Consider the following 199690-nt stretch of genomic DNA (forward strand, 5'->3'; position numbering starts at 1 on the left):
TTCAACTTGCTATATATTATATATATTTTTATAAAACTAATTTTATGTACAAAAAAAGGGCCTAAAGCCCTATCATACTGATCTTTTTTTGGTTTGAAGTTCTTTGAAATCCTTAAGATCCTTCTTTAGTCTAACTAGTTCAATTTGACTCTCTAAAAGTTGTTCCTTCATGCTGTTTAGCATCTCTTTTGTTTCCTTTAGTTCTACTTCTGCCTGTTCATTTCTTTCTCTTAAGTATGCGTTCTCCCTTAGTAAAGCTTCATATTCTTTTATCTTATTATCATATTCTTCCTTAAGCTTATTAAAGTATTCTACGTTCTCCTTCTCCTTTTGTTGTATCTCATTCATGCTTTCTTTAAGCACACTATTTTCTTCAACTAATTTCTTGTATTCCTCATAAAGTGCTTTATATTTTTCTTCTACCTCTTTAAGCCTTTCATTTGGAATAACAGTACTCTTTTTTATATTTTCCATTTGCCTTTTTAATTTAAACATCTCATCTGTTACCGTTAAAGCTGTTAGCACCGCAGAAGAAGTTGTATTATGTTTTGGGTTACTTGTAAGTATCTCCTTGACTTTTTTATCTACATAATTAGCAATAGAAAATAAATAATCCTCTGTATCTTCACCCATTAATGTATATTCAACGCCATTTATCTTAACTACAACCTTATTAACCATACCAAGCACCCTTTCAAGTTTAAATAGAGTTAACTACTTATATTTTACATTAATTTCTTTTATTATACTATACCTTTTTTAATTTTCAATAAAAAAATTAAAACTTAGATAGGAAAACCTATCTAAGTTTTGCATCAAGTTTTTCTTCAAGTTCTTTTACTATTGAATTATGAACTTTATTTATTTCTTCATCTGTTAATGTTCTATCTTCTGCTCTATATATGATTGAATATGCTACACTCTTAAAACCTTCTGGTATTTGCTTACCCTTATAGACATCAAATAATCTTATTTCTTCAATTATACCTTTACCTTGCTTTAACATTATATCCTCAATCTTTTTAACTTCTACTTCATCTTTCACTAAAAGTGCCATATCTCTTAAAACTGCTGGGTACTTTGGTAGAGGCTTGTATTTCTTATCTAGTTTTGCTGCCTCAAATAAAGTTGGTAAATCTATTTCTGCAATATACACTCTTGTTTCTAAATCATAGTTTTCTAAAACATCAGGATGAACTTCTCCTAAAACTCCTGCATTTTTCTTTCTAACTAGTAATTTTGCACATCTTCCTGGGTGGAAAATTGGATTATTTGTCTCTCTTTCAAACTCTGCCTTGTCTACAGATAAAGCCTCTATTAGATTTTCTATTATACCTTTTAAATTATAAAAATCAACATCACCTGCTATAGCAACACAAAGCTTATATCTCTCATCAGGAAGGTCTTTTCCTATATTTAAATATACCTTACCTATTTCAAACAACCCAACTTCTTTGTTATCCCTTAGAATATTTCTCTGCATTGCTTCTAGCATTGAAGGGATAAGGGTAGTCCTCATAATACTAAAATCTTCACCTAAAGGATTTGCAATGTTTATCGCATTTCTAAGTTCACTATCCTTAGAAATATTTATCTTATCAAACACTTTAGGGCTATAGAATGAATATGTCAATGCTTCATATAATGAAGAAGCTACCATTGTTCTTTTTACAGTTTCAATCATCTTTTGTTCCTTTGTAATTTCTGCTTCAACTGCTTCACCTACAATTTTTTGAGTTGGTATAATATCATAACCATATAATCTAGCAATCTCCTCTGCTACATCCTCTTTTATCTTTACATCCTGTCTAAAAGTTGGAACCTTTATGATTAGTTCATCTTTTACTTCTACTTCCATTTCAAGCCTATTTAACATTTTAACCATATCTTCAACATTAATATTAGTTCCTAAGAAATCGTTTATCCATTTTGGACTTACTCTTACATAATGAGGTTCAAGCTTATTACTATAAATATCTATTACCCCACCTACAACTTCTCCAACACCTAAAGTTTCAAATAAATGACACGCTCTATTTACAGCTATTTCAACTAGATTTGGATCTAAATCCTTTTCAAATCTTGATGAAGCCTCTGTTCTTAATCCTAATTTTTTGGATGAAAGTCTTGTTGTTACTCCATCAAAATTAGCAGATTCTAATACTATCGTATTTGTTGATTCTGTTACTTCTGAATTTTGTCCGCCCATTACACCTGCAACTGCAACAGTTTTTTCAGCATCAGAAATTACAATCATTGAATTATCTAACTGTCTTTCTACACCATCTAGTGTAGTAAACTTTTCATCTGAAGCCATTTTAACAATTATTTTATTACCTTCTATGTTATTATAATCAAAAGCATGAAGCGGTTGACCTAATTCAAGCATTACATAATTAGTTATATCAACTACATTATTTATTGGCCTAACCCCTGCCTCTTGAAGTTTAGCCTGCATCCACTCTGGTGATGGACCTATTTTTATATTCTTTATCATCTTTGCCATATATCTTCTACAAAGAGGTGTTTGAACTTCCACCTTTAAGTAATCACTTATATTTTCATTATTCTCCTTAAAACTTAAATCTAACTTTTTAAGTTCACATCCAAAGGACGCTGCTGTCTCCCTTGCTATACCATATATTGAAAAACAGTCTGCTCTATTTGAAGTAATTTCAAAATCAATAACACCACCATTTAGTCCAAGTATTTCTTTAATATCCACTCCAATTGGTGTATCCTCACTTAAAATCATTATTCCATGTACCGAATCTTCATCTGCAAGACCTAACTCAGCTTCTGAACAGAGCATCCCATTTGATTCTGCCCCTCTTAACTTACCTTTCTTTATTTTTACTCCTCCTGGAAGGGTTGAACCATGTAAAGCAACAGGTACAATATCACCCTCTTTAATGTTATCTGCACCAGTTACTATCTGTAAAACTTCATCCTTCACATCTACTTGGCATATGGTTAATTTATCTGCATTAGGATGTTTTTCAGTCTTTATTATTTTTCCTGTTACTACCCTATCTATTTCCTTCCCTTTTTCTATTACTTCCTCAACCTTTGAACCTGTAAGTGTTAATTTTTCTGCAACTTCATTAATATCTTTATTTATATCTACATATTCTAATAGCCAATTAAATGGAACCTTCATGCTATCCCTCCTTAGAACTGCTTTAAGAATCTTACATCATTTTCATAGAAAAGTCTAATATCATCAATTCCATACTTTATCATTACTATTCTCTCAAGTCCTAATCCAAATGCAAAACCACTATATACCTCAGGATCTATTCCACCTGCCCTTAATACATCCGGATGAACCATTCCACAACCTAATATTTCAATCCATCCTGAACCCTTACATACTCTACATCCTAAACCATCACAAACAAAGCATGAAACATCAACCTCTGCAGAAGGTTCTGTAAATGGGAAGTGATGTGGTCTAAACTTTGTTCTTGTCTTTTCACCAAACATTCTTTTTGCAAAGGCATCTAAAGTTCCTTTTAAACTTGCCATTGTTATACCTTTATCAATTACAAGCCCCTCTACTTGATGAAATATTGGTGAATGGGTTGCATCCGCAGTATCAGATCTATAAACTCTACCTGGGGCAATTATTCTAATAGGAGGCTTTTTATTTTCCATAACTCTAATCTGAACTGGAGATGTTTGGGTTCTTAAAACAACATTTTGATTTATGTAAAATGTATCCTGTTCATCTCTTGCAGGATGATTTTTAGGTATATTTAAGGCTTCAAAGTTATAATAATCTAATTCTACTTCTGGTCCTTCTGCAATTGAAAATCCCATACCAATAAATATTTCTTTTATTTCATCTAACGCCTTAGTTAAAGGATGTAGTCCTCCTAATTTATTTTTCTTGCCTGGCATTGTAACATCTATTGTTTCCATTGAAAGTCTAATATTCTTTTCCTTCTGTTTTATATCATATTTTGCCTGTTCGATAGCATTTTCAATAGTTTCTCTAACTTCATTGGCAATTTTACCCACAATCGGTCTTTCTTCAGGTGATAGCTGACCCATTCCTCTTAAAATAGATGTTAATTCTCCCTTTTTACCTAAATATTTAACTCTTATTTCATCCAGCATTTGACTTGTACTGCACTCTTTAATTTTTATAAGCGCCTCTTCTTGTATTTGTTGTAACTTTTCTCTCATTTTCCTACTCCTTTCTATGTAATATTCCAAACAAAAAACCCTTCATCCCTAATAAGGGACGAAGGGTAAACTTCGCGGTACCACCCTAATTGGCCTAAGGCCCACTCATTTGAATAACGGTCATCCCGTTCTGCCCTACTTTAATTTCAGGCAGAAAGCTCCAGAGGGAAACTTCAACTAACCCTTCTGCAGACAGGCTCTCAATCTCCGGCCCATCCTCCCTGTGCAGGGTATTAGCCTACTTGCCTCCTTCATAGCCTTTATTTTTTGCTTATTATAACATAGGTTAAATTATGTGTAAATACTAATTATAACCTTTGTCTTAAGGCTTCATATATAATCACTGCTGCTGCAACAGAAGCATTTAGCGATTCTGCTCTACCTATCATCGGAATCCTAATCTTTTTATTACAAAGCATTATATCCTCTTGTGACATACCATTTGCTTCATTACCTATTACAACTGCAGTTTTTCCCTTTAGATCTGTTTTATATAAATCTTCTCCATCTAAAGCTGATGCATATATATTAAATCCCATAGAATATAGGTTCTCTACTGCATCTTTAAAGGTTTCATAATATAAAATTGGAATATGGAATATTGACCCCATTGTCGACCTAAGAGTTTTGTCATTATAAACATCAACTGTACCCTTTATTATATAAACTGCATCAACACCTGCAGCATCACATGTTCTAATTATAGTACCTAAATTTCCTGGATCCTGAACCTTATCAACAACTACTACAAAACTTAAATCCTCATTTATTTCAATTTTAGGCTTTCTCACAACTGCAACAACTCTTTGTGGAGTTGTTGTATTAGTAAGCTCTTTTATTACAGACTCATCTACTTCAAATTTAGGTAAATCATTGTTCAAAACTCTTTCGTACCCGTTTACACTATATATATCCTTACTATAAAATATGTGGTCAACAAGGCCCTCTAAAATTGCTTCTTCAACAAACCTAATGCCCTCTACTAAAAATTTATCCTCTTGTTCCCTATATTTTTTCTGCTTTAATTTAATAGCATTTTTTACTATGCTACTATCCCTTTTAAGTACCATACAAACTACATCCTTTGCATCTCTATATTTTTTATATCATCAGTACCACCTATAACAACAAGTACATCTCCCTTTTTAATTACATCCTCTGCAGATGGAGAAATGTTAATATCATTATCACGTTTAATTGCCATAATATTTATACCATATCTAGTTCTTAAGTTTAGCTCCTTTAATGTCTTATTTTCCCATTCTTCTAGTGCAGTTACTTCCATGATACTGTAATCTGGGGATAATTCAATGTAATCAAGTATATTTGATGAACATAAGTTATGAGCCACCCTTACTCCCATATCTCTTTCTGGAAATACTACTCTATCAGCACCTATTTTATATAACACCTTTGCATGAAGTTCATTTTGCGCCTTAGCAATTACATATTTTACTCCTAACTCCTTTACAAGAAGTGTTACAAGAACACTAGATTGTACATCAGATCCAATTGTAACAACCGCAATATCAAAATTTCTTATCCCAAGAGATTTTAATGTTGCTTCATCTGTTGCATCAGCTTGAACTGCATGAGTTACATATTCAGATATATCCTGTACAACTTCTTCATCTTTATCTATGGCTAAAACTTCATGTCCTAAAGAATACAGTGTCTTTGCTATACTTGAACCAAACCTTCCAAGCCCTATAACTACAAACTGTTTAGACTTCATTATTAATAACCTCCTAAAATCATCCTATTAGTATCTTATCTTCAGGATATTTAATTAAATTTGTTGTTGTATGCTGTTTATGTGCTATTGCCATTGTTATTGTTAGTGGACCTACTCTACCTATGTACATAGTTATAATTATTATTATTTTACCAATTAACGTCAACCTCGTTGTAAGTCCCAACGTCAATCCCACTGTTGCAAAGGCTGATGTTGCTTCATAAAGGAATTCAATAAATTCACCATTTTGGACTATTGATAAAACCATAGTAACTGCAATAACTATTATAAAACTTATCATAGTTATACCAAGTGCTCTATAAACATAACTTTTATTTATTCTTTTTTCATATATCTCTGTATCTTCCTTACCTTGAACGACTGCAACTACTGTCATAAAAAGTAAAAATGCAGTTGACGTCTTTATACCTCCACCTGTTGAACCTGGAGATGCTCCAATGAACATCAATATTATAGTTAAAAACTTTCCTGCTGTTGTCATATCTGATGTAGATATAGTGTTAAATCCGGCAGTTCTTGGTGTAACTGATGCAAATAAACTTGCTAGTAGTTTTCCCTTCATACTAAGTTGACCTAAAGTTTTTGGATTGTTATACTCTAGCACTAAAAATAAAATCATTCCAATTATAATCAGAAAGGCTGTTGCAGATAAAACAACCTTTGCATGTAAAGATAATTTTTTTGTTTTTCTATAATTTATTACCTCAGTTAATACAGCAAAACCAATACCTCCAAAAATAATTAAAGCACATACAGTTAAATTTACAACAGTATTTTCTACATACGGAGTTAAACTTTGAAAATTTCCTATTAGGTCAAAACCAGCATTACAAAAGGCTGATACTGCGTGGAACAGACCAAAATATAACCCCTTTAATAATCCATACTTAGGTATAAACTGTGTTGATAGAGCTACAGCTCCTAAAAGTTCAATTGAAAATGTAATGCCTATTACATAAAGTGCTAGTTTTACTACACCTTGTATATTAAATGTATTATAAGCCTCTTGCATTATCAACCTTTCACGAAGTGAAATCTTTTTTCCTAATATAAGTGCTATCAATGTAGCAAAGGTCATAAATCCAATTCCACCAATTTGTATGAGCAGCATTATAACTATTTGTCCAAACAAGCTGTAGTGAGTACCTGTATCAACTGTTACAAGTCCTGTAACGCAAACTGCTGATGTTGCTGTAAATAGTGCATCTATATAATCAGTTGGGTTTCCATCTCTTGATGCAATAGGAAGAGACAGCAAAATTGAACCAATTAATATAACAGCTGCAAAACCTAGAGCTAATATTTGTACAGGTTGAAATTTATAAAATTTAATTCCGTCTATTTTTTCTTTAATAAACATAATTATTTAAACCTCCAATATTATACTACTAAAGTATAATACCAAAAAAACTATATTTTATACAAAAGCTAAAAGACCTGAAAATCAGGCCTTTTAGCTTAAAATCTATTATGCATTTATTTTTTCCTTAGCAATGTTTACTAATTCTGTGAATGCAGCTTCATCATTTACTGCTATTTCAGCAAGCATCTTTCTGTTAATGTTTATACCTGCAAGCTTTAGACCATTTATGAATTTTGAATATGATAGTCCATTTGCTCTTGCAGCTGCGTTAATTCTTGCTATCCATAGCTTTCTGAAGTCTCTCTTCTTTAACTTTCTACCAACATATGCTGTGCTTAGTGCTCTCATTACAGCTTGCTTAGCAATTCTGTAATTCTTGCTCTTAGCACCATAGTATCCCTTTGCAAGTTTTAATATCTTTCTACGTCTTTTATGTGAATGTACTGCTCTCTTAACTCTTGCCATTTTTTAAACCTCCTTTGCCTCTTATGCGTATGGTAATAACTTTCTTACTATCTTGAATTCTGTCTTAGCAACATAAGTTCCTCTTCTTAGTTGTCTCTTTCTCTTTGAAGTCTTCTTAGTTAGGATATGTCTTCTGAAAGCATGTGCTCTCTTGAACTTTCCATTTCCTGTCTTTCTATATCTTTTTGCTGCACCCTTATGAGTTTTCATTTTAGGCATAATTATTTCCTCCTCTCTTATTTTCAACCTTTCTTTGGTGCTATTACCATAGTCATATTTTTACCTTCAAGCTTAGCTGGTTTTTCTATTTGACCAACTTCCTTAAGCTTTTCATAAAATCTATTTAATATTTCTTCACCAAAGTGAGCATAATCTGCTTCTCTTCCTCTAAATCTAACAGTAACCTTTACCTTGTCTCCATCTTTTAAGAACTTTTCAGCATTTTTTGCCTTAACATTCAAGTCGTGTTCTTCTATGTTTGGAGTTATTCTTATTTCTTTTACTGTTATCTGTTTCTGTTTCTTCTTTGCTTCCTTTTCCTTCTTTTGTTGCTCATAAATGAACTTTCCATAGTCCATTATCTTTGCAACTGGTGGTTCAGCCTTTGGAGCTATTAATACTAAATCTAGCTGTCTTGCTTCTGCTATCTCTAGTGCCTGCTTTGTTGGCATTATTCCAAGTTGCTCACCATCAGCAGTAACAACTCTAAGCTCCTTAGCTCTAATTTCTTCGTTGATTAAATGTTCTTTATTAATAACATTCACCTCCTAAAAGATTACAAAACAAAAGCGGATGGACAGACTCCATCCGCAAACATTCAGAACTTATTGCAATAACCTTACTACCTTTGGCGTAAGGTGAGAAGCGGATGGCTTCTACTTAACACTTAAATAATATATCATACTATATTTTACATGTCAACTATTTTTATTACAATGTACTAATTTTTTTATCTATTTCTTCCTTAATCTTAGCTAAGAAGTCTTCAACAGCCATTGCACCCATATCTCCTTCTTTTCTTGAACGAACAGATACATTTCCTGCCTCTACTTCTTTGTCACCTAGTATTAACATATATGGAACCTTTTGAAGTTGTGCTTCCCTTATCTTATATCCAATCTTTTCATTTCTTAAATCTGATTCTACTCTTATTCCGCTTTCTTTAAATTTCTCTTCAAGCTGCTTTGCATAATCATTTGCTCTGTCTGTAACAGGAAGTATCTTTACTTGTACAGGTGCAAGCCAAGTTGGGAATGCTCCAGCATAATGTTCTATTAATATTCCTATAAATCTTTCAATGCTTCCAAATATAACTCTGTGTATCATTACTGGTCTGTGCTTTTCTCCATCTTCACCTATGTAGTGAAGATCAAATCTTTCAGGCATTTGGAAATCTAACTGAATAGTTCCACATTGCCATGTTCTACCTAAACAATCCTTTAAGTGGAAATCAATCTTTGGTCCATAGAAGGCACCATCACCTTCATTAACTTTATAATCAAGTCCTGCAGCATTTAATGCATCAATTAATGCATTTGTTGCATTTTCCCAATCCTCATCGCTTCCCATTGAATCCTCTGGTCTAGTTGAAAGTTCAACATGATACTCAAATCCAAATAGTTTGTAAACTTCATCAATTAGTCTAATTACACCTAAAACTTCATCTTTTATTTGTGTTGGAAGCATAAATATATGCGCATCATCCTGTGTAAAGCATCTAACCCTCATTAATCCATGTAATGCACCTGATATTTCGTGTCTATGTACAAGTCCAAGTTCTCCAAGTCTAAGTGGTAATTCTCTATAGCTGTGCATTTGGCTCTTATAAACTAATATACCTCCAGGACAGTTCATTGGTTTTACTGCAAAATCTTGTTCATCTATCTTTGTAAAGTACATATTCTCTTTATAGTGATCCCAGTGTCCTGAACGATGCCATAATGATTCATTTAATATTATTGGAGTTTTTATTTCTTTATATCCATTCTTTTGATGAATTTGTCTCCAGAAGTTTTCAAGTTCATTTCTAACAACCATACCCTTAGGTAAGAAGAATGGGAATCCTGGTCCTTCTTCCATTATAGCAAATAGTTCTAGTTCCTTACCAAGTTTTCTATGATCTCTCTTCTTTGCCTCTTCAAGCATATTTAAATATGCGTCTAAATCACTCTTTTTAGTAAAGGCTGTACCATATATTCTCTGAAGCATCTTATTCTTTTCATCGCCTCTCCAGTATGCTCCAGCTACTGATAGAAGCTTTATAGCCTTAACTCTTCCAGTTGATGGAACATGAGGCCCCGCACAAAGATCTACAAATTCTCCTTGCTTATAGAAGGATATCTCTTCTCCTTCTGGTAGTTCTTCAATAAGCTCCACTTTATATGGTTCATTCTTTTCCTTCATTAGCTTAATAGCATCCTCTCTTGAAAGAGTAAATCTTTCAAGTTCATAATCTTCTTTTATAATTTTTTCCATTTCCTTTTCAATTTCTGAAAGCATATCTGGTGAAATAGGAAAATCTGCATCAAAATCATAATAGAAACCATTATCAATTGCTGGTCCGATAGCTAATTTTACATTTGGATAAAGTCTCTTTACTGCTTGAGCTAAAATATGAGAAGCAGTATGTCTAAGTGCCCATCTTCCATCCTCATCGTCAAAAGTTAGTATTTCCACTGAACAATCCCTATCAATTGTCTTCATTAAGTCAACCACTTCACCATCAACCTTTGCAGCAAGTGCCGCCTTATAAAGTCCCATACCTATCTTTTTGGCTACCTCTTCAACCTTCACTGGACCTTCAAACTCTAAAACCTTTCCATCCTTTAATGTAACTTTAATCATTTTTATCCCTCCTTATGATATTTTTATAAACAAAAAAACTCTCATCCAAAAAATGGGACGAGAGTTCTCGCGGTTCCACCCAAATTGACCTTACGGTCCACTCAATGCATTAACGCAGCTTCACGCCTAGCCTTACTAAGCTTCAGGTAGGAGCTTCGGGGTGGTTTTCAATCATCCATGTTAAGGAAACCTTCCAGCCAATGGGTTTCCCTCTCTGGTAACTGGGTATGATTTACTCTTCCCCTTCATCGCCTTTTCCTATTTTACTAATAATTATATTTATTTAAATTATTTATGTCAATATAATATTATTTGTTGATGTACAAAGTTCACATCCGCTACAAACTGTCAATCTATCACAAAATATATTTTTGATTGTCTCTATTGTTTCTTGGCTTGTAGAATTTTCAATACCATGTATTATAATATTTTTTGGTGCATAGGTAATTAGTGCACTGATTAACATATCATGAATTGTTGCATCTATTTTGATTTCTGTTCCAAAATCTTCAAAAAACTCCGATGTTATATTGTTGTATTTATTATCATGAATTAAGTAATTACCATCCCTTTGAATAACTACATTAATCACATCATATCTACTTTCTTGAACATCAACAAAATACTTAAGAAGCTTTATAAACTCACTATATTCTTTTTCTATGATATATTCCTCTGTAATTTTTTCAACAATATACTTTAAATCCGATTCAAAATTTCTAAGCCTAAAGGTTATAAACCCATCAATTATTAGTTCTTTATTTTCATCTAGGTATTCTTCAATAATTTTTAATATAGTATTTTTTCTATTTATAACAAAAGATACACTATCGGCCGAAAAAATACCTGTTCCATTTAAAGCCATAACACACTTTTCTTTTATTAATTTTGCATCCTCATGGGATAAAAAATCGTAGTCATTTTTTAATATTTTTTCTATAATAACTGACTCATATTGATTTACAATATATTCATATATGAGGTTTGCAACATAAACATAAAACATTTCACTAAAACTATCAAAAATTTTTATATCTCTTTCTGTTTCCTTCAAGACACATTTAATATAATTCATGTTAGAAACTTTATTCTCATAAAGTGCTATATTTACACCTTTATCCTTGAAATAAAGACAAAGCTCACTCAATCTATCATAAATTTCTCTATTATCCTTGCTAAATCCAATAGATAGGAGAATCATATTATCACTCCCTTCAAGTTTAGTATATGTTCATAAGTAAAACATATACTACTAAACTTTCAAAGTTACATTATAGAATATTCCTTTAAAGGAATTAATGTACCATAATCTATTAAATTTCCTTTAGATAGATTTTGATACTTCTTTTCAAATTTATTCAAAAATTGACTTATTGCATAAAAATCCGGATGAGACTCAATTCTACCATAAAATGATAATACATCTTTTGATATAAAACCCGAACATCCACCAATAAATCCATAATTTAACTCAAATAATTCGATATGTCCTGGATTAATTAGAAGGGAGTGTATAGAATTCAAAATAGCCTTTTTATGTATTCCCCTATCGGATGTAATTATAGCATTTTCTGAAACTATGCATATAGAACACTTTGCATACCCTTGTTTTACATCAATTAATTTCACATTTCTTTTAATTAATTCGTCTAATAATATTTCATCCGTATATTTAATATTTAGTACCGCAAAATTGCCTATTCTTGCTACATTATAAGGTACGTCTTCTGGATATTTTGAATTTATATATTTTTTGCCTATTATAATTTCAAAACCTTCCTGTTCAAGTGCATAGTAAAATTTATCGTCAATGTTTGGAGCAATAACTATTTTGTTATCACCTAAATGATGAAATTGAATATCTGGATGATATGATACAGCTTCATATAATGAGCTTTGTCTATTTGTTTTTATTATTCTTATGCCTAATTTTTTAATATTATCTTCAATCTCATTGTTTATTCTTCCATCACATACTGCTAAGGAGACTCCCCCTTTTGGTAAATTAGGAGTTTGTATAAATCTTTCCTTCAATAAAACCTCTCCCTTTCATACCAAAATACTATAAAATTAAGGGATAGAAGTTCTTTACTTCTATCCCTTAACTATGGAGGCGGCACCCAGATTCGAACTGGGGAATAAAGGTTTTGCAGACCTCTGCCTTACCACTTGGCTATGCCGCCATATTAAATTTTGGAGCGGGAAACGGGACTCGAACCCGCGGCATTCACCTTGGCAAGGTGACGCTCTACCAACTGAGCTATTCCCGCATAAAATTTGGTGGCCAGAGCCGGAATCGAACCAGCGACACGGGGATTTTCAGTCCCCTGCTCTACCTACTGAGCTATCTGGCCAAATGGCGACCCAGAAGGGGCTCGAACCCTCGACCTCCGGCGTGACAGGCCGGCACTCTAACCAGCTGAGCTACTGGGCCATATATGGTGGGCACGACAGGGCTCGAACCTGTGACCCTCTGCTTGTAAGGCAGATGCTCTCCCAGCTGAGCTACGCGCCCAATTCCTTTTGACATAATTTATAATACAATGAATTTAACGTTTTGTCAACACATTTTATAATATTTTTTTACGCATATTTTAACTTAGAATGAAATTTCTTCTTATTTTCATACATTCTGCGATCTGCCTCTTGTATGAAATCTACTACACTTTCATATTGTTTTGTATATGTTGCTATTCCAAAACTAACACTTAGTTCAACTTTATTCATCTTATTAAGTTCATCTATTTTAAAGTTAATTCTTCCCACAATATTGTCTGCATCAATTTCATTACAGTTTAGTACAACTATTAAAAACTCATCTCCTCCAAGCCTTATTACAAAATCATCTTTTTTTATACAGCTTCTAAATATTTTACTTACATTTATAATGGCCTTATCCCCTTCACAATGTCCAAAACTATCATTAATTAATTTTAAGTTATTTAAGTCAGCATATATAATTGATATTGGAGTTTTAGAGTATTTATTTATAATACTTGTTAACTTCTCCAAACCTGCTCTTCTATTTAAACACTTAGTCATAGCATCGTGTGTTGCATAAAATTCCCACATCTTCATTCTTCTTTTTATTTCCCTTTTTACAAGTACATAAATAAGGATAGACGATATACATATAAATATACTTCCTTTTACAATGGAAAAATTTAAAATCATATTTTTATCTCTAACTAGGCTATATAATATCCTATCAGATAGCATTACCCAACAAATACCAAACAAAAAATAATATAATGCAACTTTTAAAGCTCCAAATCCAATTTTTTTCATTCCCATCATCCTCTACAATTGATCTATTAAGGATTTCGAATTTTATTTCAAAAACTTTATATACTTTATCTAATATTTTTTATAAATTTGTGAAGATGCAAAAACATATTTACCTAAAAATTCTATCATAATCAAAAGATGTAAGTCAAATAAAATTTATACAAACAATTGATGATAAAAATTAACCCCCATGCGAAATTTAAACTGCATGGGGGTTATTACCAAAACATTAGCTAAACTTTTTATATAGAATATTTAATATGAGATCAACCAATTGTATCTATCAATTTTTGAATATCCTCCCTTGTAAATTGGTATCTTCTGTCACAAAAATGGCACTCTACCTGCATAAGTTCTTCCTCTTCCTTTAACCTCTCAAGTTCATCTTTTCCTAATGCAATAAGTGCCTTTTCCACCCTTTCTCTTGAACAGTCACATTCATAGGATATTTGCATTTCATCATGTATCTTTAAGTCCATATCATCAAAAAGCAGATTAAGTATATCTTCACAGCTCTTTCCTTCTGCAATTAATGTTGAAAGTGGAGGTATTTCTTGAAGCCTAAATGTAATAATATCTGCAAGTAGTTCATTTGCACCAGGCATCATTTGTATTACAAGAGCACCTGCTGCTTTTATAGAAGTATCCTTATCAACAAGCACACCAAGTGCAACAGCAGAAGGTACTTGTTCTGATACTGTAAAATAATATGCTATATCGTCACCTATTTCTCCTGTATATATAGGAACACTACCAACATACGGATCTCTTAATCCCATATCCTTTACAACATTTAAAAATCCATCTTTTCCAACAGCTGCACCAACATTAAGTTTACCTTTGTCATTAAGTGGTAAATCTACATGTGGATTTGATATATACCCCTTTACATTTCCCTTTGAATTTGCAACAACAACCAAGTTACCTGCAGGTCCCTTACCATTCATAGATAACGTTAATGTATCCTTATCTCCCTTTAACATTGCTCCCATAACAGTACCTGCTGATAAAAGCCTACCTAAAGCTGCAGATGCAGTAGGGCTCAAATCATGTATTTGTCTTGCCTTTTCAACTATATCTGTAGTAATTGCCATAAAAAGTCTTACATCTCCATTTGAAGCTGTAGCTCTAACTAATCTACCCATCGTTTTTCCTCCTAAAATTGTTAATTTTAATTTGACTTTGCTTAAAAATTTTAGAATTAATTATACAAATATAAAAAATTTGCGTCAACAAAAACAAAATTACTTTAATGTAACCAATTATCTAGACCATGAATATTATAATACAAAATCCTTTATTAAGGAGAGTTTTTTGTGGACAAAGAAAAAGATAAATTAAAGGTCAAAGTACGCCAATCTAAAGATGGAAGAAAGAAAAAAATAAAAATTGAAAATGATTTTTTTAAAATAAGTATTAGAGTTAAAGATAAAGATATTGAAGTTTGCGAAGATGAATAAAATTTATTTTTTAGCAACAAATAGGGCTCTAATACTTTGCTGTTTTATATTTTCAAAACTATAATCATCAAATATCTCAACTTCTTTAAATCCAACTTCTTTTAATACATTAAATATGTAATCGTTTTTATATATTTTTTGTACATGCCTCTCATCAAATCTCCTGTAATATCTTCCTTCTTTTACAAAGAAACTTATATACATCTCTAAAATATCGTCATTAATATAGTTATCCCAAATATAACATATATCTTCTCTATTTAATGTAAATGTTTTTTCTCCTATAACCTCTCTTAATTTATATTCTGTGCTTATATCAAATAAAAAATATCCATCATCTTCTAAATGTTCATATACATTTTTAAAAGACATAATTAACTCATCTTCTTTTGTTATGTAGTTAAAACAATCACAAAAACTAAATATAAATGGGAACTTCTTATTTAACCTAAAATTTCTTATATCCTGTTTTAAAAGATTAACCCTTAGTCTTTCCTTTCTTATCTTTTCTTCCGCTTTTGCTAGCATATCCTCTGAATTATCTATAGCAGTAACATCAAAGCCTAGTTTTTTTAAATTTATAGTCATATTACCTGTACCACAGCCAAGTTCTAAGCATTTTTTGTATTTTAATTCAATATTTTTATTGTGAAAATATTTTTTAATAAACTCTGTCCATTTATTATAATCCACATCCATAAGCTCATCATACACCAATGATAAACTCGTATATTGCTCCATATACTTCCACTCCTATAAATTATTTTAATCTTACTATTCGCATTGTTTATAAAAATTATATCACAGGAGGTATTTTATGCTATATCCATTATTTTTTCAACCTGTTTACAAAGAAACAATTTGGGGTGGTCAAAATCTTAAAAAACTTTTTCATAGAGAATTACCCTACCAAAAAACAGCAGAAAGCTGGGAAGTATGCTGTCATAAAAATGGAATAAGTATAATTGAAAATGGAATTTTAAGAGGTAAATCTATTATAGAAGCAATAAATGTATATAAAATAGACCTTATAGGTAACAAAGGACTAAAATTTGATACATTCCCTTTATTAATAAAATATATAGATGCCAATGACAATCTCTCTGTACAGGTACATCCTGATGATGAATATGCCTTAAAAAACGAAGGCGAATTTGGTAAAACTGAAGTATGGTATGTTTTAAGTGCAAAGGAAAATGCTAAAATAATTTATGGTGTGAAAAATGGCATAACAAAAGATGAGTTTAAAAAAAATATATTAAAAAATAATATAGAGGAATGCTTAAACTTTGTATCTGTAAAAAAAGGTGATGTAATTTTTATACCTCCTGGAACTGTACATGCCCTATTAGAAGGGATAGTAGTTGCAGAAATTCAGCAAAATAGCGATACGACATATAGAATATATGATTGGAACAGAGTTGATAAGGATGGTAACCCTCGCAAACTACATGTTGATAAGGCACTTGATGTAATGGACTTTAATTTAAATGGTACAATTTACAATCCTACATTTAGCAAATTCAAAACCTACTCTATAGCTAATATTTCAAAGTGCAAATACTTCAATGTAGATGAAATTATAGTCCATGATAAGTACCAAGATGAAACAACTGGAGAATCCTTCTACATCTTTATGTGCATAGAAGGAAGCGGACTTTTACATTATAAAGGAGATTCATATTCAATTCCTGCAGGAAAAACCTTTATGATACCCGCAAAGAAAGAAAAATTTTCAATTGAAGGTGAACTTAATCTTTTAAAAGTATATCTATAATTTATAGCCCGATGAATGTATTTTTAACATTCATCGGGCTTTTAAAAAATAAGACTAAATACCCTTAATTTATTCACTTATTCCACTTTCTTCCTGCATCCTTGTTTCTTTTTGTCATAATTCCTCCAATTTTACCTGTCTCCTCAGCTGTAAGACCACTCCAACCATATTTTTTTACTTTATCTAAAAGCCCAAGTTCCTCTGCAATTTCGTATTTTATCCTTTCCCTCTCAAGTTCTTCTTCACTTAGCGGCTTTTTTGCTTTTAGTTTTGCCTTTACCTTCTTTTTAAACGGTGTTGCCATAATAACACCCCCTCAGGATTATTTTTATCCTAAGGGGGTAATTTTATACTAAATGGCAAGAAACAAAATGTCCTCCACCAACATCTCTAAACTTAGGTACCTCCTGCGAACATATGTCTTTTTTATAAGGACACCTTGTATGGAACTTGCATCCACTAGGTGGATTTGCTGGGCTTGGTATATCTCCCTGAAGTATTATTCTTTCTCTCTTTAATGTAGGATCAGGAATAGGAACAGCAGATAGCAGTGCCTTTGTATAAGGGTGTAGTGGATTTTTATAAAGTTCATGCTTTTCTGCAAGCTCAACAAGTGAGCCTAAGTACATAACCCCTACTCTATGGCTTATATGCTTTACAACACTCAAGTCATGGGATATAAACATATACGAAAAACCGAACTTTTGTTGAAGATCACATAATAGATTTACAATTTGAGATTGAATTGATACATCAAGAGCAGATACTGGCTCATCACACACTATGAATTTTGGATTTAGCACCAGTGCTCTTGCTATACCTATTCTTTGTCTTTGGCCACCCGAAAACTCATGTGGATATCTTCTTATGTGATATGGTGCAAGACCACACATCTCAAGTGCCTCAAGTACTCTATCCTTTACTTCACCTTTTGATACAATTTTATGATCTACTAGCGCTTCTCCTATTATTTCACCAACTGTCATTCTGGGATTTAATGAACTATAAGGGTCTTGAAATATTATCTGCATTTTTGGTCTTATGCTTCTTAATTCTTTTCTGCTTAAACTAAATATATCTTTTCCTTCAAAATAAACATTTCCATCTGTTTTATCTAATAATCTAAGTATAGTTCTCCCTGTTGTTGATTTACCACATCCTGATTCTCCAACAAAACCTAAAGTTTCTCCTTCCTTTAGCTCAAAGGATACATCATCAACTGCCTTTACATATCCCACAGTTCTTTGAAAAACCCCTGCTTTTATAGGAAAATATTTTTTTAGGTTTTCTACCTTCAACAATGTCTCTGCCATATTATTTCACCTCCTTATAGAGGTGGCAAGCCACCTTATGTCCGTCTTTTACACTGCATAACTTCGGCTGCTCTTTTCTGCAAATGTCCATGGCCTTAGAACATCTAGGATGGAAATAACAGCCTTCAGGCATATTAAGTGGATTAGGCACTTGTCCTGGGATTGAATTTAATCTCTCTTTGTCTTGATTTAAAATTGGTTTTGACTCAAGCAAACCTATAGTATATGGATGCAGTGGATTCTTAAATATCTCAAAAACATCAGCCTCTTCAACTATCTTACCTGCATACATAACTACAACATGATCTGCCATCTCTGCAACAACACCTAAGTCGTGTGTTATTAACATTATTGATGTATTTGTTTTGTTTTTAAGCTCCCTCATTAAATCTAATATTTGTGCTTGAATTGTAACATCAAGTGCTGTAGTTGGCTCATCTGCAATTAAAAGTTTTGGATTACAAGCCATTGCCATTGCAATCATTGCCCTCTGTCTCATTCCCCCTGAAAGCTCATGAGGATAGGCATCAACAACCTCATTAGCCCTTGGAATACCCACTAATTTTAACATATCAATTGCCTTTTCACGTGCCTGCTCTCTATTCATATTTTGATGTAATACAATTGCTTCAATAATTTGATCTCCAATTGTAAAAACAGGATTTAATGATGTCATAGGCTCCTGAAATATAACTGATATCTTATTACCACGAATTTTTCTTATTTCTGAATCTGTTGCCTTCGTCAAATCTTTACCTTCAAAAATTATTTCACCACTTACTATTTTACCTGGAGGATTTGGAATTAATTTAAGAATAGACATTGCAGTAATACTTTTGCCACAACCTGATTCTCCAACAACCCCTAATGTTTCTCCCTCTCTTATTGTCAAACTAACATCATCAACAGCCTTTATCACTCCATCTTCTGTATAAAAATATGTCTTAAGATTTTTTATACTTAAAAGTTCCCCCATAATATTACCTCCTATCTTTTTAGCTTTGGATCAAGAGCATCTCTTAATCCATCACCAAACAAGTTTATCGCCATAACTGTTAGGAATATGCACACTCCAGGAGGTATCCATTTCCAATATTCGTATTTCATTACATAATAATCTGTTGCAACCTGAACCATTTGTCCCCATGATGGATATGGAGGTGTAACACCTAATCCTAAATAACTAAGTGCTGATTCTGATAGAATTGCACTACCTATTCCCAATGTTGCTGAAACTATAATTGATGCAAATGTATTTGGAAGCAGATGCCTAAAGATCTTTCTTCTATCTCTAAGCCCCAAAGCTTCTGCTGCCTGCATAAATTCTTGTTCTCTTAAAGACAATATCTGTCCTCTTACAATACGAGCAAGACCTGTCCAACTTAATATACCAATTATAACCATAACAAAGTAAATTCTATACTTAGGATCCACCTTATAATCTGATAAAACAGCTGCAAGCATTAAAAGTAGCGGGAAGAAAGGGAAACACATAAATATATCAACAAATCTCATAATAATCCCATCTACTACTCCACCATAATAACCTGATATTCCGCCAATTATACTTCCTATAACAACACTGATTGATACAGCAACAATTCCAACAGTCAATGATATTCTTCCACCATACATAAGTCTTGTTAATATGTCTCTTCCTACTTCATCTGTTCCAAGTGGATGCTTTAAGCTTGGTGGTGCCGATATATTATATAAATCAATTTTTTCCATTGTAATACCAAAAACATATTTTTGTACAATAGGTCCAAACACAGAAACAACAATCATAAACAAGAGTATATATAAACCAGCCATAGCAAGTTTATTTCTTCTTAACCTATGTCTGACTATTTTCCAAGGACTCATTATATCCTCTTTTTTTGCACCCTTTAATTCAACACCTTTATTTAAATTATTTTTAACTTCAGCCATTTACTTCACCCCCCTACTTTAATCTAATTCTTGGGTCAACAATTGCATAGGTTACATCTGCAATTAGATTTCCTAAGAGGGTTAAAAATGCAAGAAGCATATTAATTCCCATTAAAAGTGGATAATCTCTATTGTTAACAGCTAAAAGTTCAATAGGTCCAATTCCTGGCCAGTTAAATATAGCTTCTGTTATCATTGCACCTGAAAATAAACCAGGTAACCACATACCAAATATTGTAACAACAGGAATTAACGCGTTTCTTAGTGCATGTTTATATATTACAACCTTTTCTCTCAATCCCTTTGCCCTTGCTGTTCTTATATAATCCTGTCTTATAACCTCAAGCATACTTGAACGTGTATACCTCATAAGTCCTGCTACACTACCTAATGTTAAAACAGTAAGTGGCAGAACCATATGATATAATACATCCTTAAACTTTTCAAAACCAACTGCAGTACTTCCTGGAGTCATCATTCCAGATACAGGAAATAAATTAATATCAACTGCAAACCACTTTATTAAAAGAAGTCCAAAGAAGAAGGACGGCATAGATATACCAATTAGAGCAAAAACCGTAAAGAAGTAATCTATGAAGCTATACTGCCTTGTTGCTGATATAACCCCTATTGGTATTGCAATCAAAACGCTTAAGATAAAAGAAGCCAAAGATAAATAAAAAGAGTTCCAAATATATGTATTCATAACCCTACCAACAGGCTGTTTAAAATAAAATGACTCTCCAAAATCCCCTCTTATTACATTCTGAACCCAATATTTATATTGGACAATTGCTGGTTCATCAAGGTGCAGCTGTTTTCTAATCTTCTGCTTTGTTTCATAGGACATTTTGGGATCCATCATACCTGTTAGGGCATCACCTGGTGCTGCTTGAAAAATCAAAAAGATAATAATAGATACCCCAATAAGTACAGGTATCATTTGCAAAAGCCTTCTTGTAATATACTGCCTCATTTTATCCCCCCCTAAATTAAGCCCGGCCTAAGGCCGGGCATTTATTACTTAACATCAACAAGTTCTACTTTATGGATATCGTAAGTCCAGTCAGTAAATGGTGATAGTCTTAATCCCTTAACCTTAGAACTAACTGCATAAGTATCCTTAGCATAGCTTAGGAATAGATATGGAAGTTCTTCATTAGCTAGCTTTACCCATTGATGATAAATTTGCTTTCTCTTTTCCATATCAGTTTCCTTTAAGCCCTCTTTGATTAGTCTTTCTGATTCTTCATTTCTCCAACCAACTGAATTAAATCCACCAAGCTTATCTTGTTCAATTGAGAATATTCCTGATGGATCTGGGTCAATTGAAAGTGACCATGCCATATTGTACATTTCAAATTTTTGTTCGTCATATACCTTTTGAGCAAGTGTACTGAATTCCATTAGTTCTGGAATTACTTCAACACCTATCTGCTTCCAGTTTTCAATTAGAATTGGAGTTAAAGCTTCAACATATTTACTTCCTGTATATGTCATCCAATGGATTGTAAACTTTTTACCATCTTTATATCTATATCCATCTTCCTTCTTTACCCAACCAGCTTCATCAAGAAGCTTATTTGCTAACTCTGGATTATATTCATACTTGTTAAGTTCATCTGTATATGCCCAAGATACCTTTGATACAGGTGCATTACATACATCTCCAAGTCCCTTGTAGTATGCTTGAATAAATCCTGCTCTGTTTAAACCGTAAGCAAGTGCTTGACGAACTTTCTTATCCTTAAACTTTTCATCTCTTAAATTCCAACCAATGTATCCGTAACTATTTGATGGATAGCTGTAAATATCTAAGAACTCAGCCTTCTTAACAAGTTCAATTTGTTCTGGCTTACTTGGAATTCTGTCAACATCAACACTACCAGTTGTTAATTCTTGAATTACTGTATTTGCATTTGTTACCTTCATTATAATCTTAGCTATCTTTGGTTCGCCTCTCCAATAGTTTGGATTCTTTTCAAATACAATTTCTTGTCCTGCTTTATATTCCTTAAATAAGTATGGACCTGCACCAACTGGGCTTAAGAACTTATCCTTTAGAGCCTTTATGTTACCCTTTTCAAAATTATATATGTGCTTTGGCATAATTCCATATCCAAAGTCATATATAGCAGGAGCCTTTGGTTCCTTTAAAGTAAATGAAATTGTATATTTGTCTATAACCTTGATACCACTAACTTCCTTTACCTTTCCTTCTTTATCTTGGTTATATTCTTCATAACCAACTAGTGATGAAACTGCATCTGTTCTTGGTCCATCATAGCTTGGGTCACATATTGCAGTAAATGTGAAAGCTACGTCTTCAGCAGTAACTTCTTTACCATCACTAAACTTAACTCCTTTATTTAACGTAAATGTATATGTCTTTCCATCCTCTGAAATCTTCCATTCTTTTGCTATAAGTGGAGTTGGGTTACCTTGCTCATCGTTTGAAATCAATCCATCAAATACAAGACTAACTACCCAAGAATCATAAACTGAGTCTGAATAAATTGGATTAAACTTACCTGATGGAGCTGTTGTACCAACTATTAATGTATCCTTTCTGTTCTTTGATACATCAGGCATCTTAGATGGGTTTGAAGCCTTTACAACTTCTGCAACATCCTTTTTCGATGTGTCTGTTGTTTTTCCACCTTTACCGCAGGATGTAAAAAGCATCATAACTGCTAATAATCCTGCAGCAAAGCTCGCAAGCTTTTTGTTCATTTTCGCTCCCCCTTTAATAAAAATTTTATATATAACCCATAAGGGTTATGCACCTAATAAAACTGTATGTTTTTATTCAAAAATTATTCCTAACTTTACATTTCGATTTTTCGCAATATTAAAATTCATTATTTTTATTTTTTCATTTAATTTATTAAGTTAAATGTTTTTACGCTAATTTTTGAAATTTTATATGTCCCAAACTTCTTTTTTCTGTATTTTACCAATGTGTGTATTTGATGTCAATATAAAACAATAAGAAAAATTATTACCTATTTCGACTTAATTTTTGTATATTTAAACATTAAAAATTGATGAATTTGGAATAAAATAATGTTATAATATACAAAAACATAGTATATACCTTTATTAGAAGTTTTTTAAAAGGAGGATAAAGTAATGGGTGTTAGATTAGCAGTTGTCGGCGCAACTGGAATGGTAGGTAGAAAGTTTTTAGACGTTTTAAAGGAAAGAAATTTCCCAATTGATAAATTATATTTATTTGCATCTTCAAAATCTGCAGGAAAAACAATAAACTTCAATGGAAAGGACTATGTTGTAGAAGAATTAAAGGAAGATTCTTTTGATAGAGGAATAGATATAGCTTTATTCTCTGCTGGAGCTTCAACAAGCTTAAAATTTGCTCCTATAGCAGCAAGTAAAGGATGTGTTGTTGTCGACAATAGTAGTGCATGGAGAATGGATGAGAATGTACCACTTGTTGTACCTGAAGTAAATCCAGAAGATATAAAGTGGCATAAGGGAATTATTGCAAATCCAAATTGCTCAACAATACAAGCTGTTGTTGCCCTAAAACCTCTAGATGACAAATTTAAAATAAAAAGAATTATATATTCGACATATCAAGCTGTATCTGGAGCTGGTATGGGAGGATATGAGGATTTAGTAAATGGTATTAAGGGAGAAGCTCCAAAGAAATTCCCACATCCTATTGCATATAACTTAATTCCTCATATTGATGTATTCTTAGAAAATGGATATACAAAAGAAGAAATGAAAATGATAAACGAAACAAAAAAGATAATGCATAGACCAGATTTAAAAATAACAGCTACAACAGTTAGAGTTCCAGTGTTCTATGGACATAGTGAATCAATTAATGTAGAATTTGAAAAAAGCTTTGATATAAACGAAGTAAAAGAAACACTTAAAAACAGCAAAGGCATTGTTTTAATGGATGATGTTAATAACAACGTTTATCCAATGCCTATATTAGCAGAAGGAAAAGATGAAGTATTCGTTGGAAGAATAAGAAGAGATGAAAGCGTTGAAAATGGTATTAATATGTGGGTTGTAGCCGACAATATAAGAAAGGGTGCAGCTACAAATGCTGTACAAATAGCTGAACTTTTAATAAAAAATATAATATAATAATATTAAGGAAATTTTTTCAGAAAGGATGGATTTAAAATGAGTCTATTTACTGGAAGTGGTGTTGCAATTGTAACTCCATTTAATGAAGATGGAGTTGATTTTAAGAAACTTGAAGAACTAATAGAATGGCATATAGAACAAAAAACTGATGCAATAATAATCTGTGGAACAACTGGCGAAGCTTCAACAATGTCTGAACAAGAAAGAAAAGAAACAATTAAATTTACTGTAGATGTTGTAAAGGGAAGAATCCCTGTTATTGCTGGAACAGGAAGCAACAATACAAAGGCTGCTGTTGAAATGAGCAGATGGGCAGATAGCATTGGAGTTGATGGCTTACTAGTTATTACACCATACTATAACAAGACAACTCAAAGAGGAGCAATTGAACACTTTAAGGCAATTGCATCAGCAGTGACAAAACCAATAATTATCTATAACGTTCCTTCAAGAACAGGATTTAATATACTTCCTGAAACTCTTTATGAACTATCAAAAATTGAAAATATAGTTGCTGTTAAAGAGGCTAGTGGAAACATTTCACAAGTTGCAGAAATTGCTCAATTATGTGGAGATAACCTTGATATATACTCTGGAAATGATGATCAAATAATACCCATTATGTCCCTGGGAGGAAAGGGAGTAATTTCTGTTGTTGCAAACATCCTTCCAAAAGATACACACGATATGTGCGAACTATTCTTAAAGGGCGATCTTAAGGCTGCACTTGATATACAGCTTAAAATGATACCTTTAATTAAAGCTCTTTTCATTGAAACAAACCCAATACCAGTAAAAACAGCAATGAACTTAATGGGAATGAATGTTGGACACCTAAGATTACCACTTGTTGATATGTCTCAAAAGAATTTAGAACTTTTAAAGAAGGAAATGATCAATTATGGAATTAAGCTATCATAGAGGTGAAGTTATGAAGGTACTACTACACGGATGTAATGGACGAATGGGACAGACTTTAACAAAAATAATTTCAAACCTAAATGATGTAGAGGTAGTATGTGGAGTTGATAAGGATACTGCAAAATTTAACAACCCATATCCTGTTTATTCTAGTTTAAATGAAGTAAAGGAAAAAGTAGATGTTCTTATAGATTTTTCTAACCATGTATGTTTGGATTCTATTTTAGAATATGGAAAGAAAAATAATGTTGCTTTAGTTATTTGTACAACTGGATTTTCTGAAGAAGAAAAAGCAAAAATGCAAGAAGCATCCAAATATATACCTATACTCCACTCTGCAAATATGTCACTTGGGGTAAATCTTATTCTATCATTAGTATCTCAAGCAGCTAAGGTGCTTTATGAAAATTTTGATATAGAAATTATCGAAAAGCACCACAATCAAAAACTAGATTCTCCAAGTGGAACTGCACTTATGATTGCAGACGCAATAAACAAAGCTCTAAATGATGTTTTAAATTATAACTACGGAAGACATTCAAAAACACAAAAACGTGAAAAGAACGAACTAGGAATTCATGCTGTTCGTGGTGGAAATATTGTAGGTGAACATGAAGTCCTATTTGCTGGTCCTTTTGAAAATATTGAAATCAAGCACACTGCTCTATCAAGAGATGTGTTTGCCTATGGTGCAATTAGAGCTGCAAAATATTTACATGGAAAACCAAATGGTTTCTACACTATGAAGGATGTAATAAGTGAATAAAAACAATAGCCGCCATGAATTTTATTCATGGCGGTTATAATATCTAAAGGAGGTACATATGGAAAATCTATTAAATATAGAGGTAAAAAGCATTGAAATATCGGGTATTAGAAAATTTTATAATATGGTTTCAAAATATGATAATGTTATCTCACTTACAATAGGCCAACCAGACTTTAAAACACCTGAACATATAAAAGATGCTGTAAAAATAGCTCTTGATAACAATAAAACAGTATATACCCACAATGCTGGAATTATAGAACTTAGAAAAGCTATATCTAACTTTATAAACTTAAAATATAATTTAAACTACAATCCAGAAGATGAAATAATAGTAACCTCTGGTGCAAGTGAGGCTATATACATTGCTTTAAAAACTATCTTAAATGCAAATGACGAGGTTTTAATTCCTGCACCATGTTATCCTGGATATGAACCTGTTGTAAAGCTTTGTGGAGCAAAAGTAAAACACATCGATACTACAAACACTAATTTTAAACTTACCAAAGATCTTATAAAGGAAAACATTAGCAATTCAACTAAATGTATAATAATTCCTTATCCATCAAACCCAACTGGTCAATGCTTAAATCATGATGAATTAAGAGAAATTGCAGATTTTATTAGAGACAAAGATATTTTTATTGTTTCAGATGAGATATATAGCGAACTTGTTTTTGATAGAAAACACATCTCTATAGCAAGTTTTTATAACTTGGAAGATAAAACAATAATAATAAATGGACTATCAAAATCCCACTCAATGACAGGATTTAGAATAGGCTTCACTTTAGCACCAAACTATATAACAAAGCATATGATAAAGGTACATCAATATCTAAATACATGTGCTACATCCTTGAGTCAATATGCTGCTCTTGAGGCACTAACTAAAGGAATTGATGATTCAATACCTATGAGGGAAGAATATAAAAAAAGAAGAGATTACACATACGAAAGACTTATAGCTATGGGATTTGACGTTGTAAAACCAAGTGGAGCTTTCTATATATTCCCTAACATAAAAAAATTCTCAAGCAATTCCTTTGATTTTGCTCTAAAGTTATTAGAAGAAGAAAGAGTTGCTGTAGTTCCAGGAAGTGCATTCTCTAATTTTGGAGAAGGCTATATAAGAATATCCTATGCATATTCTATGGAAGAACTAAAGACAGCTTTAGATAAGATTGAAAATTTTTTATCTAAGCTTAAATAAAAGCCCCATGAAATCCTTTCATGGGGCTTTTTAAACACCAATTATTATATAATTTCATGAATTAATTGTTATCAAAACTCAATTCCCTTTCTTGCTGGTACACCATTATTAAAATAATGTTTAATATCCTTCATCTCTGTAACTAAATCTGCTATCTCTAATATTTCCTCAGGTACATTTCTACCTGTTAAAATAATCTCCATATTTTCTGGTTTTGACTTTAAAAATTCAACTACTTCATTTACTTCAAGTAGTTTATTTCCTAGCACTCCCATCATTTCATCGATGATAAGTACATCGCATTCTTTGTTTTTTACAACCTCTTTGCAAAAATCAAATCCCTTTTCTATATCTTTTTTTAGTTCTAATTTTTCTTCATCAGTTAAAGTCCAAAAAAATCCCCTTGGTCTTTCAAACCTAAAAACTTTAAAATCAGGCTCTAATTTTTTCAAACTATGTAATTCTCCTGAATCAGAACCCTTTAAAAATTGTACCATATAAACCTTTAGTCCTCTTCCAGCTGCCCTTACCCCTTGGCCAACAGCAGCTGTAGTCTTACCTTTCCCATTTCCAGTATACACTTGAATACATCCTTTTTGTAGCAAAATATCACCCCCATAATATCCTTAATTATAGAATACTACTTTTATACACATTTGACAAACCTTTTATACTATTGTATATTATTTGATAATAATGCTTTAAGGAGGGAAAATAATGGATATAAAAAAGGAATATGATTTAACTAATCCATATGAAATTGCTCGATATATAAAGGATGCTAAAAAAACAACACCTGTAAAAGTATATATAGATGGAGATTTAAAGGGAGTTGAATGTGATAACATAGAGATATATGGAGAAGGAAACTTCTATATTTTATTTGGAGAAAACTCACTTGTAGAAGAATTTATAAATAAAAACAAAGACAGAATAAAAAAATATAGAATTGAATGGGATAGAAGAAATTCTGCTATTCCAATGATGGACGTAAGACATGTTGAAGCTAGAATTGAACCAGGTGCAATAATAAGAGAAGGAGTTACAATTGGAAAAAATGCTGTTATTATGATGGGAGCAGTATTAAATATAGGTGCTGAAATTGGCGAAGGTGCCATGATAGACATGAATGCTGTTGTTGGTGCTCGTGGTAAAATAGGAAAAAATGTACATGTTGGTGCAGGTGCCGTTATTGCAGGTGTATTAGAACCACCAAGCAAAGATCCTGTTATAATAGAAGATGATGTTTTAATTGGTGCAAATGCTGTCATACTTGAAGGAGTAAAAGTTGGAAAAGGGGCTGTTGTTGCAGCAGGTTCTGTTGTAACACAGGATGTAGAGCCTTATGTTGTAGTAGCTGGTTCACCTGCAAAAGTTATAAAAAGAGTTGATGAAAAAACAAAAAGCAAAACACAAATACTAGAAGACTTAAGAAAATAACGCCATGAAACATGGCGTTATTTTATTTAATCATCTACCTTATCCATCTTTGAAATTGAAACTTCATATGCTGTTCTTTTTACTACTTCTGTTTCAGATAGCTTCTTTTCATAATCTCTACTTTGGATTCTACCCCATATTTTAATATGGGAACCTATCTCAAGAGTTGTAGAAAATCTAGCATTTCTTCCCCAAGCAATTGCAGGTATGTAATCTGATTTATTATATGGTCTATTAACAGCTATTAAAATATCAGTTATTTCTCTTCCAAAAGGTGTTGTTCTATATACAGGAGTTTTGCATATATATCCATCTAAATATATTTCATTAGGGCTTGTACTTATAGCATCAATATTTTTAATATCCCTTGCAAACACTGTAAGTATCAATCTATTTGAACCTTCAACAACCTTATTATAAGACCTTAATTGACCCTGAATGGACACAATCTTACCTAAAGATACATCAACAGTTGGAAGAAGCCTTTCTGATACAGTAACAGGAAGTTTATCCATTGTCTGACTTAATCTTGGAACTTCAATTGTAAAATTGTAAAAGGCTTCACCAAAAATCTCATGGCTATAAGTTAGCTCTGAAATAACTTTACCCTCTAAGTATACCTTGTTAGTTGTGAATTGATAATCGTTCATAATCCCATCCCCTTTGTATATTTTTATTTAAATTTGTTACCTAAAATATAAATATTATTATTTTAAAATTTTTATACCTATTTTTTTTAAATTTCATAATCTAAACATAATAGGGCACTTATAGATGCAAGATAATAATAAATATCTTGATATTTACCCTTTAAACTCAAAGGTTTTTCAAAGGGCTGAATTAATTTGCCATTAATAGTAACAATGCTTCTCTGCAAGCAAAAACTAAAGCATAATCCATTCATATCATCTATGCTTGAAGCTGTAACTGTAGTTCGTTCGTTTAAACCATAAGTTATTGGATAAACCTTTTCACACACAAACTCTATCTTTTGAATTGAATCAGCATTTAAGATAATATAGCCATTTTCTTTAAGATTACAAATGAGATTTTGATATGACTTGATAAGATTTGCGTTTTCAAATTCCAAAGCGGTATGTATTAATACATCAAATTTTATATTTTTAATTCTATTGTTTAATATATCTTCCCTTGATATTTCTATTATTACGTATTCTATATTATTTGTAAGAAGCTTAAAAAATGATTCCTCACTATCTTCCTTGGTTCCAATTATATAAACACTCTTATTATGTTTTTTAAAAAAATCTAATAAAAAGTCCCCTACAAAGGACTTCCCTCTACTACCAAATACTCCAATTATCCTCATTCCATTTCCTCCTCTCTTACTTTAATATCTTGTACATTTTTTTAATTTTTATTCAAATATGCCATTTTTAACTTCTAAATAAAATGCCGTGAATTTATTTCACGGCATTTTTTATTCATTCAACAGCTTTTGTCTTCCTGTATAATCAATATAATAATTTTCTTTGTAAATTAAATCTGATACCTTAACAAACTCAAATCCTTTTCTTTTTAGTTCTTTAATTATAGTATCAAGTGCTTTTACTGTTTCCATACTGCTATTATGTAGTAGAATTATAGATCCGTTTCTTGTTTTGGATATTACAGTTTTTTCAATCTGTTCATGTGAAATAACCCTCCAATCTATTGGATCAACATCCCACTGGATACAGTAATGCCCTGTTTCTTGTATTGCCTTTATAACATCACTATTATAATCTCCATAAGGTACTCTTACCAATTTAGTATCCTTTCCTGTTATTTTCTTTATCTTAGCACTTGCAGTGAATATTTCATTTTTTATTTTTGATTTTGTCAGTCTGGTAAAATAAACATGATTATTTGAATGATTGCCAATTTCATGTCCTGCTAAATCTATTTCTTTTACTCTATCTGGATACTTATCAATCCAAGTACCTATTAGAAAAAAAGTAGCTTTAACATCATTATCTTTTAATATTTTCAATATTGCTGGTATATATTCATCACCCCAACCAATATCAAAGGTTAAAGCCACCTTCTTTTCCTTTGTTTCTACAGAATAAATAGGTAAATCTGCCTTGGAATTTAAATAAACATCAATTAGTTTATATCCTCCAAACAAATTAAATAAGTATGACAAAAATAAAATCAAAATGACTACAAGTATGCTATTTATTTTCTTTTTGTTTAAAATTAAAATTTTCAAATATTATCCCCTCCAAATATAATTTGTTACTACATATTTATTTTTGTTTTTGCTTTTTTAAAACAACTGTATTATTTTTTTGTTTATTTACAAATACTAAAATTAAGGTCAATATAGGAGGGATTTTTATGACCATGCGAAAAGCACGTTTTACAAATCTATTTGGGCACCAAGTGGAATTTGCTTCTGAAAATCTTTTAGGCCAAGATAGGCACTATCATAGAGAAGCAGAATCACAAAAGGCTCAATTAGAAAGTGCTAAAAGACATGGTACAAGAAAAGACAGAAAAGTCCCTATCAAAGAGAAGTTGACCTAAAAGGGTTGCTAAATGCAACCCTTTTCCTTTGATTTCCTAACATATTTTTTAGTAAACTACACAAATTATAACTAAATAAAGAAACAAGTACATAAGGAGGAATAAAAAATGGCAGCAGGACAGAATGGTTCAGGAAGAACACAACTTGTTCCAGAAGCTCATAAAATACTAGATAATATAAAGTACGAAATAGCATCAGAATTTGGAATACCTGTTTATCAAGGTTCTGAAGACTATTGGGGCAACATACCTTCAAAGGACTGCGGTAGAGTTGGTGGAGCAATGGTAAAAAGAATGATTGCTCTTGCTGAAAAGGAACTACTAAATGGAAAACAACTAGAAAAACTATAAAAGAAGAAGGGCAAAAACCCTTCTTCTTTTATTAATTGCAAATATGTTAAAAAAATCATCATACTTTGTTGAAATTTAAATTATTTTGTTGTTATAATAGATTTGATAATAAACAAAGAGGTGAAGATATGCACATGGATGTTACTGATTTAGCAATAAATAAACTTATTATACTATACATATTAAATAAATTAAACAAACCAACAACCAATTCACAACTGACTCAAATTATACTTGAAAATAACCTTATTAACTACTTTGCACTTCAACAATATATATCTGAACTTATAAACACTGGATTTATAAATACAATAACAGATAATAAAAAGCAGTATTTAATAATAAGCAACAAAGGAATTGATACATTAAATTTCTTCTTAAATAGGATACCTGACTCAAAGATTGAACAACTAGATGATTATTTTGAACACAAAAACGAAAGTACACAAAAAATAGAAGCTTCTACTGAATACATGCCAGTAAAGGATGGTTTTGAAATCACTCTAATACTAAAAAAAGGATCTAAAAACATCATTGAAATTAAGCTACCTGCAAAAACAATGGAGGAAATCGAAACCATTCGAAACAATTGGAAATATAAATATGAAGAAATATATACTAATTTAATTGAAAGTATAAAAAAGAAATAGAAGTAGCAGGGCTACTTCTATTTTAATATTTTATCAGCAAGTTCATCATTTCTTAAATTAACGTTTAATGCCTTAGCAGTTTTAATCGTATTATTACATACAATCTTCGCAACATTAACAAGTTCCTTGGGTATTTTATCCTCATTTTTAATTGCAAAATAATATATCTGACAAGCCAATCTAACTTTTTCTTTAATATCAATATTCAATTTTTCCTCCTAATCCTAATTGCTTTACTACATTATATTCAGACAAAATTATCTTTAAAATATATTTTAATTAATTAAGCTAACATATGCTTTAGCTTACTTCTTATTTTTCCAATCATATATAATGATCCACAAAATACTACTACATCACAATCCTTATCATTTAATACATGCTCTATTGCATTATCAATATCATTAAAGGCTTTTGCATTTTTACCCTTATTCTTTATAAATTCCTTTAATTCCTCTGCATCAAGTGCTCTAGGACTCACTGGAGTTACAGTTATAAAATCATTGCAAACTTCTATTAATTCGTCAACCATACTTATATAATCTTTATCTTTTAAAACACCAAATACTATTTTTACTTTTTTCCCACCAAAATATTCTTTAATTCCATTTTTAAGCTCTTTAATACCTTGAATGTTATGCCCTCCATCTAAAACAATGTAAGGATCTTTATTTATCACTTCAAATCTTCCCGGCCATGTTGACTCTTTTAATCCTTCATAAATTGAAATATCTGACACTTTATATCCTAAACTTTTTAAAACTTCAATTGTAAGCAAAGATGTTATAGCATTTAATACCTGATATTTATTAAGCATTTTGATCATTAAATTCTTATAGAATTTATCCATTATTACTACATCAAATACAATACCATCTAAAGTATTAGACTTTATAATATATTCTACATCCTCAACTAGATATACTTTAGAATTCATTTCATCTGCTTTTTTTAATATAACTTCCTTAGCCCCTTTATCTTGAGGGTATAACACTAAAGGCTTTCCCTCTTTAATTATACCTGCCTTTTCACTAGCTATTTTTTCAATTGTATCACCTAAAATGTTCATATGATCAAAACTTATAGATGTAATTATAGAAACTATTGGATCTACTACATTTGTTGCATCCAATCTTCCACCTAAGCCCACCTCTAAAACCACAAAATCTACCGCTTTTTCATAAAAATATTTAAAGGCACACGCAGTAACTATTTCAAATTCAGTTGGATGATCATATCCTTCAGCTATAACAATATCAATTATCTCCTTTATCTCTTCAATTAATCTTGCTACATCTTCCTCTGATATCTCTACATCATTTATTTTTATTCTCTCTGTGAAACGTTCTAAATGAGGTGATGTATAAACACCCACCTTATAGCCTTCCTTAATTAGTATGTTAGAAATAAATGTTACTGTTGAACCTTTACCATTTGTACCACCTACATGGATTATCTTCAATTTATGCTGTGGATTTCCCAAAAGTTCACACATCCTCTTAATTCTTTTAAGACCAAAATTCATTCCAAATTTACCAATACTCTCTATGTAATTTAAAGCCTCTCTATAGTCCATATTATCACCTCTGTATAAATACTATATAAAGATTATACCATAAAAAAGAAAATGTTTAATAAATTGTATTTAAGTCCCATGAAGAATCAAAATTCTTTCATGGGACTTAAATAAAACTTAGACTATTAATCTCTATCTACAACCTATAGGCTGTTTTATAAAACTCTATTTCATTCTATATTTTCTTACATATTCATCAAAGTTCCATGTCTCAAGGAATTTTTTTGCTGAGTTATACCCAGACATATAGAGCTTTTGTTTCATAGTATTGGATATTGAAAAATCAGTAGTATTTACTCCAAGAGTTGGAATTAGTATAGTTCTTATAAAATCCTTATTTTTTATATACCTCAGTTCATTTTCCTCAAGCATAGTATTTACAATATCCATTATATATTCCTTCAAGGATATATAATCCTTTTTAGGTTTTGGTGCTGGATCCTGCAATTTAAATCCAAAGGTTGGCCAACGTGGAATTCCTTCAACGTCAAATATCCAAACAGGGAAATTGCTTAAAATTCCCCCATCAACTATATAATGCGTCTCTTCTTTTACCTTAAGTTTAACTGGCTTAAAGTATAGTGGTATACTCATACTCATACGTACTGCCTTTGAAACTTCAAATTCTAAAGGGTCTATACCATATTCCTTTAAATCATCTGGAAGTATAACTAAATCCTTTTTAGTGATATCTGATGCAATTATTTTAAGCATGGGTTCATCATTTTTTATGAAATCTTTAAACTTAACTCTACCCTTTTTCTCTAAAAGACATTTTAACCATCCTTCAAATTTATCCCCTGAATATATTCCTTTACTTACAACAAGTCCAAGTATTCCTCCTATTAAGGGCAATGATTGAACTAAATCTTTATCTTGAAATTTTGTAAAATCAAATTTAAAAAGAATCTGTTTTAATTCATCTGCACTATAACCTGCTGCAATTAAAGAGGCTACAATTGCACCTGCTGATGTACCTGCAACTTTGTTGAATTTATATCCTCTCTCCTCTAAACATTTGATAGCTCCTAAAAAGGCAATCCCCTTTACTCCTCCACCCTCAAATACAGCATCTATATACATCCAAATCATTCCATAGATTGATTACAGTATTATAATATGATTTTAACTAATTTTTTAACCTAAATATCAAAATAACATTAAAAATAAAAACGTAAGCAGTGTATATACCTACACTACTTACGTTTAATCTACTATTACTTAAGTGCATTAAGTCTTTCTATAACCTTATCAAGCATTTCCTTATACTTTGCAAGTTTTTCCCTTTCTTCATCAACAAGCTTCTGAGGTGCCTTTGCTACAAAGTTTGGATTATTTAGCTTGCCCTCTGCTCTTTCTACTTCCTTCTCAAGCTTTTCCTTTTCTTTAGTTAGTCTTTCTATTTCCTTCTGTTTGTCTATTAAATCCTCAAGAGGCATATATATTTGTGCTCCTTCTGTAACTTGAGATACAGCGTCCTTTGGTATATCATTTTCATCTATAAATACTACCTCTGATGCAAAGGCAAGTTTTTCAAAGTAAACTGCACCATCTTGGAATGCCCTCTTTGCTGCTTCATTTGATGGTATTAACATTATTTTTGCTCTTCTTGAGTTTGGAACATTCATTTCAGCTCTAATATTTCTTACTGCTCTTATGGCATCAATTACATATTCCATTGATTTCATATCTTCTTGATAATTTCTGTCTTCTCTGTATTCTGGCCATTTAGCTATAGTTATTGATGGTGTTTCATCAGTTATGTGCTTGTAAATCTCCTCTGTTATAAATGGCATAAATGGATGTAGAAGCTTTAAGCTGTCCTTTAAAACTTCAATTAGTGTAATTTGTGCTGCAGCCTTTGACTTTTCGTCATCGCCATATAATCTTGGCTTTACAAGTTCTATATACCAATCGCAAAGTTCTGACCAGATAAAGTCATATATTTTTTGTGCTGCAATACCAAGTTCAAATTTATTTAGATTTTCTGTAACTTCCTTTGCCACTTCATTTATTCTGCTTAATATCCATCTATCAGCAGTATTTCTTATGTTATTTGCTTCACTCTTATATCTATTTACAAGCTCCTCATCATAGTTCATAAGCATAAATCTTGAAGCATTCCAAATCTTATTTGCAAAGTTTCTTGAGGCTTCTACTCTTTCCATATAAAATCTCATATCATTTCCTGGTGAGTTTCCTGTAACAAGAGTAAATCTTAATGCATCTGCACCGTATTTATCTATTATTTCAAGTGGGTCTATACCATTTCCAAGGGATTTTGACATCTTTCTTCCCTGTGAATCTCTAACTATTCCATGTACAAGTACATGCTTAAATGGTACGCTTCCCATTTCATTAATTGCTGAGAATATCATTCTTGCAACCCAGAAGAAGATTATATCATATCCTGTAACTAATACATCTGTTGGGAAGAAGTATTCTAAATCCTCTGTTTTATCTGGCCATCCTAACGTTGAGAAAGGCCATAGTGCTGAGCTAAACCAAGTATCTAAAACATCTTCATCCTGTTTTAAATTATTTGAATTACATTTTGTACATACTGATGGATCTTCAGATTCAACTATTATTTCTCCACAATCTTCACAGTACCATACAGGTATTCTGTGTCCCCACCAAAGCTGTCTTGAAATACACCAGTCTTGTATATTTTCCATCCAATTAAAATAAACCTTTGCAAACCTTTCTGGAACAAATTCAACTTCTCCATTTTTAACAGCCTCAATTGCTGGCTCAGCAAGTGGTTTCATCTTTACAAACCATTGTTTTGATAAAAGTGGTTCAACTGTTGTTCCACATCTGTCATGTGCACCAACATTATGGTTGTGTTCCTCTATCTTAACAAGAAGGCCTAACTCTTGTAAATCGTTTACTATTTGCTTTCTTGCTTCATATCTATCAAGTCCAGCATATTTACCAGCAAGTTCATTCATAGTTCCATTATCATTCATTACAACAATTTGCTCAAGATTGTGTCTTTGACCAACCTCAAAGTCATTTGGGTCATGGGCTGGAGTAATCTTTACTGCTCCAGTTCCAAATTCCATTTCAACATACTCATCAGCAATTACAGGTATTTCTCTATTTACAAGTGGAAGAATTAAAGTTTTTCCTATTAAATGCTTATATCTTTCATCATTTGGATTTACTGCAACTGCAACATCACCAAGCATTGTTTCTGGTCTTGTTGTTGCAATAACTATATATTCATTACTATCTTTAACAGGATATTTAATATGCCATAGATTGCCTTGTTTTTCTTGATATTCAATTTCTGCATCTGAAAGAGCTGTCATACATCTTGGGCACCAGTTAATTATTCTATTACCTCTGTATATAAGCCCTTTTTTATACAGTCTTACGAAAACTTCTCTAACTGCTCTATTTAATCCTTCATCCATAGTAAATCTTTCACGTGTCCAGTCACAAGAAGCTCCTAGTTTCTGTAATTGTTTCTTAATTCTTTCTCTATATGTATGTGTCCAATCCCAAACATGTTTTAAAAACTCTTCTCTACCTATTTCTTTTTTGTATATTCCCTTTTTAGCAAGTTCCCCTTCTACTTTTACTTCTGTTGCAATACTTGCATGGTCTTCACCTGGAAGCCAAAGTGCTTCATAGCCTTGCATTCTCTTCCATCTTATTAATACATCTTGAAGTGTATTATCTAATGCATGCCCCATATGAAGTTGACCTGTTATGTTTGGAGGTGGCATTACAATTGTAAAAGGTTTTTTTGTTTTGTCTACCTTAGGAGTAAAGTATCCATTTTGAAGCCATTCATTATATAATCTTTCTTCAAATTCCTTTGGGTCATAGTTTTTTGCTATATTCTTATTTTCATCCATAGCTTTACCTCCTTTGTCATATTATACCCATAATTTTAAAACATCCGCAACTGCAGTAATAAGACCTATGGTTTTAACAATTAATTCTTTATCCTCTGAGATATTTAATATTTTTATTAGCTTATTTGAACCGTAAGTTATAAAACCTCCAATTACCGCTAATATAAATCCCACTAAAACACCTCCAAATATAAAAGTCCTTCGCACACTAAGGGCGAAGGACCGCGGTACCACCTTAATTCTGCACTTTGCAGCACTCATTTAGATAACGGTTACCCGTTTCATCCTACTTTACTTCAGATGAAAGGCTCCGAAGCTACCTTCGATAGCGCTTAACCTAAGAAGACCTCTCAGCCTATGGGCCTTCCTCTCTTTTAGGTGACACTACCTACTCCTCTTCTTCACAGCCTGTTAGATATTAACTTTTATTTATAATTATATTATAAAAAACTTCCTTGTCAACATATTTATCTTTTATTTTGAAGTAAAAGGTATAGACCTCCTAATACCATAACAACAGGTATAAAATACATTTTAACAAATGATTTTATCATTATATATAGCTCATTTGTTGCAAATGCCTTATTAATTATAGAAAAAACACCTACTAAAATTAATAATATTGCTAATAAGTTTATAAGATATTTTGAATCTATATTTTTTCTATTTCCATATATATCTCTAGAGTAAAAATTTCCCAATATAAAAGTATCATCATAAATCTCTCTTCCTGAATCCATTAATGATGCGATTTTAAATGTATCAACAAAGGCATATATCCATATAAAAAACTGCAACAATGCCCCTATAGCACCTAAACCTACAATTGAAAACACAGGCTTTACAAGTAAAAACAGTGCTAGTGCCTCAAGCCCCTTTTTATAAAGACCTAAATACATATATCCTACTCCAGGTATAAGTGCCGCAATAAATGTAGAAAGTGCATTCCTTCTCATACCCTCACCTCTTATAAATTATCTTTATATAATTATTACATTTTTTAACTAATAAATCAAGTTTAACACATTTAAAAAGTAGTAACTAAAATTCTCTTAACTACATAATATAAACTGATATTAAAAAAAGGAGTTGGATATATGAGGTTTAAAAAAGCACTTGCTATCTTTACTATATTTGTGTTATCATTAACTATTTTTTCAGGCTGTAAAGAACAGCCCAAAAAAGATCTCATTAAGGTACGTTTAAATGAAGTTGTTCGTTCTATTTTCTATGCTCCAATGTATGTTGCTATAAGCCAAGGTTTCTTTAAAGAAGAAGGACTTGAGATTGAACTTTCAACAGGGCAAGGTGCTGATAAAACAATGCAACAGGTTCTATCTAAAAATGCCGATATAGGTTTTTGTGGTCCTGAACAGGTAATATATCTCTATAATCAAGGAAGAGAAGATTATGCTATTTTATTTGCTCAACTAACCAAAAGAGATGGATCCTTCTTAGTATCAAGGGTAAATGAGACTGATTTTGCTTGGGAAAACTTAAAAGGTAAAACAATAATAGGTGGTCGTCCAGGTGGAGTTCCTGAAATGACTCTTGAATATGTTTTAAGAAATCATGGCTTAACTCCAGGTAAAGATGTAAATATAATTACAAATATTGCTTTTACAGCAACAGCTCAGGCCTTTAAATCTGGAACAGGCGATTATGTAGCACTATTTGAACCAACAGCTAGTATGCTTGAAAAGGAAAATGGTGGATATGTTGTCGCTTCAATTGGTAAAGCTTCTGGTGAAATTCCATATACCTGCTTCTTTGCAACAAAATCATATATAAATGAGAATCCTGAAATAATTCAAAAGTTTACAAATGCAATTTATAAGGGAATGCTATGGACAGAAAGTCATTCATCAAGGGAAATAGCTGAAGCTGTAAAGGATTTCTTCCCTGGTTCTGATATTGAAGTCTTAACAAAAGTTGTAGAAAGGTATAAACAACAGGATACATGGGCTAAAACTCCAATCTTAAGTGAAGATGCTCTTTCAAGACTAATGGATATAATACAATCCTACAATCCAAGCCTAATCCCAAAACGTCCTCCTTATAAAGATATTGTTACAACAGAATTTGCTAAGAAGTCTCTAGAGAAGTAATCGCATATGCGATTACTTCTCAAATTGTATAAAGCGAGAGTGATCTATATGGATAAGCTTGTTTTAAAAAATATTTCAATGATATACCAGACAATCGAAACAGAAACAAAGGCCGTGGAAGACATCAGCTTTAATATAAAAGATGGAGAATTTGTTGTAATAGTTGGTCCATCAGGTTGTGGAAAATCTACTATACTCTCTATAATAGCAGGTCTAATTAATCCATCTTATGGTGAGATTTATCTTGATGGAGAAAAGATATCCTATCCTTGTAATAAGATAGGATATATGTTTCAAAAAGATACACTGTTTGAATGGAGAACTATATTTAAAAATATCACCCTAGGCCTTGAAATTAGAAAAGAATTAACTAAAGAAAATTTAAATTATGCAAATATTTTAATTGAAAAATATGGCCTTGCAAGTTTTAAAAACTACTATCCTAGACAGCTCTCTGGAGGAATGAGGCAAAGAGTAGCTTTAATTAGAACATTGGTATTAAATCCTGAAATACTTCTTTTAGATGAACCTTTTTCTGCATTAGACTATCATACAAGGCTATTAGTTGCTGATGAGATATATAAAATAATAAAAGCTGAAGGAAAAACAGCAGTAATGGTAACTCATGACATAGCAGAAGCCATATCTTTGGCAGATAGGGTCATTGTATTAAGTTCAAGGCCAGCAAGGATTAAAACAATTATAGACATTAAACTATCTGTTAATAATAAAACACCTCTACTATCTAGAAATGCTCCTGAATTTAAAGACTACTTCAATTTAATATGGAAGGAGTTGGATAAAAATGAATACTAATACTCCTTCAAAGGAACACCTAGAATATATATCTAAAATCAAGCATAAAAATATGCTTATTACAATTACAAGAATATTAATATTGGTTATATTCATAGCTCAATGGGAATTAACCGCTAGACTTAATATAGTTGATCCTTTTCTTGTAAGTCAACCTTCAAGAATTTTTAAAACGTTTATTAAATTAATGCAGGAAGGAAATTTAATTAGACACACATATGTAACCTGCATAGAAACCATAATAGGTTTTACACTTGGAACAATAATAGGTACCTTAATAGCAATAATATTGTGGCTATCCGACTTTACAAATAAAGTTTTAGAACCATATCTTGTAGTTTTAAATGCACTTCCTAAAATAGCCCTTGGACCAATTTTAATATTTTGGATAGGAAACGGACAGCCTGCAATAATTATAATTGCCCTTACTATATCTCTTATTGTAACTATAATCTCTGTACTAACTGGATTTAATAATGTTGATGAAGATATGATAAAGCTTGTAAAAACATTTGGTGCAAACAAATACCAAATTTTAAAATATGTTGTTCTACCTAGCAGTTTTCCTACTATAGTATCAACACTTAAAATAAACGTTGGACTCTCGTGGGTTGGTGTAATAGTTGGAGAATTTTTGGTTGCAAAAGAAGGTCTAGGATTTTTGATAGTATTTGGTGGGCAAGTTGCTCAACTTGACATGGTTATGCTAAGTATAATAATACTTTCTATAGTAGCATATATCATGTATGCAATAGTAAACCGAATAGAACAAAAACTAATAAAATAAGCTTATGAGAAGGCAAAACCTTCTCATAAGCTTATTTATTATTGTTCATTCATAAGTTCATCTATTAACTTCTTGTATTCTTTAACCATTTCATGTGCCTTTTCACTGCTTAGAACACCATTTAGAGTCTTTGTTTGGAAGAATCTTTCTGGTATTTTAATACTATCTAAGCTATAACCTAACTTAGCCTTAATTTGATACTTTAATCTTTGTACATCCTTTGCAAACTTAGTTAGTTCTTCATTAGTCATACTAATTCCTACTGCATCTAATGCCTCAAGCACTATGTCTCTTGTATATACTTTTCTTGCAAATAGACAAATTACTAAGCTTGTTAAAATGTTTCTTTCTAGTTCTTCATCGTATACTTTCTTAACGATGTCCTCTTCCTTTGGTTTTGATTGGTCTATTGAGTATCCACCATTGTCAAGGTGTGAGTGTCTTGAACCTACAGCAAATCCAACTACATTTCCATAACCTGTATGGTATCCTGCCATTTCATTTCCACCTAAATGACAAGCAAAATCTGCTCCACCATAAATCTTAGATGCATGAACTACACCTTTTCCTAAGTCTTCGTAGAACTTGTTCTTTCTAGTTGATATATACTTAACAGCTGCAATGTAGTTTTGTACTATACCAAATTCGAATGGTACAAGTGTTTCTTCTAATGAAACATATCCTCTCTTATATGCCTCTGTAGCCCATCCAAGAACAACACCTGTTGAAATAGCGTCTAATCCTTCGCTTTCAACAACATCAATTAACTCAAGTATCTCATCTGTTGATCTAATTCCTAGGAAAGTTCCTAGTGCAAATATAAGCTCATGGTCGTATGAAACATTTATTGTTTCATATTCATATCCTGCATCAAATTCTCTTCTAACTTGACCTATGTGTATACATCCTATAGGACATCCTGCACATGCAACCTTTCTTACAAGGTTATCTTCAGCAAATTTTTCACCTGATATATCTTCAGCAAAGTCAATTTTATTCTTTTGAAGGTTAAATGATGGTAGTGAATGCATTTCATTTAATGGAATAACGTTAACTGGTGTACCAAGTTCATGATACTTCTTCATTAAATCTGTATTTAATACTCTATCATATATCTTATCATAAACCTTTCTGTACTTAACCTTTAATTCTTGTGGTATATCTACTGTGTTATTTCCTATTACAACTATTGCCTTTAAGTTCTTTGAACCCATTACAGCACCAAGACCTAGTCTTCCGAAGTGTCTATATGTATCAACATTTACTCCTGCATAAGTTACAAGATTTTCACCTGAACGTCCTATTCTTATTGAGCTTCTAACACCACTTCCATGTGTTGTTTGTCTTAAAATCTTACCTGTTTCTTCAACAGATAATCCCCACATTGCTCTTGCATCTCTAAATTGTACGCCATCATCAATAAGAAGATATTGAGGATGAGCTGATTTACCAGTAATAACCATAGCATCTATACCGGCAAATCTCATAGCCATTGCAAATCTTCCACCTGCATGGCTTTCTCCATATTCCTTTGTATGTGGAGAATAGAATGTTGCAACTGCCTTAGTACAAACTGGCATTACAAATGAAAGAGGTCCTATAGCATAAATCATAGGTTGTGCTGGATCTAATGGATCAAGCTCTGGCTTTATGTTTTCATCAAGAAGCTTTGCTGCAAGACCTGTACCACCTAAGTATTTTACAAGGTCCTTTCTTTGTTCATATCTATACTCTTGCTTGTCTAAGTCTATATATAAAACATTAATATAATCTCTTGCTAGCATATTATAAAACCTCCTTCGTTGTAATACATCTATGTGGACAATATTTTGTACAGTATCCGCAATGCGTACAGATTATTGGATATCCTTCTTCATCAAATCTTATTGCATTAACTGCACAAGCTACTCCACAAGCACCACATTTTGTACACTTATCCTTATGGAATATTACTCCTCCACCATTTCTTTTAGTTAATGCACCAAACTTACATGCCTCCATGCATGCTGGCTCTTCACATCCACGACATATATTTATAACAAATTCTCCAGTATAACCCCCAGAAGTTTTAACCTCTATTGCTGAATTTGCAATTGAAAATTCTCCCCTTAGTCTTGCACAGGCTTGACGACATGATAAGCAGCCAATACATCTTCTTCTATCTGCTACCTTTAATACTTTAGCCATTGTTACACCTCCATTTTATATTAAATAAATAAGGTTCAATATGAAATTGTTAATATTTAAACTTGCATTAAGAACATTGTTATTATATCACAAATCGTTAAATAATTTGTTAATAGTTTGTTAACTTTTTATCATGTACTCAAGTTGTCCTTGATTTTCCTTAATTATAACTTCATTTCCCTCACTAATTTTACCTGATAAAATCATTTTTGCAAGCTCTGTTTCAATATACTTTTGAATAAATCTCTTTAAAGGTCTTGCACCATATATAGGATCATATCCTATTTTTGCGATATGTTTTAATGCACTAGGTTCTATATTAAGTTTTATATTCTTTTCAGTTAGTCTTTCTTGAATTTCCTTAACAAACACCTTTATTATCTTTACAACAGATTCTTCAGAGAGTGGTCTAAATATAACAATATCATCTACTCTATTTAAAAATTCAGGCCTAAACCTAACTTTTAATACATTTTGAACATCTTTATATATTTCATCTAAATCCTTATTTGATTCAAGTCCTGCCTGTATTACATCACTTGCTAAATTTGATGTCATTATTATAATGGTATTTTTAAAATCAACAACATGTCCTTTACTATCTGTCAATCTACCTTCGTCTAGTAGCTGCAAAAATATATCAAACACTTCTTCGTTTGCCTTTTCTATTTCATCAAATAAAATAACGCTATATGGTTTTCTTCTAACAGCTTCTGTTAATTGTCCTCCCTGTTCATAACCTACATATCCTGGAGGAGCTCCAATTAATCTTGAAACTGAAAATTTTTCCATATACTCTGACATATCTATTCTAATCATATTATCTTCTGTATCAAATAGTTCCCTTGCTAATGTTTTTGCAAGCTCAGTTTTTCCTACTCCTGTAGGTCCTAAGAATATAAAAGATCCTATAGGACGTTTTGGATCTTTTATACCTGCTCTGGCTCTTAAAACCGAACTTACTACAACATCCACTGCTTCATCCTGTCCTATTACCCTTTCTTTAATACTTTTTTCTAAGTTTAATAACTTTTCTCTTTCTCCCTCAACAAGTTTAGAAACAGGTATATGCGTCCATCTAGATACAATTTCACATATTTCCTCTTCTGTAACTTCTTCCTTTAGAAGCAGATTTGAACTTTTCATTTTTTCTTCTAAATTTTTAAGCTCTGATTCAAGCTGTGGAAGTTTACCATATTTTATTTCTGCAAGTTTATTTAAATCATAATCCTTTTCAGCTTGCTGCATCTGAGCTTTTAAGTTGTCTATCTCTTCTTTTATATTTCTTATTCTACTGAGCTCTTCCTTCTCTTTACTATACCTTGCATTTAATTCTTTTTCCTTTTCCTTTAAATTTGCTATTTCTTTTTCTACTTCCTGTAATCTAACTATTGATAATTCATCATTTTCACCTGATAGCGCCTGTTTTTCAATTTCAAGCTGTAAAATCCTTCTTTTTACTTCATCAAGTTCATAGGGAACACTCTCTATTTGTGTTCTTATCATTGCACATGCTTCATCTACTAAGTCTATTGCCTTATCAGGTAAGAACCTATCTGTTATATATCGTTTTGATAGTTTTGCAGCTGAAACTAATGCACTATCATGTATTCTTATTCCATGATGTATTTCAAATCTTTCCTTAAGTCCCCTTAATATTGCTATAGTATCCTCTACACTTGGTTCATCTACATAGACAGGTTGAAATCTTCTCTCTAGAGCCTTATCCTTTTCAATATACTGTCTATATTCATCAAATGTAGTAGCTCCAATGCAGTGAAGTTCTCCTCTTGCAAGCATAGGTTTAATTAAATTTCCAGCATCCACTGCACCTTCAGCCTTTCCTGCACCAACAATTGTATGTATTTCATCTATGAAAAGTATAACTTTCCCTTCACTTCTCTGTATTTCCTTTAATACTGCCTTTAATCTTTCCTCAAATTCTCCTCTATATTTTGCCCCAGCAATTAATGCTCCTAAATCTAATGAAAAAATTTTCTTATCCTTTAGTCCTTCTGGAACATCTCCTTTAACTATTCTTTGAGCTAGTCCTTCTACTATTGCAGTTTTTCCTACACCTGGATCTCCTATTAACACAGGATTATTTTTTGTTTTCCTTGATAAAATCATTATTACTCTTCTTATCTCATCATCTCGTCCTATAACAGGATCTAGCTTGTTTTTCCTTGCTTCTTCGGTTAAATCTCTTCCATATCTTTTTAAAGCATCATAGGTTCCTTCAGGGTCATTTGTCTCAACCCTTTGCCCACCCCTTGCATCCATTAACACCTTTAAAAACTTTTCCTTTTCAACTCCATTTTGAACTAAAATTTTCTTTACCGGATGTTCCATATCAAGTAAAGCTAAAAAAATATGCTCTACACTAATATAAAGGTCGTTCATCTGTTTCATTATCTTTTCGGCATTTAATAGAAGTTCCTCTAATCTTCTTGTTGCATAAACATAGCCTGAATCAGCTCCCTGCCCATAAACTTTAGGGAGTCTGTCTAGATAATTTTCTACTTCCTTTTGTAATTTATTAATGTTAATTCCCATTCTTTCGATTAAATTTGGAATAAGCCCATCCTCTTGTTTTATAAGTGCAAGGGTTAAATGCTCTATATCTACCTGCTGATGTTTAAAAGAAATTGCAATTTGTTGAGATGAGTTTAATGCCTCTTGAACCTTAAGAGTCATCTTATTTATGTCCATAGTACCATCTCCTCATAAAGTTTTAATAAAGTCATTTAACTTCTTAAACTCATCATAGCTACTGTTTATAAGCTGCTTCTTAAGTTTCAAACATTCTGCCTTACTAAAAAATACCCCTATAAATATTTTGTATTTATAATTTTCATCTTGAATTAAATTAATTATTGATTCATAGGCCTTCATATTTAAATCCATACAACCTAACCTTATAACTTCACTATACTTATTCTTTGTAAGCCTGTTTAAACTTATAAAGGATTTTTTATTGCTCAAAATATATTCCCAAATCTTATTTTTATATCTAGTTAAAATTCCAACGTCATTAGATTCATAAAATATACTTATACCAGCTTGACTTAATACAAAATCAATGTTTATTTCTTCATTAACTTTATGTGTTGCCTTAAAATAATCAAGCTTTCGATTACTCTTTAAAAACTCCTTTTCTAACTCCAAAAAGCCACTTGTTTCTTTATGATAAACCTTCTGTAGTTCATAGCAAAATGCCCTAAAACTATTCTTGCTTGCTTCTCTTTGTTTAGTATAATCACCATTTGAAAGCCTATCTAAATTCTTAAAAAAATCAAAATCCTGAGCTTCAAACCCTAAGAAATCCATCATTTATCCCCCCAAAAAATAAAGCATGATTTCTTTTTTTAATAATTATACCAAACATTTCTAAAAAAGAAATCATGCTTTTTATTAACATTTCTTTATTTTCTTATATTACTCCTAGTTGTTTGTATATGTCTAAACCATAGTTCATATACTTTAATGCTAAATCTTGCATATTTAGATCAGTATATAATCTACCTAAAAGAATACAAAAATCAGCTAACTGCTTTTTGTAATCAGTATGCTCTAGATATTTTATTGCTTCAATTAATACCTCTTCCATCCTTCTTTTATCATTTTCAATATTATATATTTTATATAGGTATTTATATAGCTTTATTCTATATACATGGTCTTCATACCCTAACTTATCTTGAATTTCTTTAATAATGTCCTTTGCCTTTTGAAGTTGTCCTATTTTAACATAATTATCACACATCTTAAACAACGTTTCTGGCAGTGTTGAATCATTTATTTCCTGTTTTATTTTTAAAGCATTTGAAAGATGTAAGAAGGACTCATCATAATTTTCATACTTTGCCAATATTTCACCTATTCCATCCTCAACCTCAGCAATATTCTTCTTAGAGTCTAATTCTGCTAAAATATCCTTTGCCTTTTTTGAATATTCAATTGCCTCTTTAATCTTTCCATCCTTTGCATATGATAAACTCAAAAGAATTAGCACATCAGCATAAGCCTTTTTATCATTAAGAATTTCTAATCTCTTCTTTGATACATAAGCCAAATCAATTGCTTGAGATATTTTCCCTAAATATAAATTAGACATAGCAATATAGTAATTTATTCTTGCTTTTAAAAGTTCGTCCTCAAAATAATTTTCACTTAAAATTGAATCTGCTTGTTTAAAATAGTTAACAGCACTTGAATAATAGCCCATACCTATACTTATTTTACCTAATAATATAAAACTCTTTACTGCATCTTCGATTAGATTTAATTTTAAAAATATGCTATTTGCCACTAGGCAATATTGTTGAGCTTCTTCATAATTTTTATCATAATATGTTAACATAGCTAAAACCATGTTAAACTTACCCTTATATAAAAGAAGGTTATATTCATTTGCATAATGCAATCCCTTTTCAACATATTCCTTTGCCCTTAAAAAATTTTCTGAGGAAAGTGATGCCTCAGCTATATTTAAATAATATTCACATATTTTTGATGCTTGTTTTTCTTCACTCTCTAAAAAATAATCTACATCTGTTTCCAACTTTTGTGCTATATATTCTAAAAGCTCTATACTTGGATTTGCTTTTCCTGACTCAACTAAACTTATCTGTCCTGGAGTAACCCTATCCCCAGCTAACTCTTTTAAAGTCATGTTTTTTTCTTTTCTTTTTGCTTTTATCTTTTCACCCAATGTTAAAATTTCCATACTCATCCCGCCTATATTATTTTTTCTATTTAATTATATATAATTCTGATGATAGTTTACAATATAAAAATTAACAATAAAAAGAAAAATAAAATAGGGGCACATTACCCCTATTTCATATAATCTCTTAAATCTTCTACTATGTCTTCAAGTCTATGAGCCATTCTCTTCCCCATTCTATTTACTCTTCTTCTAGTTCTATAGTCCATCTTTGGCATTGCCATTAAGCTTGCTGCTGCACCAAGTAGAGCTCCTGCTGCAAGACCTGTAAGTAATCTATTCCTCATAAAGCACACTCCTTTCTTTTATCTTCACTATTTAGGGTGTGCATTATTACAATTAATAAACAAGGAAATTTATTATTTTATAGTATTAATTTGTATTATTTTGTATACATCTCCCATTTCAACAAAGTATCTATTTACTTGAACAACTGTACTTACACTCTCATTTTCATCTGTAACAACCTTAACTTCCCATTCTTCCTTTACATCTACTTCTATAACACCAGAATGCTTTAATTTAGCTGATAATACCTCCCAATTTTTTAACCTCTTTTGGAACTTATAATCAACAGTTTTTAGCCACTCTATTTCATTTAAAACTTCATTATACAAACCCGAGTCTGTATATAGACATTGAACTTCACTTATCTTTTTATTCTCTAAAGCTTCCTCCTTAAATTTTAAGTAATCATATATTGCAATTTTACATTTATCTAAAACTTCCTTAGACAATTCTAATTTTATATCTATTTTTTGTCCAGCCAGAATTCTACCATTAAAATCTTCACATCCCTTTAATTTTATTTTAACTTCATAAGAAGCAAAGGGAATTCTTTCTATTGTAACTGATCCATCTTTGTTTTCATATACTTGTCCAGCAACCTCAACTGACGCATAAAGAGGAACTTTTATAATCCAATTGTAAACATAATCATCAAAATCCCAATAGTATTTATTTTTAACTTTTACTATTTTTATACTTTTTTCACCTGTTTTACTGTTTAAAGTAATGTATTGAGTTTCACCAATATTATATTTATTTTTTATTACTACATCATCAGAAAAATTATATTTAACATACTCTTCAAAAACTTGATATGTAAAATCCTTATGAAGTATCATATCATATAATGCTTTATAATCTTTTTCCAACAGAGACTTTTCAAAGGCTGTGTACTTATCCCTTGGCTTAACTAAAACAAAAATTAAAGCTAGTACCAATATAGCTACAAAAGGAAGAATTCGTCTGATCAAATATTTTTTTTCTAAATCATACAATCCACTCGTATGCATATAGACCTCCTAAAATTCCTTCAAAACATTTTATTAAAGATTATAATCATTTATTACTCTATTTATACATAGGAGGTCTTAAAATTACTATATTTTTTTAACTACTTCCTCTAATTTTTCTAAAACTTTTTCATCCAGTTCCTTTACTTCATCTGTATTTAACTGGTAAATACAATCTAAAAATTCAGCATTTAAGGATAGAAATACATATTTTGCCTGTAGCACCATAGAATTTAGCATTTTTTCACTTTTTCTTCCTGCAGTAAAGATAAATATTCCCTTTTTGGGTTTCAAACTCTTATTTAATACAAAATGTTTAGCATAAATCACCTGAAGCCTATCAATAAGAACTTTAAGTGAACTTGTAAATGAACCAAAATAAACAGGCGAAGATATTACAACCAAATCTGCTTTTTCTATTATCTCGTAAAGGTTATCCATATCTCTATAAATGCATTCACCAGTTTTTTCACAATTTCTGCAACCTATACAGTAATTTATATTCAAATCATATGTATTTATTAAATAAATACTATGTTTTTTACCATCAATCTTGTTTATAAATTTTTCTAATAATTTGTATGTTGTTCCTTTTTTATTGTAACTTCCATTTAAAACAACTATATTCATACCTTCACTCCTTCAAAAAGCTGAGGCACCACGAAGGTGCCTCAACTCTACCTATAGGGGGTAACACCATTTATTTAATGGCATCACATACACATATATATTTTCTTGTATTAATTTTACCAATACAAAATTTTAAAGTCAATATTATTTTGATGTTATTTTCTTAACAATTTCTTATTTCAGAATATTACATTTTTTACAAGTCTAAATCGTCTAAAACTTTATCTGTGTCAAAATTAACATCCTTATCGCTTGCTATTAAAACAAACTCACACTGTTCAAAGAAATTTCTATCTAACTCATATGTTACAAAATCAACATTCAAATCAAATTCTTCAGCTAAATCCTCAACTATGTCCCTTACATTATCAACAGCTATATCCACTAAATATGGAAGAAAATATTCATCATACCAAACATCTTCACCTTTGTCTTCATAATTTTCATTTGCATATTCCTTGGCTGCTTCAATCTCTGCATCATCAAAAGTATAAACAAAATTAAATACAGCAATTTTTTCTTTGTATTCAATTTGGTCAATTTCATCTAATCCTTGTTTTTCTAAAAATTCATATATTCTCTTAGTATTCATAATTATCACCTCGTTTACATTATAACCCTTCATAATAAATTTATTCATATTCTATTGGCAATCATATTTCCAAGTTCTTTTGCTTTTATTAAATCATCTTCACTTGGCTTAAATTTTACTTTTAACCCTTCAATTTCTGTATTAAATTTTAATCCTTTAAGTCTATCTATAAGCATAGGTACAGCCTCTCCACTCCAACCATATGAACCAAATGCAGTAGCTATTTTTCCTCTATTGTTTATTGGACATATCAGTGACAATAAATCCCATACTGGTTTTACTGCATCTTGGTTAATTGTAGGTGAACCTACTAATAAAGCCTTTGATCTTTCTATTTTATCTACTATTTCAGATAGATTTGACTCTGAAATGTCATATAAGTATACATTTACACCATTTTCTTTTAAACCATTAGTTATAGCTTCTGCAATTTGTTTTGTATATCCATACGCAGAAACATAAGCTACTACTGCCGATTTTTCTTCCTCGTAAATTCCTTCCCTGCTCCACTTTTCATATAGATCTATGTATTTATTTACATCCCTTCTTAAAACAGGACCATGACTTGTGCATACCATATCAAAATCAATATTTTTTATCTTTTCTATGGCTGATACAACATACTTTTTAAATGGTCCCATTATAACATCATAATAGTATCTAAATTCATCTGAAAAATCCCCTACTTCATCGTTGAATATGCTATTTTCATCACAGTAATGACATCCAAATGCATCGCAGGTAAACAATATTTTATCCTTTTCACTATATGTAAAAATAGTATCTGGCCAATGTAAAAATGGTGCTGAAATAAATTTTAAGGTTCTATCACCTATATTTAACTCTTCCTTCGCCTCAACTCCATTGAAATTCATATTTGTAATTTCTCTTATATTAATCAAAGCTGGCTTTGAAGCGTATACTACTATGTCTTCATATGTTTCAAGAATTTTTCTTAAAGAACCACTATGGTCAGGTTCTGTATGATGAACAACAAGATAATCTATTTTTCTGTCCCCAATTAAGCTCTTTATATTTTTTAAAAACTCATCTTGATAACCATCCTTAACGGTATCTATTAATGTAATCTTTTCATCAACTATTAAATATGAGTTATATGTTGTACCTTTTTTTGTAGTCATTATAATATCAAAAACTCTCAATTCAGGATTTTTAACTCCTACCCAATATACACCCTTCTTTAATTCCACAGCTGACATATTGTTACACCTCCATTTTATTTTCTTTTATTATACATCAAATTCTAAAACAATAAAATATTAATGGATAATTTTTTTCTTTTTATTTTAATGTTATAATCAATTCTTGTAAATCATATAATTTCTATGTAATAATCTTGGAGGTAAATTTATGTTACTTCACCTATTCTTTCTACTATGGGGAATACTTATCTGTTTAATACTTAGTGCTCCACCTTCGTATATTCCTCTTTTTGTATATATCTTTATAATATCTATTGCAATACTAATTTCTGCAAAAAAATTATTATGTATACACAAAAAATGTATTATTTATGGAATTATTGTTTTTATTTTCTCCTATTTACTTTCAAGTTATGTTATATTTAAACCCCACAACAACAACTTCATGAATTTCAGCACTATATCAAGCGATAAAAAAGCTGTAATATTCTTTTGCGAAGGGGAAATGGAAAAATATACTCCATACTATGCAAACGCTTTTTTAGAAAGAGTACCTTTTTATATAAAACCAATTTTTAGCTATAGAATAAAAAAAATTTACTCCGAACTTGAAATAAATAATAAAAATAACACACTTAATCTTGTTGCTAGAGATGTTAAATCTTCAATTTTAAGTTATAAACCCTACTATTTCTATATAGCATACTCAGGTTATACTCCTACTTTAAATGATGCTATAACATACGCTGTAAACGATGGATGCTCCGAAATAATAGTTATTAATTATACTCCTTATGAGAACATATTTGAAATAACAAAAAAATATGTAGATTACAATAAACTTACATCAAACGGAATAAATATAAAGTTTACTAAAAGTGTACAGGATACTGGAGAATTTCATCAATATATTGTAGAAAAAATAATAAACATGCCTGCAAAGTTTGATGGAATAATATTTATAACAAAAAATAATGAAAATGCAACCTCAATTAAAACACAGCTAAATGAGTACTACAGAAAAGATGATATATTCTATATAACTGATAATTTTGAAAATGGAATAAAACATTTTATAAATAAAGGATGTAATAATATTTTATATGTAAGTCTTGATGAATCATCATCTGGCATTACTGCTGAATATTTTTATCCTAAAATAGCACTTAAATATTCAGATAAAATAAATATCGTTGGAATTAAGGATTGGGGATATGACAAACTACTTGTTAAAGCAAGTATAAGATGTTTCCTTGAAAAGGAAAAATAAAAATCAGCCTTAATTTAGGCTGATTTTTTTATTTTATATAAACCTGTTGCTCTTGCAAAGAAAACTGATATAACTGAATCAACTAAATGGTGAATAGCAGTCCCTAAAGCTATGACATAGAACATCTTATATAGGTTAAGTCCAATTATTGGTATAACTATGAATGCTTCTAAAAGAGCATGTATTGGAAGCACTATAAGTAGAACTAATTCATAACGTAATCCCTTTTTAACCAGCAATCCTCCAATATATCCAACAACTATGTGCATTAACGCTCTTAATGTTACAGCAGGATTACCAAGCTTTATAAAAAATCCAAGAGCAGAAGCTGCACCAACCATTGCTGCAACCTGAGGACTTATCAGCATTGATAAAAATAAAGGTACATGTGACATTATTGTTGCAGTAAATGGAGGTATTGTAACTGTTAAAAATCCTCCAAAGGCAAGTGGTATTAGCATTGAAAGTGCTGCAAAAACAGCTCCTATTGTTAACTCTCTTGTCTTCATGTATATCCTCCTTTACACCTGTCTTTACACCTATTATACTGTAAAGACAGGTGTAAGTCTATATTTTTTACATATTTTTAGTAATTATTTTTTCAACCACTCCAACATCTGCCTCTAAAAAGTTATACTCATTTAATTCCAAAGGGGTAACCCATCTAAAATCCTCAACTTCCTTTGCTGTTATTTCCCCTCCCTTAAGCCTACATCTATACACTAACATTAACATATTAAATTCAGTATACCTATGAAAAACAACATCAAATATATCTATAACCTCAATATCAATGTTAAGCTCCTCTTTTATTTCTCTTACAATACACTCTTTAGGATCCTCTCCTTCCTCAAGTTTTCCACCAGGAAACTCCCAAAGAAGTCCCCCATGTTTCTCCTTTTTTCTTTGAGTTATAAGTATTTTCCCTTCATTTTCAATAATAGCAGCTGTTACAATTATCATTTTTTATTACTCCTTTATATGATAAAATTGATATATATGGATTTGGAGGTGTGAGTATGAAATTTAATATAAACCAAAGGGCTTTAGATTATATTATCTCAAAGGGTGGCAACTTAATAATAACTGTTGTAAAATCCTCCTGCGGATGAGCAGGTAGTGTAAAAAGTCTCTGGATAGAGGCTGTAAAATATGTAGATAATATTGAAAACTACTATTATTATGAGCAGGATAAAATAAAAATATATATCCATAAAAGTCTTTTACTTGATAATGAGATAACTATTGAACTAAAAGCAAAAATCCCCCTAATTGGACCTATCTTTAATGTTAAAGGTGTAAAAATAAATTCCATATAGTTAAACTATATGGAACTTATTTTTTACTCATCCTTATAAACTTCATATGCCCTGTCTACATACATAATACCATCTAAATGGTCTATCTCGTGGCAAAAGGCTCTACATAAAAGCTCTGTTGCCTTATACTTTACTTTTTTACCTTCTTCATTTAATCCCTCAACTTCAACCTCAACAGGTCTTTCTAAAAATCCATAATATCCAGGATAACTTAAGCAGCCTTCTTCACTCTCTTGCTTACCCTTTTGTTTTGTTATAACAGGATTTATAAGAACTATAGGCTCCATTCCATCCCTTAAATCTATAAGTATAACTCTTTTATTTACTGCAATCTGTGGTGCAGCAAGCCCTATACCTGTTGTGCTGTATAGTGTATCCTTTAAGTCTTGAATAAGCTCTCTAATTTCATTATCAATTACCTTTACTTCTTCACTTTTTGTTTTAAGTGCAGGATGTCCTAATTTTACTATTTCTCTTACTGCCATAATAAAACCTCCAAAAAAACTATTCTATAACTATTATATCATCGCCTACTCTAACCTTTCCACCCTTTAACACCTTAACAAATATTCCCTCTCTTGGCATTACACAGTCTCCAACAAGCCTTTTAATTTCACATCCACCATGGCACTCTTTACCTATTTGAGTTACTTCAACCTCTGCCTCTCCAATTATCATTCTTGTACCTATCTTTAAATTTGGAAGGTCTATTCCTTGAGTAGTTATATTTTCTGCAAACTTTCCATAGTCTAAATGGTCAAGCCCCATCTTCTTCATTTTATCAATGCTCTCTTCTGCAAGAAGGCTAACCTGTCTGTGCCACTTTCCTGCATGAGCATCTCCCTTTACTCCAAAATCCTCAACTAATTCTATCTCATTTACTGGGTTTTTAACAACTCCCTTTTTTTCACTTATATTAACTGATACTACCTTTCCCATCTTTAAATCACTCCTTACAAAATGTCCAGATTTTCCACCTTTTTTCTCAATAAGCTTAATATCCCCTATTATCATCTCTTTATCTATCGCCTTACACATATCATATATAGTTAATGCAGCTGTTGATACTGCTGTTAAAGCCTCCATCTCAACTCCTGTTTTTCCAACTGTCTTTGCCTTTGCTGTAATATATACCCTTGAGTTTTCTTCGTCTATTTGAAACTCAATATCACATCCACTTAAAAATATGTTGTGACACATAGGGATTATATCACTTGTCTTTTTTGCTCCCATAATTCCAGCAACCTGTGCAACTGCTAAAACATCTCCCTTTTTTATAGCCCCCTGCTTTATGGCCTCAATGGTTTCTTTTTTCATCTCAATATATCCTCTTGCTACTGCAACCCTTTTTGTATCATCCTTTTCCCCAACATCAACCATTCTTGCTCTTCCTTCTTCGTTAAAGTGAGTTAAACTCATAATCAACCTCCTGTTCTAACCATATCTCTACTACTTTTACTTATTTTATCCTCTAAAAGAGTATGCCTTTCGTACTTATTATAAATGCCTGCTCTTAAAACTTCTGTTAGCTTGTCTACGTCATCAATATATGGTCTTAGATCATATTCATCTGGATTATGAAGGCAGGTTTTTAATTTTCCATCTGATGTTATTCTAACTCTATTGCACCTACTACAGAAGCTATGGGACATTGTGGTGATAAATCCCACCCTACCAACATGTCCATTTAACCTGTAGACTTCTGATGGTCCACCACCATTATTTTCTATCTTTACAATATTTGCACCATCTAAATACTTAAGAATATCATCCTTTGTTACTCCTTTAAATTTAGTTGCTTCACCAATTGGCATAAGCTCAATAAATCTTACATCTATATTTAAATGTTTCGTAATATTAATGAAATCAATTATTTCTTCATCATTTATCCCCTTTATAGGAATCATATTTACCTTTACAACAAGTCCAAGCTCAATCGACTTATTTAATCCATCCAATACCTTTTTTAAGTCTCCACCAGTCAGCTTTTTAAATCTATCTTCCTTTAGGGTATCCAGGCTTATATTAACCCTCTTTAAGCCATATTTAATCAAATCTTGAATTTTTTCTCCCAATAATATTCCATTAGTAGTAATCCCAATATCATCTATTCCCTCAACTTGATTTATTGTCTTTATTATCTCAATTATATCCTTTCTTATTAAAGGTTCTCCCCCTGTTACTCTTATCCTCTTTACACCTAATCGTGATAATGCAGTTACAATATTTTTAATCTCATCTACAGTTAAAAAATTATAGTGCTTTGCAATATATCCATTTGGCATACAGTATAAGCATCTTAAATTACAAGCGTCAGTAATTGATATTCTTGCATAATTTATTTCTCTATTAAACTTATCTAACATGTCACCACACCTTTAATATATTATATCTAAGCTATTTATCTCATAGCCTCCAATTTCATAAAGCCTATTTTTAAACTCCTCTGATTTAACAACCTCTAAGAAGCATTTAAATCTTTCATCATTTAGCATATCCCTTGATATTGCAATATCATATTCCTCAAAGCAAACAGGTATAAAGTCAAGTCCCATAAACTGTGCTGCAGATAGTACCCCAAGTCCACAATCTGCACTACCTGATGCTACCTGTGCTGCTACATTTAAATGTGTAACTTCCTCTCTTTCATACCCATTAATATCCTTAGGATTTATTGAAAGCTTATTTAGATGATAATCAAGAAGCATTCTTGTACCAGAACCCTTTTGCCTATTTACAAACCTTACTCGACTTAAATCTTCAAATCCCTTTATATTTAAAGGATTACCCTTTTTAACCATAAATCCCTGAACTCTTTTTATAAACTTAAGTAGAGCAAATTCTCCTAAGTATCTATTAAGATAGCTTGTATTATACTCTCCTTTTTCATCAAGAAGATGAACAGGTGCTATATGTGTCTCTCCCCTCTTTAATGCCATAATTCCACCCATACTTCCAACATGGGTTGAATTTAGATTAAATCCCCTTTTATTCATCATATCAGATATTATATCAAGTACAACATCGTGGCTTCCTATGCAAACAAGTGTACTATCTATATCCTTTATGTCCCTTAATAGCTTAACGCTTACCTTCTCTCCTGCCTCAAGTCCCTCTGTGTTTTTATCTATAACCAAAACACCATCCGCTGTTGTTAAAGACATTGTAACCCCAGCACCTCTTCCTATAGGAGATGCAATTAGTTTGTCCTTTACCTTACCAAGCTTTACCCTTATAAATTCATCATTTTTTAAAGAGGAATTTATCTTCTTTGTTAAAATAGCTTCAACCTCTCTTTTTTCTTCTGATTTTGCCTTTAAAACTGTATCAAAACCCACTCTAACTATGTTCTCCATAACAAAGTAGGCAGAAACAGGATACCCTGGAACTCCAAATATAGCCTTTCCCTTTGCCATTGAAAAACTCGCAGGTCGTCCAGGCTTTATAGAAACTCCATGGAATTTGAGTTCTCCAAGTGTACTTAATATATCCTCTGCAAAATCTCCTCTTCCCTTTGCTGAACCTGCATTTACAATTACAATATGGCATTCATCAAGGGCCCTTTGTGTTGTCTCCTTTATCTTTTCAAAATCGTCCTTTACTATATCATATCTTATGGGCTCTCCACCCCATTCTCTTACTAATGCTGCAAAGGTCCAAGAGTTAAAATCTATAAGTTCTCCTATTTTAGGTGTAACTCCAACATCTACAAGTTCATCTCCCGTTGGTATAATTCCTACCCTTACCTTTTCAAAAACAGGAACCTCATTTACTCCTCCTGCAAGAAGAGATGCAATGTCTATTGCCCTAATTTTATGATTTGAGGGAAGTATCATTGCACCCATTGGAATATCTTCTCCAACAGGCCTTATGTTTTGATAAGGATGTGCTGGTTTTCTAATGATTACACCCTCGTCGGTTGTTTGAATATCCTCAACCATTATAACACAATCAAACCCCTCTGGTATCGCATCTCCAGTATCTACAACTTCATATTGTCCATGTTTTAATAGAATTGGTCTATTTATATCAGCATCTAGGGTATATATAAACTTTGTTGCTATTCCATCCATTGCAGAAGCAATAAAATGGGGTGAGGAAATTTTAGAAAATATAGGCTCAGCAGTAACTCTACCAAGAGACTCTCTTGTATCAATATATTCTATTTTAAGCTCTATATTACTACATTCTTTTTTTATGATTTCTCTTGCTTCACTTAAATCTATATTTTTAAGAAAAAGAGCCATACTATCACCTCATAACAATAACTTCTTGTTCCTTCATAACTCCCTCAAGGTCACGCTCTATCTTTATAAAACCATCACACTTTGCCATAACACTAATAGCTGATGACTTTGCATATATTGGATATGCATAACCTCCCTCAATCGTAACAGGTAGATATTCCTCTCTTCCTTTAGCCTTGTGATAATTTTCACCCATCTTTAAAATTAAAGAATTATCAATTTTTATTCTTCCAAGCATCCTATCTACTAATTCTGACATTATAAATCTATAAACAACAGCACAGGATAAAGGATGACCTGGCAACCCTACTATGAATTTTTCCCCCACCTTTGCCATTAAAGTTGGTTTTCCTGGCTTTATCGCAATACCGTGAAATAAAACTTCTCCAAGCCTTTCCATTATATTTATAGTAAAATCCCTATTTCCAGCAGAACTTCCACCTGATATAAATACTATATCAGATTCCTCAAGAGACTCCTTTACTAATGTAAAAAGTTCTTCTTCATTATCCTTAGAAATTCCCTTATATTTTGCATCACAACCATCCTTAATAAGTGCCGAAGTCAAATAGTAGCCATTTATATCTCTTACCTTTGGAATCTCCCTCTTTTCATATGGAGAAATAAGTTCATCTCCTGTTGAAATTACAGTTGCCTTAACCTTTCTTTTTACATTAACATTAGTTATGCCAAGCCCTGCTAAAACTGCTATGTGTCTATCTTCTATTACAGTTCCTTTTTTTATTACTACCTCTCCTATCTTAACATCATCATCTTCAAAGACAACATTTTCCCATCTACTTGTTGGCTTATTTATTAATACTTCATCCCCTAATTCTTCACAATCCTCAATCATTGCAACTGCATCTGCCCCATCTGGAAGCATTGCACCTGTTGGTATATAAATACATTCACCTTCATTTAATGAATATTTTGGTCTTTCACCAATTACAATAGAACCCTTATTCTTTAAAATAGCAGGCATTGATTCGCTACATAGATATGTATCATTTGAAATTAGTGCATATCCATCTACCGATGACCTTTTAAATCCTGGTAAATTTTCACAAGCTACAACATCCTCTGCTAAAACTCTGCCAAGTGCACTATTTATATCAACGTTTTCATTATCTACTTCTTTTGCATTTTCAAATATGTTTAAAACCTCTGAAACATTTAAGACCTTAAGCATATAATATGCCTCCCTTCTATTTAATAATTTTAACACATATTACTTTAAATAGATACAAATTTGAAATATTGTGATAAAATAAACTATATATAAAAAGGAGGGTTCAAATTGAAGGCAGGAGTTATAACTGTTAGTGATAAAGGTTATGCAGGACTTCGTGAAGACACATCTGGTCCACTTATAAAGGAGATGCTAAAGGAAATAAACTGTGAAGTTGTTGAGTACATAATTGTACCTGATGAAAAAGAGGATATAAAGCGTGAACTTATTAGAATGTCGGATTTAGACCTTGATTTAATATTCACAACAGGTGGTACAGGATTTTCTAAAAGAGACGTTACTCCTGAGGCAACCCTTGAGGTATTAGAGAGACTTGCACCAGGAATTCCAGAGGCAATGAGGCTACGATCCCTTCAAATAACTCCAAAGGCTATGCTGTCCCGTGGAGTTGCAGGAATTAGAAAAAACAGTATTATTATAAATCTCCCTGGAAGTGCAAAGGCAGTTAAGGAACACCTTGAGGTTGTTCTTCCTGTTTTAACCCACGGAGTTGAAATATTAAGGGGAATAGCAAGTGAATGTGGAACAAATAAGGTGGCTAAATAGCCACCTTTATTTTAACCTCCTCCTAAATAAGGATAAAATCCTACATTGTCTCCATCTTTTACTTTATCATCAAGAGTTGCATTCTCTCCATTTATTGTACAGGTAAATATCTCATCCTCAGGAAGTCCAAGCTTATTTAAAACATCCCTTAAAGTTGAACCTTCTTCAACTAGTATCTCAAAATTCTTATTTGTTTCTATGTACTTAGATAACATTGCAAAGGCCTTTGCATTTACTTTAATCAACTTTTTCACCTCCACACACAGTACAATTTATATCTCTCTTGACTTCTATTGTTTGAAAATCATCTTCAAACAAATCAATATAGATAAGCTTTGTTGATGGTTTGCCTATAATATATCTTATTGCCATATTTGCTTCAATGGCACCAATTACAGCCGTTATACCATTCATTATACCAGAATTTCTTGCTGTATACTCCTCATTTGTCCTTTTTTTCATAAAACATTTTAAGCAGGCTGTCTCCTTAGGTATTATAGTCTTTGCCATACCAAAGGCTGCAGCAACCCCTCCATATATCCACGGAATATTATTTTCTATCGCATATTTATTTATAATCTCCCTTGTACTAAAATTATCTGTTGCATCTATTATTATATCACAACCTAAGGCATATTTACCAATTGTATCAGCTGTTATTCTATCCACAATTGGCTCAAGATTGACTTCTGAATTTATAAGCTTTAATTTATTTGTTGCTGCTATAACCTTTTTTTCTCCTAAATCCTTCTCATCAAAAAGCATCTGCCTTTGAAGATTTGAAAGTTCTACAACATCCATATCAACAACTCTTATAAATCCTACCCCTGCTCTAACAAGGCTATTTAAAATGCTTGTACCAAGTGCACCTGCTCCAACAACTAAAATCTTTGCATTTAATATTTTATTTTGTGCCTCCTCACCAATTACAGCAATCTGTCTATCATATCTTTCAAGCACTTTTTTCACCACCTTATTGATCATATTTAAGTTTATTTATATCATCTTTTTATAAATACGTAAAGTATTTTTTATATATTCCCAAAATTAAAATTTAAGTACCATGAAAATTAAATTCATGGTACTTATTATTAACACTTTATAATTATAGAAATCCCTTATACTCATCAAGGCTTTTTTGTTCAAATTGTAAAAGCCCATTAGCTAAATCTAATGTCTCCTTTTCAACTCCTTGATATTCCTTTATCTTTTTTGTCATATCTACTATACCCATAGTACTTCCCTGTATGAGCATCTCTGCCATATGGGAAGGTGATTTATCTCTAAGAGTCTTTAAATTTATCATTAAATCAGTAAATGTCTTTGATAAGAAATTAAGCTCCTTGGGTTCTATATTTTTTGATTTTAGCTTACTATCGGCCAAATCATGAAACTTTTGATATTCGTTAAGATGTCTTTGAAGTACATTTTTCATATTTTCATCTTTAGTTTCCTTTATAAGCTGTTTCAAAGTTTCTATTCCCATTTGAGCATTTTGATGAATATAGTTTAAAAGTTCTATATTTTTATCCATATAAATCCCTCCTCTATAAATTATTTTCCCCAAAATAGATGTATATATTTTGTATTAAAAATATATTTTGTATTAAAAATATAAAGAGTTTCGTTTTAATTAAATCTAAAACGAAACTCTTTGCAATAAAAATTATATCTTTTCCCTTGGTGTATAATGAGTATGTAGTAATTTATGGGCTTTGTGACCTCCAATTTCTCCTATATACTCCTCATACATCTTCAAAACTGCTGGATTTTCGTGGGATTTTCTTAAAGGCTTTCTTCTATCCTCTTCATATAATGCATTCATTCTAGCCTTCACTATTTCAAGATTTCCATGATGATATGGCTGTCCTCCACCATCTATACATCCTCCTGGGCAAGCCATTATTTCAATTGCATGATAGAATCTCTTTCCATCTCTTATATCCTCTAGTAATCTTCTTGCATTTCCAAGCCCATGAGCAACACCAATCTTAAGTTCCATATCCTTAAGTTTTACTGTTGCTTCTTTTAGTCCATCCTCAAAACCTCTTACTCCATGGAATTCAACATCTTGTAGTGTCTCACCTGTTGCCCACTCATAAGCAGTTCTTAATGCTGCCTCTATTACTCCACCTGTTGTACCAAATATTACAGATGCACCTGTTGACTCTCCTAGTGGATTATCAAAGTCTTCATCTGGAAGTTTAGTAAAATCTATACCTGCTTCTCTTATCATCTTTGCAAATTCTCTTGTGGTTATAACATAATCAACATTTTGTACTCCATCTGATTTTAGCTCTTCTCTTTGAATTTCATATTTTTTAGCAATACAAGGCATAACTGATACTACAACTATCTTATCAGCAGGTATATTAAACTTTTCTGCAAAATATGTCTTTGCTATTGCTCCAAACATCATATGAGGAGACTTACAGGTTGAAGGTATATCTAAAAGTTCAGGGAACTGGTGCTCAATAAACTTAACCCAGCTAGGACAACAGCTTGTAAGAATTGGAAGTCTTCCCTTTCCATTTAGTCTATCTATAAATTCCTTTGCTTCCTCCATTATTGTTACATCCGCTGCAAAATCTGTATCAAACACCTTCTTAAATCCAAGTCTTCTTAATGCCGCAACCATTTTGCCTGTAACTATTGTTCCAGGTTTTAATCCAAACTCCTCACCAAGTGCAACTCTTATAGCTGGTGCTGTTTGTGCTATTACATATTTATCTGGATCATGTAGTGCATTCCATACATCCTGTACATAACTAACTTCTGTAAGTGCTGCAGTTGGGCAAACTGATACACACTGTCCACAGAAGGTACATTGAGTATCAAGCATTGGTAGATTAAAGGCAGGTCCTACAACTGTTTCAAAGCCTCTATCTATTGCTGAATAAACACTACATGTTTGAACTTCATTACACATTGTCTCACAGCGTCTGCACATTATACACTTATCAGGATTTCTATAGAGGGCACCACTTGAACTATCCTTTTGATATGTTGACTGTTCACCTTCAAATCTAATTTTTCTAATTCCAAGTTCAGCAGCTATTCTCTGTAGGTCACAATTTCCATTCTTTTCACAAACTAAGCAATCTGTTGGATGGTCTGAAAGCAAAAGCTCTACCATTGTTCTTCTTGCTCTAATTGCCCTTTTTGTATTTGTTCTAATTATCATTCCATCAAAACACTCAGTTGCACATGCAGGTGCAAGATTTCTTCTTCCTTCCACTTCAACTAAACATACTCTACAGGAAGCTGTCCTATTTACCATCTTAATATCATGTAAATTTAAATGGCATAGAGTAGGTATGTTTATATTTACCATTTTAGCTGCATCTAAAATTGTTGTACCCTCTGGCACCTGCAATTTTATATCATTTATAGTTACATTAATCATGCTATCCCTCCCAACTTACTTTCTTGTGATAGCTCCAAATCTACAAGTGTTGTAGCACTGGCCACATTTTATACATCCATCTCTGTCTATAACATGAACCTTCTTTGGCTCTCCATGAATTACATTAACAGGGCACACTCTAGCACAAGCAGTACATCCTACGCATTTTTCTGGAATTATGTAATACTTTAGAAGTTCTTTACATACTCCTGCAGGACACTCTTTATCTCTAACATGTGCTAGATATTCATCATAGAAGAATTTCATTGTTGACAAAACAGGGTTAGGCGAAGTTTGACCAAGTCCACAGAGTGATGAATCTCTAACAGTCTCTGCAAGTTCCTTTAACATCTCTAAGTCTTCCATTTCACCCTTACCCTCTGTAATCTTATTTAGTATTTCTAGCAATCTCTTATTACCTATTCTACATGCAGTACATCTTCCGCATGATTCATCACAGCTAAACTCAAGGTAGAATTTTGCTATGTTTACCATACAGTCATCTTCATCCATAACAATCATTCCACCTGAGCCCATCATTGAACCTAGTGCTGTTAAGTTATCATAGTCTATTGGAGTATCTAGATGTTCTGCTGGTATACATCCACCTGAAGGTCCACCTGTTTGAACTGCCTTAAACTTTTTACCTCCCTTTATTCCTCCACCTAAATCATATATTATCTCTCTTAAGGTAATTCCCATTGGAACCTCAACTAGTCCAACATTATTTACTTTTCCAGCAAGTGCAAATACTTTAGTTCCCTTACTCTTTTCTGTTCCAATAGAAGCAAACCAATCTGCTCCATTTAATATAATAGGAGCAATATTAGCAAAGGTCTCTACATTGTTAATATTTGTTGGTTTTTTCCAAAGTCCAACCTGTGCAGGATATGGTGGCTTTACAGTTGGCTCTCCACGTCCACCCTCAATTGAATTTATTAGTGCAGTTTCCTCACCACATATAAAAGCACCAGCACCTATTTTTATTTCTACATCAAAGGAAAAATCTGTTCCAAATATGTTCTTACCTAAAAGTCCTAACTCCCTTGCTTGATTTATTGCAATTCTAAGTCTATGGATTGCAAGAGGATATTCTGCCCTTACATATATATATCCAAACTGTGCACCAATTGCATAGGCTGCAATTGCCATTCCCTCCAAAACAGAATGAGGATCACCCTCAAGAATACTTCTGTCCATAAAAGCTCCGGGGTCACCTTCATCAGCATTACATATTACATATTTAATATCTGATTTAGATTTTCTTGTTGCCTCCCATTTTACACCTGTTGGGAATCCTCCACCTCCACGACCCCTTAGGCCACTCCTCTTTACAACATCAATTACCTCCTCTGGAGTCATTTCTGTCAGTACTTTTCCAAGTGCCATATATCCATCAGCTGCTATATATTCATTAATGTTTTCTGGATCAATCTTTCCACAATTTCTTAGTGCAATTCTTAGCTGTTTCTTATAAAAAGGTATTTTACTCTGTTCTGAAAGTTTTTCATGGGTATCTGGTTCAACATATAGTTTTTCTTGATAAACTCTACCTTTTACCACATGTTCTGCAACTATCTTTCTTGCAGCATCCTCATCTACTTCAACATAAAAAACGTTGTCGGGCATTACCTTAACAATAGGTCCCTTTTCACAAAAACCAAAGCATCCAGTCATGAGAACATTAACTTCTGACTGCAGATTTGCCTTTTTAATTTCCTCTTTTAAAACATCAAGAACCCTATTGCTGTTGGAGGCTTGACAGCCAGTTCCACCACAAACCAAAAGTTCCATTCTTATTGGCATATTATCCCTCCTATCCTCTTAAAACCCATTCTTTTATTACTTCTCCATTTTTAACATGCCTTTTTACAATTTCCTTTGCTTTTTCACTATCAACCTTGCCATATAGCACAGGCTCTTTATTTGGCATTCTCACCTCAACTGTTGGCTCTGCATAGCAAAAACCCATACAGCCTGTTTGAACCACAACTGCATTATCTATATGTTCATTTCTTATTTCTTCAACTATTGCATTGATTGTATTTCTAGCACCTGCTGCTATACCACATGTAGCCATACCAACTAATATTTTTACTTTATCCTCATTAGTTTCTCTATTTTGAAGAGTATCTTTATATTTTTCTCTTATCTGCTTTAGTTCCTCTAAAGACTTAATCATTGAGTGCTACCTCCTTCTCTATATTCATCTAATATAGACTTGACATCTTCTACCTTAACTCTTCCATAAACCTTTCCATCTACCATAACAACTGGTGCAAGTCCACAAGCACCAACACATCTTAAACTATCAACCGTAAACATTCCATCTGGAGACATATTACCCTCTGTGATGTTAAGCTGTTTTTTTATCTCCTCTAATACCTTATCCGCACCCTTTACGAAGCACGCTGTACCCATACATACATTGATTACATGTTTTCCTCTAGGTTCCATAGTAAAATAAGAATAGAATGTTGCCACTCCATAAACCTTAGCTGCAGGAATATTAAGCTTTCTTGCTATAAATAACTGTACATCTTTAGGAAGGTATCCAAATATCTCTTGGGCTTTATAAAGAACTCCAATCAGTGCTCCTTCCTTTTGTTCTATTGAGTCAATATAACTCTCTAGCTGTTTCAATTTTTCAGCATCAACATCGTACTTTGCCATAAAATACCTCCTTACACAAAGTATAGATATACAAACCTAGTAATTATTTTTTCCTAAATTATTTATGTAAATACAAATTTTTAAAATAAAAATAAGCAAACAAAAGGTTTTTAATCCCTTTTGTTTGCTTATTTATAAATCTAAATTTCAATTATAATTTTTAATGTATTGTCTTCCTTTATGGCTTTTAATTGCCCACCATGGAGCTCTATAATTCTCTTTGCTATAGCAAGCCCTAAACCGCTACTTCCTTCACCTCTTGATGTATCTCCTTTGTAAAACTTTTGAAATATACGATCTACATCTATACAATCTAAATTTTTAGATTGATTTATTATTAAAAGTTCAGCTTTTTCTTTATTGAATAACTTTATATATACTGAAGAACCTATATCACTATATTTTAATGCATTTGAAATTAGATTATCCATAACCCTAACAAACTGTTCAATATCTATATTTACATTTATATCATAGCTTTCAATTTCATATTCTAATGACAAATTTTTATTTTGAAAAATTGGTTTATATTCCTCTGCTATTTGAATAACTAATGTAGCTAAGTTTACTTCTTGTTTTTTTAATTTAAAATCTACACTATTTAGCTTTGCAAATTCAAACAAATCATCTATTATTTTTTTAATTTTATGCGATGCATTGTAGGCCAAATTTATATACTTTTCATTTTCACCTTCTTTATTGTTATTTGTATTTTGTAATATCTCTAAATACCCCATTAATGTTGTTAAAGGTGTCTTTAAATCATGTGCTAAACCAACAATTAAATCATTTTTTATCTTTTCCTCCTGCCTTTCTTTATCAAACATTCTTTTTAGTTCTCTTGACATATTATTTATGCTTTTAGTTAGTTCTGATATTTCATCATTACCTATCACTTCTATTGTATCCCCTATGCTTCCATTAGCAATATTTTTAACCCTTTGAGATAGATACATAATATATTTAACTCTTTTATTTACTAAAACATAAAAAGTTATTATAAAACATATTATGCTTCCCAAAATGATAATCAAAGCAAATAAATTAAAAATAACAGGTGCTACATTATTTACGTTTTTAATTATATACATTGTCAAAATATTTCCTATTAAAATTATATAAATAATTGAAATCATTAAACTTATTATTATTGTAAATATTAACTTTGCTGTGATTCCACTAATTAGCTTTTTAATTCTTTTCATATTTTATACCCTACTCCCCATACTGTTTTAATATAAACTGGTCTTTTTGGATCTTCTTCTATCTTTTGCCTTAAATTTGTTATATGAACCATAACAGTATTATCTGCTTTAAAAAATTCTTCTCCCCACACAGTCTCATATATTTTAGGTATACTCATTACTATTCCTCTATTTCTTGCAAGAAGTTCTAATATACCAAACTCCTTTGATGTTAATGTTACTTCTCTATCCTTTACAAACACTTGTCTTGTATCACAATTAATTTTTAAATCTCCTATTTCTATAACCCTATCGTCATTTTTATTATTATATCTTTTATATCTTCTAAGTTGTGATTTTACTCTTGCCACAAGTTCCATAATGCTAAAGGGTTTAGTAATATAGTCCTCTGCTCCAGATGATAATCCTAATAATTTATCCTTCTCCTCATCCTTTGCTGATAGTATTATGATAGGCATATAATAGTTTTTTCTTATTTCATTACATAAACTTATGCCATCTAATCCCTTCATCATTATATCTGTAATTACTAAATCCACTGTTGTTTCTTTTAATATATTCAGTGCTTCAATACCATCATTAGCATGTATAACTTTATACCCTTCATTTTTTAAATATATTTCTATAATATCTCTAATCTCCTTTTCATCATCTACAATTAAAATTGTTTCACTCATCTCAATCATCCCTCTTTACCATTATTACAGATTAATACATATGCAGGCGGAACATTAAGAAAAGTCCTTTTTAAAGTAATTAGGTTAAAATATCTCCTAAATAATTTTAACTTTAACAATGTATATTGAAACGTAATAAAAACTCCATGTATTGAAAGAATTTCCTTGGTATTTCTTAATATATTCTCTGCTACCTCACTTGGCAAACTTGTAAAAGGTAAACCTGATACTATATAATCAACTTTATTTATCTCTAATACCTTTAGGTATTCTTTTATATTTTCTGCTGAATCATTTATTATAAATAAGTTATCAACTCCACTAAATTTATTAACAAGAATATCATAAAATTCTTCATTGTATTCTATTGCAATTAATATTGTATCTTTTTTCCTTCTTTTTATCAATTCTTCTGTAAATACTCCTGTTCCAGGTCCATATTCTACAATACACTCTGCTTTATTAAAATCTATTCCCTCCATCATCTTTTTACATAGTTTCTTAGAGCTTGGTAATATTGCACCAGTAAAGTTAGGATTTTTTATAAATTGGCTTATAAAAACTTTATATTCCATTATTATACCCCCTTCATATTATTTAAGGGTATAATAGAACATAAACCTTAAGCATATAATAAAAAAAGTCTTAAGAATTCTTAAGTTTGAAAAGTATATTCTTTGAATTATAATAAAAAAACACCAATTGGTTTTATAGAAGGGGGAACGCAACCAATTGGTGTTTCTTACATTATCTATTTACAAAATTTTGTATTTTGCTCTTTATCTCTTCAGAAGTTGCACACATAACAACTTCATCTGCAAGCTTCTTTGCTTCTTCATAGTTTAGACTTGTTATTAGCTTTCTTGCCTTTAGTATTGAAGAGGCACTCATACTAAACTCATCAAGTCCAAATCCTAATAGAACTGGAATTATTCTTTCATCTCCTGCCATTTCTCCACACATTCCAGCCCATTTTCCTTCTTTATGTGCATTGTCTATTACCATCTTTATTAATCTTAAAACTGCTGGATGGAATGGGTCATATAGGTATGATATCTTTTCATTCATTCTATCAACTGCAACTGTATATTGAATTAGGTCATTTGTTCCTATACTAAAGAAGTCTACTTCCTTTGCTAATATGTCTGATACTATTGCAGCAGATGGTATCTCTATCATTATACCTATCTCTACATCATTACTGTAGGCAATTCCTTCTACCTTAAGTTCATTTTTAACTTCTTCAACTACTGCCTTTGCCTGTCTTAATTCCTCTATTCCTGATATCATAGGGAACATTATCTTTAGGTTTCCATAAACTGATGCTCTAAATAGAGCTCTAAGTTGAGTCTTGAATATGTCCTTTCTATCAAGACATAGTCTTATTGCTCTATATCCAAGGAATGGGTTCATTTCTTCATCAATCTTTAGATATGGAAGCTTCTTGTCTCCACCAATATCTAATGTTCTTATAACAACTGGTCTTCCTTCCATTCCTTCTAGAACTGCCTTGTAGGCTTCAAATTGCTCTTCTTCTGTTGGAAGGCTGTCCTTATCCATATATAAGAACTCTGTTCTAAATAATCCTACACCCTCTGCACCATTTTTAAGTGCTCCTTCTACGTTGCTTGGTGTACCTATATTTGCAGCAAGTTCTACCTTTCTTCCATCAACTGTTATTGACTCAGCATTTACAAGCTTTGATAGTTCCTTCTTGTACTCTATTAGTTTTTGTTGTTTTTCTCTATACTTTTGTAGAGTTTCTTCATCTGGATTTACTATAACAACGCCTTCATCACCATCTAATATTAGCATATCACCAGTTTTAACTGTAGTTGTTACATTTGATAATCCAACTACTGCTGGTATTTCAAGTGATCTTGCCATTATAGCTGAGTGGGATGTTCTACCACCTATATCTGTAGCAAATCCTAATACCTTTTCCTTATCCATTTGTGCAGTATCAGATGGTGTTAGGTCATTTATAACTATTATGCATTCTCTATCTATTTCTGCAATTGATGCAGTTTCTATTCCCATTAGTATATTTATTATTCTCTTGCTTACGTCTCTTATATCTGCTGCTCTTTCTCTCATGTATTCATTATCCATTGACTCAAACATTGAAATAAACATATCAGCAGTTTGCTTTAGTGCATACTCTGCACAAATTGATTCTGCACTAATTTGTGCCTCTACTGCACCAATAAATTCAGGGTCTTCTAACATCATAAGATGTGCCTCAAAAACTTGTGCCTTATCTTCACCTATTTTTTCTCTTGCTATTTCTTTTATTTTTTCAAGTTGCTCCTTTGCAGTAGCTACAGCATTTTGTAATTTTGTAGTTTCAGCTTCAACATTTTCTATAGTTCTTCTTTCGATCTCAACTTCTTTATCTACTATTACAAGTGCCTTGCCGATAGCTACTCCTGATGACGCAGCTATTCCCTTTAACATTTAGCTTCTCCTCCTTAGAATTATTCAAGGCCGTTTAGTATAAGGTTTGTAAGAGCCTCTATTGCTTGAGCTTCATCTTCTCCATTTGCCTTTATTACTATTTCTTCACCCTTCTTTGCAGCCATTGTCATAAGGCTCATTATGCTCTTTGCATTGTATTCTTTTCCAGCCTTTTCAATTGTTATAGCTGACTTAAACTTTGCAGCCTCTTTTACTATTATTCCTGCTGGTCTTGCATGTATTCCTGTTTCATTTTGAATAACTATCTTCTTTTCCATCATCTTCATAACCTCCATCTATTATTATTTTTTTATTTTTACATTTGCAACAACACTGTTTGCATTAACTTCTCCATTATTTACACTTAGCTCTTCTACAACGTCCATATTAGTTATAAGCATTGGAGTTATTGTTGACTTAGCCTTTTCCTTTACTAGATTTAAATCAAATGCAACAAGCTTATCTCCCTTTTTAACTTTATCTCCTTCTTTTACAAACGCTTCAAATCCTTCTCCTTGCATTTGAACTGTATCAATTCCTATGTGAAGAAGAATTTCAAGTCCTTCGTTTGTCTTTAAACCTACTGCATGCTTAGTTGGGAAAACTTGAACAACTTCTGCATCGCATGGTGCATATAAAACTCCTTCAGTTGGCTCAATAGCTAGTCCATCTCCAAGCATTTTTGAAGCAAACACTTCATCTGGAACATTTGAAAGTTCTACAACAGTACCTACCATGTGTGCGTTTAATTCTATTGCATTGTTCTTTTTCTTGAAAAATCCAAACATGTTCTTACCTCCTAATTTTCTAAAAATTATTAAAAATTAAAGGCATGAGCTAATAAGACATATAAAAGTCTTATTAGGCTCATGCCTGATCGAATCAGTAACACGCCTATACGTTACTCTTTATTCTGCTTAAATGTATTGCAATGTACCCTATTTCATCATCAGGTACTTTTTTATCTAATTTCTTTTGAATTAAGTCACATACCTTTTTAGAAAGCTTATACTCTTCCTTAAGTTGTCTTTTAATTGATGATAAAAGTATATTTTTTATTGGCTTATCATGTTCAATTCTATAAAGTGCATACCTTAGGTGAGAAATTAACCTAATATAATCTAGTGACTTTTCGTCAATTTTAATATTTAGTTCCTTTTGTATAAATTCTATCACTTCTTTTACTATTTGTGTATATCTTAAAGTTTCTCCAACTGTCTGATTAACCCTTGCTGAATAAATATGAAGAGCAATAAAACTCTTTTCACTTTCTGGAAGTTCAACACCAATTCTCTTTTTTATTAAATCTAGAGCCTCTTCTGCTATTGCATATTCAGTAGGGTACATTGTTTTTATCTCCATCTCAAATGGATTTACTATGTTAATTCCCTCTTTTAATCTTGCAATAGCAAAGTTTATGTGATCTGTCAGTCCAATGTGGATGTGTGAATTTAATTCTTTTCCTAATCTATCTACTGCTAATTTAATAATTTCCTCTGATACTGCAACTATTTCTTCATTAACTGTATTAAGTAGCCTGTTGTAATTTTCTGCATGCTCACTTTTTATTTGAATAAACTTCTGTTCAATTATGTCCTTTTCTGTTATAGGGTCCCCTTTCTTTTTCCCAAACCCTATTCCTTTACCAATTAAAACAAAAATCTCATCATCTTTTTGAGTAATAACAACGTTATTGCTTAATACTTTGGTAACTACATACCCTTCCATACACATTACTCCTTATTAGGATACTAATATTTTATTAAAAAAGAAGAAAAAATTCAATACCTTTTTATTTACAAAATTGTAGGAAGGAGATCGGAGTTTAACTCCAATCCCCTTCCCATTAACCTCTTTGTTCCATCATTGACTTTACCTTCATAAGCCTTGTTAAATTTCCTCTTTCATTCTCTTCAAGCTTCATTGTTATATATTTTATAGTTTCTTGAAGTTGAGGTATCATTACATATTCAAGAGCATTAACTCTTCTTCTTGTTTTTTCAATTTCATCAGCCATAAGCTGACATGCCTTTTCAACTTCTGCAAGCTCAAGAAGTTGTGGAAGGATATTGTAAAGCTTATTTATTGCTCCATCAAGTTCTGCTGATGTTAATGCATAACCATAAGGGTATATACTTGCCCCCTCTGATCCTTCCCTTATAAACTTCATAATTGGAACATTTACACTCATTATATTCTTCTTTGAAATTTCAAGGCTTATAGTCTCACTAGGCATGATTATTGCTTCTTCTAGCATTTCAGAACCCATAACTGCCTTTGCCATCATAAATTCTTTAAGCGATTCTGTCAGTTCCTCTTCTACCTTTATTCTAAGCTCATTGTTCTTTTTAATTAAATCAATAAATTTTTTCATTAATTCATCTTGTTTATCCTTTAAAAGCTTATGACCTCTCTTTGCTACAACTAAACGCTTTTTTAATTTCGTAAGCTCCATTCTGGTTGGGTTTACATTAAGTCTCATACCTATTCATCCCCTTTTTTGGGCAAGTACTTTTCGATGTACTCATCCCTAATTCTCTTAAGTTCTGACTTAGGTAGAATTGATAGAAGCTCCCAACCAATATTTAAGGTTTCTTCTATACTTCTGTTTTCATATTCTCCTTGTGATACATATCTCTTTTCAAATTCATCTGCAAATTTTGCATAAAGCTTATCTATGTCTGAAAGTGCAGATTCACCAAGAATTACTGCAAGCTCTTTAGCTTGTTTTCCTTGAGCATATGCAGCAAAGAGCTGGTTCATTGTATCTGCATGGTCTTCTCTTGTTTTGCCTTTACCAATACCCTTATCCTTCAATCTTGATAGGGATGGTAAAACATCTATTGGAGGCATAACACCCTTTCTATATAGCTCTCTACTTAATATAATTTGTCCTTCAGTTATATATCCAGTAAGGTCTGGAATTGGGTGAGTCTTATCATCTTCTGGCATTGTTAATATAGGAATTTGTGTTATTGAACCTTCTTTTCCTCTTATTTTACCTGCTCTTTCATATAAAGTTGAAAGGTCGGTATAAAGATATCCTGGATATCCACGTCTTCCTGGAACTTCCTTTCTTGCTGCTGAAACTTCTCTTAATGCTTCACAATAGTTTGTCATGTCAGTCATTATAACAAGTACGTGCATTCCCTTTTCATAAGCTAGATATTCTGCACAAGTTAGAGCCATTCTTGGAGTTGCAATTCTCTCGATTGCAGGGTCATTTGCTAGGTTTATAAACAGAACTGCTCTATCAATTGCACCTGTCTTCTTAAAATCTGTTATAAAGAAATCTGCTTCTTCAAATGTAATACCCATAGCAGCAAACACAACTGCAAATTTGCTCTCTGCACTTAAAACCTTTGCCTGTCTTGCAATTTGTGCTGCTAAATTTGCATGTGGAAGACCTGAACCTGAGAATATTGGAAGCTTTTGTCCTCTAACTAGAGTATTAAGTCCATCTATTGCTGAAATTCCTGTTTGAATAAACTCTGATGGATAGTCTCTTGCAACAGGGTTTAGAGGGTTACCATTTACATCAAGTCTTTTCTCTGGAATTATCTTTGGTCCTCCATCCTTTGGTCTTCCTAGACCATCAAAGACTCTTCCAAGCATATCTATTGATACACCAAGTTCAAGTGTCTTTCCTAAAAATCTAACTTTACTATCCTTTAAGTTAATTCCTGCTGAACTTTCAAATAATTGTACAAGAGCCTTATCACCGTTTATTTCAAGAACCTTACCACGTCTTATTTCACCAGTTTGTGTTTCTATTTCAACAAGTTCGTCATATACTGCCCCTTCTACTTGGTCTACTAGCATAAGAGGACCTGCAACTTCTCTTATAGTTCTATATTCCTTAAGCATTTACTTCTCCTCCCTTCATGAGTGTTTCCATCTGCATATGAAGTTCTGAGGATATTTCATCTATTTTTGTCATTTCTGCTTCTGGTATATATTTTGCTCTTGCTATCTTTTCACGAACAGGAAGAGAAGTTATTTTACTTAAGTAAACTCCCTGCTTTAATGCTTCTTGTCCAAGATGATAGAAATCTAGTATTAATTTTAACATCTTTTGTTGTTTTGTTAATGAAGCATATGTGTCAACTTCATGGAAAGCATTTTGATGTAGATAATCTTCTCTTAATGATCTAGCTGCCTCTAGTGTTAATCTATCCTTTTCAGATAGGGCATCAATACCAACTAATCTTACAATTTCTTGTAATTCTGCTTCTTCTTGAAGTATCTTCATAGCTTCTTTAGTCATTTGGCCCCAGCCTTTATATCCCTGTTCTTCAAGGTAATTTGATATTTTATCAAGGTAAAGCGAATAGCTTAATAACCAGTTTATAGCTGGGAAGTGTCTTCTATATGCAAGGTTTGAATCAAGACCCCAGAAAACTTTAACTATCTTTAATGTCGCTTGAGTTACTGGTTCTGAAAGGTCTCCACCAGGAGGTGATACTGCACCTACAACTGTAAGTGCACCTATTCTCTCATCACTTCCTAAACAGTAAACTTTACCTGCTCTTTCATAAAACTCTGCAGCACGTGAAGTAAGATATGCTGGATATCCTTCTTCACCTGGCATTTCTTCAAGACGTCCTGACATTTCTCTTAATGCCTCTGCCCAACGTGAAGTTGAGTCTGCCATTATAGCAACTGAGTAACCCATATCTCTAAAATATTCAGCAATTGTTATACCAGTATAAATTGAAGCTTCTCTCGCTGCAACTGGCATATTTGATGTATTAGCAATAAGCACAGTTCTCTTCATTAATGGTTCCCCAGTCTTTGGGTCTTTAAGTTCTGGGAACTCCATTAGAACGTCTGTCATCTCATTTCCACGTTCTCCACAACCTATATAAACAACAACTTCTGCATCTGCCCATTTAGCAAGCTGATGTTGAACAACTGTCTTACCACTTCCAAATGGCCCTGGAATACAAGCAGTACCACCCTTAGCAACTGGGAAGAAGGTATCTATAATTCTTTGTCCTGTAAGCATTGGCTCAGCTGGTGGGATTTTACCCTTATATGGTCTTCCCTTTCTAACTGGCCATTTTTGCATCATCATAATATCCTTTATTTCACCCTTTGGTGTTTTTACCTTTGCAATAGTATCTACTACTGTAAAATCTCCTTCGTAAATTTCTGTTATCTCACCTTCAACACCATAAGGAACCATAATTCTGTGTTCAATAATTGTTGTTTCTTGAACTACTCCTATAATATCTCCAGCAACAACATAATCTCCAACCTTTTTTGTTGGTTTAAAATTCCATTTCTTTTCTCTATCAAGTGATGGTACTTCAACTCCTCTTGTAATAAAATCTCCTGCAACCTTCATTACAGCATCAAGAGGTCTTTGAATACCATCAAACATAGATTCAATAAGTCCTGGACCTAGTTCAACTGAAAGTGGTTCTCCAGTTGTTTCAACTGGCTCACCTATACCAAGTCCTGAAGTTTCTTCATAAACCTGTATTGAGGCCTTATCTCCTCTCATTTCAATTATTTCACCAACTAGTCTTTTATGACCAACCTTAACCACGTCAAACATCTTTGCATTTTCCATTCCCTCTGCAACTACAAGAGGTCCTGAAACTTTAATAATTCTACCGTACTTCAAGCTATCAACCTTCCTTCTTTGATAATATATCTACACCGACAGCTTTTTCAACATTATCTCTTATCTTTTCAAGTCCTATACCTAGGCTTCCTTGTGTGCCTGGTATTAATATAACTGCGGGAATCATTTGATTTTGATATCTAAGTAGAGTTTCCTCCATGTCCTTTGCAAATGTTTCTGTTAAAAATATTAATCCATAGCCTTCCCTTGCCATACCATCTACAGCCTGTACAGCCTCATTTACTGTTTCAACTGCCTTAACAGTCATACCAAGGGATAGAAAGGCTATAACTGCGTCCTTTTCTCCTACTACACCAATTTTATACATATATATCACGCAGCCTTTCCCTTATGGTATCGGCACTAACTCTATTCTTTTTACCGGTTAATATTATTCTTAGTATTTTAATCTCGTTTTCTTTGGCATATATGTATGCCACTACTGGTTCTGGTCCAAAGCTTATAAACTTTGAATTTTTTAACACACTTAATAAATAATCATCAGCCATCTTTTCTATTCTTCCTAAATCCTTTGTTTTTAGGTATTCCTCAACCCCCTCTTTAATCCATTTAAAGTGTTCTGTATGGAATACCTTATTTGAGAAGCTCTCAATGTCTTCAATGTAATTGCTTATAAATAGGTCTAGGTCTATCTTTCCACCTTTGATTAAAACCTTTTTTAGAAATTCTCTATCCCTTTTTTGCTCCTTTGCTCTTATAAATGTTTTTATATTCTGAATATCTATAAGAAGCTGAATATAACTTTGTAAAAATTCTAGCCTTGCTGATTTAGCAATGTTCATCTGTCTAACAAACATCGCTTCATCAATTATTGTATCTATATCCTGAGGGTTTTTGTTTGAATTATATTCTTCAAAAACTTTAAAAACTGCTTCTCTAAACTCAGGATATAAATCCCTTAAATTTTCATCTTTAAATATATCCTTCAATTTAGATACATCTACTGTTCCTGCATTTATTAAAAGTTTATCAATATCTTTATTTAGAAACCTACTTTTTACTAATGTTTTTATATTATGAGCATCATATTTAGTTCTAAAAATATCAACTACTTCACTAACAGGACAAAGCTTAAACATTTCTAGATAAAAATCCTCTAGAGATCTTTTCAAACCTTCTTCATATGATGGCATTGAAATATAGTCTGAGTAAATGCTGTCTTGAAGTATTCTTTTTGCCTCATCAAAATCCTTAGCCTCAATTAAACTCTCTAGCTTTGCCCTATCTAGCATTTTTGTTTCTAAAACCTTAATTCTTGCAATACATTGTGCAAATATAGTACTATCCATTATTCACCCTCCTTTTTTAGAACTGGAGGCCTTTTAAAATAACACTGAAGCAACTTCTGCCTCAAGCTCATCCCTTAATCCTCTAATTAGAGCTTCAAAGGTACAATTTATTTCTAATCCACTCTTTCTTAAAATAAAACCCGATGGAATATCTGCATATTCTGGATTAATTCTAAGAAGCCCTCTTTTTCCTCCTGCAACTAATGTTTTATTAATTTCATCGAGGTTTATACTTACCCTATCCTTATCCCTGATTGATAAAACTATTTCTTCTTCTCCTGTTTGAACATTGTTTATAATCATTTTGTTTATTAAAATTGAATACTCATTCTTTGACATATTGTTAATCTTGTTTATAACTTCATTTAATATTAAATCTATTGCTTCTTGCTTTGCTTGAAGAATTATGTTTCTAGATTCAAGTTCTGCTCTTGCAATCATTCTTTCCTTTCTATCTTTACCATCCTTTTCAGCCTTCTGCTTTACTTCTTCAACTATTTGATTAGCTTTAATATTTGCTTGTTCTAGTATTTCATCTGCCTTTTTTCTTGCTTCTTGTTCTATATCTGAGGCCTTCTTCATGTCCTCGCTTAAAAGCCTCTCCTTTAGGCTATCTATACTATTCATTTTGGCCACTCCCTTATATGTTTATATTAACAATCATAAGAATTGAAGTTATAAGTGCAACAACGGCATATGTTTCAACCATAACTGCATAGATAACACCATTGAACATCTTTTCTGGTCTCTTTGCAAGTATTTGAATACCAGCTGCTGCAGTCTTTCCTTGTGATATTGCTGAGCTATATCCAACAAATGCCATTGGAAGTGAAGCCATAAGTAGCATAAATCCTTGACCTAATGTAAGGTTTGCTGGATTACCTGATAGAATACCTATCTTGTTTAATATAATTAGTGCTGTAATAAATCCATAGAAACCTTGTGTACCTGGAATAACTTGTAGAATAAGTGATTGACCAAACTTTTCTGGATCTTCAGTAATTAATCCTGCTGCTGATTGTCCAACTATTCCTACTCCCTTTGCTGAACCAATACCTGCAAATAAAGCTGCAAGAGCTGCACCTAGAAGTGCTAAAATAATACCTCCATTTTGTTTTAAAAATTCAACAAAAGTTGTGAATTCCATAGTTTACTCCTCCTTTTAAATTTCTTCTTTGATTTTTATAAATTTTGTTGATATTTTTAAAGGCTTAAATGCCTTTCCGCCACCTTGATAGAATTTTCCAAAGAATTCTAGATATTGTAATCTACAAGTATGAACAAAAGTACCTAATGCACCTATTAAAAAGTTAAATGTATGTCCTGCTATAAATATAATTGGTCCAAAAATGAAGGCTACTGCACCTTTTCCTAATAGACCTATAAGCAGGTTAAATGACCATCCAATCAATCCAGATGCTAAACCTAGTGCTAGAAGTCTTGAATATGATAGTGCGTCTCCTAAGTATCCTGTAACTCCATATAGTCCATAAAGACCACCAAAGAATTTTCCAACAAGTGTTTTGTTGCTTCTTCCTTGAGTTAGTAATAATCCTAAAGCACTTACTATTGAAATAATCTGAGCTGTCTTTCCACCACCTAATAACATCCATATCAATCCTGAAACTAAACCATACCAGAAAAATACGTCAAATATTGCATCAAGTATTTTTCCTTCTTTAATAAGTTGGTATGCCTTTACACCTAAACCTACATAAAGATGGATTATACCAAATGCTATTGAGTACTTTAGAACTGTCATAGGATCAGCTACTGGGTCAACCCATAGAGGTTTCATTTTAATAATGCCTCCAAAGAAGCTACCATAAAGTACACCAAAAATAACAGTTGGAACACTTACTAATGCTAAAAGTTTAACCATCTTTTTCAGAGAATCACTTAAATCAGCCTTATATAGTAAGAATAAACTTACAGCACCAAGTAAAAGTCCATATCCAACATCAGCCATCATCATTCCAAAGAATATTAGGAAAAATGGTGCTAAAACTGGTGTTGGATCTACTTCATTTGGTAGAGGAAGTGCATACATTTCAGTTATTGCTTCAAATGGTTCTACAAGTGGATTGTTTTTAAGTAGAACTGGAGGCATATCTTCTTCTGATGCTTCTCCAAATTCTATATAAACTTTAAGCTTAAATTTATCAATTGCCTTTTTAAGATTATCAATCTTATCCTCAGGAACCCAGCCTTGAAGTACAACAGCTCTTTTAGTATTTAATATCTTTGAGTTTTGTCTTTCAATTTCTAATTGTGAGTTAAAGTAGTCATATACCTTTTCAATTTCAGGTAAAATATTTGCTAATTCAACTGCTTCTTTTTTAACCTCTTCCTCTTTTTTGAATATTTCGTCAATTTCAGTTTTAAGATTTTTAATTATGTTTTGTGGTGTATCATCCAATTCAATTGTAGCCTTAGTAAAGCCATATTTTTTAAGCACTTCATAAACTTGATTATAGTCATCCTTATGACACAATATAAATACATTAATATCTTGTTGTTTTTCTGATACTCTTTCCATATAGAGCTCTTTGATATTTTTTAGTTCATCCAATAAAGCACCTTCATATTTTTTAGATATTGTTCCTATAAAATAACCAACTCTTTTTAATTTTTCTAAATCCTTTACTGAAATATCTAAATTACTCCATAAACTATAGTGCTGAACTAAAGACTCTAATTTTGAATGTCTAGCTTTAATATTATTAATTTCTTCTTCTATTCTTTTTGCTCTTTCACAAACCTCTAACCACTTAAAATTTTTTACGAAATTTTCTAAACTTTCAACCTCCACCTCTTCCCTTTTATCTAGGAATCCCTTTTTATTCTGATTATAATTCTTTAAGAATTCATAGGCTTGCTTAATTTTATTAAAATTAAATTCAGTTTCACTTATGCTTTTACCCTCAAAGCTTACTCCTTCTATCTCCTCATTTAAAACTTCCTTTAAATCAATAACCTCTACTGCAGAAGCTCTTTGAAGGGCCTTTAAAATTTTAAATTTATCTTCTTTTGCACCAGTTATGGTGACTTTTTTCATCTTAACTATTGCCATGGCTATTCACTATCCTCTCAATAACCATATTTACAGCTTTCTCCATTTTATCTTTAGGAATGTTTTTGATTTCGTCTCTCCTTCTTTTTGCTTCTTCAATCATTGGCTCAACTTGTTTTTTAGCTTCATCTTCAAATTTTTTAATAGTTTCCTTGTAGTAGGCATCAGCATTGTTCTGTGCATCGATAATTATTTCTTCACTCTTTTTCTTTGCATCCTGAATTAAAATATTTGCCTTATGCTGTGCCTCTTTAACAATATCTTCCCCTTGCCTTTCAATTTCAGCAATCTTTTTTACAATATCAAGAGCCAAAGTATCACCACCTTTTTTATAAATTATTTAAAAAATTTTAACTTAATTATACTAAATTTTTTTGATAAATAAAAGTCATTTTTAGTCGAATTGCATTTCGTTTTTTATTATTTGCAAACTATTTTTCTTTTACTCTAAATCTTTCACATGAATTGTATAACTAATTTGATTTTTGAGGTCAAATAGTATTAAAACTTCATTATAAATGATATCAAATTTATTATTGTTTTTACAAACTTCTAAACTCATAGGAAGTATAAATAGCCCCTTCATACTCTCTAAATTTAATTTTTTCATTATATTTTCTTTGTATTTTTTAAATTTTCTATCAATTTTAGTATCTATGTCTTTTCTCAAGAATTCTGGCAAATTGGACTTTTTAGTTGTAAATAAATAATCATATATTAACAAATCTTTAATAATTGAAACTTCATATTTCTGAATTAAGAAATTAAACAAAAGGAAAAATTTTTCCTGAAGCCCTACATTCCTTTCAAAAAACTCATAACCTTGTAAGTATGTAGTCAAATCCTCAAAAAACTTAAAATAATCACTTGTATTATTCAATACATAACTAATAGTTCTCTCAAAAATTCTACTATTATAAAAACTATCAAATACCTTTTCAAAATTTAAAAGCCAATAAATTTCTTCACTCTTTAACCAGTCTGTTTTTAAAACATGGTATGGAGGATAGCTTAAATATTTTATTCCATATTTATCTTTATCATAAAATATTGGCGAACCCTTAAGTACCTTTAAAAATCCAATCTGAAGTTCATCAGGCATTATACTCATAACATCATTGAAGGATTTTTTAAATGAAATTATATCTTCTCCTGGAAGCCCAACTATCAAATCAAGATGGCAGTGAATATTTCCTACTTTCAATATCCTTTCTATGTTTTCCTTAACCTTTTTAAAGTTCATAGTTCTATTTATGTTTTTTAAAACACATTCATTTGTACTTTGTACTCCTATTTCAAACTGGAATAATCCCTTTGGTGCGTTTGAAAGTATATTTAAATCTTCTTCATCTAAAAGATCTGCTGCTATTTCAAAGTGGAAACATGTGGAAGGTGATAAATCTATTAAGTACTTCCATATTTCCCTTGAATAAGATTTATTTGCATTAAATGTCCTATCTACAAACTTGATTAATTTAACATTATTTTCAATTAAGTACTTTAATTCTTTTTTTACAAGTTCTAAACTTCTAACTCTAACCTTTTTATCTATTGATGACATACAATAACTACATCTAAAAGGACATCCTCTTGATGCCTCGTAATAGATTATTTTATCTGGAATTTCACTCTCATAAGGAAATTTTAATGTATCCATATCCATAATAGTATCAGAATAACCTGTATCAATAATTTCATTGTTATATCTAAAGGAAAGCCCTTTAATTTTAGTAAGACTACTCAAACTATCTTCGTTTATACATTCAATCAATGGTCGTATAACCCTTTCTCCCTCACCTTTTATTATGTAATCTACAAAATTGTATGTACTTAAAATACTTGTTGCATCAAATGAAACCTCAGGTCCACCTAAAATGATCTTAATATCACTGTTAATATTTTTTATAATATTTGCCACCTTTAAAGTGTTTTCTATGTTCCATATATAACAAGAAAAGCCTACTACATTAGGCCCTTTATCTAATATTTCAAAGGCTACTTTTAAAATATCATCATTTATTGTTGATTCATATAATTCAACATCATAATCTTCTATTTCCCTTTTTAAATATCTTATAGCTAGGTTTGAATGAACGTATTTTGCGTTTAATGCTGCTAATACTATCTTCATTTTTATCTAACTTTTCCTCCCTTATAAATTCTGCTTCGATATAAAAAACATTATTATTTATTACGCTATTATTTATTTTAAAACCATTATTCTCTAAAATTCTTAGAATGTCAAGAAAAGTCAATCTAAATGGTTTAAATATGATTTTTAAAGGCATCTTTTTAATACCAAATTCTCCTTCAACATTGACTTCATAATTAATAAAAAATTGATTACTTAAAACTATATCCCATATGTAAATTTTACTTCCCTTATCTAAACTTTTTATTAAAGCTTTAATTATTTTAATAAATTTAAATCTATTAACTCCCCTTGATAAAGTAAAAAAGAATATACATGAATCATACTTTGTATTTATTTTTTTTATTTCATTAAGGTTAGTTATATTTTTTTCTACATCATTGAATTTGAAGCTTATCAATTCATTTATAATACTATTACCTTCATAGCAAACATCAATAATATTTTCTCCAAACTCAATATTTCTTATATCTACATATATCTTTTGCATTTCAACCACCCCAACCATATAATAATTATAAATTCAATTAAAAAAAAGTAATTCCTGCTTTATCGCAGAAATTACTTTTTTCTTTTATTTTTATTTTTATTTTTATTTTTCTTCTTTTCAACAGAAAAACCAAACTTGCCTAAACTTTTACCCACAACACAGTATTGTCCATGATTGTAGCATATAAGTTCTGCTTTATCTAAGTGCAGCTTACCTCCTTCATCAAGAAGAGCTTCATCAACATTTACAGCAACAACTTCTGCTAAAAACATATCATGGCTTCCAAGACTTATTATATCCTTCACTTTACATTCTAAAGATAAAGGTGCCTCTTTAATGAGAGGAACATTAACTATTGATGCCTTTTCTTTTGTTAAATTTAAAACTTCAAACTTATCAATATCTCTACCAGACTTTACACCGCAATAATCTGTTGCAAAGGCTAAATTCTTATTAGGTATGTTGATTACAAACTCCCCTGACTTTTTTATTAAATCATATGAATATCTTTCAGGTCTTATAGAGATTGAAACCATAGGAGGATTAGTACATACTGTACCTGCCCACGCAATGGTAATTATATTATCTCTCCCTTCAAAACTGCACGTAACTAAAGCTGCTGGTACTGGATAAAGCATTGTACCAGGCTTCCAAGTTAACTTTGGCAATATTACCACTCCTTGTTTAAATTCTCAATCCTGCGTATATCATAAAAGAATTTTAGCATAAGCCCTGCTGTTGTTCTCTGAGCTAATTTTAAAATTACAGAGGTTATTTTATAATATCTAATTTCATCATTCAACTCATTTTTATATTTATAATAGGTTTTTAAAGCTGCATGTGAATTAAAATCAATAAACTGTTTTATAGATACAAAATAGATTCCTCCATCGTAAGCTCTAAAACTCTCTTGATTTTTATATGTTTTTATAACCCACTGTTCAAACTTTCTATGGCTATCTAAAAGTTTAACATTTACATGTTGTGGTACTGTTACATCTTGAATTAAATGACATGCAGCTCCAAGATAAAAATATGCATTATCTTTATTTCCCTTTTTATATTCAGTTAAAGCCATAGCGTAATAAAATGAACATTCCTTTAAAGCATTACTACAGCCATATAGACCTTTTTTTCTATCTGGATTATAAAAGTGATTACTGCTTTTAAAATCTTGGTCAGCCCATACAACTCCTTCATTTATTTTGTCAATATTAAGCCCTATTTCCCTATATACATAATCATGTCCATCATTTTTTAATATTATTAAAGCTTGATTGTTTATAAACTGATGCACCTTACATTCTGTTTTTATTATTTTTTTCTTAATTGGATTTACAGCTTTTAGCATTCCTTTAAAAACTTTAGAATACGATTTTTCTACAATACTCATATCTCATCATCCCTGTGTTTCTTTTTTATTTTTATTTTAAACCTTTTTAAAAGTATTATCCACAATACAATTTATTTTTTTCTTATTTGTAAAATAATTATAACAATTAAAGCTATAACAACTGTTCCAATCAAATATTCCACAGGGATGTAAATTTTACTTACTACTTGAGTTTTTTCCTCAATCCTTTCAACTGAATAGATACATCCGCTTGCCTTATCTAAAATATATAATATACCGTCTTTGGAAAAGGTACACTGTATAGGTTCCTTTATAACATTACTATCCTTGTTTTTTATAAAATCAACCACAGTATTTTGTTTTATATCATAAGCAACTATTTTAGCCTCATTATTTTTTCCACTTTTAAGTGGTATGAATAAATTTCCAACATAACCAAATACATTCTGTCTTGATATATCCATTGAACCTATTCGTCCACTTTCATTAAATGAAATTAGAGGCTTAGGAGGTGTTGTTGTTGGATGCATTTGAGTTATAAATTGTGGCTGAGAAGCATTTTTAGGTTTAAACTTTTTTAAAGTAACTGGTTCTCCACCTTCATAATCTGGCCATCCAAGCCAATCACCCTTCTTTATTTCATAAACATAATCACAGCCATTTTCTATAGGTCTTGAACCTCTGTTTTCCATTCCCTGAACAGACACATAGGCCTTATTATCATGGGTAAAAACAATATTTATTGGATTTCTTATGCCATATGCAAACAGCTCAAGATTTGATGATCCAATATAAACTCTATAAATACTAGCATTACCTGGTGTTTTACCTTTAACTATAGTATCCTTTCCTGTCTGCATATTAAACGGCATAAATGCACCTGTTTGGGCTTTATCATTTTTACCTTCTGTCATTGGATTATTGGATTTAAAATTTATTCCTGATAGTACAACATCGACTGGATAAAAATCATGAACATATGGATTTTCCTTCAGCCAACCTCTTTCATAGTTATCTAATCCAACTATTCCAGAGTTTGTGGCAGAACCTTGACAAATATATAAATATCCATCATATCCTATTTGAATACCATTATTAGAATAATCTCCATAGCTAGGAAGACCTGTTATTATATCTTCTATGTCATTCTTTGTTATTTTTGATATTTTACCTTTATGTGAAACCAATATATAATCTTTATATGTTAAAATAGAAGTTACAGGATAATTTAACCCCTTTGCAATAACTTCATTTTTACCATCTTTATAATATTTACTTATCACTTCATCTTTACCTATCTTTTCTGCAACATATAAATTTCCTGTTGAATCAACAGCAAAGGCTGTAGGTTCGTTAAGTCCCTCAATTTGCTTTTTTATTTTATATCCTTCCTGTATATATACTTTATCAGTTATATCTATATTTTCTTCTCCACCTCTAATAAAAAAATGAATAAATGTAAATCCTATAATCAAAATAGAAACTAAAATGATCAATATTTTATTTTCCTTCATATTATTCCCCCTAAAACATTTTCAACTAAAATATATGAAGGAAAATAAAAAAAAATGCCTTTTCAGGCATTTTAGGTGGAGCTTTTAAAGTTTCATGTTTAAGACCTTACGTTACTAACACACTTTTATTATTTTAGCTAATTTTCGACATCTTGTAAATAGTTTTTTTGATTTTTTTAATAAACAAATTTGAAATAATTCCTTCAGAAATTTTGACAATATTTTTGAAAAATTTCAGTTTTCATGTTATAATAAAAATGCAAAATTGATAATCAGACAGGGGGTAACAAAAATGGTAGATCCAAGAATAACAACTTTAGCCCACAATTTAATAAACTATTCATGTAGACTAAAGGAAGGAGAAAAGGTTCTTATTGAATCAATAGGGCTAGAACTTCCTCTAGTAAAGGAACTTGTTAAAGAGGCTTATAAGGTAGGAGCAATTCCATTTGTAACAATTAAGAACAAATCAGTAGACAGAGCAATCCTAATGGGTGCTACTGAAGAACAAATGAAAATGATGGCTAAATATGAAGCTGCAAGAATGAGCGATATGGATGCGTACATAGGAATTCGTTCAGGTGACAATGCTTCTGAACTTTCTGATGTTCCAGCAGATAAGATGGACCTATATTTTAAATATTTCTGGAAAGAAGTTCATGGAAACATTAGAGTACCAAAAACTAAGTGGGTTGTTTTAAGATATCCATCACCTTCAATGGCTCAACTTGCAAATACAAGCACAGAAGCATTTGAAGATTTCTACTTCAATGTATGTAACCTTGATTATTCAAAAATGTCAAAGGCAATGGATCCACTAGTAGAACTTATGAGCAAAACTGACAAGGTAAGAATAGTAGGACCTGGAACAGACCTTACTTTCTCAATAAAGGGTATACCAGTTGTAAAATGTGATGGAAAGATGAATATTCCAGATGGTGAAGTTTACACAGCTCCAGTTAAGGATTCTGTAAACGGATATATAACATACAACACACCAGCAGAATATCAAGGATTTACTTATGAAAATATTAGACTTGAATTCAAGGATGGAAAGATTGTAAAGGCTACAGCAAATGATACAGAAAGAATAAATAAAGTATTTGATACAGATGAAGGCGCAAGATATATTGGTGAATTTGCTATAGGTGTAAATCCATATATAACAAAGCCAATGAAGGATACTTTATTTGATGAAAAGATTACAGGTTCAATCCACTTTACACCAGGAAGCTCATATGATGATGCTTTCAATGGAAATAAGTCAGCTATACACTGGGATTTAGTATATATTCAAACTCCAGAATACGGTGGAGGAGAAATCTATTTTGATGATGTACTAATTAGAAAAGACGGTAGATTTGTACTTCCAGAACTTGAAGGACTAAATCCAGAAAACTTAAAATAATAAATTAAAGGGACTAGTTTCTAGTCCCTTTTTCATATTCATTAAAAAGGCACCATATTATTATAGTATGTAGAAATTTTATCGGGGTGTAAAATGCGTTCTAAATTTTTTATAAATACATTAATACTAACTTTGTCAAATATATTAACAGGTGCCCTTGCATTTATATTTACTGTTATTTTATCAAGAGAAATAGGTTCTAGAGGAATGGGACTTTATCAATTAGTAGCTCCATTATATACAATGTTTCTATTTTTCACAGGTGGTGGGATAACTGTTTCAATTTCTAAAATAACTGCAGAAAAAAAAGCACTTGGAAAAACGAGAGAGATGTATAATACAATAAAGGCTGCATGTATATTTGAAATTATTTGGTCAATTTTTATTACGACACTACTTATACTACTTTCAGGTTTTGTATCTAAAAATATATTAAACGATGATAGAACTCTCCTTAGCATTTTAAGTTTTTGTCCAGCTCTTATAATAGTATCTATCTCTTCAGTATTTAAAGGAGTTTTTTATGGATATCAAAAAATTTTAGAACCAGCAATAATAGATGTTTTAGAAAAGGCAATAAGAATTTTAAGTATATATGTACTTATCCAAACATTTAAGGGATATGATATAAATGTAAAATCTGCTGCAGCATTCATTTCTTTAAGCTTAGGAGAACTGTCAAGCTTAATATTACTTTATATATGTTATTTAAGGTTTAAACATTCTACTCCTCCTATGGGTAAATCAGACAATAGTCTTCAGCTGCTTTTCAACCTACTTAAGCTATCTATTCCTCTAGCATTAAATGGCATATTATCAACCATGTTTAATTCAATAATTGCAATTTTAATTCCTAAAAGACTCAGTATTGCAGGAATACCTTATGAAGAGGCTATATCTCTACTTGGAAAGCTTCAAGGTATGGCAATGAATATTATTTTCTTTCCTTCTATAATATTATCATCTTTAAGTACAATCTTAATACCATCACTCTCTGAAGGTGTCGCCTTTAAAAACTATAAGATTTTAAACCACAGAATAAACACAACCTTTAAATTTACAATGGTAGTAGCCTTTGCTTCATTGTCAATTTTATTAAATGCTTCAAAGGAAATAGCAATGTTTATATATAAAGATTCATCAGTTGGTAAAATAATTTACTATTTATCCTTTGGAATACCTATTGTATATTTTGAAATAATGAGTTTTTCAATACTTAATGGACTTGGGAAACAATTTAATCTCTTAATCAACTCAATTGTACTTTCTTTGATTGATGTGTTATTGATTTATTTCATAATGCCTATACCTTCCATAAACATATATGGTTACAGCATTAATTTTATCGTTTCTGCATTAGTAGGAATATTTTTAAATATAAAATGTATATTGAATACTCTAGACAACTTTAAATTTGATTTATTTAATATTATAATACTTCCCCTTTTTATTGGAATATTAAACTATATAGTAGGATCAATAATAAAAAATATTATTCCAATACATATGTTTATTTTTATATGTTATATGATATATGGAACTTTATATTTAGTTTTAAGTAAATTAAGCACCTCTAAAAAAATTTAGAGGTGCATTTTTATGTATAAACTTAGAAAATAAGCTAAAAATACTAATAGAAATTTTAAAAGGAGGTGCTTTTATGTACAATCTAACACCAAACATAGGATGGGGATGGTGGCTACTACTACATATAATCGCAATTCCTCTTCTTTTATATTGGGGAGCTTCCATGAGAAGAAATAGAGAATTAGAATAATAGGAAAGGAGAATAGATATGTATACACCAAGAATGGGATGGACTTATTGGATTATTCTTCATCTTATAGCAATACCCCTAACTGTATATATAGGTACATTCTTTAGAAATAGAAATAGAGTAAAAGTTAATAAATAAAAAAGAAGAGCGAGTGCAAGCGGCTCAGCCACTTTTTCTCAACGCGCATCTCGCTCTTCCTATTTTATTTAAATTATACTATACAATATACTTTTTTTCAATTAAAAAATATATACAATTTACATCATTTTTCGATATAATCAATTAATTTTTGAATATCTTCAGGTATATCTGCAGTAATTTCAATTTCTTTTCCTTCTCTTATGGTAGTAAATTTTAATTTATATGCATGTAGTGCCTGTCTATTAATTAAATTACTCTCCCTACCATATAGAGTATCCCCTATAAGAGGATGTCCTATATGGCTAAAATGTACTCTTATCTGATGAGTTTTTCCTGTCTCCAATTTTATTAATACCAAACTCATATCATTAGATGCCTTTAATACTTCATAGTGGGTAACAGCCCTTTGTCCCCCCTCCATAACTTCTCTTTTTATTGATTCTAGAGAAGGCCTATCTATAGGTAAATCAATTGTTCCACTTCCATCAATATATCCTTCAACAACAGCTATATAATATTTATCAATTTCATTTTTATCCATTTTATTAGCCATTTGCTGATGTGCAAATTGACTTTTTGCAATCATAACAAGGCCTGAGGTATCTCTATCTAACCTATTTACCAACCTTACTATTGAGTTTTGATTTGTTTTTATAAAATAATTCATTACAGCATTAGATAAGGTTCCTGTAGGATGACCTTTAGTTGGATGAACAACCATAAAGGGTGGTTTATTAACAATTAATATATCACTGTCTTCATATACTACTTCAATTGGTATATCCTCAGGTAGAATATCTTGACTCTCCTCAGTTGTTAAATCTACTTCAATTTTATCCCCTGCATCTAATGTATAATCCATCTTAACACTTTTACCATTAACTAATATATTTCCTTTTCTAGATAGTTTTTTAATTAATCTCGTAGACAAATCCTTTTCATACTTTAAAAAATTTGATATTTTTACTCCAGCATCTTTTTTGTCAGCAATAAATACCAGTTTGTTCATATTCACTCTCCTTGTATTGTAAATTTTGAATGTGTTATTTCTTCAGCAATCATTATTATATCATTAAAACTCTGTAATTCACCATAAATTTCAATAACTATATTATCCTGTATCCATTTTAAAGATACGTTATTATCAGTTTTTAATAAATATGCATTGATATTACCCAACTTAGCGTTTGGTTTATAATCCATTTTACCAACCCATTCACTTAATATTATTCTTTTATTGTTAACTATATATACTAAAGTCAAACTCGGATTGCTTGAAGGTGGACTTACCGAAATATACATAGGTTTAAAACTTATTGGAAGTTTTGCTTGAAAATTTAAGTATTTTTTCGTTTCCTCTATTAAATCAAAATGTTTTGCCAAATATCCATCATCAATTACTTCTACATTAGGAAGACTTGAAAGCTCAAAAACGTCTTTATCTATACTATCATTAACAATTTCGTATGTAAATTCACTTTTTTCTACTACTTGACCATTAATAAAATATTCTTCTTTTATTGGCAATAAAATTCCATTTATTTCTGTTATCCATATTTTATGCATATAACTATTTTGATCTATATTATTCTTAATGCCTAAAACCTCCATTTTCAAGTTATTTTTTTCCTCATAACCAAAAAACTCATATCTTCCTGAATCAACCACTTCCGAAACCTTTTTAATAATCTCAATTACATAAGGTTCATCTGGTGGAAAAGCTTGTTTCACTCTAATTTTGTTTGTATTATCGTCATAGTAATAGTGTTTTTCATCATTATATATTTCTATAGTTTTTATATCTGTAAAGGTATCAATTCTTAACTTATATGGATAAACAAAATATACATCCTGATGCTTAACAAATTTCCCCTGACTTTCACTAAAGCTCTCTGTAAGAACATGATATTTTATTGACTTTAATTTGTTCACCTCAACCCTGTCCATTTTATAAGTAAATACTAATTGCAGAGCTGTCGTATAATAATTTATATAAGCAATGTAAACAATTAAAGAAACAATAAGCAATTTTATAATTCTATCTTTCATATTATCACCAATTAATTTTTTACTAATATATATGATAAATAAATATAAAATCTGCTTAAAGTTAATTTTTTTGTTGACTAATGACGATAATATATATAATATAAAATGTACTACAACTCATGAGGTGATGTTATGAAGGAAATAGTTATCACAAAAAATGAAGCTGGCCAAAGACTTGATAAATTTTTACGAAAATATTTAAAGGAAATGTCACTAGGTGCTATATATAAATCCATTAGAAAAGGTGAAGTTAAAGTTAATAATCAAAAAAGAAATGAAAAGTACATACTTAATGAAGGAGATATTTTAAATCTTGATATCGAAGTAGAAAGTACAAAAAACAAAGAAACTAAAAAATTTTTAGAGATTGATTATGATTTAAAAGTGGCTTATGAAGATGAAAATATATTAGTTGTTGAAAAAAGACCAGATTTGCTTGTTCATCCAGATGAGGGAAAGGAAATAACCTTAACAGATGAAGTATGGGCATACCTATTTGATAAGGGAGAATATAATCCTGAAAACGAAAAAACATTTGCCCCTTCTCCTTGTAATAGATTAGATAGGAATACAGAAGGTCTAGTTATATTTGCTAAAAACTATGAAGCATTAAGACAAATAAATGAAGCTATAAGACTTGGAGGTATACAGAAAATTTACACAGCACTAGTTAAGGGAAAAATAAAAGAAGGGGAATATAAGGGGTACATAGTTAAAAACGAAAGAAACAATAAAGTAACTATAACAGATAAAAAGATTAAAAATGCAAAAGAAATAATTACAAAGGTTTTAAATGTTGAATCAGTCGGTATTGCATCAGTTATTGAAATAGACCTAGTAACCGGGAGAAGCCATCAAATCAGAGCCCATCTATTACACTTGGGAAATCCTATTGTTGGAGATCCAAAATACGGTAATAGAAAATTCAATAGTTTCTTCTTTAATAAATTTGGTTTAAAGCACCAACTTCTTGTTGCTAATAAAATCATATTTAAAAATGTTGGCGGCAATCTAAAATATCTTGAAGGAAAAGTTATAACAATGAATTTACCTCCAATATTTAAAAAAGTAAAAAACGATCTATTTAAATTTTAAAGGTCTTGGCTTAAGGATTCTTACCTTAAGCCAAGACCTTTTATATCAGCATGAACATCCACTTCTACCATATAGTTGCTCTACTACAAATCTCTTTCCAAAGAAAGAATTTCTGTAATCAATTACAAATCCCTTTGAATATCTTGATAGTTCCTTATCAAACAATACCTTAATTCCCTCAACCTCATAAACATTGTCTGTTTTCTTCTGCTCATCCAGAGCAAGACCATAGCTTGGGCCACCTCATCCAATGCCAGCTATAAATATTCTTACTCCTAATGTTTGATCTTTTCCTTCTAACTTTTTCTTCAACTCTTCAGCAGCTGACTGAGTAATCTTTATTTCCATATTATACACCTCCATTATATACCCCATTATGGTATGCATAGTATATTATATTATCTTTATATTACATTGTAAACATTTTTCTTATATTTTTTAATAATTATTTAAGTTTATAAAAATAATCACCATGAATAGCCTCTAATTATTATTTTTATGAAAGCTATTCATGGTGATAAGTATTTTAAATTTTACCATTTATTATAATGAATCCTACTTGCATCAAATCTATCTACCTCATCTTTATATTCATCTGGATATCCTACTGCAACAATAGAAAATGGAATAATATTTGCAGGTAAATTAAACATCTTTATAAGCTCATTTACCCTTGTTTCATTTGGATATACTCCTATCCACACAGTTCCTAAACCTAGGCTTACTGCTTGCAAGAGCATGTTTTGTGTAGCAGCTGATAAATCTTGAACCCAAAAGCCTTCATATTTTTCCTTTGTCAAGTCACCACAAACTAATATTCCAACAGGTGCTTCCTTCAACATTGCTGCATGAGGATGTGTATTTGCAATATTGTTTAATATATTTCTATCGTCTATAACTATGTAATGCCAAGGCTGTTCATTTCCAGCTGATGGAGCTGCCATAGCTGCACGCAATAATTCGTCGATCTTTTCCTTTTCAACTGGCTTTGATTGATATTTTCTTATACTTCTTCTTTTAAAAATTTCTTGCATAGTATCACTCCTTCCTATAATTTATTTTTTCTCACAAGATTTTTACTATTCGTCGAATACATAAAGTATATACTTCATAAAATCTATTATGTATTAGAAATTATTAGAAGGAGAAGGTATATGGAACTCATTTGGCTTGAAGCAAATGGTTGTTCAGGAAATATCATATCTTTTTTAAACAGTCAAAACCCTTCATTTGGATTTTTAAAACAAAAAATAAATATAACCTTTAGTAATAGCGATATGTACCCATATGGGGAAGCAGCAATGGAAGATTTTTTTAAAACTGTTGAAAATGGAAATTATATTCTTGTTGTTGAAGGTGCAATTGCAACAAGAGAAAATGGAAAATATAACATAATTGGATACTACAATAATCAATATGTTACTGCACTAGAAGCCGTAAAAATAGCATCAGAAAACGCCAAATATATAATATCTGCTGGAACTTGTTCATGTTTTGGAGGTATATCTGCATCAGATCCCAACATATCCGAATCTAAAGCATTAAGCGAAGTCATCCCAAATAAAATGATAATAAAAATGCCTGGATGTCCTGTATCTGGTAATTGGATGGCATCCCTTCTTTTAAGTCTTTTAGAAAATAAGGCTATTGAACTTGATCCACTTGGAAGGCCTATATATCTATATGGTAACACTGTGCATGACTTTTGCGAGAGAAGAACTTTCTTTGAAAGAAATATATTTGCAAAAAAAGTTGGAGATATAGGATGCTATTTAAAAATAGGTTGTGTTGGCCCTTCTACTAAAGCCCCCTGCCCATATACAAAATGGAATGGATATATTAAGTGGCCTATTGGAGTAAATTCACAATGCATAGGCTGTACATCTAAAGACTTTCCAAATTACACACTTTTTAAGGAGGAATGAAATAATATGGAGATAATTTTAAGCCCTATAACTAGAATAAGTGGTTTTTTAACAATAGTACTTGAAATTGATAATAATGTTGTCATAGATGCAAAATGTAAAGGAACCATGTTTCGTGGATTTGAAAAACTTCTAATCAACAGACATCCGCTTGATGCTATTTATTTAACCCAAAGAATATGTGGCATATGTTCCTCAGCTCATAGTATAGCATCAAGCCGTGCATTAGAAGATTGTTCAAAGATTGATATTAGCTTCAATTCTAAACTAGTTAGAAATATAATTCATGGTTTTGATATACTTCAAAATCATATAAGACATTTTTATCTTTTTTCAGTTCCAGACTTTATAAATGTAGAAGGTGAAAAAATAAATAGCAAAGTTCCAAAGGAGTTAGAAAATAAAATAAATGAAAACTATATAAAATCCCTATATTATTCAACACTTGCACATCAGGGTTTAAGTATTTTTGGTGGTAAAGCCCCCCACAACCATGGAATTGTATTTGGAGGTGTAACTTCTAAACTAAATCTTTATGAATTTTCAAAGGCAGTTGAAATTTCAAAGGAACTACTTGAATTTACTAATATTATGATTGATGATTACCAGATAATTGAAAAGTATTACGATGAATATAATAAGTTAGGAGATACAGGAGGAAATTATATAAGCTTTGGTCTATTTGAAGATACACCTGAATTTACTATTTGTAAAAGCGGTGCTTTAATTAATAAAGAACTTTGCAATTTAGATTTAAATAATTTAAAAGAATATGAAGTTCAGGATGACATATCTTTTATAAATGCACCAAGGTATATAGACCTTCCTGTTGAGGTTGGACCACTTGCAAGGCAATCCATAAGAAGTGGGTGGATTAAAAGTTCTACATTAAACAGAATAAAAGCTAGAGTCTATGAAGCTAAACTGATTGCTGAAAGGTTAAATGAAATGCTTAACTTAGTCACAATAAATCAAAATGAAACAAAAACAGATTTTATAGATGGAATTGGAGTAGGTATAACAGATACAATACGTGGAGCATTATATCATAATGTTGAAATAAAGGATAAGAAAATTTATAAATATAACATAATAACACCATCAGCATTTAATCTCTCGCCAACATATAATAATGTTAAGGGCCCATTAGAAAAAGCATTAATAGGAACTTATATAGAAGACATAAATAATCCTATTGAAATAATTAGAATAGTTCATTCCTTTGATCCATGTGTATCCTGTGCGACTCATTTAGTAAGTAAAAATGGGGAATTTTTAAATGAAAACTATTTTATGCATAGGTAATATATTAATGGGTGATGACGGAATAGGTATAATCCTTGGACATCTACTTAAGAAAAAAGGAATTAACTGCATAATTTGTGAAACAGATATATCTTTAATTAATGAAGTAATTAATAATTCTGAACAGCTAATAATTGTAGATGCAGTTAATTTTGATCTAAATCCAGGAGATATTGTTATTTTTAATAATTTTGAATTTTATTCATCTCCAATACTTCAACACGACTTGGTATTCTATAAAAACAAAAAAACAACATTGTTTGGAATACAAGTAAAGGATATTGATTATAGAATAGGTATCTCAAGTGAAATACTAAAAAATTTAAAAGTTTACTTGAACTACATTATAAAACTTTATAATTCAAATTAGTATAAAAGTACTTAAATAAGCGCCTCCTCTTTTGTCCTTTATGATTTTATAAATTCATTTAAAAAAGGCTGTCAGCTAACTGACAGCCTTTATATCCTTGCTTCTAATGTTTTTACAGCCTTTTTAAACTGAGGTATAAACGCAATTACAACACATAATATTAAATCTGGCATGAGGTAAGTTAAATTATATATAAATGAATACACAAATACGTTTTGCCCTTCTGGTGCATAAGAGGCAAAAAATATTACACCCGAAATCACATGGAAAAATAGCCTTCCAAAACCACCTAAAACCATTCCTATTGGTAAACTTTTTTTAGATAGTCCAGCAAGCCCCAATGCTCCAAATGCAAGTGGATAATCTATTAATACTTGAGCCCAATGTACAATATATGGTTCCTGTATAAATTGTAAAACACCATAAACTGCTCCAACTAATATTCCATCTTTAGCACCATAAATATAAGCAAAAATGAATATAGGTATTAAACTCCCTAATGTTATTGATCCACCCTGTGGAAGTTTAAATATTCTAATATAGGATAAAACAAATGATAGGGCTATGCATAGACTTGCTGTAGTTAATTTTTTCGTATCAAATTTCTTTTCCTTTGGGGACTTGTTTAAAATGATTGATACTGCCACCAAAAGGGCTAAAATTGACCATACAATAATTTTTAAATTGAGACCATTAAAAAAATTCATAAAAAAACCTCCTTTTTTACAGACGCAAAAAGGAGTTCTCTTCCGCTTCCCTTCGCTGGCATTACCCAGTTCAGGTTCTAAGGGTCGAAGGCTTGTTTGCCTTCCTCTCAGCCAAAGGCTCCCCTAGCGTCTGCTTTTATTTATTTTACATTAATAATTATACTATTGTGAGTTATAAAATACAACTAAAAATTAGCAAAATAAAAAAATAAATTCATCTTTCCTTTATATCTATTTCTTGTATAGGTGTTGATTTATTTTTAAAAAAGTTTTATAATATATTTGACAATTACATCTGGGTGTGGCGCAGATGGTAGCGCGCAAGAATGGGGTTCTTGAGGTCGCTGGTTCAAGTCCAGTCACCCAGACCAAAAGCCTTGGTAAAATTACCAAGGCTTTTTACATTTTGTGGATAATTTCACATTTCACTTGGGTGGCACTATTTAAACCAAAGTGCAATCTCTCTTTCTGCTGAAGCTTGGCAGTCAGATGCATGAACTAGATTATATGTATCTTTATAAGCAAAATCTCCCCTAATTGTACCAGGAAGTGCATCTTGATATTTTGTAGCACCATTTATATTTCTAACACATTTAATTGCATTTTCACCTTCTAAAATCATTGCAATTACCATACCAGAAGTTAAGTAATTTATTAGATCCTCAAAAAACTCCTTCCCCCTATGTTCTTCATAATGTTTTTCAGCAAGCTCCCTTGTTGGAACTAGAGATTTTAGCTCTTTAATCTTCAACCCCTTCATTTCATATCTCTTTATTATTTCACCAACCAATCCTCTTTCTACTCCATCTGGTTTAATCAACACTAATGTTCTCTCCATTATTTCCCCTCCATTTTAAATATTTATGTGTAATATTTATTAATTTCATGTATAATATTAACGAGGTGATTTTATGCTTAGTTTATATCCTAATGAAAAAATAGAAAATCAACCTGTTGTAGTAAGAAAAATTGATAAAAAGGTAGGACAAAATGATAAAGGATATTATCATCTTCAAATAAGCTATGGAATTAAAAGCTATGATGCAAAAATATGGAACGACAGCCCAGAAATAGGAGATAAAATTAACCCTGGTTGTTTAGCATACATAACAGGTGTGGCAAAGGATTTTAAAGGAACTATTCAAATACATATTAACAAGATAGAAAAGATTGAAAATCCTAGTCAAGACTTAATTAATAAAGTAATTCCATCATGCTATTTAAATTCAGATGAGATGGAAAAAAGCCTATTTGAAATAATAAATACAATCAATAATATACATATAAAACAGTTGTTAAATAATATATTTACTAACGACACAATTAAGAATGCATTTTTTAAAAAAGCAGCAGGAGCAGAAATACATCATGCATATGTAGGAGGACTTGCTCAGCATACACTAGAAGTTGCTAGAATTGTAATTAATTTTACACAAGTTTTTCCATATGTCAACTACGACATAGCTGTTGCATCAGCCTTGTTACACGATATTGGTAAAATAGCAGAGCTTTCTGATTTTCCTGAAAACAAATATACAACTAGAGGAAAACTTATAGGACACATAAATATTGGTGTTGAGATATTGAATAGCTTTATATCTAAAATACCAGACTTCCCAAATCAAATAAAATATGAGATAGAACACTGTATTCTATCTCATCACGGAACCTTAGAAATGGGCTCACCGGTTTTACCAATGACAATTGAAGCAATAGCAGTACATAACGCTGATAAGTCAAGCGCTGAAATAAATGCCTTCCACCTTGCAATAGAAAGAGATACAGGTACAGATGCTTGGACAGATTATAACCCAACCTATAAACGTGCAATAAAAAAATCCATAAATATTTAACTACTATATAATGTAAATTTATTTTTAAAGCCCCATGAATGGACTTTTTCATCATGGGGCTTTATTTTATCAAAATTACTAGTCTAAAACTTTATATTTTCTTTTTCTTCTTTTGACTTTTCTTTTTTACCACCTTCAATCTAAAGAAATCCTCTCTATCTTTTTCCTCTAGGGCATCCTGTATGTATTTTACCATTTCTTCATACTTTGGTATTTGAATATTTTGTAGTGCATTGGCTCTCTTTTGAGTCTTTTTTATTTCCATTGCAAGTTTAAACACTGCATTTTCAACTTCAGCATACTCCATAATTAAATACTTTATCTCAGAAAATTTGCTAAAGGCTATATCCATAGCAGTATTTGTCTGATAAAAGCTGTAGGTTGCTTCCTTTTGTTTTTTTTCATATCTAATTATTGGTACTTCTACTCCCATAACACTTTTAAAAAGCAAATTGAAACATCCATTCTCTGGAACTGTATGGGATATATCCTCAACTGTTGAAACACCCATTGTTATATTTGCCATTCTTAATGCCTCATATGCCTCTTGAAATTTTTTGTTTATTTCTTCTTGTATATCCTTTGCTTTACCAACATACCCCATCATTTCCCTTATAAGCACATTTCTCTTTTGATCTAAAAGTTCATATCCCTTTTTTGAAAACTCTAAAGTAGCCTTTGCACTCATTAGATTTGACTTTGTTGGTGCAATTATCTCCATCTAATCACCCTCTATAATATTCATCGATAAATTTGGGGTTAATTCTATCTAGTTCGTTCTTAGGAAGTATTGATAGTATTTCCCAAGCAATATCTAAGCTTTCTTTAACATCTCTATCTTCATCAAAGGACTGTTTTAAAAATCTATATTCAAATGCATTTCCAAACTCTAAATATTTCTTATCAATCTCTGAAAGTTCATCTTCTCCTATTACTTGAGATAGAGCCTTTACTTCCTGAACCTTAGAATAGGATGAAAAAATTTGATTTGCTACGTCTGGATGATCAGCTCTTGTATATCCTTCTCCAATTCCATCCTTCATAAGTCTTGATAGTGAAGGCAAAATATTAATTGGAGGATAAATATTCCTCTGATATATTTCTCTGCTTAAAACAATCTGACCTTCAGTTATATACCCCGTCAAATCTGGAATAGGATGCGTTATATCGTCGTTAGGCATAGTTAAAATTGGTATTTGTGTAATTGAACCCTTTGATCCTTCGACCATACCTGCCCTTTCATAAAGACTTGCAAGGTCAGAATACAAGTACCCTGGATATCCCTTTCTTCCAGGAACTTCTTCTCTTGCAGCTGATATTTCTCTTAAAGCTTCACAATAACTTGTAATATCTGTCATTATAACTAAAATATGCATATTTTCATAGAAGGCTAAGTATTCTGCTGCAGTAAGTGCACATCTTGGAGTTACTATTCTTTCAACAACTGGATCATCTGCTAAATTCATAAACATAACAACCCTGTCTAAAACCCCAGCATCTTGAAAAGCCTTTATAAAATAATGGGCATCATCATGTTTTATTCCCATAGCAGCAAAAACAACAGCAAATTCCCCTTCTCCTTCAGCAACTCTTGCTTGTTTTACAATTTGTGCTGCTATTTGATTATGAGGTAATCCATTACCTGAAAAAATAGGAAGCTTTTGACCTCTAATTAAAGTTGTTAATGTATCTATTGCTGAAATGCCAGTTTGAATATAATTTCTTGGGTATCTTCTTGCAACTGGATTTATAGGACTTCCATTTACATCTAATTTTATTCCATTAAATATAGGTCCTCCACCATCAATTGGTTCACCTATTCCATTAAAAATCCTTCCCAATATTTCCCTTGACAATTTTATCTCAAGTGGTTTTCCAGTAAATTTTACTGAAATATCCCTTACTGACATACCTGAAGTGTTTTCAAAAACTTGAATAACTGCAATATCTCCATTTAACTGAACAACTTTACCGTGTTTTATTTTATCTTTCAATTTTATTTCTACCATTTCATTATAAGATACACCCTTAACCCCTTCTACAACAATAAGAGGGCCTTCGATTTTTTTTAGGCTTAAATATTCTTTATACATTTTAATCACCCTCATATTCTTTAATTAAATTGGTAAAGTATTCACTTATATCATTAATAAACTTATCAAAACTGTCACCAAAATTATTCGGTATTTCATACTTCATTTTTATAATTTTATAAAAATGATTGCTATTTTTTATAACTGATATAGGTACACCCACTTTAACAGCTTCCTTTGCAAATTTATAAAAACTATAAATAACTTTAAGCATCATGTACTGTTTATTTAAAGGAACAAATGTATCTTCCTTATGATATGCATTCTGTTGTAGATACCCTACCTTTATAAGCTTTGCTATCTCCAAGATTAGTCTTTGTTCATCTGGCAGAACATCTTCTCCAACTAATTTTACAGTTTCTTGAAGCTTACTTTCCTCCTGCAAAACCTTCATCATTTCTGCCCTTAAATTTAACATATCTTCTGCAACGTTTTGCCTATACCATTCTTCAAGTTGTGTAATATATCCGCTATAACTTGAAAGCCAGTTTATTGCAGGGTAATGTCTAGAATATGCAAGTTTTCTATCCAATCCTAAAAAAGCACTAACAAAGCGCTTTGTATTTTGGGTAACAGGCTCTGAAAAATCCCCGCCTGCTGGAGATACAGCGCCAATTATTGTAACTGATGCTTCTTTGTCATTTAACGTTCTAACATATCCTGCTCTTTCATAGAATTCTGCTAATCTTGAAGGTAAGTAGGCAGGGTATCCTTCTTCGGCAGGCATTTCTTCAAGTCTTCCTGAAATTTCTCTTAAAGCCTCTGCCCATCTTGAAGTTGAATCTGCCATAACCGCAACATTATACCCCATATCTCTAAAATATTCTGCTATTGTTATTCCTGTATAAATAGATGCTTCTCTTGCAGCAACCGGCATATTAGATGTATTTGCAATAAGTATTGTTCTATTCATTAATGGAAGATTAGATGATGGATCTATAAGTTTAGGAAAATCCTCCAAAACTTCAGTCATTTCATTTCCTCTTTCACCACATCCTATATACACAATAATGTCTGCATCTGACCATTTAGCTAGCTGATGCTGAGTCATTGTTTTTCCAGTACCAAATCCTCCTGGGATAGCAGCTGTACCTCCCTTTGCAATTGGGAAAAATGTATCTATAACTCTTTGGCCTGTAATAAGAGGCTTTTGAATTGGTAACCTCTCTTTAACAGGCCTTGGAATTCTAACCGGCCATTCTTGGTACATCTTAAGTTCTTGTCCATTATCTAATTTAATAAGTATCGTATCTAAGCTATATTCCCCATCTTCTTTAATCTCTAAAATTTTACCTTCTACATTAGGTGGAACCATTAAATAATGCTTTATTAAAGGTGTCTCTTCAACAATACCAAAAATATCTCCACCCTTTAAATATTCACCCTCTTTTACAGTAAATTTAACATACCATTTTTTCGTTTTATCAATTGTTTCAAGTCCTATACCTTCTTTAATAAAATTACCTGACTTATCAAAAATAATATTTAAGGGTCTCTGTATTCCATCAAATATATTTCCCACAATTCCTGGACCTAAAGTAACCGAAAGAGGCTTTTGAGTTGATATAACATCATCTCCTACTTTCAAGCCTGTTGTATCCTCATAAACCTGTATTGTACCTAAATCTTCATCAATAGAAATTACTTCTCCTATTAATTTCTTTTCTCCGACTGTTACCATTTCCCTCATCTTAAAGTCCTTCATATTTATTGCCTTTACTACAGGACCATTTACATAAATAACTTTACCTTTTGAACCCTCCATTTTCCCACCACCTATAATAGAGAGAATAATTTTTCTCCTATTTTTTCTCTATTTGCTTCAACTAGATTACTTATCGAAAAATCATATTTTACATTGTTTTGCTTATCAACCAAAATAAAACCACCTATTATATTATCATCAAACTCAACACTTAAATTTTTATTAGATTTTATTTGCAGATCTTTATACCACAAATTCCAATCGGCCTGAGTAATTATAATATGTGCTTCCTGTATGTCATAGTTATTTATCAATTTATTCAATTTGTCAGAAAAATACTCTCTATATGCTATGCTATTATTAATTTGTTTTGCGAAATCTATTATATCCTTCAATGCTGTGTTATAAATTTTGTTTCTAGTTTCTAAAAGCATTCTTTTACCTTTTATATGAGCCTTTGATAAAGTCTGAACCTTTATTTTTTCAATTTCACTAGCTGTTTTATACTCTAACTCCTCCGCTCTTTTTTTAAACTCCTCTCTTTTTTGATCTATTATTTTCACATATTCTTCCTCAAACTTTTTTATTGCTTCTTTATTTTCCTTTTCAACCTTTTCATAAACTATTTTTGTAAATAAATTTATTTTTTCTTCAATGGTTATCATATAAATCACCTCATACTTTGATACCAACTGAATTTCTAACATAGTTTAAAATGTAGTCATTATCCTTATCCGAACCATGTCTATCAGGAATTTCTACAATAAGAGGATAGGGTCTTTTTAGTTTTATTTCTATGATCTCATCCTTTATTAACTTCGCAGCTTTTTCAGTAAAAATAATAATACCAATATTCTTATTATCTAGAGCTCTTCTTAATGCATTTTGTGCTTCACTTTTTTTATAAACAATTTCTCCTTTTATCCCTGCCAACCTCAAACCTACTAAAGTTTCTCTATTATCTGAAATTAAGTACATATTCATATAATCACTTCCTATAATCTTCCCAAAATCATTATAGAAATTATAAGCCCATATATAGCAATTCCTTCTGCCAAACCAACAAAAATAAGTGTTTTTCCTAGTATCTTTGGATCTTCAGAAACAGCACCTAAAGCTGATGAACCTACTGAACCTACCGCATAACCTGCTCCAATAGCTGCAAGGCCTGTACTTAATCCAGCTGCCAAAAATCCTAATCCTGATGAAGGATTAGTGCTTGCAGCATGAGCAACCTGTGGTATCATTGTAATAATAAGCCCTGTCAATACTGGAACAAAGGATAGTAGATTTGTCTTAATTGCCCTTCTAACCCCAGCTGTGTTTATAACTTCATTTTTAAATAGCTTTACAACACCAATTGAAATTGTTGATACTACTATTAAGATTGCTAATGTTAAAAATAGATACATAAAAATTCCCCCTTTTTATAATTTTATCGGATTATACTCATATCCTGTTCCGCTGAAGAATTTACTAAAGAGCTCATAGTATTCTAGCCTTAACCCTTGAATAAACACTATTAAGCCTTCTAAACCGATTATTACTACATTACCAAAAATAATCATTAAAATACTTTCAAAATGATTTCCCATCATCTCTGCTAATGTTTCAAAGGCTATAAAAAGTCCTACATGGTTAATTGCAAATGCACCAACTCTTATAAAAGAAAGTGTGTTACTAAGCATACTAAGTAGTGTTTCAAGTACTCCAAATCCACCTTCAATATAATAATCCGCCTTAGATTCGCTATATAATGGTTTGATACCTTTTATTAAATTTGATAATGGTTCCTTCAAAAGCATTAAAACTAAAAGCAATATCAATAACACAGTTATTAAAGATCTCGGTACGATAGTTTCTACTCCTCTTACTGTAGCAACAACCAAATATAAAAGTAACCAATAGAATATTAATCCCGCTAGTCCATTTCTACTAAAAATCCCATTTTCAATATCCTTTTTTATAAAACAGTTTACTAAGTTATATAGAAAACCGACACTCAATAGAAATACTCCAATACCTACTGCCCAAATCAGAACCTTATCTATACTTGCCATAGGCCTAACTAATACCGCATCTATAATATCTTCAAATCCAAATACACTTCCATATAAAAATCCAAACAAAGTTGAACTTATTCCTAACCTTGCCAATACCCCACCTAAATTTGGCCTTCTTTTTTTCTTCTCAAGTAGAAGACCTAAAAGTAGAAGAACTAACCCCTGTCCTACATCACCAAACATTGCTCCAAATAAAAACATATAGCTTAATCCTACAAAAGCAGTTGGATCTAGTTCTTTATAAGATGGTACTCCATAAAGTTTTACTACAGATTCAAACGGTCTTAACAAAAATCCATTAAAAATATAAGTTGGTGGCTCTAATCCTTCTCTTAATTCATCATCTTGTTTGTAAATAATAATAAGTTTACTCTCTAAGTCTCCTAAGTATTTAGATAAAGTTTTCTTTCTGAATCTAGGTATCCAACCACTCATATAAAAAAATTCATTAGTACATCCCATTTGGGATTTTAATTCTTCTATCTTTATCTGCATTAAAAGTTTTGAGTAGAAAACATCAATAAAATTTATATGTTCTTGTTTTATTTCTTTAAGCTTATTTTTTCTAATAACCAGTTCCTTTTCAATTTCCTTTTTTCTAGCTTTTATCTCTTTAATCCATTCATTGGGACTTCCATGAAACTTGAAATTAACATTAAACTCTTCAAACTCAAGTGAAGATAATACACGCCTTACTTCTAGCTCAACCATTTTAGGCATAAAAATCATTATCTTTGTACTTTCTTGGTTCTTGTCTAATTTTAAAACTATTGCCGGAATATTTTCATAGTTATTTTTAAGCTTTTCCATATTGTAATTAGAAACTTTACCCATAATGAACTTAATGAATTTCATATTAAACAAATCACCAAAATTGACATTAACATTTTTAATATAACTCATATAATTTTCGAGTTCCTCTATCTCCCTATACTCATTTTCTAATGAATTTAATATACTTATCTCTTCTTTTACTTCTTCGTAAATCTGCTCTATCCTATTTAAATCATCTAAAAATACGTATTCTTCTTCTACTACATTCTTTTTATACCTTTTCTTTATGTCGAAAATAGCACAAAGTTCATCATAAATTTTTCTTATTTCGCTTAAATCTAAATTAGACTGATACTGCCTTATGTAGTTATAATCAATTAGAGCATCAACTTCATCTTTAGCTCTCATTATTGGAAAATGATTTTCACTTATTTCTGTCATAGCATTTACAGGATGAATTGCTTGTGAAAGTACTATTTTCTTAGCTACATCTTCTAAAGAATCCATGTGGCCTATAATGTTTATAAACTCCATTTTAGCAACTGCCATACAACCACCCCACATCAAACAGCCTTAATCAAAAAATCACCAACTTGGCTGCTGTCAATCCTATACCTTACCATCTCAGTAATTGATATAATATCCCTTATTTCAAATTCAATAATCTGCATCAATGCTAAAACACTGGATATGTCTTTTTTATTTTTTCTAATTGTTTTTATTGCTTTATAGTAAATATATCTATTCATTCTTCTTTCCATATATATATCCTGCATATCATCCCCCTTAATTAAAAATGAGTATTCTGTTCTTTTTATTTTTTCTTCTAGTTCTTCTATTGTTTTTGTATAGCATAGATCCTTCAGCAATTTATAATTTAACTTACCATATCCTTCTATTGTGTAATTGAAAAGTTCATCAGGATACATTTTAAAGAATTTTTTTCCTCTATATATCCACTGTATATTCAACATATCAACTATAGGACCAAAAATATTATAAAAAGCCTTTATATCTTCTTTTGATAGTTTTTTTATCTTCTTTAAAAGAATAACAAAATACGCCTTATCCAGTGCCATTTCAAATCTAAACAGATTTTCTTCCTTATTTCCATCTACCAAATTTTTTAAATATGGATAATAAATTGAGCCATTTAAAAGCTCTATCAATTCTGCAATTGATTTAGCCTTTACTATTTGATCAGCATGGATATTTTTGTAATAGTCAACAAACACCAAATAATTCTTTAATGTAGAAAGCTCTCCATCTATGTGAATAAGCCTTGCTATTTTTTTTAAATCATAGATTTCATATTTTAGATAAAAAGTCATAAAAAAATCCCTGTATTCACCATTAAAATAATTATCAAATTTATCTATATAATAAACTAATACCTTTTTTAACATCCTCTCTAAATCATCTCTATGAATATCAGGCGTATTATTTATTTCAATATATTTTGAGTAATCTGTGTTTTTACTTAAATATCCAGCAATATCATAAGTTCCACTAAGTCTTGAAAGATTTCTATAATCTTCATGTAAAAGTCTTCTTCCTAGTATACTGTGAACTTTTGCATTTATAACATTATAATTAGGCATATATATCACCTATCTTCCAAAAACAGAATATTTTGGTATATATCTTTTAAAAAAATTTCTTTTATCTTATTATATTTATCTTCTAGTTCTTTAGATTTTTCTGTATAACCTTCTATAATCCTCTGCTCTTCCTTCTGAATATTTTTTATCTCCTGCTCTTTTAAAATATTAAGTTCTTCTTCCTTTTTTTGAAGTATTTCATACTTTAATAGCTCTACCTTATCATCTAGTTCCAATCTTTTTCTAATTAGATCGTCCTCAACTTTTTTCCTAAGTTCAGCTGCACTTCTATCTATGTGGATTATGTTTTGTATAACTCTTTCAATATTTTCATCCATCATCCCACCCCCTATTTATCATAAAACAATTTTACTCCCATTAAATTTAGAATACAAATTTGTGAAACTTAATTAATCCCATTAATTGACTTTTAAAAATTATAGCTTTTTATTAATGCAATAATATATACCCTTTCCTTCAAGTTGCTGTTATAGGCTTTGTTTATCTTTAATTTAGAAAAAATATTTTTTAAAAATTCTTTAAATTTTTGAAAATAAAAAAAGAAGGCTCTAGCCTTCCTTTTTTATACCTATTCTTTCTCCAATAGATACACTAGTTTCAAACCCCTTTGATGTCTGCTCTAATATATCCTCATCAATTTCAACAGTATTTTCTTTTAAAAACAATATTATGGTTGATGCTCCAAATTTAAAATATCCTTTTTCATCTCCTTTTGATACATCTACATTGGGCTTATATGTTTGAACAATTGAACCAACAAATGTAGCTCCAACTTCTACATACAATATATCTCCAAAATTTTTGGAATGAAAAATACTCCACTCCCTCTTATTTTCACAGAATAACTTTTCTACTCTATCAAGTGCAACAGGGTTTACAGAATAATAACATCCTTTGATTTTTCTTGTTTTCTCACACTTGCCCTCATCTACAAAATGAAATCTGTGATAATCCGATGGACAAAGTCTAAATATTAAGCAAGTTCCTTTATCATATTGTTTAGCTACTTCATCATCACTTATCAATTCTCTTAAGGAATAAGTTATATCTTTAACCTGAAGAATCATATCTATATCAATATCTTGATAAGCAAGAACCTTACCATCACAAGGAGAAATTAATATATTCTTATCCTTTTCTATTTTTATCTTATCTTTCTTAAGCCTTCTATAAAAAAACTCATTAAAGTTTTTAAATCCTCCTTCAGGCACTTCAAATCTATCTATATCTATATCAAATTCTCTTATAAACTTATCTATCTTTTTTTTGCTCGTTGGTAAATCACAATAAAAACCATAAAATCTAGATGCTATTTTTCTCTTTATTAAAAAATGCAATAATCCTGCCCCTACAAGCCTTGAACCATAAATCCATTTTAATGCTCTATCAGCTGCTACCTTTTCTATTTCATATGTACCTTTTTTTCTATTGTAAAACTTAATCATGGCCTAATCTTCCACTCCCACTAATAATATCATTGTTAATTATATTACAATAAACATATTATAGCAACAATAAATGCCTATTGTACACTTAGATCCTTTAATTATATATATTTACCCCATGTAAAGCTTTATAAACTTTACATGGGGCTTTACCAAATAAATGTTTCAGCTACTTATTATAGCAAAATCTAAATAGCCTATTTCTATTTGTCCTTCTTTAACATTTCAGCAACTGCAGATATACTACCAAGTGTTGAAATAACCTCATTTGGAAGTATAAGCTTGTTTGCTGGGTTTTTAGCCATCTCCTGAAGTGCTTCAACCTGCTTTAGAGCAATTACTACTTCATCTGTATTAGATTCATGTATTGCTTTATTAACTCTTCTTATTGCTTCAGCTTGAGCCTGAGCTATTCTTTCCATAGCCATAGCTTTACCTTCAGCTTCAAGAAGCTGTGCCTCTCTCATACCTTCTGCACGTCTTATATTAGCTTCTCTTTCTGCTTCTGCTTGGAGTATCATAGCCTGTTTTTGTCCCTCTGCTCTTGCTATTGCACTTTGTTTCTCACCTTCAGCTTGAAGTATTGCTGCTCTTTTATCTCTTTCTGCCTTCATTTGCTTTTCCATAGCCTGCTGTATTTCAGCTGGTGGTATTATGTTTTTAATTTCAACTGATAATATCTTTATACCATACGCATCAGTTATCTCATCTACAACCCTTAATAATTCTGCATTTATCTTGTCTCTACCTGATAAAACTTCATCTAATGTCATATTACCAACAATGTTTCTCATGTTAGTAATAGTTGAATAAACAATACCTGATTTATAGTTTTCTATATTATATATTGCATCTTTGGCGTTCATTACTTTATAGAATATTACATTATCTATAGAAATTTTAACATTATCTTTAGTTATAACAGACTGAGGTTCAATATCTAATATCTGCTGTTTTGTTGAAACTTTAGCTCTTACAAAATCAATAAAAGGTATTAATATATGCCAACCTGGTTCAAGTATTCTATGAAATTGACCAAACCTTTCAACTACATATAAATACCCTGTATTAACTATCTTTATACTTGAAAAAAGAATTATTAAAACAAATAATAAAAGTACAACGGTTAAAACATATTGCATTATAACCCCTCCTCATATTTTTCAACCACTAATTTGTTGCCTTCAATACCTTTAATTTTAAACTTATCACCCCTTTTTATTGGTTCTCCATGGTTTACAACATACCAGTATATTCCTTCATACTTTATCTGAGTTTTTTCTGTTATATCCTCTTCTGCTTTTATTACTCTACCTATATAGTTTTGTTCCATAGGCTTAAAGGCAGGTGGAGTCTTTTTAAGCACTTTTCTTACATAAGGTGCAGCCCAAAGGATTGAAATTATACTAAGGAGCATAAAGACAATAACCTGAAGTTGAATTGAAGCGTTAAACATTAAAAGAATTAAAGCTCCTATTCCTCCTACTGCAAAACTAAAAAAAATGAAACTGCTTGTTAGGGCATCAATTAAAATTGCGGCTAAGGAAACTACTATCCATATATACAACATATTACCACCTCTAATGTTATTATATACCTATACATTTCTTAAGTCATTAAAAAAAAGTTAAAAAGACCTTCATGATAAAAAGGAGCAGATTTACTGCTCCTTTTTTAGTGTTACCCCTCTATAGATATTTATTTCATATTATAGCATCTAAAGCTTGCTTTAGATCTGCTATAATATCCTCAGCATTTTCAAGACCAACAGCAAGTCTTATAAGTCCATCTGATATACCTGCCTTTAGTCTCTCCTCTCTAGTATAAGGTGAATGTGTCATTGATGCTGGATGTTGAATCAATGTCTCTGCATCCCCTAAGCTTACAGCTAAAGTACATACTTTACATGAATTTAATACTTTTATACCTTCTTCTACTCCACCATTTAATTCAAATGCTATAATTGCTCCTGGAAGTTTCATTTGTTCTTTAGCAAGTTCATATTGTTCAAAGCTTTCAAGTCCAGGATAATATACCTTTTTAACAGCCTTGTGTTCTTCTAAGAATTTTGCCACTTTCATTGCATTGCTACAATGTCTTTCCATTCTAATTTCTAGAGTCTTTAAACCTCTTAAAATCAAATATGCATCAAATGGGCTTAAACATGCACCTGTCATATCCTTTATACCATATAGTCTTACTTGATCAATGAAGCTCTTTCTTCCAACTACAAAACCTGCAATAACATCACCATGTCCATTTAAAAACTTTGTTGCAGAATGAACAACAACGTCTGCCCCAAGTTCAATTGGTCTTTGAATATAAGGTGTACAGAATGTATTGTCTACAATTAATATACAGTCTTCTTTACTGTGGGCAATTTCAGCAACCTTCTTTATATCAATTAGCTTAAGGTTTGGATTTGCTGGTGTTTCTATATATATAGCCTTTGTATTAGGCCTCATAGCCTCTTTTATATTTTCAGGATTTGATGCATCTACAAAAGTAACCTCTACACCATATCTAGTAAGTCCATGGCTTAAATATGCAAATGTACATCCATATAGTGTATCTGCTGCAACTACATGGTCACCAGCCTTTAATGCTGTCCAAAGAGCTGATGATATTGCACCCATTCCTGATGAAGTAGCTACACACGCCTCTCCACCTTCAAGTATTGCAATTTTTTCTTCAAGAACAGTAACTGTTGGATTACCTAATCTTGTATATATATATCCTTCTTCTTTACCAGCAAATCTATTTCCTCCCTGCTGTGCACTATCAAACACAAATGTTGCAGTTTGGTATATTGGAGTTGCTAAAGTTCCAAACTCATTTTTGTGATTTCCTGCATGTATTGCCTTTGTTGAAAATCCCATGTTTTTTGCAAACTCTCTATCCATAAGTTTTCCTCCTTTGAACTTTTTCAAAAAAATAAAAGCAAAAATGATGCCAAAATAAGATTACGAAAAGTTCAAAGGATTAAGAATTATTGTAAAATTATTTTTACACTCAACTTGAATTTTTGTAAATTAATATTTACACTTGGAAATATATTTTTACAACTAGTATAATTTATATTTTTTAATTTTGTTCATAATAGTTGTATGTGATACTCCTAAATGCTTAGCTGCTGCTCTGTAGCTTTTATATTTTTCTATTGCTCTCTTTATTGCCTCTTTTTCGCACTGAGCAACTATTTCTTCTAAAGACATTTCCTCATCACATAAATTCATAGTTACATTTTGCCCTATTTTTTCAACGTTTATGTATATAAAATCCTTTGTTAAAGTATCCCCTTCACACAATATTATTGATCTTTCAACCACATTTTGAAGCTCTCTAATGTTTCCAGGCCAATCGTATTTCATTAACTCTTCAATAAAACTAATATCTACTTTTTTAATCTTGCCATTGAATTTTTTATTTAAATTATCTACAAAGTAATTTACAAGAAGAGGTATGTCGTCCTTTCTTTCTCTAAGTGGTGGAAGGTATATAGGCATTACGCTTAATCTATAATATAAATCCTCCCTAAACTGCCCATTTTTAACCATACTATCTAAATCTCTATTAGTTGCAGCTATAATTCTAACATCTATTTTTACTTCTTCACTTGAACCTATTCTTCTTACTACTCCCTCCTGCAGAACCCTTAAAAGCTTTGCCTGAAGTTTTAGAGGCATCTCACCTATTTCATCTAAAAATAAAGTACCTCCACTCGCCTCAACAAATATACCATTTTTACCTCCCTTTAAGGCACCCGTAAAGCTTCCTTCTACATACCCAAAAAGTTCACTCTCAAGCAGATTTTCTGGAAGTGCAGCACAATTTACTACAATAAACTTGTTGTTTGCTCTATTGCTTAATCTGTGAATTGCCTTAGCAAATAACTCCTTGCCCGTTCCACTTTCTCCAAGAAGTAGAACTGTAGATGAGGTCTTTGCAACTGATGCAGCAATTCTTTTTACGTATTCTATATTTCTGCTTTTACCTATTATCTCTGAAAAAGCACCATCTTTTATTGTATTTACAACCTCAACAAGCTCCATTGCCTTATTTATATCCTTAATTGACGCAACAGCCCCAATTGTATTGCCTGCATCATCAAGAACAGGCCTTCCTGAAGTTAAATAGTGGATTTTATACTCTCCCCTATCAACTATCTGTTCAATGTTATCATAAGGTATTCCATCCTTAAATAAACTCAGCATAGGTGCATCTTTATTTATTATACTTCTAACATCACTTCCAACAACTTCATCCTTGCTACATTTAAATAGGTTTTCACAATACCTATTGAATATTTCAATCTTGTATTCTTTATTAACTGCAAGTATTCCTTCATCCACAGCATCAATTATAGCAATAAGTTTTCTTTCATTCTTTTCATAGGATAAAAGTTCTACCTCTTCAACCTTTATGACCTCTTGAATGCTATATAGTTTCTCAATAAGCTTTTTCTTATTTTCATCATCAATCTCATCAATCTTTATACATACTTTTTCAGAAAAAACCTCAGCAGCTCTTAGATCAATTTTCATTTCATAAAGCTTTTCTAAGATTTTTAATGTAATTCCGATTGTATCTTTTGTCTTAATCTCAAACCTAATATTCCCCTTCATTTGACCACTCCTGAATATAATTTAAAAATTACAAAGCCATAGACAATAAAAGCAATACCAATCAAGCTCATAATACCTATCATAGCTTTTCCAAAAATACTACTGTTGTTTATTTCTAAACGTTTTATTCCCTTAAGTGCTGCTATATTTAATAAAACAAACCACAAGAACATTCCTATGATTATAAATATCAAGAACAAATAATAATAAATAGGTTTCATATCACTAAACTTATGTATTAAAGTTCCACTAATAGTAAGCCAAAATGAGTGCGTCATAGGGTTTGTAAAGGCAATTATAAATCCTTTAATTAAAGGATTTGAGCTATACCTCTTTTCATTTTTATATTCAGTTCTACATCCTTTAAAGTCTTGATATGCAAAGAACAAAATTAAAATACCACATATTATAAAAAAGAACCCTTCTGTCCTTTTATTTTCATTAAATAAGTTTAATAGACCTATATTTATAAACAATATATCAAAGGCATCTGCTAAAACAGCACCTAAAGCCACCAGCAATCCTTCACTAATACCTGTATTAATTGTCCTTTTTATAGATTCTATTCCTGCAGGTCCTAATGGAATGGCAAAAACAACACCTGTAAAAAGACCTGTTATAATAGTTCTTATTAAAACAAGTATATTTTTCATATTATCCCTTCTTTGCAAATTTCACTACAATTTTATTATATTTCTAAAATGTTTAAAAAACAAATATAAAAAGTACTGTGAAGTTTCAATCACAGTACTTTTTTATGTATCTTAATTACTTATTAACCTCATTTAATAGATCGTCAACAAAATTTATTATTTCATCACATGATACTCCATTTCTTTTAAGAACAAGACAGTTATCTGTATTGTAATTTTCTTTTACTGCCTTCATAATCTCCTTCATTGGTGCCCTAGCTTCATTTCTTTCAGATGAATCCTTTCTACCCTTTAAATATCCTAAAACTACAGCTGCTGCTGTTATAGCACCACATGTACTTCCTACAGCCATTCCACCACCAAAGGCACTTCCTAAATTAACAGGGATATCTAAATTAAACTTTTCATTTGCAGATTTTATTATTGACTCTGCACAATTGTAACCTTCTCTATGAAAATCAACAGCCTTCTTCATGCTATACCTCCTATATCACTATAATACAATATTATGATATAACTAATCTCTAATTTTGTCAAATAAAATCGAATTGGAATTAACTTCTTGTAATCCCTCTATTTTAATAATAAAAAACAATAATAAAAAATCGATAACCTTAATAACAAACTACGAAAGGAGGACATAAATGAAAAGGGTATTATCGGTATTTATGTCATTTATATTAATCTTTACTTCCCTAAACATTATCCCCTATAAAACAAAGGCCTATACAAATCCATCATACTTTAACAAAATAAGAATAGGCCTAAAGAGTATGGCAAATACAAGTTTAAATATTACACTAAACGGGGATTATTTATTTAATAATGAAGTGCTTACATCAGGTTCAACTTATTCCCTAACATTAAATGGCACAAAGATTATTTTTAGAGGACAAGCATATGACGAAATTAATCTTTTTCCTTTAAATTATGATTCTGCACTTTTAACCATCCAAAGCGGAACAACAATAAATAAGTATCAGGGTGATTTTAAATTCAAAATAATAGAAAATAAAATTTTCCCAATAAATTCACTCTATATCGAAGATTATCTAAAAGGTGTTGTAGGATTTGAAATGTCAGATTACTTCCCAATTGAAGCATTAAAGGCACAGGCAGTTGCAGCCAGAAACTACACACTTACAAATCTAAATCTATATAAAAATCTTGGGTTTGATTTAAATGATACAATCGAATGTCAAGTTTATGGTGGTTATAATGATAAACTTAAAAATGTAATCAGAGCAGTAGATGAAACACGTGGACAAGTACAATTATACAACGAAACTCTTGTACAAGCTTTTTATTCTGCAAGCAATGGAGGGTATACTGAAGCAACTGAAAATGTCTGGTCTACAGCACTACCATATTGTGTTATAAAACAAGATACATTTGATAATGAAGCATGGAAACCTGAAACTATAACCTATACTTCATCACAACTTAATACTCTATTAAAGCAGAGGGCAGTAATATCTCAAACTGACACATTTATAAAGCTTGATATAAATAGTATAACTAGATATCCTAGCGGAAGAGTTGCTTCTATAGATGTGATCTACAAAGATATATCTGGAGCAATAAAAAAGATTACACTAACAAAGTCTAGAACAAGAACTGCATTTTCAGTTCCAAGTTCACTTTATACATTAACCTACAACTCAGCAACAGATAGCTACAGCTTTACAGGTAAAGGAAATGGACATGGAGTTGGGCTAAGTCAAATTGGAGCAAAAAATCGTGCAAGTGCAGGGCAAACATTTAAAGACATACTAGCATTTTACTATCATGGTAGCTATACAACTAGTCTTTTACCAAAAATTACCGAAATCATAACTGATAGAAGTAAAGTAATTATAAATCAGCCTGTAAATGTTACTGTAATATCTAGCGGTGGTTCAAACACTGGTTATCTATACAAGTATGAAATCTATAACGAAAACAATTTGATATATTCTACAGACTACAGTGATAATAATACGCATATATTTACTCCAAATTATGTTGGAGAATATACTATTAAAGCCTATATGAAGGACAAGCTATCAAATTCAAATTATGATGATGTAAAAGAAGCAAAAGTTATGGTATACCCAAATGTTTTAATTGACTCAATTAATATAAATAAAACAAAGTTATTTACGCAGGATGAAGTAATTATAACACCTGAGACAACTGGTGGAACAGGAAATTATTTATACTCTTATAAGATAATAAAGGACCAAAATATAATATCCGAAACACAATATTCTACAGATAATAAATTCAAATTTACTCCTAATGAAAAGGGAGAATATAGGATTTTAGTAAATGTGAAGGATATTGAATCTATAAACGAGGTAGATAATTCACAGGAAGTAACATTTGTGGTATTTAACAGACCTTATATCAACAAATTTGATGTAACTAGTCCTGCATTTGAAAAAAGAAATGTTGATTTAAAAGTAACAACCAATGAAGGAAGCGATTTAGGTTTAAAATATAAATTTGAAATCTTTAAAGAAAATGCTTTAATTATTCAATCTGATTTTATGAATAACAATTCAATTTCATTTATTCCACAGCAATTTGGAGAGTACAAAGCAAAAGTTTATATATTAGACAATTTAACTGAAAATATTGAAGATGTAAAAGAATTTAGTTTTACAGTTAATGAAGAACCTGTGAAGGTTTCAAAGCTTCCAATATATTGGGGCATGAGAGGAAATGATGTGGTACAGATTCAATCTGCATTAACATTCCTTGGATACAATATTGGAACTATAGATGGTATATTTGGAAGTAAAACCTATAATGGTGTTGTTTCATTCCAAAAGAGCGTTGGTCTAAATGCTACAGGAACTGTAGATGCTGCAACACTAAAAGCTCTAAATGATGCTTATATTGAAAAGCTAAGTAAAAAATAAGTGGCTGTAAGGCCACTTATTTTTTACATTTCATCCATACTTACTTCTTTATCAAAATCCCACGGTGTTCTTTTTATTATTCCGTCTGAAAAAGGTATAAATATTGATATAATAGTTGAAATAGCCAATAAGTGTATGTACCACACTAAAGGAATTACATCTATAGGTGATACTGTACCTTTAGCAAAGCTAAGTAATATAAGCATTTGAGCACCATATGGAATTATACCTTGAACAATACACGAAAATATATCTAATATTGATGCACATCTTCGAGGATCAACCTTATATCTCCTGCTTACTTCCTTTGCAATTGGACCATTAATAATTATAGCTACAGTATTATTAGCTACAGCAGCATCTGTTAAAGAAACTAAAGCTGCTATTCCTATTTCTGCTGATTTTCTACCTCTAATTAATTTCTGAATCTTTTCCATTAGATACTGTATTCCCCCAGCCTTTGAAGTAAGTTCAGCTAATCCTCCAGTTAACATTGAAAGTATAAATATATCAATCATTCCTTTAAATCCTTCAAATATCTGCTGGCTAAAGGTTAAAAAAGTTAATTCACCATAATACAATCCAATAACACCAGAAAACAAGATACCTATAGTTAGCACAACAAACACATTGACTCCAATTAATGACAATATTAAAACCATTAAATAAGGTATTACCTTAATAATATTAAAGTCATAAACTTGTATACTTGGCACTGTTTCTGGCCTTCCAAAAATTAAGAGCAATATTATTGTAATAACAGCTGCTGGCAAGGCAATAAATAAGTTTACTCTAAACTTATCTCTCATTTCACACCCTTGTGTCCTTGTTGCTGCAATTGTTGTATCTGAAATAACTGATAAATTATCTCCAAACATAGCTCCACCTAATAGAGATGCTAAGGTCAGTGGCATTGAAAGTCCAGCTTTTTGTGCTAAACCAACTGCAATAGGTCCAAGTGCAACAATAGAGCCTACTGATGTCCCTGTTGCTAACGATATAAAACAAGCAATTAAAAATATACCTGCAATAATATAATTAGCTGGTATATATGTCAAACCAAGGTTGACAGTAGAATCAACCCCTCCTATAGCCTTAGATACTGTAGCAAATGCACCTGCAAGTAAATATATAATACACATGATAATTATATTGGGGTTCCCACAACCTCTTATAAAAGTATCGAATTTTTCATTTATACTCCCCCTCAATAGCAAAAATGCAAAAACTATTCCAATAAAGGCTGCTACAGGTGCAGGAAATTGATAAAAGGCCAGCTCAACACCCTTTCTTTGCAAATATATTCCTATACCAAGGTATATTGATACAAAAATAACAAATGGAATTAAAGCTACCCCTCTACTTGATGCATTTTGTTTATTCATCTAAATCCCCCCTATTTTTTCTTATACACATGCAAAATGCATACCATAATTTTTATTACAATTATATTATATTTATGCATCAATTGTAAATAAAAATTTACGAAATATTGCAAATTTTATTTACAATTGTAATTTTATTTTTACATTTTAGCTTATAATTTCAAAAAACAAAAGCGAAGCCCTTCGGCTTCGCTTAAAATTCATTAATTATGCAACCTTTTCTTCCTTCTTAGCAGCTACCTTCTTTTCATAATTTGAGTACATTAGAAGAGCAACTACTGAGAAGAATATTGGTCCTGCAACTGACCAGAATGTTGTCTTCATATCTCCAGCTAGAGCTGGTTCAAGTACTGTGAAGAAGTTTGCAAATCCAACTGTAAGTGTTACAACTATTGAAGCAAATAGTGCACTACCATAGCTCTTGAACACTTCAAATGGCTTGTGGATTTCTGTCTTCTTCTTGAATGGAGCAAATGCACCTGATAGGAACATGTATGGTAGAGTCATCGCAACGTTTGTCATTGCAACTAGTATGTCGAAGAACTTTGACATTGAATCTCCACCAACTGCAAGTAAAGCTATCATAACTACAACTGTAGCAGCTTGTACCTTCATAGCGTTTATTGGCATTCCGTCCTTAAGTTCTCCCATCTTTCCTGGCCATAGTTCAGCTGGAGTACCTTCAATTATTTGCTTAAGTGGTGCATATGTTAGAGTGAAGAATGCTCCCATTAATGCTAAGAACATTGAAAGACCTATAAATCTAGCTATTCCTGCTCCCATTGCCATGCAAGTAGCATCGCTGAATCCTAGTGCTTTACCTAGCTCTACTCCAAGGTTAGCCATAACTACGTAACCAGCGTTTCCTAAGTGAACACCTTCTTGGTTGATAACCTTTGTCCAGTTAGTGAATATACCAACTAGTAGTATACCTAATGAATATCCTACTGATATTACAGCTGCTGATATAGCAACTCCTTTTGGGAATGTCTTTTCTGCATTTTCTGTTTGGTCAACTAGTCCACCAACTACCTCAATTCCACCATAAGCAAAGATTGCGTAAACTATGAAAGCAAGTCCTGCTATAATGTTTCCTGCAAACTTTGGATTTGGTGATTGAGTGAATGACTTAAGTCCTTCAATTGGTTGAGCAAGTTGTCCTTTGTTTAATACAAGTACTGTTAGAGCTCCTACCCAAAGTAGAATGTTTAGAGCTGCAACTGCAGTACCACCAAGTGAAGTAATCTTCTTAATCTTTTCAAGACCCTTAGTTGAAATATATGTTACGAATATAATCCATAGAATACCTAAAACAGCTAGAGTTTGTGGAGCTGTTAGTCCAAATAGTGACCAAGTCTTTGTTGTATCCTTACCAAATATTGCATTTGATAGAGGAATCCATAAACCTTGTGATACGTTAACCATCCAAATAATGTATGATACGTACCACATGAATGTTCCAACGAAAGCAAACTTAGGTCCTACTGATTTTTCCATCCATGAATAAATTCCACCCTTTTCATTCTTGAAAGCTGCACCGTATTCAGCCATCATGAATGCAAAAGGAATGAAGAATGTTATTCCTGATAGGATATACCATGGAATAGCTGCATATCCCATCTTATAGAATGATCTTGGAATGTTGTTAAATCCGTACACTGATGTAAAGATCATAAGAATTAATGATGCCAGTGTAAGTTTTCCTGTTGGCTTCTTGTTTGATGCCATTTATGTCCCCCTCCTTAGGTATTTTTTCTTGTGTGTTTGCCACACAAATACTATTATACACATTTCGACAGCATATGCAATAATTCAATAAAAAGTTTTTATATTTCGAATATTCAATGTATTTTATCTTTTGTTCAAATTCCTGTCGAAAAATTGCATTTGCATACTTCGTTTATACATCAAAACTACAAAAATGAATAAAATAGCCTATGCTATTCAATTATAAAAAGTTGCTTTAAATATAAAATTTTCTGAATATTAATTAAACAAGTTGCATTTATGATTTTTATGCATAATATTTTTCATTATGTTAAAAAAAATTAATATATGGGTTATAGACGTCCCCCCTATACACATGATAGTAAATAAATAAGACCAGCCAAAATAGCTGGTCTATCAACAAGCAATTATCTCTTTAATCAGAAACTCTTTGCCACATAATAATTCCCACTTTTCATTTCCACATCTTGGACATATCTTATTATTTTGTACAACATTAAAAACTTTACTACATTCCCTACATATCGCATTTGCAGGTAGTACCTCTATTTTTAATTTTGTATTCTCCAGCATTGTACCATCTATAGCAGCCGGATAACATGCTTCAATATATCTTGGAATGATTGCTGAAAGTTCTCCTATTTGAAGTACCAATGTATCTATTTTAGTTAACCCATTCTTTTTTGCAAAATCTTCAACATAGTTAACTACTTCTATCATTACACCAAGTTCATGCATAAAAACACCTCTTTTGAATAAAACTTATAACACCTTTAAAACTTATTTATTTTTTAATGAAAAACGACTTCATGTATTTGAAAGGCTTTTTAAGAGTTATTCTAATCTTTCTTTTTAAAGCATATTTCATTATAGTTGGTTTCATCTTATTAAATTCAGGATTTTGTGCATTATATTTTTTAACAAGCTTAATAGCATCAAATCTACATTTTGTTACACATTGACCACAACCAATGCACATAAATTCATCTACTACTGTAACTCCACAGCTTAAACATCTCTCTGTCTCCTTTTTTACTTGTTCTTCTGTAAAGGTACCTCTTAAATCTCTAAAGGTTTCCTTAGCCTTACTACCATCAACATGAATAGGTCTTTGTCTTGGTGTCCTATCATATCCTTTAAGAATAACATTTTCTTTATCAAATGCTTTATAGTTTCTCTTAGTTCTTCCTAATATCAGGCTTTGTCCAGGATGAACAAAACGATGTATTGAAATCGCCCCTTCTTTTCCCATTGCAATTGCATCTATTGCAAACTTTGGTCCTGTTACAATGTCTCCTCCTGCAAACACATCCTTTTCAGTTGTTTGATAAGTATCTGGGTCAACTTTAACAGTATTATTTTTATTTATTTCTATATTTGTTCCCTTAAGAAGTCCACCCCAATCAATCGCCTGTCCTACTGAAACTAATACAAAATCAGCATTAACTGTAACTATTTCATTTTCATCATACTTAGGATTAAATTTTCCATTTTCATCATACACTGATACACATCGTTTAAATTCTACTCCAACAACATGCCCATTCTCAACAAGTATACGCTTTGGTCCCCATGAGTTATTTATATTAACACCTTCTGATACTGCTTCTTCTATCTCCTCATCTAATGCAGGCATTTCCTCTTTTTTCTCAAGACAATAAATATCAACCTTTGTAGCACCTAATCTTACTGCTGTTCTTGCAACATCCATTGCAACATTTCCTCCACCTACTACTACAACATTACCATTTAGACTTTTTAATTCTCCTAGATTTACTTTACGTAAAAACTCAACTCCTGTAATAATGCCTTCTGAATTTTCTCCTTCAATTCCAAGCTTTCTACCTGATTGTGCTCCTATTGCAATATAAAATGCTTCAAATCCCTGAGCCCTTAGATCATTAATTGTAACATCTTTTCCTACCTCAATTCCTGTTTTAAACTCAACACCTAATTCTTTCAACACATCAATTTCAGCATTAACTACATCCTTTTCAAGTCTAAATGATGGAATTCCTAAAGTTAACATACCTCCTAATACCTTTTCTTTTTCAAAAACAGTTACTTTATATCCATCTATAGCTAAATAATAGGCACATGACAATCCTGCAGGACCTGATCCTATTACTGCAATCTTTTTACCATAATTATGTCTCTTTTTAGGTATATATCTTCTCTCTTGGTTTAAATCCTGTTCTGCAATAAACTTCTTTATTTCATCTATTGCAATTGGATCATCAATATCTCCTCTTGTACATTCTGATTCACAATATCTCGGACATATTCTTCCACATACAGCTGGGAAAGGATTTTCCTGTTTTATCAATTCAAGTGCTTCAGTGTATCTTCCTTGAGCTGCCAACTTTATATAACCTTGTATACCAATATGTGCTGGACATTCTGCCTTACATGGACTTGAGCCTGTTTCTAAAACAACCTTCCTATTTATTCTATAGTCAGGGTTCCATTTGTCTGGACCCCATTCTGTATCATATGGAAGTTCCCTTTTCTCCTCAACAATAGGCTTTTTTGAACACAACTTTTGTCCAAGTTTTAATGCATTAGTCGGACAGTTTTCTACACATTCTCCACAGGCAACACACTTATCCTTATCCACCTGTGCAACATAATTAGAACGCACCATATCTGGATTTACAAACATATTTGCAATTCTAACAGCAAAGCACCCACATCCACAGCAGTTACATATAGCATGGGTTTTGCCTGGTCCATCTGTATTTGGAATACAGTGCATCAGACCATTTTCTTCTGCTCTTTTTATTATCTCAAAGGCTTCTTCACGAGTAATCTGTCTTCCCCTTCCTGTTCTTATATAATATTCAGCTGCATGTCCAAGTTGTATGCACATATCCTCCTTTAAGTGACCACATCCCTCTCCCATTGCTTCTCTAGCTGTACGGCAAGAACAATCTGAAACTGAAAAAATAGTATTCTCATTTAAATATTTTGATATCTCTTCAAAGGATGCCCTTCTTGTTTCACCTTGAATTGCTTTTTCAATTGGAATAACTCTCATTGGTCCAAGTCCTATAGGTACATTACCTGCTGCAATAGGCCCTTTTTTCTTACCATATTCATCAAAGGCCCTTCCTAATTGAGGATATTTTTTTGCATTTTCCCTGTTGTTTACTATCATTTCCATATGTCCTGGAACCCAAACTTCATGCCAAAACTTATCTACTCCATCAATTTTATTTACAAATGCTGCACCAACCTTTGCTAATTCCCAAAGCAGTCTTTCTGTTTCTTCTAAAGATTTACCACATTTTTTACTTATTTCTTCAGCACTCTGTGGTTTTCTAAATTCAAGGTAAAGTGCTACTTCTGCCATCTCCTCTGTAACAATAGGCTCAAGTATCTTATATTCTGGGTCATTTGGTGTTATTTCATTTTTTGCCCCACGTTTTGTCATACTTATTTTGTTTGCCAAATCAAGAACTTTTTCTTTTACCATAAATATATCCCCCTAATTAATTTTTATTATTTCTTCCAACTTTTAACCTCTTCTCTCAACCAATTTATCCATTCATCAAAACCCTCACCTGTTTTTGCAGAAATTGGTATTACCTTTATATTTGGATTGATCTTCTTAACTCGTTCTTTAACCTTTTCAATGTTAAAATCAAATATACTCATTGCATCAATTTTATTTATTAAAAGAATATCTACTACTGAAAACATTAAAGGATATTTTAAAGGCTTATCGTCTCCCTCTGGTACACTTAAAATCATCACACTTTTTGAAGCTCCTGTATCAAATTCGGCTGGACAAACAAGGTTTCCAACGTTTTCAAGTATTACTAAATCAAGTCCCTCTATTTCAAGTTCATCTAACCCTTGTTTTGTCATATATGCATCAAGATGACACATTCCACCTGTATGTAGCTGTATTACTTTTACTCCTGTCTTTGAAACCAAACTTGCATCAACATCAGAATCAATGTCTGCTTCCATAACTCCTATCTTCATCTCATCTTTTAATGCTTCAATTGTCTTTAAAACTGTTGTGGTTTTTCCTGAGCCTGGTGAAGACATAAGATTTAAAAGAAAGGTTTTTCTTTTCTTAAGCTCCTCTCTTAACAAAGATGCTTGTCTATCATTATTAGCAAATACACTTTCTTTAATTTCAATTATTTTGAAAGTATTCATTTATATACACCTCCACTTATACTATATATTTATGAATTGATTAAATTTTATAGGACAAGAAGGTATTTAAACCTTTAGTTTGACAAATTCAAAACAATTTGATTTTGATATTATAAATATTCTAAATATTTTTATAATTTCCTTCATTAAATTTTATTAAAAATTATGGGGATGTATTTAGATTAAAATTAATCTAAATACATCCCCATATAATCAATTTTTTATGCATCCCGACCTTTTTAATATTTCATAAATATCAATATTGATAGGCTTATTAGATATAAGGTGAATCCAGTACTCATTCTCCTGTTGATTTATTTCTACACATATATCCTTTGGAATTTGACCATTTGTAAATTCAATTTTTTTATTTGCATTATTTCCATAATAAAGTTCGTGAAACTCTGATGAATGCACAGCCACTTCGTTCTCTATTTTAAATAATGGCTTTATCCACCAAATTACATTAAAATTTACTTCATCATCTATTGGATTACCGAAAAAGTCGTACTCTGGAGGAGTATAATATAATATTTTCCATACGCCTAATCTATTCTTCTCCATATATAAAAGAACTATTTTCTGTTTTTTAGAACTTGTTTTTACAACTCTATACTCCCTACTATCTATGTTTTTATCATTTATCAACACTTTAATATCTTTAGTACTAAATCCTGATTTCCAAATAGCAAATGTAAAACTATTGATATAGGTATAAGAACAAATAATAAAAATAAAGACAATAGCAATAAATATAATTTTTGACTTTTTCATAAAATCTCCTTCTTATATACACTATTTACTACAATTATAATATTTTTACCATATGTTGTAAATATTTGTGTATAAAAGTTAAAATTTAAACCCCATAAAGGGATTTCAGAAACTCTAGAAAAATATTATCCTAATTTAAGAAATCCTTCATGGGGCTTATATATACAACTTTTTAAAGCTCACTTTTGAACACTATTTAATAATTACTCAACTGGTCTTAATCTTGCTGTGAAATGTCTTAAAACTTTTGGTTCATATACAAATTCTAATCCCTTCAAGTATGGTGCTCTGTCCTTAATTGATATAAATGCATCTGCTACTACATCCATATGATCGTTTGTATAAACTCTTCTTGGAATTGTCAATCTTACAAGTTCTAGTGGTGATTCAAGCTGTTCTCCTGTCTCAGGATCACGTCCTAGTAAAAATGAACCTATCTCTACTGCTCTAATACCTGACTCTAAATACAATTCATTAACTAAAACTTGTGCTGGGAATTGATAATATGGAATATGTGGAAGGAGCTTTTTAGCATCAACAAAAACTGCATGTCCACCAGTTGGATATTGTATTGGAATTCCACCTTCTCTTAGTCTTTCTCCAAGATATTCAACCTGTGAAATTCTATAATCTAGGTATTCAAAATCTACTCCTTCTCTTAATCCTCTAGCTAGAGCTTCCATATCTCTTCCTGCTAATCCACCATATGTTATAAATCCTTCCATTGGAACTGTTCTTGCTCTACATTCATTAAATAACTCAACATCTTCCTTTATACCTAATATACCACCAATATTTACTATTGCATCCTTTTTAGCACTCATTGTAAAACCTTCAGTATATGAGAACATTTCATGAACAATCTCAACTATTGATTTATCTTCATATCCCTTTTCTCTCTTTTTAATAAAATATGCATTTTCAGCAAATCTTGCTGCATCCATAAATACTCTAATTCCATATCTATCTGCAATTTCTCTTACTCCTCTTATATTTTCCATTGATACAGGTTGTCCACCTGAACTATTACAAGTTACTGTTATTAGTATAAACGCAATTTCATCTCTTCCATGCTTTTTAATAAAGTCTTCTAATTTATCAAGATCAAAATTTCCCTTCCAATCATAATATTCCTCAGTATTAAAAGCCTTATCTGTAATTAAATTTACTGCTCTTCCTCCACTTAGCTCAATATGTGCTTTTGTTGTATCAAAATGCATATTTCCAAGAACATATTGTCCCTTCTTCTTTATAAGTGATGGGAATAATACTTGTTCTGCTCCTCTTCCTTGATGAGTTGGTATTACATAAGGATAACCTATTATCTCTTTTACTGCATCAACTAGATTATAGTAGTTTCTGCTACCTGCATAAGCTTCATCACCAAGCATTAAACCTGCCCATTGATAGTCACTCATAGCACCTGTACCGCTATCAGTTAAAAGGTCAATATACACATCTTCTGATTTTAATAAGAAAGGATTATATCCTGCTTCTTTTAGAGCTCTTTCTCTATGCTCTCTTGTTGTAGTTTTTAGTGGTTCAACCATTTTAATCTTAAATGGTTCTGGTTTTCTCTTAAATGCCATATCACTTATCCCCCTTGTGTAATTTATCTTTAAGCATATTTATTATGCTTATTAATCTACTCCTTTTTTATATACCTATATATTGTTGGTTCTGACAATCTTAGCTGCCTTGCTACTTCATTTACAGCACCCTTAAAACGAAATACCCCTTTGCTATTTAGCTTTTGTACTATTTCTATTTTTTCTTCTGCTGACATCCTATCTGGCGATATGTTAACTTCTTCTATAGTTTTTTGAATGATTAACATTACATAATCTTCAACAGGTATACTAAAATCCTCAGAAATTGGGCCTTTTTCTTCTGCAAGATTTCTTTCTGGTCCACCTGTCAACTCTGATAAAAATTTATTTAAAAAATTTGCAGAACTTATTAAATCATCTAAATTAAAACTTATTGTAAGAAGACCTATCAAGTTTCCATCTTTATTTTTTATAAACAAGATAGATGTTCTTGATACTTTACCATCCTTTGTCTTTGAAGGAAACCTTGTAATATAATCTCTATCTATATATAGCTTATCTTCTATAATTTTTTTTAAGTTTTAGTCAAAGGATCTCCTACTTTTCTTCCACTTAAATTATTATTACATATTGCACAAACCTCATTTTTCCCTTCAGTTAAATCATATAATGCAATTTCACATGTTGAACCATATACTTCTCCTAAAAACTCTACTATATTTTTAAAATTTTTTAGTAGTATCTTATCTTCCATAATAACCTCAACCATTTAATAATTTTTTATCATGATAATAATTTTTTATCCAAGTCTATTATAATTCATCATTTTATAATTTTCAATATTTTTCTACATTTTTGAATATTTTTTTATTGAACAAAATCTATTTGTATAGTTATTTTCATTATGTTAACATATAATCGTAAATGATTTGCTAGAGGTGTTATTATGGATGTTATTTTAGGAATGTCTATTACATTTGTAGCATTAATATTTTCAATATATAAAGGTATATTTGTAGGCTATCCATTAATATTTGGATTTATAATTTTTTCCTTAGTTTCTTTAAAAAGAGGATATAAAATAACTGATATTATAAACATGTCAATTAATGGTGGAAAAAAATCCTTTGTTGTATTAAAAATATTTATATTAATTGGTGCAATAACTGGTATTTGGATGGCATCTGGTACAGTTCCTTCAATAATATACTATGGAATCAAATATATAAAACCAACATATTTTATACTCTATAGTTTTTTAATATGCTGTGTTGTTTCATTACTACTAGGTTCTTCTCTTGCAACAGTAAGTACTGTTGGAGTTGCATTAATTTTAATTGCAAAAAGTACAAATGTTAATTTAAATATAGTTGCTGGTTCTATAATAGCAGGTGCTTATTTTGGAGATAGGTGTTCACCTATGTCATCTAGTGCAAATTTAGTAGCTACATTAACCGAAACTAATCTTTATACAAATATAGTAAATATGTTTAAAACATCAATAATCCCATTTATACTATCTATCATTATTTATTTAATTCTATCTATTCAAAAATCAATTAACTTTGTACAAACTGATTTAACTAAACAAATAGTTCAAACATATAAAATTAACTTAATTGTATTGCTTCCTGCAATAGTAATTTTAATATCCTCTATTTTAAAACTTGATGTTAAAATTTCAATGTTAATTAGTATCTTATTGGCTTCAATAATAGCAATAACTCTTCAAAATTGTACATTGAATCAAGTTATAAATTATATTTTATTTGGATTTCATTTAGATAAATCAAATCCTCTTGAGCATATAATTAAAGGTGGCGGAATAATTTCAATGTGGAAGGCATCTTTAGTTGTTTTTATATCATCTGCTCTGTCTGGAATATTTGATGGAACAAAAATGCTATCCCTAATCGAAACCTTTCTTTTAAAGGCTAAAACACGATTTAATTTATTCACATACACACTTATAACTAGCATAATTATTGCTGCTATCGGATGTAATCAATCAATTGCAATCATTTTAACAAACCATCTTATGAATAAAAGCTATAAAAATATAAATATTGAAAAATTTACTTTAGCATTAGATATTGAAAATACAGCCGTAGTGTTAGCTGCCTTAATTCCTTGGAATATTGCAGCTTTTGTTCCTACAATAACAATGGGAGTAAGTAGCACAGGTTTTATACCCTATGCAGTTTATCTATATCTAGTTCCAATAATAAACTTTATATGTATTTATTTTTCAAGTAAAAAATATAACAAAAGGTTATTAACCTCCAGTTGTTAGTAAAAAAAGCCCTTTTATAGGGCTTTTAAACTATTCTCTTATTTACATATTTAGATGTCATTGCAGCTAATAACCCTCCATATGTTAAATTAAACTCTACCACATCTCCGCATTTATAATTATTGTTAGACTCTGTAATATCTATAATCAAATGATCGCTGCTTGCTCCTATAATTTCTATTTTATTATCTATAGGAACTATATGCTCTGGACTTACATCCTGTCTTCCGATACCTAATATTGCTCTCCTTCTTATACCCTTATCTATAAATGTTGGTTTTCTTCCAAATGCATCAATTCCTAATTCTCCAATAGGTGCAGAAGGCTTTTCTTTAACTTCAACAACCTCAGCAATTAATTTTACTGTATCTGTATGCTGCCCTTCTATTGGCTTATCATACAAACCTATACCTAGTGCAATTCCCACTCCAATCCTTAGTTGATTTATTTCCTTTGGCATCCCATTTTCTCTCATTAACTTTATATTTTCAGAATTGCCTCCTGATATAACATCTAATTTTCGATCAAGCAACTTCTCTATCATTGACTTAACTTCAACAAGATAATTCATGTTTTCTGTACTTGGAATAACCCCTCCATAACAATTAAGATTAGTTCCTATTCCTTTTAAATTTATATACTTAAACATATCTACTTTCCTAACCCATTCTTCTATTTCATTTTTATTCTTAAAAAATATTCCCTCCCTCAAATCTCCTACATCAATCATCAAAATAATATCATATATTTTACCGTGTTTTTTAGCATATTTATTCAACTCCTCTACTATATCTATTTCTGAAACTAAAGCTACATCTGAATATTTTACAACCTCTTCCGCTTGACTTTTCATTGGTATTCTAATTAGCATTTTCTGTACGTTAAATTCATTAAATCCTTTTAAATTCTCAATTCTTGAATCTGCTATTAAATCTACTCCTCCATCTATGTAAGCCTCAACAACATCTTTATACCCACCAAACACCTTAACAACTCCTGCTACTTCAATTCCTCTTAAATGACACTCTTTTACTAAGTTTTGTGCATTTTCCTTTATCTTTTCCCTATAAATTTCTACAACAGGATATCCCATAACCCCACCCCTTTTGTGCATTTTTATTAAAATATATTCTTATCTAGCCCTATTGATTACTTTAAAAAATTTTTGAATAAAAACAAAAAGAGACACACCAAATTTGTGTCTCTTCTAATTGTTGTCATTTAATTTTTATTTTTAAATATTTCCTCAACACCTTTAAAAAGTGCCCTAGCTATTTTATCTTGATACTTTTCTGAAGAAAGTAGTCTATCCTCAGATGGATTTGATAAATATCCCATTTCAATTAAAACCACTGGAACTTTTGACCAATTAAACCCTGTTAAATCTTCTCTAGTTATAACTCCCCTGTTTTCCATTCCTACTTCTTTTATTACTCTATTTAATAAAATCTCGCCATACTTTCTACTTATAGTAGAAATTTTTTTAGCATACCCAACATCTCCTGGAACTAACATGGATGCACCCTTCATAGATTTATCATTAGACGAGTCTGCATGTATTCTAATAACTAAATCAGCATTATTTTTATTTCCTATTTCAGCTCTTTCAATATTACTAATTACTTTAGAATTTGTGGTTCTTGTCATAATAACCTTATACCCAGCGTCAGTTAAATACTTTTTTAGTTTTAATGCAACCTTTAGATTTATAACATACTCAGGAGTTTTAGTAACTATCCCAACTGCACCTATAACATTTTTAGGCTTCATAACTTTTGAGTTAGGTGCAATAGGCTCTTTTTCTAATAGGGTTTTACATGCATGCCCTGGATCAATTACAATAACTTTGTTTTTGTTTGTATTTTTGAAATTTATATTATTAGATTTAATAGTAGTAAGACTAGAAAGTGTATATGCATTTACTAAATTCAATTGATTTTTAAATAGTATAACATAACCTATTCTTAAAAATAATATTAACAAAATAAATAATATAATAATTTTATACCTTTTGTTCACTTTAGCCACCTCATATTATTTAATATCATTTTTTTCTTTGAATAAATTCCCTTTTGCTTAGATGATTATAAGCTTCTATAAATCTTTGAATTGCTGTAAATATTATTGTGCCTGCAAATACAAAGGCTATTAAGTCAGCATAATTTGAAAATATAATAATCAAAGTAAACATGATAAAACCTTCTGTTCTTTCCATTAAGCCAGCTTGATAGTAAAAACTTTTTTCACTAACTTTATTAGATACTGCACCTACAGTTAAAAATATTGTCATAGACAATATAATACTACAGGATAAAATAACAAAAGATAGATGGTAAGTAGAATATTTAAGTGCTAATGAAATTATTAATGCAACTTCTACAATTCGATCAAAAACTATATCCATTACTGTCCCAAATGGAGTAGATGAGTTTGTTTTCCTCGCAATTGTCCCATCAACTGCATCCAAAAAACCAGATAACCACAAAAAAAGAATAGGTATAAACTTATTTGTATTTATTAATAAAAATAAAGATGGTAGTAACCCAACAACTAAAGCAAGTAGAGTTACTTTATTTGCTCCGATATTGTATTTTATAAAAAGCTTTGCTACTCCTTCAAAAATAGGCTGGACTATCCTTCTAGCTTTAGTGTCTAACATAAAATTCCTCCCTAAAATTCATTCAAAAAAACATATAGCTTTATCAAAATCCAAACTTATATAGACTATATCACCAATATTTAAATTCTTATTATTCGAAGAACAGACTAATTTATTACCATTTATATCAATTATATAATTTACTCTATCACCCAAATATTGTCTTTTAATTATGCATGCCTTTAAACTATTTTTTTGTTTTTCCCCTAAAATAATTTGTTCTGGTCTAAACATATACGTTGCATATTGACAGTTAGAAACATTTACATCAAATACCCCAACATCTGAAATAAATTTACCATTCTCCACTTTGCCATAAATATAATTGCTACATCCAAAGAATTCTGCAACTTCTTTAGAAACTGGCTTCTCATATATATTTGCTGGAGTGTCATATTGTTTTATCTCTCCATCAATTAATAAAGCAATCTTATCTGCAACAATAAATGCTTCCTCTAGATCATGAGTTACCATTATAGTTGTTATATTTAATTTTTTTTGCAGCTCCTTAATAAACTCCTGCATATTTCTTCTTAAATTTTTATCAAGTTTTGATAATGGCTCATCTAACAATAACACCTTAGGCTCAATAGCCAATGCTCTTGCAATCGCAACCCTTTGTGCTTGTCCCCCTGACAATTGATAAGGATACTTTTTTTCAAGTCCACTTAACTCCATTAAATCAATTAATAATTTTACCTTTTTATCAATAATTTGTTTATCTAATCTCCTCATTTTAAGTCCAAAAGCAATATTAGAATATACAGTCATATGAGGAAATAATAATAAATTTTGATCAACTAATGCTGCATTTCTTTTTTCTATTGGAACGTTATTCATTAAATCTTTATTAAAATAAACTTCTCCATTTTCAAAGGATATAATTCCCGCAATACCATTTATAAGGGTTGTTTTCCCTGAACCACTTGGACCAAGCAATACAACCAATTCACCTTCATTTATATCAAGATTAATATTTTTTAAAACAGCCCTTCCATTATAATATTTATATACATTAAATATCTTTATATTTGACATGCTACCTCACTCTACCTAAATATAGTTTTTATAAATTTTTTTAACTAACTTTTCACTCAAATAGATTATAGCTAAAACAGATATTACAAAAATTACGCTTAAAGCTGATAATATAGTCCTATCACCTGATTCTGCAAAAGGAAACAAAATAATTGAATAAGTTATAATCTTCCCTCCACCAATCAAAAATGTAATAAAATATTGAGTAAAAGATATGATATATATTACACTTCCTGCAACAACAAGTGTTGGCATTATTATTGGAATTGTAATATACCTCAATACTTGCCAAGTTGAAGCTCCTAAAATTTTAGCTTGTAGTTCTATTTTATTACCCTTCAATTCAAAAACATTAAGCAGTATTTTCACACCATAGGGAATGCCAGGTATAACATGTATTAAAATTACACCCAAATATGTGTTGACTATACCTAAACGTATAAAAATTAAATGTATTCCCATTGTAACAGCAATCATTGGTACAATTAAAGGTAAAAATAATAAGACTTTTATTATATTTTTGCCTTTAAAATCATAAAAAGCCAATGCATTCGCAGCTGGCAAACTTATTGCTATTGTAATAAATGTTACTATAAGGGAAAGCAAAATACTATTTATTAAAATTTTTAATATTTTTGTAGAAGGGTTAAATACATATAAATATCCTCTTAAACTTATGCTTTTAGGCATTAAAAATGGCCAAGGCCAAGCACCAGATAAGCTTAAAAATACCATAAATAAAATAGGAAAAAATAATAATAAAGCAATTATTCTTACTAAAATTTTATTTATATTCACTTCAACACCCTCATCTATCTATTCCATGTTTTTTTATAATTTTGTTTAACAAAATATATAAAAATGCTAATACAAGAGAAAACAAAATAATAAACACATTTATTACCATACTGTATGGACGATCTTTTAAATTAACACTCTTATAATATATATATGCTAAAACAGGTAATGCCTTTGGTTTAGAAGGACCTAACAAATAAGGTATCTCATAGGCCCCGAAAGAAAAAGTAAATAAAATAATAAAACCTAATGATATTGTTGGTAAGACTAATGGAAATAGAATATACCAAAATACTTGAAAATTATTTGCTCCTAAATTTAATGCTACTTTAGAATAAGTATCACTTAATTTTTTTAATATATCATAAGTAATCAAAGTAATAAAAGGTGCTCCCTTCCAAACATATGCTAATATTACTCCAATCCCCTTAGTATCAAACGTCATTGGATAAAACTCTACCATATTATTTATAAAACCTAATCTAAAAAATATTCGAGATAGAAAACCACTTTGAGAAAATATAGTAAAAACCAAAAATGCTGCAATAGTATGTGGAACAATTACAGAAATCTTATATATATTATAAAATTTAGCTTTATCATTTAAATATGTACTTAAAAATAAGTAGGCTAATAAAACACCCAATATAACTGATAAAAGTGATGAAATAAAAGATATATATAAACTAAACTTTAAGGAATAAAAAAAATTAGGGTCTTTTAAGATCTCTTTATAATACCTTAAACTAAATAGTTTTAGCCCAACAGCAGGGAAATAGCCAAAACTTTGTAAAAATATATTAACTATACCAAAAATAAATATACCAAATATAAATAATAAAACTGGCAACAACAATAAATATGGAAAAATTAGTTTATATTTTTTATTCATCTGCTAACACTACTTCCCTCCATAGAGATTCTATTATTGGAATAAGTTCAGCCCTCATTTCAGGAATACTATGCTTTACTAAAACATCCTGAGGTATGGCTTCTTTTCCTAAATTTACATTTTCAAATAGTTTCTTTTCTTCTTCATTTAATAAGTTAGAAGAGATTACTGGCAAATCTCCCCAAGTTTTTGGATTATATTTTTGTGCCTGAATACTTGGAGATAATAAATGATTTATAACAACTAAGGCCCCTGCCTTATTTGGAGCATTAAAAGGTATAGCTAAAAAGTGTGTGTTAGATATTGTCCCTTTATTGAATATAAAAGCCTTTGCAGTTTTAGAAAAATCACCCTCATTTATTTTTGTTAAAACATGATAAGGGGTATAATTCATAGTTATATAAACCTCTCCATCTGAAAACATATTATCAAGCTGTGCTAATGTTGAAGGATACGCTTTTCCTTGTCTCCACAAATATGGTTTTAACTCCACTAAAAAATCTAAAGCCGGTTTTATTGCCTTTTTTACATCTTCCTTGTTAGGTTTTATATCCTTTAAAGCTTCATATCCAACTACATCATATATTATATTTCTTATAAACGCACTTCCTGTAAAATCTGAAGCATCAGGATAAGTTATTTTACCTGGATACTTCTTAGCAATTTCCAATAATTCTTTATGATTTTTAGGTAAATAGTCTAACTTAGCTGTATCTCCAATCAATACCAATTGTGCCTTTCCATACGGTGCTTCAAACCCCTCAACTGGATAACCAAAATCATATAAAACATCAGAAGAATTTTTATCAACATATTTATTAAAATTAGGCAATTTATAAGCAAAGGGTCCATAAAGTAAACCTTGGTTTTTAGCATTAAAAAAATTTTCACCGTTAATCCAAACAATATCAATAACTCCTTCACTTCCTAATTGCTTTTCATTAAGCAATTTAGGTAAAAATTCATTAGGAAGCATGGGAACTCTTTCTAAAGTTATGTTATATTTTTGTTTAATATCTTTTGCAACTACCTCGTCAATCCATCTATTTATATTCTCATCTCCACCCCAACCATAAAAAGTCACTTTTGTTCCACTAGCTAACTTTAAAATTTCATCCCAATTTTTAGATGATATATCTACTTCAGATTTATCCTTTAGACATCCTAAATTTAAAAACATTCCTAAGCATAATAACACATATAAAATACTTTTCTTAAACATCATATTTCCACCTCTATTTTAAAGTTGCTATATCTATCCCTTTCTTTTTAGCTAATATCTTTGGTATTTGAGATAATAAGAATAATATCACACCAAAAATTAACAACTTAATGTAAAGGACATTTGATAATCCATTATTTATTATCTCATCTGCCAAATATGTGTAAATAAAAGCACCAGGTGCCATAGTAATAAATGAAATAATTATATATGTTGAAACATCTATGTTAGTTATTCCATAAGCATAATTTTGAATATTATATGGGAAAACAGGTAGTAATCTAGTAAGTATCAGAAAGTCTTTACCATTTTTTTTAAATCCTTCTTCAATTTTATTAAAAACTAAGTTATCTTTAAACTTACTTACAATAAAATCTCTAAATAAATATCTTGAAATTAAAAAAGAAACAAGTGCACCAATAGTTGCTCCAATTAAAGCCAAAATACCTCCAATTAATGGCCCAAATATAATACCACCTACAATTGTTAAAATACTTGCTGGCAATGAAAATACCGCGGTTATTATATAAGCGAATATATACATTAAATATTTTAATCTACCTAAATTATTGAGTGAATTTTTCAGTTTATTTATATCCTTAAAATAATTAAATCCACCCATATAATAGCAAATAACAAATAAAAACAATAATGCTATTAGTAGAAACATTTTATTTATTTTTTTATTCACATTAATCCCCCTATCACATTAAACTCACTAATATTTTATCAAAACAAACTTAATTTTCAATTTATTGGGATATATTAACTATTGAAAATATCTATTCATTTATTTGGTTTATTAAAATTTTAAATAAGCTTTAATTTTCCATATGCTTGACCACTTGTAAATTATAATTTATCATAAAACATAAGTTATTTTATATATAATCAAAATTCTTTAAAAAAGGATGATAAAATGAAATACAAGTTCTCTTTAAAAATCAAGGATATTGTTGAAAAATACAATGATAAATGTTATGGATGCAATTTATGTACAAATCATTGTATATTCTTAAAGAAATATATTAAAAATCCTAAAATATTCTTTCAAAACTTGTCTATTGAAAATGACATTGATATTTATTTACCATATTATTGTTTCTCTTGTAATACATGTAGTAAAATATGCCCTAATAACATAGATTTTGGTGTTTTGTTTACTGAACTTAAAAAGGAAATATCCAAAAATAAAAAAAGTCCTCATATTAAACACTCAATAATTCGAAACCACCAAATGCTTTCTAATTCAAAAATTTTTACTACGATTAAAGGTAATGCAACTATAGGTTTTATGCCAGGCTGTAGTTTATCCTCCTATAGTCCAACTTTAGTAATGAAAATATATAATCTATTAAAAATTAAATATAATGATATTAATTTAATTTTAAGATGTTGCGGTAATCCGTCGTATTCAATTGGCGAAATTAAAAAATTTAATGAAATTTATAATTCCCTTTATACATCTTTAAATAAAAAAAATATAAATAAAATAATAACTGCATGTCAAACCTGTTATAAAACACTCAAAGAAAACTCTCCTAATTTAGATATTGTTTCACTTTGGGAAGAAATAAATAATTTTGAATTACCTAAGTTAACTCTTGAAGATAAATTCTATATATTTGATTCTTGTTCAGCAGACGAAAATATAAAAAAAAGTATCAGAGAAATTACAAAAAAACTAAATTTAAAAATTGAAAATATGGAAACTACTGTTTCTAAATGTTGTGGATTGGGTGGTTGTGTTCATATAGTGAATAAAGAGCTATACAATGACAATTTAAATAACATAAAATCAAATATAAATTCTAAAAACGTTATAACCTATTGTGCTGGATGTAGAGATTCCTTATCAAATATAAAATATTCTTATCATTTATTAGAATTGATATTCTTAGAAGGAAATTTAACCCCTAAAGGACCTAATAAAACACATAGGTCATGGATTAACAGATTAAAATTAAAAGCCCTTTAAGGGCTTTATTTTATTACTATTTTAATTAACTCTATATAAATACATAACACAATAGCAATAATAAATAAGTATCCTGCTTTTAAAGTATGTATTGATTTATTTACTAGTAAAAAAACTAAAACAACATTTAAAATAATAGCAAATAGTAGTTTTTGTTTTAACTTAACAATTGAAAATATCACTAATACTATAAATAACAATAAAGCTAAAATAATATAAATTTTAATCAAATTGCTACTAAAAAAACTTTTCTCCCATTCACTCCTTTTAAAAATTAAATACCTTGCAACACCCATTTTTTTATCCGAAAGATAATGTAAAATTAAAGAAACAGAAAACAATAATATTTGTGTTAAAGATAAAATATAATGTATAATTCTCCTCATAACATCACCCACTAAAAAATTTGAGGATGCTAATGCATCCTCTTTATTTTACCTTTTTGGTTCTCCTACTTCAATAGGAAGACCCTTAGTATTAGACCATTCATTCCATCCACCATCATATAATGATATATTTTCAATGCCCATTACATCAGCATACCATAATACTTCAGCTGCTCTCCAACCTGTTCCACAGAAGAATGAAAGTCTCTTATCTGGTGTTATTCCCCATTCCTTCCAAAATGATAATATTTCATTTGCATTTCTCATTGTATTATCAATATTCCTAAAATCTTGTAAATTATTTGGATCTGTTCCAGCATGTCCCCATACAGCACCTTGAGGACGACCTTTTCCTTTTATATAATCATAACCTGAAGTTTTTCCAATATATTCTTCCCAACTTCTAATGTCAACTAAACAACTTCCTTGTTTGTCGTTTAATATTTCTTTAGCTTCTTCTAAATCTATAATATAATTTTTATTTACAGGAACCTTTGCTCCAAATGATTGAACAGGACTCTTGGAATTTTTCTTTGTTTCAAGTTGATATCCTTCTCTAACCCAAGCTGAAAGTCCCCCATTTAATACCCTAACGTCTTTAACTCCCATGTATTTTAAAATAGCAGCTACTCTAAAGGCAGCCATTGAATCTGTTCCATATAGAACAACAGTTGTATCAGCTGTAATTCCATTGTTAAGTGCAAATTTCTCTAGCCTATCATCAGATAATCTATTCCACATAGGTCCTTCTTCTACTTCATCTGTATTTATATGTACTGCACCTGGTATATGTCCATTGTTATAATCCTTTGACTCATCTCCCCAGCTTACTTCAAATATCTTTACAGGACCTCCTGAGTAAGTTTCAGGATTTTTACCATCTATTAAATCCTTAACCCATACTGCAGGAACTAACATATGGTAGTTTTTATAGCTTACCATTGGAAGACTTTCATCTTCTGCCCATTTCTTTACATCATAAATATATATTTTATTATATCCGTTTTTACTTAAAAACTCTGCAACCTTTAATGCATCCTTACCATTTGCATCATATAGGACTACATTTTTATCTGGAGTTATTCCTTTATTCTTTGCTATTTCTAACAACTTACTTTCCTTATTTGCTACATCTACATCAACCCAATTTGCTGCAAAATCAGTTGCCCCTTTTATATGTCCACCTCTTTTTACCCCATCAAGTTTCCACCCATTATATGCATCATTAATTCTCGTATCAACTATAACATAATCCTTGTTTTCTAAATTATTTTTTAACTCCTCAGTTTTAATTTCTTTAAATTTTAAATTAGAAGTTTGTTTGTTTTGTGAGCAACCTGTCAAAAAAGTAACTCCAAATAATACTGTTAAAATTATTGATATAAGTCTTTTCAAAAAAATCCCCTCCTAAGTAAAAATACAATTTTATTATAATATGTTAAAACTATATAAGTAAAATAGATAAAATCTATTAAAACATCTTAACATATTGAAAACATCAATAATAATTTTTTCTATAAAAAAGAATTCATTTACACTTAAAAATCATTAATATAAAATATGTAATATGCTACTAGTTATTTTATGAAATAAATTAGCCATACTGTATAACATAAAGAGGTGATGACAGTGAACAGCATATTACTAGCCTTTTTACTTACACTTATAGCAGGTCTATCAACAGGTATAGGAAGTGCTATTGCATTTTTTGCCAAAAAGACAAACACTAAATTCCTTTCAATTAGCCTTGGTTTTTCTGCTGGAGTTATGATTTATGTTTCTATGATTGAAATTTTTTCTGAAGCAAGAAACTTGTTAACAGCTGAACTTGGAACAAAGACAGGATATTTAATAACAGTAATATCATTCTTTTTAGGAATGCTTATAATTGCATTAATTGATAAGTTAATTCCAAGCGCTGAAAATCCTCATGAAGTATACAAAATAGAAGAAATTGAAGATAACTGCATTAGAAAAAATGCCAAGCTTTTAAGAACAGGATTATTTATTGCATTTGCAATTACAATTCACAATTTTCCTGAAGGTATTGCAGCCTTTATTTCTTCACTCCAACATCCAAAGTTAGCAATACCAGTTATCATAGCAATATCCATTCACAATATACCTGAAGGTATAGCTGTATCATTTCCTATATACTATGCAACAGGAAGTAGAAGAAAAGCCTTTTTATTTTCCCTTCTTTCAGGTTTATCTGAACCTTTAGGAGCTTTAGTAGGATACTTAGTGTTAATGCCATTTATAAATGATGTTGTATTTGGAATTGTTTTTGCTGCAGTAGCTGGAATAATGGTATTTATATCTTTAGATGAATTATTACCATCTGCAGAAGAATATGGCGAACATCATCTTTGTATATATGGACTTGTTAGTGGTATGATAATAATGTCAATAAGCATATTGCTATTTGTGTAATAAAAAAGTTGAGGTTTTTAAGCCTCAACATTTTTTATTAATTAATGTTTTCCACCTATTTTACATGCAATAGCTTCGTTTTCTATGTCCTTTGATATAATATCTGAATACTTATCTTTGTTCTTTAGAAGCCAATTATTTGCATAAGAACAGCTTGCTGTTGCCTTTAACCCTTTTTCTCTTAAAAACTCTGCAACAACCTCCATCATTTTTGAGGCTACACCTTGTCCTCTTAAAACTGGATTAACATAGGTATGATCAATATCCACCTCTCCATTTTCTTTTAAAACATATGTTGTCTCTGCCATTAATTCTCCCTTTTCATCTACACTATATATACGTCCATTTTCAAATTTCCAGTTCATATTTTGCTCCTCCTTTTGCACCTTAATTTATTTATTAAATTACTTACTACACAAATTTATTTTTTAATAGCTCTATTTAGTTGTTGTAAAAATTTTTCTAAATCCAAATCATACTTATTTGCTACAACTTCTAAAGAATCAAATAAGTTGGAACATAAAATACATACCCCTGCTACCTCATCATACATATGAAAAACATCTTCTGTCTCAGGATATTTTTCTACAATATCAAGCAAAATCATTTCCTTTTGTATTTTCATAACGCCTCCTATAGACTAACATTGTCTCTATTTAAATTGTAACATAATAATTATTTTTGTAAATGTTATTATCTTATGCCAATAATGTAATATGCAATATTTTACATATTATTACTTCATCTATTCTATCTCCTTTTTACCCCAGTTCTTACAAACATCAACCCACTTGTTATTTTTAGAATAAAAATCTAACTCATCGCAAGTAAGTTCGATAGCTGAATTATGACTTCCACAGGCAGGAAAAACTGTTTGAAATCTTTTTAGTGATATATCTAAATAAACAGGTATATTATATTTTAATGCAAAAGGGCATACCCCTCCTACCTCATGCCCTGTGTATTCAAATGTTTCTTCTACCGAAAGCATCTTTGGTTTTACTCCAAATTCGGATTTAAATTTGGCATTATCAATCTTTACATCACCTGCTGTAACCAACATAATAACTTCTTCTCCTTTTTTAAGTGCAAGACTCTTTGCTATCCTTCCTTCTTCTACATTCAAGGCTCTTGCTGCTAATTCAACTGTTGCACTTGATGTACTAAGTTCCATTATATCTTTTTCTTTATCGAATTTTCTAAAATATTCCTTTACTTTTTCTATAGACATATATAACACCCCTTGGTTTTGTAAAGTTTTAAGAACTTTTAATATAATTTTAGTATATTATTCAAATTTTACAAGCATAAACAAAAAGTGATATGGATACCATATCACTTAAATCTTAATTATCTATAAATTTTAAATTTCTCCCAAATGCAAATACCGTTCCTAAAATAATAAACACTATACCTATGATTACATTTAATAATAATCTTTCTTTAATTATAATAACTGACAGAATAGGTGCAAGGGCTGGCTTTATAAAAAATACAAATGATGATATTGCCGCATTAGTCTTTTCAATAGCATAAAGATAACATAAATAGCCTAAACCTGTTATAAATATACCCATATACAGTAAAATAGGAATATTTTTGTAACTTATGCCTTGAAGTATAGGAACTTTGAATATTAAAAGAAGAATAAGTAAAACTATATCTCCCAACAAAAAACTAAAAAAGTTGAATATATAACCACCATAAATTGAAATTCTTTTTTTACTCAAAACACTATACAATGAAAAGGTTGCTGCTGCTAAAAGGGCAATAAGCATCCCTTTTATATCATAGCTCAACTTAAGTGGATTAAATATAAATAAAACTCCAACAAAGCTTATAATCATAGCAACTATAGTTTTTTTGTTAATCCTTTCGTTTAATATAAAATGAGACAAAATAATCATAAATATAGGATTTATACTCATCATTACAGCTGCAGTCGATGCCTTTGTAAAGTAAACCGAAAGCTGCAGAAGTGCCATTGATATTGGAATACAAAGTATTCCCTCAAGTAAGAGAAATATAAAATCGTCTTTTTTTAGGATCAATTGCCTTTTTTTAATATCCTTAATCGCAAAGGGCATAATAATCAAAGCACCTATCAAAAATCTTATAAATGTCACCTGAAAGGCATTAAGCTGGCCTGAAATCACTTTACCTGCAACCTCAAGAGTACTAAAAACAAAAGCTGTAAATAAAATACTTAAAATAGCCCTTTTCATGATATATTCCCCCATCCTATACTAAATTGAAAGTATACAGCAATAATAAGATTTATAACTCAAAATCTAAATATGAAACTAATATAGTAACTAAAGGTGCAATATAACATAATACTGCAAAGGGTATATACCCTTTAGATGAACCAGTTACAATTGCAATTAAAAGTGCATTTACATTCCAAGGCATCAATGGTGCAATAATTGTTCCTGTATCTGATATAGTTCTTGCAAGTATTTCCTTTTTTATTTTTAATTTTTCATATTCATGGAATAGTATTCTTGATGGCAATACAATTCCCATAGTTTGATCACAGGTTATTGTTGTTAAAATACTACTAACTAATCCAGTTTTTAAAACCAACTCCCTTTTACTTTCTATCCTTTTAAAAAACTTATCTATAAAAAAATCAATAACACCTGTACCCTCTATAATACTACTCAAAGAAATAGCCCCTATAACAATAATAAGCACTTCAATCATTGATATAACTCCACCGCTAATTAATATTCTATCTAAGGAAGAACCTGTATTAATCTTAAAACCAAAAATTATAAAATCAATAATCTGAACTATAGAAAAGCCTTGAACTAAAGAACTTATTAAAATTCCTACAAACAAAGAAACTAATATAGAATATATAATTTTAACACCAAATGCTGACATTAAAACCATAATAACTGGAACTGATAGCAGATAAGAAGATACATAAAAAGAATTGGCAATACTAGTCTGCAGAGAGTTTATGCTTGATAAATCAATATTTCCTGCAAACCTTGTCCCTAATAAATAGTATATAACTGATGTAATTATAAAGGTTGGTATTAAAGTTACGCTCATTGATTTTAAAACATTTTTATACCTTGTATTTGTTGTTGATAATGTTAAATTTAAAAGACCTGATATTGGAGATATTTTATCTGCAATAAATGCCCCAGATACAATCATTCCAATAAGAACATTTGATGGGATTCCAAAGCCTAAACCAATTCCGAGAACTGCAACACCTATAGTACTTACAGTACCAACTGCAGTACCCATGAATACTGCACTAAATGATATGAGCAAAAAGGCGGCAAATAAGAAATTAGTACCTGCCATATATTTAAACCCATAGTATATCATAGAAGGAACAATTCCAGATGAAAGCCAAATGGAAACAGTAGCTCCAATAAGTAGTATTAGAACATATAAAATCTTACATTCCCTCAAACCTTTTAACATCATAAAAAATAAATCTTTCCATTTGAATCCTTTTTTTATGAAAAATAAAGTATATGCTACTAAACTGACTATGAAACCATATGCCATAGAAATGTCTACTGAAATACAAAAAATAATCGATAAAACAAAAAAAATTATTACCCCATATATTTCAAAAGGCCTTAAACTATTTTTTATCATAATTTTTCCCCCTATTTAATCCCCTGTAATAATTTTATTATAACATGATCAGTAATTATTAACATAATTAAATTAATTTATTTATATACACATATAGTTAAGCACAACATGATGCATAATTTATATATTCATTAATAATTAATTTAGAATATTTACTTTTTATAAAAATTAAAGAGAGGGATATTCCTCTCTTTAATCAATTATGCACAATAAAAATTCTCAAAATCATTTTTTATTTTTTAAATTATCATTTCTACCAATACCTAAAAATATACTAATTAACATTACAACTAACATTGCATAAGCATAAATTACATAAGGAGTTACATCCAATGCACTTAAAGGATGTGCACTATCCTTTGCAAAACCAATAGTATAAATTATTGCTGGAGTCCAAGGTAGTGAGTACACTAATGTACAAGAAGTTGCATCTAATAGATTTGCAGTTCTATATGGGCTTATATTATAACGTTGAGATAGAGGCTTAGCAAATGAAGCACCAACAGCTAATATAGCTGGAGCATTTAATCCCATTAAAGCAGAAAGAACAATTATCATTATTGATATAATAACTTCAGTTCCTATTGGTCCTTTTGCAACTTTACTTAAAGCATTTAATAACTTTTCATCTCCTTTTCCTGCTCTCATTATCGCAATAGAACCAAATAGAAGTATAGCAAGAATACTTACTTGTATCATACTGCTTATACCTGTATAAATCACACCATCTACGGTCCTATCTAGCCCTGAACCATAAACTTTAATTAATGCAGGTTTAATAACATCACTTGATGGATCAATTTGGATAATGTCAATTAATCCAGTCAGTACAGCCGTTGCAGCTGCAAGTACTGAACCAATAGTTGTAGCAATAATTATGTCGCCTGTTTTAATTGCTATCCAAATAGTAATAATAACAGGAATCAACATAAATAATGTCATTGGATTATATTCAATATTTGTAACCGAGTTGTATTGTCCACTATAACCTGTCCCAACAATTACTATACCAATTATAGTCAGCATACCTGCAGTTAAAGCATATTTTAACCTTGAACGAACTACACCTGGAACATCTACACCCTGCGAAGTTGCTGAACAAATAGTTGTATCTGAAACAGGTGCAAGATTATCTCCAAATGCTCCTCCTGAAACAATAGCTCCAGCTAATAATCCTGGGTGTGCACCTAAAGCTATACCCGCTGGATATAGTACTCCCATACCTGCAGCTATTGTTCCAAAACCTGTTCCAGAAGCAGTTGCAAATATTGCTGAAGCTATAAATGATATAACTATAAACATTGTTCCACCAATTCCCATAGATGCTGCAAGCCCTGCAATCCCTTTAGCTAATCCTGAGGCTCTTAATATTCTTGAAAAAACACCTGCAAAAATCCAGCAAACAACAGGAATAATTGCCTCTTTGCTAGCCATACCTTCTATAATAGTTTCACCATAAAGTCTTTTATCTTTTGCAAAAAAGAATGCAACAACTAATGCCATAAAAGCTGGTACCCAAAGAGCCCCATCCGAAATAGACCTAAAATAGAAAGTTGTTAAAATTATCATCCCAATAAAAACTATAAAAGGTAAAAATGAAACCCATTCTCCGCCATAAAACTCTAATTTTTTCTTTTCATTTTGCATTTTTATCCCCCCACAGTAATATTTTTTCAAAAAATTAATTAGAATAAATTAATATTTTCACCCCCCCAATATAAAAACTTTAATAGTATATTATATTTTCATATTTTCAACATAATGTGATCCATTTTTTGTAAATATTAAACTTAATAAAATAATAAAATAATCCCTTCCGAATATAAATACTAAAAAGCTCTTGGAAGGGATTACTTTAATTTATTTAAACTATCTAATAAAATAGTTCGTATCATTCTTAGATTATTGTTGTATCATAAAAAAAACATAAGTGATATGTTTGCCATATCACTTTAACATTACCCCTACATTCAAAATAATATAACACTTATTTTAGTTTAAAATATATAGTTAAAATCAATATAATAATTAATATAAACACCTCAAATAATTCTTTATAGGTTGTAAACATTATTTCTTTTTTAGCATCTTGCACATTTGTTGCTCTTGTTGGCAATATGATATCTTGCTTATTTAATTTTACTAAACCCATTTCTTTAAATTGACTTCCAATATCATATTTTTTGTATTCTTCTTCTGTTACTAAAAGAGGATACTTAATTTCTCCATCTTCATCCTTTATATAAAAGTAGCATCTTCCTATATTAAACATGTTGTTGGAATATAGCTGAAACTTATCTATAACATAGAATTGTTTAGTTCCTATAAAATCTAAATTACTTTTTATAAGAGAACCTAATATTATTTCAATATCAAAATCTCTATAAAAATCTTCATTAGGATTATATTTGTCGCTATTTCCCATAACCCCACCAACCTTTTATTATATAACTCAGTTTATTTTATTTTTGTCCTCTAAAATTTACCACTTAATCTTAAATACATATTCGTGTAAAAATGTAACATTCCTTCTCTATAAAAAAATTCTTATATTCAATTAACTTCTCAAAACAAAAAGCCTTGTAGACAAGAATATACAAGGCTTTTAAATTTAATTTATTTATAAGTGTCTAACAAAATCATCCCAATCCTGTTTTCTAATTGTTTTTGTTGCATTATCATAGAAGCAATAGGCAGGAAATGGGTCTAATGTTTTTAAAGTTACGTCAAAATAGTTAATACTAGTAGGATTTTTCACACTTGCTCGTTCAGAAATGGTAACGTACATAAAATCAATATGTGGAAAAAGCTTTTTAGCTCTATCAAAATTATCTCTTATCTTTTGTGCATCAGATACATGAAATATTCCTTTATGTTTTATCTCTAAAGCAGCAAAAACATCTTCTGATTTATAACAATTACTATAATAAATTGGCCTTGAACCTTTTTTAACTATAAGTAAATCAAATTCTGTAGGACAGCCTTCAATAAATGCATTAGGCTGACTTACTTCTTTTGTTGAATCTATTTCATGACTTATAAATTCTGCTAAAACTCTAACAGCTATATCTCCAGACAATTTATGCCAACTACTTTTCTCTTGATTACTTTGGCTATATATAAGTTTATTGGCACAATCTTCAATAGTTTGAAGTAACCCTTTAATCATTTTAAACACCTACTCCCTTTTATTTTTAATTTTTTTAGTTTAAAGTGTTTTAATTTTTCTCAATTTAGCTTCATAAGATTTCCTACATAAAAATTAATTCACATTATATAAATATTTATAAAATAATAAATTAAGTACTATACTTTAAACAATTTTTTCTTTCTTACATAAGTTACAGCTTACATTAAAAATAAAAAGCCTTGAAAATCAAGGCTTTTTTATACATTATTTAAATTATCTGATATCCTTTTCTGTATAATAAACAAGTCCTATTGCCCCAGGGCCTACATGCAATCCAATTACAGGTCCTATATCTACAATCTCTGCTTTAACCCCTAGCTTTTCTTCCACAAGTTTTGCTAGCTCTAGTGCTTCTTCATAACAATTTATATGATGAACAACAATTTCCCTAAGACCATAAATAGAACTATCCTTAACAACCTTATCAACCATCGTTGCTACTGCATTTTTCTTAGTTCTAACCTTAGTTAAAACTGCGGTTTTTCCATCTTCAACCGTCAGTATAGGAATAATCTTTAAAAGATTTCCAATAAGTGCTTTAGCACCACCTATTCTTCCACCTTTTTTTAAGTATTCTAGATTATCTGGTATAAACAAAAACCTACTTCTTCTTATGTTTTGATTTACAATTTCAACAACTTCATCTAATGTTTTACCTTCCTTAGCGGCTCTTGCACCCACAATTACAGCAAAACCAAGCTGCATACAATTCGATCTTGAATCAATTATTTCTATTTTTGCATCCTTATATTCTTCAAGCACCATCTCTTTTACCATAAGTGCCGATGAATATGTACCACTCATTTCTGATGAAAGAAAAATACAAACAAGGCTATCTCCATTTGCAACAACCTTTTTCATCTCTTCAAACATCTCTCCAACTGAAGGTTGTGAAGACTTTGGTATCCCTTTTTCTTCCATCATGCGATAAAATTCCTCATTATTGATGTCAACTTCCTTCATGCTTAGGTCATCCCAAGATACACTAAGTGAAATCTTTTTAATATCTAGTTCTCTACATATTTGATCATTTAAATAACTTGTGCTATCTGTTAAAATTTTTACTGACATTTTACCCACTCACTTCTTTTATTTTTTTATAAGCTATTTTGAGAATATTTATCATTCTCCTAAAATTTTACCATGATATTCGTCATTTTTCAATCTTTTTCGACTAATCATAGATTATAAGGTATATATTAACTATCCAAGCTTATCTCCTTTGTTAACTGGACGTTCTGGTTGTATTAATACTACTCCATCTTTAGCATATACCCCTAAAACCAATACTTCTGACATGAAATCTGCAATTTGTTTTGGAGGAAAATTTACTACACCCAAAACTTGCTTGCCCAAAAGTTCTTCTTCCTTATAACATTTAGTTATTTGAGCACTAGATTTTTTTATACCTATTTCATCTCCAAAATCAATCCACAACTTATATGCTGGATTTTTAGCCTTTTTAAAAAACTCAACTTTTATGATCTCACCAACTCTGATGTCTAATTTTTTAAAGTCATCAAAAGTAGTCATATTGTCATTATTCATATTTAATCAACTCCTTACATATTTTAGCATATATATGTAGTAATATTACTTAAGTATAGTTGGGGTAATTATGTTAAATAAAGGAGATTTTCACATCCACAGCAATGCTTCTGATGGTAAATACAGCCCCACCGAAATAGTTATTTTGTCAAAAATAAATAAAATCGATGTTATTTCAATTACTGATCATAATACAACAGCTGGGATAGAAGAAGCAATAGAAGCAGGTAGAAACTATGGAGTATCAGTAGTCCCTGCTATTGAACTTTCAACTAGGTTCAACAATGAAAGTATTCATTTATTAGGCTATTTTAAAAATAGTTTATATCAAATTGACACATTTCAGGAAGTTCTAATGCTTATTAAATCACATAGATATAAAACAATAAGAAAAATATTAGGTAATTATATCAATCTAGAACGTAAGGATGGTAAATTATCTGTTATTGAGGGAATAAATTTGTTAAGATGTTTTGGCGCATCAGTTGTTTTAGCCCACCCAATGCGAATATCTAGTAAAAACATAAACCAAATTTTACGTTTCCCCTTTGATGGTATTGAGGCTAAATACTCTTATACAGATTTTAACACATCTTTATATTTTATAAACATCGCTTTAACTAAATTTTCATTTTATACTGCAGGTTCCGATTTTCATTCAATAAAAAACAAAAATTCTAAACATAGCTTTATTGGATCTGTTTATCTTAATAATAGTGAAATAGAATTTTTTTTAAAAAATTCTGGCTATGTTGCATTAAACTACTTATAATTCTTTAATATTTCCTAACTTTAAAATCAACATAAAAAATTTAGGGACAGTTGCTTTTTTAGAACTGTCCCTTAAATTTTGAGTCTATGAGGTTTTGAGCTAAATACTTTTAATCCATATAAAATCATAATCATGTATACTAATTTTATTAAGTTATAAAGATGTCAGCATGTTGTTTAGCTCTTCATAAACATTACTTAGCAGTTTTAGTTCCTCTATTATTTCTTCTCGTTTATTCTCTTTTATAGAAATTACTTTGTTTAATATATTTTTTACTTCACTTTTAAGCATTTCTAATTCGTCGTTAAAGGTGTAATTAAAAGTACGAAGACTTTCATTTATTTTATATTTATAGTTATAAAGCATATTATTTTTATTTCGCTCAACAATATCTTTCATCTTATCTAAGTAATTTTTGTAAATAGATTTATTCGCATAACGTTTGGGCATAAAATATATAAAATTATTCATGTTAATAAAAAATGTAATAGGTTCATGGTTGATGTCTACATAAAAATCCTCTTTCTCTGAAAGAAGATATTCTGTTTTTTCATAGTTGTACTTTACATTAAAAATTTCATACAATTTTTCTGATATAAATGCTTTTATTACATCAATATTACTATTAAAAATATCAATCATTTCTTTGTAATTCAATTCTAAACTTGATAAACCTTCATTATTCATTTTTTCAAGACTATCATATAGATGAGTCTCTACAATTTTTTTAAATTCTTTTTCTAACTTTTTTGGTTTTTCATTTATATTTTGCTCATAGATATTTTTAAAGATTAATTCTGTTTCCTTTATAATCTTTTTTGATTCTTCTATTAAAATATTTTCTATATTTTGTACAAGACTATCAGAACACATTTTGATACGATAAAAAACTTCATCATTAATTTTATCTAAATCCTTAAGCTTCTCCGTTAGTTCATTTACCTTAGATTCAAGGTCATCAAGAGGAATTTTAGAGGCACTTATATATAAATCTATCCTTGATAATGCATTATTTAATATATCTTTTGTTTTTATTTTTACAGATTCAATTAATATATCGTCAATAGAAGTTTGAATATCTGTTTTTATACAAGATAAAATTTCTTCTGTACCTGTTGAATCTTTAGCACTAATAGGGAAAATAACAACAGATTCTACATTCATTGTTTCGCATAAAACTTTCTCACAATATTTTAAATATATTTCAAGTTCTTTTTCGCTTATCATATCTATTTTATTGACTGCGAAATAAAATTTAGATGCATATTTTCTAACTGAATAAAGAAAGTCCTTTTCTATTTCATTTATAGGGCTGTCAACCGAAAGCATAAAAATTACTGCATCACTATCCTTTAAGAAGGAATAAGTGACTTCAGTATTATGTTTATGAATAGAACCAACACCAGGTGTATCCACCAAAATAATTCCATCTTTTAGAATGCTACAGGGATAATAAATATCAACACATTCTACATCTTTTTTATTTTTAGGATTTTCTTGCTCACTTATATATTTATGTAAAGAATCAAAAGCAACTTCTTTTTCTTCACCATTCTTAAACACTACTTTTGCTTGAGGTAATCCATATCTTAATTTAGTTACTACAGAAGTTATAGGTATTATTCCAACAGGTAGAATATCCTTTCCTAAAATTGTATTTATGAAGGATGTCTTTCCTCTTTTAAACTGTCCTACAACAGATATAACAATATGTTTATTCTTTATTTTCCCTTTCAATTGCTGAATTTTTTCAGCAAAATCATTACACATGTTAGAAGTATCTAATAATTTTTCAGCTTTTTCTAATATATTTAAAATTACATCATCCATAAGATCACCCCATTCTACATAATGGTATTTTTTTAAACTTTTGCATTTATAATACCTCTTAAATCTACTTGCTCCTAATCTAACTTCAATCATTAAAACATTTCTTTAAAACACAATTCATCCTTCTATAAACTATCCGCAAAAATCTTTCGGTATAAGTCTTCCCCAAAAGCTGTTTTAATCGGCTCTCCTTTAACAATTCTAAAGGTTCGTTCTCCATTTTCTAAACGCTCTGCCCTTAGAAATTCAGTATTTTTTTCATTCAAAAAATCAGTGGCATATGTGTAAAAATGTGTAACAGAAAACACTTCAACATTATTATCAATTAATGCCTTTGTTATTTGCCTGAATATTTCTGAACCTTCATACTCATTAGTAGATGAAAAAGATTCATTAAAAAGAACAAGTGATCCCCAACTTATAACATCAACTATCTTACTCATACGGGAGAGTTCCTCATCCAATTTTCCACTTTTCATAGATGAGTCCTCCTCCTTTTTAAAATGGGTAAATACTCCATTTCTAATAGGTGCTAAAAACTCTTCCGCTCCAACAAACATACCACATTGTGCCATTAATTGTGCCTGCCCTATACTTCTAAGGAAAGTTGATTTACCCCCTTGATTTGCTCCAGTAATAATATAAAGTAACTTATCAGTTGTATCTATATCATTTCCAACTATGGCATCGTTTTTGGTTAAAGCAAGTCCCACATCATATAAATTACGGTATGATCGTTTTCTCTGCTCAATTGGAATAAGTTTAGGGATACAAATTGGCATCTTAATCATTTTAAGGCTTTTGGCTAAATTTATACATCCGACATAAAAGGCTAACTCATTACGTAGTTTAGCAAAAAAACTCTCTAAATGTTCAGCAGCTTGTGCTAATGCGTTAGATACTTCGTTTATAGCACGATCACGGCGTTTCCCAAGATCTGCTGCTCCTATATCATCACGTGGTGCTATTGTATAGGATGGAGCAAAAGTCCATTTACGCCAAAATCCTTTTTGATTTTTACATCTAAGAACATATCCAACCCCTTGAAGATAATTTCCTAATTTAGAACTAATTAACATTCCATTACTTTCACTTAATTCATTCAAATGTGAGTTTACTTCAGCAAAATAATCATCATTTAGTTCTCTCTGTAGCATAGTAAAAAAATTCAAAAACCCCTCTGATTGAAAACCTGCTACTTCTTTATCTGCTATACGACGAAGTTTCATCAGCATTTCAATATATATTTTTAGCAGACCTATTGCATTTGAATATACGCTTGATATATATGAAGAAGATAACCAATAGAATGAATTCTTTCTCTTCTTTTCAGTTTCAATAGTTATATCATAAAGTTGCCTAATTACATCAGGTTTTCTTAATGCATCAATTAGATTTTCCTGTCTATAACAGATTTCATCTATTGACTGTAAAGGATTAAAAAGTGCTGTGGTACATGCATTGCTAATTATTTTATCCCCCTGTGACATATTTGAAATAATATATTTAAATCCAAGATCATTCGCAAGGGTATCAATAATAGAGTCTGATTCAGATTTAACTACAAAATCTTTATTACGAAACATCAAATTAACCTTCATTTTTTCAGCCTCCTACAAATCTGCTCATAGGTAAGATTATATTTGTTAGCAATATGAATAGCATAGGCAAGACCATCTGGTGGTTTTCTTATAATTTTATATGTCCTCTCTGTAGGATCAGACTCATTAACAATACTAACCATGCTAACCGTTTCTTCCCCATGGTAAGCTAATTTATCAAGAAAAGTAACAACTACAGCAATAGCTCCAATCTTAGAAATAGCATCCATCATATATTGACCTAGTACTAATGCATCTGATAATGTTGTTGATGAAAATATTTCATTAACAATTATTATGCTTCTATTTGTTGCTTTTTTAAGCAGATCATGGAGCCTTATAAGATCGTCCTGTAATTTACCATTTAATGATGATAAATCCTCTTCCCTAGCAAAATGTGTAAAAATGTTATCAAAAATATTTAAAGTTGCTTCACTTCCTGGGATACATAAACCAAGAGATGCCAACCAATGCATTTGTCCAAAAGCACGTGCAAATGTAGTCTTTCCCCCTTGATTGGGGCCAGTAACAACCATGATACGTTCTGGTGTATTTAAAATAAAATCATTGGTAACTGTATTTTCTCTTGTTATAAAGGCAAGTGCAAGATCAAAACCTTCACGAACATATATATGCTCAGCATTGTCAACTAACTTTGGATAGTTAAAAGGTAGACCTACCTGACGTAATGGAAGGATATATTCTAGCCACGAAAGGTAAAACTGTATTTCGCAAGCAAACCTTGAAATTGTATTATCAATAAAATACATATATTTTTCGCAGAAAATATTCAAATCAGTGAAAATATCTTTGTATAAACTAGCAACCATATTTAATACTTCTGCTTCTACATGAGTAGCAATAGGCTCTTCATCTAATTTTTTATGGTAATCTTTAACTTCACCTTGTCTAAACTTTTCAAAGCACTTCAATAGCTTTTGAGAATAATCGATTTCTCCTTCATATTTACGAACACGAATTGTTCCATTTTTAATATACATACAATATTCCACTGTAGAAAGCTGATTTTGTAACCTAATGACATGGCTATAGAACTCCTTGAAAGTATCTGATTCAATGTAATCTAAAAGATATTCTGCAAAAGAATTTAATCCCTCTGAATGTAGTTTATTTTCTTTAAGTCCATCTACTAAATTATTGATCTCTGTACAATATTTTTCGGCACAATTTAGCAACATACCCCTTGTTAAATAATTATTCTCATAACTTTTTTTTGAAGTAAGTGCTTCTGTTATCTTTATCATATTCTTGTCTATATTATAAATGTTTTTGGAAAAGTTACTGATAATTCTACGAAGTTTTTCATTTTCTAAATCGTGCATTACTTCTTGACGATAAGATATAATTTCCACATCCTGTAAAGGCGTATAAAATAAACTCTCTAATTTAAACTCCTTTTTATTCTTTAAAACCTGATTAAAAATCTGATTAAGATTCAAATCCTTAAAGCAATCTGGTTCATCTGTACATCTTTTTTGTTCATGCTGCTCTTTGGTCTTAAAAAGAATACTGTAAAACATATAGGCAGCCCTCCCTTGATCATAGATAGAAAGCTATAGTTTGCCTTTTCTATTAAAACTCAATACTAAACTATCTAATCTACAGTTTTAAAATATTAATTAAGTTAACTACTTTCTGTCATACATATCTACATAAAAAGCAAGTTATAAATTAATGTAAAAAATGATAACAAAAAAACCCCTACAAATGTTTTAAAACATTTGTAGGAGTCATTAGCTTATCAGCATTTAGGCGAACTCCATCGCCTATTAACTTTTAATTCTAAAATAATTTTAACACCTTATTTTTATAAAATCAATAAAAAATTCCTACTATAAAATAAATATGGTTTATAGTTCCAACATATTTTTACAAATCCCAGTACTTTAACTTAATAAATAAAACTTGTTCAAAATAATGTATTAAGAAATTCAGAAATATAATATAATTAATCTATACATGGATTTGTAATAATTATTAATTTAAATTGCATTCATAATTTTTTAAGTTAAGTTGTAAATGATATGGATGTCATTTATAATTGTGCTAATACTAACTGTTATAAAATTATATTGTTTTAAAGGAAAATAATATAATTTATAGAATTATTATCTTTAGTTAATGTTTATAGGGGGATTTTCATGAAAGTAAATAAAAAAAATATATATAAATTATATTTCATTTCTTTTATTCTTGTTTGTATAAGTTTATATATGATTGTAAAAACAGATATTAGCTATGATAATTCAACTGAAAATGGTACAGGAGTTATTTTAGGAATATTCTTGGTAATTTTTTTATTTTTGTTCTTAAATCTTTTATTTATGTATATTTTTAAGTTTTTACTAAAAAATAAAATTGAAATAGATATTAATTTGTTTTTTATTCAAAAAAATGAATTTGTTTCAAATACATTAAGGATTCTTGCTTATATATTAATATTTCTTATTTTTTACATCTTTAGTTACATAATAAAATCTAATTTTTTTATATACTTATTTGTATATTTTTCCAATGTTTTTTATATTAGTATTGTAATAATTTTATTTTTAAATATAAAGAATCAATCCTAGTAAAGTTATCTACCTTACTAGGATTTTTTTTATGTCAATTTAAAAAAATTGAAGATAATTAATTTTTGACGCTTTCTTTTTTAACACCCCAATTACTTTTATCATTCTTATAAATAATCAATACAGTTGTTCCTTTCATTCCTTTAACTATATACCCAACAGCATTTTCCTTATGTTCAACACCTAATGGATCTATATAATACAATGTAATTGAGTCTTCTTGTTTGTTATTAATAATATGTTCATATTTATCTTTAGGGTTTATAACTCCTATTTCAACAACTTCTTTACTTGAAGTGTATGTGAGTTTAACATTATAAATCTGTTCATCCGAATCATTTTTAATAACTAATACAGCATTTTTATTAACCACTGATTCGCATCCTGCAATCACTGTAGAAACAATGACAATAAATAATATTACAAAATATCTCTTAATAACATTCATATTTATTTCTCCCTAAAGCCAAAGTGATACCAATTCCAAAGAATATATATTCTTCTATATAAGGCTCCGCCCCTTAAAATAATTATGTTCATCTCAATTTAAAAGTATTTGTGATAAGGATACCAGTAAAAATTAAGAATCATATTTTATTAAATAAAGTAAAAAATTCTCTACATCTAATATATATAACTTAAAATTAAAGTAATAATCTTTTTCATTGCTATTTTTATTTACAAATAAATAATATCCATTTTTTACATTTGGTATCGGGCTATAGCTTGAGTTTTTAAGTGAATTTGCTAGTTCAATATCGTGAGTAAGTTGTTTATCAATAATACTATATATCTCTTTATTTATGGGTAATCTATTCCATTTATAATTATTTATATTGTCACTCAATATAAAATCAAAATCTTCTTTTTTTAGTTGATATACATAATAATCTATCCCATCACCATGAAAACTTGGTGAAGATTCAGCTTTAAAAATAGGTTTTTTATTGTATAAATTAATGTGAGTTTCTTTGTATATAATTATATTGTTAAAATAATTAAGCAAAGGTTTAAATTGCAATATCAGCAATACAATTATTGATATTATTGATAAAATAATTATTTTAGTTATTTTTCTATTAATAGTAACACCTTCTTTTTATTAATATTTGTTTATTTTTACCTATTTTAATTCCTATGTATTTATTAATAAATTTTTCTTAACTACCAATTGTATGTTTATTTCAAGCTTTCAAGTCACTTTAATTCGTTTAAAAATTAAACATATCTTAAAAGACATTCACATTTTAATAAAATCTAATTCTGCAATAATCTAATAAAATTACACTAATTTTAAGTTAATATCTAATTCATTTTCTGTATTTCCTTTTATTACCATTATATACTATAAGCATAAATTATATCAATAACAAATTTTTTAATTATTTACAAAATACATATTAAGTCCAATAAAACTATTTTAACTATTTTCTATTTAACCTTCTCCTTTATAGGTAAAAGCAAATCTATTTGAATGCTACTATCATCAGGTGAGCCCATATATTTATTTATATAGTTCAAATGCTCTTCTAAACAACTTGGTATTGCTGTTTTATCTAATTCATACTTTTCATTATTTGTAGTCCATTCATATAACTTTGACCATTTTCAAAAATTACCTATGTAAATCATATTACAATCTTATGTGAATTTTTTATTCCTTTATATACTTCTTCTTAAGATTGCCTAAGCCTTTCAAGGCCTTTACAATATTAGAGTGTTCTAGTATTCCTCCAGGCCTTGCACCATTTGCAAAGAACCTTGCTCCAAACTCTTCTGTTGCAATTGAAAGTCCAATAGCTTTTCTTGCCATCTGAATAGGTGAATATCCATCAAAACCACCAAATCCAAGACCTACTGCATGAAATACTTCCTCTTTTTGTAGGATAACTTCGCCAATGTCAGTTACATACCTATATTTTTAATCCATTTAAATCTCCATTCTATTTGGCATAAGAGGCCAAAACTCAATTATTTCACCTTTTTTATTTCTAATTATTTGTGCATGGGCATTACCCCATAAAAGTAAGGTTCTATAATAAATGTTTGGTCATAGCCCCATCATATTTTTTTACAAAAAAATATGCACCTGTTTTAGATGCCTGGTAAAATAAATTATACACACACAATTTGAAAGGAGGCATCCAACAAGTGCACAATAATTGCATCACAAACAACTACCCTTTATCTTTTGTAAATGTCAATATATTTTTGCACAAAAAGTGGAATATATTTATGTACAAAAATTGTACTATGATGATGTATTGGAAGAACTGTTAAAATATTTCATTTTAGATTTTAATCTGTATGAAGGACCTTTTATAGATATAACATGTGAATGATGTAATAATCTATCCAATATTGCATTAGCAATTGTTGCTGAACCAAATACTTCTCCCCAACTTGAAAAAGGCATGTTAGTTGTAATAATGGTTGAGTGTTTTTCATATCGTTTAGATATTAGTTGAAAAAATATATTGGCTGTATCTATATCAATAGGTAAATATCCAACTTCATCAATTTATTAAAACTTTATATTTTGAAAAATGCTTCAATCTTGCTTCTAAACGGTTTTCAGCTAACGCTTTTTTAAGTTGAGCCATTAGTTCTTGAAAATGAATGAAATAAGTTGAATACCTGTGTTTGGCACATTCAATTCCTAAAGAAGTAGCAAGATGCGTTCTTACCAACTACCAGGTGTTCCTACAAACAAAATATTTTCATTATNGTTGCTGAACCAAATACTTCTCCCCAACTTGAAAAAGGCATGTTAGTTGTAATAATGGTTGAGTGTTTTTCATATCGTTTAGATATTAGTTGAAAAAATATATTGGCTGTATCTATATCAATAGGTAAATATCCAACTTCATCAATTATTAAAACTTTATATTTTGAAAAATGCTTCAATCTTGCTTCTAAACGGTTTTCAGCTAACGCTTTTTTAAGTTGAGCCATTAGTTCTTGAAAATGAATGAAATAAGTTGAATACCTGTGTTTGGCACATTCAATTCCTAAAGAAGTAGCAAGATGCGTCTTACCAACACCAGGTGTTCCTACAAACAAAATATTTTCATTATTTTCAACAAATCTTAGACTTTTCAAGTCCAAGATTTGTTGTTTGTTTATACTTGGTTGAAATTCAAATTCAAAATCATCAATCTCTTTAAGAAATGGAAAGTTAGCTGTTTTTACACAAGCAAGAATGGCTTTTTCTTGCTTTGATTTTAGCTCTAAATTGCTAAGTTCATAAAGAGCATCAATAACACTTTTTTCACCAGAATTAATTAAATTCAGATAAGTATCTATGTTGTTTTTTATATTTATTAGACCAAGTTCATCTAAATTATTAAGTAGCTTTATATAATTATTCATTGAACCACCTTTCCTATAATAAATTATCTAAACGGTTTAAGTTTTCATTACAAATTTGATCTAAATCTTCTGCATTTTTTATAGTATTCTTCATTATTGATTTGTAGTGTTCAGGAAGATAATTCAGTTTTTTATTATTTAATGTATGTACACAAATCAAATCTGTGTTAAAATATATCTGTAACTCATTATTAACAGCTTTAATGGTTACATTTTTATTTATGTATTTTTCAGGGACGGAGTATCTATTTCCCTTGTAATATATCATGGAATCTTTGTATACTTTTACTTTCTGCTCAAAGTTTAAGTAACTTTCTATGATATTGGTACAAGGTAGAGGGGATAGATACTCCTTTTCCTTTTGAAATAAAGCTAATGGCGGTATACCGGTAGTTTGACTAACAGATTGATTAACCTTTTTATTAATTTCATTTATTATATTTTTTAATTCTTCTATATCTTTAAACTCACCATCATATGGAATTATCCAGTCAATAAATTTATTTGATGATTCTACTTTACCCTTGGTAAATGAATGTCTTGGTTTACATAAAAGAATTTTGAAACCAAAATCATCAGCAAATGCCTTCATTTTATTATTTACCTTTCTCCTGCCATTTTCTATATCAACTACAGTCTTCATGTTATCAAAGAGTATCGACTTTGGAACACCTCCTATTGTTTTAAATGCATTAATTAAGCATTCAAACAGATCTTGTTGAGTCTTAGTTTCTCTTAATTCAAAGTAACAATACCTTGAAAAACCAAGTTTAAAGTTAAAAACATTGATAATATATTCTTCCCCATATTTTGAAGTTAGCTTAATCTCCTCCTTCCAATCTACTTGAGCTTGCTCTCCTTCGGGTGTTTCAAATCTTGGATGAGCCATTATTTTTTTGGTTGGTTTTAATCCTTTTCTTTTAACATATTTATTAAAATTTGAATATGTGCCTATATCATAACCTTTGCTAACAAAGAATTCATAAACTGCTTTAACAGTAGTTCCTTTAATTGCAAGCTTCGCTTTTATTTCATCGTAATACTTGTCCAATTTACTTGTTTTATTTTTAGTTTTTGGTTTTCCCTCATACCCTTCAAAATATTTCTTTACAGTTCTTCTATCCATCCCATATTCTCTTGCAAGTTCTGAATAATTAGGCTTTAGTTCCATAGCTTTTAATATATTTAATTGAGCTATTATATTCATCATATTTGGTATCCCTCCCATTAAGAAGGATACCAAATACTTGTACAATTTTGTACATTTTTATTTTCCACTTTTCGTACATTTTGATTTTATCATTTACATCTTTTTGCTATGTATATTTTTAGGGTACTCTCCATCATCCGATCTATTCATTTAAATCCTTCTTAAATAAGAAAGACAGTCATTCTAATCAAATACCCGCCCCAACTATTAACAAAGAACCTCAAAAAGCAAAAAAGCCCTGATTTCTCAAGGCTTCTATCTACTGTATCAAAATCATAGTTCAAATATGTCTTTAGACGATGTTTTTGATACAATATAGATTTTACTTTTGTAAATTTTTACCCAATATCATTATCAAATCATTATTCTATTTATTTTCTCACAATCAAATTATTTTCTCAATTTTGCCAAATGTGATAAAGTCCTATCTAGTCAATTAATTTTAGTTTCTTACTTTCAACCGAAAAAATGTGATTTTTCCTTGGCAAATACAGTCATTATTCAGGTTTTACTTTCATTTCTACAATTGGATAATCAATATTTTAAGATTTACTCTCTTCTATATACGTATTAGATATAGCTCGAGTGACAATAGTAAATACCCTGCCATCCTTAGTTTTACCTTTGAATATATAATGAGGAATTACATATTTTTGTTCATAACCATCTGGATCACTCCATAGAACTAATTCCCAACTCTCTATAGTTCCCTCTTCATCACTATTACTTAAATTATATATTAATGCCTTACCTTTCTTAATATTTTCAACTGCTTCATCTATAGATATTAATGGATAGTTACCTACTTCCTCTATTTCTCTCCATATAGAACTATAACCAATTATCTCTCCATTATCTCCAAACCAAACAGAAATTTTTGGTCCTATACCAGTATATTTAATTCCATCAACAGGTTTGCTTTCAAACATTACTTCTACCTTAGCAACTGATTGTGTTTCATTACCTTGTTTATCAACAGTACCAATTCTATAACCCTTATTTACTCCTTTAAGTACAATATTGGGTTTTGAAAAACCATATTTATTTAAAAAGTCACTAGCTAATTTTACATATTCCTCATCTTTTAAAATATTTTTAATTGGTTTAGGCTCTACATCTCCTCGCATTTGTTTTGTAAAATATCTCTCAGACCCTGTAATTTTATCAACTATTAAATCACCTGTTTCTCCTCTTACTCTAATAATTTTTTTATCTTCGGTAAGTTTTCCTTCGATTCCTAACTTATTTGCCTTTTCTTTGATTTGATTAATATCTATTTTAGGAGCCTTCACTTTATATACTTTACACTTTTGAGGAATATTGTTTTTATCAATGCCAATGTTAAGTTTATTAAAATTCCCACCTGAACCTGTTATACCTAAGGGATTGACTTTGATTTTAACTAGTTTATCATCATTCAAGCTGCCATTACATCCAGATATGAATCCAGTAAGGATAATAATTAAAATACACCTCATTAAATTATACTTTTTCATTGTATTCCTCCTCTCTCTTTACCATATGTCTGCCTCATATTTAGAATAAGCAGATGGATTATTTGAGTATGAAACCATGTCACTTGCAACACTACCAAATCCCCACAAATGATCATTCCATGTTGATGTTGCTCTAAATATCCTTATAGAATTCTTATTTACTGCACTTTGAGTATCCCAAGCATAATTATCCTATGAAAATTTCATTTCTTATTATGTGTACACACACTTATGAAAACTTATTTAGTTAATTATATATATATATATCCAGTCAATAATAGTTTTTCTATATTTTACTACGTTATTCTGCATGTGGTAAATAAAAACATTATCTTAATGTTAATCTACCAACAACTTATTCATAATTCCATTTAATATAATTTGGCTCCATATAATAAAGGGACATTTAAAAATTCTTTATCTATAATATCCATTTAATTCATTAACCGGTATTACTATCCCTTATATAAAAAAGAGATTCTATAATAAATGTTTGAGTGGTAAAAAGCCCCATTTTTTATTTAAATACAAAAAAGCACTTTATTCAGATGCTAGCTATTTCTTTGGATGATGATTTTGATATAATGGTTCATTTTATAGAATTGTAAAAGGACAGATATTCTAATAGAATACCCGCCCCAACTATTTACAAAGAGCCGATATTAATAGCTGTTCTTACCTTTTACCCTTGTTTCTTAATACAGTATTAATCAAACAAATAATACTTAAAGTAGCTATTGTAAAAATAGTTGACCAAAATAAAGCTGTAAGTATAAAATTTAATAATAAATCTTTTTTATCTAAGTATTCAAAATACATTTTATAAACTAGAAACTTATTTATTGTTGGCCCATCAAAAGGAATATATTGAAGTCGTAACTTTGGTATAAATATAAGTAAGTAAATTACCTCCATTAGTATTCCTAATATCGCATATACTTTTATTCTCATATAAACCCTCTCAACTTTATTTTATATTTTCATCTTCTAAAGCATTAACAAAACCAGTAGCATCAATATCGTTAAAATTATCCACAATTTTAATTTTCATATTCTGCACGCATCTAATACTATAATTCTTAAGTATGTGCACACACTTGTTTGCTATTTACTGTATTTTCTATTTTACCTCTATATACCAATTATATCAATAATAAATTTCCAACTAATTACTATATAATTCTACATATGTTTAACTTAATAAATCCATTTATACTTTTCAAAACACAATAAATCACCCACAAAGCCAGCTACATCTTTAGCCAACCTTGTGGTTGTTAATAACCACGCTATATATCCCATTCCACTTCCATTCCATCCTTAAACACAAAAGATATTTTCCCTTCCCTTTTTACAACCACCCTATCAACTACTCCTATCCAAAGTTCCTCATCAAACTCTGTAACTAAACCTTCTCTTGATTCAAGTTCCTTAATAAACTCTAAAATTTTCTCCTTCTTTGCAGTTTGCTCTAATCGTTTCTCCTCTATCCTTTCAAGTTCCTCTTTAAAACTTTCATGCCTTTCAACTGGTGCATCATATTTTTCGTTATAATCTTCTTGGTTTAAAGCTTTATGAGCATTTTCCTCTACACATTTTCTAATTATTTCAGTAACTATTTCTAATTCGCTTTGTAGCTTAACACTTTCCATATCAAGCTTTGTAGTATCTGTTAAGGATTGTATGATATCTTCATATCCTTTTAAAATTTCTTCCTTATTATTAATCAAGCTATTGAATACTTCAACGAAAGCCTTCTTTATTTTATCCTCATAAAGATGTGGTGTGGTGCACTTTTTATCATTCTTAAACTTAGAGTTACACTGCCATATAACTCTTCTATATTTACTATTAGAATGCCAAACCTTTCTGCCATAAAAACTTCCACATTCGCCACATACAATCTTTCCTGAAAAGCAGCTACCTCCTGTTTTATATCCCTTTACTTCTTTTCTCTTTTTTATCTCAGTCTGAACTAAATCAAATAATTCAGGTGGTATAATTGGAGGATGGCTATTTTCAACATAATACTGTGGAACTTCTCCTTCGTTTTTCTTTCTTTTCTTAGTTAGAAAATCTAGTGTTAAAGTCTTTTGAAGAATTGCATCACCTTTGTATTTTTCGTTTTGAAGAATACTTAAAACTGTGCTTGGTGTCATTTATTTTTACCTGCTGGTGTTGAAATATTATTCTCTGTTAAATATTCAGCTATACTTAATGGCGTTTTGCCTTCTAAAAAAATTTTATATATCATTCTTACAATCTTTGCTTCTTCCTCAACAATCTTTAAAACTCCATCTTCTCCTTTTTCATATCCTAAAAAATGCTTGTATGGAAGGCTCACCTTTCTATCTGCAAATCTTTTTCTTTGTCCCCATGTTACATTTTCACTTATTGACCTTGATTCTTCTTGTGCTAAAGAACTCATTATTGTTTTTAAAACTTCTTCCATGATATCTAAAGTATAAATGTTTCCATTTTAGTTACTCTATTTTAATTAATTCCTCTCGCCTCCAAGCAAATTAAAACTACAAAACAAAAAAGCCCTGATTTCTCAAGGCTTCATACACATTGTATCAAAATCATAGTTCAATATGGTGGAGGCGAGGGGAATCGAACCCCTGTCCGAAGGAGTAGCCATCCAGGCATCTCCGAGCGCAGTCAGTGTTTTGACATTCCCTCCATCTGACTCCCACTGACAGGATTCAGACTTCAGTAGCTTCATAGATGCCGACCTATCGCAAAGCTTAGATAGGCCCGTTCCCCACTAGTCGACGCCCTATCTCAGGCCGTGGGCCTCCCGAGTAGGACGGCTACCTGTTATTAGGCAGCTAGAGCTAGATTATCGTTTGCGTTTATTTTTACTCCCAGTTTTTTTACGAGGTACCGGGGTCCTCGGCTCGCTTCCTGAACCACTACCTCCCCCGTCGAAATCCTAGACGCCCCCATGTTAGTAGCGGTACTTTTCTTTAAAATGTTTTTCAATTTCCCTCATTGCATCTCTCTTTGCAATGTCTTCTCTCTTATCATACAGCTTCTTACCTTTTGCAAGTGCAAGCTGCATTTTAACTAATCCTCTTTTTTGATATAGTGATAGTGGAATAAGTGTATATCCCTTTTGTGATACTAAACCAGCAAGTCTTCTAATTTCACTTTTATGCATTAAGAGCCTTCTTGGTCTTAGTGGATCTTTATTAAATATGTTTCCCTTTTCATATGGGCTTATATGGAGATTGTATACATAAAGCTCTCCATTTTTAACTTCTGCATAGCTATCTTTCAAATTAGCTTTTCCTAGCTTTACTGATTTTACTTCTGTACCTACAAGCTCAATTCCTGCTTCATAAGTTTCTTCAATGAAATAATCGTGTCTTGCTTTTCTATTCTCTGCTAATGTCTTAATTTGATCCTTCATCTCTATCACCACAGCTTATGCGTTATATATGATACATCATAATACCTTTAATGTCAATATATCATATATTACTAAAAAAGTAAAGTCAACCTATAAATAATTATCATATCATAAGACTTGCCAACTAAAATATAGTTGGCAAATCTAAAAATGGCTTAAAAATTCTCTTAATCTTTCACTCTTTGGAGATGTAAAAATATCATCAGGACTTCCCTCTTCAACAATTTTTCCACCATCCATAAATATTATTCTATCTCCAACTTCCTTTGCAAAATTCATTTCGTGAGTTACTATAACCATAGTCATTCCATCATATGCAAGCTCCTTCATTACCGTCAAGACTTCCTTTACCATTTCAGGATCAAGGGCTGATGTTGGTTCATCAAAGAGCATAACATCTGGCTCCATAGCAAGTGCTCTTGCTATTGCTACTCTCTGTTTTTGTCCACCAGATAACTTTGAAGGATAATAATTTGCCTTATCACCAAGTCCAACCCTTCTTAAAAGATCAAGGGCTGTTCTATTCGCCTCTTCAGTAGGCTTTTTCTTTAGCTTAATTGGTGAAATTGTAATGTTCTCAAGCACAGTCATATTAGGAAACAGGTTAAAGCTTTGAAACACCATCCCCATTTTCTGTCTTATCTTATTAATATCAACATCTTTGTCATTTATCTTTATTCCTTCAAATATAACATCTCCACTCTCAGGAACCTCTAGTAGATTTAAGCATCTTAAAAGTGTACTTTTACCTGAACCACTCGGACCTATTATTACAACCACTTCTCCCTTTTGGACCTTTAAATCAACATCTTTTAACACATGTAAATTTTTAAATCTTTTATTTAGCTTCTTAACCTCAATCACTTAACTTCAATCTCCTTTCTAAATTACCTAATAGTCTAGATAGAGAAGTAGTTAAAATAAAGTAAATAATAGCTGCTATAATAAGTGGCTCAAAGGGTCTAAATGTTACACCTCTTACAGTATCTGCATTGTACATAAGTTCATGTATACCAATGATTGAAACAATCGATGATTCTTTTATAACCACAATAAATTCATTTACAAGAGCAGGAAGTATATTTTTAAATGCTTGAGGATAAATTACATATCTCATTGCCATTTTATATGTCATTCCAAGGCTTCGTGCTGCCTCCATTTGTCCTTTATCTACTGACTGAATACCTGATCTTATGATCTCTGCAACATAGGCTGCACTGTTTAAGGATAGTGTAACAATACCAGATGCTATGTCTCCAAAGCTCCCACCAATTAAATTTGAAAAGTCAAGTCCATAGTAAATGATAAATAGTTGAACAAGGAGGGGGGTACCCCTCATAAATTCAATATAAGATGTGGATACTACTTTTAAGATTTTATTATTTGAAATCCTCATCAATGATAGAATTGTTCCAAAGATTATACCTAAAATAACAGAAAAGAAAGCTATGAACACTGTGAATTTTGTTCCCTGTATAAAAAAGCTATAGTATTTTGTTAAAAAATCAAAGTTCACTAGCCTACCTCCTTATTAATCTACAAGCTCATTTGCCTTAATTACAAACTCTTCTATCTTCTTTTCATCCATTAGCTTTTTCAAAGTTTTATTTATTTCATCTAAAAGTGCTCCTGAATTCTTTCTTACTGCAATTGCTGAACCTGCATCTTCATTTGGAAGCTTTATTTCTGATATTACTAAATCAGGATTTTTATTTACATTTGCCTGTGCAACTGGCTGTTCTATAATTGCTGCATCAATCTTTTTATCCTTTAGGCTTAAGAATATATCAGAAATTTTTCCAACTGACTTAATTTCTGAATTAGACATATACTTTTGTGCAAGTCCCTCTTGGATTGATCCCTTTTGAACTCCTACTTTTGCCCCCTTTAAATCCTCTAAAGTTTTGTACTTTTCCTTATCCTCTGCACGAATAACTACAGTTTGAACAGCATAGTAGTATACATCTGAAAAATCAACGCTCTTTTTTCTCTCCTCTGTTGGAGTCATGCCAGATACAATAAAATCAATCTTTCCTGCTTGAAGTGCAGCAAGGAGACCATCAAACTTCATGTCCTTTATTTCAAGTTCAACACCTAAATCCTCTGCAATCTTCTTTGCTATATCAATATCAAAACCAACTATTTCATCTTTACCATTAATAACCTTATGGAACTCATATGGTGGATAATCTGCACTTGTTCCTAAAACTATCTTTCCCGCCTTTTTTATCTTGCTTAGTTCATCTTGTTTTGCGTTTTTACCACAGCTTATTGTTGAAAGCATCAAAACTAAACAAACTAAAATTGCCATAATCTTTTTCATACTATTCTACCTCCATTAAAATATATTTTTTATTTCCCTTCTTAAGTATGTTGGAATACTCAATATATTCGTATATATCTTCCTCTATTTCCTCAGAAAAACTCTTAAGTTCTTCTAATTTTAAATCCTCTATCGCTCTATTTGTTTTTTCACAGTAAAGTACAATTCTTCCTACAATTTCATGTGCATCCCTAAAGGGAACTCCTTTTTTTACAAGATAATCAGCAACCTCAGTTGCATTTATATATCCTTTTTTTAGGGATTTTAGCATCTCCTCTTTATTAACCTTCATTGTATCTATAACCCCAGTCATAACATCAATACAAATATTTACTGTATCTATGGCATCAAAGAAACATTCCTTATCCTCCTGCATGTCCTTATTATAGGCAAGTGGCAGTGCTTTTAGAGTTGTAAGAATATTTATTAATCCTCCATACACCCTTCCTGTCTTTCCTCTTATAAGCTCAAGAGAATCTGGATTTTTCTTTTGGGGCATTAGACTACTTCCTGTCGAATATTCATCGCTTAATGTTACAAATTTAAATTGTGGTGTAGTCCAAATTATAATCTCTTCAGACAGCCTGCTTAAGTGCATCATAAGTATTGAAAAGGCTGATAAAATCTCTATAAGATAATCCCTGTCACTTACACTGTCTAAATAATTTTTAGTTATGCATCTAAATCCAAGCTCACTTGCTGTAAACTCTCTATCTATTTCATTTGTTGTTCCAGCAAGTGCACAGCTTCCAAGGGGACTTTCATCTAAAATATATAGTGCATTTAAAAGCCTTTTTTTGTCCCTTTTTAGCATTTCAACATATGCCATAAGATGATATCTAAAGGTTATAACCTGTGCAGGTTGAAGATGTGTAAATCCAGGCATTAAATATTCATTTTCCCTTCCCTTTTTTATTAAACATTCAATTAAATTATCAATTTTAAAAACCGTATTAAAAACCTCATCCTTTACAAACATCTTCATATCAACTGCCACCTGATCGTTTCTACTTCTTGATGTATGAAGCTTTTTTGCAGTCTCTCCTATTCTTTCTAAAAGATTTGCCTCTACAAAGGAATGTATGTCTTCATAATCTCCTTCTAGTTTTAAGCTCCCTTCTTCTATATCTTTTAAAATTCCTTCAAGTCCATTTATAATCTTGTCTACTTCTTCTGTGCTTAAAATATTAACCTTACCGAGCATTCTAACATGGGCAATACTCCCTTTAATATCCTGTTTATATAGTCTTTTATCTATATAAAAGGAACTATTGAATTTTTTCATAAGTTCATTTGTATCTTTGCTAAATCGTCCACCCCAAAGCTTCATAAATTCACTTCCTCTTTGTGCTTTTGCTTTAATGATTTAATCTTTACTGGTAGTCCAAATAGTTTTATAAAACCTTCTGCATCCTTGTGGTTGTAAAGCTCACTAAATCCAAAGGATGAAATCTCTTTGTCATATAGGGCATTATCTGTATATACACCATATGGAATAACATTTCCTTTAAACAATTTTAGTTTTACCTTTCCTGTTACATTCTTTTGAGTAGTATCTATAAAGGAGTCAAGGGCCTCTCTTAGTGTTGTAAACCATAGTCCGTTATACACGATTTCTGCATATTTATGCACTAATATTTCTTTGTAATGAAGAGTATCTTTATCTAAAACTGCATATTCAAGTTCTCTATGGGCTGCATATAAAATAGTTCCTGCTGGAGTTTCATATACTCCTCTTGACTTCATACCTACAAGTCTGTTTTCCAATATATCTACTACACCTATTCCATGCTCTCCACCAATCTTATTTAAATATTCAATAATCTCAACCAAGTCACATATTCCATCTACTGATTTTACTTCTCCCTTTTCAAATACAACCTCTATATAGTCTGGTTCATTTTTTGATTCTTCTAAAGGCTTTACTATTTGATATATTGAAGTTTTATGAGGATTTGAAATGTCCTCTAAATCTCCTCCTTCATGGCTTATATGCCAAAGATTTTTATCAACTGAATAAATCTTTTCCTTAGTTACTGGTACTTCTATTCCTTTTTCATTTGCATAATCTATTGCATCCTCTCTAGACTTTATATTCCATATTCTCCAAGGTGCAATAACTTTTATGTTTGGATTTAATGCATATATTGAAACCTCAAATCTTACTTGGTCATTCCCTTTTCCTGTACATCCATGGGCAATATATTCTGCTCCTTCCTTTTCAGCAATCTCAACAAGCTTTTTGGTTATAAGTGGTCTTGCAAAGGAAGTTCCCAAAAGATATTTTCCTTCATACATAGCCCTAGATTTAATTGCCTTTGATAAATATTCATAAGCAAATTCACGTCTTGCATCCTCTATATAAACCTTAAAAGCTCCTGACTTTAAGGCTTTTTGTCTTATGTAGTCAGTATCCTCACCCTGTCCTACATCAACATATACCGCGATAATCTCTAAGTCGAAATTTTCCTTAAGATAAGGAATAATTATTGATGTATCTAGCCCTCCAGAATAGGCTAAAACAACCTTATTCATCCTTTCACCCCCGAATTAATATTCAATTTATGTTTATAATTATACAATTAGTTTTATTTTTATGCAAGTATTTTTATAATATTTTTTGTATATTTATAAAAATATAAAGGGCAGGTATTAAATTTGATACCTGCCCTTTATGAAAACTATTCTTCCTCATATTCATCTGCAATTACAAAATCTATTGTCCTTGTTTCTAAATCTGCTTTAACAACCTTTATTACCACCTTATCTCCTAATCTATATTTCTTCTTAGTTCTTTCACCGATTAGGCAATGATGTTTGTCATCATAAATATAGTAATCATCTGTTAAGTTGCTTATATGAACTAATCCTTCTATTGTATTTTCAAGTTCAACAAACATACCAAAGGAAGTTACAGATGATATTATACCTGGATATACCTGACCTATTCTTTCCATCATATATTCAACCTTCTTAATATCATCTGTTTCTCTTTCTGCCTCCTGTGCCACTCTCTCCATATCACTTGACTGCTTTGCTGCCTCTTCTACAAGTCTCTTAAGTTTTTGTTCTCTCTTTTGGTCTATCTTACCCTTTAAATGTTCCTTTATAATCCTATGAATTATTAAATCTGGGTATCTTCTTATTGGTGAAGTAAAATGGCAGTAATACTTTGCTGCAAGTCCAAAGTGCCCTATACATTCTGGTGAATACCTTGCTTGCTTTAAGGATCTTAAAAGAAGCGTACTTACTACAACTTCTTCATCTTTACCCTTAACCTGCTCTAATATATCCTGAAGAACCTTAGGATGAATTTCCTTTGTCACTCTTAATACATATCCTAAGTTGTGTATAAACTCACTAAAGTTAAGCAGTTTTTCTTCATCTGGGTCCTCATGTATTCTATATACAAATGGTACTCCAACCCAATACATATGTTCTGCAATTGTTTCATTACATACAAGCATAAATTCTTCAATTATTCTGTTGGCAATCTCTCTTTCGTATGGTTTTATTTCAATTGGTTTACCCTTTTCATCTAAAACTATCTTACATTCTTCAAAGTCAAAATCTAATGCTCCTCTCTGCATCCTCTTTTTATATAATATCATGCACAATTCTTCCATTAGTTTAAAGTCTTCTAATAGATAATCATACCTCTTCATTAATTCTGGATCTTTATCTCTTAGTATCTTTGTAACATCTGTATATGTCATTCTTTCACAAGTTTTAATCACACTTTCAAATATTTCATGGCTTACAACTTTACCATTTTGGTCAATAATCATTTCACAGCTTAAAGTAAGCCTATCTACCTTTGGATTTAAACTACACAGACCATTTGATAACTTCTTTGGAAGCATAGGTATTACTCTATCAACTAAATATACACTAGTTCCTCTCTTAAATGCTTCCTTATCAAGTGGAGAACGCTCCTTTACATAGTAAGTTACATCTGCTATATGAACACCCAATTTATACTTTCCATCTGGAAGTTTTTCGATTGATACGGCATCATCTAAGTCCTTTGCGTCTTCACCATCTATTGTTACAATCTTTTTATCCCTTAAATCTCTTCTTCTTTTAATTTCATCTTCTGGTATTTCATCTGGAATAGCATTAGCATATTCTTCAACTTCAGCTGGAAACTCCTCAGGAAGATTGTATTTCTTTATAACAGATAATATATCAACGCCAGGTGTATTAGGACTGCCTAATACCTCAATTATCTTTCCTTCTGGATTTCTTCTCTTTTCTGGCCATTTTGTAACCTCAACAACAACCTTCTGTCCATCCTTTGCCTTTCCCATATTTGATTTAGAAATGAATATATCTTGGTATATTCTTTTATCATCTGGAACAACAAAACCAAAGTTTTGGCTCTTTTCAAACCTTCCTACAATTCTCTTATTTGCCCTTTCAAGAATTCTTATTATTTCTCCTTCAATCTTTTTATCTTTGATTGCTGCCCTTGTTATTCTTGCAATAACTCTATCATTATGCATTGCACCATTTATACCTTCTGCAGGTATAAATATGTCAGGTTCTCCTTCTTTATCTGGTATAACAAAGCCATATCCTTTGCTATGTCCCTGTAGCCTTCCAACAACAAGATTCATCCTTTCAGGAATACCATATCTTTCTTTTCTTGTTTTTATTATTTGTCCATCCTTCTCCATTTCATCTAATATTTTGTAAAACTTTTGCCACTCATTCTTGTCAATATCAAAAATTAGTGCTAGTTCCTCTGCTGTCATTGGCTTATATGCCTCTTCCCTCATAAATGCAAGTATTTTCTCCTTAATAAGACTCATACAATCACCTCTATAATCCTATTTCTTGTGCTATCTTTTTCATTTCACTTAAGCCTATTTCAATAAACTCCTCAAGTGATATTCCTATCTCTTCAATTGATTTAATCTGATCTCGATTTGCACCCCTTGCAAAATCTTTCTTCTTCATCTTCTTTATTACTGATTCTGTAGTTACGTTTTCCAATTTTTTATCTGGCATAACTAGTGCACAGGCAGTTATAAGCCCACTTAATGGATCTGCTGCCCAAAGTGCTTTATCCATAAGACTTTTTCTTTCAAAACCATGTATCTCATTATGAACCTTAACTGCATAGACAATATCCTCATCTAGACCAAGATTTTTTAATATTTCTGCTCCAACAATACTGTGTTTTTCTGGTGCATCCATTGTCTCTTCATAATCAATGTCATGAAGTAGACCACATAGCATCCACTTTTCCTTATCTTCTCCTAATTTTTCTGCCAAACCTTTCATAATAGCTTCGACTGCCACCATATGATTTATTAAGTTTTGATTTGATACCCTACTTGTAATTTCCCTTAATGCTTCTTCCCTCTTCATATTCCTCTCTCCTTTTATTTTTTTCATTTGAATTAATTTGTATGTATAATTTATTCAATATTGTCTTTTATCTTTTTTATTGAGTTTTTTAAAACTTTCCCTATATAACTTACATGAAATCCGTACTTATCGGCTATTTCCTGCATAGTTTTTCCTTCTAGGTAATACTTTGTAAATATGCTCTTCTGTCTTTCTGTAAGATGTCTCATTGCTGTATATACCCTAGACAAATCCTGTTTTTTTGATATTTCCTCTAAAATATGTTCTTCAAACCCTTCATCCTTTATAGAATCTATTAATTTTTCATTCCCCTCTTCAAACATTTCTTCATTTAATGAAAGATATCCAAAATGCTTTTTTGCTTCTCTATAAAAACTTCTTATTTCATTCTTAATGTATGTGTATGCTACTGTTGAAAATTCAATGTCCTTTTTCATGTCATAGGAAGTAAAGGCTTTGTATAATCCTATTGATGCTACTTGGTATAAATCACTCAATTCAATGACATTTTTCCATTTGTTGCATATTTGATAGACCATGTTTTTATACTTATCAAAAACCTGATCAAATGTCATTACAACAAATTCGCCATCAATCTTTAGTAACTTCTCCTGCTTCAATCTTTCAACACCTCATTTTTCTGCATCAATTACTATTTTTTTCACATATTATAATTATTATACATCATTTGGTTTTTTAAATCTATATTGTTACAAAATATAAAAAGCGGTATAGACTTATTAAATCAGTCCATACCGCTTTTTTATTTCCTAGGAAATATTTCGAGCTATTTTAACATATTTAATAACATTCCACCATACTTTACAAATAGTGGTGCAAATACAAGTGCAACAATTGTCATAAGCTTTATTAATATATTCATTGATGGACCTGCTGTATCCTTAAATGGATCACCAACAGTATCTCCAACAACTGCTGCCTTATGGGCAAAACTTCCCTTTCCACCATGTTCACCAGTTTCAATAAACTTCTTTGCGTTATCCCAAGCACCACCTGAGTTAGCCATTAAAATTGCAACCAATACTCCTGATACAACAGCACCAGCTATAAGTCCTCCTAATGCTTCTGCACCAAGTAATAAACCAACTAATATTGGAACTACTACTGCAAGAACTCCTGGAAGAACCATTTCCTTTAGTGCTGCTTGAGTTGATATATCAACACAGGTCTTATAATCTGGTGTTGCTTTTCCTTCCATAAGACCTGGAATTTCCCTAAACTGTCTTCTAACTTCTTCTATCATGTGGTTTGCAGCTTTACCAACAGCCTCCATTGAAAGTGCTCCAAAGAAATATGGTAAAACTCCTCCAAGAAGTACACCAACTAAAGTTATTGGATTTAGTAAGTCAATCTTTTGGATTCCAACTGCTTGTGAATATGAAGCAAATAGTGCAAGAGCTGTAAGTGCAGCTGAACCTATTGCAAATCCCTTTCCTATTGCAGCTGTTGTATTTCCTACTGAATCAAGTGTATCTGTGATTTTTCTTACTTCCTTTGGAAGCCCTGACATTTCAGCAATACCACCTGCATTGTCCGCAATTGGACCATAAGCATCTACTGCTACTGTCATTCCTGTTGTTGAAAGCATACCTAGAGCTGCAAGTGCTATACCATAAAGTCCCATAGTAGCATTGCTATATCCACCCATTATAAAGAAGGATAGTAAAACTGCAACTGATATAAATACTATTGGTAGAACAGTTGAATACATACCAACTGATAGACCTGATATTATGTTAGTTGCTGGTCCTGTTTCTGACTGCTTAGCAATCTTCTTTACATGTCTAAAGTCAGCTGATGTGTACATTTCTGTTAACTGTCCTATGATAACTCCTACTATTAATCCTGCTGCAATTGCCCAAAATGCTTTAAGATTTCCAAATATAGACTTACTTAAAATGAATGATGCAATCAATATTAGTACACTGCTTACATATGTACCATTCTTAAGAGCCTTTTGTGGATTTGAATTTTCATCACCTTTTACAAATAATGAACCAATTATTGAAGAAATAATTCCAACAGCAGCTAATACTAGAGGGAATATTATACCTTCTCCACTCTTAAATAAAACTGCTCCTAGAGTTAATGAAGATATGATTGATCCAACATAGGACTCAAAAAGGTCTGCACCCATTCCTGCTACGTCTCCTACGTTATCACCAACATTGTCAGCAATAACTGCTGGATTTCTTGGGTCATCCTCTGGGATTCCAGCCTCAACCTTACCAACTAGGTCAGCTCCAACGTCTGCAGCCTTTGTATATATTCCTCCACCAACACGTGCAAATAACGCAATTGAACTTGCACCAAGTCCAAAACCAGTTACTATATTAGAGTCTTGGAATATTAAATATAAAACTCCAAGACCAAGAAGTCCCAAACCTACAACTGACATCCCCATAACAGCTCCACCTGAGAATGCTATCTCAAGTGCTTTATTTTGACCCTTAGTTGCAGCTTGAGCAGTTCTAACATTTGCCTTAGTTGCAACCTGCATTCCAAAGAAACCTGCTAAAATTGAAAATAATGCCCCAAATAAGAAACATACTGCTGTTTTCCAATCTATAAATAATACAAGCACTATAAAAACAACTATAATAAAAATTGATAATGTTTTATACTCTCTTGTTAAAAATGCCATAGCCCCTTCATGTATGTAGCTTGAAATTTCCTTCATTCTCTCATTTCCAGCATCAGCCTTACTTATCTTATTTGATAAAAAATATGCAAAAAGTAAAGCAATAACACCTGCAATTGGTGCTAGCACAATTAATTGATTATTCATTTCTTTTATCCCCCTTCTGCCAATTATTTATTTGCAAGATATACAAGGATTATTGATGTAATTGCAAATAACACCATTGAAATAATAGTAACTCTTTGAAGCTTAGCTTCAATAGTTCTTGATTTGTTTTTACCAAAGAAAGTTTCTGCCCCACCTGAAATTGTTGTTGATAGACCATAAACCTTAGAAGGTTGCATAAATACAGAAATAATAACTAGTAAGCTGAAAATTACATGAAGGATTGTAACAAATGTCTTCACCTTTCCACCTCCCCACTTATTAGTCTAAGTATATAAGTATTTTAACATATATGTTAAAATAACTCAATATTTTTCAGAATATTTCGTTAAAAGTTCAACTATTGTGCTACATTATTTAATTGCAGGTGTTACTATTAAAAGTATATCAAAAAAGGGAGCAGAGCTCCCTTTAAATTATAAAATTTAATTACTTTTTAACATTGTAGAAGGCATCTCTTCCAAGATACTTAGCAACTTCTGCTAGTTCATCTTCAATTCTTAGTAATTGATTGTACTTAGCAACTCTATCTGTTCTACATGGAGCACCAGTCTTAATTTGACCAGCGTTTGTAGCAACAACTAGGTCTGCTATTGTAGTATCTTCTGATTCACCTGATCTGTGTGATACAACTGCCGTATATCCTGCTCTTTCAGCCATTTCGATAGCTTCTAGAGTTTCAGTTAGAGTACCTATTTGGTTAAGCTTTATAAGTATTGAGTTTGCAACTCCCATTTCAATTCCTCTTGATAGTCTCTTTGTGTTTGTAACAAATAGGTCGTCTCCAACAAGCTGAATCTTTGAACCAAGCTTTTCAGTTAGTAACTTCCAACCTTCCCAGTCTTCTTCTGCAAGACCGTCTTCTAATGAAACTATTGGATACTTTTCTACAAGTTGTGCCCAGAAGTCAACCATTTCAGCTGCAGTTAGAACTCTTCCTTCTCCTTCTAGATGATACTTTCCATCTTCCTTGTAAAGTTCTGTTGCAGCAGCGTCTATAGCAATTGCTATTTGTTCACCTGGCTTATATCCAGCCTTTTCTACTGCTTCAAGTATAACTTGAATTGCTTCTTCGTTTGACTTAAGATTTGGTGCAAATCCACCTTCGTCACCTATAGCTGTATTGTATCCCTTTGCACTTAGAGTCTTCTTTAGTGAGTGGTAAACTTCTGCACACCATCTTAGTGCTTCTTTGAAGTTTGGAGCACCTACTGGCATGATCATGAATTCTTGGATGTCAACATTGTTATCTGCGTGCTTTCCACCATTTAATATGTTCATCATTGGTACTGGAAGAACCTTAGCGTTTACTCCACCTATGTATTGATATAGTGGTAGTCCTAGGCTTTGAGCTGCTGCTCTTGCAACTGCTAGTGAAACACCAAGAATAGCATTTGCACCTAGCTTACCCTTGTTTTCAGTTCCATCTAATTCAATAAGAGTCTTATCTATTAGAGTTTGATCATATACATTCATTCCAATTAATTCTGGAGCTATTATTGTATTAACATTTTCAACAGCCTTTAGAACACCTTTTCCAAGGTATCTTGACTTATCTCCATCTCTTAATTCTACTGCTTCAAATGCTCCAGTTGAAGCTCCTGATGGAACTATTGCTCTTCCTACTGTTCCATCTTCTAGAATTACTTCTACTTCAACTGTTGGGTTTGCTCTTGAGTCAAGAACTTCTCTTGCATAAACGTCGATTATTTCTAGGTATCTTTTCATTTTTACTTCCCCTTTCTTAAATTATTTTATTATTAATGATTTTCCTGTCATTTCAACAGGAATATCTATTCCCATAATATCAAGCATTGTTGGTGCAATGTCGCATAGTCTTCCACCATCTCTTAAGTCAACCTTTTCATCACCAACAACGATAAATGGCACTAAGTTTGTTGTATGTGCTGTATATGGTTCACCTGTTTCATAGTCAACCATCATTTCAGCATTTCCATGGTCTGCAGTAATTAGTACAGTACCACCCTTTTCTCTAATCTTAGCTACAACCTTACCAATACATTCATCAACAGCCTCTACTGCCTTCTTTGCAGCATCAAATACTCCTGTATGTCCAACCATATCTGGATTTGCAAAGTTTAAAATTATTACGTCATATATATCCTTATCAATCTCTTGACATACTCTATCTGCAACAAGGTATGCACTCATTTCAGGCTGTAGATCATAAGTTGCAACCTTTGGTGAAGGAATTAGTATTCTATCTTCATCTTTGTTTGGTGCTTCTACTCCACCATTGAAGAAGAATGTAACATGGGCATACTTTTCTGTTTCAGCTATTCTAAGTTGCTTTAAGCCTTTGCTTGCTATATATTCACCAAAAGTATTTTTATGAACTTCTGGTCTATACGCTATATCAACATTTTCAATAGTTTTATCATATTGTGTCATACATACAAAGTAAACTTTAAAGTAATTTCTTTCAAAACCTGTAAACTCAACATCAACAAGTGCTCTTGTTATTTGTCTTGCTCTGTCTGGTCTGAAGTTAAAGAATATTACAGAGTCATTTTCCTTTATTCTTGCAACAGGTCTTTCGTTTTCAATTATTACTGTAGGAAGAACAAACTCATCTGTTCTATTTTCTGAATATGATTTTTCTATAGCCTCTCTTGCACTTGATGCAATTTCACCTTGTGCATTTACCATTGCATCATATGCAAGCTTTGTTCTTTCCCATCTCTTATCTCTATCCATTGAATAATATCTTCCAGAAATAGTTGCTATTTTACCTACACCTATTTCCTTCATGTATTTTTCTAATCTATCAACATATTCTAAAGCTGATGATGGCGGAACATCTCTACCATCTAAGAAGGCATGAACAAATACTCTATTAAAGTCCATGTCTTTACATAGCTTTATTAATGCTTCAAGATGGTCTATGTGGCTATGAACACCACCATCAGAAAGAAGTCCCATTAGGTGAACATCACTGTTGTTATTTTTTGCATTTTCAATTGCTTTTATGAAGGCATCGTTCTTAAAAAATCCGCCTTCTTCAATTTCCTTATTTATTCTTGTGTATTCTTGATATATTATTCTTCCTGCACCAATATTAAGATGTCCTACTTCTGAGTTACCCATTTGTCCTCTAGGAAGTCCAACATCAAGTCCGCTAGCACTTAGTTTTGTATGGGGGTATTCATTCCAAAGTCTATCAAAATTTGGCTTGTTTGCACTAGCAATAGCATTGCCATCTGCCTTTTCATTGATACCCCATCCATCAAGTATCATTAGCATTACAGGTTTTTTCTGCATGTTTTACCTCCTTAATAATTAACGATTGCTGCAAAATCTTCTACTTTTAAGCTTGCTCCTCCAACTAGTGCACCATCGATGTCGCTTTGAGCCATTTGTTCCTTAATTGTGCTTGGCTTAACACTTCCACCATATTGTATTCTAATTTCATCTGCTGCCTTGTCACCAAACATTTCTCTAATCTTGCCTCTTATGTATTTGATTACTTCATTTGCATCTTCTGCTGTTGCTGTCTTTCCTGTACCAATTGCCCAAACTGGTTCATAAGCTATAACCATCTTAGCAACATTTTCAGCATCTACATCCTTTAGATCTTCTGTTAATTGCTTATCTATTACTTCAAATGTCTTTCCTGCTTCTCTTTCTTCTAAAAGCTCTCCAACACAAAGAATTGGTGTTAATCCATGTATGAAGGCTGACTTAACCTTCTTGTTTATTAATTCATCGTCTTCCTTAAAGTACATTCTTCTTTCACTATGTCCTAAAATTACATACTTTACTCCAAGTTCCTTAAGCATAACAGGTGAAATTTCACCAGTAAATGCACCATTTTCTTCATAGTGCATATTTTGTGCCCCAACTTCTATATTAGTATCTTCAACTAAAGTTAAAACTTGAGCAAGTGATGTAAAAGGTGGACATACTACTACTTCACACTTAGCGTCCTTAACTTTATCTCTAAGTTCAATAATGAATTGTGCAGCTTCTTTTGCTGTTTTGTTCATTTTCCAGTTTCCTGCTATAATTGGCTTTCTCATTATTTTTCCTCCTTTTAGGAATTTAGGCTAGGGGTAAGACCCCCTAGCATATTTTATTACTTATCGTTTAATGCTGCAATACCTGGAAGAACTTTACCTTCTAAAAATTCTAGTGAAGCTCCTCCACCTGTTGAAATGTGAGTCATCTTTTCAGCATATCCTAGTTGTTCAACTGCTGCAGCTGAATCTCCTCCACCTATAATTGTTGTTCCATTGACCTTTGATAGTGCTTCTGCAACAGCCTTTGTACCAACTGCAAACTTTGGCATTTCAAATACTCCCATAGGTCCATTCCAGATAACTGTCTTAGCATCTAAAACTGCCTCTTCAAATAGCTTAATAGTCTTTGGACCTATATCTAATCCCATGTAGTCTGCTGGAATTTCAACATCTACTGTCATAGCTTCTGCATCATTGCTAAATTCCTTTGCAACAACATGGTCAACTGGAAGATATACCTTAACTCCCTTTTCTTCTGCCTTCTTTAGCATTTCCTTAGCATAATCTATCTTATCTTCTTCAAGAAGTGATTTTCCTATTTCAAATCCTTGAGCCTTTAAGAATGTGTAAGCCATTCCTCCACCTATTATTAGTCTGTCAACCTTTTCAATTAGGTTGTTTATAACATTTATCTTATCTGAAACCTTTGCACCACCTAATATTGCTACAAATGGTCTCTCTGGATTTTCAAGAGCTTTACCCATTATTTCAATTTCCTTTTCAATTAGGAACCCTGCAACAGCTGGTAGGAATTCTGCTACACCTGCAGTTGATGAGTGTGCTCTGTGGGCTGTACCAAATGCATCATTTACAAATATATCAGCAAGTGATGCAAGCTTCTTAGCAAAATCCATATCGTTCTTTGTTTCTGTCTTTATAAATCTTACGTTTTCAAGAAGAACAACTTCGCCTTCCTTCATTTCTGAAACAAGTCTTACTGCATTTTCTCCTACTACTTCTTTATCTTCAGCAAGCTTAACTTCAAGTCCTAAAAGTTCTGAAAGTCTCTTAGCAACTGGCTTTAAGCTATATTTTTCATCATATCCTTCCTTTGGTCTTCCAAGGTGTGACATTAATATTACCTTTGCACCATTTTCTAGAAGATACTTAATAGTTGGAAGTGCTGCAACTATTCTTCTATCGTCAGTTATATTTCCTTCCTTATCTTGTGGAACATTAAAGTCACATCTTACAAGAACCTTTTTTCCCCTAACATCTATATCTCTAACAGTTTTCTTGTTCATACCCAAAACCTCTCTTTCATAATTTTAGGAAAATAAGTCCGGCCTTATAGCCGAAACTACAAAACCGGACTTTAGAATTACATTCTTTCAGCTATGTAGTTTACTAGGTCGATTATTCTGTTTGAATAACCCCATTCATTGTCATACCATGAAACAACCTTAACCATGTTACCTTCGATAACCATAGTTGATAGTGCATCGATGATTGATGATCTTTCATCTCCTCTATAGTCAATTGAAACAAGTGGTTCTTCTGAGTATCCAAGAATTCCCTTTAATTCTCCTTCAGCAGCTTCCTTAAGTGCAGCATTTACTTCTTCTACAGTAGTTGGTCTTGATACTTCACATACAAGGTCAGTTACTGATACAGTTGGAGTTGGAACTCTTAGAGCAAATCCGTTTAGCTTACCCTTAAGGTTTGGAAGAACCTTACCTACTGCCTTAGCAGCTCCTGTTGTAGTTGGGATTATTGATTCAGCTGCTGCTCTTGCTCTTCTTAAATCCTTGTGTGGAAGGTCAAGTATTCTTTGGTCATTTGTATATGAGTGAACTGTAGTCATAAGTCCCTTAACTATACCAAACTTTTCATCAAGAACCTTAGCAAATGGAGCTAAGCAGTTTGTTGTACATGAAGCATTTGATATAATGTGGTGGTTAGCTGGATCGTAATCCTTTTCATTTACACCCATAACTATTGTTATATCTTCATCTGTAGCTGGAGCTGAAATTAGAACCTTCTTTGCACCTGCTTCAATGTGTGCTCTAGCTTTTTCAGCCTTAGTAAATAGTCCTGTTGATTCGATTACTATATCAACTCCAAGTTCCTTCCATGGTAGATTCTTTGGATCCTTTTCTGCATATACTCTTATTTCTTTTCCATTTACGATTAGGCTGTTTTCTGTAGCTTCTACTGTTCCGTCAAACTTACCAAAGCATGAGTCATACTTTAAAAGATGTGCAAGTGTCTTAGCATCTGTTAAGTCATTGATAGCAACGATTTCTACATCCTTATTTAGTCTAGTTTGAGCAATCTTAAATGCGTTTCTTCCAATTCTACCAAACCCGTTGATAGCAACTTTAATTGTCATAATAAATCCCTCCTAAATTTATGACTTTTATGTAAAGATAGCTAAGCTATCTTTTATCCTACTTATAAAAACTTAATATTTCCTTTGCTGCCGCTTCATCTGTTACTATTACCATGTTAGGATTGTTTATCTTTGTTGCAACTATAGCCTCAGCCTTATTTTTTCCACCAGCAACTGCAATTATATGCTTTATACTACTCACATCATTAAAATCAAGACCTATAGTTGGAGTATTATAAACTATCTCTCCCTGTTTATTAAAATAATATCCAAATGCCTCTGCAACTGCACCCTTTGAAAGTAATTCGTCTATTTTATCTTCCTCTAGACCTCTTCTTCTTGACATCTCATCTGCTCTACCTATCCCAAATATTAATATATCTGCTCTGCTTATACTTTCAACAACATCCTTAATTCCTGGCTCATTTAACATTGTCTCAAGAGCCTCTTGGCTTAAGTTATCAGGTACATGAAGAAGTTTGTAGTTTGCACCAATTTTATTTGCAAGCTTTGCTGCAAGGGTGCTAGCCTGAGTTTCTACATTTCTTCCCATACCACCTCTTGCAGGAACAACAAGTACATTTGATTTTGATAATTTAGGAAAATTCTCAACAACCTGTGAAACAGATGATCCTCCAGTTAATGCTATAATTGAATTGTTTGTAAGCAGTGTCTTTATGTAGTTTGCTGCTAGTCTTCCCATCTCTTTTAAAACAGTAATATCTTCATCTATATTTCCTGGAACAACAATAACCTTATGTACACCTAATATTTTCTTAAGTTTATTTTCTACTTCTGTAAGCCCACTTATTTCATGTATCATCTCTTCTAGGCTTTCTAATATATATTCCCCATCTTTAGTTACTGTCATACCTGTTGAGTATATTTCAATTAACCCCTGATCCTTTAAAAAATTCACTTCAGTTCTAACTACTCTTTCTCCTAGATCAAGCTCTTGGGACAAAGCTCTTCTTCCAACAGGTTGGTTGTAATAAATGCATTTTAATATCTTGTATCTTTTTATTAATAGTTCTATAATCTCTGGAACAATTTTTTGCTGTAGTAATAATACATTCTTCAAACATGTCACTCCCCTAAACCTGTTGTAGGGACAATTTGCGTCCCTGTGTATTATTTTTGTCCCACTACCAATTCTAATATATCACTAAAATTATTATTTTTCAATATTTTTTATAAAAAATTATTTTTAACCATACACTTTTAGTATTTGTATTCATTTTACCCTATATTCACTTTATAAAAAGTTAAATTAACATTAAAACATTTTTATAAGTCAAATGTTAACCCCATGATGGATTTTGTGATGTTCTAATCCTTATAGAACCTCAAAACCCATACATGGGGCTAAAAAATTCTACCCTTAAATTATAAAACTTAGGTTATAAAACCGTAATTTTATTTTATTTTTCTTTTAGATGATGATTCTATACCCATCTCCTCTCTATACTTTGTAACAGTTCTTCTTGAAATTTTTACACCACTTGCATTTAAAATATCTGCTATCTGCTGATCTGAATATGGTTTTCTTTTGTTTTCACTATTTATTATTTCAAGTATCTTATCCTTCAATATATCTACTGAAACATTTTCGCCAAAGGATGTATTTAGTCCTCTAACTAAGAAATATTTAAGTTCAAACACACCCTTTGGTGTTTGAGCATACTTACCATTTATCGCACGACTTACAGTTGATTCATGAAGTCCTGTTTCTTCAGAAATAGTTTTTAAATTTAATGGTTTTAAATATTCATCATTCTCAAAAAATCCAATTTGATGTTTTACTATTACTTCTGCAACCTTTTTTATTGTTTCTCTCCTCTGCTCTATGCTTTTTATAAGCCAATAGGCTGCTTCTATTTTTGATTTTATATATTTATATTCTTCACTATTTTTATTTCTTAATAGTGATTTGTAGTGTTTATTTATCTTGAGCATAGGAAGATTATCATCATTAACTCTTACTACATATTCTCCATTTACCTTTTCAACATAAACATCAGGAATAATATATCTTATATCTTCATTTCCTAACCTACATCCTGGTTTTGGATCAAGGGATTTAATAACTTCAATATATCTTAGTAGTTTTTCTAAAGGTATGTTGTATTTGTTTGATATATAATCATATGACTTGTTTGCAATATTTTCCAATTCATTATCAATTAACTTTTCATATATGCTATCATATATCCCCTTTGCCTTTAGTTGAATCTTTAAACATTCCTGCAAACTTCTAGCACATATACCACTAGGTTCGAAGTCCTGTATTATTGAAATTAAGTTTTTTACAACTTCTAATGATACTCCAAACTTATTTGCAATAGATAAATCATGTAAATGTAAATATCCATTTTCGTCTAAATTGTCAATTATATATTCTGCAATCTTTCTGTCTCGTTTAGTAAGTGGTATATACCCTAGCTGTTCCTTTAAATAGTCATATAAACTTTTAGTGTTACTTATGAAGTAAAATGGGGATATCTTTTCTTCTTCATTATCCTCAGAGTAGTCTGTATAATATTCTTCATCATAATCTGAATAAATTTCAATAACCTTATCAAATTTATTTTCAAAGTTTGTATCTAGTTCTAGCACTGGATTTTCTAGTAGTTCATCTTCGATGTATTCCTTCAATTCGTTATTAGGTAGTTGCAAAACCTTTACTGCAAGTTGCATTTCCTGAGTCATTACAAGTTTCTGTTCTAGCTTTAAATCCAACGAAAAATTTAAGTTCATAATATCCCCCACAAAATGTATTTTGTACTACATATTATATTTAGAATTACACAAATATTATAACACATTTTATGGATAAAACAGACTTTTATTTTTAAAATTTGCTACAATCTAAAATTAATTTATTCTTAAGAATTATATTTTTATTACTAAAAATAAAAGATAAAAAGAGGCTTTGATGCCTCCTTTTATCTTTCTCCCTTGTTATATGGAACTCCATCTGCTGCTGGTGGAGTTGTCTTTCCAACAAATCCTGCAAGAGCAAGCATTGTTAAAATATATGGGAATGCAAGGTATGCTTCTGTTGGTAGAGCCCAACCAAACTTTTGAGCTAATATTTCAAATGCCTGTGCAAATGCAAATAGGAATGATGCTGCTGTTGCACCAAATGGCTTCCAGTTACCAAATATCATAGCTGCAAGAGCAATGAATCCTCTACCACTTACCATACCTTCTCTAAATAGGTTCATAACACCTATTGATAGAGTTGCTCCTCCTAAACCAGCAAAAACACCTGACATAATAACACATAGATATCTTATTTTGTATACGTTAATTCCTAAAGTATCTGCAGCTTTTGGATGTTCACCAACTGCTCTAATTCTAAGTCCAAGTGGTGTATAATATAATACATAATGTACAACAAAAACAAGTATTATAGCCATAAATACAAACCAGTTAAGCTCAGCTAAAAATGGTCCAATTACTGGTATCTTAGCCATTGTTTCTGTTGGATATGGAAGTGCAGCCACACCATCTGTTTGACCTTGTCTTCCAAATAACTTAAATATTAAAAAGCTTGTTAATGCTCCTGCAAACAGGTTTATAGCAACACCTGAAACTGTTTGATCAGCTTTTAGATGTATACTTAAAACAGCGTGTATTGCTGCAACAAGTGCACCTGACACCACTGCAAATAGAAGCCCTACCCAAGGATTTCCTGTTAAGCTTGAACCATATACTGCAAAGAATGCTCCAACTATCATTATACCTTCAAGACCTATATTAACAACACCAGAACGTTCTGATATAACACCACCTAATGCTGCAAAGATAAGAGGCGTCGCAAGACGGAATGTAGCAGCAAGTAGTGCTACAACTACTGGTATACTTCCATTAGCCATTTATCATCGCCTCCTTCTTTCTCTTTTCACCAATCCACTTGTAGATGTAGTCTGCTGCAACGAATATAATAATTATTGCTTGTATTAGGTACACTATATCCTTTGGAATATTTGCAAGTTGTAGGTTAAGTGAACTGCTGTTTAGTGCACCAAATAGTATAGCTGAAAGAAGTACCCCAACAGGGTGGCTCTTACCAAGTAGTGCAACTGCTATACCGTCAAAACCAAATCCTGTAAAACCAAATAGCTGAATTGCTTGATATTGAATACCTGCAACGTGTACAGCACCACCAAGTCCTGCTATTGCACCTGATATAGCCATTGCTAATATTATATTCTTCTTTATACTAATTCCACCATACTCTGCAGCATGAGGATTTAATCCAACAGCTCTTAATTCATAACCAATTGTTGTCTTCCATAATAGAATGTATACAAGTGCAACTAAAAGAAGTCCTATAAATAATCCTACGTTTACTCTGTTAGTTTCACCTAAAAATCTCCAAAGTTTTGCTGAATCTTGAATAAGTGGAGTTGTTGCCTTACCTGGTGCATTTAATGGTCCCATTATCATGTAGTTTACAAAAAACATTGCTATGAAGTTCATCATAATTGTATTAATAACTTCATTTGTTCCAACCTTTGCCTTTAAGAAACCAGGTATAGCTGCCCATAATGCTCCTATTAACATACCGCTTATCAATACTAATGGAACATGTATAAAAGCTGGTATTCCAGGAATTAAACCTACTGCAGCTGCTGCAAATATACCCATTATAAATTGACCTTCAACACCTATGTTAAATAGCCCTGTTTTAAAAGCAACTGCATTTGCAAGACCAGTAAAAAGTAATGGAGTAACAAACACTAATGTTTCTATTATACTAAAGCTTGTTCCAAAGCTTCCTTCCCAAATTGCTTGGAATAGTGTAACTGTTGCTGTAAAGAAGTTTTCTCCTTCAGCCCACATTACAAAGAATACTGCTATAAACATCGCAATAATTATTGATATAATTGGGAATATCAATGTATTTAAAGCTGCCCTTAGCTTGCTAGAGGTTGTATTTTTATTTGCCATTTTTATACCTCCTTACGCCTGCTTCTTAAGAGTGCCACCAGCCATTAAAATACCAAGCTCATGTTCAGTTGCACTCTTTGCATCTAATATATCAACAATTTGTCCATCGTATATTACTGCAATTCTGTCAGATAGTGCTAGTATTTCATCTAATTCAAGAGAAACTAACAGGATCGCTCTTCCCTTATCTCTCTCCTCTACAAGCCTCTTATGGATATATTCAATAGCACCAACGTCAATACCACGTGTAGGTTGAGCTGCAATAATAAGTTCTGGATCCTTATTTATTTCTCTTGCAGCAATAAACTTTTGTTGGTTACCACCAGATAACGCTGAAGCAAAAACTTCTTCATTTGGTGTTCTAACATCAAACTCATCAATTAGCTTTCTTGCATATTCTTTTATCTTGTTATAATTCATCATAATTCCTTTAGCAAATGGAAGCTTGTAGTGATTACCTAAAACAGCATTTTCATAAAGTGAATATTTTAAAACTAATCCACGCTTATGTCTATCTTCTGGAATGTGTCCAACTCCTGCTTCAATTATATCCCTTGGAGTCTTTCCTGTTACGTCCTTATCATTTATATAAACCCTTCCTTCGGTTGGTTTTCTAAGACCAGTTATAACCTCTATAAGTTCAGTTTGACCGTTACCATCAACCCCAGCAATTCCAACTATTTCTCCTGCTCTAACTTCTAGATTTACACCCTTTAACGCTGGTAATTTTCTATGATCTAAAGCAGATATATTTTCAACCTTTAATACTACCTTACCTGGCTTTGCCTCATCCTTTTGAACAACTAAGTTAACCTTTCTACCTACCATCATTTCAGCAAGTTCATCAATGTTTGTATCCTTTGTATATACTGTATCTATAACTTTTCCCCTTCTTACGATTGTAACCCTATCACTCATTGCCATAACTTCTTTTAGCTTATGTGTGATTAATATGATTGATTTACCCTCTTTAACCAAGTTCTTTAATATAACCCCTAGCTCTTCGATTTCTTGTGGTGTTAATACTGCTGTAGGTTCATCTAGTATTAAGATATCTGCACCCCTATATAATGCCTTTAATATTTCAACCTTTTGTTGTTGTCCAACTGTAATATCTTCGATAACAGCATTTGGATCTATTTTAAATCCATATCTATCTGCCAACTCTTTAGTGTCCTTTATTGCCTTTTGCATATCAATTTTTATACCCTTTTTAGGTTCTGAACCTAATACAATATTTTCTGCAACTGTAAAGTTATGAACAAGCATGAAGTGTTGATGCACCATTCCTATACCAAGCTTTATAGCATCTCCAGGACTCTTTATATTTACCTTTTGTCCATTTACATAAATTTCACCTGCATCAGGTTGATAAAGACCATATAATATGTTCATTAATGTTGTTTTTCCAGCTCCATTTTCTCCAAGTAGAACGTGTATCTCTCCCTTTAGTAGTTCAAAATTTACATCATCATTTGCTTTAACCCCTGGGAACACTTTTGTAATTCCCTTCATTTCAACAACTTTTTGCATTTATTTTCCTCCCTTCTTCTGGATAAAAAAGCTAGATGCGGCGGCATCTAGCTTTATATTTAATTACTTAACTTCAGGAGCTGTAAAGTTCTTAACGTCTTCAATCTTTTCTGGAACAACAATCTTTCCATCCTTTATAGCTTGTGCATACTTGTCAACTACTGCAATAACTTCTGCTGGTGTATTGTTCTTTGTTGATGGAGCATATCCTACACCATCTTCCTTTAGTCCAAGAACCATATGTCCTGCTTTGAAGTTTCCTTCGATTAGGTTCTTTGAAGCAGTGTAAGTACCTACATCAACTCTCTTTATCATTGATGAAAGTATTACGTCCTTAAAGTCTGGTGCTGTTTCAGCTTGGTCTTGGTCTACACCAATAGCCCACTTCTTCATTTCCTTAGCTGCCTTGAATAATCCTAGTCCTACTGCACCAGATGCATGGTAAATAACGTCACATCCATCATTATAAAGAGCCTTTGCTAATTCATATCCCTTGTTTGAGTCAGTAAAGCTACCAGCATACTTAACAGTCTTTCTGTTCATTAAGCCTTCTGCAGCTTGTGGATTTACCGCCTTAACCCCTGCTGCAAATCCAGCTTCGAACTTTTGGATAAGTGGCATATCTATACCACCAATGAAACCAACCTTATTAGTCTGTGTCATCTTACCAGCAATTACACCCATTAAGAATGAACCTTCTTCTTCTTTGAATGTAATTGACATTACGTTTGGTAGGTCAACAACTGCGTCAATGATAGCAAACTTCTTGTCTGGCATCTTTTGTGCTACATTCTTTAATGAACCTTCCATTAAGAAACCAATTGCAAATGTTAAGTCATCTCTTTGTCCAAGTTGTGTTAAGTTTGGTTCATAGTTTTCTTGTTGCTTTGATTGAAGAACGTCTGGCTTAACTCCAAAATCCTTCTCGATTCTCTTTAATCCTTCATAAGCTGAATCGTTGAAGGACTTGTCACCAAGACCTCCTTGGTCTGTAACCATACCAATCTTTACATTTGCCTTTGGTTGTGTTCCTCCTTGTTCTCCTCCTTTTTTAGCACATCCAGCAAATACACTAGAAATTAGTGCTGTTGAAAGAACAAGGGCGATTGCTTTTTTCATTTTCATAGTTTTTCCCCCTTCTTTTTGTTGTTTATATTTTTAATATTCCTAAAAGAATACATTTTTATAACGAACCCAATATGTAAAGTAATATATTTAAGATTTAATTAGTTTTGTTTTTTCTGAAAATTTGTTTTAGTACACACTTTTTCTTGATTTTCCAATTTTAGTCCAAAATGTGCTATACTATTTAAAATCTGCAAAAAAATTTATTTTATCATATTTTTATTTATTATATTCATTAAACCCTGCATATATAAATATACGATAACTTTTGTTTAATTTCAATATTTTATTTAAATTTTTTCAAAAAAATAATAATTATAAAATTTAAAACATGTCATAAATCGTCGAATTATGGGAAGAGGGGCAATTTGCCCCATTAAATAAAGTTACATTCCTTTAAAATTTTAATTGCATTATCATGATCCTCATCTGAAACCATAACTACTGGTCCTGTACATCCCATACCACTCTCAGCATAAACTCCCTTTGACCATAGTTTTTTTACAGCATTTTCAAGTTCCAAAATATCAACACCTGATATTGTTGCTGTAACCACTTTTTTAGGAGGAGCTGTAACTTCTTGAGCTTCTTCCTTGTTTGTTTTTAATGAGGATCTTAAAATTTCCTCAAAGCCTATACTATTTAACTTTTTAAATTCTTCATCTGCAATCTTTAATAAATTATTTTTGGCACAGGTTGCACAATATCTTAGTGCTTCACATATAACTGGCGCTCCCGAAGCTCTTGAAATTATATTTATAATTCTTCCATAATTTTGACCTATACCTGGGCCATAACCATAACCTAAAGCTTCATAATCTCCACCAGTTGTAAAGGCTGAAAAAATCTTCATCAATAGATTACCGGTAAGAGAATCTGTTACAACTACATCTGCCGCTCCTGCTAGAACATCATTTCCTCTTAATACACATCCTCCATCTTTTCTTATTGAGCTTGCAAACTCTAGATCATATCCTCTGTTTTTAAGCTCAATTAATATCTTTTCAACCTGTCTTGAACCTTCAACGTTTAGTATTCCAACTGTTGGATTTTTTATACCACAGGACTTTGCAGCTATAATTCCATATACCGCATTCTTAACCATTGCTTCAACTCTGTTAGCTGAAGCTGTGCCTGTTGTTGTTGCTAAAAATACTTCCTTTCCCTTTGCTGGTGTTATAATTCTTCCTACTGTTGATACACCTAATGGAAAATTATAATGTAAAGTTACACAGCCACTGATCTTTCCTTCATCAAGTAGTTTTTCCATAACCTTATGACATTCATCTTCTGTTTTAGCTTCATAACAAGTAAATCCATCAACTTTATTTGGTCCTATTAATACCACTTCAAAATCGCTGTATTTATTTTTTGCAAGAGATGCTGCTCTTAATATCTCATCTTCTCCAAGTTCACTTCCCAAAGTTGTAATACCTACTTTAACCCTATCTTGTGAATATCCATTTTCTAAAATATTTGCTAAATCATTAAATACTTCTGCAACTAAACTTTTCACATTTTGAGACATAAAACCACCCCTTATTCTTCAAGTAAGTGGGAAGCAAAATCTCTTAGGGCCTCTGCCACCATCTTTTTAACTTCTTCCTTTGTTACAGCATCCTTTTTATCTTCAACAATTCCGCTGTTTCTTTCAATTAGATAAGATAATCCATCAAAAAGATTTGTCATTCTAGCTAGGAATAAGCTTCCCTTACCTACAAGCATAACTCTATTCATATCACCTGAAAGCATCTTTTCTCTTGCATAACCAATTATAGGAACACCTGAAGGTACGTGTCCTTGAGTTGGTGCATATCCAACATATCCATGCTTCTTAACAAAATCGTTTATTTGACTTCTATCTAATTGGCCCTTCTTTACAGCAAGTGCGGCAATCATCTTATAGTTTTGTGTTGGTACATCACCAGCACCTGCAGGTTCTGTAACTTCTGGATTCTGCATTTCTGGTGCATATTTATCAACGTCTGTAAACTTTAGATTTAATTTTTCTAGTGGTGATGCTACTATAGCTTCAATTACAGCTTGTGGTGAAGCACCTGCACCAATTGAATGCTTTCCTACAGAATCAGTTCTTATTACTGGGTTAACTCCATCATTTTGTGATACTAATATTGCAAAGCCTCCTAAAATATCTTCCATTATAGGCATTCCCTTTTTAACATGGTCACGTCCATTCATTCCTAGTTTTGCAGTAGCACCACCTGCAACCACTAACACATTCTTAAATACTCCTGATTGAACTAATGTTGCAGCATATAAAAGTGCATGAGCTGGTCCAGCACAGAAGCCTCTAACGTCACATCCTGTTGCATTTTTAAAACCTGCAATTTCACCTATTGCCTTTGCAAAGTTACCTCCACCTCTTTGATTCATATCTCCACAAGCTTCTTCTGAACATTCAACTATATAATCTATTTCCTCTTTTTTAATATTTGCCTTCTCAATAATATGTAAAGCCGCTAAAACACCTGACGCCTTTACTGCAAGATTTTCTGTAATTACATGTGCAGATAGGTTAATGTCATATTCATGAGCCCTCTTTACACAGCCAACTAGATTATCATTTAAATAGAGACCTTCAGCTACACCATTTTCAACTAATTTATTAATTTCTTCTATTTCATTTCCTTCACCTAATCTTGAAACTAATTCTGATAGGTATTTGTTATTTTCAAACTTTGACTTTAGTTCTAATGTAAAATTCTTTTCTAATTTAACTAAATCAAAAACATCACATACCTTCATTAATCCATAAAACTCATCTTCAGGCATGATTTCTCCAAACTTACCGTATCTTGATGCATTTTCAAGCTTCTTTTCAAACCAAGGTCTTGGTAGATTTGCTAATTCTTCTGGATCAAAATTTCCGATGTATGTTTGATTTACTGGATATGAAACAACATCTTCATAGCTTCTTAAATGCTTTCTTAAAACCTTTAAATATTCTGAATCAGGATTTGTCTCTCTCTCTAAAGTTTGAGTTGTTCCATTATGTATAACCATATCAGGAGTATGAACTAAAACATAACTAGCTCCTTTTATAACTGGAAACATATGTAATTACCTCCCATATTTTTTTAAGTTTAATAAGTTCCGTTTAGGCAATGCCTAAACGGAACTTTAAAATTTTATTCAAATACTGTTTGTTCTTCAACAGGGGTTTGCAATGCCTTTAGAGCTTTTTCAACTAACTTTCTTCTAAGATGCTTTTCATCTTCATATGATAGATTTGGATTTCCAAGTGGATGTGGAATTGCTACAGTTGGAACTATTCTATTTGCACCAACTGTCTTTGAAATTGGAACAATTGTACACATGTGAACTACAGGCAATCCAGCCCTTTCAATTTCCTTAACCATCGTTGCACCGCAACGAGTACAAGTACCTCAAGTAGAAGTTAATATAACTGCTTGAACTCCATCTGCTATAAGCTCTCTTGCTATTTGTTGTCCAAATCTCTTTGCATTTGCAACTGCTGTTCCGTTACCAACTGTTGCATAATAGTATTTATGAAGTTCTCCTATCTTTCCTTCTCTTTCAAGTTCTCTTAAAACATCAACTGGAAGTACTCTATCAGCATCTTTATTTGCATATACAGGGTCATATCCACCATGTGCTGTTTCAAATGTTTCACTAGTTAAGTCGTTTACACCTTCTATGCTATATTTTCCAAACTTTGATGCACTTGAAGATTCTATCTTATCTGGATTACCCTTTGGTACTATACCTCCAGATGTTACAAGAGCAATTTTTGCCTTAGTTATATCTAAAACTGGTGGATTTGGTGCTACTCTATCAAAATCTGGCATCTTAAATTCAGTTTTAAATTCTTCGCCTCTTATCTTCTTAATGAGCATATCTACTGCTCTCTTTGATCCTCTCTCTTCAGCAAAGTAGTTCTTTCTAATTCCTCTTTCAATATATCCTTCTTCTTCAGGACTTCCTATCTCTTCATTATTTACAAGCTTTAATGCTAAATCTGCCATCTTAGGAATTGCTTCTCTCATACCTGCAGCACTATCTTTTGTTGATATGATGTAAAGATCCTTCTTATAAAGATCAACACCGGGATTTTCAATATACATACCTGTTACAACTGGTATATTAAGTTTTTCTTTAACATATTTACATATGCTACCGCATGCATTACCATATCTTCCAGCATTAAAGGCTGGTCCTGCTATAAATAAATCAGGTTGGTATTGTTTTACCATTTCAAGAATTGTTTCTTTTGCCTTTTCTTCATTTTCAGCAAAGTATGAGTCACCACAAATTATAGTAGCAACTATTTGTGCTTGTCCTTTAAATGCAGCATTTAATGCCATACCAGGACCTACAAATCCTTCTTTTACAAATGGCTCAATGTGTGCCTTTTCTTCTCCCCCTATTTGTCCAAAGAACTGATTCAAATAATGAACAACCTTAATCATCTATCCCACCTCCCCGGTATCAATCTTTAAATTGAGTATACTGTTCTCTTATTGTACGAACTTCATTTGATATTGCTTCAACATCAAGAACCATTTCCATCATTCCACACTGTTCATCATATACAGCTGGATCACATTCGTTTTTAATTTCTTCTTCTAGAATGTGATATACTCTTAATCCTAATGAAACTCCTGCAAGTGGTCCCGCATATGTTGGGTCACCTGCTGTAACTGTTTCAGCAGAAAGTCCAGCAGCCTCTGCCTCTGAGCCTCCAAGTACTACAACTATATTTTCAGCACCATACTTTTCTGTTAATTCTTTTACTCTTTGTTGGATCTCCAGATCCATTGCACCTGCAGCAGTTCAAACAAAGCATTCAGTTGAAGCAAATACAACTTCAGCCCCTGCACTCTTTACACATTCTTCAATAGCTGGTCCTGGAATACCATCTCTATCTCCTATAGCTATAACTTTTCTATCCTTTAAAATCATAATATTACCTCCTTTTAGAATCCTTTTGCAGTTAAATATCCAAATCCAACTTCACTTGTAGCACCTGTTATAACTTGAATTTCGGCTTCAATTGAGCCATCTTCCTTTAATGATCCAGCAAAACCACCTGCTATAACATCTGCTGCCTCTGGATGTCCTATAACCTTCTTCATTGGTGGTAAAATTACTATCTCATTAGCATTACCTGCAGTAACTACTGCATCTCCTTTTGGAGTTGAATCTGCTAATGATTGAGATGCACCATCTCTACCTGCATATTCATCAGTTACAAGTACAGTCTTTATACCTTTTTCCTCAATCTTATTGCAGTTCATTACAAGGTCTGCGTCTGGATTTCCAAAACCTTCTTCTGAAATTATTACTGCATCAGCACCAAGGAACTCAACAAGCTTTGCAGTATAGTTTGATGATCTTTCCTTATCAGCTAAGTAAACATTTTCATTAGTTATTACACAACCTAGGAAATTTATATCCTTACCATGTCTTTCATATAGATCCTCAATTATTGGATTATTCATATGAACATAAGTTGGGTTTTTGTCGCAGGCTGAAACACAGTTACCACTTACTATTGCTCCATCGAATACTTCAGTTGGGTAAATAAATGTTGGAATTATCTTCTTAGCATCTACACCATACACATAAGTATCATGTAATAATCCTTGGCTTTGAAGCATATATACATAAATAACCTTTGGTAATTCTGGATACTTCTTTACTTGTTCAAGAAGTGGAAGAGTTTCATAAACTTTAATTTCATCTGGTTCAACATTCTTACCTGCCATACCTAAATATGCAGCAGCCTTAAATCCTACCATTCTTACAGCTTCTTCATGCTCATGTTGTGGTAAATTGTCAACAGGTTCACAAATTATTACAACATTATTTGTCTTTGAGAATGGTGTATATTTTGCACCCTCTCCTGACATATCAATTATTCCTTCTTGGAAACCAACAATTTTTCCAGTTGTTACTACTGCAGCACCCTTTAATACATGAGTTCTTCCTGAACCTACAGTGTCAACCTTTGATATAAAGCCTGGGAATATTCCACCCTTACCTTCAACCTTAACTCTAGGTTCAATAACATCCTTAACTGGAATTATTCTTACCTCTTCACCAGGCTTTGCAAGTTCTACGTCAATACTCTTTAATCTTTCATCCCCTGATATTTCCTTTAAAAGTTCTTCTTTGTTGATGTACAAAATTCCATTTTCAACTCTTGTGCTATCAGAAAATTGAACATCTTTAATAAATATTTTTCCTAATTCAAGGCGCACTGCCTTCACCCCCTATATTTTTCACTTTTTACCTTTTAAGAATATTGTGAATATTTATTTTATGATAAGGCTAAGCCTTATTCATAAAATTTCTTTATCATGTTTTCTACATCTTCGATTGAATTTATCTTATCTGGAGTTAGGACTTCTGCTCTTTCACCATTTACATACATAATCATTGTTGGAAGTCCTAATACCTTTTGTGCTATTGCAAGTCTTCTGTTAGCACTTGTATTTAGACTGCAGAACTTAATCTTATCTCCATACTTTTCTTCAAGCTTATGAACATCTGGCATAAGTTCTAAACATCTAGTACACTTATCTCCCCAAAAATCTACAAATACAGGCTTTTCAGTATAGTTTAAAACCTCAGTTTCAAAGTTATCCTTATTTACTTCAATCATACTACCCCTCCTATTTTCCAAATTTTTCATTAATATATTCTTCTGCAGCAATTGCGGCAACAGCACCATCAGCAGCTGCAGTAATTACCTGTCTTAATGTTTTTTGAGTTACATCTCCCGCAGCAAAAACTCCTTCTACATTTGTTCTCATACTTCTATCTGTTATTATGTATCCCTTTTCATCCATTTCTACCTTTCCTCTAAATATCTCACTCTTTGGATCAAGTCCTACAAATACAAATACACCATTTACTGCTAATTCTGAAACCTCTCCTGTTTTTACATTTCTTAGAACAAGTGATTCTAATATTTCATCTCCCTTAGCCTCTTCAACTACTGTATCCCAAATAAACTTTATTTTTGGATGATTAAACGCCTTTTCTTGTAGTGACTTTGCAGCTCTTAAAGTATCTCTTCTGTGGATTATAGTTACACTCTCTGCATATTTAGTTAGATGAAGTGCCTCTGTTATTGCACTATCTCCTCCACCTATTACAGCAACATCTAATCCTTCAAAAAAGTCTGCATCACAAGTTGCACAATATGAAACTCCTCTTCCTCTTAACTCTCTTTCATTCTTAAATCCAGCCATTCTATACTCTGCACCTGTTGCAATTATCACTGTTCTTGCATGATATTCTTCTTTTCTTCCTTTAACTATTTTTATGTCTCCTGTAAAATCTACATCTACAATTTCATCCTTCACAAAAGTAGTACCAAATTCTTCTGCCTGCTTTTTCATTCTTTCTGTTAATGCTGGGCCTGTACAATTTTCAATTGAACCTGGATAATTTTCAAGTTCAGCTGTTGTTGCTGCTTGACCTCCAAACTTTTCCTTTTCAATAACCAATACATCAAGTTTTGATCTTGAACCATAAAGTCCTGCTGATAAACCTGCAGGGCCTCCCCCAATAATCACAATGTCATATACATGGCTCATTTTCTCACTTCCTTTCATAATATTGCATTTTTAATTAAATCAAAATCAATCAACCCAAAATCCTCTAGAGCTTGTTTTGGCCAATTTGGTAATGGTTTATGTTTTAACAAACTATCGGCCTTTAAGATACTTTCTTCTATAATTTGTAAACTCATTAAGTCTACTAAATCATAGTTTTTCTTTGAAACAGCTACAGATTTATAGGGTGTCTGATTTGGTTTTATACTACCCATTAATGGATGGGTTAAAAGCTTATGTCCTCTATGTATATAATCCCTTACTTCGATTAGAACTTCCATTAAAGAAGCACCTTCTAAATATATTACTTCAAATTTAACTTCTAAACTGCTTTTTGTTAATGGATTGTTTGTTATAACTATGGGTTTCTCCTTCAAATGCCACACCCCTTTGTAAACAAATAAAAAAAGGACGTAGTTGCCTACATCCTCTGCTGCCACAGAGTTCTGTCCACAAATAGTACTTTTGCCTGAGAGTATCATAAAACTTGGCGAGTTTTACTTACCCCTTCGGCGCCCTTTCGGGTCTCTCCTATTTGCTTCATCCAGACAATATTCACTTCTATTTATATTATAACTAAAATTTTCAATTTATGCTATTTATTTTTTGAATAGTCTGAATTTAAAAAAATAATAATCCCCTGACAACTACATTTTATAAAATAAGCCCCATAATGTAGATTTTAGGCTTATAAAAAACTAAAATCTACACATGGAGCTTTAAATCAAAACTTATTTATTTACATAAAACCAAACGCCTACTACACCAGGGCCTGAATAGGTTGCAACTACTGTTCCAACTTCTGCCTCAAGCATCTCCTGTATTCCTAATTCCTCTTTTACCATTGTTTTAAATTCAGCAAGATTGTCGTAATCTCTTACTGTTCCAACTGCAAAGTATTCACTCTTATCAAATCCTTCATCTTGAATATATTTTATCATTCTTGATAGCCCTTTTTTCATTCCTCTTGTTTTATCTAATATTTCCAATCTACCTTCATTAATATAAATTATAGGTTTAATATTCAATAATGTTCCAATAGCAGCTTGTGCTCCTGATAGTCTTCCACCCTTTTTTAAATAATCTAATTTATCAAGTATAAAAGCAACTCTAGAACGCTGTGCTAGATCATTAAGTGTATTATATATCTCCTCTACTTCTTTGCCTTCTTCTATCATCTTTGCAGCCTTTAATGCAAGCATTCCTGTTCCAAAGCTTACGCTTCTTGAATCAACCACATAAATATCATCTGTTTCAAGCATATCTTTAGCAATTAACGCTGATTGATACGTACCGCTTAAATTTGAAGAAATATGTATAGAAATAATCTTATATCCCTCATCTAATAGCTTTTTATATTCTTGGCTAAATCTAGCTGGATTTATCTGTGAAGTCTTAGGAAGCTCTTCTCCTTCATCAAGCATTTCAAGTAGTTCATCAATCTTTAAATCTACCCCATCATAGTATAATTTATCCTTATAGGATACTGTTAAAGGTACTACTCTTATGTTGTACTTATTAACTAGTTCCTTTGGAATATCAGAAGTACTGTCAGTAACAATTGCTATTTTATTCATAATACACCTCCATTATTTCATATTAGGGAATCCTATCTGTCTTAGTGCTTCAAATGCTACTATTGATACAGTATTGGAAAGATTAAGTGATCTCTCTGTAGTTTCAACCATAGGGACTCTTATTAAAGTATCTTTAAACATTTCTCTTACGCTATCTGGAACACCAGATGATTCCTTACCAAACATGATAAAATCGCCTCTTTTGTACTCAACTTCAGTATATAGTTTATCTGCTTTAGTTGTAGATAAGTATATTCTTGCGCCTTTATTTACCTCTAGGAAATGCTCAAAACTGTCATAATAAACCACATCAACTAACTTCCAATAATCCATGCCTGCTCTTTTTAAATGTTTGTCATCAATTAAAAATCCAAGTGGTTTTATAAGATGTAATCTTGAATTTGTCAGTACACAAGTTCTCCCTATGTTTCCTGTATTATATGGTATCTCTGGCTGATATAGTACTATATTAAGATTCAATTTTATCCCTCCAACACTTCTTGTCATATTTTTTATTATACCAAGAGTATAAAAAAAAAGTAAATAAAAATTAACTTGTATGAAATTTAACTTAAATTGCAATATTAAATGCAACACCCCTGTGAAAAATCATGTAGAATAGGACTGACAATAGTCAAAATCAGCCTTAAGCCCATCTTAATAATAACAGGAGATGGAGTGCATGGGTTTGTCAAGGGCTGCGTAGCAGGCGGAGCTTTACCCTTGATAAACCACAAGCGACATCTATAATATTCAAAATATGGGATTAAGCAATCTTCGATAGTTCTT

The 199690-nt window shown here is 31.1% G+C and carries 199 protein-coding genes, 6 tRNA genes, 1 other RNA gene, 2 pseudogenes, 3 riboswitches and 4 other annotated features; of the genes and pseudogenes, 28 read left to right on the plus strand and 180 right to left on the minus strand.

Going from position 1 to position 199690, the window contains the following annotated elements; all coding sequences use genetic code 11:
• Nucleotides 1–72 precede the first annotated feature (72 nt).
• The 19 genes from TCEL_RS07045 to hslO form a co-directional block, all read right to left on the minus strand.
• Nucleotides 73–681, minus strand: a complete 609-nt coding sequence (locus tag TCEL_RS07045) for a cell division protein ZapA (RefSeq protein ID WP_018662572.1) — start codon at nucleotides 679–681, stop codon at nucleotides 73–75.
• 118 nt (nucleotides 682–799) lie between these two features.
• Complete coding sequence (gene pheT, locus TCEL_RS07050) at nucleotides 800–3160, minus strand: phenylalanine--tRNA ligase subunit beta (RefSeq protein WP_018662574.1); 2361 nt, start codon at nucleotides 3158–3160, stop codon at nucleotides 800–802.
• A gap of 11 nt (nucleotides 3161–3171) precedes the next feature.
• Complete coding sequence (pheS, locus tag TCEL_RS07055) at nucleotides 3172–4191, minus strand: phenylalanine--tRNA ligase subunit alpha (protein ID WP_018662576.1); 1020 nt, start codon at nucleotides 4189–4191, stop codon at nucleotides 3172–3174.
• A gap of 51 nt (nucleotides 4192–4242) precedes the next feature.
• Nucleotides 4243–4455 (minus strand) — a binding site (T-box leader).
• A gap of 44 nt (nucleotides 4456–4499) precedes the next feature.
• Entirely contained in the window at nucleotides 4500–5261 is a 762-nt protein-coding gene (locus TCEL_RS07060; protein WP_018662578.1) for a TrmH family RNA methyltransferase, read from the minus strand.
• 5 nt (nucleotides 5262–5266) lie between these two features.
• Nucleotides 5267–5926: a potassium channel family protein gene (locus TCEL_RS07065; RefSeq protein WP_018662580.1), complete on the minus strand. Its 660-nt coding sequence runs from the start codon at nucleotides 5924–5926 to the stop codon at nucleotides 5267–5269.
• A 19-nt stretch (nucleotides 5927–5945) separates the two neighbouring features.
• Nucleotides 5946–7307, minus strand: coding sequence for a TrkH family potassium uptake protein (locus TCEL_RS07070; protein ID WP_018662582.1), 1362 nt, complete (start codon nucleotides 7305–7307; stop codon nucleotides 5946–5948).
• A 108-nt stretch (nucleotides 7308–7415) separates the two neighbouring features.
• Nucleotides 7416–7775 (minus strand): 50S ribosomal protein L20, encoded by a 360-nt coding sequence (rplT, locus tag TCEL_RS07075; protein WP_018662584.1) that lies wholly within the window; start codon nucleotides 7773–7775, stop codon nucleotides 7416–7418.
• Nucleotides 7776–7796: 21 nt separating this feature from the next.
• Nucleotides 7797–7994: a 50S ribosomal protein L35 gene (rpmI, locus tag TCEL_RS07080; RefSeq protein WP_018662585.1), complete on the minus strand. Its 198-nt coding sequence runs from the start codon at nucleotides 7992–7994 to the stop codon at nucleotides 7797–7799.
• Nucleotides 7995–8017: 23 nt separating this feature from the next.
• On the minus strand, nucleotides 8018–8539 hold the full coding sequence (gene infC, locus TCEL_RS07085; protein ID WP_018662587.1) for a translation initiation factor IF-3: 522 nt from the start codon (nucleotides 8537–8539) through the stop codon (nucleotides 8018–8020).
• A 10-nt stretch (nucleotides 8540–8549) separates the two neighbouring features.
• Nucleotides 8550–8662 (minus strand) — a sequence feature (ribosomal protein L20 leader region).
• Nucleotides 8663–8705: 43 nt separating this feature from the next.
• The gene (gene thrS, locus TCEL_RS07090; protein WP_018662589.1) at nucleotides 8706–10619 is read right to left on the minus strand and encodes a threonine--tRNA ligase; all 1914 of its coding nucleotides are present in this window, start codon (nucleotides 10617–10619) and stop codon (nucleotides 8706–8708) included.
• 50 nt (nucleotides 10620–10669) lie between these two features.
• Nucleotides 10670–10877: a binding site (T-box leader), on the minus strand.
• Nucleotides 10878–10911: 34 nt separating this feature from the next.
• Complete coding sequence (gene ytxC / locus TCEL_RS07095) at nucleotides 10912–11820, minus strand: putative sporulation protein YtxC (RefSeq protein ID WP_018662591.1); 909 nt, start codon at nucleotides 11818–11820, stop codon at nucleotides 10912–10914.
• Nucleotides 11821–11885: 65 nt separating this feature from the next.
• The gene (locus TCEL_RS07100) at nucleotides 11886–12653 is read right to left on the minus strand and encodes a DUF6873 family GME fold protein (protein WP_018662593.1); all 768 of its coding nucleotides are present in this window, start codon (nucleotides 12651–12653) and stop codon (nucleotides 11886–11888) included.
• Between the two features lie 74 nt (nucleotides 12654–12727).
• A tRNA-Cys gene (locus TCEL_RS07105) sits at nucleotides 12728–12802 on the minus strand.
• Between the two features lie 11 nt (nucleotides 12803–12813).
• Nucleotides 12814–12889 (minus strand) — tRNA-Gly (locus TCEL_RS07110).
• A gap of 8 nt (nucleotides 12890–12897) precedes the next feature.
• Nucleotides 12898–12973, minus strand: a tRNA-Phe gene (locus TCEL_RS07115).
• A 3-nt stretch (nucleotides 12974–12976) separates the two neighbouring features.
• Nucleotides 12977–13053: transfer RNA gene (locus tag TCEL_RS07120), tRNA-Asp, on the minus strand.
• A gap of 5 nt (nucleotides 13054–13058) precedes the next feature.
• Nucleotides 13059–13134 (minus strand) — tRNA-Val (locus TCEL_RS07125).
• Between the two features lie 68 nt (nucleotides 13135–13202).
• Nucleotides 13203–13907: a GGDEF domain-containing protein gene (locus TCEL_RS07130; RefSeq protein WP_018662595.1), complete on the minus strand. Its 705-nt coding sequence runs from the start codon at nucleotides 13905–13907 to the stop codon at nucleotides 13203–13205.
• Between the two features lie 266 nt (nucleotides 13908–14173).
• Complete coding sequence (gene hslO / locus TCEL_RS07135) at nucleotides 14174–15052, minus strand: Hsp33 family molecular chaperone HslO (protein WP_018662597.1); 879 nt, start codon at nucleotides 15050–15052, stop codon at nucleotides 14174–14176.
• Nucleotides 15053–15223: 171 nt separating this feature from the next.
• On the opposite strand from hslO, the gene TCEL_RS13485 reads away from it, so the two are divergent.
• Nucleotides 15224–15367: a hypothetical protein gene (locus TCEL_RS13485; protein WP_018662600.1), complete on the plus strand. Its 144-nt coding sequence runs from the start codon at nucleotides 15224–15226 to the stop codon at nucleotides 15365–15367.
• 3 nt (nucleotides 15368–15370) lie between these two features.
• Here TCEL_RS13485 and TCEL_RS07140 read toward each other — a convergent pair whose 3' ends face one another.
• Nucleotides 15371–16108, minus strand: coding sequence for a class I SAM-dependent DNA methyltransferase (locus tag TCEL_RS07140; protein WP_018662601.1), 738 nt, complete (start codon nucleotides 16106–16108; stop codon nucleotides 15371–15373).
• 76 nt (nucleotides 16109–16184) lie between these two features.
• On the opposite strand from TCEL_RS07140, the gene TCEL_RS07145 reads away from it, so the two are divergent.
• Nucleotides 16185–17144, plus strand: a complete 960-nt coding sequence (locus tag TCEL_RS07145; protein ID WP_018662602.1) for a type I phosphomannose isomerase catalytic subunit — start codon at nucleotides 16185–16187, stop codon at nucleotides 17142–17144.
• Nucleotides 17145–17217: 73 nt separating this feature from the next.
• On the opposite strand, the gene TCEL_RS07150 is transcribed toward TCEL_RS07145, so the two are convergent.
• Genes TCEL_RS07150 through TCEL_RS07175 form a run of 6 tightly spaced genes read right to left on the minus strand, consistent with a single transcriptional unit; the run spans nucleotide 17218 to nucleotide 23122 of the window.
• Complete coding sequence (locus TCEL_RS07150) at nucleotides 17218–17451, minus strand: alpha/beta-type small acid-soluble spore protein (RefSeq protein WP_156874038.1); 234 nt, start codon at nucleotides 17449–17451, stop codon at nucleotides 17218–17220.
• Between the two features lie 40 nt (nucleotides 17452–17491).
• Nucleotides 17492–18457 (minus strand): ABC transporter ATP-binding protein, encoded by a 966-nt coding sequence (locus tag TCEL_RS07155; protein ID WP_018662604.1) that lies wholly within the window; start codon nucleotides 18455–18457, stop codon nucleotides 17492–17494.
• A 1-nt stretch (nucleotide 18458) separates the two neighbouring features.
• The gene (locus TCEL_RS07160; RefSeq protein WP_018662605.1) at nucleotides 18459–19433 is read right to left on the minus strand and encodes an ABC transporter ATP-binding protein; all 975 of its coding nucleotides are present in this window, start codon (nucleotides 19431–19433) and stop codon (nucleotides 18459–18461) included.
• An 11-nt stretch (nucleotides 19434–19444) separates the two neighbouring features.
• Nucleotides 19445–20389 (minus strand): oligopeptide ABC transporter permease, encoded by a 945-nt coding sequence (opp4C, locus tag TCEL_RS07165; protein ID WP_018662606.1) that lies wholly within the window; start codon nucleotides 20387–20389, stop codon nucleotides 19445–19447.
• Between the two features lie 13 nt (nucleotides 20390–20402).
• A complete protein-coding gene (locus TCEL_RS07170; RefSeq protein WP_018662607.1) occupies nucleotides 20403–21365 on the minus strand; it encodes an ABC transporter permease in 963 nt (320 codons plus the stop codon).
• A 44-nt stretch (nucleotides 21366–21409) separates the two neighbouring features.
• Nucleotides 21410–23122: a peptide-binding protein gene (locus tag TCEL_RS07175; protein WP_018662608.1), complete on the minus strand. Its 1713-nt coding sequence runs from the start codon at nucleotides 23120–23122 to the stop codon at nucleotides 21410–21412.
• 399 nt (nucleotides 23123–23521) lie between these two features.
• Between TCEL_RS07175 and TCEL_RS07180 the strand changes: the two genes are divergently transcribed.
• Genes TCEL_RS07180 through TCEL_RS07195 form a run of 4 tightly spaced genes read left to right on the plus strand, consistent with a single transcriptional unit; the run spans nucleotide 23522 to nucleotide 27420 of the window.
• Nucleotides 23522–24514: an aspartate-semialdehyde dehydrogenase gene (locus tag TCEL_RS07180; RefSeq protein WP_018662609.1), complete on the plus strand. Its 993-nt coding sequence runs from the start codon at nucleotides 23522–23524 to the stop codon at nucleotides 24512–24514.
• 39 nt (nucleotides 24515–24553) lie between these two features.
• Nucleotides 24554–25438, plus strand: a complete 885-nt coding sequence (gene dapA / locus TCEL_RS07185; protein WP_018662610.1) for a 4-hydroxy-tetrahydrodipicolinate synthase — start codon at nucleotides 24554–24556, stop codon at nucleotides 25436–25438.
• Nucleotides 25439–25448: 10 nt separating this feature from the next.
• Nucleotides 25449–26204, plus strand: coding sequence for a 4-hydroxy-tetrahydrodipicolinate reductase (gene dapB / locus TCEL_RS07190; protein ID WP_018662611.1), 756 nt, complete (start codon nucleotides 25449–25451; stop codon nucleotides 26202–26204).
• Nucleotides 26205–26262: 58 nt separating this feature from the next.
• Nucleotides 26263–27420 (plus strand): aminotransferase A, encoded by a 1158-nt coding sequence (locus tag TCEL_RS07195; RefSeq protein WP_018662613.1) that lies wholly within the window; start codon nucleotides 26263–26265, stop codon nucleotides 27418–27420.
• 71 nt (nucleotides 27421–27491) lie between these two features.
• On the opposite strand, the gene TCEL_RS07200 is transcribed toward TCEL_RS07195, so the two are convergent.
• A complete protein-coding gene (locus tag TCEL_RS07200) occupies nucleotides 27492–28028 on the minus strand; it encodes a cob(I)yrinic acid a,c-diamide adenosyltransferase (RefSeq protein ID WP_040683770.1) in 537 nt (178 codons plus the stop codon).
• Between the two features lie 109 nt (nucleotides 28029–28137).
• On the opposite strand from TCEL_RS07200, the gene dapD reads away from it, so the two are divergent.
• Nucleotides 28138–28860 carry a 2,3,4,5-tetrahydropyridine-2,6-dicarboxylate N-acetyltransferase gene (dapD, locus tag TCEL_RS07205; RefSeq protein ID WP_018662617.1) on the plus strand — a complete coding sequence of 241 codons (723 nt, stop codon included), beginning with the start codon at nucleotides 28138–28140 and terminating at the stop codon, nucleotides 28858–28860.
• Nucleotides 28861–28886: 26 nt separating this feature from the next.
• Here the strand turns inward: dapD and TCEL_RS07210 are convergent, their stop codons facing one another.
• From TCEL_RS07210 to pdaB, 3 genes are all read right to left on the minus strand, one after another.
• The gene (locus TCEL_RS07210; RefSeq protein ID WP_018662619.1) at nucleotides 28887–29510 is read right to left on the minus strand and encodes a single-stranded DNA-binding protein; all 624 of its coding nucleotides are present in this window, start codon (nucleotides 29508–29510) and stop codon (nucleotides 28887–28889) included.
• A gap of 86 nt (nucleotides 29511–29596) precedes the next feature.
• On the minus strand, nucleotides 29597–30190 hold the full coding sequence (locus TCEL_RS12815; protein WP_018662621.1) for a Mur ligase family protein: 594 nt from the start codon (nucleotides 30188–30190) through the stop codon (nucleotides 29597–29599).
• Between the two features lie 111 nt (nucleotides 30191–30301).
• On the minus strand, nucleotides 30302–31075 hold the full coding sequence (gene pdaB / locus TCEL_RS07220; protein ID WP_018662623.1) for a polysaccharide deacetylase family sporulation protein PdaB: 774 nt from the start codon (nucleotides 31073–31075) through the stop codon (nucleotides 30302–30304).
• A 128-nt stretch (nucleotides 31076–31203) separates the two neighbouring features.
• On the opposite strand from pdaB, the gene TCEL_RS07225 reads away from it, so the two are divergent.
• The 3 genes from TCEL_RS07225 to TCEL_RS07235 all read left to right on the plus strand — a co-directional run bounded on the left by TCEL_RS07225 (nucleotide 31204) and on the right by TCEL_RS07235 (nucleotide 32393).
• The gene (locus tag TCEL_RS07225) at nucleotides 31204–31392 is read left to right on the plus strand and encodes a hypothetical protein (RefSeq protein WP_018662625.1); all 189 of its coding nucleotides are present in this window, start codon (nucleotides 31204–31206) and stop codon (nucleotides 31390–31392) included.
• 108 nt (nucleotides 31393–31500) lie between these two features.
• Complete coding sequence (locus TCEL_RS07230) at nucleotides 31501–31743, plus strand: alpha/beta-type small acid-soluble spore protein (protein WP_018662632.1); 243 nt, start codon at nucleotides 31501–31503, stop codon at nucleotides 31741–31743.
• Between the two features lie 128 nt (nucleotides 31744–31871).
• On the plus strand, nucleotides 31872–32393 hold the full coding sequence (locus tag TCEL_RS07235; protein ID WP_018662634.1) for a DUF4364 family protein: 522 nt from the start codon (nucleotides 31872–31874) through the stop codon (nucleotides 32391–32393).
• Between the two features lie 17 nt (nucleotides 32394–32410).
• Here TCEL_RS07235 and TCEL_RS07240 read toward each other — a convergent pair whose 3' ends face one another.
• The 6 genes from TCEL_RS07240 to TCEL_RS07260 all read right to left on the minus strand — a co-directional run bounded on the left by TCEL_RS07240 (nucleotide 32411) and on the right by TCEL_RS07260 (nucleotide 38794).
• Nucleotides 32411–32602, minus strand: coding sequence for a hypothetical protein (locus TCEL_RS07240; protein WP_018662636.1), 192 nt, complete (start codon nucleotides 32600–32602; stop codon nucleotides 32411–32413).
• Between the two features lie 74 nt (nucleotides 32603–32676).
• Nucleotides 32677–33969 (minus strand): bifunctional folylpolyglutamate synthase/dihydrofolate synthase, encoded by a 1293-nt coding sequence (locus TCEL_RS07245; protein ID WP_018662638.1) that lies wholly within the window; start codon nucleotides 33967–33969, stop codon nucleotides 32677–32679.
• 165 nt (nucleotides 33970–34134) lie between these two features.
• Complete coding sequence (locus tag TCEL_RS07250) at nucleotides 34135–35052, minus strand: patatin-like phospholipase family protein (protein ID WP_018662640.1); 918 nt, start codon at nucleotides 35050–35052, stop codon at nucleotides 34135–34137.
• Nucleotides 35053–35186: 134 nt separating this feature from the next.
• Nucleotides 35187–37838, minus strand: a complete 2652-nt coding sequence (locus TCEL_RS07255; RefSeq protein WP_018662642.1) for a valine--tRNA ligase — start codon at nucleotides 37836–37838, stop codon at nucleotides 35187–35189.
• Nucleotides 37839–37859: 21 nt separating this feature from the next.
• On the minus strand, nucleotides 37860–38012 hold the full coding sequence (locus TCEL_RS13490; protein ID WP_018662644.1) for a hypothetical protein: 153 nt from the start codon (nucleotides 38010–38012) through the stop codon (nucleotides 37860–37862).
• Nucleotides 38013–38045: 33 nt separating this feature from the next.
• Nucleotides 38046–38252: a binding site (T-box leader), on the minus strand.
• Nucleotides 38253–38305: 53 nt separating this feature from the next.
• A complete protein-coding gene (locus TCEL_RS07260; protein WP_018662646.1) occupies nucleotides 38306–38794 on the minus strand; it encodes a hypothetical protein in 489 nt (162 codons plus the stop codon).
• A 141-nt stretch (nucleotides 38795–38935) separates the two neighbouring features.
• Between TCEL_RS07260 and TCEL_RS07265 the strand changes: the two genes are divergently transcribed.
• The 3 genes from TCEL_RS07265 to TCEL_RS07275 are packed head-to-tail and all read left to right on the plus strand — an operon-like array spanning nucleotide 38936 to nucleotide 41549.
• Complete coding sequence (locus TCEL_RS07265; RefSeq protein WP_018662653.1) at nucleotides 38936–39946, plus strand: ABC transporter substrate-binding protein; 1011 nt, start codon at nucleotides 38936–38938, stop codon at nucleotides 39944–39946.
• A 48-nt stretch (nucleotides 39947–39994) separates the two neighbouring features.
• Nucleotides 39995–40762 (plus strand): ABC transporter ATP-binding protein, encoded by a 768-nt coding sequence (locus TCEL_RS07270; protein ID WP_018662655.1) that lies wholly within the window; start codon nucleotides 39995–39997, stop codon nucleotides 40760–40762.
• Nucleotides 40752–41549 carry an ABC transporter permease gene (locus TCEL_RS07275; RefSeq protein ID WP_018662657.1) on the plus strand — a complete coding sequence of 266 codons (798 nt, stop codon included), beginning with the start codon at nucleotides 40752–40754 and terminating at the stop codon, nucleotides 41547–41549. Before TCEL_RS07270 ends, TCEL_RS07275 begins: the two co-directional genes overlap by 11 nt.
• A 38-nt stretch (nucleotides 41550–41587) precedes the next feature.
• Here the strand turns inward: TCEL_RS07275 and TCEL_RS07280 are convergent, their stop codons facing one another.
• The 10 genes from TCEL_RS07280 to TCEL_RS07320 all read right to left on the minus strand — a co-directional run bounded on the left by TCEL_RS07280 (nucleotide 41588) and on the right by TCEL_RS07320 (nucleotide 52205).
• Nucleotides 41588–43333, minus strand: a complete 1746-nt coding sequence (locus TCEL_RS07280; RefSeq protein ID WP_018662659.1) for an aldehyde ferredoxin oxidoreductase N-terminal domain-containing protein — start codon at nucleotides 43331–43333, stop codon at nucleotides 41588–41590.
• A gap of 1 nt (nucleotide 43334) precedes the next feature.
• Nucleotides 43335–43736 carry a 4Fe-4S binding protein gene (locus TCEL_RS07285; protein WP_018662661.1) on the minus strand — a complete coding sequence of 134 codons (402 nt, stop codon included), beginning with the start codon at nucleotides 43734–43736 and terminating at the stop codon, nucleotides 43335–43337.
• Between the two features lie 120 nt (nucleotides 43737–43856).
• On the minus strand, nucleotides 43857–46448 hold the full coding sequence (gene clpB, locus TCEL_RS07290) for an ATP-dependent chaperone ClpB (protein ID WP_018662663.1): 2592 nt from the start codon (nucleotides 46446–46448) through the stop codon (nucleotides 43857–43859).
• A gap of 12 nt (nucleotides 46449–46460) precedes the next feature.
• The gene (locus TCEL_RS07295; protein ID WP_018662665.1) at nucleotides 46461–47069 is read right to left on the minus strand and encodes a hypothetical protein; all 609 of its coding nucleotides are present in this window, start codon (nucleotides 47067–47069) and stop codon (nucleotides 46461–46463) included.
• Between the two features lie 100 nt (nucleotides 47070–47169).
• Complete coding sequence (locus tag TCEL_RS07300; RefSeq protein WP_018662667.1) at nucleotides 47170–48465, minus strand: helix-turn-helix domain-containing protein; 1296 nt, start codon at nucleotides 48463–48465, stop codon at nucleotides 47170–47172.
• 110 nt (nucleotides 48466–48575) lie between these two features.
• Nucleotides 48576–48752 (minus strand): hypothetical protein, encoded by a 177-nt coding sequence (locus TCEL_RS13495; RefSeq protein ID WP_018662669.1) that lies wholly within the window; start codon nucleotides 48750–48752, stop codon nucleotides 48576–48578.
• A gap of 72 nt (nucleotides 48753–48824) precedes the next feature.
• The gene (locus TCEL_RS07305; RefSeq protein WP_018662682.1) at nucleotides 48825–49763 is read right to left on the minus strand and encodes a hypothetical protein; all 939 of its coding nucleotides are present in this window, start codon (nucleotides 49761–49763) and stop codon (nucleotides 48825–48827) included.
• 87 nt (nucleotides 49764–49850) lie between these two features.
• Nucleotides 49851–50393, minus strand: coding sequence for a flavodoxin family protein (locus TCEL_RS07310; protein WP_018662685.1), 543 nt, complete (start codon nucleotides 50391–50393; stop codon nucleotides 49851–49853).
• A 196-nt stretch (nucleotides 50394–50589) separates the two neighbouring features.
• Complete coding sequence (locus tag TCEL_RS07315) at nucleotides 50590–50985, minus strand: hypothetical protein (RefSeq protein ID WP_018662687.1); 396 nt, start codon at nucleotides 50983–50985, stop codon at nucleotides 50590–50592.
• A 44-nt stretch (nucleotides 50986–51029) separates the two neighbouring features.
• Nucleotides 51030–52205, minus strand: coding sequence for an FprA family A-type flavoprotein (locus TCEL_RS07320; RefSeq protein WP_018662689.1), 1176 nt, complete (start codon nucleotides 52203–52205; stop codon nucleotides 51030–51032).
• Between the two features lie 151 nt (nucleotides 52206–52356).
• Here TCEL_RS07320 and TCEL_RS07325 point away from each other — a divergent pair, with 151 nt between their 5' ends.
• Nucleotides 52357–53418, plus strand: coding sequence for a hypothetical protein (locus tag TCEL_RS07325; protein ID WP_040683772.1), 1062 nt, complete (start codon nucleotides 52357–52359; stop codon nucleotides 53416–53418).
• A gap of 14 nt (nucleotides 53419–53432) precedes the next feature.
• Here TCEL_RS07325 and TCEL_RS07330 read toward each other — a convergent pair whose 3' ends face one another.
• The 8 genes and pseudogenes from TCEL_RS07330 to TCEL_RS07360 form a co-directional block, all read right to left on the minus strand.
• On the minus strand, nucleotides 53433–53927 hold the full coding sequence (locus tag TCEL_RS07330) for a hypothetical protein (RefSeq protein ID WP_018662699.1): 495 nt from the start codon (nucleotides 53925–53927) through the stop codon (nucleotides 53433–53435).
• A 67-nt stretch (nucleotides 53928–53994) separates the two neighbouring features.
• Complete coding sequence (locus TCEL_RS07335; protein ID WP_018662701.1) at nucleotides 53995–54381, minus strand: (deoxy)nucleoside triphosphate pyrophosphohydrolase; 387 nt, start codon at nucleotides 54379–54381, stop codon at nucleotides 53995–53997.
• Nucleotides 54382–54760: 379 nt separating this feature from the next.
• Nucleotides 54761–55222, minus strand: coding sequence for a peptide deformylase (gene def, locus TCEL_RS07340; protein WP_018662703.1), 462 nt, complete (start codon nucleotides 55220–55222; stop codon nucleotides 54761–54763).
• 19 nt (nucleotides 55223–55241) lie between these two features.
• Nucleotides 55242–55676 (minus strand): MOSC domain-containing protein, encoded by a 435-nt coding sequence (locus TCEL_RS14210; RefSeq protein ID WP_198010672.1) that lies wholly within the window; start codon nucleotides 55674–55676, stop codon nucleotides 55242–55244.
• A gap of 3 nt (nucleotides 55677–55679) precedes the next feature.
• Nucleotides 55680–56156, minus strand: a pseudogene (gene moaC, locus TCEL_RS13840) (cyclic pyranopterin monophosphate synthase MoaC); the annotation flags it as partial.
• Nucleotides 56157–56158: 2 nt separating this feature from the next.
• Nucleotides 56159–57103 (minus strand): GTP 3',8-cyclase MoaA, encoded by a 945-nt coding sequence (gene moaA / locus TCEL_RS07350; RefSeq protein WP_018662707.1) that lies wholly within the window; start codon nucleotides 57101–57103, stop codon nucleotides 56159–56161.
• A gap of 12 nt (nucleotides 57104–57115) precedes the next feature.
• Nucleotides 57116–58984: a molybdopterin biosynthesis protein gene (locus TCEL_RS07355; protein WP_018662709.1), complete on the minus strand. Its 1869-nt coding sequence runs from the start codon at nucleotides 58982–58984 to the stop codon at nucleotides 57116–57118.
• 4 nt (nucleotides 58985–58988) lie between these two features.
• Nucleotides 58989–60176 carry a molybdopterin molybdotransferase MoeA gene (locus tag TCEL_RS07360; protein ID WP_018662711.1) on the minus strand — a complete coding sequence of 396 codons (1188 nt, stop codon included), beginning with the start codon at nucleotides 60174–60176 and terminating at the stop codon, nucleotides 58989–58991.
• Nucleotides 60177–60284: 108 nt separating this feature from the next.
• On the opposite strand from TCEL_RS07360, the gene TCEL_RS07365 reads away from it, so the two are divergent.
• Nucleotides 60285–60782 carry a MogA/MoaB family molybdenum cofactor biosynthesis protein gene (locus tag TCEL_RS07365; protein ID WP_018662713.1) on the plus strand — a complete coding sequence of 166 codons (498 nt, stop codon included), beginning with the start codon at nucleotides 60285–60287 and terminating at the stop codon, nucleotides 60780–60782.
• A gap of 11 nt (nucleotides 60783–60793) precedes the next feature.
• Here TCEL_RS07365 and TCEL_RS07370 read toward each other — a convergent pair whose 3' ends face one another.
• The 28 genes from TCEL_RS07370 to TCEL_RS07505 all read right to left on the minus strand — a co-directional run bounded on the left by TCEL_RS07370 (nucleotide 60794) and on the right by TCEL_RS07505 (nucleotide 86725).
• On the minus strand, nucleotides 60794–61027 hold the full coding sequence (locus TCEL_RS07370; protein ID WP_018662715.1) for a MoaD/ThiS family protein: 234 nt from the start codon (nucleotides 61025–61027) through the stop codon (nucleotides 60794–60796).
• Nucleotides 61020–61742, minus strand: coding sequence for a HesA/MoeB/ThiF family protein (locus TCEL_RS07375; RefSeq protein WP_018662717.1), 723 nt, complete (start codon nucleotides 61740–61742; stop codon nucleotides 61020–61022). Before TCEL_RS07375 ends, TCEL_RS07370 begins: the two co-directional genes overlap by 8 nt.
• A 145-nt stretch (nucleotides 61743–61887) precedes the next feature.
• Nucleotides 61888–62316, minus strand: a complete 429-nt coding sequence (locus TCEL_RS07380) for a DUF2383 domain-containing protein (RefSeq protein ID WP_018662719.1) — start codon at nucleotides 62314–62316, stop codon at nucleotides 61888–61890.
• Between the two features lie 132 nt (nucleotides 62317–62448).
• On the minus strand, nucleotides 62449–64188 hold the full coding sequence (locus tag TCEL_RS07385) for an NADH-dependent [FeFe] hydrogenase, group A6 (protein WP_018662721.1): 1740 nt from the start codon (nucleotides 64186–64188) through the stop codon (nucleotides 62449–62451).
• 15 nt (nucleotides 64189–64203) lie between these two features.
• Nucleotides 64204–65994: an NADH-quinone oxidoreductase subunit NuoF gene (gene nuoF, locus TCEL_RS07390; RefSeq protein ID WP_018662724.1), complete on the minus strand. Its 1791-nt coding sequence runs from the start codon at nucleotides 65992–65994 to the stop codon at nucleotides 64204–64206.
• Between the two features lie 10 nt (nucleotides 65995–66004).
• Nucleotides 66005–66370, minus strand: a complete 366-nt coding sequence (locus TCEL_RS07395) for a (2Fe-2S) ferredoxin domain-containing protein (RefSeq protein WP_018662726.1) — start codon at nucleotides 66368–66370, stop codon at nucleotides 66005–66007.
• On the minus strand, nucleotides 66367–66861 hold the full coding sequence (nuoE, locus tag TCEL_RS07400) for an NADH-quinone oxidoreductase subunit NuoE (RefSeq protein WP_018662728.1): 495 nt from the start codon (nucleotides 66859–66861) through the stop codon (nucleotides 66367–66369). Before nuoE ends, TCEL_RS07395 begins: the two co-directional genes overlap by 4 nt.
• A 140-nt stretch (nucleotides 66862–67001) precedes the next feature.
• Nucleotides 67002–68066, minus strand: a complete 1065-nt coding sequence (locus TCEL_RS07405) for a sensor histidine kinase (protein WP_018662730.1) — start codon at nucleotides 68064–68066, stop codon at nucleotides 67002–67004.
• Nucleotides 68063–68743, minus strand: coding sequence for a response regulator transcription factor (locus TCEL_RS07410; RefSeq protein WP_018662732.1), 681 nt, complete (start codon nucleotides 68741–68743; stop codon nucleotides 68063–68065). The genes TCEL_RS07405 and TCEL_RS07410 overlap by 4 nt, the downstream gene beginning before the upstream one ends.
• Before the next feature lie 5 nt (nucleotides 68744–68748).
• Nucleotides 68749–69318: a class I SAM-dependent methyltransferase gene (locus TCEL_RS07415; RefSeq protein WP_018662734.1), complete on the minus strand. Its 570-nt coding sequence runs from the start codon at nucleotides 69316–69318 to the stop codon at nucleotides 68749–68751.
• 172 nt (nucleotides 69319–69490) lie between these two features.
• On the minus strand, nucleotides 69491–71200 hold the full coding sequence (ptsP, locus tag TCEL_RS07420; protein ID WP_018662735.1) for a phosphoenolpyruvate--protein phosphotransferase: 1710 nt from the start codon (nucleotides 71198–71200) through the stop codon (nucleotides 69491–69493).
• Nucleotides 71201–71220: 20 nt separating this feature from the next.
• Nucleotides 71221–71496 carry an HPr family phosphocarrier protein gene (locus tag TCEL_RS07425; RefSeq protein WP_242823440.1) on the minus strand — a complete coding sequence of 92 codons (276 nt, stop codon included), beginning with the start codon at nucleotides 71494–71496 and terminating at the stop codon, nucleotides 71221–71223.
• Between the two features lie 6 nt (nucleotides 71497–71502).
• Nucleotides 71503–71988: a PTS sugar transporter subunit IIA gene (locus tag TCEL_RS07430; protein ID WP_018662737.1), complete on the minus strand. Its 486-nt coding sequence runs from the start codon at nucleotides 71986–71988 to the stop codon at nucleotides 71503–71505.
• Nucleotides 71989–72094: 106 nt separating this feature from the next.
• Nucleotides 72095–72928: a BglG family transcription antiterminator gene (locus tag TCEL_RS07435; RefSeq protein ID WP_018662738.1), complete on the minus strand. Its 834-nt coding sequence runs from the start codon at nucleotides 72926–72928 to the stop codon at nucleotides 72095–72097.
• A 118-nt stretch (nucleotides 72929–73046) separates the two neighbouring features.
• Nucleotides 73047–73682, minus strand: coding sequence for a V-type ATP synthase subunit D (locus TCEL_RS07440; RefSeq protein WP_018662739.1), 636 nt, complete (start codon nucleotides 73680–73682; stop codon nucleotides 73047–73049).
• A 2-nt stretch (nucleotides 73683–73684) separates the two neighbouring features.
• A complete protein-coding gene (locus TCEL_RS07445; protein WP_018662755.1) occupies nucleotides 73685–75067 on the minus strand; it encodes a V-type ATP synthase subunit B in 1383 nt (460 codons plus the stop codon).
• Nucleotides 75060–76832: a V-type ATP synthase subunit A gene (locus TCEL_RS07450; RefSeq protein WP_018662757.1), complete on the minus strand. Its 1773-nt coding sequence runs from the start codon at nucleotides 76830–76832 to the stop codon at nucleotides 75060–75062. The genes TCEL_RS07445 and TCEL_RS07450 overlap by 8 nt, the downstream gene beginning before the upstream one ends.
• A gap of 4 nt (nucleotides 76833–76836) precedes the next feature.
• Nucleotides 76837–77160 (minus strand): V-type ATP synthase subunit F, encoded by a 324-nt coding sequence (locus TCEL_RS07455; protein ID WP_018662759.1) that lies wholly within the window; start codon nucleotides 77158–77160, stop codon nucleotides 76837–76839.
• A complete protein-coding gene (locus tag TCEL_RS07460; RefSeq protein ID WP_018662761.1) occupies nucleotides 77153–78142 on the minus strand; it encodes a V-type ATP synthase subunit C in 990 nt (329 codons plus the stop codon). The genes TCEL_RS07455 and TCEL_RS07460 overlap by 8 nt, the downstream gene beginning before the upstream one ends.
• A 33-nt stretch (nucleotides 78143–78175) precedes the next feature.
• On the minus strand, nucleotides 78176–78769 hold the full coding sequence (locus TCEL_RS07465) for a V-type ATP synthase subunit E (RefSeq protein WP_018662763.1): 594 nt from the start codon (nucleotides 78767–78769) through the stop codon (nucleotides 78176–78178).
• A gap of 13 nt (nucleotides 78770–78782) precedes the next feature.
• A complete protein-coding gene (locus TCEL_RS07470) occupies nucleotides 78783–79289 on the minus strand; it encodes a V-type ATP synthase subunit K (RefSeq protein ID WP_018662765.1) in 507 nt (168 codons plus the stop codon).
• Nucleotides 79290–79304: 15 nt separating this feature from the next.
• Nucleotides 79305–81215 carry a V-type ATP synthase subunit I gene (locus TCEL_RS07475; protein WP_018662769.1) on the minus strand — a complete coding sequence of 637 codons (1911 nt, stop codon included), beginning with the start codon at nucleotides 81213–81215 and terminating at the stop codon, nucleotides 79305–79307.
• Nucleotides 81202–81528, minus strand: a complete 327-nt coding sequence (locus tag TCEL_RS07480) for a V-type ATP synthase subunit G (protein WP_018662770.1) — start codon at nucleotides 81526–81528, stop codon at nucleotides 81202–81204. Before TCEL_RS07480 ends, TCEL_RS07475 begins: the two co-directional genes overlap by 14 nt.
• 129 nt (nucleotides 81529–81657) lie before the next feature.
• Nucleotides 81658–83346 carry a B12-binding domain-containing radical SAM protein gene (locus TCEL_RS07485; protein ID WP_040683773.1) on the minus strand — a complete coding sequence of 563 codons (1689 nt, stop codon included), beginning with the start codon at nucleotides 83344–83346 and terminating at the stop codon, nucleotides 81658–81660.
• Entirely contained in the window at nucleotides 83258–83857 is a 600-nt protein-coding gene (locus TCEL_RS07490) for a hypothetical protein (protein ID WP_018662772.1), read from the minus strand. The genes TCEL_RS07485 and TCEL_RS07490 overlap by 89 nt, the downstream gene beginning before the upstream one ends.
• A gap of 71 nt (nucleotides 83858–83928) precedes the next feature.
• Nucleotides 83929–84525 (minus strand): flavin reductase family protein, encoded by a 597-nt coding sequence (locus TCEL_RS07495; protein WP_018662773.1) that lies wholly within the window; start codon nucleotides 84523–84525, stop codon nucleotides 83929–83931.
• Nucleotides 84526–84527: 2 nt separating this feature from the next.
• Nucleotides 84528–85250 carry a zinc dependent phospholipase C family protein gene (locus TCEL_RS07500; protein ID WP_018662774.1) on the minus strand — a complete coding sequence of 241 codons (723 nt, stop codon included), beginning with the start codon at nucleotides 85248–85250 and terminating at the stop codon, nucleotides 84528–84530.
• 71 nt (nucleotides 85251–85321) lie between these two features.
• On the minus strand, nucleotides 85322–86725 hold the full coding sequence (locus TCEL_RS07505) for a PQQ-dependent sugar dehydrogenase (RefSeq protein ID WP_018662776.1): 1404 nt from the start codon (nucleotides 86723–86725) through the stop codon (nucleotides 85322–85324).
• Nucleotides 86726–87017: 292 nt separating this feature from the next.
• Between TCEL_RS07505 and TCEL_RS07510 the strand changes: the two genes are divergently transcribed.
• The gene (locus TCEL_RS07510; protein WP_018662777.1) at nucleotides 87018–88133 is read left to right on the plus strand and encodes an aminopeptidase; all 1116 of its coding nucleotides are present in this window, start codon (nucleotides 87018–87020) and stop codon (nucleotides 88131–88133) included.
• A gap of 93 nt (nucleotides 88134–88226) precedes the next feature.
• Nucleotides 88227–89720 carry a stage V sporulation protein B gene (spoVB, locus tag TCEL_RS07515; RefSeq protein ID WP_018662778.1) on the plus strand — a complete coding sequence of 498 codons (1494 nt, stop codon included), beginning with the start codon at nucleotides 88227–88229 and terminating at the stop codon, nucleotides 89718–89720.
• Nucleotides 89721–90172: 452 nt separating this feature from the next.
• Here the strand turns inward: spoVB and TCEL_RS07520 are convergent, their stop codons facing one another.
• A complete protein-coding gene (locus TCEL_RS07520) occupies nucleotides 90173–91060 on the minus strand; it encodes an RluA family pseudouridine synthase (RefSeq protein WP_018662785.1) in 888 nt (295 codons plus the stop codon).
• A gap of 2 nt (nucleotides 91061–91062) precedes the next feature.
• Nucleotides 91063–92100, minus strand: a complete 1038-nt coding sequence (locus tag TCEL_RS07525; RefSeq protein WP_040683774.1) for a hypothetical protein — start codon at nucleotides 92098–92100, stop codon at nucleotides 91063–91065.
• 132 nt (nucleotides 92101–92232) lie between these two features.
• Here TCEL_RS07525 and TCEL_RS07530 point away from each other — a divergent pair, with 132 nt between their 5' ends.
• Nucleotides 92233–93195, plus strand: coding sequence for an RluA family pseudouridine synthase (locus TCEL_RS07530; RefSeq protein ID WP_018662789.1), 963 nt, complete (start codon nucleotides 92233–92235; stop codon nucleotides 93193–93195).
• Between the two features lie 45 nt (nucleotides 93196–93240).
• Here the strand turns inward: TCEL_RS07530 and TCEL_RS14290 are convergent, their stop codons facing one another.
• Together TCEL_RS14290 and TCEL_RS07535 are read right to left on the minus strand one after the other, a co-directional pair.
• Nucleotides 93241–93543 carry an iron-sulfur cluster assembly accessory protein gene (locus TCEL_RS14290; protein ID WP_341348977.1) on the minus strand — a complete coding sequence of 101 codons (303 nt, stop codon included), beginning with the start codon at nucleotides 93541–93543 and terminating at the stop codon, nucleotides 93241–93243.
• Nucleotides 93544–93728: 185 nt separating this feature from the next.
• Nucleotides 93729–94229: a nitroreductase family protein gene (locus tag TCEL_RS07535; protein WP_018662800.1), complete on the minus strand. Its 501-nt coding sequence runs from the start codon at nucleotides 94227–94229 to the stop codon at nucleotides 93729–93731.
• A gap of 120 nt (nucleotides 94230–94349) precedes the next feature.
• Between TCEL_RS07535 and TCEL_RS07540 the strand changes: the two genes are divergently transcribed.
• Genes TCEL_RS07540 through TCEL_RS07550 form a run of 3 tightly spaced genes read left to right on the plus strand, consistent with a single transcriptional unit; the run spans nucleotide 94350 to nucleotide 96795 of the window.
• On the plus strand, nucleotides 94350–95120 hold the full coding sequence (locus TCEL_RS07540) for a hydrogenase small subunit (RefSeq protein WP_018662822.1): 771 nt from the start codon (nucleotides 94350–94352) through the stop codon (nucleotides 95118–95120).
• Between the two features lie 6 nt (nucleotides 95121–95126).
• Nucleotides 95127–96425 (plus strand): nickel-dependent hydrogenase large subunit, encoded by a 1299-nt coding sequence (locus tag TCEL_RS07545; protein WP_018662823.1) that lies wholly within the window; start codon nucleotides 95127–95129, stop codon nucleotides 96423–96425.
• Nucleotides 96400–96795 carry a hydrogenase maturation protease gene (locus tag TCEL_RS07550; protein ID WP_018662824.1) on the plus strand — a complete coding sequence of 132 codons (396 nt, stop codon included), beginning with the start codon at nucleotides 96400–96402 and terminating at the stop codon, nucleotides 96793–96795. Before TCEL_RS07545 ends, TCEL_RS07550 begins: the two co-directional genes overlap by 26 nt.
• An 89-nt stretch (nucleotides 96796–96884) precedes the next feature.
• Here TCEL_RS07550 and thiT read toward each other — a convergent pair whose 3' ends face one another.
• Nucleotides 96885–97502 carry an energy-coupled thiamine transporter ThiT gene (thiT, locus tag TCEL_RS07555; protein ID WP_018662825.1) on the minus strand — a complete coding sequence of 206 codons (618 nt, stop codon included), beginning with the start codon at nucleotides 97500–97502 and terminating at the stop codon, nucleotides 96885–96887.
• A gap of 30 nt (nucleotides 97503–97532) precedes the next feature.
• Nucleotides 97533–97637: riboswitch (TPP riboswitch) on the minus strand.
• Between the two features lie 160 nt (nucleotides 97638–97797).
• Here thiT and TCEL_RS07560 point away from each other — a divergent pair.
• Nucleotides 97798–97873, plus strand: a tRNA-Pro gene (locus TCEL_RS07560).
• A 68-nt stretch (nucleotides 97874–97941) separates the two neighbouring features.
• On the opposite strand, the gene ndk is transcribed toward TCEL_RS07560, so the two are convergent.
• Entirely contained in the window at nucleotides 97942–98340 is a 399-nt protein-coding gene (gene ndk / locus TCEL_RS07565) for a nucleoside-diphosphate kinase (protein WP_018662826.1), read from the minus strand.
• 73 nt (nucleotides 98341–98413) lie between these two features.
• On the opposite strand from ndk, the gene TCEL_RS07570 reads away from it, so the two are divergent.
• Nucleotides 98414–99355, plus strand: a complete 942-nt coding sequence (locus TCEL_RS07570) for a 3'-5' exoribonuclease YhaM family protein (protein WP_018662827.1) — start codon at nucleotides 98414–98416, stop codon at nucleotides 99353–99355.
• Nucleotides 99356–99446: 91 nt separating this feature from the next.
• Here TCEL_RS07570 and TCEL_RS07575 read toward each other — a convergent pair whose 3' ends face one another.
• The 16 genes from TCEL_RS07575 to TCEL_RS07650 all read right to left on the minus strand — a co-directional run bounded on the left by TCEL_RS07575 (nucleotide 99447) and on the right by TCEL_RS07650 (nucleotide 114810).
• Nucleotides 99447–100076 carry a V-type ATP synthase subunit D gene (locus tag TCEL_RS07575; RefSeq protein WP_018662828.1) on the minus strand — a complete coding sequence of 210 codons (630 nt, stop codon included), beginning with the start codon at nucleotides 100074–100076 and terminating at the stop codon, nucleotides 99447–99449.
• A 4-nt stretch (nucleotides 100077–100080) separates the two neighbouring features.
• Nucleotides 100081–101448 carry a V-type ATP synthase subunit B gene (locus tag TCEL_RS07580; RefSeq protein ID WP_018662829.1) on the minus strand — a complete coding sequence of 456 codons (1368 nt, stop codon included), beginning with the start codon at nucleotides 101446–101448 and terminating at the stop codon, nucleotides 100081–100083.
• Between the two features lies 1 nt (nucleotide 101449).
• Nucleotides 101450–103213, minus strand: coding sequence for a V-type ATP synthase subunit A (locus tag TCEL_RS07585; RefSeq protein WP_018662831.1), 1764 nt, complete (start codon nucleotides 103211–103213; stop codon nucleotides 101450–101452).
• Nucleotides 103214–103224: 11 nt separating this feature from the next.
• Entirely contained in the window at nucleotides 103225–103818 is a 594-nt protein-coding gene (locus TCEL_RS07590; RefSeq protein ID WP_018662833.1) for a V-type ATP synthase subunit E, read from the minus strand.
• A gap of 10 nt (nucleotides 103819–103828) precedes the next feature.
• Complete coding sequence (locus tag TCEL_RS07595) at nucleotides 103829–104137, minus strand: V-type ATP synthase subunit F (RefSeq protein WP_018662834.1); 309 nt, start codon at nucleotides 104135–104137, stop codon at nucleotides 103829–103831.
• Nucleotides 104138–104148: 11 nt separating this feature from the next.
• Nucleotides 104149–104565: an ATP synthase subunit C gene (locus TCEL_RS07600; RefSeq protein ID WP_018662836.1), complete on the minus strand. Its 417-nt coding sequence runs from the start codon at nucleotides 104563–104565 to the stop codon at nucleotides 104149–104151.
• Between the two features lie 15 nt (nucleotides 104566–104580).
• Nucleotides 104581–106539: a V-type ATP synthase subunit I gene (locus TCEL_RS07605; protein WP_018662838.1), complete on the minus strand. Its 1959-nt coding sequence runs from the start codon at nucleotides 106537–106539 to the stop codon at nucleotides 104581–104583.
• Between the two features lie 14 nt (nucleotides 106540–106553).
• Nucleotides 106554–107591 (minus strand): V-type ATPase subunit, encoded by a 1038-nt coding sequence (locus tag TCEL_RS07610; protein ID WP_018662840.1) that lies wholly within the window; start codon nucleotides 107589–107591, stop codon nucleotides 106554–106556.
• A gap of 5 nt (nucleotides 107592–107596) precedes the next feature.
• Complete coding sequence (locus TCEL_RS07615) at nucleotides 107597–107929, minus strand: hypothetical protein (protein WP_040683775.1); 333 nt, start codon at nucleotides 107927–107929, stop codon at nucleotides 107597–107599.
• A gap of 231 nt (nucleotides 107930–108160) precedes the next feature.
• On the minus strand, nucleotides 108161–109057 hold the full coding sequence (locus tag TCEL_RS07620) for a phosphatidylserine decarboxylase (RefSeq protein WP_018662844.1): 897 nt from the start codon (nucleotides 109055–109057) through the stop codon (nucleotides 108161–108163).
• Nucleotides 109058–109260: 203 nt separating this feature from the next.
• Nucleotides 109261–110199 carry an SPFH domain-containing protein gene (locus TCEL_RS07625; RefSeq protein WP_018662845.1) on the minus strand — a complete coding sequence of 313 codons (939 nt, stop codon included), beginning with the start codon at nucleotides 110197–110199 and terminating at the stop codon, nucleotides 109261–109263.
• On the minus strand, nucleotides 110199–110627 hold the full coding sequence (locus TCEL_RS07630; RefSeq protein ID WP_018662846.1) for an NfeD family protein: 429 nt from the start codon (nucleotides 110625–110627) through the stop codon (nucleotides 110199–110201). The genes TCEL_RS07625 and TCEL_RS07630 overlap by 1 nt, the downstream gene beginning before the upstream one ends.
• A 133-nt stretch (nucleotides 110628–110760) precedes the next feature.
• Entirely contained in the window at nucleotides 110761–111960 is a 1200-nt protein-coding gene (gene megL, locus TCEL_RS07635; protein ID WP_018662847.1) for a methionine gamma-lyase, read from the minus strand.
• Between the two features lie 162 nt (nucleotides 111961–112122).
• Entirely contained in the window at nucleotides 112123–113682 is a 1560-nt protein-coding gene (locus TCEL_RS07640; RefSeq protein ID WP_018662848.1) for a sigma 54-interacting transcriptional regulator, read from the minus strand.
• On the minus strand, nucleotides 113679–114335 hold the full coding sequence (locus TCEL_RS07645; protein ID WP_018662850.1) for a LysE family transporter: 657 nt from the start codon (nucleotides 114333–114335) through the stop codon (nucleotides 113679–113681). Before TCEL_RS07645 ends, TCEL_RS07640 begins: the two co-directional genes overlap by 4 nt.
• A gap of 115 nt (nucleotides 114336–114450) precedes the next feature.
• Nucleotides 114451–114810 carry a C-GCAxxG-C-C family (seleno)protein gene (locus TCEL_RS07650; RefSeq protein ID WP_018662851.1) on the minus strand — a complete coding sequence of 120 codons (360 nt, stop codon included), beginning with the start codon at nucleotides 114808–114810 and terminating at the stop codon, nucleotides 114451–114453.
• Nucleotides 114811–114979: 169 nt separating this feature from the next.
• Between TCEL_RS07650 and TCEL_RS07655 the strand changes: the two genes are divergently transcribed.
• A complete protein-coding gene (locus TCEL_RS07655; RefSeq protein WP_018662852.1) occupies nucleotides 114980–117241 on the plus strand; it encodes a SpoIID/LytB domain-containing protein in 2262 nt (753 codons plus the stop codon).
• A 23-nt stretch (nucleotides 117242–117264) separates the two neighbouring features.
• Here TCEL_RS07655 and TCEL_RS07660 read toward each other — a convergent pair whose 3' ends face one another.
• From TCEL_RS07660 to TCEL_RS14220, 9 genes are all read right to left on the minus strand, one after another.
• Nucleotides 117265–118626 carry a Na+/H+ antiporter NhaC family protein gene (locus TCEL_RS07660; RefSeq protein WP_018662853.1) on the minus strand — a complete coding sequence of 454 codons (1362 nt, stop codon included), beginning with the start codon at nucleotides 118624–118626 and terminating at the stop codon, nucleotides 117265–117267.
• Between the two features lie 207 nt (nucleotides 118627–118833).
• Nucleotides 118834–120354 (minus strand): glutamate/gamma-aminobutyrate family transporter YjeM, encoded by a 1521-nt coding sequence (gene yjeM, locus TCEL_RS07665; RefSeq protein ID WP_018662855.1) that lies wholly within the window; start codon nucleotides 120352–120354, stop codon nucleotides 118834–118836.
• Between the two features lie 396 nt (nucleotides 120355–120750).
• Nucleotides 120751–121092 (minus strand): hydrogenase maturation nickel metallochaperone HypA/HybF, encoded by a 342-nt coding sequence (locus TCEL_RS07670; protein WP_018662857.1) that lies wholly within the window; start codon nucleotides 121090–121092, stop codon nucleotides 120751–120753.
• A 46-nt stretch (nucleotides 121093–121138) separates the two neighbouring features.
• Nucleotides 121139–123829, minus strand: coding sequence for an FAD-dependent oxidoreductase (locus tag TCEL_RS07675; protein WP_018662859.1), 2691 nt, complete (start codon nucleotides 123827–123829; stop codon nucleotides 121139–121141).
• A 26-nt stretch (nucleotides 123830–123855) separates the two neighbouring features.
• Entirely contained in the window at nucleotides 123856–124524 is a 669-nt protein-coding gene (gene hypB / locus TCEL_RS07680; protein WP_018662860.1) for a hydrogenase nickel incorporation protein HypB, read from the minus strand.
• Between the two features lie 213 nt (nucleotides 124525–124737).
• Nucleotides 124738–125298, minus strand: a complete 561-nt coding sequence (locus TCEL_RS07685) for a hypothetical protein (protein ID WP_018662861.1) — start codon at nucleotides 125296–125298, stop codon at nucleotides 124738–124740.
• A gap of 203 nt (nucleotides 125299–125501) precedes the next feature.
• On the minus strand, nucleotides 125502–126887 hold the full coding sequence (locus TCEL_RS07690; protein WP_018662862.1) for a tryptophanase: 1386 nt from the start codon (nucleotides 126885–126887) through the stop codon (nucleotides 125502–125504).
• Between the two features lie 56 nt (nucleotides 126888–126943).
• Nucleotides 126944–127417: a helix-turn-helix domain-containing protein gene (locus TCEL_RS14215; protein WP_341348979.1), complete on the minus strand. Its 474-nt coding sequence runs from the start codon at nucleotides 127415–127417 to the stop codon at nucleotides 126944–126946.
• Nucleotides 127418–127422: 5 nt separating this feature from the next.
• Nucleotides 127423–127617, minus strand: a complete 195-nt coding sequence (locus TCEL_RS14220; RefSeq protein ID WP_084739329.1) for a PAS domain-containing protein — start codon at nucleotides 127615–127617, stop codon at nucleotides 127423–127425.
• A gap of 177 nt (nucleotides 127618–127794) precedes the next feature.
• On the opposite strand from TCEL_RS14220, the gene TCEL_RS07700 reads away from it, so the two are divergent.
• Complete coding sequence (locus TCEL_RS07700) at nucleotides 127795–129141, plus strand: Na+/H+ antiporter NhaC family protein (protein WP_018662866.1); 1347 nt, start codon at nucleotides 127795–127797, stop codon at nucleotides 129139–129141.
• 25 nt (nucleotides 129142–129166) lie between these two features.
• On the opposite strand, the gene orr is transcribed toward TCEL_RS07700, so the two are convergent.
• From orr to TCEL_RS07740, 8 genes are all read right to left on the minus strand, one after another.
• Nucleotides 129167–130234 carry an ornithine racemase Orr gene (gene orr / locus TCEL_RS07705; RefSeq protein WP_018662868.1) on the minus strand — a complete coding sequence of 356 codons (1068 nt, stop codon included), beginning with the start codon at nucleotides 130232–130234 and terminating at the stop codon, nucleotides 129167–129169.
• 128 nt (nucleotides 130235–130362) lie between these two features.
• On the minus strand, nucleotides 130363–131160 hold the full coding sequence (locus tag TCEL_RS07710) for an N-acetylmuramoyl-L-alanine amidase family protein (RefSeq protein ID WP_018662870.1): 798 nt from the start codon (nucleotides 131158–131160) through the stop codon (nucleotides 130363–130365).
• A 25-nt stretch (nucleotides 131161–131185) separates the two neighbouring features.
• Nucleotides 131186–131800, minus strand: a complete 615-nt coding sequence (locus TCEL_RS07715; protein WP_018662872.1) for a CDP-alcohol phosphatidyltransferase family protein — start codon at nucleotides 131798–131800, stop codon at nucleotides 131186–131188.
• An 18-nt stretch (nucleotides 131801–131818) separates the two neighbouring features.
• Nucleotides 131819–132838, minus strand: a complete 1020-nt coding sequence (locus tag TCEL_RS07720) for an ABC transporter ATP-binding protein (RefSeq protein ID WP_018662874.1) — start codon at nucleotides 132836–132838, stop codon at nucleotides 131819–131821.
• Nucleotides 132839–132853: 15 nt separating this feature from the next.
• On the minus strand, nucleotides 132854–133636 hold the full coding sequence (locus TCEL_RS07725) for an ABC transporter permease (RefSeq protein WP_018662875.1): 783 nt from the start codon (nucleotides 133634–133636) through the stop codon (nucleotides 132854–132856).
• Between the two features lie 10 nt (nucleotides 133637–133646).
• Nucleotides 133647–134528 (minus strand): ABC transporter permease, encoded by an 882-nt coding sequence (locus TCEL_RS07730; protein ID WP_018662877.1) that lies wholly within the window; start codon nucleotides 134526–134528, stop codon nucleotides 133647–133649.
• Entirely contained in the window at nucleotides 134521–135753 is a 1233-nt protein-coding gene (locus tag TCEL_RS07735; RefSeq protein ID WP_018662879.1) for an ABC transporter substrate-binding protein, read from the minus strand. The genes TCEL_RS07730 and TCEL_RS07735 overlap by 8 nt, the downstream gene beginning before the upstream one ends.
• Nucleotides 135754–135763: 10 nt before the next feature.
• Nucleotides 135764–136441, minus strand: coding sequence for a TVP38/TMEM64 family protein (locus TCEL_RS07740; RefSeq protein ID WP_018662880.1), 678 nt, complete (start codon nucleotides 136439–136441; stop codon nucleotides 135764–135766).
• A gap of 228 nt (nucleotides 136442–136669) precedes the next feature.
• Between TCEL_RS07740 and TCEL_RS07745 the strand changes: the two genes are divergently transcribed.
• A complete protein-coding gene (locus TCEL_RS07745; protein WP_018662881.1) occupies nucleotides 136670–137728 on the plus strand; it encodes a (Fe-S)-binding protein in 1059 nt (352 codons plus the stop codon).
• 5 nt (nucleotides 137729–137733) lie between these two features.
• Here TCEL_RS07745 and TCEL_RS07750 read toward each other — a convergent pair whose 3' ends face one another.
• Both TCEL_RS07750 and TCEL_RS07755 read right to left on the minus strand, forming a co-directional pair.
• Nucleotides 137734–138114 (minus strand): hypothetical protein, encoded by a 381-nt coding sequence (locus TCEL_RS07750; RefSeq protein WP_040683777.1) that lies wholly within the window; start codon nucleotides 138112–138114, stop codon nucleotides 137734–137736.
• A 48-nt stretch (nucleotides 138115–138162) separates the two neighbouring features.
• Nucleotides 138163–139509 (minus strand): sulfurtransferase, encoded by a 1347-nt coding sequence (locus TCEL_RS07755; protein ID WP_018662882.1) that lies wholly within the window; start codon nucleotides 139507–139509, stop codon nucleotides 138163–138165.
• 234 nt (nucleotides 139510–139743) lie between these two features.
• Here TCEL_RS07755 and zupT point away from each other — a divergent pair, with 234 nt between their 5' ends.
• Nucleotides 139744–140547, plus strand: a complete 804-nt coding sequence (gene zupT, locus TCEL_RS07760; RefSeq protein ID WP_018662883.1) for a zinc transporter ZupT — start codon at nucleotides 139744–139746, stop codon at nucleotides 140545–140547.
• Nucleotides 140548–140588: 41 nt separating this feature from the next.
• On the opposite strand, the gene TCEL_RS07765 is transcribed toward zupT, so the two are convergent.
• The 10 genes from TCEL_RS07765 to TCEL_RS07810 all read right to left on the minus strand — a co-directional run bounded on the left by TCEL_RS07765 (nucleotide 140589) and on the right by TCEL_RS07810 (nucleotide 148897).
• Nucleotides 140589–140912: a GNAT family N-acetyltransferase gene (locus TCEL_RS07765; RefSeq protein WP_018662884.1), complete on the minus strand. Its 324-nt coding sequence runs from the start codon at nucleotides 140910–140912 to the stop codon at nucleotides 140589–140591.
• Between the two features lie 56 nt (nucleotides 140913–140968).
• Entirely contained in the window at nucleotides 140969–141172 is a 204-nt protein-coding gene (locus TCEL_RS07770) for a hypothetical protein (RefSeq protein WP_018662885.1), read from the minus strand.
• Between the two features lie 120 nt (nucleotides 141173–141292).
• Nucleotides 141293–141778 carry a YbaK/EbsC family protein gene (locus tag TCEL_RS07775; protein ID WP_018662886.1) on the minus strand — a complete coding sequence of 162 codons (486 nt, stop codon included), beginning with the start codon at nucleotides 141776–141778 and terminating at the stop codon, nucleotides 141293–141295.
• Nucleotides 141779–141893: 115 nt separating this feature from the next.
• Complete coding sequence (locus tag TCEL_RS07780) at nucleotides 141894–142772, minus strand: DMT family transporter (RefSeq protein ID WP_018662887.1); 879 nt, start codon at nucleotides 142770–142772, stop codon at nucleotides 141894–141896.
• A 52-nt stretch (nucleotides 142773–142824) separates the two neighbouring features.
• A complete protein-coding gene (locus TCEL_RS07785) occupies nucleotides 142825–144174 on the minus strand; it encodes a Na+/H+ antiporter NhaC family protein (RefSeq protein ID WP_018662888.1) in 1350 nt (449 codons plus the stop codon).
• A 225-nt stretch (nucleotides 144175–144399) separates the two neighbouring features.
• Entirely contained in the window at nucleotides 144400–145821 is a 1422-nt protein-coding gene (locus TCEL_RS07790; RefSeq protein WP_018662889.1) for a Na+/H+ antiporter NhaC family protein, read from the minus strand.
• Between the two features lie 340 nt (nucleotides 145822–146161).
• The gene (locus tag TCEL_RS07795; RefSeq protein ID WP_018662890.1) at nucleotides 146162–146599 is read right to left on the minus strand and encodes a hypothetical protein; all 438 of its coding nucleotides are present in this window, start codon (nucleotides 146597–146599) and stop codon (nucleotides 146162–146164) included.
• 195 nt (nucleotides 146600–146794) lie between these two features.
• Nucleotides 146795–147343, minus strand: coding sequence for a hypothetical protein (locus TCEL_RS07800; RefSeq protein WP_040683779.1), 549 nt, complete (start codon nucleotides 147341–147343; stop codon nucleotides 146795–146797).
• A 234-nt stretch (nucleotides 147344–147577) separates the two neighbouring features.
• Nucleotides 147578–148435 carry a DegV family protein gene (locus TCEL_RS07805; RefSeq protein WP_040683780.1) on the minus strand — a complete coding sequence of 286 codons (858 nt, stop codon included), beginning with the start codon at nucleotides 148433–148435 and terminating at the stop codon, nucleotides 147578–147580.
• A 132-nt stretch (nucleotides 148436–148567) separates the two neighbouring features.
• Nucleotides 148568–148897, minus strand: a complete 330-nt coding sequence (locus TCEL_RS07810; RefSeq protein ID WP_040683978.1) for a tRNA-binding protein — start codon at nucleotides 148895–148897, stop codon at nucleotides 148568–148570.
• A gap of 85 nt (nucleotides 148898–148982) precedes the next feature.
• On the opposite strand from TCEL_RS07810, the gene TCEL_RS07815 reads away from it, so the two are divergent.
• Nucleotides 148983–149684 (plus strand): PHP domain-containing protein, encoded by a 702-nt coding sequence (locus TCEL_RS07815; protein WP_018662894.1) that lies wholly within the window; start codon nucleotides 148983–148985, stop codon nucleotides 149682–149684.
• 153 nt (nucleotides 149685–149837) lie between these two features.
• Here the strand turns inward: TCEL_RS07815 and TCEL_RS07820 are convergent, their stop codons facing one another.
• From TCEL_RS07820 to TCEL_RS08050, 47 genes and pseudogenes are all read right to left on the minus strand, one after another.
• Nucleotides 149838–151607 carry a dynamin family protein gene (locus tag TCEL_RS07820; RefSeq protein WP_018662895.1) on the minus strand — a complete coding sequence of 590 codons (1770 nt, stop codon included), beginning with the start codon at nucleotides 151605–151607 and terminating at the stop codon, nucleotides 149838–149840.
• 32 nt (nucleotides 151608–151639) lie between these two features.
• Nucleotides 151640–153115, minus strand: coding sequence for a MutS-related protein (locus TCEL_RS07825; RefSeq protein WP_018662896.1), 1476 nt, complete (start codon nucleotides 153113–153115; stop codon nucleotides 151640–151642).
• On the minus strand, nucleotides 153112–154656 hold the full coding sequence (locus TCEL_RS07830) for a MutS-related protein (RefSeq protein ID WP_018662897.1): 1545 nt from the start codon (nucleotides 154654–154656) through the stop codon (nucleotides 153112–153114). The genes TCEL_RS07825 and TCEL_RS07830 overlap by 4 nt, the downstream gene beginning before the upstream one ends.
• 197 nt (nucleotides 154657–154853) lie before the next feature.
• Nucleotides 154854–154912: riboswitch (Fluoride riboswitch) on the minus strand.
• 855 nt (nucleotides 154913–155767) lie between these two features.
• Nucleotides 155768–156157 (minus strand): hypothetical protein, encoded by a 390-nt coding sequence (locus TCEL_RS07840; protein WP_040683781.1) that lies wholly within the window; start codon nucleotides 156155–156157, stop codon nucleotides 155768–155770.
• Between the two features lie 132 nt (nucleotides 156158–156289).
• Nucleotides 156290–156715 carry a hypothetical protein gene (locus tag TCEL_RS07845; RefSeq protein WP_040683782.1) on the minus strand — a complete coding sequence of 142 codons (426 nt, stop codon included), beginning with the start codon at nucleotides 156713–156715 and terminating at the stop codon, nucleotides 156290–156292.
• Nucleotides 156716–157363: 648 nt separating this feature from the next.
• Nucleotides 157364–157615, minus strand: a pseudogene (locus TCEL_RS13190) (phage portal protein); the annotation flags it as partial.
• A 345-nt stretch (nucleotides 157616–157960) separates the two neighbouring features.
• Nucleotides 157961–158230, minus strand: a complete 270-nt coding sequence (locus tag TCEL_RS14390) for an ATP-binding protein (RefSeq protein ID WP_084739331.1) — start codon at nucleotides 158228–158230, stop codon at nucleotides 157961–157963.
• Complete coding sequence (locus TCEL_RS14395; protein WP_018662916.1) at nucleotides 158226–158399, minus strand: ATP-binding protein; 174 nt, start codon at nucleotides 158397–158399, stop codon at nucleotides 158226–158228. Before TCEL_RS14395 ends, TCEL_RS14390 begins: the two co-directional genes overlap by 5 nt.
• A 13-nt stretch (nucleotides 158400–158412) precedes the next feature.
• Entirely contained in the window at nucleotides 158413–159081 is a 669-nt protein-coding gene (gene istB / locus TCEL_RS07860) for an IS21-like element helper ATPase IstB (RefSeq protein ID WP_018662918.1), read from the minus strand.
• 13 nt (nucleotides 159082–159094) lie between these two features.
• The gene (gene istA / locus TCEL_RS07865; protein ID WP_018662920.1) at nucleotides 159095–160291 is read right to left on the minus strand and encodes an IS21 family transposase; all 1197 of its coding nucleotides are present in this window, start codon (nucleotides 160289–160291) and stop codon (nucleotides 159095–159097) included.
• A gap of 542 nt (nucleotides 160292–160833) precedes the next feature.
• Nucleotides 160834–161787: a hypothetical protein gene (locus tag TCEL_RS07870; protein WP_018662922.1), complete on the minus strand. Its 954-nt coding sequence runs from the start codon at nucleotides 161785–161787 to the stop codon at nucleotides 160834–160836.
• Nucleotides 161788–162462: 675 nt separating this feature from the next.
• Nucleotides 162463–162738 (minus strand): hypothetical protein, encoded by a 276-nt coding sequence (locus TCEL_RS07875; protein ID WP_018662924.1) that lies wholly within the window; start codon nucleotides 162736–162738, stop codon nucleotides 162463–162465.
• A 338-nt stretch (nucleotides 162739–163076) separates the two neighbouring features.
• Nucleotides 163077–163946: a recombinase family protein gene (locus tag TCEL_RS14105; protein WP_018662928.1), complete on the minus strand. Its 870-nt coding sequence runs from the start codon at nucleotides 163944–163946 to the stop codon at nucleotides 163077–163079.
• On the minus strand, nucleotides 163943–164215 hold the full coding sequence (locus TCEL_RS14225; RefSeq protein WP_278199758.1) for a recombinase family protein: 273 nt from the start codon (nucleotides 164213–164215) through the stop codon (nucleotides 163943–163945). The genes TCEL_RS14105 and TCEL_RS14225 overlap by 4 nt, the downstream gene beginning before the upstream one ends.
• Before the next feature lie 167 nt (nucleotides 164216–164382).
• Nucleotides 164383–164734: a transfer-messenger RNA gene (gene ssrA, locus TCEL_RS13205) on the minus strand.
• Between the two features lie 3 nt (nucleotides 164735–164737).
• Nucleotides 164738–165208, minus strand: a complete 471-nt coding sequence (gene smpB, locus TCEL_RS07885) for an SsrA-binding protein SmpB (RefSeq protein ID WP_479725389.1) — start codon at nucleotides 165206–165208, stop codon at nucleotides 164738–164740.
• Between the two features lie 138 nt (nucleotides 165209–165346).
• Nucleotides 165347–166066, minus strand: coding sequence for an amino acid ABC transporter ATP-binding protein (locus TCEL_RS07890; RefSeq protein ID WP_018662936.1), 720 nt, complete (start codon nucleotides 166064–166066; stop codon nucleotides 165347–165349).
• Nucleotides 166059–166718 carry an amino acid ABC transporter permease gene (locus TCEL_RS07895; protein WP_018662938.1) on the minus strand — a complete coding sequence of 220 codons (660 nt, stop codon included), beginning with the start codon at nucleotides 166716–166718 and terminating at the stop codon, nucleotides 166059–166061. The genes TCEL_RS07890 and TCEL_RS07895 overlap by 8 nt, the downstream gene beginning before the upstream one ends.
• 15 nt (nucleotides 166719–166733) lie before the next feature.
• Nucleotides 166734–167525, minus strand: a complete 792-nt coding sequence (locus TCEL_RS07900) for an ABC transporter substrate-binding protein (protein ID WP_018662940.1) — start codon at nucleotides 167523–167525, stop codon at nucleotides 166734–166736.
• Nucleotide 167526: 1 nt separating this feature from the next.
• Nucleotides 167527–168855: an argininosuccinate lyase gene (gene argH / locus TCEL_RS07905; RefSeq protein ID WP_018662941.1), complete on the minus strand. Its 1329-nt coding sequence runs from the start codon at nucleotides 168853–168855 to the stop codon at nucleotides 167527–167529.
• Nucleotides 168852–170060: an argininosuccinate synthase gene (locus tag TCEL_RS07910; RefSeq protein WP_018662943.1), complete on the minus strand. Its 1209-nt coding sequence runs from the start codon at nucleotides 170058–170060 to the stop codon at nucleotides 168852–168854. The genes argH and TCEL_RS07910 overlap by 4 nt, the downstream gene beginning before the upstream one ends.
• Before the next feature lie 146 nt (nucleotides 170061–170206).
• Nucleotides 170207–172339, minus strand: coding sequence for a ribonuclease R (rnr, locus tag TCEL_RS07915; RefSeq protein WP_018662945.1), 2133 nt, complete (start codon nucleotides 172337–172339; stop codon nucleotides 170207–170209).
• 10 nt (nucleotides 172340–172349) lie between these two features.
• Nucleotides 172350–172901 carry an HDIG domain-containing metalloprotein gene (locus TCEL_RS07920; RefSeq protein ID WP_018662947.1) on the minus strand — a complete coding sequence of 184 codons (552 nt, stop codon included), beginning with the start codon at nucleotides 172899–172901 and terminating at the stop codon, nucleotides 172350–172352.
• 50 nt (nucleotides 172902–172951) lie between these two features.
• The gene (locus TCEL_RS07925) at nucleotides 172952–173521 is read right to left on the minus strand and encodes a sigma-70 family RNA polymerase sigma factor (protein ID WP_018662949.1); all 570 of its coding nucleotides are present in this window, start codon (nucleotides 173519–173521) and stop codon (nucleotides 172952–172954) included.
• A gap of 167 nt (nucleotides 173522–173688) precedes the next feature.
• The gene (locus TCEL_RS07930; RefSeq protein ID WP_018662951.1) at nucleotides 173689–175710 is read right to left on the minus strand and encodes a sodium-translocating pyrophosphatase; all 2022 of its coding nucleotides are present in this window, start codon (nucleotides 175708–175710) and stop codon (nucleotides 173689–173691) included.
• A gap of 23 nt (nucleotides 175711–175733) precedes the next feature.
• Entirely contained in the window at nucleotides 175734–175970 is a 237-nt protein-coding gene (gene secG, locus TCEL_RS07935; protein WP_018662953.1) for a preprotein translocase subunit SecG, read from the minus strand.
• Nucleotides 175971–176157: 187 nt separating this feature from the next.
• Nucleotides 176158–177456: a phosphopyruvate hydratase gene (eno, locus tag TCEL_RS07940; RefSeq protein ID WP_018662955.1), complete on the minus strand. Its 1299-nt coding sequence runs from the start codon at nucleotides 177454–177456 to the stop codon at nucleotides 176158–176160.
• 21 nt (nucleotides 177457–177477) lie between these two features.
• Nucleotides 177478–179010, minus strand: a complete 1533-nt coding sequence (gene gpmI / locus TCEL_RS07945; protein WP_018662958.1) for a 2,3-bisphosphoglycerate-independent phosphoglycerate mutase — start codon at nucleotides 179008–179010, stop codon at nucleotides 177478–177480.
• 11 nt (nucleotides 179011–179021) lie between these two features.
• The gene (gene tpiA / locus TCEL_RS07950) at nucleotides 179022–179768 is read right to left on the minus strand and encodes a triose-phosphate isomerase (RefSeq protein WP_018662960.1); all 747 of its coding nucleotides are present in this window, start codon (nucleotides 179766–179768) and stop codon (nucleotides 179022–179024) included.
• A 56-nt stretch (nucleotides 179769–179824) separates the two neighbouring features.
• The gene (locus TCEL_RS07955; protein WP_278199761.1) at nucleotides 179825–181018 is read right to left on the minus strand and encodes a phosphoglycerate kinase; all 1194 of its coding nucleotides are present in this window, start codon (nucleotides 181016–181018) and stop codon (nucleotides 179825–179827) included.
• Between the two features lie 71 nt (nucleotides 181019–181089).
• Complete coding sequence (gene gap / locus TCEL_RS07960) at nucleotides 181090–182100, minus strand: type I glyceraldehyde-3-phosphate dehydrogenase (RefSeq protein WP_018662964.1); 1011 nt, start codon at nucleotides 182098–182100, stop codon at nucleotides 181090–181092.
• A 58-nt stretch (nucleotides 182101–182158) separates the two neighbouring features.
• Entirely contained in the window at nucleotides 182159–183181 is a 1023-nt protein-coding gene (locus tag TCEL_RS07965) for a sugar-binding transcriptional regulator (RefSeq protein WP_018662967.1), read from the minus strand.
• A 335-nt stretch (nucleotides 183182–183516) separates the two neighbouring features.
• Entirely contained in the window at nucleotides 183517–184857 is a 1341-nt protein-coding gene (gene rpoN, locus TCEL_RS07970) for an RNA polymerase factor sigma-54 (RefSeq protein WP_018662970.1), read from the minus strand.
• 188 nt (nucleotides 184858–185045) lie between these two features.
• Nucleotides 185046–185981: an ABC transporter permease gene (locus TCEL_RS07975; RefSeq protein ID WP_018662972.1), complete on the minus strand. Its 936-nt coding sequence runs from the start codon at nucleotides 185979–185981 to the stop codon at nucleotides 185046–185048.
• The gene (locus TCEL_RS07980) at nucleotides 185974–187059 is read right to left on the minus strand and encodes an ABC transporter permease (protein ID WP_018662974.1); all 1086 of its coding nucleotides are present in this window, start codon (nucleotides 187057–187059) and stop codon (nucleotides 185974–185976) included. Before TCEL_RS07980 ends, TCEL_RS07975 begins: the two co-directional genes overlap by 8 nt.
• Before the next feature lie 12 nt (nucleotides 187060–187071).
• Nucleotides 187072–188592 (minus strand): ABC transporter ATP-binding protein, encoded by a 1521-nt coding sequence (locus TCEL_RS07985; protein ID WP_018662976.1) that lies wholly within the window; start codon nucleotides 188590–188592, stop codon nucleotides 187072–187074.
• A 63-nt stretch (nucleotides 188593–188655) separates the two neighbouring features.
• On the minus strand, nucleotides 188656–189717 hold the full coding sequence (locus TCEL_RS07990; RefSeq protein WP_018662978.1) for a BMP family lipoprotein: 1062 nt from the start codon (nucleotides 189715–189717) through the stop codon (nucleotides 188656–188658).
• A 376-nt stretch (nucleotides 189718–190093) separates the two neighbouring features.
• Nucleotides 190094–191245 (minus strand): glycine/sarcosine/betaine reductase complex component C subunit alpha, encoded by a 1152-nt coding sequence (gene grdD, locus TCEL_RS07995; RefSeq protein WP_018662980.1) that lies wholly within the window; start codon nucleotides 191243–191245, stop codon nucleotides 190094–190096.
• Between the two features lie 11 nt (nucleotides 191246–191256).
• Nucleotides 191257–192792 carry a glycine/sarcosine/betaine reductase complex component C subunit beta gene (grdC, locus tag TCEL_RS08000; RefSeq protein ID WP_018662982.1) on the minus strand — a complete coding sequence of 512 codons (1536 nt, stop codon included), beginning with the start codon at nucleotides 192790–192792 and terminating at the stop codon, nucleotides 191257–191259.
• A 74-nt stretch (nucleotides 192793–192866) separates the two neighbouring features.
• Complete coding sequence (grdB, locus tag TCEL_RS08010; RefSeq protein ID WP_018662984.1) at nucleotides 192867–194168, minus strand: glycine reductase complex selenoprotein B; 1302 nt, start codon at nucleotides 194166–194168, stop codon at nucleotides 192867–192869.
• Nucleotides 194169–194187: 19 nt separating this feature from the next.
• A complete protein-coding gene (gene grdA, locus TCEL_RS08015; RefSeq protein ID WP_018662989.1) occupies nucleotides 194188–194661 on the minus strand; it encodes a glycine/sarcosine/betaine reductase complex selenoprotein A in 474 nt (157 codons plus the stop codon).
• Between the two features lie 14 nt (nucleotides 194662–194675).
• Nucleotides 194676–195962, minus strand: coding sequence for a glycine/sarcosine/betaine reductase component B subunit (locus tag TCEL_RS08025; RefSeq protein WP_018662993.1), 1287 nt, complete (start codon nucleotides 195960–195962; stop codon nucleotides 194676–194678).
• Between the two features lie 77 nt (nucleotides 195963–196039).
• Nucleotides 196040–196366, minus strand: coding sequence for a thioredoxin TrxA (gene trxA / locus TCEL_RS08030; RefSeq protein ID WP_018662995.1), 327 nt, complete (start codon nucleotides 196364–196366; stop codon nucleotides 196040–196042).
• A 10-nt stretch (nucleotides 196367–196376) separates the two neighbouring features.
• Complete coding sequence (trxB, locus tag TCEL_RS08035) at nucleotides 196377–197306, minus strand: thioredoxin-disulfide reductase (protein ID WP_018662997.1); 930 nt, start codon at nucleotides 197304–197306, stop codon at nucleotides 196377–196379.
• A 14-nt stretch (nucleotides 197307–197320) separates the two neighbouring features.
• Complete coding sequence (locus TCEL_RS08040; protein WP_040683785.1) at nucleotides 197321–197701, minus strand: GrdX family protein; 381 nt, start codon at nucleotides 197699–197701, stop codon at nucleotides 197321–197323.
• Between the two features lie 70 nt (nucleotides 197702–197771).
• Nucleotides 197772–197868, minus strand: a riboswitch (glycine riboswitch).
• 187 nt (nucleotides 197869–198055) lie between these two features.
• On the minus strand, nucleotides 198056–198901 hold the full coding sequence (locus tag TCEL_RS08045; protein ID WP_018663000.1) for a DegV family protein: 846 nt from the start codon (nucleotides 198899–198901) through the stop codon (nucleotides 198056–198058).
• Between the two features lie 12 nt (nucleotides 198902–198913).
• The gene (locus TCEL_RS08050) at nucleotides 198914–199381 is read right to left on the minus strand and encodes a tRNA (cytidine(34)-2'-O)-methyltransferase (RefSeq protein WP_018663002.1); all 468 of its coding nucleotides are present in this window, start codon (nucleotides 199379–199381) and stop codon (nucleotides 198914–198916) included.
• Nucleotides 199382–199690 lie beyond the last annotated feature (309 nt).

It is taken from the genome of Thermobrachium celere DSM 8682 (genome assembly GCF_000430995.1).
Classification (GTDB): Bacteria; Bacillota; Clostridia; order Clostridiales; family Caloramatoraceae; genus Thermobrachium; species Thermobrachium celere.

Bases quoted from the DNA above. Each gene is read 5' to 3' on its own strand.
- trxB (WP_018662997.1), bottom strand. From the start codon at position 197,306: ATGAGCCATGTATATGACATTGTGATTATTGGGGGAGGCCCTGCAGGT.
- TCEL_RS07630 (WP_018662846.1), bottom strand. From the start codon at position 110,627: ATGTTGTATATATGGATAGTAGTTTCCTTAGCCGCAATTTTAATTGAT.
- nuoF (WP_018662724.1), bottom strand. From the start codon at position 65,994: ATGCCAATAAGAATGGAACTTTTGGTTTGTGGTGGAACTGGCTGTCAA.
- TCEL_RS07455 (WP_018662759.1), bottom strand. From the start codon at position 77,160: ATGTATAAAATTGGTGTAGTAGGAGAAAAGGACGCAGTTATAGCCTTT.
- TCEL_RS07155 (WP_018662604.1), bottom strand. From the start codon at position 18,457: ATGGCAGAGACATTGTTGAAGGTAGAAAACCTAAAAAAATATTTTCCT.
- TCEL_RS07285 (WP_018662661.1), bottom strand. From the start codon at position 43,736: ATGGCTAAAGTATTAAAGGTAGCAGATAGAAGAAGATGTATTGGCTGC.
- TCEL_RS07790 (WP_018662889.1), bottom strand. From the start codon at position 145,821: ATGCAAAATGAAAAGAAAAAATTAGAGTTTTATGGCGGAGAATGGGTT.
- TCEL_RS07475 (WP_018662769.1), bottom strand. From the start codon at position 81,215: ATGGCAATAGTTAAGATGAAAAAAGTCACCATAACTGGTGCAAAAGAA.
- TCEL_RS07575 (WP_018662828.1), bottom strand. From the start codon at position 100,076: ATGGAGATAATTGCACCAACAAAGTCAAATCTAATGAGTGCAAAGGCT.
- TCEL_RS07840 (WP_040683781.1), bottom strand. From the start codon at position 156,157: ATGAATGTTATTAAGAGATATTTTGTAATATTATTTATTGTCATTGTT.
- TCEL_RS07655 (WP_018662852.1), top strand. From the start codon at position 114,980: ATGAAAAGGGTATTATCGGTATTTATGTCATTTATATTAATCTTTACT.
- TCEL_RS07920 (WP_018662947.1), bottom strand. From the start codon at position 172,901: ATGAAGAGGGAAGAAGCATTAAGGGAAATTACAAGTAGGGTATCAAAT.
- TCEL_RS07175 (WP_018662608.1), bottom strand. From the start codon at position 23,122: ATGAACAAAAAGCTTGCGAGCTTTGCTGCAGGATTATTAGCAGTTATG.
- TCEL_RS07305 (WP_018662682.1), bottom strand. From the start codon at position 49,763: ATGCATACGAGTGGATTGTATGATTTAGAAAAAAAATATTTGATCAGA.
- TCEL_RS07980 (WP_018662974.1), bottom strand. From the start codon at position 187,059: ATGGCAAATAAAAATACAACCTCTAGCAAGCTAAGGGCAGCTTTAAAT.
- TCEL_RS07235 (WP_018662634.1), top strand. From the start codon at position 31,872: ATGCACATGGATGTTACTGATTTAGCAATAAATAAACTTATTATACTA.
- TCEL_RS07805 (WP_040683780.1), bottom strand. From the start codon at position 148,435: ATGTCAGTAAAAATTTTAACAGATAGCACAAGTTATTTAAATGATCAA.
- megL (WP_018662847.1), bottom strand. From the start codon at position 111,960: ATGGATAGAGAGTTTGCAAAAAACATGGGATTTTCAACAAAGGCAATA.
- TCEL_RS07405 (WP_018662730.1), bottom strand. From the start codon at position 68,066: ATGAAAAGAATTAAAAAGCTAATTAGTGGAATCACAGCAAAGTTAATA.
- TCEL_RS07720 (WP_018662874.1), bottom strand. From the start codon at position 132,838: ATGTCAAATATAAAGATATTTAATGTATATAAATATTATAATGGAAGG.
- spoVB (WP_018662778.1), top strand. From the start codon at position 88,227: ATGCGTTCTAAATTTTTTATAAATACATTAATACTAACTTTGTCAAAT.
- TCEL_RS07870 (WP_018662922.1), bottom strand. From the start codon at position 161,787: ATGAAAAAGTATAATTTAATGAGGTGTATTTTAATTATTATCCTTACT.
- TCEL_RS07415 (WP_018662734.1), bottom strand. From the start codon at position 69,318: ATGGAATATAAAGTTTTTATAAGCCAATTTATAAAAAATCCTAACTTT.
- TCEL_RS07810 (WP_040683978.1), bottom strand. From the start codon at position 148,897: ATGACTACTTTTGATGACTTTAAAAAATTAGACATCAGAGTTGGTGAG.
- TCEL_RS07225 (WP_018662625.1), top strand. From the start codon at position 31,204: ATGACCATGCGAAAAGCACGTTTTACAAATCTATTTGGGCACCAAGTG.
- TCEL_RS07465 (WP_018662763.1), bottom strand. From the start codon at position 78,769: ATGAATAGTATAGATAGCCTAAAGGAGAGGCTTTTAAGCGAGGACATG.
- TCEL_RS07395 (WP_018662726.1), bottom strand. From the start codon at position 66,370: ATGATTAAGTCTTTAGAGGAACTAAAGCAGATAAGAGAAAAATATAAA.
- nuoE (WP_018662728.1), bottom strand. From the start codon at position 66,861: ATGGCAAAGTACGATGTTGATGCTGAAAAATTGAAACAGCTAGAGAGT.
- TCEL_RS07525 (WP_040683774.1), bottom strand. From the start codon at position 92,100: ATGAAAGATAGAATTATAAAATTGCTTATTGTTTCTTTAATTGTTTAC.
- TCEL_RS07795 (WP_018662890.1), bottom strand. From the start codon at position 146,599: ATGGGAAATAGCGACAAATATAATCCTAATGAAGATTTTTATAGAGAT.
- gap (WP_018662964.1), bottom strand. From the start codon at position 182,100: ATGACAATTAAAGTTGCTATCAACGGGTTTGGTAGAATTGGAAGAAAC.
- TCEL_RS07195 (WP_018662613.1), top strand. From the start codon at position 26,263: ATGGAAAATCTATTAAATATAGAGGTAAAAAGCATTGAAATATCGGGT.
- TCEL_RS07470 (WP_018662765.1), bottom strand. From the start codon at position 79,289: ATGGAATTCACAACTTTTGTTGAATTTTTAAAACAAAATGGAGGTATT.
- TCEL_RS07675 (WP_018662859.1), bottom strand. From the start codon at position 123,829: ATGGTAAAAGAAAAAGTTCTTGATTTGGCAAACAAAATAAGTATGACA.
- TCEL_RS07550 (WP_018662824.1), top strand. From the start codon at position 96,400: ATGAAAACTATTTTATGCATAGGTAATATATTAATGGGTGATGACGGA.
- TCEL_RS07355 (WP_018662709.1), bottom strand. From the start codon at position 58,984: ATGGCTCTTTTTCTTAAAAATATAGATTTAAGTGAAGCAAGAGAAATC.
- TCEL_RS07540 (WP_018662822.1), top strand. From the start codon at position 94,350: ATGGAACTCATTTGGCTTGAAGCAAATGGTTGTTCAGGAAATATCATA.
- moaA (WP_018662707.1), bottom strand. From the start codon at position 57,103: ATGTTAGATAAGTTTAATAGAGAAATAAATTATGCAAGAATATCAATT.
- TCEL_RS07170 (WP_018662607.1), bottom strand. From the start codon at position 21,365: ATGAGGCAGTATATTACAAGAAGGCTTTTGCAAATGATACCTGTACTT.
- TCEL_RS07445 (WP_018662755.1), bottom strand. From the start codon at position 75,067: ATGCTTAAGGAATATAGAACTATAAGAGAAGTTGCAGGTCCTCTTATG.
- TCEL_RS07065 (WP_018662580.1), bottom strand. From the start codon at position 5,926: ATGAAGTCTAAACAGTTTGTAGTTATAGGGCTTGGAAGGTTTGGTTCA.
- rpmI (WP_018662585.1), bottom strand. From the start codon at position 7,994: ATGCCTAAAATGAAAACTCATAAGGGTGCAGCAAAAAGATATAGAAAG.
- TCEL_RS07620 (WP_018662844.1), bottom strand. From the start codon at position 109,057: ATGATTAAGTTTTACAATAGAAAAAAAGGTACATATGAAATAGAAAAG.
- TCEL_RS07615 (WP_040683775.1), bottom strand. From the start codon at position 107,929: ATGGATGAAAATATTGAAAGAGTTATACAAAACATAATCCACATAGAT.
- trxA (WP_018662995.1), bottom strand. From the start codon at position 196,366: ATGATTGAAGTAAATAAGGATAACTTTGAAACTGAGGTTTTAAACTAT.
- ptsP (WP_018662735.1), bottom strand. From the start codon at position 71,200: ATGTTAAAGGGAATAGCTGCGTCATCAGGAGTAGCTATCGGCAAGGCA.
- TCEL_RS07775 (WP_018662886.1), bottom strand. From the start codon at position 141,778: ATGTCTATAGAAAAAGTAAAGGAATATTTTAGAAAATTCGATAAAGAA.
- istA (WP_018662920.1), bottom strand. From the start codon at position 160,291: ATGATGAATATAATAGCTCAATTAAATATATTAAAAGCTATGGAACTA.
- TCEL_RS07670 (WP_018662857.1), bottom strand. From the start codon at position 121,092: ATGCATGAACTTGGTGTAATGATAGAAGTAGTTAACTATGTTGAAGAT.
- TCEL_RS07410 (WP_018662732.1), bottom strand. From the start codon at position 68,743: ATGAGTGAAACAATTTTAATTGTAGATGATGAAAAGGAGATTAGAGAT.
- dapD (WP_018662617.1), top strand. From the start codon at position 28,138: ATGGATATAAAAAAGGAATATGATTTAACTAATCCATATGAAATTGCT.
- TCEL_RS07130 (WP_018662595.1), bottom strand. From the start codon at position 13,907: ATGAAAAAAATTGGATTTGGAGCTTTAAAAGTTGCATTATATTATTTT.
- TCEL_RS07605 (WP_018662838.1), bottom strand. From the start codon at position 106,539: ATGGCAGTTGCTAAAATGGAGTTTATAAACATTATAGGCCACATGGAT.
- rnr (WP_018662945.1), bottom strand. From the start codon at position 172,339: ATGAGTCTTATTAAGGAGAAAATACTTGCATTTATGAGGGAAGAGGCA.
- TCEL_RS07780 (WP_018662887.1), bottom strand. From the start codon at position 142,772: ATGAAAAGGGCTATTTTAAGTATTTTATTTACAGCTTTTGTTTTTAGT.
- TCEL_RS14225 (WP_278199758.1), bottom strand. From the start codon at position 164,215: ATGAGTTCTTTAGCACAAGAAGAATCAAGGTCAATAAGTGAAAATGTA.
- TCEL_RS07990 (WP_018662978.1), bottom strand. From the start codon at position 189,717: ATGAAAATGAAAAAAGCAATCGCCCTTGTTCTTTCAACAGCACTAATT.
- TCEL_RS07380 (WP_018662719.1), bottom strand. From the start codon at position 62,316: ATGGATAAAAATATAGAACTTTTAAACTATATTCATCAAAATGCTCAA.
- TCEL_RS14220 (WP_084739329.1), bottom strand. From the start codon at position 127,617: ATGGTTGAGGTTATTATGGAAGATAAGATACTACTAAAAAATTTTAAA.
- TCEL_RS07800 (WP_040683779.1), bottom strand. From the start codon at position 147,343: ATGATTAAAGGGTTACTTCAAACTATTGAAGATTGTGCCAATAAACTT.
- TCEL_RS07625 (WP_018662845.1), bottom strand. From the start codon at position 110,199: ATGCAATATGTTTTAACCGTTGTACTTTTATTATTTGTTTTAATAATT.
- TCEL_RS07275 (WP_018662657.1), top strand. From the start codon at position 40,752: ATGAATACTAATACTCCTTCAAAGGAACACCTAGAATATATATCTAAA.
- rplT (WP_018662584.1), bottom strand. From the start codon at position 7,775: ATGGCAAGAGTTAAGAGAGCAGTACATTCACATAAAAGACGTAGAAAG.
- TCEL_RS14105 (WP_018662928.1), bottom strand. From the start codon at position 163,946: ATGACACCAAGCACAGTTTTAAGTATTCTTCAAAACGAAAAATACAAA.
- pheT (WP_018662574.1), bottom strand. From the start codon at position 3,160: ATGAAGGTTCCATTTAATTGGCTATTAGAATATGTAGATATAAATAAA.
- TCEL_RS13495 (WP_018662669.1), bottom strand. From the start codon at position 48,752: ATGAGGAATAGATTACTTACAGGTCTTGCAGCAGGAGCTCTACTTGGT.
- TCEL_RS12815 (WP_018662621.1), bottom strand. From the start codon at position 30,190: ATGAGGATAATTGGAGTATTTGGTAGTAGAGGGAAGTCCTTTGTAGGG.
- hypB (WP_018662860.1), bottom strand. From the start codon at position 124,524: ATGAATACTTTCAAAATAATTGAAATTAAAGAAAGTGTATTTGCTAAT.
- TCEL_RS07460 (WP_018662761.1), bottom strand. From the start codon at position 78,142: ATGGATAGTACTATATTTGCACAATGTATTGCAAGAATTAAGGTTTTA.
- orr (WP_018662868.1), bottom strand. From the start codon at position 130,234: ATGGGATATCCTGTTGTAGAAATTTATAGGGAAAAGATAAAGGAAAAT.
- TCEL_RS07590 (WP_018662833.1), bottom strand. From the start codon at position 103,818: ATGATAACCATTGAAGAAAAAATAAATTTATTTACAAAAATAGTTTAT.
- TCEL_RS07310 (WP_018662685.1), bottom strand. From the start codon at position 50,393: ATGAATATAGTTGTTTTAAATGGAAGTTACAATAAAAAAGGAACAACA.
- TCEL_RS07425 (WP_242823440.1), bottom strand. From the start codon at position 71,496: ATGGAGGTTATGAAGATGATGGAAAAGAAGATAGTTATTCAAAATGAA.
- TCEL_RS07180 (WP_018662609.1), top strand. From the start codon at position 23,522: ATGGGTGTTAGATTAGCAGTTGTCGGCGCAACTGGAATGGTAGGTAGA.
- pheS (WP_018662576.1), bottom strand. From the start codon at position 4,191: ATGAGAGAAAAGTTACAACAAATACAAGAAGAGGCGCTTATAAAAATT.
- TCEL_RS07485 (WP_040683773.1), bottom strand. From the start codon at position 83,346: ATGAAGATAGTATTAGCAGCATTAAACGCAAAATACGTTCATTCAAAC.
- TCEL_RS07825 (WP_018662896.1), bottom strand. From the start codon at position 153,115: ATGAAGGTTAATTTGATGTTTCGTAATAAAGATTTTGTAGTTAAATCT.
- dapB (WP_018662611.1), top strand. From the start codon at position 25,449: ATGAAGGTACTACTACACGGATGTAATGGACGAATGGGACAGACTTTA.
- TCEL_RS07530 (WP_018662789.1), top strand. From the start codon at position 92,233: ATGAAGGAAATAGTTATCACAAAAAATGAAGCTGGCCAAAGACTTGAT.
- thrS (WP_018662589.1), bottom strand. From the start codon at position 10,619: ATGATTAAAGTTACATTAAAGGATGGAAAGGTTTTAGAGTTTGAAGGT.
- clpB (WP_018662663.1), bottom strand. From the start codon at position 46,448: ATGGACATAAATAAGATGACTCTTAAGGTTCAAGAGGCATTAAACTCA.
- TCEL_RS07595 (WP_018662834.1), bottom strand. From the start codon at position 104,137: ATGAATATGTACTTAATTTCAGATAATAGAGAAACTTTAGTAGGTTTG.
- tpiA (WP_018662960.1), bottom strand. From the start codon at position 179,768: ATGAGAAAGCCAATTATAGCAGGAAACTGGAAAATGAACAAAACAGCA.
- grdD (WP_018662980.1), bottom strand. From the start codon at position 191,245: ATGTCTCAAAATGTGAAAAGTTTAGTTGCAGAAGTATTTAATGATTTA.
- TCEL_RS07505 (WP_018662776.1), bottom strand. From the start codon at position 86,725: ATGAAGGAAAATAAAATATTGATCATTTTAGTTTCTATTTTGATTATA.
- TCEL_RS07270 (WP_018662655.1), top strand. From the start codon at position 39,995: ATGGATAAGCTTGTTTTAAAAAATATTTCAATGATATACCAGACAATC.
- TCEL_RS07690 (WP_018662862.1), bottom strand. From the start codon at position 126,887: ATGGCATTTAAGAGAAAACCAGAACCATTTAAGATTAAAATGGTTGAA.
- TCEL_RS07280 (WP_018662659.1), bottom strand. From the start codon at position 43,333: ATGCTAGCAAGAGATTATATTAATGTTTTATATATAGACTTAGACAAG.
- TCEL_RS07060 (WP_018662578.1), bottom strand. From the start codon at position 5,261: ATGGTACTTAAAAGGGATAGTAGCATAGTAAAAAATGCTATTAAATTA.
- TCEL_RS07645 (WP_018662850.1), bottom strand. From the start codon at position 114,335: ATGAAAAATATACTTGTTTTAATAAGAACTATTATAACAGGTCTTTTT.
- TCEL_RS07330 (WP_018662699.1), bottom strand. From the start codon at position 53,927: ATGAAGACAAGAGAGTTAACAATAGGAGCTGTTTTTGCAGCACTTTCA.
- TCEL_RS07770 (WP_018662885.1), bottom strand. From the start codon at position 141,172: ATGAAAATACAAAAGGAAATGATTTTGCTTGATATTGTAGAAAAATAT.
- TCEL_RS07930 (WP_018662951.1), bottom strand. From the start codon at position 175,710: ATGAATAATCAATTAATTGTGCTAGCACCAATTGCAGGTGTTATTGCT.
- TCEL_RS07140 (WP_018662601.1), bottom strand. From the start codon at position 16,108: ATGGAGCAATATACGAGTTTATCATTGGTGTATGATGAGCTTATGGAT.
- TCEL_RS07640 (WP_018662848.1), bottom strand. From the start codon at position 113,682: ATGAAGGGGAATATTAGGTTTGAGATTAAGACAAAAGATACAATCGGA.
- TCEL_RS07335 (WP_018662701.1), bottom strand. From the start codon at position 54,381: ATGATAATTGTAACAGCTGCTATTATTGAAAATGAAGGGAAAATACTT.
- TCEL_RS07820 (WP_018662895.1), bottom strand. From the start codon at position 151,607: ATGATTGAAGTTAGATTAGGAGCAAGTAGATTTAAGAGGTATTATAAA.
- TCEL_RS07245 (WP_018662638.1), bottom strand. From the start codon at position 33,969: ATGGACTATAGAGAGGCTTTAAATTACATAGAGAGTATTGGTAAATTT.
- TCEL_RS07735 (WP_018662879.1), bottom strand. From the start codon at position 135,753: ATGATGTTTAAGAAAAGTATTTTATATGTGTTATTATGCTTAGGAATG.
- TCEL_RS07210 (WP_018662619.1), bottom strand. From the start codon at position 29,510: ATGAACGATTATCAATTCACAACTAACAAGGTATACTTAGAGGGTAAA.
- TCEL_RS07430 (WP_018662737.1), bottom strand. From the start codon at position 71,988: ATGTTTGGATTTTTCAAGAAAAAGAACAATGCAATAGAATTAAACGCA.
- TCEL_RS07250 (WP_018662640.1), bottom strand. From the start codon at position 35,052: ATGTATATAGATGCTGTATTTGAGGGTGGAGGAGTAAAGGGGATTGCC.
- TCEL_RS07145 (WP_018662602.1), top strand. From the start codon at position 16,185: ATGCTATATCCATTATTTTTTCAACCTGTTTACAAAGAAACAATTTGG.
- TCEL_RS07510 (WP_018662777.1), top strand. From the start codon at position 87,018: ATGGTAGATCCAAGAATAACAACTTTAGCCCACAATTTAATAAACTAT.
- TCEL_RS07325 (WP_040683772.1), top strand. From the start codon at position 52,357: ATGTTACTTCACCTATTCTTTCTACTATGGGGAATACTTATCTGTTTA.
- TCEL_RS07830 (WP_018662897.1), bottom strand. From the start codon at position 154,656: ATGTTTTACAGTATTCTTTTTAAGACCAAAGAGCAGCATGAACAAAAA.
- TCEL_RS07535 (WP_018662800.1), bottom strand. From the start codon at position 94,229: ATGCAAGAAATTTTTAAAAGAAGAAGTATAAGAAAATATCAATCAAAG.
- TCEL_RS07265 (WP_018662653.1), top strand. From the start codon at position 38,936: ATGAGGTTTAAAAAAGCACTTGCTATCTTTACTATATTTGTGTTATCA.
- eno (WP_018662955.1), bottom strand. From the start codon at position 177,456: ATGAAAAGATACCTAGAAATAATCGACGTTTATGCAAGAGAAGTTCTT.
- TCEL_RS07500 (WP_018662774.1), bottom strand. From the start codon at position 85,250: ATGAGTATTGTAGAAAAATCGTATTCTAAAGTTTTTAAAGGAATGCTA.
- TCEL_RS07745 (WP_018662881.1), top strand. From the start codon at position 136,670: ATGAAATACAAGTTCTCTTTAAAAATCAAGGATATTGTTGAAAAATAC.
- hslO (WP_018662597.1), bottom strand. From the start codon at position 15,052: ATGGGTAGATTAGTTAGAGCTACAGCTTCAAATGGAGATGTAAGACTT.
- TCEL_RS07320 (WP_018662689.1), bottom strand. From the start codon at position 52,205: ATGTCAGCTGTGGAATTAAAGAAGGGTGTATATTGGGTAGGAGTTAAA.
- TCEL_RS07715 (WP_018662872.1), bottom strand. From the start codon at position 131,800: ATGTTAGACACTAAAGCTAGAAGGATAGTCCAGCCTATTTTTGAAGGA.
- TCEL_RS07545 (WP_018662823.1), top strand. From the start codon at position 95,127: ATGGAGATAATTTTAAGCCCTATAACTAGAATAAGTGGTTTTTTAACA.
- def (WP_018662703.1), bottom strand. From the start codon at position 55,222: ATGGCAGTAAGAGAAATAGTAAAATTAGGACATCCTGCACTTAAAACA.
- TCEL_RS07610 (WP_018662840.1), bottom strand. From the start codon at position 107,591: ATGCCTAATTATAATGTTATAAATGCAAAAGTTCACAGTATACTAGGA.
- opp4C (WP_018662606.1), bottom strand. From the start codon at position 20,389: ATGGCTGAAGTTAAAAATAATTTAAATAAAGGTGTTGAATTAAAGGGT.
- TCEL_RS07785 (WP_018662888.1), bottom strand. From the start codon at position 144,174: ATGATAAAAAATAGTTTAAGGCCTTTTGAAATATATGGGGTAATAATT.
- dapA (WP_018662610.1), top strand. From the start codon at position 24,554: ATGAGTCTATTTACTGGAAGTGGTGTTGCAATTGTAACTCCATTTAAT.
- ytxC (WP_018662591.1), bottom strand. From the start codon at position 11,820: ATGATTCTCCTATCTATTGGATTTAGCAAGGATAATAGAGAAATTTAT.
- yjeM (WP_018662855.1), bottom strand. From the start codon at position 120,354: ATGGCATCAAACAAGAAGCCAACAGGAAAACTTACACTGGCATCATTA.
- TCEL_RS07520 (WP_018662785.1), bottom strand. From the start codon at position 91,060: ATGAACAAACTGGTATTTATTGCTGACAAAAAAGATGCTGGAGTAAAA.
- TCEL_RS07260 (WP_018662646.1), bottom strand. From the start codon at position 38,794: ATGAGAAGGAATGCACTTTCTACATTTATTGCGGCACTTATACCTGGA.
- TCEL_RS07600 (WP_018662836.1), bottom strand. From the start codon at position 104,565: ATGTATCTATTTTTAACATTAGCAATCTTAATAGTAGTATCAACAATT.
- TCEL_RS07300 (WP_018662667.1), bottom strand. From the start codon at position 48,465: ATGGAAATTTTAACATTGGGTGAAAAGATAAAAGCAAAAAGAAAAGAA.
- TCEL_RS07660 (WP_018662853.1), bottom strand. From the start codon at position 118,626: ATGAATAAACAAAATGCATCAAGTAGAGGGGTAGCTTTAATTCCATTT.
- TCEL_RS07440 (WP_018662739.1), bottom strand. From the start codon at position 73,682: ATGAGACTTAATGTAAACCCAACCAGAATGGAGCTTACGAAATTAAAA.
- TCEL_RS07765 (WP_018662884.1), bottom strand. From the start codon at position 140,912: ATGAACTGGAAATTTGAAAATGGACGTATATATAGTGTAGATGAAAAG.
- TCEL_RS07900 (WP_018662940.1), bottom strand. From the start codon at position 167,525: ATGAAAAAGATTATGGCAATTTTAGTTTGTTTAGTTTTGATGCTTTCA.
- TCEL_RS07360 (WP_018662711.1), bottom strand. From the start codon at position 60,176: ATGCTTAAGGTCTTAAATGTTTCAGAGGTTTTAAACATATTTGAAAAT.
- TCEL_RS07255 (WP_018662642.1), bottom strand. From the start codon at position 37,838: ATGGATGAAAATAAGAATATAGCAAAAAACTATGACCCAAAGGAATTT.
- TCEL_RS07730 (WP_018662877.1), bottom strand. From the start codon at position 134,528: ATGAATAAAAAATATAAACTAATTTTTCCATATTTATTGTTGTTGCCA.
- TCEL_RS07160 (WP_018662605.1), bottom strand. From the start codon at position 19,433: ATGGGGGAACTTTTAAGTATAAAAAATCTTAAGACATATTTTTATACA.
- TCEL_RS07910 (WP_018662943.1), bottom strand. From the start codon at position 170,060: ATGAATAAGGTTGTTTTAGCCTATTCTGGAGGGCTAGATACATCAATA.
- TCEL_RS07975 (WP_018662972.1), bottom strand. From the start codon at position 185,981: ATGGCTAATGGAAGTATACCAGTAGTTGTAGCACTACTTGCTGCTACA.
- argH (WP_018662941.1), bottom strand. From the start codon at position 168,855: ATGAAGCTTTGGGGTGGACGATTTAGCAAAGATACAAATGAACTTATG.
- TCEL_RS07295 (WP_018662665.1), bottom strand. From the start codon at position 47,069: ATGATGGATTTCTTAGGGTTTGAAGCTCAGGATTTTGATTTTTTTAAG.
- TCEL_RS07650 (WP_018662851.1), bottom strand. From the start codon at position 114,810: ATGAAGAAGGCTGTTGATTTTCATAGAGAAGGTTACAATTGTGCAGAG.
- TCEL_RS14210 (WP_198010672.1), bottom strand. From the start codon at position 55,676: ATGGGAAAGGTAGTATCAGTTAATATAAGTGAAAAAAAGGGAGTTGTT.
- gpmI (WP_018662958.1), bottom strand. From the start codon at position 179,010: ATGCAGAAAAAACCTGTAATGCTAATGATACTTGATGGATGGGGTATC.
- thiT (WP_018662825.1), bottom strand. From the start codon at position 97,502: ATGAATTTTTTTAATGGTCTCAATTTAAAAATTATTGTATGGTCAATT.
- TCEL_RS07045 (WP_018662572.1), bottom strand. From the start codon at position 681: ATGGTTAATAAGGTTGTAGTTAAGATAAATGGCGTTGAATATACATTA.
- TCEL_RS07490 (WP_018662772.1), bottom strand. From the start codon at position 83,857: ATGCAAAAGATATATGTAGATATAAGAAATATTGAGTTTGGAGAAAAT.
- TCEL_RS07685 (WP_018662861.1), bottom strand. From the start codon at position 125,298: ATGAAAAAGTCAAAAATTATATTTATTGCTATTGTCTTTATTTTTATT.
- TCEL_RS07315 (WP_018662687.1), bottom strand. From the start codon at position 50,985: ATGAATACTAAGAGAATATATGAATTTTTAGAAAAACAAGGATTAGAT.
- TCEL_RS07985 (WP_018662976.1), bottom strand. From the start codon at position 188,592: ATGCAAAAAGTTGTTGAAATGAAGGGAATTACAAAAGTGTTCCCAGGG.
- TCEL_RS07385 (WP_018662721.1), bottom strand. From the start codon at position 64,188: ATGATTAATGTAACTATAAATGATATAAAATTGCAGGTGCCAGAGGGT.
- TCEL_RS07570 (WP_018662827.1), top strand. From the start codon at position 98,414: ATGCTTAGTTTATATCCTAATGAAAAAATAGAAAATCAACCTGTTGTA.
- TCEL_RS07585 (WP_018662831.1), bottom strand. From the start codon at position 103,213: ATGGAGGGTTCAAAAGGTAAAGTTATTTATGTAAATGGTCCTGTAGTA.
- TCEL_RS07435 (WP_018662738.1), bottom strand. From the start codon at position 72,928: ATGGAAGGGTATGTAGTTACCAAAGTATTAAGCAATAACGTTGTTATT.
- grdC (WP_018662982.1), bottom strand. From the start codon at position 192,792: ATGTTTCCAGTTATAAAAGGAGCTAGTTATGTTTTAGTTCATACTCCT.
- TCEL_RS07750 (WP_040683777.1), bottom strand. From the start codon at position 138,114: ATGAGGAGAATTATACATTATATTTTATCTTTAACACAAATATTATTG.
- TCEL_RS07070 (WP_018662582.1), bottom strand. From the start codon at position 7,307: ATGTTTATTAAAGAAAAAATAGACGGAATTAAATTTTATAAATTTCAA.
- rpoN (WP_018662970.1), bottom strand. From the start codon at position 184,857: ATGAACTTAAATTTTTCGTTGGATTTAAAGCTAGAACAGAAACTTGTA.
- TCEL_RS07815 (WP_018662894.1), top strand. From the start codon at position 148,983: ATGTTAAATAAAGGAGATTTTCACATCCACAGCAATGCTTCTGATGGT.
- ndk (WP_018662826.1), bottom strand. From the start codon at position 98,340: ATGGAGAGAACATTAGTGTTGATTAAACCAGATGGAGTAGAAAGAGGA.
- TCEL_RS07875 (WP_018662924.1), bottom strand. From the start codon at position 162,738: ATGAGAATAAAAGTATATGCGATATTAGGAATACTAATGGAGGTAATT.
- TCEL_RS07580 (WP_018662829.1), bottom strand. From the start codon at position 101,448: ATGTATAAAGAATATTTAAGCCTAAAAAAAATCGAAGGCCCTCTTATT.
- TCEL_RS07230 (WP_018662632.1), top strand. From the start codon at position 31,501: ATGGCAGCAGGACAGAATGGTTCAGGAAGAACACAACTTGTTCCAGAA.
- TCEL_RS07700 (WP_018662866.1), top strand. From the start codon at position 127,795: ATGGATGTTATTTTAGGAATGTCTATTACATTTGTAGCATTAATATTT.
- TCEL_RS08045 (WP_018663000.1), bottom strand. From the start codon at position 198,901: ATGAATAAAATAGCAATTGTTACTGACAGTACTTCTGATATTCCAAAG.